Origin of the sequence: Waddlia chondrophila WSU 86-1044 (assembly GCF_000092785.1) — a bacterium.
In the GTDB taxonomy this organism is placed as follows: Bacteria; Chlamydiota; Chlamydiia; order Chlamydiales; family Waddliaceae; genus Waddlia; species Waddlia chondrophila.
In genome coordinates, this window is record NC_014225.1 from 1,093,671 (window position 1) to 1,324,356 (window position 230,686).

At 43.3% G+C, this 230,686-nt stretch carries 227 protein-coding genes, 2 tRNA genes and 4 pseudogenes (2 of these 233 only partly in view); 128 read left to right on the forward strand and 105 right to left on the reverse strand.

Annotation, left to right across the window (positions count from 1 at the left end; translation table 11 throughout):
- The 6 genes in view from gyrA to WCW_RS04925 are tightly spaced (at most 6 nt apart) and all read left to right on the forward strand, a layout consistent with a single transcriptional unit that may run on beyond the window.
- Positions 1–988 carry the end of a DNA topoisomerase (ATP-hydrolyzing) subunit A gene (gene gyrA / locus WCW_RS04905; protein ID WP_013182085.1) on the forward strand. It extends 1,475 nt beyond the left edge of the window, so 988 of the gene's 2,463 nt are visible here — the last part of the coding sequence; its start codon lies off the left edge, out of view; the stop codon is at positions 986–988.
- A 1-nt stretch (position 989) separates the two neighbouring features.
- The gene (locus tag WCW_RS10265) at positions 990–1,151 is read left to right on the forward strand and encodes a hypothetical protein (protein WP_013182086.1); all 162 of its coding nucleotides are present in this window, start codon (positions 990–992) and stop codon (positions 1,149–1,151) included.
- 1 nt (position 1,152) lies between these two features.
- The gene (tmk, locus tag WCW_RS04910) at positions 1,153–1,752 is read left to right on the forward strand and encodes a dTMP kinase (RefSeq protein ID WP_013182087.1); all 600 of its coding nucleotides are present in this window, start codon (positions 1,153–1,155) and stop codon (positions 1,750–1,752) included.
- Positions 1,749–2,672 carry a DNA polymerase III subunit gene (locus WCW_RS04915; protein WP_013182088.1) on the forward strand — a complete coding sequence of 308 codons (924 nt, stop codon included), beginning with the start codon at positions 1,749–1,751 and terminating at the stop codon, positions 2,670–2,672. The genes tmk and WCW_RS04915 overlap by 4 nt, the downstream gene beginning before the upstream one ends.
- 3 nt (positions 2,673–2,675) lie before the next feature.
- Positions 2,676–3,689 (forward strand): chorismate-binding protein, encoded by a 1,014-nt coding sequence (locus WCW_RS04920; RefSeq protein ID WP_013182089.1) that lies wholly within the window; start codon positions 2,676–2,678, stop codon positions 3,687–3,689.
- 6 nt (positions 3,690–3,695) lie between these two features.
- Entirely contained in the window at positions 3,696–4,181 is a 486-nt protein-coding gene (locus tag WCW_RS04925; protein WP_013182090.1) for a thiamine pyrophosphate-binding protein, read from the forward strand.
- Positions 4,182–4,194: 13 nt separating this feature from the next.
- Here the strand turns inward: WCW_RS04925 and WCW_RS04930 are convergent, their stop codons facing one another.
- From WCW_RS04930 to WCW_RS04965, 8 genes and pseudogenes are all read right to left on the reverse strand, one after another.
- Positions 4,195–4,533: a hypothetical protein gene (locus WCW_RS04930; protein ID WP_013182091.1), complete on the reverse strand. Its 339-nt coding sequence runs from the start codon at positions 4,531–4,533 to the stop codon at positions 4,195–4,197.
- Positions 4,534–4,858: 325 nt separating this feature from the next.
- Positions 4,859–5,095 (reverse strand): hypothetical protein, encoded by a 237-nt coding sequence (locus WCW_RS04935; RefSeq protein WP_041941530.1) that lies wholly within the window; start codon positions 5,093–5,095, stop codon positions 4,859–4,861.
- Positions 5,096–5,127: 32 nt separating this feature from the next.
- Positions 5,128–5,517 carry a hypothetical protein gene (locus WCW_RS10155; protein ID WP_169302726.1) on the reverse strand — a complete coding sequence of 130 codons (390 nt, stop codon included), beginning with the start codon at positions 5,515–5,517 and terminating at the stop codon, positions 5,128–5,130.
- Positions 5,518–5,613: 96 nt separating this feature from the next.
- Positions 5,614–5,802: pseudogene (locus WCW_RS04945) on the reverse strand (ATP-binding protein); the annotation flags it as partial.
- Between the two features lie 51 nt (positions 5,803–5,853).
- Positions 5,854–6,156: an immunity 53 family protein gene (locus WCW_RS04950; RefSeq protein ID WP_041941531.1), complete on the reverse strand. Its 303-nt coding sequence runs from the start codon at positions 6,154–6,156 to the stop codon at positions 5,854–5,856.
- 167 nt (positions 6,157–6,323) lie between these two features.
- Complete coding sequence (locus WCW_RS10325; RefSeq protein WP_041941532.1) at positions 6,324–6,977, reverse strand: hypothetical protein; 654 nt, start codon at positions 6,975–6,977, stop codon at positions 6,324–6,326.
- Between the two features lie 11 nt (positions 6,978–6,988).
- Positions 6,989–7,237 (reverse strand): hypothetical protein, encoded by a 249-nt coding sequence (locus WCW_RS04960; protein WP_041941533.1) that lies wholly within the window; start codon positions 7,235–7,237, stop codon positions 6,989–6,991.
- The gene (locus tag WCW_RS04965; protein WP_013182096.1) at positions 7,234–12,159 is read right to left on the reverse strand and encodes an RHS repeat-associated core domain-containing protein; all 4,926 of its coding nucleotides are present in this window, start codon (positions 12,157–12,159) and stop codon (positions 7,234–7,236) included. The genes WCW_RS04960 and WCW_RS04965 overlap by 4 nt, the downstream gene beginning before the upstream one ends.
- A 156-nt stretch (positions 12,160–12,315) precedes the next feature.
- On the opposite strand from WCW_RS04965, the gene WCW_RS04970 reads away from it, so the two are divergent.
- The 7 genes from WCW_RS04970 to WCW_RS05000 all read left to right on the forward strand — a co-directional run bounded on the left by WCW_RS04970 (position 12,316) and on the right by WCW_RS05000 (position 19,204).
- Positions 12,316–13,299 (forward strand): thiamine pyrophosphate-dependent enzyme, encoded by a 984-nt coding sequence (locus WCW_RS04970; protein ID WP_013182097.1) that lies wholly within the window; start codon positions 12,316–12,318, stop codon positions 13,297–13,299.
- Positions 13,300–13,315: 16 nt separating this feature from the next.
- Positions 13,316–13,822 carry a DUF2937 family protein gene (locus WCW_RS04975; RefSeq protein WP_013182099.1) on the forward strand — a complete coding sequence of 169 codons (507 nt, stop codon included), beginning with the start codon at positions 13,316–13,318 and terminating at the stop codon, positions 13,820–13,822.
- Between the two features lie 33 nt (positions 13,823–13,855).
- Positions 13,856–14,689 carry a 1,4-dihydroxy-2-naphthoyl-CoA synthase gene (gene menB / locus WCW_RS04980; protein ID WP_013182100.1) on the forward strand — a complete coding sequence of 278 codons (834 nt, stop codon included), beginning with the start codon at positions 13,856–13,858 and terminating at the stop codon, positions 14,687–14,689.
- Positions 14,690–14,694: 5 nt separating this feature from the next.
- A complete protein-coding gene (menA, locus tag WCW_RS04985) occupies positions 14,695–15,567 on the forward strand; it encodes a 1,4-dihydroxy-2-naphthoate octaprenyltransferase (RefSeq protein WP_013182101.1) in 873 nt (290 codons plus the stop codon).
- Entirely contained in the window at positions 15,564–16,439 is an 876-nt protein-coding gene (locus WCW_RS04990) for a hypothetical protein (RefSeq protein WP_013182102.1), read from the forward strand. The genes menA and WCW_RS04990 overlap by 4 nt, the downstream gene beginning before the upstream one ends.
- Positions 16,433–17,521: an AMP-binding protein gene (locus WCW_RS04995; RefSeq protein ID WP_013182103.1), complete on the forward strand. Its 1,089-nt coding sequence runs from the start codon at positions 16,433–16,435 to the stop codon at positions 17,519–17,521. The genes WCW_RS04990 and WCW_RS04995 overlap by 7 nt, the downstream gene beginning before the upstream one ends.
- Before the next feature lie 75 nt (positions 17,522–17,596).
- Positions 17,597–19,204 carry a hypothetical protein gene (locus WCW_RS05000; protein WP_013182104.1) on the forward strand — a complete coding sequence of 536 codons (1,608 nt, stop codon included), beginning with the start codon at positions 17,597–17,599 and terminating at the stop codon, positions 19,202–19,204.
- Here WCW_RS05000 and WCW_RS05005 read toward each other — a convergent pair.
- The 9 genes from WCW_RS05005 to WCW_RS10270 all read right to left on the reverse strand — a co-directional run bounded on the left by WCW_RS05005 (position 19,193) and on the right by WCW_RS10270 (position 26,901).
- Positions 19,193–20,272, reverse strand: coding sequence for a glycosyltransferase (locus tag WCW_RS05005; protein WP_013182105.1), 1,080 nt, complete (start codon positions 20,270–20,272; stop codon positions 19,193–19,195). The genes WCW_RS05000 and WCW_RS05005 overlap by 12 nt on opposite strands.
- A complete protein-coding gene (ubiE, locus tag WCW_RS05010) occupies positions 20,266–20,985 on the reverse strand; it encodes a bifunctional demethylmenaquinone methyltransferase/2-methoxy-6-polyprenyl-1,4-benzoquinol methylase UbiE (RefSeq protein ID WP_013182106.1) in 720 nt (239 codons plus the stop codon). The genes WCW_RS05005 and ubiE overlap by 7 nt, the downstream gene beginning before the upstream one ends.
- A complete protein-coding gene (locus WCW_RS05015; RefSeq protein ID WP_013182107.1) occupies positions 20,954–21,184 on the reverse strand; it encodes a hypothetical protein in 231 nt (76 codons plus the stop codon). Before WCW_RS05015 ends, ubiE begins: the two co-directional genes overlap by 32 nt.
- A gap of 32 nt (positions 21,185–21,216) precedes the next feature.
- The gene (locus WCW_RS05020; protein WP_013182108.1) at positions 21,217–23,124 is read right to left on the reverse strand and encodes a CehA/McbA family metallohydrolase domain-containing protein; all 1,908 of its coding nucleotides are present in this window, start codon (positions 23,122–23,124) and stop codon (positions 21,217–21,219) included.
- Positions 23,125–23,197: 73 nt separating this feature from the next.
- Entirely contained in the window at positions 23,198–24,727 is a 1,530-nt protein-coding gene (rny, locus tag WCW_RS05025; protein ID WP_013182109.1) for a ribonuclease Y, read from the reverse strand.
- Positions 24,728–24,730: 3 nt separating this feature from the next.
- Positions 24,731–26,029, reverse strand: a complete 1,299-nt coding sequence (locus tag WCW_RS05030) for a hemolysin family protein (protein ID WP_013182110.1) — start codon at positions 26,027–26,029, stop codon at positions 24,731–24,733.
- A complete protein-coding gene (gene ybeY / locus WCW_RS05035) occupies positions 26,017–26,478 on the reverse strand; it encodes an rRNA maturation RNase YbeY (RefSeq protein ID WP_013182111.1) in 462 nt (153 codons plus the stop codon). The genes WCW_RS05030 and ybeY overlap by 13 nt, the downstream gene beginning before the upstream one ends.
- A gap of 68 nt (positions 26,479–26,546) precedes the next feature.
- Positions 26,547–26,705, reverse strand: a complete 159-nt coding sequence (locus WCW_RS09975) for a small basic protein (protein ID WP_013182112.1) — start codon at positions 26,703–26,705, stop codon at positions 26,547–26,549.
- Between the two features lie 19 nt (positions 26,706–26,724).
- Positions 26,725–26,901 (reverse strand): hypothetical protein, encoded by a 177-nt coding sequence (locus tag WCW_RS10270; protein WP_013182113.1) that lies wholly within the window; start codon positions 26,899–26,901, stop codon positions 26,725–26,727.
- A gap of 196 nt (positions 26,902–27,097) precedes the next feature.
- Between WCW_RS10270 and WCW_RS05040 the strand changes: the two genes are divergently transcribed.
- Complete coding sequence (locus WCW_RS05040) at positions 27,098–28,567, forward strand: phage tail family protein (protein ID WP_041941535.1); 1,470 nt, start codon at positions 27,098–27,100, stop codon at positions 28,565–28,567.
- Between the two features lie 5 nt (positions 28,568–28,572).
- Here WCW_RS05040 and WCW_RS09720 read toward each other — a convergent pair whose 3' ends face one another.
- From WCW_RS09720 to WCW_RS05055, 3 genes are read right to left on the reverse strand one after another with little or no spacing between them, the layout of a single operon-like run.
- Complete coding sequence (locus WCW_RS09720) at positions 28,573–28,986, reverse strand: DNA polymerase III subunit chi (RefSeq protein WP_049767122.1); 414 nt, start codon at positions 28,984–28,986, stop codon at positions 28,573–28,575.
- Complete coding sequence (locus tag WCW_RS05050; RefSeq protein ID WP_162268169.1) at positions 28,955–29,635, reverse strand: DUF502 domain-containing protein; 681 nt, start codon at positions 29,633–29,635, stop codon at positions 28,955–28,957. The genes WCW_RS09720 and WCW_RS05050 overlap by 32 nt, the downstream gene beginning before the upstream one ends.
- Positions 29,632–30,282 (reverse strand): DUF502 domain-containing protein, encoded by a 651-nt coding sequence (locus WCW_RS05055; protein ID WP_013182117.1) that lies wholly within the window; start codon positions 30,280–30,282, stop codon positions 29,632–29,634. The genes WCW_RS05050 and WCW_RS05055 overlap by 4 nt, the downstream gene beginning before the upstream one ends.
- 507 nt (positions 30,283–30,789) lie before the next feature.
- Here WCW_RS05055 and WCW_RS05060 point away from each other — a divergent pair.
- Entirely contained in the window at positions 30,790–31,185 is a 396-nt protein-coding gene (locus WCW_RS05060; protein WP_013182119.1) for a hypothetical protein, read from the forward strand.
- A gap of 21 nt (positions 31,186–31,206) precedes the next feature.
- On the opposite strand, the gene WCW_RS05065 is transcribed toward WCW_RS05060, so the two are convergent.
- Positions 31,207–33,336 carry a ribonuclease R family protein gene (locus WCW_RS05065; RefSeq protein ID WP_013182120.1) on the reverse strand — a complete coding sequence of 710 codons (2,130 nt, stop codon included), beginning with the start codon at positions 33,334–33,336 and terminating at the stop codon, positions 31,207–31,209.
- Positions 33,337–33,425: 89 nt separating this feature from the next.
- Between WCW_RS05065 and leuS the strand changes: the two genes are divergently transcribed.
- Positions 33,426–35,993: a leucine--tRNA ligase gene (gene leuS / locus WCW_RS05070; RefSeq protein ID WP_013182121.1), complete on the forward strand. Its 2,568-nt coding sequence runs from the start codon at positions 33,426–33,428 to the stop codon at positions 35,991–35,993.
- Here leuS and WCW_RS05075 read toward each other — a convergent pair.
- The 4 genes from WCW_RS05075 to WCW_RS05090 form a co-directional block, all read right to left on the reverse strand.
- Positions 35,977–36,861, reverse strand: a complete 885-nt coding sequence (locus WCW_RS05075; protein WP_041941536.1) for an HvfC/BufC N-terminal domain-containing protein — start codon at positions 36,859–36,861, stop codon at positions 35,977–35,979. The two genes, leuS and WCW_RS05075, sit on opposite strands and share 17 nt — an antisense overlap.
- A complete protein-coding gene (gene bufB, locus WCW_RS05080; RefSeq protein ID WP_013182123.1) occupies positions 36,858–37,697 on the reverse strand; it encodes an MNIO family bufferin maturase in 840 nt (279 codons plus the stop codon). Before bufB ends, WCW_RS05075 begins: the two co-directional genes overlap by 4 nt.
- Positions 37,698–37,801: 104 nt before the next feature.
- Positions 37,802–37,996, reverse strand: a complete 195-nt coding sequence (locus WCW_RS05085; protein WP_041941537.1) for a hypothetical protein — start codon at positions 37,994–37,996, stop codon at positions 37,802–37,804.
- Between the two features lie 106 nt (positions 37,997–38,102).
- The gene (locus WCW_RS05090) at positions 38,103–41,021 is read right to left on the reverse strand and encodes a hypothetical protein (protein ID WP_013182125.1); all 2,919 of its coding nucleotides are present in this window, start codon (positions 41,019–41,021) and stop codon (positions 38,103–38,105) included.
- A 291-nt stretch (positions 41,022–41,312) separates the two neighbouring features.
- On the opposite strand from WCW_RS05090, the gene WCW_RS05095 reads away from it, so the two are divergent.
- A complete protein-coding gene (locus WCW_RS05095; protein WP_041941539.1) occupies positions 41,313–41,615 on the forward strand; it encodes a hypothetical protein in 303 nt (100 codons plus the stop codon).
- A gap of 20 nt (positions 41,616–41,635) precedes the next feature.
- On the opposite strand, the gene aroC is transcribed toward WCW_RS05095, so the two are convergent.
- The 6 genes from aroC to hutH are packed head-to-tail and all read right to left on the reverse strand — an operon-like array spanning position 41,636 to position 50,507.
- A complete protein-coding gene (gene aroC, locus WCW_RS05100; protein ID WP_013182127.1) occupies positions 41,636–42,691 on the reverse strand; it encodes a chorismate synthase in 1,056 nt (351 codons plus the stop codon).
- 9 nt (positions 42,692–42,700) lie between these two features.
- A complete protein-coding gene (locus WCW_RS05105; RefSeq protein ID WP_013182128.1) occupies positions 42,701–45,226 on the reverse strand; it encodes a hypothetical protein in 2,526 nt (841 codons plus the stop codon).
- 8 nt (positions 45,227–45,234) lie between these two features.
- Positions 45,235–46,158 (reverse strand): formimidoylglutamase, encoded by a 924-nt coding sequence (hutG, locus tag WCW_RS05110; protein WP_013182129.1) that lies wholly within the window; start codon positions 46,156–46,158, stop codon positions 45,235–45,237.
- On the reverse strand, positions 46,139–47,362 hold the full coding sequence (gene hutI / locus WCW_RS05115; RefSeq protein WP_013182130.1) for an imidazolonepropionase: 1,224 nt from the start codon (positions 47,360–47,362) through the stop codon (positions 46,139–46,141). The genes hutG and hutI overlap by 20 nt, the downstream gene beginning before the upstream one ends.
- On the reverse strand, positions 47,359–49,026 hold the full coding sequence (gene hutU, locus WCW_RS05120) for a urocanate hydratase (RefSeq protein WP_013182131.1): 1,668 nt from the start codon (positions 49,024–49,026) through the stop codon (positions 47,359–47,361). Before hutU ends, hutI begins: the two co-directional genes overlap by 4 nt.
- A complete protein-coding gene (hutH, locus tag WCW_RS05125) occupies positions 49,023–50,507 on the reverse strand; it encodes a histidine ammonia-lyase (protein WP_013182132.1) in 1,485 nt (494 codons plus the stop codon). Before hutH ends, hutU begins: the two co-directional genes overlap by 4 nt.
- Before the next feature lie 82 nt (positions 50,508–50,589).
- On the opposite strand from hutH, the gene WCW_RS05130 reads away from it, so the two are divergent.
- From WCW_RS05130 to WCW_RS05140, 3 genes are read left to right on the forward strand one after another with little or no spacing between them, the layout of a single operon-like run.
- Positions 50,590–50,976, forward strand: a complete 387-nt coding sequence (locus WCW_RS05130; protein ID WP_013182133.1) for a hypothetical protein — start codon at positions 50,590–50,592, stop codon at positions 50,974–50,976.
- A 3-nt stretch (positions 50,977–50,979) separates the two neighbouring features.
- Positions 50,980–51,321: a hypothetical protein gene (locus WCW_RS05135; RefSeq protein WP_013182134.1), complete on the forward strand. Its 342-nt coding sequence runs from the start codon at positions 50,980–50,982 to the stop codon at positions 51,319–51,321.
- Positions 51,322–51,328: 7 nt separating this feature from the next.
- Positions 51,329–51,781: a YbhB/YbcL family Raf kinase inhibitor-like protein gene (locus tag WCW_RS05140; protein WP_013182135.1), complete on the forward strand. Its 453-nt coding sequence runs from the start codon at positions 51,329–51,331 to the stop codon at positions 51,779–51,781.
- Here the strand turns inward: WCW_RS05140 and ribD are convergent.
- Positions 51,750–52,769, reverse strand: coding sequence for a bifunctional diaminohydroxyphosphoribosylaminopyrimidine deaminase/5-amino-6-(5-phosphoribosylamino)uracil reductase RibD (gene ribD / locus WCW_RS05145; protein ID WP_013182136.1), 1,020 nt, complete (start codon positions 52,767–52,769; stop codon positions 51,750–51,752). The two genes, WCW_RS05140 and ribD, sit on opposite strands and share 32 nt — an antisense overlap.
- Positions 52,762–54,789: an acetate--CoA ligase gene (gene acs, locus WCW_RS05150; protein WP_013182137.1), complete on the reverse strand. Its 2,028-nt coding sequence runs from the start codon at positions 54,787–54,789 to the stop codon at positions 52,762–52,764. Before acs ends, ribD begins: the two co-directional genes overlap by 8 nt.
- 109 nt (positions 54,790–54,898) lie before the next feature.
- Here acs and WCW_RS05155 point away from each other — a divergent pair, with 109 nt between their 5' ends.
- The 4 genes and pseudogenes from WCW_RS05155 (at position 54,899) to WCW_RS05170 (ending at position 57,910) form a co-directional block, all read left to right on the forward strand.
- Positions 54,899–55,858, forward strand: a complete 960-nt coding sequence (locus WCW_RS05155; RefSeq protein ID WP_013182138.1) for a hypothetical protein — start codon at positions 54,899–54,901, stop codon at positions 55,856–55,858.
- A 256-nt stretch (positions 55,859–56,114) separates the two neighbouring features.
- Positions 56,115–56,231, forward strand: a pseudogene (locus WCW_RS10545) (IS1/IS1595 family N-terminal zinc-binding domain-containing protein); the annotation flags it as partial.
- Positions 56,232–56,377: 146 nt separating this feature from the next.
- On the forward strand, positions 56,378–57,253 hold the full coding sequence (locus WCW_RS05165; protein WP_049767123.1) for a hypothetical protein: 876 nt from the start codon (positions 56,378–56,380) through the stop codon (positions 57,251–57,253).
- Between the two features lie 42 nt (positions 57,254–57,295).
- Positions 57,296–57,910, forward strand: coding sequence for a peptidylprolyl isomerase (locus WCW_RS05170; protein ID WP_013182141.1), 615 nt, complete (start codon positions 57,296–57,298; stop codon positions 57,908–57,910).
- Between the two features lie 20 nt (positions 57,911–57,930).
- Here the strand turns inward: WCW_RS05170 and WCW_RS05175 are convergent, their stop codons facing one another.
- The 3 genes from WCW_RS05175 to WCW_RS05185 all read right to left on the reverse strand — a co-directional run bounded on the left by WCW_RS05175 (position 57,931) and on the right by WCW_RS05185 (position 59,712).
- Positions 57,931–58,602, reverse strand: a complete 672-nt coding sequence (locus WCW_RS05175) for a class I SAM-dependent methyltransferase (protein WP_013182142.1) — start codon at positions 58,600–58,602, stop codon at positions 57,931–57,933.
- Between the two features lie 61 nt (positions 58,603–58,663).
- Complete coding sequence (locus tag WCW_RS09725) at positions 58,664–58,981, reverse strand: TMEM14 family protein (RefSeq protein ID WP_013182143.1); 318 nt, start codon at positions 58,979–58,981, stop codon at positions 58,664–58,666.
- Positions 58,978–59,712 carry a dienelactone hydrolase family protein gene (locus WCW_RS05185; RefSeq protein ID WP_013182144.1) on the reverse strand — a complete coding sequence of 245 codons (735 nt, stop codon included), beginning with the start codon at positions 59,710–59,712 and terminating at the stop codon, positions 58,978–58,980. The genes WCW_RS09725 and WCW_RS05185 overlap by 4 nt, the downstream gene beginning before the upstream one ends.
- Before the next feature lie 116 nt (positions 59,713–59,828).
- Between WCW_RS05185 and WCW_RS05190 the strand changes: the two genes are divergently transcribed.
- Positions 59,829–60,242 (forward strand): DUF4019 domain-containing protein, encoded by a 414-nt coding sequence (locus WCW_RS05190; protein ID WP_013182145.1) that lies wholly within the window; start codon positions 59,829–59,831, stop codon positions 60,240–60,242.
- Here WCW_RS05190 and WCW_RS09730 read toward each other — a convergent pair.
- Positions 60,223–62,331, reverse strand: a complete 2,109-nt coding sequence (locus WCW_RS09730; RefSeq protein ID WP_013182146.1) for a mechanosensitive ion channel domain-containing protein — start codon at positions 62,329–62,331, stop codon at positions 60,223–60,225. The genes WCW_RS05190 and WCW_RS09730 overlap by 20 nt on opposite strands.
- A 91-nt stretch (positions 62,332–62,422) precedes the next feature.
- Between WCW_RS09730 and WCW_RS05200 the strand changes: the two genes are divergently transcribed.
- Complete coding sequence (locus tag WCW_RS05200) at positions 62,423–63,676, forward strand: 3-deoxy-D-manno-octulosonic acid transferase (RefSeq protein WP_013182147.1); 1,254 nt, start codon at positions 62,423–62,425, stop codon at positions 63,674–63,676.
- On the opposite strand, the gene WCW_RS05205 is transcribed toward WCW_RS05200, so the two are convergent.
- Positions 63,673–65,187 carry a hypothetical protein gene (locus WCW_RS05205; protein WP_013182148.1) on the reverse strand — a complete coding sequence of 505 codons (1,515 nt, stop codon included), beginning with the start codon at positions 65,185–65,187 and terminating at the stop codon, positions 63,673–63,675. The genes WCW_RS05200 and WCW_RS05205 overlap by 4 nt on opposite strands.
- Before the next feature lie 294 nt (positions 65,188–65,481).
- The gene (locus WCW_RS05210) at positions 65,482–67,389 is read right to left on the reverse strand and encodes a PP2C family serine/threonine-protein phosphatase (protein WP_013182149.1); all 1,908 of its coding nucleotides are present in this window, start codon (positions 67,387–67,389) and stop codon (positions 65,482–65,484) included.
- A gap of 142 nt (positions 67,390–67,531) precedes the next feature.
- Here WCW_RS05210 and WCW_RS05215 point away from each other — a divergent pair.
- The 7 genes from WCW_RS05215 to WCW_RS05245 all read left to right on the forward strand — a co-directional run bounded on the left by WCW_RS05215 (position 67,532) and on the right by WCW_RS05245 (position 72,953).
- A tRNA-Met gene (locus WCW_RS05215) sits at positions 67,532–67,604 on the forward strand.
- A 46-nt stretch (positions 67,605–67,650) separates the two neighbouring features.
- Positions 67,651–67,723 (forward strand) — tRNA-Met (locus WCW_RS05220).
- Positions 67,724–67,813: 90 nt separating this feature from the next.
- The gene (locus WCW_RS05225; RefSeq protein WP_013182150.1) at positions 67,814–69,184 is read left to right on the forward strand and encodes an L-serine ammonia-lyase; all 1,371 of its coding nucleotides are present in this window, start codon (positions 67,814–67,816) and stop codon (positions 69,182–69,184) included.
- 33 nt (positions 69,185–69,217) lie between these two features.
- Complete coding sequence (locus tag WCW_RS05230) at positions 69,218–70,012, forward strand: alpha/beta hydrolase family protein (RefSeq protein WP_013182151.1); 795 nt, start codon at positions 69,218–69,220, stop codon at positions 70,010–70,012.
- Positions 70,013–70,035: 23 nt separating this feature from the next.
- Positions 70,036–71,682, forward strand: coding sequence for a diphosphate--fructose-6-phosphate 1-phosphotransferase (locus WCW_RS05235; RefSeq protein ID WP_013182152.1), 1,647 nt, complete (start codon positions 70,036–70,038; stop codon positions 71,680–71,682).
- Positions 71,683–71,749: 67 nt separating this feature from the next.
- Positions 71,750–72,355, forward strand: a complete 606-nt coding sequence (locus WCW_RS05240) for a hypothetical protein (protein WP_013182153.1) — start codon at positions 71,750–71,752, stop codon at positions 72,353–72,355.
- A gap of 13 nt (positions 72,356–72,368) precedes the next feature.
- Complete coding sequence (locus tag WCW_RS05245; protein WP_013182154.1) at positions 72,369–72,953, forward strand: hypothetical protein; 585 nt, start codon at positions 72,369–72,371, stop codon at positions 72,951–72,953.
- Here the strand turns inward: WCW_RS05245 and ribH are convergent.
- The 4 genes from ribH to WCW_RS05265 all read right to left on the reverse strand — a co-directional run bounded on the left by ribH (position 72,950) and on the right by WCW_RS05265 (position 78,501).
- Positions 72,950–73,447, reverse strand: a complete 498-nt coding sequence (gene ribH / locus WCW_RS05250; RefSeq protein WP_013182155.1) for a 6,7-dimethyl-8-ribityllumazine synthase — start codon at positions 73,445–73,447, stop codon at positions 72,950–72,952. The two genes, WCW_RS05245 and ribH, sit on opposite strands and share 4 nt — an antisense overlap.
- A gap of 2 nt (positions 73,448–73,449) precedes the next feature.
- Complete coding sequence (locus WCW_RS05255) at positions 73,450–74,649, reverse strand: bifunctional 3,4-dihydroxy-2-butanone-4-phosphate synthase/GTP cyclohydrolase II (protein WP_013182156.1); 1,200 nt, start codon at positions 74,647–74,649, stop codon at positions 73,450–73,452.
- A complete protein-coding gene (locus WCW_RS05260) occupies positions 74,646–77,195 on the reverse strand; it encodes an AsmA family protein (protein ID WP_013182157.1) in 2,550 nt (849 codons plus the stop codon). Before WCW_RS05260 ends, WCW_RS05255 begins: the two co-directional genes overlap by 4 nt.
- A gap of 61 nt (positions 77,196–77,256) precedes the next feature.
- Positions 77,257–78,501 (reverse strand): YihY/virulence factor BrkB family protein, encoded by a 1,245-nt coding sequence (locus WCW_RS05265; RefSeq protein WP_013182158.1) that lies wholly within the window; start codon positions 78,499–78,501, stop codon positions 77,257–77,259.
- Positions 78,502–78,588: 87 nt separating this feature from the next.
- On the opposite strand from WCW_RS05265, the gene WCW_RS05270 reads away from it, so the two are divergent.
- From WCW_RS05270 to WCW_RS05280, 3 genes are all read left to right on the forward strand, one after another.
- Positions 78,589–78,930, forward strand: coding sequence for a BRO family protein (locus WCW_RS05270; RefSeq protein WP_013182159.1), 342 nt, complete (start codon positions 78,589–78,591; stop codon positions 78,928–78,930).
- Positions 78,931–79,097: 167 nt separating this feature from the next.
- Positions 79,098–79,736 (forward strand): hypothetical protein, encoded by a 639-nt coding sequence (locus tag WCW_RS05275; protein WP_013182160.1) that lies wholly within the window; start codon positions 79,098–79,100, stop codon positions 79,734–79,736.
- Between the two features lie 27 nt (positions 79,737–79,763).
- Positions 79,764–81,005: a competence protein CoiA family protein gene (locus tag WCW_RS05280; protein ID WP_013182161.1), complete on the forward strand. Its 1,242-nt coding sequence runs from the start codon at positions 79,764–79,766 to the stop codon at positions 81,003–81,005.
- On the opposite strand, the gene WCW_RS05285 is transcribed toward WCW_RS05280, so the two are convergent.
- Positions 80,989–82,164: an ISAs1 family transposase gene (locus WCW_RS05285; protein WP_013181323.1), complete on the reverse strand. Its 1,176-nt coding sequence runs from the start codon at positions 82,162–82,164 to the stop codon at positions 80,989–80,991. The two genes, WCW_RS05280 and WCW_RS05285, sit on opposite strands and share 17 nt — an antisense overlap.
- Positions 82,165–82,463: 299 nt before the next feature.
- Between WCW_RS05285 and WCW_RS09980 the strand changes: the two are divergent.
- Positions 82,464–83,040: pseudogene (locus WCW_RS09980) on the forward strand (transposase); the annotation flags it as partial.
- A gap of 128 nt (positions 83,041–83,168) precedes the next feature.
- Here WCW_RS09980 and WCW_RS05295 read toward each other — a convergent pair.
- Positions 83,169–83,609: a type II toxin-antitoxin system HicB family antitoxin gene (locus WCW_RS05295; protein ID WP_013182164.1), complete on the reverse strand. Its 441-nt coding sequence runs from the start codon at positions 83,607–83,609 to the stop codon at positions 83,169–83,171.
- A 31-nt stretch (positions 83,610–83,640) separates the two neighbouring features.
- The gene (locus tag WCW_RS09985) at positions 83,641–83,766 is read right to left on the reverse strand and encodes a type II toxin-antitoxin system HicA family toxin (RefSeq protein WP_079891165.1); all 126 of its coding nucleotides are present in this window, start codon (positions 83,764–83,766) and stop codon (positions 83,641–83,643) included.
- Positions 83,767–84,408: 642 nt separating this feature from the next.
- Between WCW_RS09985 and WCW_RS05300 the strand changes: the two genes are divergently transcribed.
- The 4 genes from WCW_RS05300 (at position 84,409) to WCW_RS05315 (ending at position 88,411) form a co-directional block, all read left to right on the forward strand.
- Positions 84,409–85,245 (forward strand): ABC transporter ATP-binding protein, encoded by an 837-nt coding sequence (locus tag WCW_RS05300; protein WP_211259937.1) that lies wholly within the window; start codon positions 84,409–84,411, stop codon positions 85,243–85,245.
- Positions 85,242–86,738, forward strand: coding sequence for a glycine betaine ABC transporter substrate-binding protein (locus WCW_RS05305; RefSeq protein WP_013182169.1), 1,497 nt, complete (start codon positions 85,242–85,244; stop codon positions 86,736–86,738). Before WCW_RS05300 ends, WCW_RS05305 begins: the two co-directional genes overlap by 4 nt.
- A 102-nt stretch (positions 86,739–86,840) precedes the next feature.
- Positions 86,841–87,425 (forward strand): LemA family protein, encoded by a 585-nt coding sequence (locus WCW_RS05310; protein ID WP_013182170.1) that lies wholly within the window; start codon positions 86,841–86,843, stop codon positions 87,423–87,425.
- Positions 87,425–88,411, forward strand: a complete 987-nt coding sequence (locus tag WCW_RS05315; protein WP_013182171.1) for a M48 family metallopeptidase — start codon at positions 87,425–87,427, stop codon at positions 88,409–88,411. Before WCW_RS05310 ends, WCW_RS05315 begins: the two co-directional genes overlap by 1 nt.
- Here the strand turns inward: WCW_RS05315 and WCW_RS05320 are convergent.
- Complete coding sequence (locus WCW_RS05320; protein ID WP_013182172.1) at positions 88,401–88,853, reverse strand: DoxX family protein; 453 nt, start codon at positions 88,851–88,853, stop codon at positions 88,401–88,403. The two genes, WCW_RS05315 and WCW_RS05320, sit on opposite strands and share 11 nt — an antisense overlap.
- A 207-nt stretch (positions 88,854–89,060) precedes the next feature.
- Between WCW_RS05320 and WCW_RS05325 the strand changes: the two genes are divergently transcribed.
- Together WCW_RS05325 and WCW_RS05330 are read left to right on the forward strand one after the other, a co-directional pair.
- A complete protein-coding gene (locus tag WCW_RS05325) occupies positions 89,061–89,243 on the forward strand; it encodes a hypothetical protein (RefSeq protein ID WP_013182173.1) in 183 nt (60 codons plus the stop codon).
- A gap of 79 nt (positions 89,244–89,322) precedes the next feature.
- The gene (locus tag WCW_RS05330; protein ID WP_013182174.1) at positions 89,323–90,807 is read left to right on the forward strand and encodes a hypothetical protein; all 1,485 of its coding nucleotides are present in this window, start codon (positions 89,323–89,325) and stop codon (positions 90,805–90,807) included.
- A 44-nt stretch (positions 90,808–90,851) separates the two neighbouring features.
- Here WCW_RS05330 and WCW_RS05335 read toward each other — a convergent pair whose 3' ends face one another.
- Both WCW_RS05335 and WCW_RS05340 read right to left on the reverse strand, forming a co-directional pair.
- The gene (locus WCW_RS05335) at positions 90,852–91,715 is read right to left on the reverse strand and encodes a GIY-YIG nuclease family protein (protein ID WP_041941542.1); all 864 of its coding nucleotides are present in this window, start codon (positions 91,713–91,715) and stop codon (positions 90,852–90,854) included.
- Positions 91,716–91,864: 149 nt separating this feature from the next.
- Positions 91,865–92,806 carry a cation diffusion facilitator family transporter gene (locus WCW_RS05340; protein WP_041941543.1) on the reverse strand — a complete coding sequence of 314 codons (942 nt, stop codon included), beginning with the start codon at positions 92,804–92,806 and terminating at the stop codon, positions 91,865–91,867.
- 85 nt (positions 92,807–92,891) lie between these two features.
- Here WCW_RS05340 and kdsB point away from each other — a divergent pair, with 85 nt between their 5' ends.
- The 4 genes from kdsB to WCW_RS05360 are packed head-to-tail and all read left to right on the forward strand — an operon-like array spanning position 92,892 to position 96,131.
- A complete protein-coding gene (kdsB, locus tag WCW_RS05345; protein ID WP_013182177.1) occupies positions 92,892–93,629 on the forward strand; it encodes a 3-deoxy-manno-octulosonate cytidylyltransferase in 738 nt (245 codons plus the stop codon).
- Positions 93,626–95,242, forward strand: a complete 1,617-nt coding sequence (locus WCW_RS05350; protein ID WP_013182178.1) for a CTP synthase — start codon at positions 93,626–93,628, stop codon at positions 95,240–95,242. The genes kdsB and WCW_RS05350 overlap by 4 nt, the downstream gene beginning before the upstream one ends.
- Positions 95,239–95,685 (forward strand): Holliday junction resolvase RuvX, encoded by a 447-nt coding sequence (gene ruvX, locus WCW_RS05355; protein ID WP_013182179.1) that lies wholly within the window; start codon positions 95,239–95,241, stop codon positions 95,683–95,685. Before WCW_RS05350 ends, ruvX begins: the two co-directional genes overlap by 4 nt.
- A complete protein-coding gene (locus WCW_RS05360) occupies positions 95,682–96,131 on the forward strand; it encodes an EVE domain-containing protein (RefSeq protein ID WP_013182180.1) in 450 nt (149 codons plus the stop codon). Before ruvX ends, WCW_RS05360 begins: the two co-directional genes overlap by 4 nt.
- Here WCW_RS05360 and WCW_RS09740 read toward each other — a convergent pair.
- Together WCW_RS09740 and WCW_RS05370 are read right to left on the reverse strand one after the other, a co-directional pair.
- Positions 96,123–96,941 carry a class II glutamine amidotransferase gene (locus WCW_RS09740; RefSeq protein WP_013182181.1) on the reverse strand — a complete coding sequence of 273 codons (819 nt, stop codon included), beginning with the start codon at positions 96,939–96,941 and terminating at the stop codon, positions 96,123–96,125. The genes WCW_RS05360 and WCW_RS09740 overlap by 9 nt on opposite strands.
- 9 nt (positions 96,942–96,950) lie before the next feature.
- Positions 96,951–97,856, reverse strand: coding sequence for an ATP-grasp domain-containing protein (locus WCW_RS05370; protein WP_013182182.1), 906 nt, complete (start codon positions 97,854–97,856; stop codon positions 96,951–96,953).
- 312 nt (positions 97,857–98,168) lie between these two features.
- On the opposite strand from WCW_RS05370, the gene WCW_RS05375 reads away from it, so the two are divergent.
- The 36 genes from WCW_RS05375 to tdh all read left to right on the forward strand — a co-directional run bounded on the left by WCW_RS05375 (position 98,169) and on the right by tdh (position 135,509).
- Complete coding sequence (locus WCW_RS05375) at positions 98,169–99,422, forward strand: IS256 family transposase (RefSeq protein WP_013182183.1); 1,254 nt, start codon at positions 98,169–98,171, stop codon at positions 99,420–99,422.
- Positions 99,423–99,468: 46 nt separating this feature from the next.
- Positions 99,469–99,852 (forward strand): hypothetical protein, encoded by a 384-nt coding sequence (locus WCW_RS09745; protein ID WP_013182184.1) that lies wholly within the window; start codon positions 99,469–99,471, stop codon positions 99,850–99,852.
- A gap of 129 nt (positions 99,853–99,981) precedes the next feature.
- Entirely contained in the window at positions 99,982–101,280 is a 1,299-nt protein-coding gene (locus WCW_RS05385; RefSeq protein ID WP_013182185.1) for a hydroxymethylglutaryl-CoA synthase family protein, read from the forward strand.
- Entirely contained in the window at positions 101,249–102,316 is a 1,068-nt protein-coding gene (fni, locus tag WCW_RS05390) for a type 2 isopentenyl-diphosphate Delta-isomerase (RefSeq protein WP_013182186.1), read from the forward strand. Before WCW_RS05385 ends, fni begins: the two co-directional genes overlap by 32 nt.
- A gap of 1 nt (position 102,317) precedes the next feature.
- Positions 102,318–103,553, forward strand: coding sequence for a hydroxymethylglutaryl-CoA reductase, degradative (locus WCW_RS05395; protein ID WP_013182187.1), 1,236 nt, complete (start codon positions 102,318–102,320; stop codon positions 103,551–103,553).
- Positions 103,550–104,485, forward strand: a complete 936-nt coding sequence (gene mvaD / locus WCW_RS05400; RefSeq protein WP_013182188.1) for a diphosphomevalonate decarboxylase — start codon at positions 103,550–103,552, stop codon at positions 104,483–104,485. Before WCW_RS05395 ends, mvaD begins: the two co-directional genes overlap by 4 nt.
- A complete protein-coding gene (locus tag WCW_RS05405; RefSeq protein WP_013182189.1) occupies positions 104,482–105,333 on the forward strand; it encodes a GHMP family kinase ATP-binding protein in 852 nt (283 codons plus the stop codon). Before mvaD ends, WCW_RS05405 begins: the two co-directional genes overlap by 4 nt.
- Positions 105,321–106,229 carry a mevalonate kinase gene (gene mvk / locus WCW_RS05410; RefSeq protein ID WP_013182190.1) on the forward strand — a complete coding sequence of 303 codons (909 nt, stop codon included), beginning with the start codon at positions 105,321–105,323 and terminating at the stop codon, positions 106,227–106,229. The genes WCW_RS05405 and mvk overlap by 13 nt, the downstream gene beginning before the upstream one ends.
- A 27-nt stretch (positions 106,230–106,256) precedes the next feature.
- Positions 106,257–106,475 (forward strand): AtpZ/AtpI family protein, encoded by a 219-nt coding sequence (locus WCW_RS05415; RefSeq protein WP_013182191.1) that lies wholly within the window; start codon positions 106,257–106,259, stop codon positions 106,473–106,475.
- Positions 106,472–107,290, forward strand: a complete 819-nt coding sequence (gene atpB, locus WCW_RS05420) for a F0F1 ATP synthase subunit A (protein WP_013182192.1) — start codon at positions 106,472–106,474, stop codon at positions 107,288–107,290. Before WCW_RS05415 ends, atpB begins: the two co-directional genes overlap by 4 nt.
- A gap of 9 nt (positions 107,291–107,299) precedes the next feature.
- Positions 107,300–107,533, forward strand: a complete 234-nt coding sequence (locus WCW_RS05425) for an ATP synthase F0 subunit C (RefSeq protein ID WP_013182193.1) — start codon at positions 107,300–107,302, stop codon at positions 107,531–107,533.
- The gene (atpF, locus tag WCW_RS05430; protein ID WP_013182194.1) at positions 107,530–108,009 is read left to right on the forward strand and encodes a F0F1 ATP synthase subunit B; all 480 of its coding nucleotides are present in this window, start codon (positions 107,530–107,532) and stop codon (positions 108,007–108,009) included. Before WCW_RS05425 ends, atpF begins: the two co-directional genes overlap by 4 nt.
- On the forward strand, positions 108,006–108,554 hold the full coding sequence (atpH, locus tag WCW_RS05435) for an ATP synthase F1 subunit delta (protein ID WP_013182195.1): 549 nt from the start codon (positions 108,006–108,008) through the stop codon (positions 108,552–108,554). Before atpF ends, atpH begins: the two co-directional genes overlap by 4 nt.
- Positions 108,544–110,067, forward strand: a complete 1,524-nt coding sequence (gene atpA / locus WCW_RS05440) for a F0F1 ATP synthase subunit alpha (RefSeq protein WP_013182196.1) — start codon at positions 108,544–108,546, stop codon at positions 110,065–110,067. Before atpH ends, atpA begins: the two co-directional genes overlap by 11 nt.
- A gap of 5 nt (positions 110,068–110,072) precedes the next feature.
- Positions 110,073–110,915, forward strand: coding sequence for an ATP synthase F1 subunit gamma (gene atpG / locus WCW_RS05445; RefSeq protein ID WP_013182197.1), 843 nt, complete (start codon positions 110,073–110,075; stop codon positions 110,913–110,915).
- A gap of 12 nt (positions 110,916–110,927) precedes the next feature.
- Positions 110,928–112,325, forward strand: a complete 1,398-nt coding sequence (gene atpD, locus WCW_RS05450) for a F0F1 ATP synthase subunit beta (protein ID WP_013182198.1) — start codon at positions 110,928–110,930, stop codon at positions 112,323–112,325.
- A gap of 25 nt (positions 112,326–112,350) precedes the next feature.
- Entirely contained in the window at positions 112,351–112,755 is a 405-nt protein-coding gene (gene atpC, locus WCW_RS05455; RefSeq protein WP_013182199.1) for an ATP synthase F1 subunit epsilon, read from the forward strand.
- 417 nt (positions 112,756–113,172) lie between these two features.
- Positions 113,173–113,631 (forward strand): hypothetical protein, encoded by a 459-nt coding sequence (locus WCW_RS10160; RefSeq protein WP_143876356.1) that lies wholly within the window; start codon positions 113,173–113,175, stop codon positions 113,629–113,631.
- 17 nt (positions 113,632–113,648) lie between these two features.
- Positions 113,649–115,589, forward strand: a complete 1,941-nt coding sequence (locus WCW_RS05465; RefSeq protein WP_013182201.1) for a RasGEF domain-containing protein — start codon at positions 113,649–113,651, stop codon at positions 115,587–115,589.
- Between the two features lie 89 nt (positions 115,590–115,678).
- The gene (zwf, locus tag WCW_RS05470; protein ID WP_041941544.1) at positions 115,679–117,226 is read left to right on the forward strand and encodes a glucose-6-phosphate dehydrogenase; all 1,548 of its coding nucleotides are present in this window, start codon (positions 115,679–115,681) and stop codon (positions 117,224–117,226) included.
- A 1-nt stretch (position 117,227) separates the two neighbouring features.
- Entirely contained in the window at positions 117,228–118,205 is a 978-nt protein-coding gene (locus WCW_RS05475; protein ID WP_013182203.1) for a glucose-6-phosphate dehydrogenase assembly protein OpcA, read from the forward strand.
- Between the two features lies 1 nt (position 118,206).
- Positions 118,207–118,968: a 6-phosphogluconolactonase gene (pgl, locus tag WCW_RS05480; RefSeq protein ID WP_013182204.1), complete on the forward strand. Its 762-nt coding sequence runs from the start codon at positions 118,207–118,209 to the stop codon at positions 118,966–118,968.
- Positions 118,961–119,680 (forward strand): pseudouridine synthase, encoded by a 720-nt coding sequence (locus WCW_RS05485; RefSeq protein ID WP_013182205.1) that lies wholly within the window; start codon positions 118,961–118,963, stop codon positions 119,678–119,680. The genes pgl and WCW_RS05485 overlap by 8 nt, the downstream gene beginning before the upstream one ends.
- Positions 119,647–122,703 carry an ATP-binding protein gene (locus WCW_RS09750; RefSeq protein WP_143876357.1) on the forward strand — a complete coding sequence of 1,019 codons (3,057 nt, stop codon included), beginning with the start codon at positions 119,647–119,649 and terminating at the stop codon, positions 122,701–122,703. The genes WCW_RS05485 and WCW_RS09750 overlap by 34 nt, the downstream gene beginning before the upstream one ends.
- Positions 122,704–122,707: 4 nt before the next feature.
- Entirely contained in the window at positions 122,708–123,103 is a 396-nt protein-coding gene (locus WCW_RS05495) for a response regulator (RefSeq protein ID WP_041941545.1), read from the forward strand.
- Positions 123,104–123,143: 40 nt separating this feature from the next.
- Positions 123,144–124,163 (forward strand): tRNA (adenosine(37)-N6)-threonylcarbamoyltransferase complex transferase subunit TsaD, encoded by a 1,020-nt coding sequence (gene tsaD / locus WCW_RS05500; protein WP_013182208.1) that lies wholly within the window; start codon positions 123,144–123,146, stop codon positions 124,161–124,163.
- A 61-nt stretch (positions 124,164–124,224) separates the two neighbouring features.
- Complete coding sequence (gene rpmG / locus WCW_RS05505; protein WP_013182209.1) at positions 124,225–124,380, forward strand: 50S ribosomal protein L33; 156 nt, start codon at positions 124,225–124,227, stop codon at positions 124,378–124,380.
- A 2-nt stretch (positions 124,381–124,382) separates the two neighbouring features.
- Positions 124,383–126,425, forward strand: a complete 2,043-nt coding sequence (locus WCW_RS05510; protein WP_013182210.1) for an ABC transporter permease — start codon at positions 124,383–124,385, stop codon at positions 126,423–126,425.
- Complete coding sequence (locus WCW_RS05515; RefSeq protein WP_013182211.1) at positions 126,422–127,093, forward strand: ABC transporter ATP-binding protein; 672 nt, start codon at positions 126,422–126,424, stop codon at positions 127,091–127,093. Before WCW_RS05510 ends, WCW_RS05515 begins: the two co-directional genes overlap by 4 nt.
- A 32-nt stretch (positions 127,094–127,125) precedes the next feature.
- The gene (locus tag WCW_RS05520) at positions 127,126–128,568 is read left to right on the forward strand and encodes a hypothetical protein (protein WP_143876358.1); all 1,443 of its coding nucleotides are present in this window, start codon (positions 127,126–127,128) and stop codon (positions 128,566–128,568) included.
- 51 nt (positions 128,569–128,619) lie between these two features.
- Positions 128,620–129,663, forward strand: a complete 1,044-nt coding sequence (locus WCW_RS05525) for a thioredoxin domain-containing protein (protein WP_013182213.1) — start codon at positions 128,620–128,622, stop codon at positions 129,661–129,663.
- The gene (locus WCW_RS05530) at positions 129,660–130,634 is read left to right on the forward strand and encodes a PLP-dependent cysteine synthase family protein (RefSeq protein WP_013182214.1); all 975 of its coding nucleotides are present in this window, start codon (positions 129,660–129,662) and stop codon (positions 130,632–130,634) included. Before WCW_RS05525 ends, WCW_RS05530 begins: the two co-directional genes overlap by 4 nt.
- Positions 130,624–131,772, forward strand: coding sequence for a trans-sulfuration enzyme family protein (locus WCW_RS05535; protein ID WP_013182215.1), 1,149 nt, complete (start codon positions 130,624–130,626; stop codon positions 131,770–131,772). The genes WCW_RS05530 and WCW_RS05535 overlap by 11 nt, the downstream gene beginning before the upstream one ends.
- Complete coding sequence (locus WCW_RS05540) at positions 131,769–133,160, forward strand: alpha,alpha-trehalose-phosphate synthase (UDP-forming) (RefSeq protein ID WP_013182216.1); 1,392 nt, start codon at positions 131,769–131,771, stop codon at positions 133,158–133,160. Before WCW_RS05535 ends, WCW_RS05540 begins: the two co-directional genes overlap by 4 nt.
- A 103-nt stretch (positions 133,161–133,263) precedes the next feature.
- Positions 133,264–134,457, forward strand: a complete 1,194-nt coding sequence (locus tag WCW_RS05545; protein WP_013182217.1) for a glycine C-acetyltransferase — start codon at positions 133,264–133,266, stop codon at positions 134,455–134,457.
- A 29-nt stretch (positions 134,458–134,486) separates the two neighbouring features.
- A complete protein-coding gene (tdh, locus tag WCW_RS05550) occupies positions 134,487–135,509 on the forward strand; it encodes an L-threonine 3-dehydrogenase (protein WP_013182218.1) in 1,023 nt (340 codons plus the stop codon).
- 37 nt (positions 135,510–135,546) lie between these two features.
- On the opposite strand, the gene WCW_RS05555 is transcribed toward tdh, so the two are convergent.
- The 3 genes from WCW_RS05555 to WCW_RS05565 all read right to left on the reverse strand — a co-directional run bounded on the left by WCW_RS05555 (position 135,547) and on the right by WCW_RS05565 (position 138,811).
- Positions 135,547–135,912 (reverse strand): hypothetical protein, encoded by a 366-nt coding sequence (locus tag WCW_RS05555; RefSeq protein ID WP_041941547.1) that lies wholly within the window; start codon positions 135,910–135,912, stop codon positions 135,547–135,549.
- Positions 135,913–136,011: 99 nt separating this feature from the next.
- Positions 136,012–136,404 (reverse strand): hypothetical protein, encoded by a 393-nt coding sequence (locus tag WCW_RS05560; protein WP_013182220.1) that lies wholly within the window; start codon positions 136,402–136,404, stop codon positions 136,012–136,014.
- Positions 136,405–136,474: 70 nt separating this feature from the next.
- The gene (locus tag WCW_RS05565) at positions 136,475–138,811 is read right to left on the reverse strand and encodes a heavy metal translocating P-type ATPase (protein WP_013182221.1); all 2,337 of its coding nucleotides are present in this window, start codon (positions 138,809–138,811) and stop codon (positions 136,475–136,477) included.
- 68 nt (positions 138,812–138,879) lie between these two features.
- On the opposite strand from WCW_RS05565, the gene WCW_RS05570 reads away from it, so the two are divergent.
- Both WCW_RS05570 and def read left to right on the forward strand, forming a co-directional pair.
- Positions 138,880–140,100: an F-box/WD repeat-containing protein gene (locus WCW_RS05570; protein ID WP_013182222.1), complete on the forward strand. Its 1,221-nt coding sequence runs from the start codon at positions 138,880–138,882 to the stop codon at positions 140,098–140,100.
- Positions 140,101–140,166: 66 nt separating this feature from the next.
- On the forward strand, positions 140,167–140,691 hold the full coding sequence (def, locus tag WCW_RS05575) for a peptide deformylase (protein WP_013182223.1): 525 nt from the start codon (positions 140,167–140,169) through the stop codon (positions 140,689–140,691).
- A gap of 52 nt (positions 140,692–140,743) precedes the next feature.
- On the opposite strand, the gene secG is transcribed toward def, so the two are convergent.
- A complete protein-coding gene (gene secG, locus WCW_RS05580; protein WP_013182224.1) occupies positions 140,744–141,034 on the reverse strand; it encodes a preprotein translocase subunit SecG in 291 nt (96 codons plus the stop codon).
- A gap of 5 nt (positions 141,035–141,039) precedes the next feature.
- The gene (gene tpiA / locus WCW_RS05585) at positions 141,040–141,804 is read right to left on the reverse strand and encodes a triose-phosphate isomerase (RefSeq protein ID WP_013182225.1); all 765 of its coding nucleotides are present in this window, start codon (positions 141,802–141,804) and stop codon (positions 141,040–141,042) included.
- 64 nt (positions 141,805–141,868) lie between these two features.
- Here tpiA and xseA point away from each other — a divergent pair, with 64 nt between their 5' ends.
- The 6 genes from xseA (at position 141,869) to WCW_RS05605 (ending at position 146,964) form a co-directional block, all read left to right on the forward strand.
- Positions 141,869–143,242, forward strand: a complete 1,374-nt coding sequence (xseA, locus tag WCW_RS05590; protein WP_013182226.1) for an exodeoxyribonuclease VII large subunit — start codon at positions 141,869–141,871, stop codon at positions 143,240–143,242.
- Positions 143,239–143,487 carry an exodeoxyribonuclease VII small subunit gene (xseB, locus tag WCW_RS05595; RefSeq protein WP_013182227.1) on the forward strand — a complete coding sequence of 83 codons (249 nt, stop codon included), beginning with the start codon at positions 143,239–143,241 and terminating at the stop codon, positions 143,485–143,487. The genes xseA and xseB overlap by 4 nt, the downstream gene beginning before the upstream one ends.
- A gap of 16 nt (positions 143,488–143,503) precedes the next feature.
- The gene (locus WCW_RS05600) at positions 143,504–144,346 is read left to right on the forward strand and encodes an NAD(+)/NADH kinase (RefSeq protein ID WP_013182228.1); all 843 of its coding nucleotides are present in this window, start codon (positions 143,504–143,506) and stop codon (positions 144,344–144,346) included.
- Between the two features lie 389 nt (positions 144,347–144,735).
- Positions 144,736–144,936: a hypothetical protein gene (locus WCW_RS09990; RefSeq protein WP_079891168.1), complete on the forward strand. Its 201-nt coding sequence runs from the start codon at positions 144,736–144,738 to the stop codon at positions 144,934–144,936.
- A gap of 104 nt (positions 144,937–145,040) precedes the next feature.
- Entirely contained in the window at positions 145,041–145,181 is a 141-nt protein-coding gene (locus WCW_RS10275) for a hypothetical protein (RefSeq protein ID WP_013182230.1), read from the forward strand.
- A gap of 220 nt (positions 145,182–145,401) precedes the next feature.
- Positions 145,402–146,964 (forward strand): COG1470 family protein, encoded by a 1,563-nt coding sequence (locus tag WCW_RS05605; protein WP_013182231.1) that lies wholly within the window; start codon positions 145,402–145,404, stop codon positions 146,962–146,964.
- 23 nt (positions 146,965–146,987) lie between these two features.
- Here the strand turns inward: WCW_RS05605 and WCW_RS05610 are convergent, their stop codons facing one another.
- Entirely contained in the window at positions 146,988–147,710 is a 723-nt protein-coding gene (locus tag WCW_RS05610; RefSeq protein WP_013182233.1) for a class I SAM-dependent methyltransferase, read from the reverse strand.
- Between the two features lie 38 nt (positions 147,711–147,748).
- Between WCW_RS05610 and WCW_RS05615 the strand changes: the two genes are divergently transcribed.
- The 8 genes from WCW_RS05615 to WCW_RS05650 are packed head-to-tail and all read left to right on the forward strand — an operon-like array spanning position 147,749 to position 155,897.
- Positions 147,749–148,114, forward strand: coding sequence for a hypothetical protein (locus WCW_RS05615; RefSeq protein ID WP_143876359.1), 366 nt, complete (start codon positions 147,749–147,751; stop codon positions 148,112–148,114).
- Complete coding sequence (locus WCW_RS05620; protein ID WP_013182235.1) at positions 148,111–148,692, forward strand: Maf family protein; 582 nt, start codon at positions 148,111–148,113, stop codon at positions 148,690–148,692. The genes WCW_RS05615 and WCW_RS05620 overlap by 4 nt, the downstream gene beginning before the upstream one ends.
- Positions 148,674–150,341: a HEAT repeat domain-containing protein gene (locus WCW_RS05625; protein ID WP_041941549.1), complete on the forward strand. Its 1,668-nt coding sequence runs from the start codon at positions 148,674–148,676 to the stop codon at positions 150,339–150,341. Before WCW_RS05620 ends, WCW_RS05625 begins: the two co-directional genes overlap by 19 nt.
- Complete coding sequence (locus tag WCW_RS05630) at positions 150,342–152,438, forward strand: LPS-assembly protein LptD (protein ID WP_013182237.1); 2,097 nt, start codon at positions 150,342–150,344, stop codon at positions 152,436–152,438. It begins immediately after the preceding gene.
- Between the two features lie 42 nt (positions 152,439–152,480).
- On the forward strand, positions 152,481–153,830 hold the full coding sequence (locus WCW_RS05635) for a UDP-glucose dehydrogenase family protein (protein ID WP_013182238.1): 1,350 nt from the start codon (positions 152,481–152,483) through the stop codon (positions 153,828–153,830).
- Positions 153,827–154,711, forward strand: coding sequence for a polyprenyl synthetase family protein (locus tag WCW_RS05640; RefSeq protein ID WP_013182239.1), 885 nt, complete (start codon positions 153,827–153,829; stop codon positions 154,709–154,711). The genes WCW_RS05635 and WCW_RS05640 overlap by 4 nt, the downstream gene beginning before the upstream one ends.
- A gap of 12 nt (positions 154,712–154,723) precedes the next feature.
- Positions 154,724–155,368 (forward strand): sugar transferase, encoded by a 645-nt coding sequence (locus WCW_RS05645; protein ID WP_013182240.1) that lies wholly within the window; start codon positions 154,724–154,726, stop codon positions 155,366–155,368.
- Between the two features lie 10 nt (positions 155,369–155,378).
- Positions 155,379–155,897 carry a hypothetical protein gene (locus WCW_RS05650; RefSeq protein ID WP_013182241.1) on the forward strand — a complete coding sequence of 173 codons (519 nt, stop codon included), beginning with the start codon at positions 155,379–155,381 and terminating at the stop codon, positions 155,895–155,897.
- On the opposite strand, the gene WCW_RS09755 is transcribed toward WCW_RS05650, so the two are convergent.
- Positions 155,884–156,402: a hypothetical protein gene (locus WCW_RS09755; RefSeq protein ID WP_013182242.1), complete on the reverse strand. Its 519-nt coding sequence runs from the start codon at positions 156,400–156,402 to the stop codon at positions 155,884–155,886. The genes WCW_RS05650 and WCW_RS09755 overlap by 14 nt on opposite strands.
- A 105-nt stretch (positions 156,403–156,507) precedes the next feature.
- Between WCW_RS09755 and WCW_RS05660 the strand changes: the two genes are divergently transcribed.
- Both WCW_RS05660 and WCW_RS05665 read left to right on the forward strand, forming a co-directional pair.
- The gene (locus WCW_RS05660; RefSeq protein ID WP_041941839.1) at positions 156,508–157,356 is read left to right on the forward strand and encodes a bifunctional 5,10-methylenetetrahydrofolate dehydrogenase/5,10-methenyltetrahydrofolate cyclohydrolase; all 849 of its coding nucleotides are present in this window, start codon (positions 156,508–156,510) and stop codon (positions 157,354–157,356) included.
- Positions 157,349–158,320: an FAD:protein FMN transferase gene (locus WCW_RS05665; RefSeq protein WP_013182244.1), complete on the forward strand. Its 972-nt coding sequence runs from the start codon at positions 157,349–157,351 to the stop codon at positions 158,318–158,320. The genes WCW_RS05660 and WCW_RS05665 overlap by 8 nt, the downstream gene beginning before the upstream one ends.
- A gap of 108 nt (positions 158,321–158,428) precedes the next feature.
- Here WCW_RS05665 and WCW_RS05670 read toward each other — a convergent pair whose 3' ends face one another.
- Genes WCW_RS05670 through WCW_RS05680 form a run of 3 tightly spaced genes read right to left on the reverse strand, consistent with a single transcriptional unit; the run spans position 158,429 to position 159,529 of the window.
- Positions 158,429–158,932 carry a SycD/LcrH family type III secretion system chaperone gene (locus WCW_RS05670; protein ID WP_013182245.1) on the reverse strand — a complete coding sequence of 168 codons (504 nt, stop codon included), beginning with the start codon at positions 158,930–158,932 and terminating at the stop codon, positions 158,429–158,431.
- A 4-nt stretch (positions 158,933–158,936) separates the two neighbouring features.
- Positions 158,937–159,197: a hypothetical protein gene (locus WCW_RS05675; protein ID WP_013182246.1), complete on the reverse strand. Its 261-nt coding sequence runs from the start codon at positions 159,195–159,197 to the stop codon at positions 158,937–158,939.
- A gap of 14 nt (positions 159,198–159,211) precedes the next feature.
- Complete coding sequence (locus WCW_RS05680) at positions 159,212–159,529, reverse strand: hypothetical protein (RefSeq protein WP_143876360.1); 318 nt, start codon at positions 159,527–159,529, stop codon at positions 159,212–159,214.
- 166 nt (positions 159,530–159,695) lie between these two features.
- On the opposite strand from WCW_RS05680, the gene WCW_RS05685 reads away from it, so the two are divergent.
- Positions 159,696–161,090, forward strand: coding sequence for a hypothetical protein (locus WCW_RS05685; RefSeq protein WP_013182248.1), 1,395 nt, complete (start codon positions 159,696–159,698; stop codon positions 161,088–161,090).
- Here WCW_RS05685 and recF read toward each other — a convergent pair.
- Together recF and dnaN are read right to left on the reverse strand one after the other, a co-directional pair.
- Positions 161,087–162,127: a DNA replication/repair protein RecF gene (gene recF, locus WCW_RS05690; RefSeq protein ID WP_013182249.1), complete on the reverse strand. Its 1,041-nt coding sequence runs from the start codon at positions 162,125–162,127 to the stop codon at positions 161,087–161,089. The genes WCW_RS05685 and recF overlap by 4 nt on opposite strands.
- Before the next feature lie 157 nt (positions 162,128–162,284).
- Positions 162,285–163,406 (reverse strand): DNA polymerase III subunit beta, encoded by a 1,122-nt coding sequence (gene dnaN / locus WCW_RS05695; protein WP_013182250.1) that lies wholly within the window; start codon positions 163,404–163,406, stop codon positions 162,285–162,287.
- Between the two features lie 160 nt (positions 163,407–163,566).
- On the opposite strand from dnaN, the gene smpB reads away from it, so the two are divergent.
- Both smpB and WCW_RS05705 read left to right on the forward strand, forming a co-directional pair.
- Positions 163,567–164,037 carry an SsrA-binding protein SmpB gene (gene smpB / locus WCW_RS05700; RefSeq protein WP_041941551.1) on the forward strand — a complete coding sequence of 157 codons (471 nt, stop codon included), beginning with the start codon at positions 163,567–163,569 and terminating at the stop codon, positions 164,035–164,037.
- A complete protein-coding gene (locus WCW_RS05705) occupies positions 164,024–164,449 on the forward strand; it encodes a 23S rRNA (pseudouridine(1915)-N(3))-methyltransferase RlmH (protein ID WP_013182252.1) in 426 nt (141 codons plus the stop codon). Before smpB ends, WCW_RS05705 begins: the two co-directional genes overlap by 14 nt.
- Here the strand turns inward: WCW_RS05705 and WCW_RS05710 are convergent.
- Positions 164,437–164,901, reverse strand: coding sequence for a hypothetical protein (locus WCW_RS05710; protein ID WP_013182253.1), 465 nt, complete (start codon positions 164,899–164,901; stop codon positions 164,437–164,439). The two genes, WCW_RS05705 and WCW_RS05710, sit on opposite strands and share 13 nt — an antisense overlap.
- A 122-nt stretch (positions 164,902–165,023) precedes the next feature.
- Here WCW_RS05710 and WCW_RS05715 point away from each other — a divergent pair, with 122 nt between their 5' ends.
- Both WCW_RS05715 and acpS read left to right on the forward strand, forming a co-directional pair.
- The gene (locus tag WCW_RS05715; protein ID WP_013182254.1) at positions 165,024–166,130 is read left to right on the forward strand and encodes a PIN/TRAM domain-containing protein; all 1,107 of its coding nucleotides are present in this window, start codon (positions 165,024–165,026) and stop codon (positions 166,128–166,130) included.
- Positions 166,131–166,134: 4 nt separating this feature from the next.
- Entirely contained in the window at positions 166,135–166,503 is a 369-nt protein-coding gene (acpS, locus tag WCW_RS05720) for a holo-ACP synthase (RefSeq protein WP_013182255.1), read from the forward strand.
- A gap of 34 nt (positions 166,504–166,537) precedes the next feature.
- Here the strand turns inward: acpS and acpP are convergent, their stop codons facing one another.
- From acpP to recR, 5 genes are all read right to left on the reverse strand, one after another.
- Complete coding sequence (acpP, locus tag WCW_RS05725; RefSeq protein ID WP_013182256.1) at positions 166,538–166,771, reverse strand: acyl carrier protein; 234 nt, start codon at positions 166,769–166,771, stop codon at positions 166,538–166,540.
- 23 nt (positions 166,772–166,794) lie between these two features.
- Positions 166,795–167,547: a 3-oxoacyl-ACP reductase FabG gene (gene fabG, locus WCW_RS05730; protein WP_013182257.1), complete on the reverse strand. Its 753-nt coding sequence runs from the start codon at positions 167,545–167,547 to the stop codon at positions 166,795–166,797.
- Complete coding sequence (fabD, locus tag WCW_RS05735) at positions 167,532–168,482, reverse strand: ACP S-malonyltransferase (RefSeq protein WP_013182258.1); 951 nt, start codon at positions 168,480–168,482, stop codon at positions 167,532–167,534. Before fabD ends, fabG begins: the two co-directional genes overlap by 16 nt.
- On the reverse strand, positions 168,479–169,474 hold the full coding sequence (locus WCW_RS05740; RefSeq protein ID WP_013182259.1) for a beta-ketoacyl-ACP synthase III: 996 nt from the start codon (positions 169,472–169,474) through the stop codon (positions 168,479–168,481). Before WCW_RS05740 ends, fabD begins: the two co-directional genes overlap by 4 nt.
- Before the next feature lie 76 nt (positions 169,475–169,550).
- Positions 169,551–170,165: a recombination mediator RecR gene (recR, locus tag WCW_RS05745; RefSeq protein ID WP_013182260.1), complete on the reverse strand. Its 615-nt coding sequence runs from the start codon at positions 170,163–170,165 to the stop codon at positions 169,551–169,553.
- A gap of 74 nt (positions 170,166–170,239) precedes the next feature.
- Here recR and bamA point away from each other — a divergent pair, with 74 nt between their 5' ends.
- From bamA to lpxD, 3 genes are read left to right on the forward strand one after another with little or no spacing between them, the layout of a single operon-like run.
- Positions 170,240–172,696: an outer membrane protein assembly factor BamA gene (bamA, locus tag WCW_RS05750; protein ID WP_013182261.1), complete on the forward strand. Its 2,457-nt coding sequence runs from the start codon at positions 170,240–170,242 to the stop codon at positions 172,694–172,696.
- Between the two features lie 21 nt (positions 172,697–172,717).
- On the forward strand, positions 172,718–173,266 hold the full coding sequence (locus tag WCW_RS05755; RefSeq protein WP_013182262.1) for an OmpH/Skp family outer membrane protein: 549 nt from the start codon (positions 172,718–172,720) through the stop codon (positions 173,264–173,266).
- 10 nt (positions 173,267–173,276) lie between these two features.
- The gene (gene lpxD / locus WCW_RS05760; protein WP_013182263.1) at positions 173,277–174,320 is read left to right on the forward strand and encodes a UDP-3-O-(3-hydroxymyristoyl)glucosamine N-acyltransferase; all 1,044 of its coding nucleotides are present in this window, start codon (positions 173,277–173,279) and stop codon (positions 174,318–174,320) included.
- Between the two features lie 621 nt (positions 174,321–174,941).
- On the opposite strand, the pseudogene WCW_RS10430 reads toward lpxD, so the two are convergent.
- Positions 174,942–175,061, reverse strand: a pseudogene (locus tag WCW_RS10430) (IS1 family transposase); the annotation flags it as partial.
- A gap of 79 nt (positions 175,062–175,140) precedes the next feature.
- Between WCW_RS10430 and WCW_RS05770 the strand changes: the two are divergent.
- The 3 genes from WCW_RS05770 to WCW_RS05780 all read left to right on the forward strand — a co-directional run bounded on the left by WCW_RS05770 (position 175,141) and on the right by WCW_RS05780 (position 176,954).
- Positions 175,141–175,404: a plasmid mobilization protein gene (locus WCW_RS05770; protein WP_013182265.1), complete on the forward strand. Its 264-nt coding sequence runs from the start codon at positions 175,141–175,143 to the stop codon at positions 175,402–175,404.
- Positions 175,391–175,657: a type II toxin-antitoxin system YafQ family toxin gene (locus WCW_RS05775; protein ID WP_013182266.1), complete on the forward strand. Its 267-nt coding sequence runs from the start codon at positions 175,391–175,393 to the stop codon at positions 175,655–175,657. The genes WCW_RS05770 and WCW_RS05775 overlap by 14 nt, the downstream gene beginning before the upstream one ends.
- 208 nt (positions 175,658–175,865) lie before the next feature.
- Entirely contained in the window at positions 175,866–176,954 is a 1,089-nt protein-coding gene (locus WCW_RS05780; RefSeq protein ID WP_013181751.1) for an IS630 family transposase, read from the forward strand.
- A gap of 72 nt (positions 176,955–177,026) precedes the next feature.
- Here the strand turns inward: WCW_RS05780 and WCW_RS05785 are convergent, their stop codons facing one another.
- A complete protein-coding gene (locus WCW_RS05785; protein WP_013182268.1) occupies positions 177,027–177,725 on the reverse strand; it encodes a hypothetical protein in 699 nt (232 codons plus the stop codon).
- A 176-nt stretch (positions 177,726–177,901) separates the two neighbouring features.
- On the opposite strand from WCW_RS05785, the gene WCW_RS05790 reads away from it, so the two are divergent.
- Positions 177,902–178,705, forward strand: a complete 804-nt coding sequence (locus tag WCW_RS05790) for a hypothetical protein (RefSeq protein ID WP_013182269.1) — start codon at positions 177,902–177,904, stop codon at positions 178,703–178,705.
- Between the two features lie 167 nt (positions 178,706–178,872).
- On the opposite strand, the gene WCW_RS05795 is transcribed toward WCW_RS05790, so the two are convergent.
- From WCW_RS05795 to WCW_RS05815, 5 genes are all read right to left on the reverse strand, one after another.
- The gene (locus WCW_RS05795) at positions 178,873–180,168 is read right to left on the reverse strand and encodes a pyruvate dehydrogenase complex dihydrolipoamide acetyltransferase (RefSeq protein ID WP_013182270.1); all 1,296 of its coding nucleotides are present in this window, start codon (positions 180,166–180,168) and stop codon (positions 178,873–178,875) included.
- Positions 180,169–180,179: 11 nt separating this feature from the next.
- Entirely contained in the window at positions 180,180–181,163 is a 984-nt protein-coding gene (locus tag WCW_RS05800; protein ID WP_013182271.1) for a pyruvate dehydrogenase complex E1 component subunit beta, read from the reverse strand.
- Complete coding sequence (gene pdhA, locus WCW_RS05805) at positions 181,160–182,188, reverse strand: pyruvate dehydrogenase (acetyl-transferring) E1 component subunit alpha (RefSeq protein WP_013182272.1); 1,029 nt, start codon at positions 182,186–182,188, stop codon at positions 181,160–181,162. Before pdhA ends, WCW_RS05800 begins: the two co-directional genes overlap by 4 nt.
- A gap of 38 nt (positions 182,189–182,226) precedes the next feature.
- The gene (locus WCW_RS05810; protein WP_013182273.1) at positions 182,227–182,868 is read right to left on the reverse strand and encodes a monothiol bacilliredoxin BrxC family protein; all 642 of its coding nucleotides are present in this window, start codon (positions 182,866–182,868) and stop codon (positions 182,227–182,229) included.
- 68 nt (positions 182,869–182,936) lie between these two features.
- Positions 182,937–184,172: a dicarboxylate/amino acid:cation symporter gene (locus WCW_RS05815; RefSeq protein WP_013182274.1), complete on the reverse strand. Its 1,236-nt coding sequence runs from the start codon at positions 184,170–184,172 to the stop codon at positions 182,937–182,939.
- 180 nt (positions 184,173–184,352) lie between these two features.
- Here WCW_RS05815 and WCW_RS05820 point away from each other — a divergent pair, with 180 nt between their 5' ends.
- Positions 184,353–187,145, forward strand: coding sequence for an ankyrin repeat domain-containing protein (locus WCW_RS05820; RefSeq protein ID WP_013182275.1), 2,793 nt, complete (start codon positions 184,353–184,355; stop codon positions 187,143–187,145).
- On the opposite strand, the gene WCW_RS05825 is transcribed toward WCW_RS05820, so the two are convergent.
- From WCW_RS05825 to hemL, 8 genes are all read right to left on the reverse strand, one after another.
- On the reverse strand, positions 187,142–187,507 hold the full coding sequence (locus tag WCW_RS05825; RefSeq protein WP_013182276.1) for a type II toxin-antitoxin system PemK/MazF family toxin: 366 nt from the start codon (positions 187,505–187,507) through the stop codon (positions 187,142–187,144). The two genes, WCW_RS05820 and WCW_RS05825, sit on opposite strands and share 4 nt — an antisense overlap.
- Positions 187,473–187,733, reverse strand: a complete 261-nt coding sequence (locus WCW_RS05830) for a hypothetical protein (protein WP_013182277.1) — start codon at positions 187,731–187,733, stop codon at positions 187,473–187,475. The genes WCW_RS05825 and WCW_RS05830 overlap by 35 nt, the downstream gene beginning before the upstream one ends.
- 57 nt (positions 187,734–187,790) lie before the next feature.
- Positions 187,791–188,468 (reverse strand): YggS family pyridoxal phosphate-dependent enzyme, encoded by a 678-nt coding sequence (locus WCW_RS05835; protein ID WP_013182278.1) that lies wholly within the window; start codon positions 188,466–188,468, stop codon positions 187,791–187,793.
- Positions 188,465–188,899, reverse strand: a complete 435-nt coding sequence (locus tag WCW_RS05840; RefSeq protein WP_013182279.1) for a hypothetical protein — start codon at positions 188,897–188,899, stop codon at positions 188,465–188,467. Before WCW_RS05840 ends, WCW_RS05835 begins: the two co-directional genes overlap by 4 nt.
- Entirely contained in the window at positions 188,896–189,921 is a 1,026-nt protein-coding gene (gene floA / locus WCW_RS05845; RefSeq protein ID WP_013182280.1) for a flotillin-like protein FloA, read from the reverse strand. Before floA ends, WCW_RS05840 begins: the two co-directional genes overlap by 4 nt.
- Before the next feature lie 3 nt (positions 189,922–189,924).
- On the reverse strand, positions 189,925–190,389 hold the full coding sequence (locus WCW_RS05850) for an NfeD family protein (RefSeq protein ID WP_013182281.1): 465 nt from the start codon (positions 190,387–190,389) through the stop codon (positions 189,925–189,927).
- Entirely contained in the window at positions 190,390–192,597 is a 2,208-nt protein-coding gene (locus WCW_RS05855) for an NfeD family protein (protein ID WP_013182282.1), read from the reverse strand.
- A gap of 76 nt (positions 192,598–192,673) precedes the next feature.
- A complete protein-coding gene (hemL, locus tag WCW_RS05860) occupies positions 192,674–193,963 on the reverse strand; it encodes a glutamate-1-semialdehyde 2,1-aminomutase (protein ID WP_013182283.1) in 1,290 nt (429 codons plus the stop codon).
- A 131-nt stretch (positions 193,964–194,094) separates the two neighbouring features.
- Between hemL and WCW_RS05865 the strand changes: the two genes are divergently transcribed.
- The 3 genes from WCW_RS05865 (at position 194,095) to WCW_RS05875 (ending at position 199,714) form a co-directional block, all read left to right on the forward strand.
- Positions 194,095–195,834: an autotransporter assembly complex protein TamA gene (locus WCW_RS05865; RefSeq protein WP_013182284.1), complete on the forward strand. Its 1,740-nt coding sequence runs from the start codon at positions 194,095–194,097 to the stop codon at positions 195,832–195,834.
- 2 nt (positions 195,835–195,836) lie between these two features.
- Positions 195,837–198,140, forward strand: a complete 2,304-nt coding sequence (locus WCW_RS05870) for a translocation/assembly module TamB domain-containing protein (protein WP_013182285.1) — start codon at positions 195,837–195,839, stop codon at positions 198,138–198,140.
- A 98-nt stretch (positions 198,141–198,238) separates the two neighbouring features.
- Positions 198,239–199,714: a hypothetical protein gene (locus WCW_RS05875; protein ID WP_013182286.1), complete on the forward strand. Its 1,476-nt coding sequence runs from the start codon at positions 198,239–198,241 to the stop codon at positions 199,712–199,714.
- 54 nt (positions 199,715–199,768) lie between these two features.
- Here the strand turns inward: WCW_RS05875 and asnB are convergent, their stop codons facing one another.
- Positions 199,769–201,649, reverse strand: coding sequence for an asparagine synthase (glutamine-hydrolyzing) (asnB, locus tag WCW_RS05880; protein ID WP_013182287.1), 1,881 nt, complete (start codon positions 201,647–201,649; stop codon positions 199,769–199,771).
- A 2-nt stretch (positions 201,650–201,651) separates the two neighbouring features.
- Positions 201,652–202,782, reverse strand: coding sequence for a hypothetical protein (locus WCW_RS05885; protein WP_013182288.1), 1,131 nt, complete (start codon positions 202,780–202,782; stop codon positions 201,652–201,654).
- A gap of 82 nt (positions 202,783–202,864) precedes the next feature.
- On the opposite strand from WCW_RS05885, the gene WCW_RS05890 reads away from it, so the two are divergent.
- Genes WCW_RS05890 through WCW_RS05905 form a run of 4 tightly spaced genes read left to right on the forward strand, consistent with a single transcriptional unit; the run spans position 202,865 to position 206,112 of the window.
- Complete coding sequence (locus tag WCW_RS05890) at positions 202,865–203,653, forward strand: MlaE family ABC transporter permease (RefSeq protein WP_041941847.1); 789 nt, start codon at positions 202,865–202,867, stop codon at positions 203,651–203,653.
- A gap of 3 nt (positions 203,654–203,656) precedes the next feature.
- Positions 203,657–204,415 (forward strand): ABC transporter ATP-binding protein, encoded by a 759-nt coding sequence (locus WCW_RS05895; RefSeq protein ID WP_013182290.1) that lies wholly within the window; start codon positions 203,657–203,659, stop codon positions 204,413–204,415.
- An 11-nt stretch (positions 204,416–204,426) separates the two neighbouring features.
- Positions 204,427–205,542, forward strand: coding sequence for an MlaD family protein (locus WCW_RS05900; protein WP_013182291.1), 1,116 nt, complete (start codon positions 204,427–204,429; stop codon positions 205,540–205,542).
- The gene (locus WCW_RS05905) at positions 205,543–206,112 is read left to right on the forward strand and encodes a YqgE/AlgH family protein (RefSeq protein WP_013182292.1); all 570 of its coding nucleotides are present in this window, start codon (positions 205,543–205,545) and stop codon (positions 206,110–206,112) included. It abuts the gene before it with no gap.
- Positions 206,113–206,186: 74 nt separating this feature from the next.
- Here the strand turns inward: WCW_RS05905 and rpsI are convergent, their stop codons facing one another.
- Both rpsI and rplM read right to left on the reverse strand, forming a co-directional pair.
- Positions 206,187–206,573, reverse strand: a complete 387-nt coding sequence (gene rpsI / locus WCW_RS05910) for a 30S ribosomal protein S9 (protein ID WP_013182293.1) — start codon at positions 206,571–206,573, stop codon at positions 206,187–206,189.
- A 10-nt stretch (positions 206,574–206,583) separates the two neighbouring features.
- Entirely contained in the window at positions 206,584–207,039 is a 456-nt protein-coding gene (gene rplM / locus WCW_RS05915; RefSeq protein WP_013182294.1) for a 50S ribosomal protein L13, read from the reverse strand.
- 178 nt (positions 207,040–207,217) lie between these two features.
- Here rplM and miaB point away from each other — a divergent pair, with 178 nt between their 5' ends.
- A complete protein-coding gene (gene miaB, locus WCW_RS05920; protein WP_013182295.1) occupies positions 207,218–208,537 on the forward strand; it encodes a tRNA (N6-isopentenyl adenosine(37)-C2)-methylthiotransferase MiaB in 1,320 nt (439 codons plus the stop codon).
- Here the strand turns inward: miaB and WCW_RS05925 are convergent.
- From WCW_RS05925 to mtaB, 4 genes are all read right to left on the reverse strand, one after another.
- Complete coding sequence (locus WCW_RS05925; protein WP_013182296.1) at positions 208,530–209,147, reverse strand: superoxide dismutase family protein; 618 nt, start codon at positions 209,145–209,147, stop codon at positions 208,530–208,532. The genes miaB and WCW_RS05925 overlap by 8 nt on opposite strands.
- 8 nt (positions 209,148–209,155) lie before the next feature.
- Positions 209,156–211,153, reverse strand: a complete 1,998-nt coding sequence (ligA, locus tag WCW_RS05930) for an NAD-dependent DNA ligase LigA (protein ID WP_013182297.1) — start codon at positions 211,151–211,153, stop codon at positions 209,156–209,158.
- A 230-nt stretch (positions 211,154–211,383) separates the two neighbouring features.
- The gene (locus WCW_RS05935) at positions 211,384–212,352 is read right to left on the reverse strand and encodes a hypothetical protein (RefSeq protein ID WP_013182298.1); all 969 of its coding nucleotides are present in this window, start codon (positions 212,350–212,352) and stop codon (positions 211,384–211,386) included.
- On the reverse strand, positions 212,349–213,650 hold the full coding sequence (mtaB, locus tag WCW_RS05940) for a tRNA (N(6)-L-threonylcarbamoyladenosine(37)-C(2))-methylthiotransferase MtaB (RefSeq protein WP_013182300.1): 1,302 nt from the start codon (positions 213,648–213,650) through the stop codon (positions 212,349–212,351). The genes WCW_RS05935 and mtaB overlap by 4 nt, the downstream gene beginning before the upstream one ends.
- Here mtaB and WCW_RS05945 point away from each other — a divergent pair.
- On the forward strand, positions 213,649–214,902 hold the full coding sequence (locus tag WCW_RS05945; RefSeq protein WP_013182299.1) for a protoporphyrinogen/coproporphyrinogen oxidase: 1,254 nt from the start codon (positions 213,649–213,651) through the stop codon (positions 214,900–214,902). The two genes, mtaB and WCW_RS05945, sit on opposite strands and share 2 nt — an antisense overlap.
- Here WCW_RS05945 and WCW_RS05950 read toward each other — a convergent pair.
- From WCW_RS05950 to WCW_RS05970, 5 genes are read right to left on the reverse strand one after another with little or no spacing between them, the layout of a single operon-like run.
- A complete protein-coding gene (locus WCW_RS05950; RefSeq protein ID WP_013182301.1) occupies positions 214,882–215,289 on the reverse strand; it encodes a hypothetical protein in 408 nt (135 codons plus the stop codon). The genes WCW_RS05945 and WCW_RS05950 overlap by 21 nt on opposite strands.
- On the reverse strand, positions 215,286–215,981 hold the full coding sequence (gene radC / locus WCW_RS05955; protein ID WP_013182302.1) for a RadC family protein: 696 nt from the start codon (positions 215,979–215,981) through the stop codon (positions 215,286–215,288). Before radC ends, WCW_RS05950 begins: the two co-directional genes overlap by 4 nt.
- Complete coding sequence (gene hflX, locus WCW_RS05960) at positions 215,978–217,282, reverse strand: GTPase HflX (protein ID WP_013182303.1); 1,305 nt, start codon at positions 217,280–217,282, stop codon at positions 215,978–215,980. The genes radC and hflX overlap by 4 nt, the downstream gene beginning before the upstream one ends.
- Before the next feature lie 9 nt (positions 217,283–217,291).
- Positions 217,292–218,068, reverse strand: coding sequence for an MBL fold metallo-hydrolase (locus WCW_RS05965; protein WP_041941553.1), 777 nt, complete (start codon positions 218,066–218,068; stop codon positions 217,292–217,294).
- The gene (locus WCW_RS05970; protein ID WP_013182305.1) at positions 218,056–218,610 is read right to left on the reverse strand and encodes a hypothetical protein; all 555 of its coding nucleotides are present in this window, start codon (positions 218,608–218,610) and stop codon (positions 218,056–218,058) included. The genes WCW_RS05965 and WCW_RS05970 overlap by 13 nt, the downstream gene beginning before the upstream one ends.
- A gap of 39 nt (positions 218,611–218,649) precedes the next feature.
- On the opposite strand from WCW_RS05970, the gene WCW_RS05975 reads away from it, so the two are divergent.
- Together WCW_RS05975 and WCW_RS05980 are read left to right on the forward strand one after the other, a co-directional pair.
- Positions 218,650–219,639, forward strand: coding sequence for an NAD(P)/FAD-dependent oxidoreductase (locus WCW_RS05975; RefSeq protein ID WP_013182306.1), 990 nt, complete (start codon positions 218,650–218,652; stop codon positions 219,637–219,639).
- Positions 219,640–219,660: 21 nt separating this feature from the next.
- Positions 219,661–221,292, forward strand: a complete 1,632-nt coding sequence (locus tag WCW_RS05980; RefSeq protein ID WP_013182307.1) for a hypothetical protein — start codon at positions 219,661–219,663, stop codon at positions 221,290–221,292.
- Here WCW_RS05980 and WCW_RS05985 read toward each other — a convergent pair.
- The 3 genes from WCW_RS05985 to WCW_RS05995 are packed head-to-tail and all read right to left on the reverse strand — an operon-like array spanning position 221,272 to position 224,279.
- On the reverse strand, positions 221,272–222,108 hold the full coding sequence (locus tag WCW_RS05985) for a hypothetical protein (protein ID WP_013182308.1): 837 nt from the start codon (positions 222,106–222,108) through the stop codon (positions 221,272–221,274). The two genes, WCW_RS05980 and WCW_RS05985, sit on opposite strands and share 21 nt — an antisense overlap.
- Positions 222,108–223,274, reverse strand: a complete 1,167-nt coding sequence (locus tag WCW_RS05990; RefSeq protein WP_013182309.1) for a citrate (Si)-synthase — start codon at positions 223,272–223,274, stop codon at positions 222,108–222,110. Before WCW_RS05990 ends, WCW_RS05985 begins: the two co-directional genes overlap by 1 nt.
- Before the next feature lie 3 nt (positions 223,275–223,277).
- Positions 223,278–224,279: a malate dehydrogenase gene (locus tag WCW_RS05995; RefSeq protein WP_013182310.1), complete on the reverse strand. Its 1,002-nt coding sequence runs from the start codon at positions 224,277–224,279 to the stop codon at positions 223,278–223,280.
- Between the two features lie 109 nt (positions 224,280–224,388).
- Here WCW_RS05995 and WCW_RS06000 point away from each other — a divergent pair, with 109 nt between their 5' ends.
- Both WCW_RS06000 and queC read left to right on the forward strand, forming a co-directional pair.
- Positions 224,389–225,075, forward strand: coding sequence for a radical SAM protein (locus WCW_RS06000; RefSeq protein WP_013182311.1), 687 nt, complete (start codon positions 224,389–224,391; stop codon positions 225,073–225,075).
- A 3-nt stretch (positions 225,076–225,078) separates the two neighbouring features.
- On the forward strand, positions 225,079–225,717 hold the full coding sequence (queC, locus tag WCW_RS06005) for a 7-cyano-7-deazaguanine synthase QueC (RefSeq protein WP_013182312.1): 639 nt from the start codon (positions 225,079–225,081) through the stop codon (positions 225,715–225,717).
- Here the strand turns inward: queC and WCW_RS06010 are convergent.
- The 5 genes from WCW_RS06010 to WCW_RS06030 form a co-directional block, all read right to left on the reverse strand.
- Positions 225,648–226,832, reverse strand: a complete 1,185-nt coding sequence (locus tag WCW_RS06010; protein ID WP_013182313.1) for a hypothetical protein — start codon at positions 226,830–226,832, stop codon at positions 225,648–225,650. The genes queC and WCW_RS06010 overlap by 70 nt on opposite strands.
- A 120-nt stretch (positions 226,833–226,952) precedes the next feature.
- Positions 226,953–228,353 (reverse strand): hypothetical protein, encoded by a 1,401-nt coding sequence (locus WCW_RS06015; protein ID WP_013182314.1) that lies wholly within the window; start codon positions 228,351–228,353, stop codon positions 226,953–226,955.
- Positions 228,354–228,357: 4 nt separating this feature from the next.
- Entirely contained in the window at positions 228,358–229,212 is an 855-nt protein-coding gene (locus WCW_RS06020; protein WP_013182315.1) for a protein-tyrosine phosphatase family protein, read from the reverse strand.
- 36 nt (positions 229,213–229,248) lie between these two features.
- Entirely contained in the window at positions 229,249–230,232 is a 984-nt protein-coding gene (locus WCW_RS06025) for a hypothetical protein (protein WP_013182316.1), read from the reverse strand.
- Positions 230,233–230,274: 42 nt separating this feature from the next.
- The gene (locus WCW_RS06030) at positions 230,275–230,538 is read right to left on the reverse strand and encodes a hypothetical protein (RefSeq protein ID WP_013182317.1); all 264 of its coding nucleotides are present in this window, start codon (positions 230,536–230,538) and stop codon (positions 230,275–230,277) included.
- Between the two features lie 132 nt (positions 230,539–230,670).
- Here WCW_RS06030 and WCW_RS06035 point away from each other — a divergent pair, with 132 nt between their 5' ends.
- On the forward strand, positions 230,671–230,686 hold the start of the coding sequence (locus WCW_RS06035; RefSeq protein WP_013182318.1) for a hypothetical protein. 1,097 nt of this gene lie beyond the right edge of the window; only the first 16 of its 1,113 coding nucleotides appear in the window; its start codon is at positions 230,671–230,673; its stop codon lies off the right edge, out of view.

The following is a 230,686-nucleotide window of genomic DNA, read 5'->3' on the forward strand; positions in this document are numbered from 1 at the left end:
TATGGATATTGAAGATCTGATTGCCAACGAGCCTGCAATCATTACGATTTCTCAGGATGACTATATCAAGAGAATGCCTGTTGACACCTTTCGCGAGCAAAGGCGCGGAGGGACAGGGGTTGTCGGCTTTAATCAGAAAAAAGAAGAGGATGTTCTTAAGGGCCTTTACGTTGCCAATACGCATGATCATCTGCTTGTTTTTACGAACCTTGGCCGCTGCTATTGGTTAAAAGTTTGGCAAATCCCCGAAGGAAGTCGACGTTCAAAAGGAAAACCTTTAGTCAATCTTCTTTCTGATATCAGGTCTGAAGAGTCAATCGCGACCGTTTTGCAAACCTCAAATTTTGAGGGGGACCGCTATGTTCTGATGGCAACGCGCAACGGCATCGTGAAAAAAACACCAATAGACGCATTCAGCAATCCAAGGCGCAATGGGATATGGGCGATTGACATTGTCGAAGGCGATGAGCTTGAAGGCGCACGCTTGGTAGAAGGGGAGCAGCAGGTCATGCTCTTTACTCATAACGGCATGGCTGTTAGGTTCGACCATCACAAAGTAAGATCAATGGGACGGATGGCGCGTGGAGTCAAGGGAGTGTCTTTGAAAGGCGATAACGACCGCGTGGTTGGCTGCGAAGTCGTTTCTGGAAACGAGACAGTTTTGATCGTTTGCGAAAATGGTTTTGGAAAAAGATCGACAGTCAGCGACTTTAGGCAGACCAACCGAGGCGGCGTCGGCGTTCGCTCCATCATTACCAGTGAACGCAACGGAAAAGTTGTAGGCGCAGTCTGTATTACAGATGACGACGGGTTGCTTATGATGTCTTCTTCGGGTCAAACGCTGCGCATCAGCATGAAAGATCTTCGTGTCATGGGAAGAAATACGCAAGGAGTCAAGTTGGCTAACTTGCGCGAGGACGACATTCTTGTCGCCATTCAAAAGGTTGAGTCTGCTGAAGAAGAGGATGATGAAGAGGAGACATGCTGAAATGAACGCAAAAATTAGGAATTTGACAAGGAGGCGCTCTAAATTTGAGCCAGGCGAAGCTGGCGCTGAAGCAGCTCAACCTGAACAGGTTGAGCGATGCAAGCGGGCCTCAAAATTAGAGATTGCCGACGATGTCAGAAACCAATTTTTGAGTTTATTTTAGCATGATGTTCATCTCAGTAGAAGGAGGCGAAGGTTCCGGTAAGACAACTTTAATCCGGAACCTTGCCGAATATCTTGAATCGAAAGGCGATCAAGTGCTTATCACCAGAGAACCTGGAGGCACACGATTTGGAGAGTCTTTGCGCAAGGTGTTGTTAGATCCAGAGTTTCCTGCTGCTTTTAACGCGCGTGCTGAGATGCTGCTGTTTTTAGCTGCGAGAGTGCAGCATATTGAGGAGGTGATTCAGCCAGCTCTTAGAAAAGGAAAAACTGTCATTTGCGATCGGTTCAACGATTCGACGATTGCTTATCAAGGTGGAGGAAGAGAGCTTGGAGTCGTCCGCGTGGAGCAGTTGTGCTTTGAGGTTTGTGACGGCTTTCAACCGGATAAAACATTTGTTTTGGATATCAATCCCGAAACAGCTTTTCAACGTTTGAATCGTTCAAAAGACCGCATGGAAAAAGAGTCTTTTGATTTTCACAACAAGGTCAGATCCGCTTTTTACGCCTTGAAAGATAAGCATCCTAATAGAATTCATCTCATTAACGCGGATCAATCCAAAGAAAAAGTTTTAGCCGATGTTTTGAAGTATTTACAATGAACTCAAAGCTGCACCGTCTCATTGAAATGGATCGGATTCCCCACTCACTTTTGTTGATTGGTTCTGATAAGGCAACTTTAAAAGAGACCGCTCTCTCATTTGCTCGTTCGATTCTTAAAACAGATCGAAAAGAGCATCCCGATATCCGCCTCTATATGCCGGAGGGAAAAGTTGGCTTGCATTCAATTTTTTCGATGAGAAAATTTTCCGAAGAGGTTTACCTGTCGCCATTTGAATCCCTCAAAAAAGTGTTTATCCTGCTTGAAGCGGAGCGGATGCTTCCTACGAGTGCAAATGCTTTGCTCAAAACATTTGAAGAGCCTGCACCGGACTCAGTCATTATCCTTGCCACCTCTTCTCCTTCTCAACTACTGCCGACAGTCTTATCCCGCTGCCAGAAAGTGACAATTGATAAGGGGAACCCGCAAATCGTTAAAGAAGATCCTCTTTATAAGGCCTTGATCACGGCCTTAGCTCACGGATCTTTGAAGTCTTATGCGAACATTTTGGAGCTTTCGGATCAATTAGATACTTTGATTGATGAAGAGCATAAAGAGATGGAAAAGTCGTTGAAAACGGAACTGATCGATCATCAGGCCGATATGCTGACAGCAGCGCAGAAAGAGGCCTTTCTCAAGGAAGTGGAGGGAGTGGTATCTTTAAGCAAGAAAGAGCGTGTGAAAAAATTATTGATCGCTTTATTGTCGTGGTATCGCGATTTACATTTGCTTAAAGTGAAGGGGAACCCCGCATTATTAATGAATTCCGATTTCGAAAGCGAGCTGGCAAAAGCAGCTTGCCAAAAGCAAGTGCCGTTGCTATCCGATGTTGAGCAGATCATGAGAGACGCAATCCTCTCGTTGGACCGTTCGACATCGCCAAAAATTTGTTTCGAAAACGTTTTTTTGCGGTTGACTTAGAATATGATAAAATCAGGAGCTGTCATTTCCATCAGACACGATCAAGTTGTCATCGGCTCTGGAAGAAAAGAAATGGTAAGCACTCCTAAAGAAAACGAAAAGCCTGCCTTTTACTTTCCCGATTTTTTTCTCGAAGATCCGAAGCCTTGGTATCAATATGAAGAAAGTGAACAGCTGACAACTGAACAGCTGGCAACCCGCTTGCCAGCTTCCGGCTCTTCGAATGGCAGATCATGGTCAATTCAAGGAGATGAGATCTATTCCAACACCTTCTCTCGTTTGCAAATTTCTTTCCAAAAGGGAGAATTAAAAAAAGCGGTTCCGTATCTATTTTACACATCTGATCAACCGTTTAAAGTTCAACAATCTTTATTGAGCCTTTTAAATTATTCCTCACAGCATCCCACCTTTCTCTATGGATTTTGGGAGGATGAAAAGGGGATTCTTGGAGGATCCCCTGAACTGTTATTCCACATCGCTTCCGACGGCATATTGACTACAGCAGCCATCGCAGGCACCGTTGAGTCAGCTTATGAAGATCGGTTGCTTAGCGATCCGAAGTTAAAAATCGAACACGATTTAGTGATTGAAGGAATTTGCGCCTCCTTGGCTCCGTTTGGAAAAGCAGAAGTGGGGAAGACTGAGATTTTGCGTTTGTCTCATTTAAGCCATGCGAAGACACCTATCAGTGTTCAACTGGAGAGAATCGACTGTATCGATGCATTAACTCGCGCTCTTCATCCGACTCCGGCTTTGGGAGCGTTTCCTAAAGCAGGCGGGTTGAATTGGCTAGCCAATTACGCTAAGCTTCTTCCTAGAGGAAGGTATGGAGCGCCGGTTGGAGTGAAGATAGGCAATCATTTTTCTTGCTATGTTGCCATTCGCAACATTCAATGGGAGCAAGGCTGTATCCGTCTGGGTGTTGGAGGGGGGGTCGTGCGAGCTTCAAATGAAAAAGACGAAAGAGATGAGCTCGCGTTGAAATTTGAAGCCACACGCTCAATGTTAAATATTTAGGTGTTCATGAATTCGATATTAGCTCAACGTGTGATTCAAGAATTGAAACAGCTTTCGATAACTGATGTCATCGTATGTCCCGGAGGGAGAAGTATTCCTTTAGTTTTTCAACTGGAAGAAGAGAAAGGCTTGCAAACATATTACTGGTTTGAAGAGCGTTCAGCGGCATTTTTTGCTTTAGGAAGAAGCAGAGTCACAGAAAAGCCTGTTGCCGTAGTCACAACCTCGGGGACAGCTGCCGGAGAATTGCTTCCGGCAGCGATGGAAGCGTATTATTCCGGCGTTCCTCTTCTTTTGATCACCTCAGACAGACCTAGAAAAATGAGAGGAACAGGATCTCCACAGACAACAGATCAAACGGGGTTGTTTCACAAACATATTGTTTTTGAACTTGATGTCGAAAGCGGGGAAATATTTACTTTAAGCGATTGGTCTTTGCGCGGTCCAGCACATTTGAATGTCTGTTTTGAAGAAGAGCATATATTGTCATGAGCGCAAAAAGCATCTATTTCTTTGGCTCTATCGACACTGCATCGAAAGCCAAGCTTTCCAGCTGCTCATAAGACATGCTGCAAACCGCATCGATCCCCCATGCTGCAATCTGTCCTAGATCGCCTGCGAGTGCAGCGTCTCCTATCTCCTGCAACGTATCGTAGTTGTCATACGCACATTTCCCTACGCTGTATGCCGTCATCCCCACCGAATACGCTGTCATTGCAGACGACACGGCAGCCCCTAACGGAGGACAAAAAAATGACACTGCCCCGACAACTGCCCACTTGGCCACACACGCCGCCCCTACTTGAGCTGCCGATGCTGCAAATCCCTTGAAAAATTCCTTCATCGACAAACCGTACGGATCGCAAAACCTTAAGGGGTTGCTGTGCACATAGGCATAGAGATTGGGGCCGTCTGCAAAGCCTAGATGATCCTGGGCGATTGCAGGATACTCTACATTAATCGGTAACGTTCAATCCATTCCGGTTTTAGTCTCATCCTTGAGATGGCTGCCTCTTTGCATGGAGATTTTGCGGCCGGCGGGGTCATGGGCGTATCGGTTTTAATGCCTCGGGCATCGATTTCGAAAACAAGGGTTTTTCCTTTGTAGCGCCTGAGGGAAACGATATCTTATTTAACCATATATCATCGCAATTATGGTTTAATATTTTCTATTCTAAAAGATAATTTTTTGCTGCCTCAAGTACGTTAGTAATTTCACTTAAGGTGAATTTCCAGGAAGACTGATCTTCAGGTGGTGGATAAATTTCAATTTCGATATTTTCTGGACCTTTATCACAACTTAACATTGCCAAAGGGTAATTTTTCCAATACACATCGACTACAAGCTCATTATATTCAGAATCACTACATAGTTTTATTGTAAAAAAATTTTCAATATTTTTCATTAATGCCTCTTTTTCTTCATTTTAAATTACGGTTATTCAACAAAACCACGAAATCTTCCATCTGCTCTGAAATGAACACCTCGCCCATCAGGAGAGTAAATTTCAAACCCTTTTAAACCATGATTAATAAATTTTGATTCCGGATGAGTTAAAATATCATCTAAGTGAAATTGACCTTGTATATTTTTTAATTGCGGATTTCCTGTCGCTAAAGGAAAAGGAGAGCCAACCCTATTTCCGTGTTTATCCAAAGATCTTCCAGCTAAAGTTAAGCCATTTCTATCATGAACTTGTCCTGCTTTTGATAAAGCATCTAAATCTAGCTTAGTGGGTAAAGATTGTTTTGTAGGGCCAACAACCGGCGTACTCTTAGCTGCCTTCTCAACTTTCTCCGCTACAGATGCAGCCTTGGCATCTGCCACAGCCTTCGCACCTTTTGCCCTGGCTACAGGAGCTGCGATCGACACGGCATCGAAAGCCAAGCTTTCCAGCTGCTCATAAGACAGCTGCAATCTGTCCTAGATCGCCCGCGAGTGGCAGCGTCTCCTATCTCCCAACGTATCGTAGCTGTCTCCCTTAATCGGGATGATGTGGCTATGGTGCAACAGCCTGTCCAACAAAGCCGATGTCAATGCCTGATCTCCGGAAAGAGACTTGTCCCATTGGGAAAAATTCAAGTTCGAGGTCACTATTGTCGACCCTTTTTCTCCCCAGGGAAATTGCATGAAGATTTTTCTTAACAATCCATACCCAAAATCTTAACTTTCAGCCCAATCTTTAAAAACTCTGAGCATTTCTAATAGATTAAAGGGACCACCAGCTGCTTTGAATTGCTGATTTTCAACCACACAATAAATCCAATCATTTTCCGTTCTATAATCATCAATTATCTGAAATTTTTTATTCTCAAGAACCGTTTCGGAAACATTAATAAAAACTCCCCATCCCGGGTTGTCTAAATTAACAATTCTTATATTCGTATTATGTTCCCAGTCACCATTACAGTTTTTGTAAAACCATTCCTGTAACCAACTAAAATTATCAGTTTCATTTTTCTTCATGGCATTTCCCAAGGTTGAGGAAGTCTTACTCCCCCAGGAGCTAAAGGATCGTGAACATGCGGTGTATCGACCCAAAATTTTAAATAATTATTAAAATGACTATGTGGATGATAATCACTATCATACCGTTTTACAAGCTCCCAAGGATTAGGATTTTTAGGGTTAGTTTAAAATTGATACGTTGCATATTTTACAGTTCCTCCATTAATTGAATCACTCCGAAATACCGAATGAGCTCCTATTGCATCCATATCTGGAGCGAATCGATTGCGTCCAGATTTTTTAGCAGGATTTCCTATTCCTCCTGTTGGAGTAGTAGGTTTGACAACCGGCGTACTCTTAGCTGCCTTCTCAACTTTCTCCGCTACAGATGCAGCCTTGGCATCTGCCACAGCCTTCGCACCTTTCACCCGAGCCATAAGAGCTGCGATCGACACGGCATCGAAAGCCAAGCTTCCCAGCTGCTCGTAAGACATGCTGCAAACCGCATCGATCCCCCATGCTGCAATCTGTCCTAGATCGCCCGCGAGTGCAGCGTTTCCTATCTCCTGCAACGTATCGTAGTTGTCATACGCACATTTCCCTACGCTGTATGCCGTCATCCCCACCGAGTACGCTGTTATTGCAGACGACACGGCAGCCCTTAACGGAGGACAAAAAAATGACACTGCCCCGACAACTGCCCACTTGGCCACACACGCCGCCTCTACTTGAGCTGCCGATGCCGCAAACCCCTTGAAAAATTCCTTCATCGACAAACCGTACCTCGGCATCTGCACGCTGCGAATAAAACTGCCAGGGAGAGTGCTCAATTTAATCATGACATTTCAATTCATTCTTCAGGTAATTTCCTCAATTCCCAAAGACGGTCTTTAGCATACTTTAAAGCTTGTTCAAATTCTGAATAATTAAAATGCCATGCCTCTTTAAACTTTGGAGGATATATATCAATTTCTAAATTTTCATAACCTTTTTCTTGGGTTAACATTGCTACAAATTCATCTTTAAAGTATATATCGGCTACTAAATCTTCGTACTCTAAATCACCCGATATATCAATTCTAAAGTTAAAAATATTCATGGTTGCAAAAAACCTCTAAAACTACCATCTGGATTAAAACAAGCACCTCTGCCATCAGGGGCATAAAAATTAAACCCAGAAAATTTATTATGGGTATAAATAGTTAACGGATCTGTTAAAATATCATCCAAATGAAACTGTCCTTGTACATTTTTAAATTCAGGATTACCAAAAGCTCTAGGAAAAACACTTCCAGACCTATTTCCATGTTTATCCAAAGCCCTTCCAGCTCGTGTCAATCCTCCTCTATCCCATTCTTGCCCTGCTTTTGACAATGCATCTAAATCCAACTTAGTGGGCAAAAAATTTTTTGTAGTACCAACAACCGGCGCAACTTTCGCCACCTTTTCAGCACTCGCTGCTACAGATGCAGCCTTGGCATCTGCCACAGCCTTCGCACCTTTCACCCGAGCCATAGGAGCTGCTATCGACACGGCATCAAAAGCCAAGCTTCCCAGCTGCTCGTAAGACATGCTGCAAACCGCATCGACCCCCCATGCTGCAATCTGTCCTAGATCGCCCGCGAGTGCAGCGTCTCCTATCTCCTGCAACGTATCGTAGTTGTCATACGCACATTTCCCTACGCTGTATGCCGTCATCCCCACTGAGTACGCCGTCATTGCAGACGACACGGCAGCTCCTGCCGGAGGACAAGCAAATGTTACAGCCCCGACAATTGCCCACTTAACCACACACGCCGCCCCTACTTGAGCTGCCGATGCTGCAAACCCCTTGAAAAATTCCTTCATCGACAAACCGTACGGATCGCAAAACCTTAAGGGGTTGCTGTGCACATAGGCATAGAGATTGGGGCCGTCTGCAAAGCCTAGAGGATCGGGAGTCAGCCATTGACCGATGGCAGGGTCGTAAACTCTTTTGTAAAAATGCAAAAACCCTGTCTCCGCATCTGCACGCTGCGAATAAAACTGCCAGGGAGAGTGAAAATCTCCTGTTGCTTCGGTTTCGCCAAAAGCTGAGTAGCGATACTCTGCCCTTTTGTTCAACGCCTCATCCAAAATGACGCACACACTTCCCCGATAATCGCAAAGGGCGGAAAAAAGTCCTTGAGAGGTCTCGATCCCGATTGTCGACCTGCCGATCAACCTTAAGGCATCGGGATTTCCGAGGTCGTAGTTCTTGTAGTAAAAAAAGCACTCGTTGCTACGGCTCATTAAACGGCCGAAGGAGTCGTAGCTGTAGCGGATGCCGTCTGCTTCAATCAGACGGTTTAAAGCGTCATACTGATAGCAAGTGTTCCCTTTGACGATTCGGTTGCCGTCGCCATCGTAGGCATACTCAGACTCCCCGTCGAAGGCCACCTGCTGCAGGGGGGTGTGCGAATAGGAGAGGCTGTCTTTCTCTAGGCGGTTGTTCAGCGAATCGTACTTGTAATGGGTGTTTTGATCGGAGGTGAGCTGATAGAGGAAATCGTAGGTATACGCTTCCTCGTTGTCTTCGACAAGATTGCCGACGGCGTCAAAGGCGAGGTGCTGCTTAAAGTTTTTTGAGACAATGGAGGTGATCCGCTGGTTAGGATCGTAGGTGTAGTCAACGACCTCTCCGTGAAAACCGGTTTCTTGGATGATGTTGCCGGCTAAGTCGAGTGTATAGCGATGCTCTTGATCTCCTCGCTTAACGGCGATTAAATCGGCAGCATTCCAGATGTAGTGCACTTCGGAGAGATCGGGAAGGATGATTTTAGTGAGCCTGTTTTGGCTGTCGTAGTCAAAGCGGCTTTCATACCCGTTGGGCAGGCGCTCTTTGGTGATGTTGTTGTTCTCGTCATACTCTCTTTCAAGCAGGGTTTGGTTGACGAGGTCTTCTGAGGAAGTGAGGTTGCCGACGGGGTCGTAGCGGTATTGATAATGGATGGTGCTGTCGGAGGAAAAGAGCTCGGACACTCTGCCAAAATGATCGTAGGCGTAGCAAAGAGAGGCGCCTCCGGGTTTGATTTCGCATGTTTTTTTCCCAAGGAAATAGTAGGTCTCGGTGGTTTTTAGGTTCTGTTCGGTTTCTTTGACGACCTGTCCGACTTCATTGTATTGCCACTCGATGACGTATTCGCCGGTTTTCTCGGTATCGATGTAAATGTCGTGGATCTGCTTGATGAGGTTGCCGACGGGGTCGTAGTGGTTGCGCTGGCCGGCGTATACGTTGCCAAAGAAGCGGATCTCTTTGCGGATGCAGTTGCCGCTCCAGTCGAATGTCTCCCACTGCTCTTGCCCTAAGGGGTCGATCCGTATTTTTGTGAATTGGTCATCAAAGAGGTAGTGATAGGTGGTTTCGTTTCCTTGGGGATCGATAGTGGATGCGATGAGGTTATGGGAGTTATAAAGGGTGCGGATTTCTGAATACTCTGTTAAAGAGGTGTATTGACGCTCCAGGCAGATGTTGCCAAAGCGGTCATAGGCAAGGGTTTTCTTGCGCAGGAGCTTTTGACGGTCTTCGACTCTTTCTTCGATGACGCGGTCTAAATTGTCAAACTCTTTGATCTCGATGCGGTCTTGGGTTTTGGTGCAATAGAGTCTGCCTAAGGAATCGTAGCTGTATTCTTCGAGGCGGCTGCCTCTTTGCATGGAGGTTTTTCGGCCGGCGGGGTCATGGGTGTATGTGGTTTTGATGCCTCGGGCATCGATTTCGAAAATGAGGTTTTTTCCTTTATAATGCTTGGTGGAAACGGCAAGGCTTTTCCCCTCGGGGCTGAAGATCTCTTCTTTGATGACGCGGTCTAAATAGTCGTAGGTGTATTCGGTATAGGATCCGTCTGCTTCTGTTTTGATATGGAGGGTGCTATCGAGGCGGTACTGGTTGCAGGTAAAGGTGCCGTCGGGGTGGGCGGTGGTGAGCACCTGGCCGAAGATGTTATAGCTTCTATGGGTCTGATGGCCGTTTTTATCTGTGGCGATGATGGGATGATTGAAGATGTCGTAGGTGGTTGTCTCTTGATTGCCTGAGGGGTCGATGGTGGAGATCAGGCGACTGCTTTGGTCATAGATAAAGATGGTTTTGTTGCCGTAAGGGTCGGTTGTTCTTTTGCGGTTGCCGGCTAAATCATAGGTATGGGTGGTGATAAGGGTTTCGCCATCTGCATGTTCTTCTGTTTCTTTGATGAGCTGGTTGTATCTGTTGTAGTGGAAACGGGTGATTTTTCCTGTGCCGAAGTGCTCTTCGGAGGTTTTTCTGTCGAGGTGGTCGTAGGTATAGAGGGTGAGTTCGCCTAAGGGGTTGATCTGGGAGGTGATGTTGTTGTGGGCGTCGTATTCTGTATGGGTGGAGTAGGCATGGCTTCCCCCGGCGTCGTAGGTTCTTTGTTCGATGGGCCGGTTGAGGTGGTCGTAGTGGTTTTCTTTGCGGGAAAGAAGGATCCACTCTTTTGTTTGGGGGTCCTGGTAAAGCTTAGAGGTGGAGAGGGGCAGGAGTTTTTCGTAGGTGTTGACGGTTTTGAGGCGATAGGTGGCGTTCGTAAGGTCGTCAGCCTCTGATCCGCTGCCGTCGTCTTCGATGATCTCTGTTGTAAATCCTGCGCTGTTATAGGTGTAAAACTCTCTGAGCTGGCAGACGCCTTGGCTGATGATTTGTTTGGATTGGACAAGCGAGGTGCCGGGATGGTAGGTGTAGTGGATTTCTGTGCCGTTTGGCTTGATCTCTTTGGTTAAGCGGTTCTCTTCCGAGTACTCGAATGCGGTTTCTTGATGGGGCTGATCCTGGTTGGGAAATGCGACGGCGCTGTCCTGATTGCCTGTGATCTGTCCGTATGTTTTTTTGCTTAAGGGGTTGCCGTTTTTATCGTAGGTGTAGCTGATGTAGTGGAGGCAGGTGTTTGTGGAGGTTTCAAATAGTGCAAGGCTTCGGATGTCGGCAAGGGGGGTGTAGCGGTATTTCCAGCATCTGTTGGCTGCGCAGTCTTCAAATTGGGTGATTCTGCGGTTGTGGTAGTTGAAAATCTGCGCATTTCCAAGGGGACAGGTGACGATGGTTTGATCTTTTTTATAGGAAAAGGTGTAGAGTTTTTCATGGCCGCCATACCTTTTGGGACGCTGGATGTTTTTGACTTTCCCTTTGTGGTGCTTGTCTGTTTTGAAGTACTCGATTTTTAGCTGCTCGGATCCCCCTTTCCAAAGTTTGCAGAGTTTGCCGGCGCTGTTGTATTCGTAGCCTTGAGTGGGAAGGTGGCCGGCTTCGACTGCCTTTAGGCGTTTTCTGGAATCGAAGTGGTAGGTGCAGTATTTTTGTTTATCGAGGCTGGCGTATTTCGTGTCTCCGTTTAGGATGAATAAAGAGGACAAGCGGCTGCCGTCGGCATCTTTTTGAAAAACGGACATGGAATCAGAGGGATAGAGATAGTGAAAGGTTTGTCCGTTAGGGAGCTCTTCTAGCGTGAGGCGGTTGTCGCGATCTTTTTTATGTATAAAGTGTCTTAAGGCTCCGTTGGAGAGCCGGGCTCTCCATTTGCCTTGGCCTCCGCTGATGTGGATGTGCCCTAGGTGCGGCTCTAAGCGGTTTAAGGGATTGATCGAGCCGGTGTAGCCGGATTCTTTCCTAAAATCGAGAGGCATAGAGAAGGTGCCGCCTGCTTTTCCTTCATAGGGAATCTCTGAGGATTCGCTTGTTGAAAGAGCGGCTTTGATTTGATCTTTTTTTTCCCTGATCCAGAGGTTGGTGGGAAAGGTGTGGGACATTCCTTTGCCGAAAAAGCCTTTGCCGCCATTGCCGCTGTCATAGCTGCGCACGAGCTGAAGGGTGCCAAGGCCTGCTGCTGGAAGGTCGGTTTCGGAAAAGAAAAAGCTGCCGGAAACAGTGTTGACGCAGCCGGCAACGATTGCCTGCGGCTGCTGGTCGGCTGATAGGCGCCCAGGGATCTCGTTATCAGATGCGTAGAGGGTGGAAAGGAAGAGGAGGAGTAAAAAATAGAATCTTTGCATCTGTTTGTCGTTTTAAAAAGAGAAGTTTATACAAATGATTCTTGTTTTTTTGCAATAGAGAAAATATTTTTCTTTCAGTAAAATGCGATAAGCTATAGCTTTGAAAAAAGCTCTTGGAGTCAACTCAGAGAAAATTTCTTTAAACGGCAATGAGTCATGACAACACTCTCTAACTTTTTTCAATCTGTGTCAAAACCTCTAGTCATCGTCAGCACAATTCCGATGAAAGATCAAGAAGTGATTGCTGATTTTCTCGTTCGACTCAATGCGCCGGTTTATCTCGAAGGGGTATCCGGCCTTAGAGAAAATCCCCGCTTGCAACACTTGCGAATCACCTATCTTAAGGACATCTGCGTAGATGCTGTTTTTCGCATCGGAGGAGTGCCCACACATCGTATCTGGAGAGATCTGGAGGAAAAAAAAGGTCAGCTGCGCTTACTTTCCTTCAGCCATCTGCCATGGCCTGGTGTCAGCTGGGGAGAAGTGATCGAAGGTGATTATCAACAGCTTGCTGAAGAACTTTTTCATTACGAAAAAGCCTGGCATGTAGAGGATACGCAGCTTAAAGAGATCTCTGGCAAACTTTTTCGGCAATACCCAAAATCTGAACCTGCTTTAATAGGGAGAATTTCATCGCTTATTCCCGAAAAAAGCCTCGTCTATCTTGGAAACAGCTTGCCCATTCGCGAATGGGATCTGGCAGCGACAAATGAAAACAGGAAATACGAAATCTATGCTTCCAGAGGAATGAACGGCATCGATGGCCAGATCTCTACCTTTTTAGGAATGACACAGCCTTATCGCTCAAATTGGTGCATTCTTGGCGATTTGACTGCCCTTTACGATCTGGCAGCTCCCTGGATATTGGAGCAGCTGGAACCTCGAGAGATCACAATTGTTGTGATCAATAATGGAGGAGGAATGATTTTTTCCAGAATGTCCGAAAGAGAATGTTTGCAAAATAAACATACCATTGATTTTGAATATTTTGCGAAATTTTGGAAAATGAATTATTTCAACGAAGAAGGGCTTAGTTTAAAACCGGAAGGCGTTCGATTAATTGAGGCCGTACCGTGTGCGAAACAGACCAATCAGTTTTGGAACGCTTACGACAAATTACTTTTAAATAATTATTTTTAATGCTACAGATTCAAGAATGAGAAATTGGCTTTTTGGATTAATTGATCGTTTTTTAGTTGTTGCCGGAGCGCTGATTTTTTCGCAGGCACCTCAATTTTTTTCCCAATACATGCATCGATTGGCGGGGCATGTGGAAGAGTTGAAAATTCATATTAAAACAATTCAACAAGCAGCTTTGAAAAGTGGAAAAGAGCTTCCTGAATACCTAATGAAATTTTCCTTGCATCAAGATCCTGATGTCAGCATGCAGGGCCAAATGATGCAAGGAATGCTGAACCGCTATGCGGACTTGAACCAATCATTATCCGCTTTGCTGGATTCCACTCCATTGACCCGCCCTTTCGTTTTCCTTCAGCATTTTAATTTCGAAATTGCAAAAGCTACAGCTGCCAACTTTCAACCGGGCGTTTTACTCACTGTTGAAGGAGCTGCTTATGCAGTCTTAGGAATGGGGATAGGATACATTGTTTTCCGCTTTATTCATGCCGTTGTTTTCTTTTTTTTCAAAAAAATCTATTCTTGAGCTCAACTTTGTCATATTGAAAAGGAGAAAGTCATGACAGCGGTAGCTGCCCAGAGCTGGCAAGAAATTAAGACCTACGAAGATATCATTTTTCAAAAAACAGAAGATGGAATTGCTAAAATTACCATCAACCGTCCGAAGCTGCACAATGCGTTCCGCCCCGAAACGGTATTAGAAATGCAGGATGCTTTTCACTATTGCCGCAACGATGATTCAATCGGCTGCGTCATCTTAACCGGGCAAGGAGAAATGGCTTTCTGTTCCGGTGGTGATCAACGTGTACGCGGGGATGAAGGCTACGTTGGCGGAGATGGCGTTCCTCGCTTAAATGTCCTCGATTTGCAAAAACAGATCAGGCAGCTTCCGAAGCCTGTCGTCGCCATGGTCGCAGGTTACGCAATCGGCGGCGGCCATGTGCTTCATCTAGTGTGCGACCTTACAATCTCTGCAGACAATGCTATTTATGGACAGGTAGGGCCTAAAGTGGGTTCATTCGACGGGGGATTAGGAAGCAGCTATCTGGCACGTATCGTCGGTCAGAAAAAGGCGCGTGAAATCTGGTTTTTATGCCGCCAATACAACGCTCGGGAAGCATTAGAGATGGGGCTGGTGAACACTGTCGTTCCTCTAGCACAGCTTGAGGAGGAAACACTCCGTTGGTGCCGGGAAATGATGGAACATTCTCCTCTAGCTCTCCGCTGCCTTAAAACAGCAATGAATGCTGATTGCGACGGGCAGATCGGTCTATTAGATCTCGCCGGCAATGCAACACTTCTCTATTACATGAGCGAAGAAGCGCAAGAAGGCAGACAAGCATTTTTGGAAAAGAGGAAGCCAGACTTTAAACAGTTTAAGAGGCTGCCTTGAACAAAATGAAATCCTGGCTGCTGGCTTCAAGACCCAAAACGTTGACGGCAGCTTTTGTTCCGATCTTTTTAGCAACCATGCTTGCAATCAATAACGGTGTCAACGTGCATTGGGAGCTTTCCTTCTATGCGCTTTTAGCTGCGATTTTTATCCAGCTCGGAACAAATTTGGTGAATGACGCTCTCGATTTTAAAAAAGGAGCCGATACAGAAAAAAGATTGGGGCCCGTGAGAGTCACCCAGTCAGGACTGATCAGTTATGAGAAAGTGCTGGCCGGAGGTATGATGTGCTTTGCTCTAGCGTTGTTATTCGGGATTCCTTTGATTTTTGCCGGAGGGATTCCATTAACGGTAATCTTACTGTTCTCTGTTTTATGCGGGTATTTGTATACCGGAGGGCCTTATCCTTTAGCGTATACTGGACTTGGAGATCTCTTCGTTTTGATTTTTTTTGGCTTTGTTGCTACTTGTTCAGTCTACTACCTTCAGGCTGGCGTTGTGACAGTGCAGTCTCTTGTTGCAGGTGCGCAAGCCGGACTGCTGGCAACAGTTTTAATCGCAGTGAATAATATGAGGGATATTGAAGGCGATGCTAAAGCAAAAAAATGTACGCTTCCGGTCCGTTTTGGCCTAACCTTTGCAAGGTGGCAAGTCACAGCATTGCTCATCACAGCTTTTGGATTGAATCTTTTTTGGTTTCTTAAAGGAGAGCTTTGGACGGCATTGCTTCCGTTTGCAGCCGCTCCCATAGCGATCTCTCTGATCAAAGGGATTTGGAGCCAAACTCCAGGAGTCATCTATAACCGATTTCTCGAGATGGCTGCTCTGGTTCATATGCTTGTCGGCACCTCAATCGGGATAGGATTAGCGATCTCATGAACATCCGTTTTTCTCTTTATCAATTGATAAGTGCCGGCTCTTTTCCTTCAAGGGAAGGTGCTTTGCTTGAATTCACCTTTGAAGATGAAACTGTAGGATATGCAGATTGCCACCCCTGGACGGAATTGGGCGATGCTCCGCTGAAGCAGCAGCTCTTCTTATTGCGGCAGGGGAGGATCACGCCTTTGATGGCTAGATCTCTTGACTTTGCTCTGGTTGATTCACACGCCCGTGCAAAAAAAATGAACCTTTTCGAAGGGGTGACGATTCCAAAATCCCACTGTCTCATCGATTCTGTCCGGATTCCTGAAGGATTTGACATTTACAAATGTAAAGATCCCCAACTCTGTTTGGAGTTGCTTCCGCAGCTGGCTCCCGGCAAGAAAATTCGAATGGATTTCAACAATAAATTGACCAAGGATCAATACATTGAATTTATCGAACGTGCAAATCCATTTATCAAACGGCTTGATTTTATCGAAGATCCATTTCCTTTCGACCAGAAGCTTTGGAAAGAATTTGAGCAGAAATATGGAGTCCCCATAGCTTTGGATCGAGCAAGGGAAGGTGAAGGGCACTCGTTGAAAATCCTCAAACCAGCCATTGATCCTCCAGTCAAACTATCGAAAGAAAAGCGTTATCTATTCACTTCATATCTCGACCATCCCATCGGACAGGCAGCAGCAGCATACTCTGCAGCGATTAGCGGCTGCAAAGAAACTTGCGGCTTAATGACTCATTTAATTTATCGGACCAACATGTTCAGCCAAAGGTTTTCCGTTAAAGACTCCAGGCTTGTCGTTCCTAAAGAGGGATACGGCTTTGGGTTTGATGATTGTCTCAAGAAGCAAAATTGGCGCAGGCTATGCTGAATGTTATTGATTGGGAGTCCCCAGAAACACATATTCTTCTCAATCCGAGAATGCCGTGCGAAGAGGCTCAAAAAATTCATCATCAACTTAAAGCATTCAACCTTTCCGCTCATGTTTGGTTAGCAACTTCAGGAACGACAAGCCGATTTAAATGCGTCGCTCTGTCCAAAGAAGCATTTCTTATCTCCGCAGATGCAGTGAATCGCCATTTCCAACTCACTGCAGATGATATTTGGATCCATTGTCTGCCCGATTTCCATGTAGGAGGACTGGGAATTCACGCAAGATCTTATCGTTCCGGTGCAAAAATCGTGAAACTGTCGCCATGGAATTGTCAAAAATTTTATCAAATGGCAATAGATCATTCGGCAACTGTTTCTTCATTGGTTCCTGCACAGCTTTATGACATTATTCAAATGAACTGCCGAGCTCCAGACTCTTATCGGTTTACGATTATTGGAGGAGGAGTGATTGCAAAAGAAATCTTTGAGCAGTCTTGGGAGATGGGATGGAATGCTGTTCCCACCTATGGCATGACGGAATGCGCCTCTCAAGTGGCTGCTGCAGCTATTGGAGATTATGACCAGTATCAGCCATTGGAACATGTAAGCGTGCAACTTGATGACGCGGAGAACATTCTCATTAAAAGCCCTTCTTTGCTCACTGGATATGCGTTTCCAGACGCAGAAGCTGCTGCCTGGGAAGATCCAAAAAATGATGGGTGGTTCCGAACAGAGGATCAAGGAGCAATCGAGAAAGGGCTGCTCCAAGTTTTTGGAAGAAGTTCTGAGATCATCAAAATTAATGGTGAATTGGTCAATCTTTTACAGTTACAGCTAAAGTTGGAAACGTTACAAACAAAAATGAAGCTTAGGGGAACATTTGCTATTGTTCCTGTCCCACATCCGCGCTCAGGATATACACTGCATTTAGCAGCTTCTGAAGAGAACAAAAATCAGATAATAAGCTTGCAGGAAACATACAATGAAGCTGTTCTCCCTTTTGAAAAAATTTCAAGAATCCATCAGTGTGCAACCATTCCACGCACTCCTCTAGGTAAAATAATTAAATTAATTTTTTGATAAAAATTCAGTTCATTGATTTATATCTTCTTAATAAATATAATTGGTTCCGATTAATTTAATGTAGTAAGAGTAATGGCAGTTTCTCTAGACTTAGATTGTGGAGATGTGTTCAACCAGTTTAGCAAAGAGGGGAAATTTGCCGATGTATCAAAAAATTTCTTTGAAAGTAGAAGTAATTACTACAAACTCACTAAACATACAGTCGAATACGCTTTTGCGATTGCAGAAGTGACCTCTATTGTTCCGCTACAGTTCATTCCCATTTTTGAGGCGATCCGCAGTATTGTAACTGTGGCTTTCAAAGCTTTAAGTATTTACCACAATGTAGAGAAAATCAAAAAATCTCACCAAGAGCTTGCTTTATGCAAAGTCAAAGTTGAAAAATGGTCTCAAGAGCATAGAGATGATGCGCCTTTTGACAGACATTCTTTGTTTCAATTAAGAGATCGCTATTTAGGTAAAATTCAACTGCTTCAAGAAAAGCCTGAAAAAGAAGCTTTCGACCGCTTTCGAAAAAATAGGTGGCAAGAGTATCTCAAGTTGATCGAAGATGCGATTGAAGGAACAGATGCAAAGGCTATGCAAGTTTTGCAGAGCAAATTCGCTATGCGAAAGGAACGCAAAGCGGCTAGCTGGCAAAAGAAAGAGCATGATCTTCATCTGAAGATTAAGAAGTCTTATCTGGAAATTGCGATATCGATAGGAGGTATTGCGCTGGAAGCGATGACAATCATCAGCATCGCTTTTATTCCGCTTAGTGCAGGATCGACATTTATCGCTGTCAAACTGGGATCCAATATACTGGTTGGAGCGATGGAATATGGTAAATATTTATGGTGGAGTACGCATAAAAAGGAAAATCCTGGAGTGATCGCAATCAAAAGCATCGAGCATATCGGAACTTCTGTTGCTAAGACAAAGCTGCTGCCTTATTCTTCTGTCATGCATCCTTCCTTAATTAAAGGGGCTTGCAAAACAGCGTTTTCATTAATACGCGTGTTTCACAGTAGATACAATTACATGGATAATCATTACGCAATTGGAGAGTGCAAGCGCAACATCGAGCACCTAAAAAAGAAAAATATCGTTTTAATGCAGGCCTCCCATAAAATTGCTTCCGGCGATCGAAAGGAAATGTTCCGTATTCTGAATAAATATGAAACGAAAAAAAATGGAGCTTTATCCATTATTCAGGATTACGAAGAAGCTTTGGAAAGAGAAGAGACGACAAGAAATCCAGATGAGCTAATTGCGATGATCGGGATCATGAAAGCGGATATTAAAAAGTGGGAACGCTATATCGAAGCGCTTAGGCGCGCTCTTGACACAAACGACTTATCCGACGCAAAAATTGCAGCCAACTGTTTATGCGAACGAAACGGTAGACGGATTTCAAATTGGAAGCTTAGCGAGCAGCTTCATCAAAAAAACAACTTGAAAGAAGGAATGAAAACAGCGCTCAGTATTGTTGAGATCGCGCGCTTTGCATTTTTGATTACAGCGATTTCTCTTGCCCTTGTTGGCATGGGCATCAATCTTTTGCCATACCTTTTTGCTTCAAGCTTGTTTGCAAACGTTCTTTATATGGCATACGCCTGGTTCACGATGAAAACAAATAAGGAAATAGACGGAATCATCGATTTGTGGTCCCGTGATGAAATTGCTCCCTCAACTTTTTGAGTAGTGGAGCAGGTCTTTTCTCAATTCCCGGCGCGTAAACCTTTTGTACTTTGGATCAAGATATCTCGGATTCAAAGCCATTGCTTTGGCAAACACCTGGTTTGCTTGTGCTACTTCTCCAATCTGCAGCAGTGCAACACCTAAATTATTCCAACAGGCTGCGTTTTCAGATTGCTGAGAAAGCGACTCGTGATAATGCCGGACAGCCGTCTGATAATGCCCTTGTTCAAAGGAGCAATTTCCTTGATAAAATAACGCTAAAGGATTTTCTGACTGCTTGAGAAATTCGGAAGCTTCTTCCAAACATCCCATAACGTAGAGAATTTTTCCTTTCAACAAGGGTTTATCTTGAATTCCGCTGCTTTCTACGCAAGCACTGATGTGCTCGACTCCATAAGCGTGTAAAATGTTGAGCTCAATGCCTCGCAACTGTTCAAGATTTTCAGAAATATTGCCCTGATGCCTGCGGTAACAGGTCAAAGGCGTATCAAGATAGTGGAAAACATCCTGATGAGCTGTTCTGAGGATCCATTCAAGATCCTCTCCGAAACGTAAGTTTTCATCAAAAAGGTTTGTTTGAAAAACAGCACGTTTTGTCATGATTGTTGAAGGAGAAGGAACTTGATTACGGAAGAATTCTTCCGCTAGAAAATTCTCCGGTGGAATTGACTCTCTTCTCATCGTACCAAGAGCTGTTCCTTCTTCATCAATCAGCGTAACTGCCGTGTATACGATATCAAGGTTTGAGTCGGCTTGAAGCGCATCGTATTGCTTTTGCAACCGTTCAGCTGCCATTAAATCATCTGAATCCAATAAAGCAATGAAAGCTCCTCGAGCATGTCTTATTCCCAAATTTCTGGCAGCTGAAAGACCTTTATTTTCTTGATGAAAGATGCGAATGCCTGGACGGGATTGAAATTCGGTCAACAAGGCGCGCGTATTGTCAGTTGAACCATCATTAACGATAAGAATTTCTATGGAAGAGTATGTCTGATTAAGAACACTTTGAATACTTTGACTGAGATATTTTTCTTGATTGTAGGTGGGAATAACAACGCTGATCAGCATTTTATGCCACTGACAATCGTGGCTATACCGCCTGTCAGAGAGAGTTTTCGAGTTTTTTCAAACCCTGTTTCAATGAGCAGCTTTTGCAGATCCTCCGGAGGAATAAACGCTTGAATGCTGTTGGAAAGATACTCGTAAGCTTCCTTATTTGACGCCGTTAATTTTCCAATAATAGGCAGTACAGCGCGCAAGTACATGCGATGGCCAAAACTCATCAGAGGTGAAGTGGGCTGAGTCAATTCCAAAATTGCAAAAACTCCACCGGGGCGAAGTACTCTGAACACATCGTTAACACATTTTTGAGGATCTTTGACGTTCCTGATGCCATAAGCAATTGTCACGGCGTCGACACTTTTTGAGGGCAAAGGGATCTCTTGAGCATCTCCTTGAATAAAATGGATGCGATCCCTTGAATTTTGCTGTTTGGATCTTGCGCACTTAAGCATTTCTTCACAAAAATCAAGAAGAAATGCCTCGATTCGGTTTCGAGATTTTTTCAGGAATGCATAAGCAATTTCACCTGTGCCGCAACAAAGATCAAGATACTGGTCAACTTGAGGGTGTGCGTTCTGAACAGTTTGAATAAGCTTCCTATTCCAATAGCGGTGGAGATTAAAGGAAAGAAGAGCATTGGTCTTGTCGTATTGTTCGGCGATGCTGCCAAACATTTTTTGAATGGATTCAGGTTGATTTTTTTGATAAATCTTCGTCATTGTTTCGAGTTCCGCAAAGAGGGCATTGCGGATCCGTTCCACACCCCTTGGATTTATCTTTTTTCAATGTGGGGGTCCTTCCGCACATTCCAAGCCGTAATTTGGTTTTTCCTGTCAAAAACCAGCCGATTCCGAGCATAAACAAGCACAGAGCGATCAGTAAAAATGCAATTCCAACTGTAATAAAGATCGTAGACATACCTTCATTATAACTTGTTTTTTTATAAAAGTCTATTTAGCCTTTTTTTTAGCTCCTATATCATCTGTAAAATCAACCCATATTGGAGAACTCCAGGCCATATGGCCATCTTCTTGCACAACTCTGAGATAATAGAAGACAAAAGGCGATTCTTTATCCTTGGAATCGATACACACCTCCTTCAGATTAGCCATATCGTCGTATTCAAACTCATAATGGTAATCGTCTGGATTAAACGTTTGAAGAACATCTCCATTGCGTATCACTTCGATGCTCTTGATTTTATCTGTACCGGCAACATATCCCGCTATGTGGCGATTTAAAACAAGTCCCGGCTTGTCAGATGTGTTGATTTCACTTCCCATCGGCAGTCCGGCGATATAGATTCCTAAAATGATCCTTTCACCAGTTGTTGCATAACAACTGCGATGGTACAAGCTTTCATAAAGGGAAGAACGGGAATGCTCTTTAGAAATAATTGCGGTCATTCCAGGAGAATATTGTTCCTGATCGCCGTCAAAAAAATCTGCATAGATTCCACGATCGTCTAAGCCGCCAGCAACAAAACCGAAACGCTTATTCGATTTTAACGCATCAACAATCGAGCCTTCAGCACTTTCCTGAACCCCTTTTTTGACCGGGCCTTTGATGGGTTTGAGATTGCCTTGCTTTTTTGTGCATTCAGAGCTGCCCCAAGAATTGTAAATCTCAACAACTCTTTCAAATTCAGGGTCGAAGTTTTTAAAATCGTATTCAAATCCTTTACCCATCGTAAATGTGGGGATCGAAATAAAATCTTTGGGAGTAAAAGATTTGTAAATTTTTTTAAGGGTGCTGTATTTGGCATCTTTTTTTCTAAGAACCGGCTTGTTGTCTTTTGACCAGATGAAATGCCTCACTCCTTCCGATTTTGCAGCGCCTTGCCACTGAAAGCCAAGAAATGTCGTAAAACGCTCCTGTTCGTCAAATTCCGTCACATTTTGACTGATCAGTTTCCAAGTCTCATTAGGGGTCTCTTCCACTTCTTCAAAAGGGGAAACGGAATAGAAATGCATCGATTTTTCATCTCTGAAATGTCTAAGGCAGCTATCAATATTTTCTGTAGAATCAACACGGATAGATTCTCCATGGAGAAGACCCCAATACAAAGATTTTCCGTTTTCAGAAAAACATTTAATCGGAGAGGATCGATAAACTTGTCCTGTATAGGAATTTTTAAGTTGGATTGTATAAATTCCCTCGTCATTAAAATAGAGATTGGGAATCGTGATAAACCCCGTTTCCGGAACAAACAGCTTCCAGTTTAAATTTTCCCTGAGATGCTCGTGAGTGAGTTCGATGAGGGTTTCTTCTGGAGCATTTGAAGTTAGATTGCCATAATCGTCTTCAAACCTAACGACAACATCAAACCGCTTGTTTCGTTGCACAAACGAAGGGGTCAACACCTTAATCTGAGTGAGAATGTTGCCTTTAATATCGATAGAAAAGACTTCAGGCTCTTCGAAATGCCTTTTCCCTGTGGTATCGATGTAAAGCAAAAATGGACGCCTTCGTTGCGAATAAGTCTGTGCCCGCGTTCCATTGTTAATGTTGAGCTTCTCGGAAATTTTCGATGAGCCAATGACAATTGTAAAAGATTCCCCGGAATTCACCTTAGCAGGAAGCTCAAATTCATAAAGCGGAGCCCAAGCATCCGGAACTTCCACTTCCTTTGCGTTAAGCGTTTTTCCATTTTCGAGCATGGCATAAATGACGTTTGCTCCATCTTTAATATTGACAGAGGGAAGTTCCCAGTCGATATCTCTGCCATCGCTCATTAGATCAAATCGAAGCAGTGTGCCCTTCGGAAGAGGGGAGGCTGTCGTGTAAATAAATTGCCATGTGTAAATTTCGCCCGCTAGAGCCTGATTAGGCTCGCAGTAACAGATCGATCGCCGCATGAAGTGTCTCCAGAATTAAAACCTAACGCGCAAGTTTATAAGATAAAAAGGAAAGCTTCAAGGAAAAACATCTCTAAAGTGCATAGTCGACAGCGCGCTTTTCTCTCAGAACAGTCACTTTGATTTTTCCCGGATACTCAAGCTCTTCTTTGATTGTTTTTGTGATATCTTTAGCGAGGTTTACAGTACCTGAATCATCGATCATCTCAGGCAAGACCGAAATCACCATTTCCCTGCCTGCTTGAAGTGCATAAGCTTTTTCAATTCCAGGAAATCTGTAAGCGATTTCCTCTAAATTTTTAAGCCTTTGAAGATATTGCTGCACAGCTTCAATCCTGGCTCCCGGCCTTGAAGCGGAGATCGCATCGGCAACACCGCAAAAACTCCCTTCAATCGTTATCGGTTCAATCTCTTTGTGATGGCATCCAATTCCATTTGCGACTTCAGCAGATTCTCCATATTTTAAAGCAAGGGTTTGACCGACAATTGCATGAGTTTCGGCATAGCAAGGGGGAGCAGCTTTTCCTATATCATGCAGCAATCCGATTCTTTTTGCCAATTTGATGTTCAGCTGCATTTCTGCAGCGATCAATCCCATGATATGACTGACTTCAATCGAATGTTTGAGGACATTTTGGCCATAACTGCGACGAAAGTGCAGCCCTCCCAAAAGCTTGATGATTTCAGGATGCAGGCTAGACTGGCCCGTTTCAAGCGCCGCTTCTTCTCCAGCTTTAACCATAAGGTCTTCAATGGAATTTTCGGCATCGGAAACACACTGCTCTATGCTTGTTTGGTGGATCCTGCCATCTTCTACAAGTTTGGAAAGGGCGGTTTTTGCAACGTGCAAGCGGACGGGGTCGAATCCGGAGACAACAACGGCGTTGGGTGTGTCATCAATCAGAAAATTGACTCCGGTCAACCGTTCCAGCAGACGGATATTGCGTCCTTCCCTACCAATGATCCGCCCTTTTAGCTCCCCGTTTGGAAGCGCAATCGTGTAAGTTGTGTTTTCCGAAGTACAACTGACAGCCATTCGGCTGATTGCTGTTGTCAAAATTTTTGCAGCGTCTTGTTTCGCATTTTCTTCTGTTTCAAGACGGATACGCTGCAATTCAATTGCAGCATCCTGCTTGGCATCATCGATCAATTGCTTGTAAAGCTGCTCTCTTGCTTCTTTTCGGTTAAGCCTTGAGATCATTTCAAGATCTGCCATTATTTTTTCGGAAAGGATTTCCAAACGAGACCTTTCCTGGTCATTTTGTATTTTCCTTTGAGCAATTGCTGCTTCTCTTTTTTCAACTTGAGACAGTTTCTGTTCAACTAAACTCATGCGGGCTTCAAGCTTGTCTTCCCTTTTAAGAAGACGCTCCTCGGCAGCGCGCATCTTTTCTTTTGCAGCTTCTTTTTCCCTTTCAATTTTTCGATGATGCTCAAGCTCTTTTTCTTTTAGCTGCATTTCGCAAGAATGGACAAGGCGTTCGGCATCCTGTTCAGCTTGCGAAACAATCTCTTTTCCAAGTTGAACAAATCCGCCCGTTTTGTACCGATGAAGAATCCAAAATAGCGAAAAACCGAGCAAAAGCCCCGTCAATGCCTCCATGACTTATTTCTCACTTTCTGTATTGCTGCGGATGCGCACCCGCTCAACCTTTCTCTCATCCGATCTGAGGATCTCCATTTCGAAATTCTCATGATGGATGAGAAATCCTTTTGAAGGAATCGAGCCTGCACAATGGAAAATGTATCCGCCAAGCGTGTCATACTCTCCATCTTGAGGAATTTCAATTCCCGACTCTTGTTTAAAATCGAGAATGCTCATTCTGGCATCAACGATCCAGGAACCGTCAGCTTGCGGGAAAATCATTTCCTCTTCCTCGTCGTACTCATCTTCAATTTCTCCGACAATTTCTTCCAGAATATCTTCAATCGTGACAATCCCTTCGGTTCCGCCATATTCATCAACGACAATCGCCAGATGCACCTGTTTTTTCTTAAATTCGTGAAGCAGGTGGGAAATTTTTTTCGTTTCAGGTGTGTAGAGCACATTTTTTTGGATAGATTCCACCGGCTGTTCGAGAATTGCTGCGGAATTCTCTTTGTCAGCATACTCCATAAATGTATGCAAAATATCTTTATACATTAATACGCCGACAATTTGATCGACATTATTTCGGTAGAGGGGAATTCTGCTATACCCTTCTTCTTTTGACAATCGAGCAGCTTCTCTAATGGTTGTATCTGCAGGAAGGCTGAAAACATCCACTCTGGGAACCATCACTTCGCGAGCAATTCGGTCTTTAAATTTCAACGTGGACTGAATCAACATTTTTTCTGAGGAGTCAAGATCGGAGCTCACGTGGGACTGCTGAATGATTTCAATCAACTCCCGTTTAGTCTTTGTGAGAGGCTCTTCAAAAGAAATTGACTGAAAGTGTTTGCGGGCAAGTTTCAATCCAAAATAGGTGATCGGAAAGGAAAGAGCCATAACAAAGGAAGAGAGGGGAGCGCAAAATCGGACGATTTTCTCGGGAAAAGCGGAGCCAAGCAAACGAGGTAAAAATTCACCTATGATAAAAAGGGCTGCGATGAAACCGATCAATAAGAGAATATTTCCCTTCGTAAAAAAATGATCGGCAGAAGCGTTCGAAAGAAAAAAAAGCGCCGAAGCTGTGTATAAAAAACGGGTTGTATTCTGCGCTGATAGCACCGCAGTTAACATCCCTTCAAATTCATGTTCGGGGAAAAAGTAGTGGTGAATAGGACGGTAAAAGAACCTTCGACTTGAGAGTTCATAATTTGGATCTTGCAGATGAAGCTTTCTCAGAGCTCCGCTTAACGCCGAAAGGATTGCCGTTGCTGCAAGAAAAATGACCGCTAAAAATAGAAAGGTTAAGAAGTGCAAGTTGTCTCCTTCAAAAGCAATCCGCTTGCAGACAGATGGGCCAAATGCCTCTTTTCCGCTTCTCTCATCCTCGGCTCATCTTCTCCTATATCATCATAGCCCATAAGATGAAGGAGTCCGTGGATAATATAAAGGGAAATTTCTTCATAAGGGTTTTTTAAATGCTCTTGAGCGTAGTCGATGCCGGTCTTTGGACAGACGAACACCTCTCCCAAAACGCGGTAACCGGTATCTCCATCCTGATCGATAGGAAAAGAAATACAATCCGTAACGGTCGGATCGTTGAAAAAACGATGATGCAAATCACAGATCATCTGTGTATCAACGAATTGAATAGAGACCTCGTCGCACTCGACTCCTTCAAGTTTTAGGCACTCGATAACAAGTTTCTCCACTTGAAGCACAGAGATCGAGAGGTCGTTCTGTTGATCGAATATATGAACGTCCACGTTATGATATTAATGGGTGCATGAACATATTGGACTGATAACAAATTCGCAATTTGTTGACAATTGCCCTACATTACAGGAGTTTTTGGAAGTCCGGTAATTTTTTTGTCCTTGTCTTTTTCCCAACGTCCCAACTTCTTTAGAACGTCCAATCTTTCGAATCTTTTAAGGACATTGCGTTTTTGGCCACCTTTATTACTTTTGCCAAAACTTGGGTGTCTAGACATGATAAGCCTTCTTTGTAAGTTATTTAATTTTAGGAATGTACAATTTGGCGCTTAGATCGCCTTCTACAGCGTTGGCTCTCTCTTTATAGCCCAGGGGCAACTCATCTTTTTTAGACCCTGTCTTCGCATCCAAATTGGGGTGTCTTTTACGAGGGCTGCGGTTGCGTCTCTCGTTTTGTTTGCTGATTCTAACCATTGGTACTTTCTCCTATGATTTATACCAAAATTCGGTATAAGTGCAGAATTATAGGTTCAATATCGATATAACGCAAGCTCAAATTCCCTACACGCACCTAAATAAAATATTTATTAACACGATATTTATCTTTTGTTTAACAACTTTTAAACCTTCTATGATATTCTTTAAGGAGAATATAGTTAATGTTAAACAGATGCCAAGTCCTGAAACTCTCCACAGTTCATTGAGAAAATGCGACCTGTACGATAACCCGTACAATACGCAAATGCAGGCCCATCCGGCAATTGTCAAGCAACGACAAGAGACATTTGCTGTGCAGGATTCAATCTCTTCATCGCAAAAAAAGCTGGAAAAGGAGCTGTTTGAATCATTTAAACAATTTAGCATGCAAATGTTCTCCGGCAAATTTTTTATCATCGGCCAGGCGGGAAAATATGCATTTCTGGCAATTATGCTGCCAACCTATTTATTTTTTTATGGAATCCCTAAATGGCTGTTAACCGAAGCGGCACCAGTAGTCTATGATTTTACCAAACGGATCGTGTCGCACGCAGGTTCAAAAATTGGCTCGGCAGTTTCCCATCTGGCAACAGCGGCCTTTGAAATCGTTCGCACAGTCACAGATCCGATTCTCAATTTTATTCAAACACGGATTGAAAAAAGCCGAGAATTTTACCATAACGTCAAACAACGGATCGAACAAATAGTAAAATCTTTTTCTAAAACACTCATTTCTCCATTTCAAAAAATCACTCAGCCAATCGTCGGATTTTATCGGAAATTGACAAAATCAGTGCAGTTAATTAGGGAAAAGATCTCCGATTTTGCGGTTTTGATCGAAAAAGTTTTTGAGAAAATCAAAAGGATTCCAGACAGAGTGGCAGAAGCTCTTAAAATTGTACAAGAGAAATTCAAAGAGCTAAAAGAAAAAATTTTGCAAACTTGTACACCCTTGTTAAATCTGTTTAAAAATCTGGATCATCAAGTCAGCAAATGGTTTAAAAAGGGTCTTGAATTTAAGGATCGGTGGATGAACACACTTGTTTATCAGCCCTTCAAGGCAGTAAATGAGACTTATCAGGCAATAAGGGATCGAACTGTTGCCTTAGTTCGCCGAGTATCGGATCCATTGATCAATTGGGTCAAACCTAAGTTTGAAAAAGCTGTCGAGGTCGTAGACAGTATTAAAGAGTCTGTTTCATCCACGATTCGCAACCTTTCTGAAAAGATCAGTGAAACGTTTAAGAAATACACTGAAGAGGTGATCAAACAGATTCTTCCTCAACCTGTCATTGCTTTTTTCCATTCTTTCGTCTCGACTGCCGGGCAAGTCATCAAAACTCCTTATCGATTGTTCCTCTACGGGAAATCTTCCAAGCGTAAAATCAAAAGATTAAAAGAGAAGCTTCGCATTAAGCTCGTCCACTTAAATCAGCAACTGCTATCCTTTTTGAAAAAAGGGTATCAAAAGGCAAAACCTCGATGCGCAGCTTTTACAAAAAAAGCAGCTAAAACCTTGATGGGATTTTTCCGATTAATCAAAGAAATGCTTAAAGGAGCGTTTTACATGATCCGGATGATTTTTGCCTGGCTAAAAATTTTGTTTAAGCAGGGCATGATTACTGTGAAAGAAACTTGCGCCGGACTGCTTCCCCGCCTATAACTGAGTCAACATCGAAATAATTCAACTTTCATCCCTGAAGCTTCGTAAGCTTTAAACTTTTTTTCAGACTGCTCTCGTCGCAATGCATTTGTTTCATCCCACAATTCGAACACAGTCTTAAACTGTCCGGCAATCGGCGAAAACTCAGAACAAAGATTAATGAGAATTTCAGCTTGATTAAGATTTTCCTGTTTCGTTGTAATCACAATCTCGTCTGAACAAGCTTGTGTCGAGACAGAATGCGGCAGGAAACCCTCTTTTGGCTGCTTCCATAAAAAATCATCTAGATAGGTTGCGGCAGTTTCTGAGGGGACAGTAATCAGTACGCGTTTTTTCTTAAGAAAATAGTGCTCTACTGAAGCGCTAATACGCCGCAATTTCGTAACATTATCTGTTGTCTTCAGAAATCGGATGTTCATCTTGAAGAATCTCATTGGGTTTGTTGAAGATCACTCCGCACGACATGACCGTACGCAAGGCATCTTCAACTTTCATATCGACAAAAACAAGCTGCTCCCTTTTGAAAAAGAGCATAAAACCCATAGTAGGATTGGGAGTTGCCGGAACAAATACAGAAATCAATCCCGCGTGCTCCTCATCTGAATCTTCATTTAGACACTCCCTGGTTACCATTCCGATACTGTAAGATCTAGCGCAAGGAAAAGGGACAAGCACCACTTGAGAAAAAGATTGCCTCTCTTTCTTTAGCAAGGTTTGAACGACATCTTGAGCTGCTTTGTAAATGCGGTTGACGATCGGAATCTTGTGGATGATTTTATCGCCCATTTTGATCAGAGTATTCATCACAAAGACTTTTGTGAGAAAACCAAGCAGCAAGGTCACTCCAATCAAAATTAAAATGATCAACACCTTGCTGACTAGATGTAAAAATTGATCGGCCGATAAAAATAAAAACGGCTGGTCGAGGAGGTTATAGTATCTCAAAATTTCTTTGACGATATTTAGAAAAGGGCGCGTCAGAAGATTGATAAAAAAGGAAACAATCCAAATGGTGAACACTACCGGCAATAAAAGCGCAAGGCCGGTAAAAAAATAGCGTTTAATCATTTTAATGGCGCCTTTTTGAACGGTGTCAAAATCACTCCGCATGAAATGATGTATTTAAAAGCCTCTTCAATTTTCATATCCAAAAAGACCACATCTTTTCGATCAAACAACATTAAAAATCCCGAGGTAGGATTTGGAGTAGTGGGCACAAACACGGCAATGTAATCGCCTTTTTTCTGGTTGGTCAAATCTTTGATGTCCTCTCTTGTCACAAGGCCTATGCTATAGGTGTCTGCGTTTGGAAAAGGGACTAAAACCACTTGCTTAAAAGATTTCGTTTGATCTGTGAAAATCGTGTTAATGACATCTTTTGACGTTTTGTAAATCGATCTGACAATCGGTATTCGATGAAAAATATATTCACCCAAGCGAATAAAAGAGTGGATAATAACCCAGCGCGTGAGTACGCCTAAAAGAACAGTAAAAAGAAATAAAAGAAGGAGAATGATCAAGCGGCTGAAGTAAAGTTGTACCTGCTCGGCGGAAAGAAATAAAATCCCTTGGTGAAAGAGGCCGATGTGTTGAAGCGTTTCCTTCACAGCACCCACAAACGGATTGGTAAAGAAATTAACGACAAAAACGACAATTGCAATCGTTAAGGCTAAGGGCAATAGCAGGATTAGTCCTGTGATAAAATAGCGGCGCATGGGATGAGATTTTCCTTATACATTTAGGCTCTGATATTAAGGCAATAAACAAGAGATTGCAAGAGAATCTAACGTTGTTCAATAAAACAGTGTTCAGAGTGTGTAGGCGATTTATACCAGTTTACTTCGTCTTCCAAGAACCTATCCGTATATTGCTATTTGTGCAGATTTTTTTTCTTTTTGAGAGATTTTTTCGATCGCTTTGTAAGAAGCGATCGGAAAACAGAGCCAAAAAGAAGGAAAAGATGTCAAATTTGAATATACGGATAGGTTCAAGCAATTCTCCTGGAAAAAAATCTAACGCAATCGCCTACACGCTCTCACAAAATAGAGCTTAAGCAGATTGAGGAGTTTACCTGTGGGCTAAAAAATTTTTAACTATCAAATATATTTAAAATAATTACATCTATAATTTCTTGATGATTTTATTTTTTTATTAAAAACCTTTCCTTTTTTTGAAAAAAATATTAAAATAATATTTGAGAAGAGAAAAAAAAGGAGATACCAATGTCTATGGGAATGAATCCATCATCTCTTTCATATTCTGACTACTTTAAAAGCGTTCAAGAGAATTTAAATATAGATGAAAATACAATAAAAAATGCATCTCCAAAGGCAAGAAGAGAATTTTTAAACGCTGCTAAAGTTTCTAGTTATGCACTACAAAAATTTAAAGAAACTTCGGATTTAAAAACAGAAAGTGAAGTTATAGTAGCAAACACTAAATTAAAAGCGGCATTCAATAAATTAAGCAATTCTCAAAAAAAGAGCGGCTTTTTTTCAAAAATTGGGAGGATATTTAGTTATATGATAGGAGTCGGTGCAAGCCAATCGGAAATGCAACAGGGATTAGACGCTCTAAAACATGTTTTAATTCGTGATCTTAGCCCAAAAGATGGATAAAACAGGGCATGCGGAAAGGATTTATTTTTTCCGCTTTTTTTTGAACTTCCACTTTGCCTCTAAAACAATCAAGTCGATCTCTTTAGAGATGACAGAAAAGCGATCTCCAGCAAAGAATGCAACGCCTGTATAAGATCCTTTGAGCCTCCCGCTTCTCTCATCATAGCGGTAATAGTCGTCATCCAATTCAGAGACATGTAAAAATCCTTCCAACATCAAATGATCGACTTCAAAATAGATCCCGAAACTGCGAATTTTAGTCACAACAACTTCAAATTCTTTCTTTGGTTCCTCATCTACCATCTGCTTCAATAATCGAAGCTTTTTAAGAAGAGTAACGTTTCTTTCTGCTTTTTCCGATATCCGCTCCTTTTCAGAGCACTCTTTAGCAACAGCTTCAATTTCTGAATAAGAGATCGGTTTTTCAAAAAGCAGACGGTGAATCACTAAATCAACGTACCTTCTAATCGGACTTGTGAAATGGCAGTAGTGCGTCAATGCAAGCCCATAGTGACCAATGTTAGCAGGGGAGTAGATTGCCAACTTCATCCGGCGGATATAACTAATTGCCAAATAGGTGCCATAAGGAGTTTGCAAAGCTTCGTCAAAAAACTTTTGCAAATCGCCTGGAGAAGGGGCTTCTTTTAAATGAAAACCAAATGCGTTCGCGAGTGAAACAAACTCATTCATCCTCTCTTCACTCGGCTCTTCATGCACCCTATAAGTGAGATCGAGTCCTTCCTTGCTTAAATGCGTTGCGACCACTTCATTGGCTTTCAACATAAATTCTTCGACCAGCTGGTGTGTGATATCGTAAGGGATGAACTCCGTGCCGGTGGGCGTGCCGTTTTCATCGACGATCACACGAAGCTCCGGAATGCTGAACTCCAAACTTCCCCGCTCATACCGCTTTTTTTTCAACAATAAACAAAGCTCTTCCATTAACTTAAGCGTTGGAGCGAAAGGACTTTTTTTTCTCCCATCCAAAACCTCTTTCGCTTCCCTGTAGGTAAACCGTTTTTTGCTCTTGATCACCCCTTTGACTATTCTGTAATTCAGTAAAGAACCGTTGGAATCAAACGTCATGAGAACCGATGCTGTTAAACGATTGACATTTGGTTTCAAGCTGCAGAGGTTTTCTGATAGGGAAGGAGGAAGCATAGGGATGCAAACTCCTGGAAAGTATGTGCTATTGCAACGCATTCTTGCTTGTTTTTCCAATGCGCTGTCAGACTTAACATAATGGGAAACATCGGCAATATGCACTCCCAGATGATAATTCCCTGTTTTATCTTTGGAAAGGGAAAGCGCATCATCAAAATCCTTTGCCGTTGTCGGATCAATGGTAAAAATTTCCCAAGACCGAAAATCTTGTCGATCCTTAAGCTCGCTTTGCTTAACAGATTTGCCAAACAAAGCGGCTTCTTTCTTTACCGGTTCGGGAAACTCTTTTTTTAAGCCATATTCTTTCACAGCAGCGATCACATCTTTGCTCGGATCGGAAATATGCCCGATTTTATGAGACAAACATGTTTTCGTTTCTTTTTTATCATCTCCCCATTGCAAGACCTCGAGAATCACCCGTTCGCCAACGTGTAGTTTTTCATCGGGACTTTTAATGGAAACTTGATGCTCAACTCCCAAAAGGGGAACATACGCAAGTGCTGTGCCGTCCCTGGAGAATTCATGGACGATCCCTGCCAAATGCGTGCGCCCCCTCTCCACGACTGTATGCACTTTTCCTTCAGGGCCTTTTTCGGAATGGGAAAAAGGATTGATTTCCACTTCGACACGATCGCCGTCTACAGCGTTTTCCGTTAAATGGCGAGGAATAAAGACATCTTTATCATACAAAGAAGGGTCGTCCAAAGAGACGAAACCAAAGCCTCTGGGATGGATGGAAATCGTACCTGTGACAACATCGACATTTCGTTTCTTTGGATGATAGCGGCCTCGGAAGAACTTGCAGGCGTTTGTCTGACAAAGCGACCTTAAGACCTCTTTGAAAACATGTTTATGCTCATCCGGCAAATGCAGCTTGCGCATGAGCTCCTTTCGAGTGGAAGGAACGAAATTTTTGCCGCTCATAAACTGTTCGGTGACTTGCAGAAGATTTTTATAGATACGTTCGTTCTTGGATCGTTTAGACATAAGATCCCTAGTATAACTGAAATCCCGACATCCTACTACAAAAATATTCAGAGTTTCTTCATACTACTGGTAAAAAAACAGGGTCAGAAATGAAATACAATCATCAAGCTGTCGAAAAGAAATGGCAGGAGCATTGGGAAAAAGAGAAAACATTCAAAGTTGACGTCGATCCGAACAAACCGAAATATTACGTCCTGGACATGTTTCCCTACATTTCCGGTGCAGGGCTGCATGTTGGCCATGTTTTGGGATATACCGCAACCGACATCTTGGCTCGTTATAAAAGGCAGCTGGGATTTAATGTCCTCCATCCGATGGGATGGGATAGTTTTGGCCTGCCGGCAGAGCAGCATGCAATCCGCACTGGCACCCACCCGGCGGAGACAACAGAAATAAATCTCGCCAACTTTCGAAAACAGCTGAAATCTTTGGGATTCAGCTACGACTGGGACAGGGAATTTGGCACACACGAACCGACATACTATAAGTGGACCCAGTGGATTTTCACGAAACTGTTTGAAAAAGGGCTGGCTTATGAAGCAGAGATGCCAGTAAACTGGTGTCCTGCTCTTGGAACTGTTCTTGCTAACGAAGAGGTTGAGGAAGGCAAGTCGAAAGAGGGCGGACATGAAGTGATCCGACGGCCTCTTAGGCAGTGGGTGCTGAAAATCACCGATTACGCAGACAGGCTGTTGAAAGATCTCGACCTTCTGGACTGGCCGGAAAGTCTGAAACGGCTGCAAAAAAATTGGATCGGCAGAAGCGAGGGTGCACAAGTAAAGTTTCCTGTGAATGGGACAAAACACCTCTTATCTGTTTTCACAACTCGTCCCGATACCTTATTTGGCGCAACCTATATGGTTTTAGCGCCTGAACATCCATTGGTTTCAGAAATCGCTGCCGACTCGTGCAAGGAGGCTGTGGAAACATATCAAAGACAAGCAGCGATGAAAAGCGACATGGATCGCACCGACTTCAGCCGTGAGAAAACGGGTGTGTTTACAGGAGCTTATGCCATCAATCCGGCAAACGGCCGTGAGATTCCAATTTGGATTTCCGACTACGTGCTCATCGGATACGGCACTGGCGCAATCATGGCAGTGCCTTCCCATGACCAGCGGGATTTCGATTTTGCACGTGCTCATCATCTCGAAGTGATTCCTGTTTTTGATCCCAATATCGAATCGCATCCCGAACTTGTGCCTGAAACGCTTTCACATGACGAACTAAGAGAGCTGGTGATTGCCGGCAAGCATTGCTGGGAGGGAGAGGGAGTTTGCATTAATAGTGCAAATGAAGAGGTTTCTCTCAACGGTCTTCGAGTCAAAGAAGCGGTTGAAAAAATGCTTGCTTGGCTGGAGAAAAAAGGGTATGGAAAAAAAACCGTCAGTTATAAGCTGCGCGACTGGCTTTTCTCAAGGCAGCGTTACTGGGGAGAGCCGTTTCCTATTCTTCATCTAGCTGACGGAACGAAACGGGTTTTGGAATTGGACGAACTTCCTTTGACTCCACCGAATCTTTCAGATTTTAAACCTGCAGGCGACGGCCAAAGTCCAATTGCCAAAGTGGATGATTGGGTAAATATCGCCGATCCGAAAAGCGGCCAGCAGGCAAAACGGGAAACAAACACCATGCCGCAATGGGCCGGTTCCTGCTGGTATTATCTTCGATTTTGCGATCCGCATAATCACGATGAAGCCTGGAGCCGCGAGGCGGAAAATTATTGGATGCCTGTCGATCTTTACGTCGGCGGAGTCGAGCACGCAGTTCTCCATCTATTGTACGCTCGATTTTGGCATAAAGTGCTTTATGATACCGGATATGTCAGCACGCCGGAACCTTTTCAATCTTTAAGAAACCAAGGATTAATCGTCTCCCGTTCATTTAAGGATAGCGGCAACAACTACGTGCCGACAGCTTTAGTAAAAGAAAAAGATGGCGCCTATTTCCATAAAGAAACAGGGGAGGAGTTAACCAGTCAGATTGAAAAGATGTCTAAATCCAAGCTCAACGGAGTGGTTCCGGATGAGATCATTGCTGAATATGGCGCCGATGCATTGAGACTCTACGAAATGTTTATGGGGCCCCTGGACAAGGAAAAGGTGTGGAACACAGATGCTGTCAATGGCTGTCGACGCTTCCTGCAAAGGTTTTACGATGCGTGCGCTTCGGATAAAGTCACCGATATTGACCATGAAGATGCGCTTAAACTCGGCCATCGGCTTGTTCATGATGTTTCCAAGGATATTGAACAAATGTCTTTTAATACCTCTGTTGCGCGTTTCATGGAATTTATGAACGATCTCTCAAAGCTGGAGGCTTACCCACGTTCTGTGATGAAAATGGCCATACAAACTTTGGCGCCTTTTGCTCCCCATTTAGCTGAAGAGACATGGGAGATGCTGGGATTTAAAGAAGAACTTTCCCGCTGTCTCTGGCCCGAAGTTGACCCCAAATACCTCAAAAACGATAGGGTAACCTATGTCGTGCAGGTCAATGGCAAAGTGCGCGGCAGGCTGGAGATGGATAAAGGGTTGAGCAAAGAAGATTTAATGGAGTATGCTGTCAGCGATCCTCACGTCGTTAAGTTTCTGGATGGAAAAGAGATCCGAAAAGTGATTTTCGTCCCCGATAAGCTGCTTAATTTGGTTGTCTAAGCCACTGCATAGCGATCCACTCCTGAATCCATTTCTGGAGATGTTGAGCCGCATCGGGCAGATATTCTCTGCCTTGCTCTGATAACCATTTGCATGCTTGCTCAATGCTGATCGGTTTTTTGAAAAGCGAAAGAAGGGCATACTCAACTTCGGAGATTTCTTTCCATTTGACATGGTTTAAAGGGCTGCGGTAAACAATAAAATAATAAATCCTCTCTTTAGCTAATCTCGGAAAATGGCCGTTTTCTTCCGATAATGCGTGTTTTAAACCGGGATAGTGATGGCTCGACCAGTAATCAGGATCTTTGCCCTGAATTTCTTTCCGAAAATTAAAAAGGTCATGATTTATTTTAAAAAGAACGACATAAGGCTGTAGCATTGCCAGTTTAAACAGCGCCTCTTCAGAGCTGCTTCCCTCTGTAATTGAGGGAAAAGAAGTTTCAAAAAAGGCCTTGTGCATCGCGTCGTCAATTGCAATCGAATCAATAAGAATCGGCTTATCATCTTCTTGATACCATGTCTCCATCCATTCTAAAAGGCGGTCACCGATATGAGAAACTGAGTAGTGTTCCGAGGGATAAGTTTTAAGGTAAGGGATTGCAATCAACTTGTTGAATTTTCTGTAGCCAAGCATTCGGGTGGCCATTGTGTAGGTTGACTGCATCGCACTAAGCAGCCGCCACCAATATTGCTGATGGTAAATCTCAATTCTTTTTTCAGGTTTTAAAGTTGGGCTAGGCTTAATATATTTCTCAATTGGCCGGTCATTAGAAGAAATGAATTTCTCATTGATCGGCCGAGTGATCACTTCTGCAAACCAGGTTTGCAACTCTTTTAACTTTTTAGGAACATTAGGATCGTAGCTCATGCGAATTCCATCTCTAGGTTCCTCTGGAACTGTTTGGCTTTTAACGCCTCTTCCCATGTTTTTTGAAAAGGAGGAATCTTATTGTCCCATTCTAATAGAGTGGATACCCCTCCTGTTTTGGGCCAAACATCCGCATAGATTTTCCAAACCTCATCTCTTACTGGATGGTCATGCGTGTCCAGTACATATTCCCCTTTGTCATTGTGGCCGGCGATATGGATCTGCAAAACGCGGTCTAAAGGAATATTATTGAAATATTCCCTTGGATCGAATCCATGATTGCGGCTAGATACGTAAATATTATTCACATCAAGCATGAAAAAGGTGTCTGATTTTTCTGCAATACGCGTGTAGAATTCCCACTCCGGCATTTCGTCAATCTGATAGGAGACATAAGAGGAAAGGTTTTCCAACGCAAAAGGAAGTTCGAGATAATCTTGTACAATGCGAGCCCTTTCAGCGACATAATCGGCAACCTCTTTAGTATAGGGGAGGGGAAGCAGGTCGTGATAATGCCCACCCGGTGTCTGTCCCCAGCAAAGGTGGTCGGAAACCCAGGGGGTTCGAGTCATTTTCGTAAGCGCCTTTAATTTTTTCAAATAATCAAAATCTAAAGGCGTCGGACTTCCGATGGCTAAAGAGACCCCATGCTGGACAATTGTGTAGGTTTCAAGAAATTTTTCCAGATTGACTAATGCTTTACCTCCTTCAACCATAAAGTTTTCACTGATGATCTCAAACCAATCAACAGGGGGGCGCTTTGTCAAAATATCTGTATAATGCGGGATGCGCAATCCCAAACCGATCCCTAATTTGGGAATATCTCGATTTCTCATGAATCTATCTCAACTTGCTCTGCGATATCAATCTTTTATATTTTTCGGATAAAAAAAAACAAGAAGCCAAATTTGGCTTCTTGTTAATAAAGACCGGTTAAAGGCTATTCACCATCATCTGGTGAATCGTCTTCTACACCTTCGCAACCATTGCCGCCACTGCAGCCATTGGCCTCTTTATCAATGCCTCCTGAACCTCCTTGACCGTCAGCAAATACAGGATGGTGACCGCTTGCCGCCATCAATACGCCTCCAGCAATTCCAAGCAAGGCTAATTTTTTTAAATCTAATAAATCCATTTCTCTCCTCCAATGCATTGTTAAGAAACAATAAAAAAGAAGCTATCCTAGGTTCTATTTGAATGAGCTTCCTCTTTTTTCATTATAAAAAAATATAATTATTTTTTCAAGAAAACACAAAAGAGGGGATCATTGAAGGGACATGGTCGACAGGAATTTCCTTAGGAATTGAATCTAAAGCTTCTCCACCTTTTTGCAGAGCTTTGGCAACACCTTCCTGAACTCTAACGATAAGATTTTGAGTATAAAGAGGATTGCTGAACATCTTCTGGTAGATACGGTTAACCACCTCTTCGAGATGATTAGGATTTGAACCGATCACCAATTGGATCGCCTTTCGCGAAATAAAAGATTGCTGCTTTGATAAATAGAAAAGAAAATCATGAGCAATTCCGGCTGTTTTTTTTATTTCTTCATCTAGCTTTTTCTTCGTATCCTCTGTTGGGATCACCTCAGCAGGTTTGTAGATCAAGTCTTTAACGGCATCTTTTGTTGGGTAGCTTGTATGAATTTTCTGAGTAGCGATTTTCAGGAGATATCTTGGAGAATCTTGCAGCTCATGCGTTGCAGAGGAAATTTCTCTTGATAAGATTCCTTTAAACCAATCTGCGAAATATTCGGCAATACTGCTCAATTTTCCTAGCTTAAACACCGTATTAATGACAAGATCTCCATAGCGGGCATTACCTCCGTGATACTCTTTCTTGAAGATGTCTTTTAATGCGGATCCAATGATAACTTCTCTGTCCTCCTCATCTGCAGCCTCTCTTTCCGATAGAAAATCCTCTAAAACCGCTTCCAGCTCCATCACCTGCTCTTCGATAAGTTTGTTTAATCTCTCATCTTCAAACTCAGAGCTGTTGAGATTTTCCTTTATCTTTAATAAAATTTCTTTAATTAAAGCGCTTCGTACCTCTTCTTTTTCATCTTCTGAATCGATCACTTTTGCGAACATTGGAGAATAGACGGCAATTTTATCGGAAATGAGGTTTTTTACAAGTGATTGAACCATCGCATCCTGTATTGAGGGCAGCAAATCAAAAGCCATCATTTCGTCAATTTGTGATGGGACAACAATTTTTTTAAATAAAGAAGCAATTGAGTCGGAAATCGTCGATTTGATCTCGTTTCTAGTCCAGCGCAGCACGTATTGCTCGATTCTTGATTGACTAGACTCAATCACTTTAACGATCCTCTTTTGCTCGTCTGTTGCTCCAATTTCGCGGCAAATAAAGGCCGCTTCTTTATAGATTTCCTTGAACTCTGATCCCCATTCTATTTGATTAAACAGATAAAGCAATCCGTCGACTTGATGGGATTCTCCCCCTGAATCGACTACTGTTACTGGTGGAAAGAGGAGCTGCATCAAACGATTGGCTGAAGCGTCGAACAGATGTTTTTCTCCAACATCTTCCGGTTTGAATGCTAATTCTAAAACATTGAGTATTATCGAAACGATATCTGAGGATTTTTTCTCTTTTTCATCTCTGACTAGCTCAAGATCCTCTATACAAGGATGGCAAAATGGTTTCCCTTGAACTAAGAATTTTTTGTATTCTTCTTTTGCTGCTTTCTCTCCAACTTTTTGAAGCCACAAATCGCGCATTTTCATTTCAAGAGTTGCAATTTTCTGGTTATCGTCTGAATGATAGATCTCTTCAATTTCTTTTCTAGCTTCAGATTCTGCCTTTTCGCGAGCACTTGCAGCTACGCGAGCACTCCATTTTTCCAATCCCATTTTTAACACAGACGATTCTGGTTTTTCTTTTTGTAGTTGCTGAAACTCCAGTCTAACTTCTTCGTTAGCTCGTTTCTCTGCTTGTATTCCGGCTTCTTCTATCCATAACTCTTTTGTTTCTTCTAGATTGTCTGTGCGGAGGAGAATGAAACTCTGCCTAACTTCCTCTTCCTCCTTTGCATCTCTCCGAGCGTTGTCTTTAACAGCTCTATCATATCTTTCTAATCGGGATTTTTCCTCTTCGATCGCCTTTTCACGAGCATTTTCTGCACTAACCACAGCAGCAGACTGATCAGCAAACAATGCGATTATCTCATTAAACGTTTCAGTAAAAGGCGTTTTATCAATGACTTCAATCAATCGATTGAGAACAATTTCTCCTAATTTGCTCCCATTGCGCACCACCATCCGTTTAATGATTTCAGAGAGATCTTCTTTCAGATGATCATGAACTTTCTCATTAAATTCTGAAATCCGTTTTTCAACGAGAAGAAGGATGGCTTCTCTTAGAACTTTTTCAAAAATATTTTTTCTATTAAAGTCTCCTCCTTTAAAAAGGGGATCCGCCTGATCTGTATTAAATAGCCATGTTATGCATTTTTCAATTGCGTCATTTTTGTTATCATCCGTAATATCAGTTAATTTCTGTTCTAAATGTACACGAAAATCTTCCTGATTGATTTTATCTTTATCTTTCAAAAGCCCATGAATAAATTGTTGCAAACTTGGAGCCAGCTTTTCAGCGATGCTCAACTGATCTAGTTTTTCAACCAGTGGGCGATAGACGCCGCTAGTAATTGAAATCGCAACATCGGCACCAAATTTCAGGATAGAGTCCAACCCATCGATTTTTTCTTTCATCCCAGGAATCAAGGGTTCAATTTTCTCTTCATATGTCGTTTCCAAAGCAAGATTGATAAAGTTCATTGACTCCTTGACAAATTCTTGATAGACCGGATCATCAATGACTCTGGATTCTTCTCCATGTGTTGATTCAGCTTCCTCTGCTGTTTTAACTTCAACATTGCGTTCGCTAAGATTTGTTTCTGATAAAGATGATGGCCTTGAGGCCGAACGCCTATGCTGTTTAGCAGCCTGCAGATGTTCTAAATCTTTTTTAGAAAGATTGTAAGGGGAGGGAGAGAATTTATTTTTGATCGCTTTGAATATTTTTTTAATCGCATTCCAAATTTTTGAGATCAGTTTCAAAAAAGGGCAGCTATTCTTTATAGAACTAGGTTCGTTTACTCGACTTATGTCGACTGGATCTGTAGCTGATGGAATCATAAAATAATTTCTTTTTGACTAGTTTTAAAAAAGTTATAATATTCTCTAAAAGTAAAGATTGTTTAAAGATTTAAATAGTAGTTAATTATTTTAAAAAAATTATAATAATTTTATAACGATTGGAATTAGGAGAATCATTTATCGGCCGATCTAAAAAACAACAAAATTTTTGAGAAATTAGCCTCTCAATATGCCGACTCGTTGATGAACACTGAATAGCAAAACACAGGGCTGGTTTCTCCCGAACAGCAAAAAGAAAAATATCGAATTGAATTCTTAGAAGAAATGCAGATGAATGAACTCAATGATGTTTTGATACGGGCTCTTGAAGCGATCATTCAGGAGGGTAGATCGATTCTTGACCCAACAGCCTACGCCGATCTGATGGTACAGATAAACAATGCTGCCGATTCTTTGGAAGAGTTCAATTCAACAGCCCTTGCCAGTATGGAAACGATCGCAATCAATTGTTTTCATAAAGAAGGAAGTTTTGAAGAGTGCACGCACATTTACTCTTTTTTAACTATTCGCCCAAGACGAGGCTCAACAACTAAAAAATCCAATGTTCGCAATTTTGCAATCGCCGGTTTTTAACTCGTATTTTAGAGAAAAGCTTAATTTTTATCAAAACGCTTGACCCAACGATCAGCAAGCACAATGAGCATCATTGCACGGACAACAGGAACGGCACGGATAGCAACGCAAGGGTCGTGGCGCGAACCTTGCGGCAATTCATATATTGCCGGCTCACCATCGATAGTCACTGTTTTTTGCGCTTTTCCAATGCTCGAAGCGGGTTTAAAAGCAACTCTGCAGATAACAGGCATCCCAGTTGAAATTCCTCCCAGTGTTCCTCCTGCATGATTTGTTTCTGTCTTGCGTAAGCTCGTATACAAGTCGTTATGCTCAGATCCTTTCATTCTAGCTGCTTGAAAGCCGCTGCCGATCTCAAATCCTTTGCTTGCAGGAATAGACAGCATCGCATGAGCTAAATTTGCCTCTAACTTTTGATAGACAGGGTCTCCAAGCCCCGCCGGCAAATTTCTCGCTATTACCTCTACAACTCCTCCAACTGAATCTTTTTCTTCTAAAGTGCGTTCAATCATAGAGATCATCGATGCTTCTGTGTATGGATCGGGGCAAAAAATGGGGCTGTTTGCTAAGTGGCTCTCATCCACATTGCCGATTGTTACCGATCCTGCTTCTTTGAGATACGCCACAACCTCCACGCCTTCAAGAACCTGCTCGGCAACAGCGCCAGCAGCTACACGGCAGGCAGTCTCCCTTGCAGAAGCTCTGCCTCCTCCACGATAGTCGTAAATGCCGTACTTCTCAAGATAAGCAGCATTAGCATGTCCGGGACGCAGAATCTTCTCCATTCCCTGATAAGCACTTGATCTGACATCCAAATTTGGAATGCGGATGGCGATCGGATGTCCTGTCGTTTTTCCTTCAAATATTCCGGAAAGGATTTCTGCGCGATCGGATTCTTTTCTTGGAGAGGTCCATGGAGTTCGACCCGGAGCACGTTTTTTTAATGCGTCGTTGATCTGCTCTTCGCAAATTTTAATATTTGGAGGGCATCCGTCAATCACAAGGCCAACTTCTTTTCCATGCGATTCACCCCATGTCGTTACCTGAAAATATTGTCCGAATTGATTGGATCCCATGAATGACTATTATTCTATCCTTTGAACTGAGGATTGAAAAGATTTTCCAATGATTTCAACAGAAGAGAGAAATAGGCTCTCGTTAAGTTTTTCGTCCCCAAAAATGCGAGTAAACACATTTTGAATAATCGTTTCAATGTTCTCTGTCTTTGGTGTGGAGTACTTAATAAAAGGGATAGACCTTGCTTCAAGCGAACGATAGATCGTATCATGCGCTAAAGCGGAAATGCGGCGTATCTGTTTTGGCAGATCGCGTTCCACTTTCTCTTTCTGCCTTCTCTTTTCTTCGACTGAAAGCTCTTCTGAAAATAAATACTCCTTGACAAATTCAACAGACAGAAAATTTTGACTTGCAGTCTCGACGATGGAATCAACAAGAAGCTTGTAATGATTACTAATCGGATGCATCGTTTGACTGGTTGTCTCGCTAAGGGTTCCTTGAAACCAGCCGATCAATTTTTCAGAAAACCATCCCCCAAAAGACCCTATCTTGAAAAGCGCGTGCATGATTAACTTCCCATAATCGTGATTCACCGGTACAGTTTCCCATTTTAAATACTCATTCAAATCATTTTTTACCTGATTAAGGGACAACATCTCATCGCCCGACTCCCTTCTTTTGTTTTCAATAAAATCATGGATTTCTAAGAGAATCGGTTTGACAATACTTTCAAATTCAGAGAAACCGATTTCGGCTTCATCCATATTAAAATCGATAAGGTTTTTACACACTGATTGATAAAGGCTTTCCAACAGTAGATCGATCTTTTGATCTTGATTAAACATTTCATAAAAAGCTATTGCGATTTCGTTAGATTTGCGTTCAATATGGGCCCTGACAAACCCCTCCAAAGTTTTTCTGATTAACGAAGGGAAAATATATTCGACCGCAAGGTAATCCAAATACTCTTTTGTAGAAAGCCTGGTCATCAACTTTTGCAGTTCACTTGCCAATACACTTTTAGTTTTCGTTTGCACATATTGAACGGCAATCATATGAATCAACGAGTAGAAATAAACGCGAAAATTCTCCGGATCTTTGACCTCGCTTGCCGTCAAAATCTCCTCAAACACACGCATCGCCTCGTTTTTGAGCATTTCAATTTTTTCGGGAAAAATCAATCGACCAAGAACACTGGAGATCCCATTAACTTTCGTTTCCAAACCATGAGGAAGCGCCTGTTTCTCATCCGGAAGGAAAATTGGAAAAAGTAATTCCACCATATTTTCGTAGGCTTTTTTCTTAATTTTCTCCGCTTCTTCAGGAGAGTCAGAGTCGATAATTTTTTTTATCTCATCATGGCATGCCTCATGCTGACTAAATTTGTGCAAGAATTCCTTATGCAAATAATTGTCTCTTCCTCCATCTTCCCGAACAAAATCCAGAAATTCTTGAGCTGTGCGTTGCCTGTCTATTTCGCTAACGCTAGTTGCATGTGCATTGTTTGCTTTGATCGCATCATCGACTAATCTTTCCTGCTCTTTCTTCATCTCATTGGCAGAGATCCAACCCTCCATGTGCTCAACAATTTTTCTCAAAATATCCGCGTAAGTTTCTGAGTAGGGAAGATGCTCAATGAGATCGGCTAATCTATTGGAAAATAGCCGGGCAATAAGGCTTGTATTATGCTCAAATGCTTGTTTGAGTGAATTTTCAAAATCGTTTTCAATAAACGAGATCATATTTTTAAAAAAAACGTTAAGATCTCCATTTCGAATTTTCGCTGACAACGTATCTAAAAATCTGAAACTGTCCGAAATGAAATTGTGAAGATTCACCGGCTGAGCAGATTGAACCACCCAGTTGTTAGGGTGATAAAGCCACGATAAAACAGGATCTAAGTAGGCAACAGTTCTTTCAAATTCTATCTCATCAATGTTGCCAGCCAATTTTTGGTTTTCTAAATTTTCCAATAGCTCTGTTTTTACCGTTTTCTTATCCAGCTGGATATAATGCTTCAACAACTGCTGAATAATTAAAGTAATCGCTGGATCGTCCGCTTTCTTCACACCATTCATTAAGGGAGTCAGAGACTCTTTCAGCTTAATTAACGTTTCGTTCCAATCAGGAATTTCTTTAACCAGCGTAGTCAGCGCTTCTTTCCACTCTGGAAAGCGGGGAGAAATCGTCTCCTGATAAGCACAGTCATTGACGGCGATCCCAGAAAATTTTTGTAAAAATTCTTTCAACTTTTCAAGGGTAGGATCGTGTTCTGCAATCCTTGTCTCAGCAATCTCTTCGATAGGTCCCGCAACATTCCTAGGGACGACAGCTCTGCTTGCAAGCGGAGAAGAACCGACTCTGACTTCCCGCGCTTTCCGGATCAATCCTATTTGCCTTTTGGAGAGATCAAAAGGCATAGCCTCTCTGCTTAGGGAAAAATATCTCAAAAAATTTCGAAGAATCTTAAGAAACGCTTTCCACACTCTTTCAAGAAGATTAACTTTGACTTGATAGTCAAGGGGACAAAGATCCTTTCTTGAGACAGTCATCAAATAATCGTGTGAAGAAGCGATTAGAGGTACTTGCAGCATAATATCTATTATTTAAGGTGATGGATGAAGTCGAAAATCAGGTTGCCAGCCAATTTTGCTGTCATCCTGTCAACATCATGAGGTGGTGAAAGCTCAGCAACATCTACACTTATAACCTTACCAGAAGCAGCGAGATAACGCAATAAAGGAATGATTTGCCATGGGGTCAGCCCCAAAGGCTGAGGAGCACTGACACCGGGAGCAAAAGGGGAAGCAAACACATCCAAACAAACGGTGACATAGAGAAATGGACAAGCAAGAACTAATGATTCAAGTCTCTGCAAAGCAGATGCAATCCCTTCTAAATGGATCTCTTCCGCAGTCACCATTTTTACTCCGTAATCCTTAGCTGTTTCGAGCAAAGAAGCAGTATTTCCGGATGGCTGAAGGCCAATGCAAGTGTAATTAAACGGAACATTGTTTTTTTGCAATAGATCAGCGATTTGCAGAAACGGAGTTCCGGAAGAGCTTTGTTTAGAAAAAGGACGCATGTCCAGATGGGCATCAAAATTGACAATGGCAACTTCCTCTGATGGGCAATGTTTGAAAATCCCTTGGAAATGGCCCCAAGCCACTTCATGCCCGCCACCTAAGACAATAGGAAAAACCTTCTTTTTTAAAAGAGCGGCAACAGCTTCGGCTAACTGTTTTTGCGCTTCTTCAAGATTGCCTGCCTTGCAGCAGATGTCTCCGGTTTCATAAATTGCAAGATTCTGTTGATGATAGGGAAGCGATCCTAGCGCCTTTCTGATCTCTTCAGGGCCTTTTTCAGCTCCGGCTCTTCCTTGATTGCGTTTGATTCCTTCATCTGATGCAAATCCTATAAAAGCTGCCTTTTTTGTCCCATCTTCAGGAATTTCATGGATGGATACCGCTTTCACACATTGATGAAAACGCTCGTTTCTTTCACTGTCAACGCGACCTGTCCACATGATGAAACCTCTTTCCTTGAATAACTGTATCTGATGGCTGAAGAGAACCTTGATAATAAAAAATTTCCCTCCAATCACTTGCTTTAAACACCGTTAAGTCGCAACGTTTTCCGACTTCCAACACTCCTCGATCAGGCAGCTTTAGAGCAGCGGCTGCTCGTTTAGTGATCCCCGCTAAAGTCTCTGCAAGGCTAAGCTTTTCAAATGCTCCCAAAAGAGCTGCTTGAGCTAACAGATTGCCCATCGGTGCAGAACCGGGATTCCAGTCAGAAGCGATCGCAACAGAAAGGCCCGCATCAAGCATTTTCCTTACCGGAGCCATTCTTTCACCAAGCCCAAGAGAGGCTCCAGGAAGAGCAACAGCAATGATCCCTGATTGTTTGAGCAGGCAAATCTCATCTTTTGTCAAATGTTCTAGATGATCTGCGCTAACAGCTCCTACCTGGCAAGCAACGTTCACCCCTGCATGGGTAAATTGGTTAGCGTGCACAGTGATTTCAAACCCTAGCTTCTTCGCATATTGCAAATAGGGGAGCGCCTCTTCAGGAGAAAAGGCGCCCTCCTCAATAAAAATATCGATTCGATGAGTGCCTGGTTTGAGCCTAGGAAACAAAGCCGATTGAAGATGATTTAAATACTGTTTTCGATCGTTAAATTCAGGGGGAAGCGTATGAGCTGCAAGGCAGGTTGAGATCACATCAACGGGATGTTTACGTGCAGCAATCTGTATCGCTTTGAGCATTTTTAATTCGCTTTCTACAGAAAGCCCATAACCGCTTTTCACTTCGGTGGTTGCCACCCCCCAAGATAGTTGCTGGTCTAAATGCTGATCGACAACGTTTGTCAGCTCTTCAAGTGAAGCTTCCCTTGTCTGAGCGACAGTGTCTAAAATTCCTCCTCCCTGCTTTGCGATCTCCTGATAGGAAACGCCCCGAACGCGTAAAGCGTAATCGCGAGTCCGAGATCCTCCCCAGCAAAGATGCGTATGTGCATCAATGAGCCCTGGGATGGCAATCACAGGTGAATCAAATGTGATCTGGTCATCTGCTCGAAGATTTTCGTAATTGTCGATTTTAGCAATCTTACCATCTTCTATAAGAATGCCCACATGCGGCAAAATTTCCAAAGAAACATCTTCGACAGGTCCTGCATTCCGAACGTTTCGCATTGTGACTAACTGGGCAAACGGTCCAATTAATTTCATCCTAGCTGGTTCTCCTGAAACAATCTTTGCGCCGTTTCGTAGCCTGCGTCAGCATGCCTCATCACGCCGGTAGCAGGATCGTTGAAAAGAACTCTGGACAAGCATCGATAAGCGCGCTTTGTTCCATCAGCTAAAACAACCATGCCAGCATGCTGCGAGAACCCCATTCCTACGCCGCCGCCGTGATGGAAAGAGACCCAAGTGGCTCCTCCGGCAGTGTTCGCCATCAAGTTCAAAAGCGGCCAGTCCGAAATCGCATCGGAGCCGTCCCGCATTCCTTCTGTTTCACGGTTAGGAGAGGCAACCGACCCGGAGTCGAGATGATCGCGTCCAATCACAAGCGGCGCAGACAACTCGCCGGATTCAACCATTTGATTGAATAAAAGACCTGCCTGCTCCCGCTCTCCCAGCCCAAGCCAGCAAATTCGAGAGGGGAGTCCTTGAAATTCCACTCTCTCCCTTGCAGATTTCAACCAATGATGCAGGTGGGAGTTTTCTGGAAACAGCCTCATCAACGCTTCGTCGGTTTTGTAGATATCCATTGGATCTCCGGACAAAGCAGCCCATCTAAACGGGCCTTTCCCTTCGCAAAACAGCGGGCGGATATACTCGGGAACAAACCCTCGAATTTCAAAAGCGCGAGAAGAGCCCCCTTCTTTGGCAAATTCCCTAAGATTATTTCCATAGTCAAAAACGATCGTTCCTTGATCTTTCATGGCCAAAAGCGCGTTGACGTGACTGGCCATCGATTCCTTTGAACGCAGGAGATAGTCTGTTGGATTTTCTTTCCGCAACGCTTCTGCTTCACTCAAAGTCAATCCAGAAGGGATGTAGCCATATAAAGGATCATGAGCTGATGTTTGATCTGTTGCCGCATCGGGAACCATCCCTTTTTCCAACAATCGATGCAAAGTGCTTCCGATATCTGCCTCCAAACCAATCGAAAGGGCTTGCCCTTTCTTCTTTGCCTCAGTAATTTTTGCCATTGCATCTTCTAAATTATCGGCAATTGTATCCAGATAGCGGGTTTTCAACCGTTTTTCAATCCTTGAGCGATCGATATCTACACCAAGATAGACAGCTCCGTTTAAAACCGCAGCCAGAGGTTGAGCCCCTCCCATGCCTCCAAGGCCTCCTGAAACGACAAATTTCCCTTTTAATGAGCCTCCAAAATGTTGTCTGGCCATTTCGGCAAATGTTTCATAGGTGCCTTGTAAAATCCCTTGAGTACCAATGTAAATCCAGCTTCCGGCAGTCATTTGTCCATACATGATCAGCCCGCGCTCTTTTAATTTCTGAAAATGTTCCCAGTCTGCCCAATGAGGAACTAAGTTGCTATTAGCGATCAGCACACGGGGAGCCTCCGGGTGGCTTTTGACAATGCCGACTGCTTTTCCCGATTGGATGAGAAGGCTTTGATCCTCTTCTAATGTCAAAAGTGCATCAATGATTTTTGTTAGAGCTTCAGGATTGCGCGCAGCTTGTCCTGTTCCGCCATAGACAACAAGTTGATTTGGATCTTCTGCCACTTCAGCATCTAGATTGTTCAAAAGCATCCTAAGAGGCGCTTCTGTCTGCCAGCTTTTAGCGTGCAACTGATTCCCTACAGGAGATTTGTAAGAGGGGTGCTTTGCATATTTTTCCATAAACGAGGTCAAGGTCATAAATCCTCCAAGATTTTGACTGCCTGATCGATATCTTTTGCAATCACTCTGTCGCTTTTTAATTCAGGCACTTTCCGACGCAAGATTTTATAGATGGCAGATGTCCCTTTTCCCAAATTTTGAACGCCTCTTAAGTCAACCCCTTGTGCAGCTGCCACGAGTTCGGCAGCTAAAATCACGCGGGTGTTTTTAATGATTTTCTTAAATTTTCTAGCTGAAGTCATTCCCATGCTGACGTGGTCTTCAACGCCGACATTACCGGGAATGGAATCGGTACAGGCAGGATTTGCCAGCAATTTATTTTCATTGACAAGGGAAGCGCTTAAATATTGAGCCGTCATGTATCCGGAATGCGTGCCTTCAAAAGGGGTGAGGAAGGCTGGAAGCTCGCTAAAATGGGGATTGACCAAAAGCTCCAGACGCCTTTCTGAAACATTTCCAAGCTCGGCAACTGCCATAGAGGCAATATCGAAAGCAAAAGCTAAACATTGACCGTGAAAGTTCCCTCCGCTTAATATTTCCAAACTCTCCTCAAACACCAAGGGATTATCTGTTGCTGCATTCAATTCCTTGAGCACGATTTGCTTCGAATGGGAAAGAGCATCGCGGCTAGGGCCGTGAATTTGCGGGGCACACCTCATGGAATAAGGATCTTGAACTCGCGACCGTTTTGTTTCTTTGTCGTAGAGATAAGAGCCTTCCAAATGCTGGCGCATCGCTTCTGCAGAGGAGATCTGTCCTGTTTGCCCGCGAGCATGATGAATTAAAGGATTTAGAGCATCAACATTTCCAACCATCGCTTCGTATGTCAGCGAAGCGATCCAATCAGCTAATTCTGCAAGCTTTAGCGCTTCGATTAGGGCCAACGTTCCAACTGCCAGCATCACCTGAGTCCCATTGATCAACGAAAGGCCTTCTTTCACCTCCAGTTGATAAGGCTTCAATCCTGCCCGTTTCAAAGCAGCTCGAGCACCAATCACTTTCCCTTGATAGACAACCTTCCCGTGCCCAATTAAAGGCAAGGCAAGATGCGCTAAGGGTGCAAGATCTCCGCTAGCGCCTACAGATCCATATTCAGGAATGATCGGGTAAATGCGGGCGTTGATAAGATTTGCCAATGCTTCGCACAGTTCAAATGTGACGCCTGCCAATCCTTTTAGCAACACATTCAATCTTAATGTCATTGCCAACCGGGTTTCCTGAGCAGTCAACGGAGGTCCATACCCTCCCGCATGACTTTTTAACAGATTGACCTGCAGCTCTTTCAACTTGGATTTGCCAATTTTATGACGCGCCAGGTAGCCAAACCCTGTATTGACACCGTAAACTGGCTTGTCCCCATTAGAGACGGTAGATACAAAAACACGCGAAGCGTCAATTCGCTCTGCCACATTATCGTGTATCTGTATTTTAGCTCCGCCAGCAACCCTTTTTGCTTGATCGAGGGAAAAACATCCTCCATCCAGAATGACTTTTGCCATAAGCTGTGCCTTTTTTTGGCTTAAAATTTGACAGAATATAGCATTTTTTTTATTTAGTTAAGATAAATATAGGAGGACCCAAATGAGTATCAATGTCAGTGAAATTGCTCATACAATTGAAACATTCGCAAAAAATATCGATAACGCTAAAGATGCGATACAAACCGGAGGCCTGGTTGCAGCCATGCCGTTTGCGTCCGCGATCCAATCAACTTTCTCAAAAATTACAGCTCTTGGGAAATTAGAAAACGTGACAATCCCTCCTGAAGCAAAAGGAGAGCTGCGCAGTGCTATCGAGCATTTCCAGAAAAGTGCGAGAGCAGCAGAGCAGGCAGCTCCGCAAGCTGTTGCGTTATTGGGCGCTGAAGCCGTTAACAGAGTGAAGGACAACCTCCAGTATGTCCTTGATCACCTGGATGAAGAGCGTGGCGGCAAGGTTAAAGGGACGGAATTAAGCGGAGGAGCATGATTGATGGCCGATAAGCTTAAAGAAATGAGTGATCTGATGAAGGAAACTCTTCATCTCATGGTAAAAATCCAAAAAACATATCCAAAAGACCCAATGAAATGCTTCGACTATGTTGAAAAATTAGTAGACAACTTTGAAGCCATTAAAAAAATTAATCAGGATGATGAAAATTTTGAGACTGACGAAATCAGCAACGAGTTTATCGAATCTCTTGAAAAATTTATTGAAGTGACGGAAAAGTATCGACAAGATGAATCTTCGCCATACCACAATGCGATGAATAAAGAAAAAGTTCTTCAAATTCTTGTAGATTTGGACAGACGGTACAATCACTTAACTGAATAGAGGCCTTGTGAACAGATTGAAAATAACAAGCCCAGCTTTTGAGAACGAAGCTCCCATTCCCAAAAAATATACAGGTGAGGGAGAAAACCTTTCACCTCAGTTGAATATCGAAGGCACTCCCATCCATGTACTAAGCCTTGCGATCATTGTCGATGACCCTGATGCTCCTCTTGGAGACTTTGTGCATTGGGTTGCCTGGAATTTGGATCCGGACCTGAAAACAATTAAAGAGGGGATAAAGCCTGAAAACGAAGGATTAAACGACTTTGGAGATATTGGCTACAAAGGTCCCTATCCTCCTAAAGGAAGACGGCATCGATATTTTTTCAAGATTTTCGCACTCGATAAAATTCTTACACTACCCCAAAAAGCACTCAAAGCCGATCTCCAGAAAGCGATGGAAGGGCATATCTTAGCACAAGGGGAGCTCATTGGAACGTATGAGCGTATACTGACTTAACGCTATTTCCAATAGCGGAACTTTCCAAAAGGTGCAATCTTAAAGCGTTTTCCATCGAGCAAATTCCCATTGAACCAAACCCCGGCAGTCCATCAGAGCCAAGCAAGCAAGGGCCGGTGTAGACGATCAAACGGTCAATAAGATGTTGTTGCAAAAATTGAGTGATTGTCGTCGGCCCTCCCTCGATCAGGAGTTGAATAACTCCTTTTTCTCCCAGGATCGATAAAATTTTCTCCGGCTCCATTTTCTCTGAAAAAACAAGAGTCGGAGCTAAATCAAGATCATAGAGAGGGGAGTCATGCGGAACTTTTCCATTGGGGTCGAGAAGCACCCGCAGCGGCTGTTTCTTTGGAAGCTTATTCACTTGACGCACAGTTAATTGAGGAGAATCTTTAACTGCTGTTCCAGCACCTATCAGAATCGCCTGCGACTCGGCTCTCATCTCGTGAGCATCGCGTCTTGCTGCTTCGCACGAGATCCATTGCGAGGTTTTGTCGCTTGCAGCTGCTCGTCCATCGATGGAAAGCGCTGTTTTCGCAATCACAAACGGTCTTCCAGTTCTTCGATGGTGTAAATAAGGGGCCAAGCTTAGCTCTACTGCTTCCCGTTCAACTCCAACAGTAACCTTTATTCCTGCAATTTTAAGAGCCGCAATTCCTGAACCGGACACTTTTGGATCTGGATCTTCCACTCCAACCACGACACGCGCAACACCAGCCTCAATCAGTGCATGAATGCAAGGAAGCGTACGTCCTGTATGCACGCACGGTTCAAGCGTCACATAAGCTGTCGCTCCTCGAGCATTTTGTCCAGCCTCCCTCAGAGCGTAAACCTCCGCGTGCGGCAAGCCGCATTCCGGATGGTGTCCGAGGCCAACGATTTGTCCATTTTTTACAAGAATACAACCTACCCAAGGATTTGGAGGAGCGTCAAGCCTTCCTTTCAGCCCTTCTGCAATTGCCATCTCCATCCAACGACGGTCATCCATACCGCTTCCCATCTAAAAGCTTTTTGACAACATCAGGATCAGCTAGTGTACTGATATCACCCAATTGGCCGAGATCTTGCTCTGCAATTTTGCGTAAAATCCGCCTCATGATTTTACCTGAACGCGTTTTAGGAAGTGCTTTTGTCAATTGAAAATATTGGGGAATAGCGATCGGACCAATTTCTTCTCTAACGTGAAAGCGAAGATTTTCAATCATCTCTTCGTTTTCTTCAGCAGAGTCAACCAAAGTCACGAAAGCAAATAAGCACTGTCCTTTGATAGGGTGGGGGCAGCCGACCACGGCAGCCTCTGCAACACTTAGATGACTGACAAGAGCGCTCTCAACTTCAGCAGTACCAATCCGATGGCCCGAAATATTGACAACATCATCAATCCTCCCAAGGAACCAGTAATCGCCGTCCGGATCTATCCGACATCCGTCTCCAGTAAAATAAAGGTTCTGGAAATGCATGAAATATGTGTCAATGAAACAATCGTGATCGCCCCAGGCAGTGCGCATCATTCCCGGCCAAGGGCGCCTGATGCAAAGAGAGCCTCCTTCATCAACTGAGCACTCTGATCCATCCTCTTTTAAAATCACCGGATCCACTCCAAAAAACGGTCTGCAAGCACTTCCCGGCTTCATTGCCTGCACCCCCGGCATCGGAGCGATCATGATTCCCCCGGTTTCAGTCTGCCACCAAGTATCCACAACCGGACAATTTTTCTTTCCAATTTCCTCATAATACCACATCCAGGCTTCAGGATTGATCGGTTCGCCAACAGTCCCTAACAATCGAAGAGAGTCAAGTGAATATTTCCTCGGATGTTCATTGCCGGAAGCAATCAATGCCCGAATCGCCGTTGGCGCTGTGTAAAAAAGGGAAACACCATATTTATCAACAACTTGCCAATATCTTCCGGAATCAGGAGAGGTAGGCAAACCTTCAAACATTAAAGTTGTTGCGCCATTTGCAAGCGGTCCGTAGATCACATAGCTATGGCCTGTAACCCAGCCCACATCTGCCGTGCACCAGTAAACATCTTCTTCTTTGAGATCAAAGAAATATTGATGCGTCAAGGAAGCCTGCAACAGATAACCCGCCTGCGTATGCACAACGCCTTTGGGTTTTCCTGTTGAACCGGAAGTGTAGAGAATAAACAGCGGGTCTTCAGCATTCAAAACAGCAGGAGGGCATTCAACAGAGGCGTTTTGCATTTCCTCGTCCCAAAAGCGGTCCCGTCCTTCCAACATTTCACATGGAGCATCGGTGCGTTTGACAACGATCACAGACTTCACAGAATCTGATTGGAGCAGCGCCTCATCTGCAATTTTTTTCAGAGAAATTGTTTTACCGCCTCTGATTGAAACATTTGATGTAATGAGTATTTTGCAGCTGCAATCCTGCATCCGATGAGAAAGAGATTCTGCACTAAATCCTCCAAAAACAATAGAATGGATTGCCCCAATCCGAGCGCAGGCAAGCATTGCCACTGCCAATTCCGGGATCATCGGAAGATAGATGCAAACCCGATCGCCTTTTTCTATTCCATGTGCTTTTAGCACATTAGAAAATTGACACACCCTTTGATGAAGCTTTCGATATGAGATTTTTTCAGCTTCATGATCGTCATCTCCTTGCCAAATGATCGCAGCCTTATCCGCACGAGCACCTGATAGATGCCTGTCCAGGCAATTAACGGCCACATTAATTTTTCCATCTTCAAACCATGTGTGTTTGATACGTCTTTTATCAGAGTTCCATTCATGGCTGCAAGCCTTCGATGGAAAGGCAAACCATTCAAGCGACTCTGCTTGATTCAGCCAAAACGCTTCAGAGTTTTCAATCGATTCGCGATACATCTTTCTGTACTGTGCTTCACTTGAAATGAAAGCATTTTTTTTGAACTGATTGGAAGCTAAGAATTTGCGTTCTTCTTCCATTAAATGCATCAAAGAGGGGCTGTCTTGCATATTTTTCATGAAGCTGTCTATCTGTTTTTGAAGTATATCGATCATTATACTTTTCAAAGCCAATTTTACAATTAAAATAAATATTGTCTTGTTTTTGGTCTATCATAAGAGTTAAAATGAACAATCCAGATTTTCGAAGGAAGAGGTTTAATTAATGAACATACCAGTTCAATTAGCGTTAACTATCGGCCAAGAGATGCGTAATGATGCATTATTTAAAGAGATTCCCGGCAAAGGCAGGCATTTTGATAAAAATCGAATCAAAGCGCTTAATCTTGCGGATCGAAAACTGTGTTATCAAGCACTAACAGTCATTGAACACGCCAAACTTGACGATTTCAATTCCGAATCTCCTCCTGAAAATTTATCGAAAAGAGTTCGCGAGGTAACGGCGGCGGTCACAGGCAAACTTTCAATTCATGAGACGCCCTCTCCTGTATGGTATAAACGCCCATTTTTGTGGATTGCCCGCTGTATTCACTCACTCGTTTTATGGTTCAAAAATACATTTTTAGGAAGGACAAGCTCGAGCAAACTTCACAATAAGGTAGAGACCTATTTAAATGATTACAACCGGGCGCAAAGAAGAATTGCCCTTTTAGCTGCTGATGAAGGCCTAATTACAAAAGCTGAAGGCAAATTAAATCAATGTGCCGACGAGCAAAAAACGTTTCTTGAATCCTTTAATATTCTTCTTGAGGTTCATGAAACTCTAAGACTAATTGACTTCATTATAGAAAAGAACGAGGAATCCAAAGCTAAAGGAACGGAAAATTTCAGACGGGAGATTCAGAACGCGTGGATTGTGGATAAAATCAATAGCGATGTCATCCCTCTCACACATTTCAAAGAAGTGATTGTGAGAAAAGTTTCAGAAAAAACTCAAGAGGTGAAGGAGTATTTAAAAGATCTTGTTGAAGCTGCCGGACAAGAAGATCGAGATGATGAAGATGTCTTAAATTTGTTAGAGCAAGCAGGAAAACGTGTAACAGAAGAGATGAAAGAGCAGTTTAAAACAGGAAATCAGCACCGAATGCATGTGGAGATTGCGCACAAGCACTTATGTGAGCTAAAAGGAGAACTTGAACTTCTTTTAAAAAAATACCCAAAATAGAACAAACATTGTCAATTTATTTAATTTTTTTCTTGGAAAATTTATGTTGCTGATGTATACCGAAACAACATCAAGAATCAATTTTTGACAGCGTCGTTAGCCTTATGTCAAATTCTGCTTCTTGATGTTGTTTCGGTATACAGTTATTAATGTTTCGCCTGGAAGGTTTAGGTTCATAGAGAATGCGATGAACCCAACTGATTACAAAACACATGTAAAGGCGAAATGTCATCAACAACAAGGGAATAGAATCAAAATGGAAATACGTTGTCCAAAATGCGCGTCTCAAGCCTTTAAACGAAATGGATTTACCCGCCACGGGAAGCAAAACCACCGTTGTTTGGAATGCGGCCGTCAGTTTTCAACCGAACCGGTCCAGCAGTATATTGTTGAGGTGATGCCTAAACACATCAATCAAGAGGTATTAACAACAACTGCGCACATCTAAAATCTGTCACTAGTTTGAAGCCGATCATCAGGTCAGTCAATAAAATATGGGAGAATGCCGAACATAATGCATTGACGGACCTGATTATTTTCCAAAAAAAATTCTACTGTGTTTGTCGAGAATCCGATGAACATGTTTTCGGACGCAACGGAATCATACGAATCATCCAAAGTATCGATGGGAAAGAATGGAGAGCCCATTCTGTCATTAGAAAAGAGGGTGTTGATTTACGCGACCCTAAGCTTTCAATCACCCCTGGCCATCAACTGATGCTTTTGGTGGAAGAGGTGGTCTACGAGGGTGAAAAAGCTCTCTCCCGTTTTTCAAGCATCTCTTTCCTGAAAAAAGACTGGACACCCCTGCAAAAAATTTGTCGGCCATTTGACTGGTTATGGCGGATCACTTGGCATAAAGGAACAGCTTGGGGAGTTTCTTATAAACCGGACAAGGACAAATGGCGCGTGTGGCTTTGGCGCAGTGAAACAGGAACAGAATGGAGACAAGCCTTAGAATGGAAGATACCTGGAAATCCTAACGAAACAACACTTCGTTTTATGGATGATGAGACGATGGTAGCTCTTGTAAGGCGCAATTTCAAAACCAACGGCTATGCGTGGATAGGGACAAGCAAACCACCTTACACTGAGTGGAGATGGAATGAAACGCAGCACCATCTCGGAGGGCCGGATTTCATTATTCTTCCGGATCAACAGATGTGGGCCGCCGGCAGAATTGTCGAACGCACCCCTTACGGGATGTTTCAGAAAACAGCCTTATTCACAATGAGTCTTGATAAGATTCAACCAGCTCTGCTATTACCTAGTGGCGGAATCGATTGCAGCTATCCTGGAATCGTTTTCCACGATCAGCTGCTATGGATTAGCTACTACTCTTCGCACGAAGAAAAAACAGCGATTTATCTCGCTCAAATAGAGCTATTTGAGTAATAGCGAAAAAACAATAAATTGTCTATGATAAAGGAATCACCAATGCAAAGAATCTCATATTTGCTGGCAATTGCCATCGTTACAGCTTCTGCATTTATTTTATTTTCAAACAAGGAACTTCATTCAATGGATATATCTTCCGATACAGAAACGAAAACAGTTAAACTTCAAACATCCTTAGGAGACATTACACTGGAACTTTATCCGGACAAGGCGCCAGTTACAGTGAAAAATTTCCTTCAATATGTGGATTCCGGCCATTATGATGGAACCATTTTCCATCGCGTCATCGACGGGTTCATGATCCAAGGAGGAGGGTATACCGAAAACCTGACTCAAAAGCCGACAAAAGAGCCTATCGCCAATGAAGCGAACAATGGATTAAAAAATAAGAGAGGGACGATCGCTATGGCAAGGACAAATGTTGTCGACAGTGCTACCTCACAATTCTTTATCAATGTCGTAGATAATTCTTTTCTCGATTTCAAAGGGGAAAACCCTCGTGAATTCGGTTACTGCGTCTTTGGAAAAGTGACTGATGGAATGGACGTGGTGGATCAGATCAAATCCGTGGACACCCAGTCCCAAGGACCTTACCAAGACCTTCCGGTGAAGCCTGTTAAGATTGTTAAAGCAAAAACAGTGTCTGCTATTTAAAATGCTGATCGTAGAGGGGACTAGTCCCCTCTACTAGATATTTTGCAATGATGAACAAGAGCTGGCGGAAAATTGGCAAACACCTTATCAGTCTGAATCTCGTATTCTTTTTCAAAGAGATTGGTCATATCCAAAGTTGCTTGCAAAGCTCGACGCGATTTTGGCGAGATAAATAATTTTCGTATTCCAGGAAGGGCCATGTATTCGCAATAAGTGACAATACCGCCATGCTTAGAAATTTTCCGATAGTGATCAAATATCTGCTTTACGAAATCTGACGGAAAAGCATTGAAAGGAAGAGAAGAGACAATAACGTCATACTGACTTTCAGGCTCCCAATCTAATACCGACGTTTGATAGATGCGTATATTCGGATTATCTGCATATTTCTCTTCCAATCGAGAACAAAACCTGGAATTGATCTCAACGATGTCCAGTTGATCTTGATCACCTAATTTTCCAGCGATCGTTTTGGTAAATGCTCCTGTTCCCGCTCCGACTTCCAAATATCTTCTGGGAGCTAGCGCATCGGATCTAACAAAGCGAGTCATCGATTCCGCTAAGGCTTTCGAGCTTGGCGCAAGTGCTCCGATATCATTGGGATGTTTAAAAAATTGAAAAAGAAAAAGAGCTGTATCGACCGGAAGCATTTTCTTTAGGCGGGATTTTCCCACATTAACAAGCTGTTTCATAGACCTATCCCAATATTGCTTTATTTTTTAAATTCCTATGCCGGCCCTGAGCAAAATTCAGTTATCTCCTAGCTCGCGTAGTGATCAAAAGAAGAAAAATTAAACTGCTGATGATCGCCATCATTCCAGCAGGCATCAACTTCATAGACAACCAATAACGGTAGGCAAAAAATACCGCTAAAACACCACTGAGAGCAACAGAGATAAGAAGTGCTGTGACATTAGCTCTTAAAATTCCCATGCCGCAAGTAAATAACGCAGCTCCAAATGCCACCCCTGAAATTAGCGAAGGAAGGCTATCTGCCATCAAATAACCAATCAAACCTCCTGACAGGACTAGCAGACTGTAGATGATCACAAGGATTCCGGTAAATTTCATACAAAAACCTCACTGAAAAAATTTTTCATTGACTGCATGGCTCTTTTCTCAGCGATTGAGTCATAAATCAGTCCGCTTTCCGGTTCATTTGCATCAGGATTTGTAAAGGCATGCGAAGCATTGCCATAAGTATGCATTTGCCAATCGATCCCTTTTGCACTAAACTCTTTTTGAATATTGACAACATCTTCCCTGCTAACCATCGGATCTTGATATCCATGAAGAATAAGCAAGCTTCCAAACAGCTTTTCAGCTGTTGGAGCCATTTCCGCTTTTTGCTCGCCAAGCGTCATTCCTAAAAGGCCGTGGAAGCTGACAACGCCCTGAAGATCGACGCCCGAACGGATCAACTCAAGAACAGTGGCTCCGCCAAAACAAAAACCAATAGCCCCTATCTTTTGCGGATCTACCTGATCGTGCTCTGAAACGGCACGATAAGCTGCTGTGATTCGATTACGCAAAAGCTTGCGATCCAGAAAAAGGGGAAGCATCAATTCAAAAGCTTCTTCATTGCTCTCCACGACCTTTCCTTCTCCATAAAGATCGGCAGCAAAACCAACATACCCCATTTCCGCAAGCATTTTTGCTTTGTCGAGAGCGAACTGATCGCGTCCTTTCCAAGCATGAGCAACCAAAACAGCAGGTTTTTTTTTCGCTATATCCTCTCTGTAATAGACTTGTCCTTTCAACCCTGTCTCATCACAAAAGTAATCAACAATTTCGGATCTCATCAGGAGTTTCCCAACTTCAATTAAAAAGAATAAACTTAAGTCTATACCGAATTTAAGGCAAGACTTGAAGTTAATCCTCTATGCCAGTTAATAATGGAAAAAAGGAGTTTTTTCTCATGAAGACTAAATGCGCCGCAATGTTCTGCTTTCTTATTGCTGTTTTTCAACTGTCTGCGTTCGAAGCTGTCAATCAACCAAGTTTAGATGCTGCAAAGCAATGGTTGGAGCTTGTAGATAAAGAAGATTATTCCAAAAGCTGGCAGACAGGTTCTCTAACATTCAAACTGACCATTTCTGAACAGCACTGGAATCAGTTAATGAAAGCCATTAGAGAACCGCTGGGATCTGTCATCTCTCGAGAACCGTTAGAGCAAAGGCCGGCTGCCAACCCTAAAGGGCTTCCTTTAGGAGAATACATGGTCGTGTTTTTCAAAACGCAATTTCAGAAAAAAGAGAATGCGCATGAACTCGTCACTCTTGTGCAAGAAAGCGATGGAAACTGGAGAGTGCTTACTTATCAAGTGCAGTAGTTCGCAGATGAATATCTCTTTGGGGAAGAGGAATGTTGATCCCATTTTCTCTAAGCGCTTTCTCAATTGCGAACAAGTATTGGGATTGCGTGTTTCTGTTTCTGCGGGTCCATTTCTCGTCTACCCAAACGACAAGCTCCATCTGAATGCCGTTATCGCCTAATTGTACAAGAAATATCTGCGGCTCTCTAACACCGATTCTCTGTAACGTGCTTGGCACTTTTTTTGCTGCCTCAACGATGATTTTTGTCACCTTGTCAACATCGGAGCCGAAAGGAACAGAAAATGGAACATGAACTCTTCTGTAAGGATCACGCAGAGTCCAATTGACGATGCGATTGCTCACCATTTCCGAATTTGGAATAATCACTTCAATTCCATCGTTTGTCGTAACGACAGTGCTTGTCACGTTAATTTCTCGAATTTCCCCTCTTAATCCGCTGTCCAATTCAATATAGTCGCCAACTTTTAAATGCCCTTGAAAAAGAATAATAATTCCGGACATGAAGTTGTTGAAAATATTCTGCAAGCCAAACCCGAGACCGACACCGAGAGCTCCTGCAATAAGAATAAAACTGGAAAAGTCAAATCCTATCCAGCTTAGTCCAATCAGGCCTCCAATAATTAGAAGAAAATAATGGATCAGCCTGTTCAGGCTATAAATTAACGCTTTTCTGATCCCTTTGCGTCTTTTGGAAAACGTATTAATCGTTCCAGTCACCACGCGAGAGAACCACCAAGTGGCAACCATAATCATGACAAATTCAATCATTGTGATGACAGAAACCGGATGAGTGCCGATATAAAAGAGCGTTTTGCTCAATTGACTGTTTGCGCTCTGCCACAATGTTGAAACAAAATCGATGAAGACTTTAAACCACTGTTCACCCTCTCCTCGAAGAAAAATACTTTTTTCATCTAGTGTATTAAGAAGAAAATTTGTTTCATCGAACTCGCTTCTTATTTTTTGAATTTCAAGCAAAATGCCTTGGGCTTTTTGGATAACCTCATTGAGCTGAGTTGTACCGATAGGGGAGTTGATTTCCTCTAGAGTTAGGACTTGTGATGCACTCTGCAGAATTCTTTCCGTTTGGGTTTTCCAATCGTCAAGCTGGAGTTGGAATGTCCTTGTCTGCGTTTTCCAGTGTTTAAGCGAAACATCGAGTTCATGAATATCAACCGACTCAGGATCTTCCAAAAGCTGAGATAATTTACCGATTATTTCCATTCTGAGATAGTTAAAGTGCGCGAGCATTTCTTTAAGAAACGCATTGATTAAGTTAACCGTCAAAAGACTATTCTTTGCTTCATCTTTTTCATTAGGATCCTCAGAATGTTCTTCAGCATATAAGATCTCTTGACGCTGTCGTTCTTGTTTGCTGTCATCCCAAACTCGCTTCAAGATTTCTAGTTGATTTAAAGCGTTCATCCAATCTGCATGTGTGCTGATCAGGCGATTTTTAGCCGTTTGAATCTCTTCTTTGTCATTTTTAATCTGCTGTTCTTCGATCTTAATCGCTTGGTTTACCAACTGAATCTTTTTTTTCCCAACTTCGACAGCTGGGCGAAATTTTAAAATTTTTAAACCAAAAAGAATTTTTTCCTGCGATCTGTCCAGAGCAAACTGGTAGCCTTGCCAAGCTGCATCAAGCCTTTCTCGATTTGTGTTCAATTGTTGCTGAAGTCCGAAGATCTCTTTTTTCTTCGATTCCAAATCGATCTGCTGTTTCTGCAAACGGCTATAGAGTTGCCGAAATTGACTAATTGTATAGAAATCTTTAAACGTCGTCGCTGGTTTGGAAAGAGGAAGAGGTTGATCGAATATATTGATCCAAGCTTGCAGATTCACCTTAATGCTGTCGATCAGGTTGCGCGCTTCTTCTTGATGAGGCCCTGAAAGATCCTCCGGGATGGGATTTAGGTGATTGAGCAATTCAGCGGATCGCTGTTGAACGATCGCTTTCTCACCGACAAAAACGTCCCACCATTTGGGAGTTAAGAGAGATGGATCAGGGGTCGACGCATTTTCCGCTTCTTGAGCATTTAATAGCTGTGCAAAAACAAGGATGGCAAGAACCAAAAAACGCATATACGTCAAAAATTATTTAAAATTGAATGCTAATGGATTTCCTATGAAAAATCTACTGATTTTCTATTAGAAATTCGTTAATATTTCCCTTATGTATGACATTCTTTTGTGTTTAGTTTCCTTGATTGCGCTGCCAAAACTCCTTTATCAGATGGCGTTTCATAAGAAATACCGCAATAGCCTCAAGCAGCGTTTAGGAATAGGATTTCCGGAAATCGAGAAGGGAAATAAAAAACTTATCTGGGTACATGCCGTTTCAATGGGAGAAGCAAAAGCGGTTGCAGCTCTGGCAAGAGAACTGAAAAAGCGTTCGGATAATGATGCCATCCTCCTTTTTTCCACCGTGACAGAAACAGGTTTGGCAGAGGGGGAAAAGGAGCTGCCGGAAGCTGATTATCACGTTTTTTTGCCCTTAGACTTCAGTTGGATCATCAGACCAATCATTAGGAGAGTTCGACCAGATCAAGTGATTGTATGCGAAACGGATTACTGGTATAACTTTTTGAGTTCCTCAAAAAATGCAGGCGCCCGCCTTTCCGTTGTAAATGGGAAAATCTCCGAACGTTCAATGCATCGCCTTCTTAAATTTCCAAAATTTACAAAGAGACTCTTTTGTCTCATCGATAAGTTCTGCGTGCAAAGCCACCACTATCGAGAGCGTTTTTTGAAATTAGGTATCCCTGAAGAAAAGATCGTCATTACTGGTAACATTAAGTTCGACAACAGTTTTCCAAAACTGACAGAAGAGGAACTTGTTGAATGGAAGAGCAAGTTTGGCATCCGTCCGGAAGATCATGTGCTTGTGGCTGGCTCAACGCATGACCCTGAAGAAAGAATCATCTTAGACGCATGCTTTGAGGTGTGGAAAGACGATCCACATCTTAAAATATTGATCGTCCCGCGCCACCCAGAGAGGTTTAATGAAGTTGCCCAGCTGCTCAAGAAAAGGGGAGTGGAGTTTTCCCGCTATAGTGAGGGAGTAAGCCATGAAGCACCTGTCATCCTTGTCGATGCGATGGGGGTACTGCTGCAATGCTATCAAGCAGCCACCTTGGCAATTGTTGCCGGAAGTTTTACTCCCAAAGTCGGAGGGCATAATATTGTCGAGCCGTGTTGGTACGGGGTACCGGTCCTTTTCGGTCCCTATCTGTATTCCCAGCCGGAATTGCTTGAATTAGTTCAGGAGTATGGGGCGGGTGTTCAGGTTGAGCCTGAGCATTTGTCTGATGAGATCAAAGGTTTGTTATCGGAGCCTAAGAGACGAAAGGCTTTGGGTGCTGCAGGAATCCATCTTGCAGACAGTTTGCAAGGCGCCACCGAAAGAACGCTTGTAGAGATTGCCTAGTCGTCAGGATGGGTGTACACCAACATTCCGCAATGATCGGGTTTTCCAGATTCTTTGTGATACCTATTTCCAAAACCTGATTGCGCATTAGCTCTTAAAGCGTTTCTTTGGGCGTGTCGGTTAAGAGCCTTCGCGACATCTTGTTGCGTCAAATGTTCTTTCCCTATTTCTTTTTTATAAGCTGTAAGAATGTTCTTGATTTGTTTAGCCTGAAACTGATTTCTGGCAGCGATATGGTCTGGATTAGAATCATCCCAATCACTTCCATCAATGCCCTCGAATTGAGGATCGTCTGGTTTGAATCCCATCCCTTTGGGGTCAACATTATCTCCAATTCCATCGGAGCACATCACGACGGTATCGCCAGGATTTAATCTAATCAAACAATGCGAGTAGTTTCTCAAGTCAGGTCCATCCAAACCATCTTCAGTCTCCACATAACCTTTTCCGCCCTTACCTCCAATTCTTCCTCCCGGGTCTGTAGCATCTGTACCGCCTCGGATCCCTTCTGTAGGATCTCTTACCGTCAAATCGGAGCTAATCACAAAACATTTACTATCTCCAACAAGCGTCAGATGAGCGACATCGCCGATCACTGTCATGATTTGCGGACAAGTGCTTCCAAGTTTTTCATCGCTTACAACTGCTTCATGCGCTGCCATCATTGCCTTGTCATGGATACGAATGATGTCTCTGGAAGTGACTATGTCGTTTTCAACTAACTTTTTCATTCCTTTTTCCATCTCTTGCAACGCTGTTTCATTCGCTTTTTTAGCTGCACCTTGAGCCGAAAGTCCCCAACCACACCCATCATTAAAAGCTGCCATTCTCACTTTTCCACCAAATGTTTCAGTAGAAAATTTTGCTTGATCGCACATGATTTCTTCGCCGATTATCAAAATTTGGCGTCCATCATCCAATGTTTTAACTTTTGCATATTTCATTTCCAAGTTCAGCTCTCCATACTGATCATCGCCAGGGATGTGAAGGATTTTAGTCGTTTTATCAAAAGTCACCCCAAGATGCATATCCAGATGGATGACGTAGTTATTAAATTCCAGATACTCATCTTCTACATCGAAAGTTTGAGCATCGCCAACCTTTTTTGATAGATCGACAACGAGCTTCGGTATCTGTGCAATCAACGCTTCTCTTAGTTGGCCGAGACATTTTAAAAGCTTTTTTTCCTCAAGCTCGCGAAATTTCGGAGGGATTTCTGTGCAAACAATAATTCCATCCGAACTTTCATCAACTTTTTCAGGAGAAGAAGCTGAATCTTCCATTTGAATTCCCTTAAGAGGAGAAGGAATCGCTTTTTTCCATTGTCCGAGTAAATTTTCCGGTGGAACTGGTCGAAGAGAAGAAGGAATCGCTTTTTTCCATGAAGAGCTGACTCGAGTTGTCAAATCTTCAGAATTTGTACTGTTCTCTTCATCTATGAGATCCTGTTCAAACTTAGAGATCTCAGCGAATTTAGCCGAGTCGCCTATGTTTACACCGGGTTCTATCATATTTTTTCTCCTATATGACGATGAATTCACCCCATCGTATGCTTTAAATCATGAGCCTATCTGCATATTCAAATTTGACATCTTTCCCTTCTTTTCAGCTCTGTTTTCCGATCGCTTCTTGCAAAGCTTTACTTGCGAAGCGATCGAAAAAATCTCTCGAAAAGAAAAAAAATTTGCACAAATAGCAATATACGGATAGGTTCATATTTTTCTCAAGAATTACTAAACTGACCATTAACGCTCTTAACGCCTGACATTTTTACAGTCAAAGATTTCAGTAAACCTAGAGCCTATCTAAGGATGGGTGTACACCAACATTCCGCAATGGTCGGCTTTACCGACTTCTTTGTGATACCTATTCCCAAGGCCTGATTGCGCCTTAGCTCTTAAAGCATTTTTTTGAGCGTGTCGATTAAGAGCCTTCGCGACATCTTGTTGCGTCAAATGTTCTTTCCCTATTTCTTTTTTATAAGCTGTAAGAATGTTCTTGATTTGTTTAGCCTGAAACTGATTTCTGGCAGCGATATGGTCTGGATTAGAATCATCCCAATCACTTCCATCAATGCCTTCAAATTGAGGATCGTCTGGTTTGAATCCCATCCCTTTGGGATCAACATTATCTCCAATCCCATCGGAACACATCACGACGGTATCGCCAGGATTTAATCTAATCAAACAATGCGAGTAGTTTCTCAAATCAGGTCCATCCAGGCCGTCTTCTGTCTCCACATAGCCTTTTCCATATTTACCTCCAATTCTTCCTCCTGGGTCTGTAGCATCTGTACCGCCTCGGATCCCTTCCGTGGGATCTCTTACCATCAAATCGGAGCTAATCACAAAACACTTACTATCTCCAGCAAGAGTCAAATGAGCGACATCGCCGATCACTGTCATGATTTGCGGACAAGTGCTTCCAAGTTTTTCATCGCTTACAACTGCTTCATGCGCTGCCATCATTGCCTTGTCATGGACACGAATGATGTCTCTGGAAGTGACTATGTCGTTTTTAACTAACTTTTTCATCCCTTTTTCCATCTGTTGCAACGCTGTTTCATTCGCTTTTTTAGCTGCACCTTGAGCCGAAAATTCCCAACCACACCCATCATTAAAAGCTGCCATTCTCACTTTTCCACCAAATGTTTCAGTAGAAAATTTTGCTTGATCGCACATGATTTCTTCGCCGATTATCAAAATTTGGCGTCCATCATCCAATGTTTTAACTTTTGCATATTTCATTTCCAAGTTCAGCTCTCCATACTGATCATCGCCAGGGATGTGAAGTATTCTAGTCTTTTCATCAAAAGTTACTTCAGGATGCATATCCAGATGGATAACGTAGTTATTAAATTCCAGATACTCGTCTTCTGTATCGAAAGTTTGAGCATCGCCAACCTTTCTTGATAGATCGACAACGGATTGAGGTATCTGCGCAATCAATGCTTCCCTTAGCTGTTCGCGATTTCGCAAAAGAATTTTTGCATCTCCATGAAATTTCGAAGGAGTTTCTGTGCGAAGCGTTTCTCCCTTTTCTAATCGAGCTTCACTTATTGAAGTGAAACAATTTTCATGAAAATCAGCTTGTCCACGCAACCTTTCCAACTGACCAAGCTCCGCCTGTTTAATTTTCAATTGTTGATTGAGCTTATTCAACTTTCCTCCAGGAAAAATGCTGCGCATTTGAGAACGAATGCTTCTTTTAGCACTTTCCAGACTCGTTTCAAGCTCCTTAATTTCACCTTTAAACTCTTCGATTTTTGCATGGCCTCCTAAACGGGTAAATTCTTCAAACGCAGGTTGACTTTTCTCCAATCCTGTTTCTGCAAGTCCAACGAAATCTTTTGATGAAACGGTTCTCGAATCAGAAGAGGAGGGAACAACGCCTTTTTTCCATTGCCTCGGAAAGACGCTTAACGACGCCGAACGAACTCGAGTTGTCAAATTTTCAGAGTTTTGCTTCGTGTCCGTGCCACCGCTGACCTTTACGCTTCTTATATTTGAAAAACTCCTGGAACGAGGAGGGATTTCAGGTCTTTCACATCCGCTGGATATACGTTCCTTTGCCCCATCGGTCCCAATTGTTTCACGAACGCCCCCAGGTTTAGAATCAGGCTCAAATTTTGCTTTTCGATCTTGTACGACTCCTTTAGGAATTTCAGTAAATCTAGTCGAATCTATTCCTCCTATATTTGTACTAGGTTCCATCTTTTCCTCCATACGGGCTATTTAATCAGCTATAATTATATATTTTATTTTTTATTTTTTTCAGTTATTTTAAAAAAAAGGAAAAGCTCTTGTGCTAAAATTTACAGGTTTGGTATAGTCAGAGCTTCTTACAAACTGTTACCGCGGGGTGGAGCAGGGGTCAGCTCGTTGGGCTCATAACCCAAAGGTCGAAGGTTCGAATCCTTCCCCCGCTATTATAATTAAGGCTAAAGATCTAAAAATCTTTAGCCTTACCTTTTAGGCGGCATAGCTCAGTTGGTAGAGCAGCGGAATCATAATCCGCGTGTCATCGGTTCGAGCCCGGTTGCCGCTAACTTATCTTTCCCAAGCTTCTTCTTTTATATTCTTTTCATTGTGTTTTTTTGATAACCTTGATTATGCAACATTCTTCAGAGGAAATTCAATGGCAATCAGCATCTTCCAATTGTTCTCAATCGGCATCGGCCCATCCAGTTCCCACACTGTAGGACCTATGCGCGCAGCCAACCGTTTTGTACAAACCGCCCAAGAAAAAGATTTAATAGAATTAGCAGAAAAGATTGAAATTGACCTCTATGGATCGCTTGCTTTAACCGGTAAAGGACATGGAACCGATCTTGCAGTTTTACTTGGATTAGAGGGGGAACACCCAGAAACCATCGATCCGGATACAACAGAGAAACGCACTTCCGCAATTAAAGAAGTACGGCATTTGCGCTTCAACGGAGAGAAAAAGGTTGCTTACGAACTCACCTTTCACAAAGACAAGCAACTTCCCTTTCATCCAAACGGCATGAAAATTTCTCTTTTCGATCAAGACAGCCAAAAACTCTTGGAAAAGACCTATTATTCCATTGGCGGCGGATTCATTTTAGCTCATGAAGAAGTCGCAGAAGATCGTCATTTAGGTGAAGAGGACAATAGCGTTCCCTATCCTTATCGCACAGCAAAAGAGCTTCTCAACCACTGCGAAGAGCAGAAAAAAACGATTGCTGAGATCGTTATGGAAAATGAAAAAGTCTGGAGAAGCGAGTCAGAGGTTGTTTCCGGTGTGCTTAACATTTGGAATGTGATGAAAGCCTGCATCGATCGGGGCTGCAGACAGGAAGGAATTCTTCCGGGAGGATTAAAGGTTCATCGCCGTGCGGCCTCCTTGCTAAAAAGCCTGGAAAGGCAAAAGAAAGAGGGGAGAGTACACCCTGCACAGGTAATGCAATGGGTAAGCCTTTGGGCATTAGCAGTAAACGAGGAAAACGCCTCAGGTGGACGAGTTGTGACCGCTCCGACTAACGGCGCTGCCGGCATTATCCCAGCTGTTCTCAAGTACTACCTGCATTTTCTTGAAGAAGCATCGGATGAAGGCATTGTCAAATTTATGCTGACTGCCGGAGCTATCGGTATCTTGTATAAAGTTGGAGCTTCAATTTCCGCAGCTGAAATGGGATGCATGGGCGAGGTGGGAGTTGCTTGTTCCATGGCAGCTGCCGGGCTGACTGCCGCTTTGGGAGGAAGCTGTTTGCAAATAGAAAATGCAGCTGAAATTGGAATGGAACATAACCTGGGGCTAACTTGCGATCCGGTGATGGGACTAGTGCAGATCCCTTGTATTGAGCGCAACACAATGGGTGCTGTCAAGGCAATCAACGCCTCTTTACTCGCTCTCGAAGGAGAAGGGGAACATCGCGTTTCATTAGATCAGGTCATCAACACAATGCGGCAAACAGGCAAGGATATGCAATCGATTTATAAAGAAACTTCTCTTGGAGGGCTTGCAGTAAACGTGCCTGAATGCTAAAAGATTTGGTATATGGAGCTAATAAAGGATCAAATGCAAAGATACGAAGAACGGGAACTCGTCGAATTCGAAAATCAAGGGATAAAAATTTTTGGAGTCCTGCATAAGCCTCTTGCGCAGACAAAAGCTCCCGCCGTGCTTTTTTGCCACGGACTAGCGGGACACCGCATAGGAAAACATCGCATGTATGTTGCCCTTTCCGAATGTCTTTCACGCGTAGGGATCGCTTCTTTTCGCTTCGATTTCCGTGGATCTGGAGACAGCGAAGGGGAGTTTGGCGAAATGACTCTGGAAGGGGAAGTGAGCGACGCTGTCAAAGCTCTTGAATTTTTAACAATACAGGAAAAAATCGATCCAAACCGCATCGGCATCTTTGGCCGCTCTTTTGGTGGAGCGATCTCTATTTTTGCCGCTCAAAAATTCGGCAATGTCAAAAGCATTGCGTTGTGGTCTTCTGTTTTTGACGCCGAGCAATGGGAAAAGCAGTGGGAGATGCTTGAAACCGGACAAATCGATGAGAAGACCCGTCACGAATTAATGCGCATCAACGGCCAGCTTCCCAGCCTCCATTTTTATAAGGAACTCTTTAATATGGATCTAAAAAAAGAGCTCAGAGCGCTGCAAAATATCCCCATGCAATTGATCCATGGCGAAAGAGATCCTCGTGTAGGAATCGAACATTCTGAAAAGTACGCGAACCTAAGAAAAGATGCCCCTGCACAAACAGAATTTATCAAACTTGAACACAGTGATCACGATTTTACCTATCCGGAAGAAAGAGTGCATGCGATCAACATGACTTGCCAATGGTTCGCTAAAACTCTGTAATCATCCTCAAAGGAGATGACGACATGAAAGAGCACACCGCCCTGGAAGAAAAGCGCCTTGAATACATTCCAAAATTACCTGCTATTCTGCACGATCTTCGAAAATTAAAAACAGTCAATCTTAAAAACAGTCCGGGAAAAGCGTCTGAAATCTCAGATTTCTTTCCTCTAACAATCGGACAAACGGCTTTAACTTTTACAATTGATCAAGATCATGAAAAGACTCCGCTTAAAGTCGGTGTAGTTTTATCTGGAGGACAAGCAGCAGGAGGGCATAATGTCATCACAGGCCTCTTTGACGCCCTAAAAGAGCTCCATTCAAAAAGTCAACTCTTCGGTTTTCTCAATGGCCCAAGCGGCATTGTCAATAACCAAACAATCGAGCTGACCGAAGAAATTTTGCACTCTTATCGCAATCAGGGAGGATTTGATCTGATAGGCGCCGGCCGCACGAAAATTGAAACCAACGAACAATTTCAGGGAACACTGCATACTGTTAAGGCGCTCGATCTCGATGGAATCGTGATTATCGGAGGAGACGATTCGAATACAAATGCAGCCTTGCTAGCGGAATTTTTCATGAAAGAGGGGGTAAGAACCCGTGTCATCGGCGTGCCGAAAACAATAGACGGCGACCTAAAAAACGCCTATATAGATCTCTCATTCGGCTTTGACACAGCAGTCAAGACATATTCTGGGATTATCGGCAATATCGCAAGAGACAGCCTTTCTGCTAAAAAATACTACTTTTTTATTAAGTTGATGGGACGATCCGCTTCTCATATCGCATTGGAGTGCGCTCTGCAAACCCATGCAAACTACACGTTGATTGGTGAAGAGATCAACGAAGAAAAAGCAACATTTCAACAAATCACAAACCGGCTCTCAGATGTGATTTGCAGGCGCGCAGAGCTAAGCAAACACTACGGAGTAATTCTGATCCCCGAAGGGCTTATCGAATTCATTCCCGAGTTCAGAACGCTAATCGCTGAACTCAATGAAATAAAGATCGATAGTGAGCTCTCCAAAGATGAAAGAATCCAACTTGCCATGCGCAGTATCAGCTCCGAATCTTTGGAATGCTACAAATCGCTGCCTCGGTTGATTCAGGAACAGCTGATGCTTGATCGCGATCCGCACGGAAATGTGCAAGTTTCAAAAATTGAAACAGAGCGGCTATTCATCGAGGCAGTTAAACAAGAGCTCAAAAGGCGGAAAGAAAAAGGGGAATATACCGGCTCTTTTAATGCTCAGCCGCATTTTTGCGGATACGAAGGACGTTCCTGCCTTCCATCCAACTTCGACAGCCAGTATTGTTACGCATTGGGGCATGTCGCAGCACTGCTAATCGATGCAAATGCTACAGGATATATGAGTTGCGTAAAAAATTTATCCCGCCCTATAGAAGAATGGCAGATTTGTGGAATCCCGCTTACCTCGATGATTCATAAGGAAATGCGTAAAGGGAAGCTGAAGCCTGTGATTGCAAAAGCGTTAGTCGATTTACAAGGAGCTCCTTTTCAATATTTTAAGGAGAAACGTTTGCAATGGGAGGATGAAGATGACTACCGCTACCCTGGACCCGTGCAGTTTTTCGGACCGTCAGAAATCACAGATGCGGTGACGCTAACCCTTGAACTTTCTCAAAACACCGAAGCAATTCTAAATTAATCTTGCGTCATTAGGACTTAAAAGCCTATAAAAAGAATAAGTAAACAATATCAAGAAGGTTTCAATAGTGATTAAATATGCAGCGCTTTTCGTCATTGTGGCTTTGATCGTTCTTTCTGTATTCACTTTTCAATTTTCGAAAGACTCCTATAAAATTCTTCCGCTTGAGAATAGCGATCCGGCAAAAGTGGATTTAGAAAAATATAATTTTCAGAACTGGAAAGAGTATCATTCTCCTACGGAAAAATTCAAAGTCATGCTGCCCACTATTCCTCAACAAGCAACAGAAAACATCAAAGATCCTAAAACAGGAGAAAACAAAAATTACGATATGTACGTCTCTGAGAGACTGGACGGTACCATTTTTATGATTAGCTTGATCACCTTTGAAAAAATGCCGAATCATCGAGAAGCTGAACGTTTACTTGGAATCATGATGGACGATATGCTGCGGTCAAATCCAAGCAACAAATTGGATTTTAAATCGTTTGGGATTTATCACGAAAACCCTGCGCTGGATTTTGCAATTTCTAATGACAATGTCAATATCAACGCCAAAACTTTCATGATTGGAAAAACAATGTATGTATTGACACGTGTTTCTCCCTCAGAACAAGCAGATCCAAGCGAATTTAACTTTTTCGTTAATTCATTTGAACTCTCTAAACAATAAGGCGATTTAACAAATGAGAAAAATTTTATCCTTTTTCTTATCAATTCAGCTCTTGTGCGCTTCGCAGATTTTTGCGCAAATGACGGATAATAGCAAATTTTATCCAAATCCCGGAATTGTTGCTCAGCGTGGAGGATCTTGGGTTGGAAGCGATCATTTGTATAATTTGACCAGCAATATCGATATATTAGTAGAAATCTTTAAACCCAAAAATATCGATATACCAATTTCAGAAGAGATCATACGTTCGAAGGTTGCCGATATTTTCACAAAAGGAGGGATTACCCCGACTGCTGAGGAAGTTCCTGGAGAACCGCCACTTCCTTTTTTTCATCTATTAATCATGATCTATCCAATAGAGAAGGGCTACGTTGCTTATTGCGAAGGGCGTCTTTTTGAGAAAGTGAGTTTAGAGCGTATCAAGCTTGATGACCAGACTGTCTTGCAAGGAGTCACTTGGGAAAGCCAAAATCTGATCGTTTCACCTAGTGATCAGATTGCAGAACAGATCATTAAAAGCGTTAACGAAATTGCGGAAACATTTGTTGAGCGTTACCGGTTCTACGACGAGATCAGAAGGAAGATCCAAAAGAATTAGGAAGAAGAAACCGCATACTGCTTTACAGGGGCTTTGAGTTCTCGCATGACATTGGCCATTTCGATGGCCGCCTGCGCAGCTTCAAACCCTTTATTTCCCATTTTTGTGCCGGCGCGTTCAAGTGCTTGTTCGATTGTTTCTGTTGTTAAAATTCCGAAAATCACAGGAACACCTGTTATCTGAGAAACATTTGCGACGCCTGAGGCTGTTTGAGCGGCAACATAATCAAAATGGGCAGTCGATCCTTTAATGATCGTTCCAAGAGTAATGATCGCATCGTACTGGCCGCTTTCAGCCAGTTTTTTCGCCGCAACAGGAATCTCAAAAGAGCCTGGTACCCAAACGGCTGTAGATAGCGCTACATCAGCTCCATGACGCTTCAATGCTTCGACAGCTCCGTCGAAAAGCTTGCGGGTGATCATTTCATTAAAATGTGCTGCAACAATTCCAAATCTCAATCCTTGTGCTTGAAATGATCCAATGATTTCTTTCATTACTAAACCTCCAGTAAATGGCCAAGCTTTTCTTTCTTTGTCGTTAAATAACGCCTATTTTCATCATTGCAAACAGCTTGCAAAGGAACGCGCTCAACAATTTTCAAATCGTAGCCTTCCAACCCTCCATATTTGGATGGATTATTTGTCATTAAGCGGATTGTTGTCAGCCCTAAATCGGACAGCATCTGCGCTCCAACTCCGTATTCGCGCGAATCTATCGGAAAACCAAGTTCCAAATTTGCTTCGACAGTATCCCTGCCTTGATCTTGAAGAGCATATGCGCGCAATTTATGCCCAAGGCCAATGCCTCGTCCCTCATGCCCACGCAAATAGATCAAAACTCCTAATCCTTCTGCATCGATCTGCTGTAAGCTTAGATCAAGCTGGTTTCCGCAATCACACCGTTTGGATCCAAAAATATCGCCTGTCAGGCACTCGGAATGGACACGGACTAACACACTGTCTTTTCCCTTAACGTCTCCTTTGACCAAAGCCAGGTGCTCAATGTTGTCTAGCAAAGATTTATACACAAATGCCGTAAAACTTCCAAAGCGGGTAGGCATCCGCGCTTCAGAAATACACTCCACCAATTTTTCCTTTTCACGACGATATCTCACAATATCTGAAATGGAAATTAAAGGGAGATCATGCTCTTTGGCAAAAAACTGCAATTGATCGTCTTTCGCCATTGAACCATCCTGGTTCACAATTTCGGAGATCACACCTGCAGGCTGCAATCCTGTCAAAATTGCCAAGTCAACAGCAGCTTCTGTATGACCTGCCCTTTTTAAAACACCCCCTTCGCGATATCTGAGAGGAAACACATGACCGGGGCGACGAAAATCCTCCGGACATGAATCGGGATTGACCAAAGCTCGTATCGTTTTTGCACGATCTTCGGCAGACACCCCCGTTGTCGTTCCCTGGCAATAATCTACCGGAATTGTGAAAGCTGTTTGATAAATCTCTGTGTTTTCCGGAACCATTTGGGGCAAACAGAGTTGTTTCAGCCTTTCTTCCTTCAAGGAAACACAAATGATTCCACTTGTATAACGTACCATAAAAGCAATTGCTTCCGGCGTCACTTTTTCAGCAGCAATGATTAGATCGCCTTCATTTTCTCGATCAAAGTCATCTTGAACAATGACAAAGCCTCCCTTCCGATAAACCTCAAAAGCTTTATCTAATCTTGAATTCATCGAAAGATCCCTTTGAAGAATTTCGTTGCCTGGTTTTTGATCTCATTGACAGGGCTACTGCTAGATTTCTTCTGAGGCATCTCCACGGTCAAATCTCCCCAGGGTAAAGGATTTGTTGTCGGAGGAGGGATTTTTGGTTCTTTACCATTTGCAAGGTCGAGAACGGTTCCTAAGACAAATCCTTCCGGCCCTCCACTACTCTGTGCGACCAAAGCTCCAATTCTGCTCATCACTTTAGCCGAATTAATCTTTGTATTTGAGCTGCTGCCTTTAATCGGGATCTGAAGCATATATCCTTTTGGCAAACCTGTAACTCCCAGAGATTGCGCTAAAGCCACAGGAGAAATGCCTAAAACCATGTCCACTTTATCATTGGGAAGATGAATTTGTCCCCACGCTGCAATTGGATAACGATTCATCACAAGCATATCCATCCGGTAAATGCGTAGCAGCCCGGCATCCATTTCCAAGTACATTGGCGTCGCCCAAACTTCCACTTGATCGATACTGTCTGCTTTTAAAACATCCAACAAACGATGCACGTCGCCCCTATTGCGAAAAGTCATCTTTCCCAAATCCAGAACAGCGCGTTTGAAGTGCATTTCAGAGAAATTCATCGAAAGAGGCATGGAGAAGCGATCCGGGTCGATTGTTAAGTTGATAGAGCTTTCAGCAGAGATCAATTCTCCAAAAACCGGCGCAAAGTCGCTTAGCACATCCTTTCCAAGTTCTTGGGTCGCATGGGTTGAAAGACGAAGAGGCGAATTTAGCGTCACAACACCTTTTGTCAACTGCCCATCCAATTCCAACCTTCCATTTGCACCATCAACCTCTGCTTTAACAGGGCCTGTAAGGCCTCTCATGTCAGCTTTTAGGTTAAGATCAAGCACAGGGCCAAATACAGGCTCCCACTCTTTTCTTCCTGTAATCAACGATAAAAGGGGAGCTGGAACACGCTTCCCTTCGAGAGTCGTCTTCAGCGCTTCCTTTCCAAGATCTACAAAAAGACTGCCTTCGATCAAACCATTTGCATAGCTGCCTGCGAAAGCGCTTTTCCCTGTAAAATTAGCCTCAATGCTTTTTTTTGCTGGATCCAATTTCCACTTGATTTTTAGAGATTCTAAAGAACTCTTCTGTTTTTGGAAAAGGATCGCATCGCTGTATATGCTGCCTGAAATGAGCTGTCGTTGAGTCTCAAGCTCTAGTGGCTGGTCGATTTTCAACACAACATTCGGTACATTGATCTTTTCTGATTGCAATAACATTTTCATTGTCTGCAGATCGCTGTCGCTGGATTGCACTTGTAGGGAAATGGCATTTCCAAATATTTGCTGCCAATGATTGCCTGTTCCAAAGTAGGCGTCCAAAGTCTTTGTTTTGAGATTATTCAGAGTAAAAGAGAGTTCTTTTGGTTGAACAATTGTTGCTAAGAGCAGCTCTTCAGTTAGCGGTTTTTGATGAAGGGACTTCATAACAAAGGGAAACAGTTTATTTTCCTGTTTTAAGCTGCCTGAAACGCTAACATCAAATGAAGAGTGTCCTTTCAGCGCGGATGCTAGCAGCTGAATATTCTCAACCGCTCCCATTTGCCATTCAGCCTGGGGAATTTTTACAGATAATTCAAAAGAGGCATTGCGTGCTGCATCTCGGCTCAGCCCGTTCCTGAAAAAGTCAAAAGGAATATCAACATCTTTCAGTTCGATGTCAACATTGATCGGTTTAACCAGTTGAGAGCTGCTGCCTTTCATCAGTTGCTCCATGATAGCGGGAGTGATGACAAGGTGAGTATTAACAGGGGAGGATAGAGTAAACCTTTCCGAAGTCAGTTTCCCATTTAGCACAATGTTAAACAAATCTGCTTGTAGATGAACGGAAAGATCGGATGTTCCTGATTCGGAAGTTTCATTTATTTTGACGTTTAATGTATCTCCAAGAAGAGCGCTCATCATGCCATAGCGTTCAGGATCATTCGCAGCAGCCAAAACGTCGAGGATTTCAACAGGAAAATCGATGACATTTGCTTTAACAGTGTTTCCGCTGCTTGAAACGTCGCAATTTAAGGAAAACGAACCCTGTTTCCCTTGATGAGCAGTATTTCCTGATGCTGTCAGCTTAAGGTCGGAAGGCGAACCACTAAAGAAAAAATCGGAGTCGAAGAGTTTGACGGGATGAGAGCTTTTGACCCGCAAGGGTAAACCGAAGGATTTCATCAATGAGTCGCTTAACTCTGCATTGAGTTCCTTAATTTGCGTATCGCCAAGCGAAGAGCGCTGAAACATCAATGAGAACAAAGAAGTGTCTGAAGAGATAGAGCGAAGCGAAGCCACAACAGACTCATCCGAGCCTAAAAGGCGGACATTTTCAAGTATTTGCGGACCGAACCAAGACAAGTTGATCGCCTCGACTTGCACAGATCCTTTGATGCTTCGATTGACCGAACTTAACAATTTTTCTTTTACCCAGTTCGTGGATAAAATCGAAGGGAGAAAAAAGACAATCATAACGATGCTTGCCACAAGTAGCGCGCAAGCTTTTTTAATAGACATCAGCGCCTCCGTTATCAGTCAATATTTTACCATAACATGGCACTTGATTTGTACTTGTTTTTTATGTTGCCAAATCTTCAACCAGTGCGTTAGCCGGGGATTCTGATTTGGCCGTACTAAACACTCGCATTGCTGTTTGTACGGAAATCACGTCATTGGCTGCATTGACATCAACCATTTTCCGATCATTTTGATCGATTGCCTGATGGATGGAGTGCAAGGAAATCATTTTCGTATCCATGCCTGGTTGAAAAACGCGTCCTGTTTTATCGGAGCGCACCTCTCTGATGATGCCTGCGTTTGCCAAATCAGTGAGAATGGACTCAGTGATTGAGCCGGATACTCCCAGTTCTTCTGAAAGAATGCTTTCCGAACGAGGTTCTTGGCCTTCTCTGAAGCGTTCGATCATTCTAAGAGTCAGCAAAACAGCAAGGTGGTTTCTATTTAGACGGATTGTTTGCGCATTTCGACTGAGGGAGGGTGCTAAGTGTTCCAGATGATAGGCTACCTGTGCTCCCATCAGGACAGTTACCCAGCTAATTTGAAGCCAAAGGAGAAAAATCGGCAGAGCTGCAAAGCTTCCATAAATTGCACTGTATTGCGATACGCCGATTTGAAAAATGATCATGACCTGTTGGATTAAATAATAAGCTGAGCCTGCTAAAATTCCTGCAATTAGCCCATATTTCCATTCGACTTTTTTATTTGGCATAAAGATAAACAGAGCTGCGAAAAGCAGCCAGATCATGACAAGAGCCAATCCTTTATAAAACATGAAAAAGTAGGGGGATGCTTTCTGCAAGAGTTCGCTTTCCAATGCTGCTTGATGAAGGACCGTTGTGACATAAACCATGGAACTGCTTGCGACAGCAAAAATAAACGGAAAGAAGATCATCATGACAAAATAATCGGTCAGCATGCGAACAGGACGTCTTGTTTTTTTCACTTTCCATATAACGTTCATTGACGTTTCAATAGTCCAAAACAAGCTCATCACGAACAGAAATAGAAAGATGACGCCAACGCCTGTAATGAAACTTCCTTCAACCTGTTCTAGAAGAGAGCGGGCGAATTCGAGTACCAGCTTAAGTACCTGTTCATGCTCTGAAAACCGTTGGTGCAGTTCATCTTCGAGGGTTTGTTCGAAACCGAACCCTTTAGCAACACCAAAGGCCACTGCCAAAAACGGAACGATTGACAATAGCGTATAAAAAGTTAAGGATGAGGCGTGTAAAAAGCATTGATCTTTGAAAAACCCTGAAATGGATAGCTTAGCAACATTAAATATATATTTTAAGAAACGCATATTTCAATCATATACAATCTTCTTTCTAGATGTAAATCTATTTTTATATTATTTAAATTGTCTACACGCTCTTAGGATTGGGTTGCAATGGAAACAACATCGATTATTTTTTTTGAGGGTCAGGAGATCCGCAAGACATTTTTCAGAGGCGAGTGGTGGTATGTCGTTCGCGATGTTGTGCAGGTGATTTCTTCATCAGCGGACGTTAAGGATTACATAAAAAAGATGCGCAAACGGGACCGAGAACTTCGGGAGAGGTGGCATGATCTTGTGGTTGTTCTGCCGATAGATACCAATGGCGGGAGGCAGAGGTTAAACTGTTCTAATCTTGAGGGGTTATTTCGCATCATTGAGGCGATTCCTGTTTCTAAAACTCAATCTTTCAAGCAGTGGTTGATTTCATCAGCACCTAGATCCATGTCGGTTTAGACTTTCCAAGGTTGGAGAGCACAAGGAGATCCACAAGATATTTATTAGTATCTTTTCTCTGGGTAAATTGAAAATCTTAACTCAAATGAGACTTTTTATCTTTTCAAAAACCTGAACTCAATGGTAACGTAACATTAAAAAGAAATCACGTAACCTTAGGTTTTGATATGATAAAAATATCTAATGCAGACAAACAAGCCCGATACCGTAAAAAGGAGCATCTTAAACGCCTTGCCAATAATTTTTTTCGCGATTGGCAGCTTAAACCTTGGGAAGGAAATTCATCATCTCCTAAGGACGTCCAGCGTTTGCTAGACAAGGCGATAGAGCTTCCTTCAGGTTGGACGGACAAAGATTATGAAAAGTCAGTGCAGGCCCTTGAAGCTCTTAAAGCAGAACTTTGGTGTGCTTCGAATAAACTTAAAAATGACGTTGATGCAGGTTGGAGCTCACTTGATTTTATGAATTCATCAGATCCAAGAAAATTTATTAGGGATAATAAGGAAGCTATAGAAAGAGCGCGAAACTTAGCATCACACTTAATCTCAGCATTGGAACTTTCAAACTGTAACAACACAGACCAAGCAGCAGCATTAATGGAAGTTGTGCGTTATGTGGGCAGATCTTTAGCAAGCTCCAATGATGTACGTCGATCACAAGCCACGGCTATTTGTTTGGTAAGTATTGGATCCCAATATAAAAGACCTGACTGGTTTGCTGAAGAACTAGCAAATATTATCAAATGTCATGTGGATTCGGATGTTGCCCACCAGGTAGGAATATTATTAATTACATCACAAGCCTAAAGTTTACAAAGAGGATAAATAATCAATATGAAATCAATAAAAATGCCTTTTGGACTTAACAGTGATGGCAACCTAGTCCATATTTCAGAAGTTGTGAACGGAAAAAAATGTGATTGCATTTGTCCGTCCTGTAAAGCTCCCTTGACTGCTGCTAAAGGAAATATTAAACAGCACCACTTCAAACATGCAATCGATAGTGGATGCGAAAGTGGTCTTGAAAGCTCAATTCATCTAGCAGCAAAAGAGATAATCAAAGAGAAAAAGACAATAAAACTTCCTGAAAATGTCCTTGTTTTGGAGAAGAAAGATTCAAAAGGATTACCTCATCATGAAAGTACAATTATTGTAGAGGCCGGATTGCTAATTAAGTTTGACTTCGTTGAGGAGGAGAAAATCATAGATGGAATGATAGTTGATCTTCTTGCTAAAAAACAAGAAAAACAGCTAATTATTGAAATTTATTTTCGTCATAATGTGGATGATGAAAAAATCCAAAAAATAAAAAACTCCAACATTTCAGCTATCGAATTAGACTTATCCAACTTATCTCCCGAAGACCTAATAGATCGGAATACATTCTGGAATTATATTAATAACCCAGAGCGTGCCCAGTGGTTGTATAATAGCACTCATCAAGATGAATATCTCAAACTACAAAAAAATCTGGATCAAAAAATCGAAAAGAAGGAACAAGAATATATTAAAGAACGAGAGAAAGAAATGAAAAGACTAACACGGTCTATAGAGGAAGTTAAGAGGATTAAAGAAGATTCAAGCTTAATTATAAATCTGGATGAATTTAAAAATAATTTTAATCTCTACAGTAGGAATATTCCGAAATTTCTTAACTTGAATATTTTACCAGACCTATTAAATTTGAGTGAATTGCCTGATTTCATTAATTTAAAAGTGCAAGATGGTGATTGGATTTATGGATCTGAAGGATGTGTTTGGCAATTGATTGTTTATTCTATGTTATATCCACGAGTGGGAGAAATTATGACCATAAAATTTACTGACAAATGGCTTAAAAAAATACTTGTCAGTAAGGTTCACAATCCTGTTAAAAATATCAGCATACTTAGAGAAAGGTTCCCAGAAATTGTCTCGTCTAATCTTCCAGGAGATATTCCAAATACTTGGAAAACTCTTCGGACATATTTTAATTATCTTTGCAAATTGGGGATGTTATCGAACATGGGCCATAATTGTTTTTTTGTTGAAAAAAACAACTCCTGTAAGCAGGGCGATTTCATGAAAAAGATTTGACACCCAGCACTTTTAGCAAGTACTCATCATCCCAACCTGCCATCTGACGTTTAATCTCAATCCCACATTTAGCAGTCTTTTCCTGCTTAAGAAGATTCAGCGATAATCTCCTTATCATCGACATGTTTTCAGCTATATTTCCTGCATTTGCGTTCTGTTCATCCTCCCTAAAAGCTACGTCTAAAATCCAGTGGACACAATTCTCTATGCCCCAGTGCCCTCGTATTATATTGGCGACCCTTAATGCATCTGCCGACAAACTTGATATGTAATATCTCCTTTCAGTCGAAGTCGATCGCCCAGGTATTATGCGTTCACTCTTCACCATGATCAAGGATTTTAGGTTTTTCCACTCTTCTTTTTGCTGCAACCAGTCAATGTCTTCTGTAATGTATATCTCACGCATTTCTATCCGCCCGTGTGCACAGTGTTTTGACCCTACAGCGTTACATAAAACACCTTCAAAATCAATTTGCTCCGCTTGGACGAAGTAGTTTTCCACCTCATCTGAAAGATGGCCTTGATTGCCCTTTAGAGCCAAAACATAATCTCCACTTTTGTCTACAATTTTTTCCGCGATTGCTGTTTGGCAGCCCATCGCATCAATCGTAATCGTGGCTCCCGCAACATCGATCATATCCAACAACTTCGGGATGGCCGTTATTTCATTGGATTTTCCATCTACTTTTAGCTGCCCCAAGGTTAGGTTGTGTGTCGCAGCCCAGGCGCTTACAATGTGAACAAATGAATGAGGTTCGCCTTTTTTCGCAGTTCCCCTCTGGGCTTTACCATCAATGCTTACATTGTGGCCATCAGGCGTGTTTGCGCCGATTTTCGATCGTACCCATTGCACGAAGCATTGTTCCAAGGCAACAGGGGATAATAGGACAAAGATAGTCCAAAAGGTAGTGTAGGATGGGACGTCATCCTCAAGTGCAAGGGTGCTCGTTAGCCAGCGGCGCTTGCGCTGCGCATACATCGCCACAGCCTTGAGATCATTGGCTCCACTTATCACTGCGCAAATCGTGATAAACAGAATGTCTATTAATCGATACCTTATGCTACCTTGTCGTCTGTAATCGTCGAGGCAGCCAAAGTGTTCTTCAAGTGATTTTCTAAAAGCGTTGCTGGTGTCTTGATCAAGATCTTCTTCAGTCATATCCATCTCCTTGGTGGGGTTGACTAAAGAGTCTAATACTAAAGAATTTAGTGTATCAAGTATTTTTCATGAAATTGCCCTGCTCCTGTAAGTGATTCAACCCTGTAACCAGAAGCGTATCTATCGAAATAGTGAGACCTGTGATTGTGACCTAATCTCGTTTATCAAGTGATTTTAGTGATTCAGATGTGCATTTACGTCCCAAAAGAGTAGAGATATGATCAAAAGTTGTGTTTGAGATAAAAAGAGCGTACCCTATGAAATTTTAGAATCAAAAAAAATTTATAGGAGATACGCTCATGAAGAATGATGTCATTTCTTTGGATAAATTTCACGCAACAAGTGAAATGAACAGCTTGCTGGAACAAACTTTGAGGGAAGGAGCTCGCCTGTTGAAGCAACAGGCTATTGAAAATGAAGAGTGCTCTGAAGGGTACTCAAGCGCAATTCTTCCGAAATATCTAAGGAGGGTGCCATCTCTTGATGCGGTGATTCCAGCTCTTTACCTCAGGGGGATTTCTACAAGCAATTTCCAGGATGCACTTGAAGCGATCATGGGCAAGGATGCGAAAGGATTATCCGCAGCTAATAACATCACTTCGTCAAGTGAATGCGAAAAAGGCCATTCAAATTTATATGGCCCCTACCAAAGAAGATTGACTGGCGGCGTTTGAGGTGTTTTTAAAAACATACCGAGACAAATACCCCAAAGCCTGTGCTTGTCTTGAGAAGGATAAGGCGCAACTGTTTACCTTCTACAATTTTCCGGCGATCCATTGGCAGCACGTCAGGACAACTAACCCGATTGAATCGACTTTTGCAACAATAAGACACCGGACAAGGCAAACCAAAGGCTGCGGTTCAGTGGCTGCCACTAAAAATTTTTAAATTAGGGTGCGTTTAAGGATTCCAAACACAACATTTGAAAATATCTCGCGTTTACCGCCGTGTAGGCGGCTTAGAAAGATACGTTTATCGGGACAGTAAAAAGCCTTGCAGATGAGTCACTCCATTCTCAATACAATGTTTTTTTCGGGTGCTACAGCTTTCATAAGATCATAAAATTTTTTCACAGAAATGCTTACGTTTCCCTTCTCATATCGTCTATAAGCAAAAGTTGATCCCGCTTTTAATCGCTTTGTCAACTCACTATAAGTAGTCTTATGCTTTTCTCTTTGACGTATTAAAATAAGACTTGTCAACAAGTTTTGATCTTCTGCCTTTATGAAAAAATGATTCCCTTTTAGACTTGATGCTGTTACTTTCGCTCTTTTCCCCGATCCTTCTTCAAAATAAGCGTCTAAAAGACACTCTATAGCATCAACAGCCATCTCTAAAGCTTCTTTTTTTGTTCTACCTTGTGTCAAAGCATCAACCAGAGGGATTTCTACGCTGTATCTAGGTTTTTTTTCTGGATCGTTAATGATTTTTGCGTCTATTAACATTTTTTATCTCCCGGATTTTCTTGAGCTTTTTTCAATATGCCTTTATAGGAACAACAGTTTTTGCTTCTCCGTTTGTCCAAACTTCATGACTTCCACCTTCTCGATCCAAATACCAACCAAGTTTTTTGAGCTGCTTTTCGACATCTTTTTTCTTCATGAATTTATTATACACATAAACGTGTATTTTATCAAACTGAATAGAAGTTTATTTTTTCTTTGTTTTTTGATAAAAACGGGGCTAATGTCAGGGAAGCAAGCTTGCGATAAAAAAAATGAGACCGAAAACAGCCGATAGGTGTCATCGCCCTAAACCTCAGGCAGATAAACCGGATCAGATATGGGGAACGGATATGACATTGATATAACGTCTGATAATATATCTTATGTTGTAATTTATGTATATTTTTTATTGAAAACCGTTTCGGACATTTTAGATAGCTATATCCAGGATAATATGTTAAAATACCTTCTATTAAAAAAATAAATGTAACAAAATTTCATGAATCCAATAGCACCCAGCATTTCTACTCAAAATATTGAAAATCAAAAAATTACATCTCAAAGGAGACCAAAATCCGCAACTGCAAAGATAACACAAACTGCTTTGAAAACCTAACCAGCCTCGAACATCTTTGCCTCAAGGTGTTGTTAAATCTTTCAATGTAACTTGGAATGGATTTGCAACCCTTGGGTTGATTTTTACTTGGTTGAAAAATTTATTCGGATAGGCTCTTGAAAGACTCTATGAAGCTTATTCAAAACCTTTTACAAAAGGTCTTCTGAAGTTTCTTTCAGAATTTTGACATGTACAATATTCGCTTTGCGTGCTACTGTCTCATTAAAAACAGCTCGCAATCCAACCTCCTTCGCTATGATCTCCATCAAAAATATCCGCAAAACTTACGATAATGGAAAAACATACATCGTCGACAATATTTCTTTAGAAATCCCTGAAGGAAAAACTGTCATCCTTCTAGGATCGTCCGGATGCGGAAAAACAACTCTTCTAAAAATGATCAACAGACTTATCGAATCCTCATCCGGTGAAATCATTATCGATAATCAAAATATCCGCGACTACGACCCCATCATTCTTAAACGCACAATCGGTTATGCTTTTCAAGGCGTCGGATTATTTCCTCATCTCACAGTTAAAGAAAATGTCACGATCGTCTTAAAATTAATGGGTATGGCAACAAAACAAATCGAACAAAAAGCGCTAGACTTGCTAAAAACCGTCAACCTTGAACCTAAAATATTTTCTAGTCGATTTCCCGATGAACTCTCCGGAGGACAGCAGCAAAGAGTCGGAGTCGCTCGATCACTTGCTACCCACCCCAAATATCTACTAATGGACGAACCTTTTGGCGCCTTGGATGCCATCAATCGAGATGCTATGCAAGAAGAGATGAGAGTCATCCGAGATAAATTTCATACAACCGTTTTATTTGTCACTCATGATATCTTCGAAGCGATCAAGCTGGGAGATCTCATTGCTGTGATGAACAAAGGGAAAATTGAACAAACAGGCACCCCCGCCGAACTCATTAACCATCCCCAAACTTCTTTCGTCAAAAACCTGTTTCAAAAACCCCTCGAACAACTTAAGCTCTACAAAGAAGAGCTGAAAACATGAGCAGCTCCCTTTTTTTCACAAAATTGCTCGAACAAGTGATTCTCGTCGGATTGACAACTCTTATTGCAATCTGCATAGGAATTCCCCTTGGAATCACTTCATACAAACTCCCTCGCTTCAAACCCTGGATTTTTTCAGGGATCAACATTTGCCAAACAATTCCTAGCCTAGCTCTCCTTGCCTGCTTAATTCCTCTTCTGGGAATAGGGATCAAATCTGCGCTTTTGACAATGACGCTCTACGCAATCCTTCCTGTAGTCATGAACACTTATTCAGGTCTGGAAGCGGTTCCTCCCGAACAAATAGAAGCTGCCGATGGACTAGGCTTCACCCCTTTTCAAAAACTACGAATCGTAGAACTTCCACTCGCCTTCCCTATCATGATTACAGGAATGCGCACAGCAGCAGTGATGAGCGTCGGCGTTGCAACGATCGCCTCCTTTATCGGTGCAGGCGGACTCGGAGATTTTATCTTTCAAGGAATCGCGACAAACAACATCAACACTGTATTATATGGAGCAATCCCAACAGCAATGATGGCTCTTCTCATCGATTACGCCTTTCGCAAAATCGCCATCATTAAATCTTTTGCAAAAATCGCTGTTGTCAGCATCATCTTTGTCACAGTTTTTTACCAAAATGGCTTTTTTCAACAAAAACCCTCGATCACTGTGGCAACGAAAAATTTCACTGAACAGTTCATCCTTGGAGAAATGATTGCACAGCTTTTGGAAAAACACACTCCTTATCCTGTTAAGCGAAAATTCAACCTCGGCTCTACAGACTTATGCCATCAAGCAATGCTGAACGGAGATATCGATATCTACCCCGAATATACAGGCACTGCTCACCTTCTGGTGCTAAAAGAGAACAACTACAACCTTGATCCGGATGAATTGTTTGATTTCGTCAATCAACATTATCAAGAAAAATTCGGTATCGAATGGCTGCATCCTCTAGGGTTCAGTAACACAGAAGTTCTGATTGCAAGAAGTGACCAAGCAGAAAAATATCACTGGCGCTCGATCGGCGACATCAAGCCCCATGCAGAATACATGGCAATAGGAGCTCCGGCAGAATTTTGCTCCAGACCAGATGGCTTGATCAATTTTAAAGAAAAATATGGAATTGTATTCAAGAAAACTGTTCTTCTCGAACCCGGTTTAATGTATGAAGCTGCTCTACAAGGAGAAGTTGATTTAATCGCAGGATTTTCAACTCACCCAAAACTTCAAGGCTGCCCCTTAGTCTCTCTTAATGACGATCTCAAAATATTCCCCCCCTATCACGCAGCGATCTTGATTAGGCAAGATATCATCAAAAACAAACCCGAAATTAAAGAAATTTTACTTAAATTATCTGGAAAAATCAGCGAAGAAAAAATAAGGAAACTCAACTATATGGTAGAAATTGAAAATAAAAATATTGATTGTGTTGTTGAACAGTTTCTAACTGAAAATCAACTACTTACAATGGAGCATCCTGAGTTTTGATCAATAGCTAACGGCTAAAAATTCTACTATATGATATGATAAAGTTATCTTAAACTCGACTTTGCAGTTGCAAGGTAGGGTGCAACAAAAGGAGTGGATGAGATGACAGTTTTACTCGTTATTGTCGGAGTAATCGCCTTGCTGGCTCTTTGGGCAGTGGGCATCTATAACAATCTAATTCGACTGCGCAATCAAGTCAAAAACGCTTGGGCTCAAATTGATGTTCAGCTGCAAAGAAGATACGACCTTATCCCCAATCTTATAGAAACTGTAAAAGGGTATATGGCTCACGAAAAAGGAACGTTGGAAGCAGTCGTCAACGCTCGCAATCAAGCATCACAAGCTCGTAAAAATATCGGAGGCGTCCCTCAAGAAGGAGAATTGAAAGAACTGGCCGGAGCAGAAACAGCTCTTCGCGGAGCATTGGCAAACGTCTTCGCGTTATCAGAAAGCTATCCAGATTTAAAAGCGAATAGCACCATGCAAAACCTGCAAGAAGAGCTCAGTTCTACAGAAAACAAAGTGGCATTTTCCAGACAATCTTACAACGATCAAGTTCTGAAATACAACACAGCTCAGGAGCAGTTTCCAGCAACATTATTCGCCGCAACTTTTGGACATTCTCCTGCAGATCTCTATGAAGTGGAAGAACCTGAAGCAAGAAAAGCTGTTAAAGTGGCATTCTAATGGACTTTTGGGCAGCTCAACAAAGAGCGAGGAAAAAGACAAAGCTTTACCTCGCTGCCTTTATCTTGATCACTTTAGGAGTGGCGTTCCTACTTGAAGTTGTGATGAGAGATGCATCGCCTGGCTATGCGCAATCTTTTCCTATTGCAGGTCCATTGTTCCTCATCATTACCTTCTGTGTTGCCGGCTTTCAATACATGATGTACAGTTCCCGGGGCGGATCCTATGTTGCTGAATCTGTCGGAGCATACCGTATCGATCCTCAAACGGCAAATCCTATAGAAAGAAAGCTGCTCAATATTGTTGAAGAGATTGCTATCTCATCATCGCTTCCGGTGCCGCCGCTCTACATCATTCCTTCTAAACAGATCAATGCATTTGCCGCGGGGCTGACGCCAAACAAAGCTGCAATTGCAATTACTGAAGGCGCTTTAATGAAACTGAATCGCGACGAAGTGCAAGGAGTCATTGCACATGAGTTTGGACACATTTACAATGGAGATATGGCAATTAGCTTGCGCCTTGCCGCTATGGTGATGGGCTTTTTTTTCGTTCTGTATTTTGCAATGAGAATGTTTCAATTTGCCTCTCTAACAGGAAGAGGAAGAGACAATCAAAGAGGCGGAGCCCCTATTTTCCTGATCGCTCTCCTATTAATGGGAGCTGGAATCTTTACCTGGTTTGCCGGATCTGTGTTAAAGGCTATGGTCAGTAGAGAACGGGAATATCTAGCCGATGCTTGCTCGGTTCAGTTCACACGCAATCCGGAAGGGATTGCCAACGCTCTTAAGAAAATTGCCTTAGACCAAACTCACGATATGCCAAAAGAAGGAATGGCCTATTCCCACATGTACTTAGACGACCGCTCAGCGTTTTCCTCTCTTTTCGCGACCCACCCGCCTTTGAAAAAAAGAATAGAGGCCATCCTAGGAAAAACTTATATGCCCGATGAATGGCCTCCCCGTTCGCATGACTCTACTTCTTAGAAAATGCTCTTTCCAAAACGTAATCGACAGAAAATTTACCAGGACCAAAACACAAAACAATCAGCGAGGTCAACAAATAAGTAAATGGTGTCTGATTAATGAAACGTTGAGAATTTTCCAGCACTGCAAAAGTCGCATCTCCATGAGCTGTCAATAAAGCTCCAATCATCGTTAACGCCAACGGAATGGCCACTAAACGGGAAGCAAAACCAACTAATAAGCAAATTCCTCCGACAACTTCTATCCAACCCACGATAAGGGCCATATACTCCGAAAATGGAATTCCAAGCGATGTAAAAAAATCCACAACAGGAGCTGTGTTCTTAATTTTTTCAAATCCCGCTTGAAAAAAAGAATACCCCCAATAAAGTCTTAAGGCTAAAAGAAAATAGGATTGCAAAAACTCCCCTAAACACACAATTTTATCATAAAAAAAACGCATCGTTAACTCCCTTTTAATGGAATAATTTTTAAATCTATCTATTCTCTTCTGTTTTGACAAGCATTTTTTTCTTGAGAAGAATTGATATACCGATCATTGTTGGAAAATGTATTTGATAGATAAATTTTTTTTAGCCTGGCGTAGCGCTATCGATATATACCGAATTAACTTCAAGATTCGGTATAAAGCAAAATATGAAGTGTACTTATGAATCCGTTATTTGAAAAAAAAGGATATTTGATCGCTCTAATCGCTTTCATTGCAACGTTTGCTCTTTTTTACAATTGGACAAGCGAGCTTCTTTACTGCCTGATTGCCTCGATCATTAATGCCTCAATAATCTGGGGCACCTATCTAATCATTCGCATGTGCTATCTTGCTTCCCGATAATTTTTTGTTTTGAAAATTAGCCTAATCATGTAAAGATGAAAAACTCTTGCTAAAAACCAAATTTCCTCAAGGAGGTTTTATGACAACACAATCCGTTAAAGAAAAGGATTTTGTTTTCTCTTCAAGCGAATTCCCCAGATTATCTGAAGGCATTCCAGGAGTTGTTCAAGAAATTGATCAACTACATTCAGCAGTTCTTAAAGCGCATACAATTGAAAAAGTTCGCATTTTAGAGCTACAACTAGGAGAAAGAATTAGAGAGTTGAGCGAACTTTTTACTCAGCTTTTTGATACAGCAAACGAAGTTTCTAAACTTGCACTGCCTCTTTTCAATAAAAATAAAGGTAGAAAAGGAGCATGGCAAACGGAAGCTGAAGCAAGAAAAAAAGCGATAGAAGCTCATAAAGAGCTTGATGCTCTCTTGAAAAAACAAGTCTCTTACCGTCTTGCTCTTTCAGAAGTCACTGTCACCCCGAATTACCTCCCTCAAGTGCAAGATTTATCAAGCTCTTTGATTGAACTTAGCAATTCATTGCAAGAGTTAATGACTGAAGCACTAAATCCTTCTCAACAACCCGATATAGAAAAAATCAAGCTTCAACTTGCTGAAAAACGTGAGCGTTTTGAAGAGTTGGGTGCACAAGTGGAAGGATTAGAGGATCCTGTAGCTAGAAAAGCGATTGCTTTGGATAAGCACATAGAAGAGACAAGGGAACACACAGGAATGATTGCCATCAACAAAGCTGTCTGTAAATGGGGGCTGACACGCATCAATATTTTCGTTGATATTTTGTCAAATATTGTCGATTTACAGAAAAAAATGGCTGGGCTTTCTCGAGATGCTGAAAATCTGAAAACCTATTTAAGAGAAAATCCTTATACCAGTGCAGACCCTGTCAAACTTTGCATTCGTGCAATTCTCAATGATCCAGGTGAAAGAACTCTTAAAGCTGTTGAAAAAGAGATGAAAGAGCTTCTCGCACAATATCCAGAGACAATTTCCTCAGGAGCAAAAAAAGCTCTTCTTTCAATCCTGGATGAGAAACCGGAAACAAAAATTACTGAAGCCAGAGATCTGATCGAAGCTGTTGTCAAAAAACTTCCAGATTCGCCTATCGATAACGCTACACGCGACTTTGCTGCAATTGTACGCGTGTACAATGAAAGTAAATCGCAAGCAGAAGCTTACCGAGAGGTAACGGAAAAAGCGATTGATGATCTTTCTAAGTTGATCGAAAATGAGGAAAAGAACCTCATCGCGACAATTAAAGGAATCCCCTTTCATGATCCTTCAGTGTTAAATCAAATCTCTAAACAGATGGAAGAAGCGATATCACGTATGCAAGGAGAGCGCAAAACACTTTTATATAAGTTAAAAGAAACGTGGAAAGCCATTACAGAGCAACTTTCAACAGAGCAAAAAGGGCAGCTTCTATACGAGATCAACCGCCTTGGCTATGCCATTCACGAAAATCATGGAGCTTTGCCTCGGGATTTTACTTATGGAAGGTTGTGGTCGATCAACAATCCTTATGTCGAATCGATGGCAACAAAAAGCACTTAATAAAGCTTTTTCAAATAAGTGTCCGAGCTTAACTCGGACACAACTCACTTTTTCCCTAAAGGGCCGCCTCCTCCTTCTAACTGATTGAAACCGTCATCAATAGCATTCTTTGCCTTAATCCATAACTTTTCCATCTGTTTAATATGAGGACCTTGATATAAAATATAAACTTTCCATCGATCGGGTTCTTTGCGTACAGCTTCTACAAGAGGCCGTTTACCTATATCTTTCTCAGGATGATCAAATGCATAGTGGTAACCATACATTCTCTTTCGAAAACTTTGAGACGTCTCCCCAATGAACCACTTTCCATCATCTCTTCGGAAACCGTAAACAACGCTTTTTCTTTTTCCACCCATAGGGGAGTAATTGACATGTAATCTAGAACGCTCCTTGTAAATTCTACTCTTGATTTTGTATTCTTTTTCCGGAGTTTGGAATGAACTTGGAGGATCCACATTAGCCATCGGTGGAACAATTGTTCCTCCACCGCCGCCCTTGATCTTATTGAACCCTTTGCTGATCATATCATGATCAACAATCACCATGGTTTCCAGATCGCTGCCATCTAACTCCTCGCTGAGTTCCTCTTTCTGCGTTGGCACAACTCCCATTCTGAATTTAGTCGGAGATCTTCTCATACTCTCGTATAAATCACTTCGGCCACGATCCTTTTCTGGATGGCGGGCACAACTTAAGTGCTGCCACATTCTTTTCCTAAAGCCTTGAGCAGTTATTCCTACTTTTGCTTCGCCCGTTTCTATATTTTTAATTTTATAGATAATCTCTTTCCCTCGGCCATATTTTTTTGCTCCAGGAGAGAATTTGCATTGCAACGAAGATTCCACGGGATAATAACGCACTGGACTCCCAAATTTTCTGGAGCAGATGATTTCATCATCTTGCATTGTTGTATTAGGATCTCTATCCTCGTCGCTTTCTGTGACAAGAGAAGATTCCTGGAATCCTGTAAAAACTGGGTACTTTGGTATTTCAGGTATAGACATAAGTAAAAAAAATTATTAAGGAATATTATAGCATAAACATTGGATTAATATCAATGATCATCCGGATAAAAGGGCTCGATATGTACGGTCACCTCCCTAACCGCAGGCCATGCTTTTTGAATATTTCTCCTCACTTTTTGACTGATTCTATGTGCCTGGTCAACAGGCAGCTCAGGAGAAACTTCTACATCAATATCTACATGAGCATCCGGACCATACAATTGAATGCGGATTTTTTCCGTTTCCAGCACGCCATCTACTGCTCTTGCAGCTTTTTTCACGACTTCAAAATAATTATCGCTGGGAACTTTATCCATGAGTTGATGGAGATTACTACGTGCGGCAAATGAACCGATGGCAACCATAAGCACTGCAATGAAGATCGCCCCAATGTGGTCGATGACAACACTCCAATCAGGAAACCACGCAGCAATAATCAGCGTAACGGCAGCGAAAAGACTGGTCAAAGCATCCATGCGGTAATGAGCAGCATCGGCACTGAGCGCCGGACTGTTTTGCTGGATAGCGACTCGTGAAATGACGTGATAGCACGCTTCTAATAAAAGCGTTGCTGCCAATGGAATAAGCCAAACGTTTGAATCGATCGGGCTGCTTGGAACATCTTCCATGAGTTGAAATAACTGCTGGCCAGCCATTCCTAATCCAACTAACACCATGAAGACTCCTAGTTGCAACCCTGCTAGCGGTTCATAACGCCCATGGCCAAAAGGATGGTCCTCATCCGGAGGTTTGGCTGCCAGTTTAATAAAGACAATCAAGATAAGGCTGCAAGCAATGTCCAAAGAACTTGCAAGAGCATCCATTAACAAAGCGGAACTTCCAAAATGCGCAACACCTAATAACTCGATGATAATAATGATTAACCTGATCAAAACACCCCAACGCGCAGCGCGTATCAAATGCGAATTTCGATTTTTTCGCGCTTTGGGTACATTTTCCGGCAAAGGAACAGGATCGGGAAATTGGCTCATTGTTCGCTCATCTAAAGACTTTCGGTATAAAGATAAACTTTTCATGAGTAAAATTAAAGGACTTATGCTATACTAAAGCCCCGTTATGACCTATCGAATTATTGGAATGATTCCTGCGCGCTATGGAAGTTCACGCTTCCCCGGAAAACCCCTCGTCGAAATATCCGGAAAATCTTTAATTCAAAGAACTTACGAAAATGCCCAACGCTGCAAACTTTTGCAGGAGATCTATGTCGCAACAGATGACGATCGCATTTTTTCTCATGTCGAAGAATTTGGGGGAAAAGCGATCATGACTTCCTCAAATTGTCCCACAGGAACAGAGCGTTTAGCTGAAGCGATCCATCTAAATTTCAAGAACGTTGACATGATCATCAATATTCAAGGGGATGAGCCGCTTCTTGAACCTTATGTGATTCAAAAGGTTGGAGAAATATTAATCAACGACCAGTCCGCTGTCATGTCGACGGCAGCGGTTAAAATTAGCACAGAAGAAGAGGCCCTCAGCCGCTCCGTCAACAAATGCGTCATAGATGCGCACGGCAACGCCTTATATTTTAGCCGGTCGCTCATTCCTGGGGGGCATTCCGGCAAGTGGGAGCCTGATACCACTTATTATAAACATTTGGGAATCTATGGCTATAGAAAGGATTTCCTGTTCCATTATGCCGAACTGGAAACGACTCCTCTTCAGTTGGCTGAAGACCTGGAACAGCTGAAAGTCCTCGAACACGGATTCAAGATAAAAGTCGCGGTAGTCGACAGTCATTCAATTGGCGTGGATACACCGGAAGATTTGATAAAAGTAGAACGGAAATTATGAGTACTAAATATATATTTTTTACCGGAGGAGTTTGCTCCTCCTTAGGAAAAGGTTTAACCGCAGCATCAACTGCGCTGCTATTGGAAAAGAAAGGGCTAAGAGTAGCGATGCTGAAACTTGATCCTTATCTAAATGTGGATCCAGGGACAATGAATCCCTTTCAACATGGAGAAGTCTATGTCACCGATGACGGCGCTGAAACAGACCTTGACCTTGGGCACTACTACCGTTATAGCAACTCCCCTCTTTCTAAAGCTTCCAACGCAACTTCTGGACAAATCTACAACACGGTTATTAAAAGAGAAAGACACGGTGATTATTTAGGCAATACCGTTCAAGTCATTCCTCATATCACAGATGAAATCAAACGCCGCATTCTTAACTGCGCACGGCAAGAAGACGGAATAGACATTCTGATTATCGAAATTGGCGGCACCGTTGGAGATATCGAATCTCTGCCGTTTCTCGAAGCGATCCGGCAATTTCGCAATGAAAACGAGAGAAACTGCATTAGTATTCACCTCACCTATGTGCCTTATATTAAAGCTGCTGGCGAGGTCAAAACCAAACCTACACAACATTCTGTACAAAGCTTAAGAGAGATCGGCCTCTATCCCGACATCATCCTTTGCCGCTCGGAGATGACGCTGCCTGATAGTGTTAAAGATAAGATCAGTCTTTTCTGCAATGTCAACCGCAAAGCTGTTATCGAAGAGGTCGACGTGGAGCATTCCATCTACGAAGTGCCTTTGGAACTAAAGAATCAAGGGTTGGATTCGATGATTATGGAGCTTTTACATCTCGAAGACAAAGAGATCGATATGTCTGAATGGATAAAGATTGTCGATACGATAAAAAATCCCAAGGGAAAAATCACAGTAGGCGTTGTCGGAAAATATGTAAAACATCAAGACGCTTACAAGTCGGTATTCGAGGCGCTTGACCACGGTGCGTTGGCGCACGGATATGAGTTGGAAATTAAACGTTTTGAAGCGGATAAAGTGTTAACGGCAGCTGACCTGGAACAAGCGTTTGGCAGATGCGATGGGTACTTGATTCCAGGAGGATTCGGAGAGCGCGGCTGGGAAGGGAAAATTCAAGCAGCCAAATACTGTCGGGAAAATAAAATCCCTTATTTTGGGATTTGCCTAGGAATGCAAGTGATGTCGGTAGAATTTGCCAGAAATGCGGCAAAGCTTGAAGATGCCAACACAACAGAAGTTGATCCAGGAACCAGCACTCCGATCATTTCTCTCTTAAGCGAGCAGCAGCAAGTTTCCGACATGGGCGGTACCATGCGCCTTGGAGCGCAGGACTGCCTGATTGAGAAAGGTTCTAAAGCTTTTGAAATCTACGACTCAGAAAAAATCAGTGAACGGCACCGCCACAGATATGAGTTCAATAGTAAATACAAAGAACTGATGGAAAAAGCCGGTTTGCGGATTTCCGGCAAGCATGCTGAAACAAAGTTATGCGAAATCGTTGAAGTTGAAGATCATCCTTGGATGATCGGTGTGCAATTCCATCCGGAATTTAAGTCTAAGCCAACAGCTCCCCATCCTCTTTTTCGCTCTTTTATTGAAGCTGCGATTAAAAGGAAAACATCTTCATGAAAACGCGCATCATCGGCATTGACTATGGAATGAAAAGGATCGGCTTGGCTATTTCGGATGAAACCCATCTCATTGCCTCTGCCATTGAGACTTTTGAAGCGTCTAAAAAAATGGAAGAAACAGTTGCAGCATTAGTTAAACGCCTGGAAGAGCATCAAAAGGAAAAAGGATATGAGCTAAAAGAAATTGTCGTCGGATTTCCTCTTAAAATGAATGGAAAAGCAGGATTTATCTCTGACGAAGTGACGCTGTTTGCTGAAACGCTTTCGAAAGCGCTTTCAATCCCTATCATCAAATGGGATGAAAGATTGACTAGCGTTCAAGCAGAGCGTGCGATGATGGAAGGCTCTTATAATAGAAAAAAAAGAACGAAAAAACTTGACCAAATCAGTGCAGTCATTATTTTACAAAATTATTTAGACTCAAAAAATCTCATTATATGAAGTATTGGTTAATGAAATCAGAGCCCGGATCGTATTCGATCGACGATCTCCGGAAGGATAAAAAAACTACCTGGGAAGGAGTGAGAAACTATCAGGCACGCAATTTTATGCGCGATGAGATGAAGGTTGGAGATCTGGCTCTTTTTTACCATTCGAATGCATTGCCATCAGGTGTTGCAGGTATTTGTGAAATCACTAAAGTCGGAATTCCTGATGACACATCTTGGAACCCGAAAAGCAAATACTATGATCCCAAAACAGATCCTGACAATCCTAGATGGATCATGGTAGAAGTAAAATTCGTAAAAAAATTTCCAGCGATCATTCCTCTTTCGGAACTAAGAAAAGCTCCTGAATTAAAAGAGATGATGATCCTGAAAAAAGGCTCCAGACTGTCGATCACTCCCTTGAAAAAAAGAGAGTTTGATTACATCTCTTCACACTAAGTACGCATGTTGTTGTAAAACAAACGGCACAGTTTCAATATTGAAGTCTTCATCGACTAGAGTCATTGTGTTGTTCTCCATCGCTCTCCACTCACTGCTCTCCCACAATTTTTCGGAAGAAAAAACGATAGATTCTCCGTCTTTGTAAAAATTCAAGGATAGACAATCGTGTGTTTCCGGAGAGCAAACTCTACATGCCATCATGCGAATTCCATCAGTCAGCAGTAAATTGATGCGATATTCCATCGCCAATCCCAATTCTTTCTGCCAATAATGAAAGTCGGAAACAGCTCTCGACAAAGAAACAGGCAGATTGGTAAATCCTAATCGCGGCTCATGATGAGAAAGTAAAAGATAAAACAGATATTCAGAATCAGTCTGCCCCTTAATGCTTTGATAGAAATCTTGTGGAATGCTTGCAGCTGTTTTTTGTTTAAGCTTATCAAAATCTACGATCGTCCCATTATGCACGCAAGTCCACTGACGGTAGCTGAAAGGATGGCAGTTTTCCCTGCTGACACTACCCACTGTAGCTGCACGGACATGGCCAATCAGGCAGTGGGTTTCCACTTTAGAGACTAAGCTCTTTAAGTTTTCATCATTCCAAGCAGGTTGTATTGATTTGAAAATTGCAGGCGTTGGATCCAAAAGATTGTGATTGTACCAAGCGATTCCAAAACCATCGCCATGCAGCCCCAAGTTCCCTTCTTGAGATTTTTTGCTCTGCTTGATCAGTGAGTTTTCCGGAAGATCCAAAAATTTTGATAAAAGAAATGTTTTTTTAGATAAAACTCCGACAAACCTGCACATGATTCAAACCTATCCTGGTAAAGTTGTTAAAATATAGTCAATGATCTGCCCGGCAATTCCTTTTCCCTGCGCAAGCTCCATCCCCTTAAACCCTGGAGAAGAATTCACTTCACAAATTTTATAATTGTCATTATCGCAAAAAAGGACATCGATCCCTGCAATATCCAGATTAGCTAACCGTATCACTTCAGAAGCCAACCATTCAAGCTTATTGTTCAGAACAAATGGTTCAACTGTCCCCCCTAGAGTAAAGTTAGCTTTGAACCCCTTGCTTGCTTTCCGCTTCATCGCTCCAATCGCTTTGCCGCCAACCATAAAAATTCTTAAATCCACCCCACAGCTACTGGCAACATACTCTTGCAAAATGATGTTTGCACTTTTGTTATTTGAATAGATGAGATCCATAATGTCTTCAAAATCTGACTCATCTTTGCACAGGTAAATTCCTTTTCCTTCTGTTCCCACGATATTTTTAATGACGACAGGAAATCCTATTTCCTCACGAATGAATTTAGGACTGATAGGAAATTTACCCAGCATTGTTTTCGGAGTGGGTAAATTGCTTTGTGCAAGGAGCTGATGCATGTGCAGCTTGTCTTTGACAATTTCTATCGATTCAGGGCCATTGCACAAGTAAACACCCATATGCTTTAAATGACGCAAAACGGCCAAAGCATAATAAGTCGTTCCAGAGCCCATGCGCGGGATCACAAAATCAGGTAGTTTCTCCGGTTTTCCATTGATCAAAATACTTTTGCGATCGTTTTTGTTGACGATAAGCTCAAATTGATCCGGCGAATAAACTCTAATCTGCACTCCCCTTTTTCGAGCTTCTTCCCTAAGCCTGTTGACTCCATAATCAGCAGTCGTCAACCGTGTTTCGTTTTTTGCATAAATAATCCAGCCAAGTTTCATCTTTGTTATTTCCGGCTAAACAGCCTCCTCCCTTAAAAAATTAAGGAAATTATAAACAATCGGGTAATATTTTAGCTAAGAAATTTATCAATCTTAGCATAATCTAAACACATTTTTTTTATGATCCCCTTTGAAACTTAAAAAAATTATAATTTATGAACTTATCCATCACGAAAAATTTATTAACCGGCCCTTTCTTGAGAAAGGATATCTTCATTTCCTCGAGATATGATCAAAAGTTGTGTTTGAGATAAAAAGAGCGTACCCTATGAAATTTTAGAATCAAAAACAAATTTTATAGGAGATACGCTCATGAAGAATGATGTCATTTTTTTGGATAAATTTCACGCAACAAGTGAAATGAACAGCTTGCTGGAACAAACTTTGAGGGAAGGAGCTCGCCTGTTGCTTCAACAGGCTATTGAAAATGAAGTCAATGAATACCTGGAATCGATGAAAGGCAGGAGGGATTTCGAAGGAAGAAAACAATTTGTCCGCAACGGCTACCTCCCTGAAAGAGAAGTACAAACAGGAATCGGACCGATATCAGTAAAGCAACCTAGAATTCGAAACAGAGAAGAGTGCTCTGAAGGGTACTCAAGCGCAATTCTTCCGAAATATCTAAGGAGGGTGCCATCTCTTGATGCGGTGATTCCAGCTCTTTACCTCAGGGGGATTTCTACAAGCAATTTCCAGGATGCACTTGAAACGATCATGGGCAAGGATGCGAAAGGATTATCCGCAGCTAACATCACTCGTTTAAAACAATCTTGGGAGCAGGAATACAAAGACTGGAACAAGCGCTCTCTTGAAGGAAAGCGCTACGCTTACATCTGGGTAGATGGGATCTATTTCAATGTTCGTCTTGGAGATGACCGAATTTGCTTTCTCGTGATTCTTGGCGCTCTTCCTAATGGTAAAAAGGAACTTGTGGCGATCCACAATGGTTATAGAGAGAGCAAAATTTCCTGGACAGAGGTATTGGAGAGTTTGAAGCGGCGCGGGCTGTGTACAGCTCCTGAGCTTGCGATAGGAGATGGTGCGCTTGGATTTTGGTCGGCAATAGAGGAAGTTTTTCCGAAGACAAAGCAGCAGCGGTGTTGGGTGCATAAGACGGCCAATGTGCTGGATAAAATGCCCAAAAGTATTCAAGTGAATGCGAAAAAGGCCATTCATGAAATTTATATGGCCCCTACCAAAGAAGATGGACTGGCGGCGTTTGAGGTGTTTTTAAAAACATACCGAGACAAATACCCCAAAGCCTGTGCTTGTCTTGAGAAGGATAAGGCGCAACTGTTTACCTTCTACAATTTTCCGGCGATCCATTGGCAGCACGTCAGGACAACTAACCCGATTGAATCGACTTTTGCAACAATAAGACACCGGACAAGGCAAACCAAAGGCTGCGGTTCAGTGGCTGCCACTTTGACAATGGTATTCAAGCTGGCTACTACAGCCGAGAAAAAATGGAGAAAACTCAAAGGTTGTGAAATGATTGAAAAAGTAATCAACGGAGTGGTCTTTAAAGATGGAGAAGAGGTTCTGGAAAAAGAAAAAGTAGCTTAAAAGAATTTTTAAATTAGGGTGCGCTTAAGGATTCGAAACACAACATTTGAAAATATCTCTTTCCTCCGATCCTCACATTGAAAAAATTAATAACAATAGAATCTACGTAGATCATGATCTACGCTATCGTTTTCATTGGTCTAACTATTGTGGCATGATCCCGTTAGTGAGCACTGTAACAGGATCAATAAGGGCTTTAATTGGCTTAATTCACACAATCGTCCATTTAGCAAAAAGCATTTTTGATAAAAAAAGAAGAAAAGATCATCTATTGGAAGCAGCTCTTGGTGCATATAGTGTCATCAGAGGTTGTGTTGAGGCCGTTCCACTGCTCGGAAATTTGGCAATTATCGAATTTGATGTAATCAGAATACTTTCCAAGAAAACAAAAAGCGTATACATTGGCCCGAGCAGCGAATATCGTGCATGAAAATATAGGGGAATTATCTAAAATAGATAAAAACCCTCAGAGAGCAAGGATTGTATTATCTTGACTATTAACCCTGTATTAATTTAGTCTTAAGCATTAATTTTTGCTGAATTCTAACAGGAGAACAAGATGTCAACAGACGTCAAAGTTGGCATTAGCGATATCGCCATTTATCTGCCACGTCTAAAAATCGACCTTGAAACTATCATTAAAAAGCGAGCAAGTGAATCCGATGGGAAAATTTTAGAAAAAGTTCTAAAAAGAGCTCTTGAAAAAACAGGCGTGCTTTCGATGCATTTCCCTGAATCTTGGGAAGATTCTGTCACAATGGCAGCACAAGCCGCTTTAAAATTAATTAACCGCAAACGATTTAATTTAAAAGCTCTGCGCTATCTAGTCTCCGGAACCGAAACAACTGTGGATTATTCGAAACCTCTTTCTTCTTATGTCATCGGCATCCTTAAAAAAGCGGGAATTTCCCTTCCCCAGTCCATTTCAACATTTCAAACCCAGCATGCATGTGCAGGTGGAACAGTTGCTCTGATGGCAATCTCTGCTTTGTTAGGATTTACGCAATCTTCCGGAGAGTCGGGCATTGTTTTGTGTTCTGATATCGCCCGCTATGGCAAGTACACATCTGCTGAAATGACTCAAGGAGCCGGAGCGATTGCTCTACTGACAGAAACCGATCCAAAACTCATCGAGCTTGACCTAAAGACAGCCGGATACAGTTCAAAAGACGTCGATGATTTTTTCCGTCCGCTTGGATCTGAAATTGCAAAAGTCAAAGGAGGATTTTCCGTCCGCTGCTACATGGAAGCCATGGATTCCGCTCTAGTCGACCTCTCCTCCCGTTCAGGTAAAACGCCAAAAGAAATGCTGACATCCGCGGACATGTATGCCCTGCATGTCCCTTATCCAAAACTGCCGACAAATACTATGGAATATCTGCTTGGCAAGTATGTAGAAATGGACAAAGAAGCGATCGAAAAAATCCTTAAAGAAAAAGGATTTTATGAGATGACTGCTCCCGCTTCCAAAAGCGGAAACATCTATACAGGCTCTATGTTTATGTCTCTGGCATTTCTTCTAAAGAACCGCTACAACCAGCTAGGAAACGCTATCGTCGGAAAGAAAATCCTGATGGGGTCTTACGGATCCGGCAACACAATGGTCTTTATGTCGGGGATCATTGCACCCAGTGCTCCGGAAGTGATTAAAAATTGGGATTTGGAAGAAATTTGGGATCATCAAAAGTCTACGATACAAGATTATGAATCATGGATCGAATCAAATGGAAAAACATCCGAACAATATGCCTCCTTGCTGGAATCCAAACGCTCTTCCATCCAGCCGGATATGTTTTTCCTAGATCGGATACGAGAGGACGGATATCGTGAGTACAGCTACTCCAGCCAACATTCCTAGCCGCAAGCAGCGTCACTTAGATGCGTGTATGAACCAACCTGTAGAGGGGGTAGGATCCACCTTTTTCGAAGATGTGATGTTTGTCCATCGGGCAATGCCGGAACTTAACTTTTCTGAAATTGACACTTCAATAGAATTTCTGGATAAAAAGATCTCTTTTCCACTTTTTATTTCCTGCATGACAGGAGGATCGGATCAGGGAAGGCTGGCAAACCGCGAGTTGGCAAAAGCTGCTCAAGAATTAAACATTCCGATTGGATTAGGCTCTATAAGAGTGCTGTTCAATCATCCAGAAAGGGTCGACGATTTCCTGCTGCGAGAGTATGCCCCTGATATTCCGATTATCGCCAACATTGGAGGCGCTCAAATCATTGAACTTTCCATGCATGAGATCAGAGAATGGCTAAACAAGCTTGAAGTGGACGCTCTGACGATACATCTTAACTGCGGGCAAGAGTTATTTCAAAACGGCGGCGATACCCGTTTCCGCGGAATCATGGACGCTATAGAGAAAACAATCGACAACCTTTCAATTCCAGTCATTGTCAAAGAAACCGGTTTTGGAATCAGCCCTAAAGAAGTTAAAAAGCTGATTGCCATGGGAACTCATTATGTAGATCTTGCCGGTGCTGGCGGCACAAATTGGATAACCGTTGAACAGCACATCAATCAAACAGAAGACTTTGCAAGCAGCGCCTTTATGGATTGGGGCACGCCGACAGCGATTTTGCTTGATACTGTCAAAAAGTACCGGGGAAAAATTTTAAGTTCTGGAGGATTGCGCTCAGGCATGGATCTCGCAAAATCGATCGCCTTAGGAGCTCATGCAGGCGGAATGGCTCTCCCCTTCATCCAAGCTTCTATTGACGGAGGTAAAGAAGAAGCTGTCGTTCTTGGCCGCACCATTGAGAAAGTGCTCAAATCTACGATGTTGCTCACAGGTTCTCAAACCATCGAAGATTTGCAGCAGCAACCTTTGATCAAGTCGCTTGAGTTCGAGCACTTTGTTCAATCTCTTACCCGAATCGACCTGTGACATGATTCCTTCTAATTTTCGCAAGCTCACACCTGTCCAACGTCGAGACGCTTTAAAAGCTCTCTACCTGATTGATGATGATGAATTGCAACTTCTTGCAAACCAAACAGACTTGACAGAGCTTTCCGATATTCTGGTCGAATCATCGATCGGAACCTTTCCAATTCCTTTAGGAATCGCAACAGGTTTCCTGGTTGACCGCTGTCTAAAATTTATCCCTATGGCTACAGAAGAGCCTTCCGTCATCGCTGCCGCCAGCTATGCAGCGCATCTGATTAAAGCTGGTGAAGGGTTCACGACTTGGGCTGATTCACCAGTGATGACCACACAGATTTTCCTCAAAGAAGCTAAGCACCTCTCATTGCAAACGTGCAAAGAAAAAATCGGCTCGCATGTCAACGCGATCATTCCTCGAATGGTTCAACGCGGAGGCGGCTTCAGAGGTGTTTCAACAGAGAGAAAAGAAGACACATTACTCGTTTCGATCGATGTTGACGTCTGCGATGCCATGGGTGCGAATGTGATGAACACTGTTGCAGAAGGGATGAAGGACTATCTTTCAAACCTTTTCGAAGGCCGAGTGCTCATGTCCATCTTAACCAATGCATCTTCAAAAAGAAAGGCAGGTGCATCATTCAAAGTCCCGGTAAAGCTGTTCAGAAAAGGAGGCCTGTCCGGGTTGGAGGCATGCCAACGGATTGTCGAAGCAAATCAAACAGCTCAACTGTTTCCCGAACGCGCAGTCACGCATAATAAAGGGGTAATGAACGGCATTTCGGCACTAGCGCTGGCAACCGGCAACGATACGCGTGCGATAGAATCAGCAGCGCATTTTTACGCACAAAAAACAGGTCAATACCTTCCATTGACAACATACGAAATCTCAGACAACTCTCTTAAAGGAAACATAGAGCTTCCCCTTGCTTTAGGAACTGTCGGTGGAACAACAAGTTTTTGGCCCGCTTCTCGGTTTGCATTAAAATTGCTTTCCTGTCCCGATGCGCAATCTCTGAATAAGCTAGCTGCGGCTCTGGGGCTTGCCCAAAATCTGGCAGCTCTTTTTGCCCTTGTTTCTGACGGAATACAGGGAGGACACATGAAGCTGCACGCAGCAAAGGCAGCCTACGCCGCTGGCGCCCGCGGAGAATCGATTCGCCAAATAGGAGAAACTCTTTGGAACGAGAGAAAACTTGATATTGAAGAAGCAAAAAAAGTTCTGGAGAAGACAACATCATGAATGCTGTGACTGTAGAGACTTCTCCTTCGCTTGCCTTGATCAAATACTGGGGAAAAAGCAACACAGCTCTTAACTTGCCTGCAACATCGTCTCTTGCTGTGTCTCTGGATACCCTACGTACAAAAACGACAGTAAGTATTTCAGAAGACGACAGGATTTTTATCAATGGCAAGCAAGCACCGATAGAACGATTTCGCTCCTTTTTTGAAAATTTTAGAAAGACAACCGGTTCCGATCAACGCTTTTCTGCTTATAGTTCGACAAATTTTCCCGTTGCTGCCGGCCTGGCAAGCTCCTCTTCAGGCTTTGCTGCCCTTGCCCTCGGCTGCGCCCGTTTGATCAACCCGGAAATTCCTTTAGAAACGATCTCCTCTCTAGCGAGATTTGGTTCTGCATCTGCGGCCCGCTCGCTATTTGGCGGTTTCACGATTCTCAAAAAAGATGCAGAATCTTCCGAACCTTTAAACATCGACTGGCCGGAACTTAGAGTCATCATAGGCATCGTTACAAACAGCTCCAAGGAAATCTCTTCACGGGAAGCGATGGAATGTGCCCGAGAAACCTCTCCCTTTTACGACTCCTGGCTGAAAAAAGCAGACGAATTTTTCTCTCAAAGCGTGCCAGCTGTTCAAAAAAGAGAATTAAATACACTTGGCCCGCTCATCAGGCAAAGTTATCTTTCGATGTTTTCCACAATGCTGACAAGCACGCCATCAACACTTTATTGGAAGCCTGAAAGTGTTGCTTTGCTACACTCTTGCGAAGAGCTCAGGCAAGAAGGGATCAGCATTTGGGAAACAATGGATGCTGGACCGCAAGTGAAAATGGTTTGCCTGGAGCATGATCTAGACAGCGCTCTTCAAAGGCTTCGAGCAGCGCATCCGCTAGTTGAGTTCCTCGTATCTAAGGCGGGTGGAGCACCTAAGGCATGAGAATTACCGTTCCGGGCAATATGCTTCTTTTCGGAGAATATGCCATTACCTACCCCGACGGATTAGGGATCGCCGCTGCAACAAAAGAAAAGTTGATCATCGACATCCTTCCCGCATCTCAATTGACAATCTCCGGAGAATACGGCAACGAAACTTACCGCTGGACAAAGGGGGATCCATTTCCCAGCCGCCTTATTGAGCACATCGTTTCTACATTAAATCTTTCCCCCTCTCTGCATATTCATCTTGATGCTCGGCAATTCTATTATCCAGACGGCACTAAAAAAGGATACGGATCCAGCGCCGCAGTCACCATTGGCCTCCTCTCCGCACTTTTAGAAGGGCAGATCGGATCCATTGATCAATTAGCATGGCACGCTTTGCAGCTGCACCGCTCATTTCAGGGAGGCAGAGGAAGCGGATATGACATCTATGCTTCCTGTTTAGGAGGAGTTGGACTGTTCAAAAACAGCAATCCGCCAGAGTGGCAGCCGCTTAATCCCGATTTATACAGGGAAATCTATCTCTTAAGAGGAGCGTACTCTTGCGACACCCGCTCCGTGCTTAAAGAGTTAAAGCATTTTGAAACCGCCCATCCTTTACAAATAAAAAAATACATCAAAACATCGAACGCACTCATTCAGCAACTTTCTCTTTCCCTGCGCCTTTTTCATCGGGCATCTCTTCTAAATCGATGGATCAACCGGCATCTTGCTCAAAAAATTCAATGGGAAGAGATCTCAGTTAAACCATTAGGTGCAGGAGGAGAAATCGGAGCGGCGTTAACACCTATGGAACATAGCAAGCCGCTGCATATCAGTCTCGAAGGAGTCCAATGTCTGCAGTAGGATCAGCTTCTGCAAAACTGCTGTTATTTGGAGAGCACTCTGCTGTTTACGGCTTTCCAGCTCTCGGCATTCCCCTTCCTTGGAAAACCACAGTGAAACTTGTGCGTGCGGAAAATATGCAATGGAAAGTTGCTCCTCGCTATTTGCCCCGTTTAAATCCACTTCTCTCTAAGCTTCCCGAGATATTTCCGGAACTACACTCCCTCTCCCCATTAGAAATCATCGTGCATTCTGAAACTCCGATCGGAGTTGGATTCGGCTCTTCCGGCGCACTATGTGTCGCATTGACACGAGCAGTTTTTTCCCAAATTGGTCAGCACGCCCAAGCAAAAGAAATTTGGTCCCGCGCTCATGCATTAGAAGCTTATTTCCATACAAATCCTTCAGGAATAGATACTGGCATCTCCACGATGGAGCAAGGAGGATATTTGCAAAAAAAAAGCAGTATACTCCCCTCCTTCCAACCTTTTAAAAAAAAGCTGCCGTGCCTGATTGTCGGCGCATTCCCACGTTCCATGAATACCTCAGATTTAGTGTCCGGGCTACGTCAAAAAATGGAAACAGCTTCCGAGCCTATGGAACATATTGAACATCTGGGAGAAATTGCAAAACTTTCCTTAGATCAGTTAGATTGTCCCGCAACTTTTGGAGAGTTGGCGACTCTTGCCCATGTTCATTTAAAGGCGTTGGGAATATCCATACCGGAACTTGACTCCTTGTTGGAGAAAGCGCTCACTTTAGGCGCCTGCGGAGGTAAACTCAGCGGCTCCGGAGGAGGAGGCGCTTTTTATATCGTTTGCGAAAATAGAAACTCCGCAGAAAAAATCATTCGTCAATTAGAATTCCCTAACCTGTATCTTCTTCTAGATTCATCCTTTGAAAAAATTAGACAGTAAATTCCATTTTTCATAGTCTAAATTTTTATGAAGGACGATGAGTGGAAGAGACGACGCCAGGTAGGAGCATTAGTTACTCTTCCGTTTGTGATGATCATTCCTATGATCATAGGAATGATTATCGGCAAAGCTATCGATCACTTCTTTGATACATCTCCTTATATCATGTATGCCCTGCTTGCTTTAGGTTTTGCCAGTGGTATGAGGGAATGCTATAGGATCATTAAACAATTTGGCGGTCTATGAACCTATCCGTCTATTCAAATATCCATTATCTTCTTGTCTCCCCCATTCTACAACATCCACCTAACATCATTTCATTATTATATAAAATTTTTCCCAATAAATTAACACAGATGCTGCACCAATGGGAAGATCTCGCCTTTTCCATCATCATTGCTACTTTCGTCATCATCTTATTCCGCATTGGCATCAGAAAAAGAGAAATGATCCCAAAAGGTCTTCAAAATGGATTGGAAATGATCACAGAACTCCTAATGAAAGTGATCTATGGAATACTAGGGTCTGAAGAGAAAAAATATATTCCTTTTCTTGGAACGCTTTTTGTGTACATTTTAGCCTTAAATCTCTTTGGCTTAATTCCTTTGATGAAGCCTCCTTCGGCCAATTTAAATACCGCAATTGCCTTGGCGCTATGCGTTTTTACCTTGGTTCAATATTTAAACATCAAACACATGGGCATTTTTGGATTTTTATACCATATGGCAGGCTCTCCAAAAACAGTACTGGAATGGATCATTGTCCCTCTAATCTTTCCTTTGGAGCTTTTAACGCAAATCTCACGTCCTGTGACACTTGCTCTTCGCCTTTTTGGAAATATCATGGGAGAGGAAGCATTAATCGGATACTTTACCTTGGCAGGCGTTGCAGCATTTTCCCTACTGGATCTTCCAATGCAAGGAGGACTCCCATTACAAATCCCTTTTATGTTTCTGGGAATACTGACAAGCTTTATGCAGGCTTTAGTCTTTACTTTATTGTCTGCTGTATACATTTTGTTGTCGATCCCGCATAAAGAAAAACACCAACCTAAAATTTAAGGAGCCACTATGGACGTAAATACCGCATTCGCCCTTGCCACTCCACTTGCCGTCGGCATTGCTGCTTTCGGCTCGGGCATCGGCTTAGGACTTGCCGTCAAAGGAGCGATGGAGGCAATCGGACGGCAGCCGGAAGCTTCCGGTAAAGTTTTAACTACATTAATTATCGGCGCAGCCTTGATCGAAGCCTTGACAATTTATGCATTAATCGTCTTCTTTGTGATCATCGGGAGATCAGGGTGAATGTCGAGGTCGGGCAGATAGTCGCCCAAGTCATCGCCTTCCTCATCATCTTATGGGTGCTGCAACGGTATGCTTGGGGACCTCTTTTAACAATTCTAGAAGAGCGGCAAGAAAGAATCCGTTCCGAATTGTCGGCAATTGATGCAGAAAAACTGCAAGTTCAACAACTCCGCTTTTCGTATGAAGATAAACTTAAGAATATCGATCATCTTGCCCAAACGCGCATGCAAGAAGAAATGGAAAAAGCGCGCCAAATCACTCGAGAAATCGAAAAAGAAGCGCATCAACGGGCGCAAGAAATCATCAACAAAGCCCATATTGCAGCAGAGTATGAGACAAATAAAGTCAGAAGCGAGTTAAAAAACGACCTGATTGATTTAACGATCGCTGCTACAGAATCGGTATTGAAAAAAGAGCTGGACGAAAAGCACCGAAAAGAACTCATTGTAAAAAGCATCGAGGAATTGAAGTTGTGACAAAAGCATCGACAAAATATGCAGGCATCCTTTTCTTTTTAGCATTAAAAAAGCAAGAGCTTGAAACCTATCTTTTTCAACTGCAAGAAATCAAAAAAATCACAAGCAACACTCATCTTCAAGAGGCTTTTGCCTCTCCTTTAGTGCCTCTCCAAGCGAAAAAAAACGTTTTAGAGCTCCTGTTCAAAGATAAAGTTAAAGAAGAAATTCTTCTTTTCTTAAAAATCTTGACGGAACAAAAAAAAATTTCTCTTATAACTGAAGTGATTGAAGAATTTTCTATAAAAATGAAAAAGCAAATGGGAATTCTATCCATAAAATTAATCTCTGCAGAAAAAATCGATGAAGAGAATAAGCTTCTTCTACAAAACAAACTGGAAGCAAAATATAACAAAAAAATAGAGTTTTATGAGGAACAAAGCAGTAAAATCATCGGAGGAATGATTCTTTTATTCCCAAATGGCAAGATCTTGGACAAAAGTCTGAAAACTTGTTTAGAACATCTCAGAAAGCATCTTAAAAAAGGAAAAAGACATGCAGCTTAATCCAAAAGAGATCTCCTGGGTTCTTACACAAGAAATTGAAAGTTTCGAAGATCATGTCAAGTTGGAGTCCGTTGGACGCGTCATTCAAGTGGGAGATGGAATTGCTCAAATATGGGGGCTTAATGACGTGATGGTATCAGAACTTGTCGAATTCCCAGACGGAACGCAAGGAATCGCCTTAAACCTTGAAACAGACACTGTTGGCGTCATTATCCTCGGTAGCGGGCAAGAGATTAAAGAACACGATATTGTTAAGCGGAAACATGCCGTTGTCTCTGTTCCTGTAGGAGATGAGCTTCTCGGCCGCGTCATTACCCCTTTAGGCCAGCCCCTTGACGGAAAAGGCCCCATCAATGCTTCCCAAATGCGCCCTGTTGAATGCACAGCACCTGGGGTCACTCAACGCATGCCTGTCTGCGAACCTTTGCAAACAGGGATCAAAGCCATTGATGCCATGATCCCCATTGGCAAAGGACAGCGCGAACTCATCATTGGAGACAGGCAAACCGGCAAGACAACCCTGATTTTAGATACGATCCTCAATCAAAAAAATCAAGGCGTTCACTGCATCTATGTGGCGATTGGACAAAAGCTTTCAACCATTGCCAATTTCGTTTCCATTTTAGAACATCATGGAGCGATGGAATACACAACCATTGTCGCCACCTCTGCTGCAGACTCAGCCTCCTTGCAATACTTAGCCCCCTATGCAGCAACAGCAATGGGAGAGCATGATATGTACCAAGGGAAACATGCAATCTGTTTTTACGATGACCTTTCCAAACACGCCCAAGCCTATCGGCAGCTAGCGTTGCTGCTTCGGCGCCCTCCCGGGCGAGAAGCCTATCCAGGAGATATTTTTTATCTTCACTCACGTCTTTTAGAAAGAGCCGCAAAATTGAATAAAGAGCTCGGAGGAGGATCCCTCACCTCCATTCCTGTCATCGAGACGCAAGCAAGCGATGTTGCCACCTACATTCCAACAAATGTCATCTCCATTACAGACGGACAGATTTTCTTAGAATCGGATCTTTTCTTTGCAGGGGTTCGTCCGGCCATCAACGTCAGCCTTTCCGCTTCGCGAGTTGGAGGAAAAGCACAGACAAAGGCCATGAAAAAAGTCGCGCAAAGCCTGCGCTTAGATCTTGCGTTATACCGAGAATTGGCAGCTTTCGTGCAACTAGGTGCAGATCTTGATGAAACCACAAAAGCGCAGTTAATACGCGGCGAACGCATGGTTGAAATCTTGAAGCAAAACAAACTAAAACCTTTGCCTCTTCAAAATCAAGTCATTGAAATTTTTATTGGAACAAAAGGATTTCTAGATGATATCGAACTTCATCTTGTTGATACATTTATTAAAGAACTGATGAGTGAAATTGAAAAAGAGCATCCGGCTCTTCTTCAATCGATTGCTGAGTCTCAGGACCTGGAACCTAAAGTTGCTGAAACCATTGAACACACGGCCAAAGCTTTTAAAGAGCAATTCATTGCTCGGCAACGCAAAGGTTGACACACATGCTTTCTTTAAAAGAGATCCGTAAACGCATCCGGTCTGTTGAAAACATTCAACAGATCACAAAATCCATGGAAATGGTTGCTGCGGCAAGATTGCAAAAAGCGCTTGTCCAAGCAGAACATTCCCATGACTATGTATTGAGCATGCACGATATGCTCCCGCGTTTAATAGCAACAGCCACAAGAGATTGCCACCCCCTGCTAAAAGAAAATAAAACCGGTTCTACACTCTTTATCGCTGCTAGCACAGACCGCGGCTTGTGCGGTGCCTATAATAGCAATCTTTTTTCCGCTTTAGACCGTCTTTTAAAAGAAACTCATACAGCAGAGCTCATCATTTTTGGCGGCAAAGGGATCGATTACTATCATAAAAAAAAACAGAAGATCGCTCAAGAAATTCCAGGGTGGGGAGGAAAGATTTCAACTCAAACAATCAAAACATTTGCAGAGGGACTGATCAAAAATTACCTTTTGAGCAAATATAAAAAAATCAATCTCATCTATACGAAACATCAAACCATTTTCTCTAGGACAATTATCAACAAGCAATTGCTGCCAATTCCTAAAAAAACAAAACCGATCGAACGTGATTATATTTTAGAGCCCTCTTTAGAAGAATTGCTAACCGAATTTCTTTCCCGCTACTGCATTGCAGAGATACAAGAGATGCTAAACCAAGCTTATGTAAGCGAATTGGCCGCCCGCGTTTTAGCGATGAGGGCTGCTGCGAAAAATGCCGATACAATGATCGAAAACCTAACCTTGCTAAGCAACAAGGTCAGACAAGCAGGAATTACCAGCGAAATGCTGGAAATCATGATTGGCGCTGAAGCCATGAAATAGAAGGTGCAGACAATGAGCAATACAGGAATCATCAAACAAGTCATCGGACCAACAATTGACGTAGAATTTTCCAAAGATGAGGTTCCTAACATCTACAATGCAATTGAGGTCATTGATGAAGAAAGAAACATTCACCTCTTTGCAGAAGTCGCCGCACAAATTGGCGACGGAATTGTACGCTGCATCGCTCTTTCCTCAACTGATGGCCTTGTAAGAGGAATGAAAGCCATTGATACCGGTGCCTGCATCCGTGTACCAGTCGGAGAAAAAACTCTGGGACGCATCTTTAATATCTTAGGAAAACCGATAGATAACCTGGATTCCATTTCACCAAAAACGCCGCACATGCCCATTCATCGCGCCCCTCCATCATTAGAGCAGCAAGAAACAAAGGAGATTGTTTACGAAACAGGAATTAAGGTCATCGATCTCTTGGCTCCTTTTCTCAAAGGAGGAAAAGTCGGACTTTTCGGAGGAGCTGGTGTAGGAAAATCCGTCATCGTTATGGAACTGATCCACAATATCGCCACACAACATGGAGGATATTCTGTTTTTTGTGGAGTGGGAGAACGAACAAGAGAAGGAAATGATTTATGGCTGGAAATGAAAGAATCGGGAGTGCTTGACAAGACATGCTTGGTCTTTGGACAAATGAATGAACCTCCAGGAGCAAGGCTGCGAGTGGGTCTTACGGGCTTGACAATGGCTGAATATTTCCGCGATAAAGAACATCAAGACGTCTTGCTTTTTGTGGATAACATTTTTCGTTTCGTGCAAGCAGGATCGGAAGTTTCCGCTTTATTAGGAAGAATGCCTTCAGCCGTCGGCTACCAGCCAACACTTTCAGCAGAAATCGGGGCATTTGAAGAACGGATCACATCAACACAAACAGGGTCGATTACATCGGTGCAGGCCGTTTATGTTCCTGCAGATGACTATACAGATCCCGCTCCAGCAAGCCTTTTCTCCCATTTTGATGCATCCATCACCCTATCCAGGCAAATCGCAGAGCTTGGAATCTATCCCGCAGTCGATCCTTTAGCTTCATCATCGCGCATCTTGGATGCCTGGACTGTTGGCGAGCAGCACTACGACCTTGCTTGCAAAGTGCAAAAAATCCTACAGCGCTATAAAGATCTTCAAGATATTATCGCTATCTTGGGGATCGACGAACTCTCTGCAGATGATAAGCTCATCGTTTCTCGCGCACGCAAGATCCAACGCTTTTTTTCCCAGCCATTTTTTGTAGCAGAGACTTTTACGGGAAAGTCCGGACGCTATGTCAAACTGAAAGAAACCATCAAAGGCTTCCAAATGATTATCGAAGGAGAATTAGACGATCTCCCCGAGCAAGCGTTTTATATGACAGGAACGATCGAAGAAGTTTTAGAAAAAGCAGAAAAAAAATAATCCTTTTTACAAAAAGAGATCTGCCGTGTTTTCATTGAAAATTTTGACAATAGATAAAAAAGTCTATGAAGGGAAAGCTTTATCCTTAACAATACCCGGAACACTCGGCTACTTTGAAGTTCTCAACAACCATGCTTCCTTAATGACGCCTCTTCAGCCAGGAAAACTTGCGATCACGTTTTCCCAACAAGAAAAAAGCGTATTCGCCATTTCTGGAGGGATTATGGAAATGCATCAAAACCAAGTCACCATTTTAGGCGATACCATCGAGTCGGCAGGCGAGATCGACTACGATCGTGCAAAAGCTGCCTATCAAAAAGCCTACAAGCTGCTTGAATTTCCAGAAGAAGAGATCGACCAGCATGAAGTCACTCAAGCATTACTCAGAGCTAAAAATCGAATGGAAATTGCAGCCTCAAGTAATTCTTAACATGTTTTGAAATAAAAATTCTTTATCAAAACATCCTCATTATGATAGAATTTAAATTCATTTTTTTAAAACAAAAAAAACTATCTATCTATGATTAATTTTTTAAGCCTACCTCATAAATTTCCTGATGTGCAAAGCAATTTAGATGACTTATGGGAGACACAGCATACCCCTCCCCAAAAAATTTGGGGAAAAAGAAAAAATTATCCGCCTATTCCCTCTGCATTTCTAAAGCAGAAAAAAGGAGGCTCCATCAACAGAAAATGGTTTGTAATATCAGGAGGCAGGCAGTTGTTTTTTGCTGACAAATGCCTTTATCGAACAGAAAGCGGACGAGAAGAAACAAGACTTGCACTTAAACCCGTGACAAGAGATGAACTGGTGAGTCAACCATGCATCCGCAACAGGCGAAGGCAAATGAAAAGGAAAGATGGTGATCTTTTACTCAGGCACCGCGGTCTTGATCTTGCCGAAACACACCAACAGGTTTTCCCATTATCGACACCTCTAGAAGATCCAGCTCCAAAACTCCAGGAATCGCATCAACTGGAAATTGAAGAGCCTCAAGCAAAAGAAAATCCTGAAAAAAGCTGTCCTCTGAGGACTTCAACGGTCCCGCAACGAAAATCCCCTCATCATCATATTTTTACGCGTTTTTTTGCGCTTGTCCGCAAAATCATTAAAATGGCTTACCTTTTATTTTTAAAAATAAAAGAATGTTTTTTTAGTAAAAATCAAAATCATTCAGAAATTCATCAAACAAAACCTTTGATTAATAAAGAAACTCCGCCAAAAACTAATGAATATCAACAAATAGAATTATCTGATAGTGAAAGCGAAGGATCAAATGATGATGACCTTTTAGATCTATTTTAAAAAAAGGAGAGATAAAAATGACCCCTCTTACAAGTACAATAAAAGACATACAAGTCCCCGAAGCATCGCCTTCGAATATTCAAACATTTGCAACTCAAGCGGTAGCTTGCTTTGAAGCAATCCAAAACGCTTGCCAAGGAATTGTGAAAAACGCCGAGAGGCAGCAAAAATACTTCAAGCTGGAAGAGCTGCGGAAGCAGATCAAAAGCTTAGACACCTCGCAGGTGAAAGAGCTGAGCCAACTCAATCAAAAAATTAGAAGGGAGATGCGCGCGCTAAGAAACCAATATCAGACAAATTCCCATTGGCTTGTATTAACGCAAAAGCAATCCCACCTCGTAGAAATCGAGCCAAGCATTTCTCTTGTTCCCAGGGTAAAAATCCATCCAGACGATCTGCAAGCGTCATTCAAGGAGATCGCAGCACTTCGAAGAGGAGTTGAAAAAGTGCGCGCCCTACAGCATCTTTACCAAAAAGCTGCCTCCTTGGAAGAAAGCGACAGCTCTGAATTACTTATAGAAATCCAACGTTTTTCAGATAGCAATTTGAGCTTGTCAGAAAAAATCCTCGCATTGAAGCAGATCAAATGGAGAGATAAAGATGACAAACAGCTAGACGAATTGAAAGCTCTAATCGACCCAACGGGAAAAGACTTTGTTCAATATTTTCTACGCGGCGACTTAAAGCCAAAAGATGCAGTCAACTACATCACAGTCGTTTTAAAAGACCGCCTCATGTACAACCCTTCAGTGTCTCCTCTTGAGTTGCTGAAGAGTTGGCCAACAAGTATCGAGAAAAAAGACTCTGATCAATGGATAGCTGCCCTGATGAAGATGGAGTCTAAAAAAAGCATCCAGGATTCCTTCACTAATTTTACCATTTCCTATTTATTAAACTGCATCGACCCTTCAGGCCTGCAAAGATGTGCAGAATTGAATAAAAAGCGCCTAAGCAGTGCCTCTTTTGCAAAAGAGGTCTCCGAAGTGATCGATACACTAGAAACATTTGGCCTTGATTCAAAAGAAATCTATCAACGCTACCGCTTCACGACAAAAGAAAACTTGCCGCTTCAGGAAATGGAGAAAAAAATGATGAGCGCACTTTTAAGCGAAAGTGAAATCAAACAATTCGCCAAAGCTTTAAAGAGCGCTGTTGCAAGGGATTGGCTGACATTCGACATGAAAACATTTATGTCTGGATCTAAATCATTTGAACAACTTATCGGCAATCGACTAAAAATTTATGACGACTTGGCAGAAAAATACAAAAATGCTCTCAAAGCCTTGTCTGACGAAAAAGAACAAGCGCAGATGATCAGCAACATGCTTTTGCTATGTTATCACCTTATGCGAAGTGGTGAATTTGGTTTGAGCTTCACGCTTTTTTCTTCAGGAGTCGATATGACAAAAAATTCTTGTCAGAAAGGCTGGGATATTGCCCTGAAAAAGCATCAAAAGCATCACGATTTTCTAGAAAAAGTATGCGACCCCGTAAAAAATTTGAAAAACTTGCGCAAATTGATTTCTAACAGAGAAAGCGAAAAAATCGCATGCGTTCCATTTTTCGCCATTGTCCTGAAAGATATCATCCAGTTTAAAGAGCAAATTTCGCAACCCCGTGACAATTTAATCGAACAGCTATTTGGTGATCACGGTCATCTTGCTAAAAAAATTGTCGACCTATTAGCAAAGGGGAAGATCGAAGAAGAAGAGAAAGACTGGGCAAAAAGCCATTTTTTCAAAGATATTCAAAAGCTTTTCCGAATCATCGAGATGACCGATGCTCCCTATGCCGAGAAAAACCTCGTGAGAAAAAAAATTGTTGACATTCTACAGCAAGAAAGAGAATTGCAACTAGAAATTCTCAAAAGAAAAAGAGCGCTTAATCAGGGGATTTCTCTACTTAGTCTCTATTATAGCAATCAAACAGAAGAAGAGAGTTTATCCTCCTTATTATAAAGTTGTTAAAAATTTCGTCATTGTCTTTATGCAACTGCATGGACAATGGCGTTTGATTTAAATTAATGACACACTCTAAGCTTAAGAGCATGGCTTATGATAACTACAAACTTAATCCTCTGATTGAAGCAACGCGCCAATTCAAGATTCCCGATTCATGCATTCTTGTGATTTTTGGAGCAACAGGCGATTTAACCGCACGAAAACTCGTTCCCGCTTTATATAACCTCGCCAGCGCCGGACAACTTCCAGCACATTTTGCTTGTGTCGGATTTGCCAGACGGAACAAATCTCATGAAGATTTCCGCAAAGAGATGCACGAGGCAGTCTGCCAATTTTCCCGTACAAAGCCGATAGATCTAAATCTTTGGCAGTCGTTCAGCGAAAAACTGTTCTATCATCAGTCCGAATTTGACAACGATGAAGGGTATGACTCTCTCAAAACATTTTTGGAGCAGCTTGACAACCAATTCAGCACAAAGGGAAATCGCGTCTACTACCTTTCTACCCAGCCTAGCTTTTTCACGCTGATCACAGAAAAATTAAATAGCCACGGATTGATCTATAAGACAGAAGACCGTAAAAAATGGTCCCGTCTCATCATCGAAAAGCCCTTTGGACACGATTTAAGTTCCGCAAAAAAACTTCAAAATGATCTGACCCATCACATGGATGAAAGCCAGATCTACCGGATCGACCACTACCTTGGGAAAGAGACCGTTCAAAATCTTTTAGTCTTCCGCTTCAGCAACCCAATTTTTGAGTCTCTTTGGAACAATAAGCATATCGATCACGTACAAATTACTGTCAGCGAAGATATTGGAATTGGAACGCGTGGACATTTTTTTGAAGAGGCAGGACTTCTACGCGATATCGTTCAAAATCACATGATGCAGCTTATTTCGCTCGTCGCAATGGAGCCTCCTGCCAGCTTGTATGCCAATGCGATCAGAGATGAAAAAATGAAAGTGATGGAGTCGATTCGCGAGTTTCCGGCCGGTCATTACGACAATGCCATCATCCGTGGGCAATATGCCGCGGGCATGATCGATGGAGAACCGGTCAAAGGATACTGCGAAGAGGAAAATGTCGATCCTCAATCGACAGTGGAAACCTATGTTGCTATGGAGCTAAAAATCGATAACTGGCGTTGGGCTGGAGTGCCGTTTTTCCTGCGAGCAGGAAAAAGGCTTCCCAAAAGAGCAACAGAGATTTCGATTACATTCAAAGAAGCTCCGGGCTTTTTATTCGAGAAGCAGGCTAGCAAGGTAGATTCAAATATCTTAGTCATCCGTATCCAGCCTGATGAAGGAATTTCCCTTAAAATGAACTGCAAAGTTCCCGGATTAAGCAGCCAAATCCAGCCTGTTAAAATGGATTTCCGCTACAGTACCTACTTTGGATCAACACCTCCTGAGGCCTATGAAAGATTAATTTGCGATTGCATGGCAGGCGACAGCACTCTTTTTGCTCGAGCAGATGAGGTGCTCGCTTCGTGGAAGCTGTTTACGCCAATTCTACAGCACTGGCAAAACATCAGGCCACCATCTTTGCCATACTACCAGGCTGGTACATGGGGACCGGAAGAGGCTGACAACCTGATCGAAAAAACCGGCAGAAAATGGCGGCTCTTATAATATGGTTAAAGATATTAAAGGATATCTATTCAATCTGATCATCTATACTGCAGAAAAACGGCGCTCCGACTATTTTGAGCAAATCGTACACCCGCTGATCGAAAAATTCCCTTCCAGAGTCATTCATATCCAATGCGGCAAAGAAGAGTTAAGCCATACAGGTATTGAACCATGCGGCCATGCAAGCGAGCGCTTAATGCTCTTTTCATCACCTGAAAACCTCTCAAAAATTCCCTTTATTGTTCTTCCCCGTCTCGTTCCAGATCTTCCCGTCTATTTATTATGGGGAGACGACCTCACAGCAGAAAACCCCATATTGCCGAAATTAGAGAAATTGGCAACACGGTTAATCTTCGATACGGAAAGCACAGCCAATTTACAAACATTTGCTCAGAAAATGCTGAATAAAGTGGAAACGTTAAATACTGAATTCATGGATATCAGCTGGGCAGAGATCGCCGGCTGGAGAGATGTGATCGCCCAAGTATTCAACACCAAGAGTCAACTGGATTATCTAAGGCAATGCAACTATATCCACATTAAATACAATCAGTTGCAAGACGAGTACATCAATCACGACTCGGTGCAAGCGATCTATCTTCAAGGATGGCTTGCTGCACAGCTAGAGTGGACATTCAAGACAATAGAAGAAATCGACGGCGAACATCATATTGAATATCATGGAAGAAAAGTGGTTTTAACGCCTCAAAAGCGGCGCACGTTGAATCCGGGAATTATTTTCGAAATTTCATGCATTGATGATCGCAATCTCAAAACAACATTGACCTTTGCCGACCAGCAATCCAAAGTCATGATCTACATCTCAACACCGGATCACTGCGATGTTCCTTATTCTTTGCAGCTTCAGGCAATGCAAACAGGAGCTACCGCAATGAAAGAGATGTTTTACTTCAGGCCAAGCCATCATTATCGAAAGATGTTGCAAACCATCGGCAAGATCCCGTGGAGAAATTTTTAACATGGACATTATCGATCCACTCAAACAATCCATTGACGAAAGAAGAGATTTGATTAAAGGTGAGGACAAATTTCATACGATCCAAATCTGCGTCCTGCATTTTATCAAAACCGCAGAACAGGCGATTTCTGAACGAGGCGTTTTTCATGTAGCTCTGTCGGGCGGCTCCACTCCCAAAGCCATTTTTCAAAGCCTTGCGGACGAGGCCAACCGCGATCAAATCGATTGGAGCAACATCTACCTTTGGTGGAGCGACGAGCGCTCTGTCGATGGAGAAGATGAAAATAGCAATTACCGCATGGCAATGGACGCCGGACTCTCCGATCTTCCTATTCCTGAAGACCATATTTTTCGCATGAAAGGAGAAGGAGACATCGAAGCACATGCATTAGAATACGAAGAGTTGATAAAAAAAAATGTTCCGGATGAAACATTTGATCTCGTGATGTTAGGAATGGGAGAAGACGGACATACGGCATCCCTTTTCCCAGAGACGCATGCTCTGCACTCCGACGGAAGACTTGTTGTCGCTAACTTTGTCGAAAAGCTCAATACTTGGAGGCTTACATTTACCTTCAAACTCATCAACGCAGCTAGACAAACAGTCGTTTATGTCATCGGAGAAAATAAAGCGAAAATGCTAAAAAAAATCATAAAAGGCGACTATACCCCAGACCAGCTTCCACTCCAAAGAGTAGGCACAGCCTCCAATAAAGCTCTAATCATTACCGACAACACTGCGGGAAAAGAGCTCTATGAATGAATTGCGTTTATCTAAATTAATGTCTTTGAGAGGGATCTGCTCGCGTCGCGAAGCAGACAGAATGATTGAAAAAGGGCTTGTGCGCGCGAACGGCAAAGTGATCTCCGAGCTCGGTACAAAAGTTCCTGAAAATGCTGAAATAGAGCTTCTACCTCACGCAAAAAAATGGCAGGCGGAAAAAGTAACGATCATTTTAAACAAGCCGATCGGCTACGTTTCCACCCAGCCCGAAAAAGGGTACAAACAAGCTCTCGACTTAATCACGCCGGAAAGGCAGTGGAACAGCAAATCATTCGATCCGAAACATCTCCGAAAGCTATCTGTTGCCGGCCGCCTTGACATTGATTCCAAAGGCATTTTGATTCTCACTCAAGACGGGGTCATCGCCAAAAAAATTATTGGGAATGAATCCGAAATCGAAAAGGAATATCTCGTTCGAGTTGACGGAGCTGTAACCCCAGGAATCATCAAACGCCTGAGCTTTGGGTTGGTATTGGACAATACCCCTTTAAAAAAGGCCAACATTCAGCAATTGGACGAACATCTCATGAAATTCACCCTAATTGAAGGGAAAAAGCGGCAAATTAGACGAATGTGTGAACTCGTCGGATTAAAAGTTGTCGACTTAAAGCGAGTCCGAATCGGTAAAATTAGATTGGGCGATCTTCCAACCGGATATTGGCGTTATTTGAAGAAAAGCGAAACAATTTAAGTTTTATGCCTCCAGAGATCAGAGAACCTAGTAAAGGTTCCGTCAAAGCGATGATCATTTTAGGCTTGATTGCCGCCTTGATGGGCGGATCAGTGATGCTTAGCTGGCATCTGCATCGGCTCAAATTCATCGAAGCGCATTCCTATTTTACCACAATGCCGTACAACACAGCGTTGGGATTTTTTCTCGGCGGACTTTCTTGTGCCATCTTTAAAAGTGGATGGAGAAAAACTGCATTAGCGATGGCCTGGTGTGTTGCCCTCATTGGCTATTTGACTCTTCTGGAATATATCCTTGGGTTTGACTTTGGAATCGATCAAGTATTTGTCAACGACACTAATCCCTATAAAGGAAGAATGGCGCCTAATGCTGCTGTTTGCTTTTCCTTTATCGGAACAGCATTAATTTTCGTTTTCAACACCTGGCGGTTTGAAATGCGCCAACTGTTGATCCGCATTTTTGCTTGCCTCACAGTCGCTTTTGCGTTAATCGGCTTTTCCGCCTGGTTAACAGGGGCTGTTTCGAAAGGATGGATCGAATTCACACGGCTTGATGGAAGGCCGACGATCGAATTTTTTACACTTTCCGCGTCCGTGATCGTCTATGCGTGGACACACTGTAAAACATACGACGGCGCTCTTCCTCCAATGCTTCCCATGCCGACAACAATTGCCGTGATTTTAGCCACAATCTTTTTATGGCAAGCATTGGACGGACAGGAACGGATCCAATTTCGCAACCTCAATCTATCTGATGCAGAGCACATCAAGTCAACCATTGAAACCTATATCAACCATCAAGTATCCGCTCTTGAAAACATGGCCAAAAGATGGGAAATGCGCGGCTCCACTCCCAAATCGGAATGGGAAATGGACGCCATCGCCTATATTGATATTAAATCCGGCCTCAGAGTCATTGAGTGGGCAGATTCCTCTTATCACGTGCGCTGGGTCGTGCCAACAGAGGGCAATGAACCGGCCATTGACCTCAACATGATGATCGATCCGAAAAAAGGCGCAACCCTCCAAGAGATGCACCGGCAAAAGGCAACAGCCGCAAGTCCAATCATTAATTTAGTTCAAGGAGGAAAAGGATTCCTCGTCTACGTTCCCCTTTTTCCCAACGATCAATTTGACGGCTTTATTGTCGGAGGATTTGACGTCAAAGCCATGTTCGACGGCATGATCACAGGCAACATCCTTAACGATTATCTCGTGCAAGTCAGTGAAAACGGAAAAATTATTTATGAAAGAGACGATACCGGAAAACAGGATCAACACTTGGACGGAGCAACTGTCGACTTGAATTTCTACAACAATGTCTGGAAACTTATCCTGAAGCCACGTGCCGAACTCTTAGCGGAACACCGCTCCGTTCTCCCCGCTTTTACCCTTTTTTTTGGAGTCTTTTTGGCAATCGTCGTTTTCTTCGGCGTTTACTTTGCACAATCCTCCTATCTGAGATCGCGCGAACTGGTCAAAGCAATGAACGAGTTGAACGAATCTAAAATCCAAACAGAAGTGCTGCTTCATTCGATGGGTGAAGGTGTTTTTGGTTTGAACAAAAAGAAGAAAGTGGCATTTGTCAATCCTGCCGGCGAACACATGGTCGGCATGCGGCAAGAAGATGTTGTCGGCAAGCCGATTCAAGAGCTATTCCATCTCATGAAATCAGACGAAACCCCTTATCATATCAAAGACTCAGCAATCTATAAAGTTTTCGAAGACGGTCGGATGCATACCGTCAACAATGAGCTATTTTGCAGAAAGGACGGGACAAGCTTCAATGTAGAGTTCACATGCGGCCCGTTGAGAAGGGAAGATACAATCGAAGGAGTCGTTTTAGTTTTCAGAGACATTACGAACAGAATTCGCGCAGAAGCTGAAATTAAGGAAACACAACGTAGGCTGCGCGCGATCATCGATAACGCAACTTCAGTCATCTATGTAAAAGATCTCAAAGGAAGATATCTAATCGCTAATAAGCAGTACCTCGATCTCTTCCATCTAACCAACGAAGAAGTGATCGGCAAAACGGACTACGAGATTTTTTCCAAAGACGTTGCTGATAAATTTTCACTTAATGACAATGACGTTTTAGAAAAGGGAAAAGCAGTGACCTATGAGGAAACCGCGCCTCTGGATGATGGAGAGCATACCTATGTTTCAGTTAAGTTCCCTCTTTACGATGCTGAAGACAATATTTACGCAACATGCGGAATCTCGACAGATATCACAGAAAGAAAAGAGCAGGAGCTCAAACAGTTGGAATTTTTAAAACAGATCGAGCAATCCAACCAAGATTTGGAAATTGCCCGAAAAAAAGCCGAAGAGGCCAATATTGCCAAAAGCACATTCCTTGCAAACATGAGTCACGAAATCCGCACCCCCTTGAACGGCGTGATCGGAATGACCTCTCTTTTGCTGAATACCCCTCTTGATAAAAGCCAAGAAAAATATGCCAACCGCATCGATCTCTCCGGAAAAGTCTTGCTGGAAATTATCAATGATATTTTAGACTTTTCCAAAATCGAAGCCGGTGAGCTCAATTTAGAAAAAATCCCTTGCAATTTAGAAGAGATTGTTGAAGAAGTCGGCGAATTGATGCAGCCAAAGGCTGAAGAAAAAGGATTGAATCTTGAAATTTCCTATGCCCATGACACCCCCAAACACCTCATCGGCGATCCTACGCGAATTCGCCAAGTGATCATGAATCTTACGAGCAACGCTATCAAGTTTACCCAGGAAGGATCCGTTGCCATCAAAGTCAGCAATCCCAAAAAAGCGTTTATTCGAGTTGAAGTGACCGATACAGGAATTGGAATCCCTCAAGAAAAAAAAATGCATATCTTTGAAAAATTTTCACAGGCGGATGTTTCGACAACAAGGAAGTTCGGAGGAACAGGACTTGGACTTGCGATCTGCAAACAACTCATTGAAATCATGGAAGGAAAAATCGGATGCGAAAGCATCGAAAACAAAGGGTCGACTTTTTGGTTCGAGATCCCCCTGCAAAATGGATAGGTTCATGGGAAAAATTTTATCAACATTTAAAGGAAAAAAGATCCTAATCGCCGAAGATTATTTCATCAATCAAGAAGTGACACAAGCGATTCTTGAACTGATGGAATTTACCGTTGATATCGCCGAAAATGGAAGAGAAGCCTTGGAAATGTATGAATCCAACGCTTATGACGCCATTCTCATGGATGTGCAAATGCCGGAAATGGACGGCTTTCAAACAACAGCGGAAATTCGGAAAAAGGAAAAAAACGGGAAAAGGATTCCGATTATCGCTTTGACAGCAAATGCCATGAGCGGCGACAGGGAAAAATGCCTGAATGCCGGCATGGACGACTATCTCAGCAAACCAATCGAAGCCTCTAAACTTGAAGAGATTCTGAAAAAATACATTCCCAATTAGCTCATTTTCATGTATAATTCCAACATAGGATTTTTTTTACATGTTAGTGCTCGGAATTGAAAGTACCTGCGATGAAACAGCTTGTGCTGTTGTCAAAGATGGTAAGCAGATTTTATCCAATGTGGTCGCCTCTCAACATGAGATCCACGCGCAATACGGCGGCGTCTTTCCCGAACTTGCCAGCCGCAGGCATGCCGAGGTGATGATCCCCGTTTTGCGGGAATCTCTTTACGAGGCAAATGTGCGCCTTGATGAGATCGATTTAATCGCAGTTGCCAAAGGCCCTGGCCTTATTGGCCCTCTTTTAATCGGATTAAACACTGCAAAAAGCCTTTCTCTTGCCTGCAATCTTCCCCTTATCGGAATCAATCACATTGAAGCGCATCTCTACGCAGCAATCATGGATCTTGAAACCCTTCCGGACTTCCCTTGCTTAGGCGTTGTTCTATCCGGAGCCCACACAAGCCTAGTTAAAATTAAAAATATTGGAAGCTATGAGCAAATAGGCCATACGATAGACGATGCCGTGGGAGAAGCATTTGACAAAGTTGCGAAAATGATGGGGCTGCCTTATCCCGGAGGCCCAGAAATCGAACAGTTGGCAATAAGTGGAGACCCTTCCCGATACGCATTCAAAGTGGGGCAATCGAAAAAAAATCCTCTTTGCTTTTCTTTCAGCGGCGTCAAAACCGGAGTTTTGTATACAGTCAAAGGCCAGAACGGCAAAAGCGAAATGCCATTGACGAAGCAGGAAATGGCTGATATCGCCGCCTCCTTCCAGTCCGCCGTTTTTGAAGATATCATAAAAAAAACCGTCAAAGCCGCTAAAGAAATAGGGACTGGCACCATTTTATTTGGAGGCGGAGTCTCCAATAGCCAGACATTAAGAAAAAAATTTAAAGAGAGTTCTTCTGAATTCAATCTCTTTTGGCCGCCGCCTGGATTGAGCTTGGATAATGGGGCCATGATTGCTGGGCTGGGATATCACGCCTTTTTGAATCGAAACACAAGCGACGGCCTCCTTTTAGAGCCAATGACAAGAATCCCTTTTTCCGCTTGAATTTTAATCTTTTCATTATGTAAAATTACCCATCATTATTTGATCAGACCGGAGAAACAAAATGGCTAGCAAACGTGAAAAAATTAAACTGAAAAGTTCTAAAAGTTCTCATCACTACTATACATTTAAGAACAAGACATCCACCCCTGACCGTATCGTGCTCAAAAAATACGATCCAACCATTCGTCAGCGCGTTGAATATAAAGAAACAAAGTAACGATGTTTGAGCTGTCGATTGCGTTTAAGTACCTTGTGCCTCGTTGGCGGCAGCTCTCCGTATCCATCATCAGTTTGATCTCCATTCTCGTCATCGCCTTGGTTGTCTGGCTGATTGTCGTTTTCTTTTCCGTGACGCATGGATTAGAGAGAGGATGGGTGGACAAATTGATCGCCCTGACAGCTCCGGTCCGCATTACGCCGACAGAAGATTATTACAATTCTTATTACTACCTCATTGATAGCATTAGCCAGGAATCCGGCTATACAGTCCAAACTATTGGACAAAAGCTGGGAACCCGAAAGACAGATCCTTACGATCCTGATTTCGACCAGGAAATTCCTTATACTTGGACTGCTCCCGACTTAAATCAGGATGGCGAGGTCAAAGATCTGGTCAAACTTGCCTTCAAATCGATTAACAGCATCAAAGGAGTGTCAGCTAAAGAGTATGAGATGACCATCACAAATTTAAAGCTGAACATGATCCGTTCCGAACCTTTGCAGCTATCTGGAAATCCTGACAGCGACAACGATCAGCGCGCCTTATCGCAAGCCATCTATTTAAGTTCATTCGATCCTTCGAATCCGAGCTTGCCAAAAATCATGTTTCCAGTAGCTTCCGCAGATATTGACAACTTGATCCGGACAGTAGAAAATGAACAGGCCGGCTCTCCCGAGCAGATGCGCAGTTCAATGAAGGAAATCTTAGCTACAGTCAAACCGCTTAAAACTCGGACACCGGCTCATGGGCAGCTCATCCCGCAAAAGGCAATCCCCCAAAACTGCCGGCTCAACGTCTGTGTATTGAACTCTGCTAATACGATTCACGCACTCTATCTCCCCCAGTCGGCAGAAGAACTCGACCCTTCCTACGGGACTCCGGCGATATTAGAAAAAGAAAACGACACAATTACAGTGGCAATGCATGAAGGGCATTCCATCCCTTTGGATTCATGGGTGCCTGTCTATCTTCTTGGAAATGCGCAAGGAGAGATCGCACTTGACCCCTCCAGCCTGGAAACTGCCGAGTTTGCCCGCGACATCAAATTCAACACGCAGTTTGCAGTGCAGGGAGTCAATCTTTCTACAACACTTGGGATTGACGAGATCTTAGTGGATCAATTCTCCATAGAAAATGGAAGCCGTTCTTTTTGGGTTTACGACCAAACGATTCCTGAATCGCTTCCGAGCAGCCCTCAATGGGGAGAAGCCATTCTCCTGCCTAAAAGCTGGAGGGAATCAGGCGCTTTAATTGGAGACAGAGGCTACTTAAGTTATCAAACACCTACTGCCAGCTCACTCCAAGAACAAAGAATTCCTGTCTATGTTGCCGGCTTTTTCGATCCGGGAATCCTACCGATGGGTGGGAGAATTCTGCTTGCCAACGACTCTATTGTATCGATCATCCGTTCAGGCAATCTGATGAGCGACTCTTCCCTTTCCAATGGAATCAACGTGCGCATCCCCGACCTGGATGATGCTGAGCCGGTCAAAGCGGAAATTGAAAAAAGTTTTAAAGAAGCTGGAATCGATAAATACTGGAAAGTGCAAACGTACCGAGAGTTTGAGTTTACAAAAGATTTTCTACAGCAGCTGCGCAGCGAGAGAAACCTGTTTACCCTCATCTCCATGGTGATTATTATTGTCGCCTGTTCCAATATCGTTTCCATGCTTATTATTCTTGTGAATGACAAGAAAATGGAGATCGGCATCTTGCGGTCAATGGGAGCGACGTCTAAGAGCATTGCTGCAATTTTTGGACTTTGCGGCATTGTCATGGGGTTGGTTGGCAGCTTAATCGGAATCGCTCTTGCGTTGCTCACGCTAAAAAATCTACAAATGCTCATCGATTTTATCAGCCGCGTTCAAGGGTTTGAGATGTTCAATCCCGCATTTTTCGGCGACACCCTTCCCAATCAAGTGAGTCTGCAAGCTTTGACATTTGTCCTCACCTCCACAGCAATGATCTCTCTTATAGCCGGAATTGTGCCTGCGATTAAAGCCAGTCTTCTCCGCCCTTCAGCGATATTGAGGTCTGAATGATTTTAAAAGCAAAAAATATCCACAAGTCCTTCACACATCCGATCAGAACACAAATATTGAAAGGGATCGATCTAGAAGTGGAGCGAGGCGAAACCGTTTCGATTATGGGGCGTTCCGGAGAAGGCAAATCTACCTTGCTGCACATTCTGGGAACACTTGAAAAAGCGTGCCAAGGTCAATTGGAAATTGCAGGCTTTGACGCAGCGGCATCCAACCAAACAGCGATACGCAGCAAGCATATTGGATTTGTGTTTCAATCATTTCATCTTCTGGAAGATTGCACGACATTGGAAAATGTGTTGATGTCAGCGCGGATTGCACGCCGCTCCACATCGCCAAAGTCAGAAGCTTTCCTCTATGCAGAGCATTTGCTGGAAAAGGTCGGCCTCGGAGAAAGAATGTTTCACAACGTCAAACTCCTTTCTGGAGGAGAGAAGCAACGCGCAGCCATTGCACGGGCGCTTTGCAATGATCCCGATCTAATTTTTGCAGATGAACCTTCCGGAAACCTCGATCAGCGAAATGCTGAATTGATCTATGAAATTCTTTTTTCATTTGTGAGTGATAAGAAAAAATCCCTCATTACCGTTACGCACGACGACACATTGGCAAAGATGTGCCGAACCCAATACCAACTCCAAAACGGCTTGCTGGAAAAGCAGACTTGACAGACTGATTGATTTCCTCTCTAATCATGCATATGGTAAATCGATTAGAAGAAGGCCTTCCATTTTCAGATTCCTTGCTGTGGAAGCTGCAACGAAACGCTTATCAACACAGCGGACCAAGAGCTTGGAAAATTTCAAACAACCCCTATATTGCAAGAGCCTATGCATGGCAAACGATCGCAGCAATCAGAGATTGGCAATCAGAGCTCGATCCTAATGAACCACTCTACATCGTGGAAGTTGGAGCAGGCGCCGGCAGATTCAGCTATCTCTATCTAAAAGAATTGAAAAATCTGCTTCCAATCGAGCAAAAAATCTGTCTCATCATCTCAGATAATGTCGACGAATACCTAAATTTCTGGCTAAAGCACCCCATGCTAAAGCCTTTCATCGAAGAAGGAACTCTCGATTTTGCAAATTTTGACCCCACTAAAGACTCTGACATTTCACTGCCCCTTTCTAAAAAATCAAATCCTCTGATCGCAATTACAAACTATTTTTATGCAAGCTTGCCTAACGACCTCTTCAGATATGAAGAAGGGAAGCTTTACGAAGGATATCCTGTTCTTACTTCCGAAGTGACCAAAGAAGAACTGGAAGCCGACCCTAAAAAGATGAAAAACGTCGACGTCATGTTTGCCCCTAAACCAGTGGAACAACTCCCGAGGTACCCTCACGACCCAGGATTTGACGAGGTGCTGCAATCGTTCCGCACCTGCCTGCCTGATGGGACTCCATTTTTACTTCCAATAGATGCTTTTCGAACAATAAGAAATTTAAAAGCTCTTGCTTCCGACCGTTTGCTAATCATCAACGGCGACAAAGCCTTTCATACACCTGAAGAACTCGCAGCAAACTGCGACCATCGACCTATCGTCACAGATTTCGGAGATGTCAACGTTGATGTCAACGGGTATGCGCTAAAGCTCTATACCCACTATTTAGGAGGGGAAATAGAACAGTATTCCCGTCCCCCTAAAACAGATTACCAAGATGTTTTGTTTACTCATTGGATCATTTCATTCAACAAACCGGGAACACAGTCAAAAGATCAATTCCATGCGCTTTTTGTCAACGGATTCACCCCTTTGGACTGCCACAAACTGATCAATAAAGCACTCTCCGGAGAAGACGCATTCACGGTAGACATGGTCTTGTCCTTATTTCAACTCAGCCACTTCGACCCCCAACTGCTTTATTTCTTTAAAAAATTAAATATCAAAAAATTAGCAACATCTCTGGAAGAGTCAAAATACCACGTCTTGTCAACAACGATGAAAAATGTCAAACAGCACTTGTTCTGGATCAGCCATGAAGATGACGAGCTCACCTATTTATTAGCGCAAATTTTTTATTATATACGGGAATTTGATCATTGCAAACAGCTATTGCACGATCTGATTTTTTTATCAGGCGACTCTGCACAATTTCGCTACTTTCTCGAATTAAGCTATAAAGAATCCACACTGTACTAGATCGTTTAAAAACTCTTGACTTATACAGAATAAATTTCAAAAATCAGAATTATGGACATGCAAACTCATACAAACAGGGATAAAAAGCTTTGGTTGGCAGCCCAACTTGCTGTAATTGCAGGGCTCGTATTGACTATCATCTCTATCCTTAAGTTATGTAGTGCACAGTGTGCAGAAGGCCACAATTGGCGCCTGTTCGGACTCCCCTTTGAAGCACTTGGCGGAACCTTTTTCACTCTTGCCGCCATTGGTCAATGGCTGTCGCGTAAAAATTTGACAATCAGCTACCTACAATTCCTATTCCTAGGAACTGCTGTTGGTGCGGAAATTTATTTTATCTATGTGCAAAAAGTGCACATTGGGAGCTTTTGCCCCGTCTGCCTGGGAATTGCCTTCTGCTTAGCAATTGCATTTATGATACAAGGAATTAGGGTTTATCAATCCTCTCAAGAAATTCAGGAGAAGACAATGCTGACAAAATGGAAAAGTTTAACATCAACCACAGCAATCGGTATCGGACTGCTTGTTGCGTTCTTGGGAGTTACCAAAAAAGACGCCATGCAAGCAGCCCAAAATTCGATCAAAGAGAACATCGCCTTTGGCAATCAAAACAGCAATATCGAAGTGTACCTGTTTACCGACTGGGCCTGTCCTGCCTGCCGCAAATTAGAACCAAATCTTAAGCGCATGGTTGAAAGCATCGACGGAGACGCGAAGTTTTTCTTTATTGACCACGCCATCCATCCGGAAACACTTAATTATGTCCCCTATAACCTGTCATTTATCATTAACAATAAACCAAAATACTTTGAACTGCGCGACATGCTGACCGAACTTTCGAAAACAAATAGCTCCCCTAGCGAAGACCTGATTACAAAAGAAGCCAATCAGCATGGCGTCAAATATACCGAACTCAGCTATGCAGAGATCGCGCTTGCAATCAAATATTACAAAAAACTTGGCGAGAAATTTAAAGTTAAAGGCACACCCACATTGGTGATCATTAATACGGAAACAAAAAAAGGCAAAAAGCTTTCCGGCAACAATGAAATTACCGAAGAGAATCTGGTTAAATCTATTGAAACCTTGAAATGACGACAATCGCAGACACAATCGGCAGCACCCCTTTGGTAAAGCTGCAAAAAATCGTTCCTGTTCCGCATGTGTCTATCTTGGTCAAACTTGAGTTTTTCAACCCAGGTTTCAGCATCAAAGACCGCATCGTCAATCACATCATTTCCGATGCTGAAAAGCAGGGACTTCTAAAACCTGGAGGGACGATTATAGAAAACACCTCCGGCAATACCGGCGCCGCAGTGGCCATGCTGGCTGCAATCAAAGGATACAAAGCGATCCTGACGATGCCGGCAAAAGTGAGTCAGGAAAAACAAAACAGCCTAAAAGCTTATGGCGCAAAGATTGTGGTCTGCCCCACAGAGGCAGCTCCCGATTCTCCTGAACATTATGTGAATGTAGCAAAAAAATTGGAAAAAGAAACTCCCAACAGTTTCCGTATTGATCAGTACGATAACCCAAAAAATTCCGAAGCGCATTATCTAACAACAGGCCCTGAAATCTGGAAGCAAACGCAAGGAAAAATCGACTATTTTATCGCAAGCGCCAGTACAGGCGGAACTATCTCAGGGATAGGCAGGTACTTAAAAGAGCGCAACCCCCAAATAAAAGTTGTGATGCCAGATCCCATCGGTTCCATCTACTACCCTTACTTTAAAACAGGAGCCATTCCCAAAAACGCCAATTGCAACTATCTGCTTGAAGGGATCGGTGAAGATCATCTTGCAAAAGCGCTGGATATGTCTGTAGTTGATGATGTGATCCAAGTCCCCGACAAAGGAGCTTTTTTAACCTGCCGAAAACTTGCAACTGATGAAGGCATCCTTGCAGGAGGATCGAGCGGAGCAAATGTCTGGGCTGCTCTTGAAATCGCCAGTAAACAAACCACTCCCACAACAATTGTCACAATCGCCCCGGATGCGGGAGTAAAATATCTCAGCAAAATTTTCAATGATGAATGGATGAAAGAGCACGTCTGCAATGAAATTTAAAACGCTAGCCATTCACAAAGGGTCTAAGCCAGATGCCGAAACAGGGGCTGTCATGCCGCCTGTCTACTTGACAAGTACATTTGAACAAAACACTCCAGGACAAACACGAGGCTACGACTACACAAGAGGAGGAAATCCCAATTTTACACGGCTGGAAAGCCTCTTAGCCTCATTGGAAAACGGGAAATACGCAACTGTTTTCTCTTCAGGATTAGGGGCGCTGTCGGCAATGGCAGCCATGCTAAAGTCCGGAGATCAAGTGGTCGCCTTAAATGGCCTCTATGGAGGAACCTACCGATTCTTCACACAAATCATGCAGAAGCAAGGAATCGCTTTCGAGGTGATCGACGTTAAGGACATTGATCGCGCCCTCGCTCAAAAACCCGCCTGGCTTCTATTTGAAACGCCGACAAATCCCTTACTGGACATCTATGATATCAAGCGGCTTTGCGCTCATGCAAATGCATTAGGAGTTTTAACCATCGTCGACAATACCTTTGCAACGCCCTATTTCCAAAATCCCTTGCAACTAGGCGCAAGCGTTGTTTGGCATAGTACAACAAAATACATCGGAGGCCATTCAGATGTTGTCGGAGGCGCTCTCATCACCAACAGCCAACAACTCAATGAACAGTTTTCTTTCAACCGTCTGTCAATCGGAGTCAACCCAAGCCCGTTCGATGCATGGCTGACGATGAGAGGGGTTAAAACACTTGCCCTCAGAATGGAACAACATCAAAAGAACGCGCTGGCGCTGGCCGATTTTTTATCCGGGCATCCACTGGTCAAAAAAATTTATTATCCCGGGATCGAGACCCATCCAAACCATGAAGTTGCAAAACAGCAAATGTCCGGATTCAGCGGAATCGTATCAGCAGAATTCAACCTTTCTCTTGAACAAACATTAAAACTGATCAGCCGCTTCTCCTTGTTTACACTTGCTGAAAGTCTAGGAGGAGTCGAATCATTGGTCAATCATCCGGCAACCATGACCCATGCATCAATTCCAAGGGAAAAAAGACTTAAAATGGGAATTTCGGATGGACTGATCCGTTTTTCCCTTGGAATCGAAGATGCTGAAGACCTTATTAAAGATGTCAAAACTCAATTGGAAAAATTTTCTTTGAATCCATCATGAATTCTGAACTTATCGTCGTTTCGAACAGACTCCCCTATTATCAAAATAAAAAGAAAGTATGGAAACGCGCAGCAGGAGGCTTAATCAACGCCGTTGAACCGATCGTCATTGAAAGCAAAGGTACATGGATCGGATGGGACGGGAACGATTCTAAACAATTGACTCAATATCAAGTGAATCAACTGTCTTGTGAAACACGTCAGCTGCCAGACTCTTATAAGATTAACTGCGTTCCTTTGACTAAAGAGGAAGCCAGCATCTATTACGATCACTTTTGCAATGAGACGCTCTGGGCTCTCTTCCACTATTTCTTTGAGAAATGCTCGATCAATGAAGAGTCTTGGAAGATGTACAAAATCATCAATGAACGCTTTGCTGAAATCATTAGCCAAACCGCAGCCAAAGGTGCATCCGTTTGGATCCATGACTATCACTTAATGCTGGTTCCCAGATACTTAAAACTCTTACGACCAGAACTTGATATGCACTTCTTTCTTCACACCCCTTTTCCGCACATCGATATCTATTCGATCCTTCCCTGGGGAAGAGAGATCCTTCATTCCCTTCTTCAATGTTCTTCTGTTGGTTTTCACCATGAAAGCTATTTATCCAATTTTCGAGGGGCAGCAAAACGCTTGAATGTTGAAACAAATGATTGCCAAACATTTACAAATCCGATCAGCATCGACTTTGAACTTTTTGATACTGCCAGCCGCTCACATATCGTCCAAACAAAACAAAGCGCATTCAAAGAATCAATGGGCAACATTCAGATCCTCCTTAGCATCGACCGAATCGACTATTCAAAAGGGATAAAAGAAAGGCTGCTCGCGATCGAGAGCCTTCTTAAATCCAGACCCGATTTAATTGAGAAGTTTGTCTATTACCAGCTGACGATACCAAGTAGAGAAAATGTAGGAAGCTACCAAGAGTTAAAAAAGGAGGTCGATGAACTTGTTGGAAGAATCAACGGCTCTTACGCGACAGAGAAATGGGCTCCTATTCACTACCACTATGGCACTAAATCGTTTGAACAACTTACAGCTATTTATCTAGCCTCCGATATCTGCCTTGTCACTCCTTTAAGAGATGGCATGAATCTAGTCTGCAAAGAATTCATTGCTGCTCACTCTGATGAAAAAGGAGTCTTAATTCTATCTCAATTTGCCGGAGCAATTTCTGAAATCAACGACTGCCTGGCAGCCAACCCCTACAGCATCAACAACCTTAAGCTCGCAATCGAAACAGCATTGGAAATGCCTGAGCCTGAACGTACAGATCGAATGAAAAACATGAGAAGCTCTATTTCCAAACACAACATCCATCATTGGTGGAAAATTTGTAGAAAATATTTCAAATTGTATCCAAGAATCGGAATTTTGAAATAGTTTTGGTCTACTCTCTAGCTTAAAATTAGTGTTTTATGATTTAATATTTGATCAATTTTAATGTTTTTTTGAAGAAAAGAAAGTAAAATTTTTAGGGTTAGCAATGAACCAAGGTTTTTTAGACCAAATCTCCAATCAGATCGAAGAGTTAAAGGGATCAGGACTGTACAAGGAAGAATACGAAATGACTTCTCCTCAAACATCTGCGATCACAGTAACTGGTGAAAAGAAAGTATTGAATTTCTGCGCCAATAATTATCTTGGGCTCGCAAATCATCCGGAGGTTGTGGAAGCTGCGAGGGAAGGGTTTGCTAAATGGGGCTTTGGCCTTGCTTCTGTAAGATTTATTTGCGGCACGCAAACCATTCATAAGGAGCTGGAAGCATCTATCTCAAATTTTTTAAAAACAGAGGATACCATTTTATATTCCTCTTGTTTTGATGCCAACGGAGGGCTGTTCGAAACCTTGCTTGGTCCTGAGGATGCCGTGATCAGCGATTCTTTAAACCATGCAAGCATCATTGACGGCGTACGCCTCTGCAAAGCAAAGCGATTTCGCTATAAAAATAATGACATGGCCGACTTGGAAAACAAGCTGAAAGAAGCAGAGGCCCAAGGTGTTCGCTACAAGTTAATTGCAACTGATGGTGTTTTTTCCATGGATGGGATCATTGCAAATCTAAAAGCGATCTGCGACCTCGCCGATCAATATGAGGCCCTTGTTATGGTCGATGATTGCCATGCAGCCGGCTTTATCGGAAAAAATGGACGGGGAACCCATGAACATTGCGATGTGATCGATCGAGTGGACATCATTACAGGAACTCTTGGCAAAGCATTAGGCGGAGCCTCCGGCGGCTACACCTCAGGGAAAAAAGAGATCATTGAGTGGCTTCGGCAACGTTCAAGGCCATATCTTTTCTCCAACTCTCTCTGCCCAGGAATCGTTACCGCATCTCTTAAAGTTTTCGACATCCTTTCCTCCTCCAGCCATCTCAGAGAAAAACTCAAAAAGAACAGCATTTATTTTCGAGAAAAAATGGAAGCCCTTGGATTCACACTTGTTCCAGGCGAACATCCGATCATTCCTGTTATGCTTGGCGACGCCAAATTGGCTCAAGAATTTGCTGCCCGCATGCTTGACCATGGCATTTTCGTGATTGGATTCTGCTATCCTGTTGTCCCTAAAGAGCAAGCAAGGATTAGAACACAAATGTCAGCAGCTCATTCAATGGAAGATTTGGATAAAGCAATAAAAGCATTTGAAATTGTAGGTAAAGAGCTAAACGTTATATAATAGTCAATCTACTATAATACGGTAATGTTATGAAAAGTATATTAAAAAAGAAACCTGAAGTTGGGCTATGGATGGAAGATTCCCCTTTCCCAACATGCGGTGATCACGAAGTTTTGATCAAAATCCGCAAGACATCGATCTGCGGCACAGACCTGCATATCTATCAATGGGATCAATGGGCCCAAAAAAACGTTCCGGTTCCTTTAATCGTCGGGCACGAGTTTGTCGGAGATATTGTTGAAGTCGGCAAAGCTGTCAAAGGGCTTAGTATTGGCGACAGAGTCAGCGGAGAAGGCCACATCACATGCGGCCACTGCCCGAATTGCCGTAAAGGATTGAAACATCTCTGCATCAATACACGTGGAATCGGCTATCATAAGACCGGTTGTTTTGCTGAATATTTTGCACTTCCCGCAGAAAATGTCTTTGTTCTACCAGAAAAAGTTGAAGACCGCATTGCAGCCATTTTCGATCCATTTGGAAATGCCGTCCATACAGCTTTAACCTTTAATCTAACCGGTGAAAATGTTTTGATTACAGGAGCAGGCCCTATTGGAGTGATGGCTGTTGCAATCGCTAAAAAAGCTGGGGCAAGAAATATCATCATCACCGATATCAATGACTACCGTCTCGATCTTGCAAAAAAAGTTGGCGCCGATGCTGCAGTGAATGTTTTAAACACCTCTCTGGAAGACGCGATGGCTGCTCTGGAAATCCGGCATGGATTTACCGTTTGTCTTGAAATGTCAGGAAATCCGCAAGCATTTGCCACTCTTTTACATCATGCACGCCATGGAGCTAACATTGCACTATTGGGGATACTTCCTCCAAATACCGTGATCGACTGGGATTTGGTGATCTTTAAGATGTTAACGATCAAAGGGATTTACGGAAGAGAAATCTTTAAAACGTGGTTTCAAATGGTTGATCTTGTTGCTAGCGGACTTGATTTAGCTCCAATCATCACTCACGAATTTGATGTCGATGACTTTGAAAAAGGTTTTGAAGCGATGCAGTCTGGCAACTGTGGAAAAGTGATTTTAAATTGGTAGAAGGGAAGGGATAGTCATCCCTTCCTCCAAAAGAACTCTAGGCAATCAAGTTGGCGATAGGGCGCGCAAAAATTGTTCCACGAACAATTTTCTCATGAGGTTTGATTGATTGTGCGAAATCTGAAGCCTCACTTAAGAGTCTGCCGCCAACATTGCGATCAGCAATATGTTGGACATTATCGAGCATCCGATAACAATCAAACAGAGCAAGCGCTGTCAACCCCATTACAAACAAGCCTACTGGGCCACTGAAAAGGGCGCTTGCGACAGTTGCTACAATTAAAGCAACAGTTGCCACTTTGCCCCATTGGCAAGCTGTGCTCAAATTTCCTGCATTCTTAAAGTTAGAATTTCCTGTATAAGCAGCTTTAAAGTCTGCTGCTAAATCATTAATAATTGCCATTAATAACTCCAAATGTTTATTTAAAAATCCTAAATAAATAGATATTCTAATAAAAATAAAATATTTTAGCAATTTAAAAAAAATATTCCAACAATATGACTATATCGATTGATAGATGCCGAAATCATCAGCAACTTTGCGTGTTTTAAGGTAATCGTCCGTGTCGATCACCTCTTCCCCATTCACTGTGAGATAAAATTTTTGAATATGAAGATTCTCATTTCTGAGCGCTTTAGTGAACAGCGCAGTTTGACCGGGCTTGTTGTGCAACTTAACAACAACAACATCGTTATGCTCAAATGGAATCTTATGTTTTTTTAACGCCTCCTTGGTTTTCGCAGGCTCATCTGTAAGGAAGCTTAACATTGCATACCCATTATAAGATTGCCCCATCAAAGCGTTGATATTAATTCCTGCATCTCCAAGAATTTGCGCAAGCCATTGGATTCCTCCTGCTTGATCTGTCACCTTCACCGTAAACTGAATAGCCAATCAACAATTCTCCTTAAAAAAGCTTGAATATCCTTTAGAATTTTAAAATATCCAAAAAAATTAAATTCCGCTACCGAATTCTGCGTGCGTTGAATAAAACCATTAAACTGCTGAGCACCATTGCAGCAGCGGAAAAAATTGGACTCAGATACCCCGAAACTGCAAACCCAATTCCAATGACGTTATAAAAAAAAGCCCAAAATAAATTCTGTTTGATCACCTTGCGCCCTTTTCTTGCCAACACATGAATCTTTGGCAAAACTTTGAGATGGTCTGTTGTCAATAAAATATCTGAAACCTGAACCGAAATATCTGAAGCTGTAACGACTGAAATTCCAACATGTGCTCCGGTCAGTGACGGCGCATCGTTAATGCCGTCTCCAACCATTCCCACAATGCAGCCTTCTTCACGGAGCCTCTCAATCATCTCCCTTTTTTCCAAAGGGGTCTGCCTCCACTTCCATTCATCAAAGCCGCACTCTTCAGCAACCTGCTCAACAGAGAGTTTCCCATCTCCTGAAAGAAGGATTCTTCTTGCAGGCTTCATCGCTTCGACAACCTCCTGGGCCTCCTCTCGTACTTGATCGCCAAGCAAAATGGTTCCGATCAGTCTGTTTTCTTCAGAGAAACACACTTGAGTGCCTGCTGAGACAGCCTCATTCTCAGCAGCAACGCATCCTGTCCATTCCGCATGGCCCAAACGGTAAATTTTTCCATTAAAAACGCCTTCTATTCCCTTGCCGGCAATTTCCATCACATCATCTAACAGCTGTGAAGAAGAAAAAATGTCTCGATCAATGGCCACAGACACAGGATGATTGGAGCGAGAAGCCAACCCTTTCAAAATCGGCAAAAATGCTTTTGGAATTGTATCAAGGCCACGTAAAACTTCGAATTTGCCTTTAGTGATCGTTCCTGTTTTGTCAAAAACCATTGCTGTTTCCCTTCCTAAATCAGGTAAACAGCCTCTGTTGCGCACGATAGCTCCAAGAGTTGCCATTCCATTCAACAGTTGAGACTCAGCCAAGGGAGCTGCAATGCCAATAGCACATGGACAAGAGATCAATAAGATAGAAATGCCGCGGACGATCGCCGCCTCCCAAGACAACCCATTTAACCAACACCCGAAAATTGTTCCGGCAGCAATCGCTAAAACAATCGGAATAAACCAGTTAACAATAGGATCGACAGCTCGCGTATACACACTCTTATGGCCAATATCTTGCTCCACCATTTGAATAATCCGCTGAAGCGCTGTTTGTTTTTCTGTCGCCGTCGCTTGATAGACCACAGATCCATTAACGACAACTGTTCCTCCTAAAACACTGTCGCCAATCTCTTTTGGAATAGGAACCGATTCTCCTGTCATCAAAGACTCGTCGCAAGCTCCTTTTCCTGAAACAAGAACCCCATCCAACACAATTTTTTCACCTGTATGCGCCACTAAGAGATCGCCAGGCTTCATTTCTTTCAATGGAATAAAGGCTTCCCTTCCATCCTCGAAACGCTTTCTTCCTCTTTTAGGAACAGCCCTGGCTAATCGGATAAGGGAATCCTTCGCTGAAAATTTTGCCCGAGTTTCTATTACTTTTCCTAAAAGGACAAACGCAATGATCACACACATCGAATCAAAGTAGACATACTTGCTTCCTTGGCTCATTTCATAAAGCGATAAACCAAAAGCCGAGCTCACTCCGATTACGATAAGCGCCTCCATTCCAATAACGCCGACAGAAAGGGCTGTAAAAAACCTTCTAAAAATCGGCCAAGCGCTAAAAATCAACACAGGCAAAGAGGAAAAAAGCGATAGCCAAACGAATAGGCTGCTGATCCCTGTCTCGTCAGCAGTAAAATAGGCGGCATAAATCGGATAGGAAAACATCATGATATTCGAACTGAAAAAAATTGCTACAATCAGCCGTAAATACAAACTTCTACTCACTTGTTTTTTTCCAGCTGTTTCAATCGGCTGTGTTTCATATCCCAACCGTTCGATCGCCTGAATCAATGTCTCTTTAGAGACATAACGAGGGGCATACTCAATAGAAGCCAAGTCCGTTGCATAATCCACAACGCAATTAAGCACCCCCTTTTTTTGAAGAAGAATTAACCGAATCACCTCCGCACAAGCAGGACACCACATATCCCCAATTTCTAAATAGAGCCTGTTTTTTTCCTCTTCAGAAACTTCAACTCTGTTTTTCCTTAGTTGCTCCATCAAAGCAGGATTTGAGATCAGACCAGTAGCCACAGCTTGCTTGAAAATTGGCGTATCCGCATAACCCTCAAGTTGATTAGACGCCGATAATATTTTGAAGACAGCCCGGCACCCCGCGCAGCAAAACGCGTTTTCTTCTTCAACGACCTTTCGGCCTTCAATCTCTTGAGCACATAACGAACATTGCATTTCAAATAGTCTTTGACAAAAAAAATCTTATAGAGATTGAATGATAGCAAAAGAGAGGGATTTAGCCAATGCAAGCAAGCCTTCATCTTAACAATCTCGACAACTATGCGCTTTGCCATCTATTCAAATGGCTCTCCCCTGAAGATCTCTCAAGAACTTCAGCTGTTTGCAGACGTTGGAATGCAATCGCAAGAGATCATTTTCTCTGGAAGCCGTTTGTTGAACAAAAATTAAGTCCATTCCCAAAACCTCCAGAAATGCCCTATTGGAAACACTACAATCAACACGCTCCCGGACTGGTATTTCGCTCGCTAAGCGTCCTAAAAGGAGAGATTTTCAGCGCATGGGGAAAAACAATTTTCGTATGGAAAATGCCGTCCATTGGAGGGGATAAAAACTACGACTGCATCCGCACAACGACTTCTCACACAAGCACAATCACAAGCTTTGCCCTTTGTCGACTTGGTTTAACACATCTGCTCATTACCGGATCATTGGATAAAACCCTGCAAATTTTTATCCCTCAAGCACACAGCCGCCACTACCGCGCTATCCAGACCCTTCACGGGCACACATCCGCAGTTTCGAAAATTGCATGCCTTGGAGATTTTATCCTTAGCGCTTCAACGGAAGGAGAGGGATGTTTATGGAAATGCGATACCGTCAGTCAAAGGTACACTTCCTTGCAAATGAATGAGAAACTGCATTCGAAAGGGATTAAGCTGCTAAAAACAGCATCTCATATTTTTCAATTCATCACTGTCGGAAAAAACAACTGCATCAAATTTTGGTCTGTTTGCGGAGGAAAAATCAAAAAACAACAATCGATTAAAATCAAAGACGAAGTGATTTCATCGATTGCCTATTGTCATTTCAACCCTATGCTGCTAGCCGGAACACAATCTGGAAAGCTTTTGTTCTTTAAGAAGGATCGATCGTTTCAATACACGCTTGTAAGAGCTATCGATGCACATCAAAGCGAAATCTCTGCAATCACCCTCATCCGAAGAGACAATTTTCTACTGACAGCAGGCAAAGATAAACGTGTCATTATGTGGGAAAAAGCATTCAATCCCAAAGACGCGACAGCCGTAAAAATCATCCACACAACAGAGCATGCGCATCCCAGGCACTTATCAGTCACAATTTCAAATCGATCAAGAAAGATCAGCAAAATTCTATATCCTGCCGGCAACAGCCTCTGTATTCTATCATTTTCTACCGATCCGATCAAAAAACACTGTGTCACAGCTACAGAACCTCACGAACAAAGAATAATATACGGATAGATTCATCGATTTCGACAGAAAAATTGAAATAGAAATAAATTCAAAGCCAATGATAATATAGGACTTATGAAACTAGAACTTGCGTACTACGGCGACCCGTTTTTAAGAAAAAAGTGCAAACCAGTTGAAGAAATCAACAACGAAATCAGAGAGCTGGTGGAGAATATGGTAGAGACATTGGTCGAATATAACGGGATCGGCCTTGCAGCACCGCAAATAAAACAAGATCTCCGCTTATTCATCACTGCAGTTCCAAAGGAACTTCCAAACGGCGATTGGGAACAAGGAGAATTGATCGTTTTCATCAATCCGGAAATTGTTTCCTACAGCGAAGAAACAGAAGACCGTCAGGAAGGGTGCCTTTCCATTCCTAAGCTCTACGGAAACGTCAATCGGCCTGTTCGCATTGTCATTAAGGCAACAGATATGGAAGGCAACGTATTCGAACGGAAGTTCGAAGGCCTTCAAGCCAGGTGCTGCCTCCACGAAAACGATCACATCAATGGAGTTCTCTACATCGACCGCATCAGAGGAAAGGAGCGCAAGCTCCTTGAACCAAAATTGCGGGAAATCAAGAAGAAGTTCTCTTAGAAGAATTCTTTCTTATACCGAATCAACTTCAAGATTCGGTATAAATGTCGAATTAAACCGTTTCTTCTATTGTTGATGGCTCAACCTCTTGAACAGGTGTTCTCCCCATTGCAGATGTCCAAAGAGAAAGCAACACACAAGAAGCTAAGAAAATGACAGAAAGCCAACCTGTAAATCGTTTCAAAACATCAGCTGTCGAGGTTCCAAAAAGCGAATCACCTGTATCACCGCCAAACGAAGCGCCAAGTCCGGAAGACTTGCTCTCCTGTATCAAAATCACAAAACACAAAACCGCGCTAAGGATCATGAAAAAGATTAAAGAAAAAATGTAAATGAGTGTCATGAAAACTATCCCTTCATCGTCTGATAATTAACTATTTGAGCAAATGTTTCCGGATCCAGCGAGGCTCCGCCCACTAAAACGCCATCCACATCGCTCTGCTCCATCATCACGCGCGCGCTGTCCGGTTTTACCGACCCTCCATAAAGGATGGAAATGCCTTCGGAAACCTCTTCTCCCCATAACATTTTAACCACGGAACGGCAAAAAGCATGGGCGTCCTGCGCTTGGCCTGGAGTTGCAGTCAAGCCGGTACCAATTGCCCAAACAGGCTCATAAGCAATCACAGAACGGGAAACCTGTTCGGAAGAAAGGCCTGCCAAGCTATCGGATAACTGTTCGTGCAGAACTTCTTCGGTTTTTCCGCAACTCCTCTCCTCTTCTGTTTCTCCGATGCAAACTATCGGGCGGAGTCCGCTTTCCAAAGCGCGCTTCACCTTCCTATTGATGAAAGCATTATCTTCACCAAAGCAGCGCCGCCTTTCAGAGTGTCCTAAAATGACAAACTCAGCTCCGGCATCCAACAGCATTTTCGCAGACACTTCTCCTGTATAAGCACCCTCTTCTGCGTCATGCATATTTTGGGCTCCAATCAAGAGGTTCGTCCCTTCGGCCTGCCTGCTAAGGAAAGCGATCAAAGGAAACGGAGGAGCAAGATACACTGTATGCGGCGCATCGGATACGGCAGAAGCAAATTTCGACAGAAAATCTTTCCCTTCCCTGCGGTCTTTGTACATTTTCCAGTTTCCAGCGATGATCACTTCCCGCGGCATCTGAAACTCCTTGTTTTTGAGAGGATAATCATATACCCTTTTATCACGAAATTCAAGTAGAAAGATGACATCAAAACTATCACAAGATCTGCCCATTTTAACAGTTTCGCAGCTGACAAATGCCATTAAGCATCAGTTGGAATCGACTTTTCCCTCTATTTGGCTGCAAGGAGAAGTGAGCAATTTTAAAAAGCACTCTTCCGGGCATCTCTACTTTTCGCTCAAAGATGGCCAGGCGCAAATTTCTGCTGTGATGTTCCGCGGCCACGTCCAATCTTTGAAGATGATCCCTAAAGATGGCGACCAAGTTGTCGTTTACGGAGGAATCAATGTTTTTGCTCCCAGCGGAAAGTACCAAATCAACGTGCAGACGCTGCGTTTGGCTGGAGTTGGAGAACTTTTGCTAAAACTAGAAGAATTAAAAAAGGAGCTGCATCAACGCGGCTGGTTTAGCCAGGAGCATAAAAAACCCCTCCCAAAATTCCCCAAAAAAATAGGAATTGTGACCAGTCCGACAGGAGCTGCAATCCGCGACATGCTCAACGTGCTGAACCGCCGGCATGGCGGCTATCACATCCTCCTCAATCCAGTTAAAGTGCAAGGAGAGGGAGCGGCAAGCGAAATCGCTCGAGCCATTGAACAGTTCAACGAACACAAGATGGTGGATGTGATCATTGTCGGCAGAGGCGGTGGAAGTATCGAAGATCTTTGGGCCTTTAACGAAGAGATCGTAGCAAAAGCGATCTTCGAAAGCTCCATTCCAATCATTGGAGCCGTGGGACACGAGACAGATCATTGCATCGCCGAATACGTTGCAGATGTCAGAGCGCCCACTCCTTCGGCTGCTGCAGAAATTGTCGGAGGGGAAAAAGCGCAGCAGATCGAGTTTCTTATTCAAGCTCAAAAGCAATTAACGCAAAATCTGAGGAGGCAGCTGCGCCAATGGTCGACAAGATTGCAGCAAATTCTTAAAACACCTTTAATGTCTTCCCCTTACGCCCTAATTGGTCCCTGGCTGCAATCGATGGATGACGCGCGCCTGAACGCTGACAGGGCAATTAAACACGTCATCCGCAACCAAAAAGTGGTGCTCAAGTCCCGATTTCAGATGCTGCAATCACTAAAGCCTACAGCAAAAATCCTTCATTTCCGCCAGCGGCTGGAAAGCTTGACAAAACAGTGCGATTTAAATATCTCCGGTCTGCTAAAACAAAGAGAGGAGCGGCTGAAGCGGGTCGCTTCCGCTCTTCAGTCAATAGACCCTAAAAACCTCCTCAAAAAGGGGTACAGCATCCTCTTCTCCAAAAAAACAGGTTCCGTTATAACAACAATCAAAGCCGTCAACAAGGGAGATACTGTCAAAGTCCTCCTATCGGATGGAGAAGCTTTAGCTCACATTTCTCACTCAATCTCAAGTAACCAAAGTAAACGTTTATGACAAAAAAAGAACCTGATTTTGAAAAAAATTTCCAGCGTTTGGAAGAAATTTTAGAAGCGATGAATTCAGGCGAAGCCGGCCTTGACAAATCTTTGAAACTCTATGAAGAAGCCAACGACCTTATTATTGCCTGCGGAAAACGGTTGAACGAAGCAGAACAGAAGATTGAAAAACTGATCAAGCAAAGAGATGGAGAGTTGGCGTTGTCTGACGATGGCGCGCCTGCTGTCGAATCTTTCGAATAACTCAAGGTAACACTCAATGCACGTCTTCATTTACCGCAACCGCCTGAAATCCCAATCGAAGAATATCGCTCTCGGGATCATGGAGTATCTTAGCTCCCACGGCATCAATATTGTCATGGACAACGAAGATGCCGAAATCTTCGACACAGCTCCCCTGTCAGAGATCGATCCGAAGAAAGTCGATTTTTCAATTACTTTGGGCGGAGACGGAACGATTTTACGGGCAATCCATTACTTCCCCGAACTCAATGCTCCCATCCTGGGAATTAATCTGGGAAGCCTCGGGTTTATGGCAGACATCCCAATTACTGAAATTTATCCCTCTCTGCAAGAAGTTCTGAAAAACAACTATCAGATTCAGGAAAGGATTATGATGGAAGGCTCGGCATTTAAAGATGAAAAATGCCTGGCTGTCAACGAGATCACATTTCACAGAGCAGAAAACTCAAGCCTCGTCGACCTCGCGATTCACGTTGACGGGATCTATCTAAACACTTTCGCCGCAGATGGAGTGATCATTTCGACTCCTTGCGGATCGACAGCTTATTCCCTTGCAGCGGGAGGGCCGATCATCACTCCTGAGCTGGAAGCTTTCGCTCTGACACCAATCAGCCCTCATACAATCTCAAACAGGCCAATTGTCCTGATGCCCAATAAGGAAATTCAGGTGCAATACATTAGTGAATTAAAACCGATCGAGGTAAACGCTGACGGACTGTATCAACACAAGCTTAAAACAGGCGAAGTGTTTCATATTCGACGATCAGAGCGAATGTTCCGCATCATCTGCCTTCCGCAAAACGACTATTACTCAACGCTAAGAACAAAATTAGGTTGGAGCGGCAAGCTTAGGCCTTAAATCGCCTACACGCTCCTGGTACCCAACCATGAAAATTTTCGGTTCAAATTCTCATGGTTGGGTACTAGATAGTGTCGTCAAATTAGCTAAATGATTAAATAAAGGATGGGGAAAAGGATTCATCGGTCTGATGAAAAATCCTTCAGCAATCGATACTTTCGAGATGAAATCTAAAGAAAAAGTTTTTTATTCACATATCCTTGTGGTTCTGAATCTTAGAAAAAATACCTTCTATTTTATCAAAAAAAATTAAAATTCTACTGGAAGATTTATTTGAGAATCCTTATCAAAAGAAGTTAAAACATTTTAACTCGAGACTGACTAAAGGGATGTGAAAGGTTGTTCAAAACACAGCGAGAACGCTTTGCATGTCTGATAAGGAATATTACATGAGAGTTATGCAAATGATGGCGACAGTGATGACGGCAGCCTTTTTACTGGCTGGATGTTGCAGCGACCCTTGCGATCCCTGCTGCGATCCATGTCCAAGGCCCTGTCCAAAACCCTGCTGCCCAAAGCCATGTCCGCCAAAACCTCATTGCCCAAGCCCTTGCCCATCCACTTGCGATGGAGGAGGGAGTTGCTGCTAATGCAACAGATCGATTGCAATAGAAAAGGTCTGCACTTGCGGGTTTTAGCTGGATATTTATTTTTCATTAACCAACCAAAAAGCACTATATAGGAGGCTTATATTATGAAATTCCTAGGTTCTATTTTAGCTCTTGCTGTGACAGCTTTCGCTTTATCAAGCTGCGGATGCTGCGATCCTTGCGGCGATCCTTGCTGTGATCCATGTCCAAAGCCATGTGATCCATGCGAACGCGGCTGCTACTAATCAGGAATTAATCTGATGAAAGAGGTGCTGCACTTTTCTCTACTGTGCAGCACCTTGTTGTCCTTGTAGCGGGTGCTGACGGCTACACAACCGTTATTTGTAGTCCTCTGTTCCCTTTAGAAGGAGCTACCCCGCTTTTTTCAATTTCCAAATGGGGAAAAGCGGACTGAGGGGAAGAACTAACTTTTTTACTATGACTTTTTAAATAAGGAGTCGCTAAATGAGAAAACAACTAGGAATTTTAGCCTCAGTACTACTATTGAGTGCTACAACGTTGTTATGGACGGGGTGCTCCAACCGTAGCGGATCGTGTGACCCATGCGGTCCTGTAAGCGAATGCGGTCCATGCGGTCCTGTACGCGAACAGGTCAACCCTGACCCATGCTGTGAGCCGGCATGCAAGCCTCCAGTTAAGTGCTGCTATCCAAGCAGCAACCAACTGAAGTGTCTTGATGGCATCACAGTGAAAGCCAGAAACCCTAAAATGTGCATGTTGGGAGACCAATATTCACTTGACTTCGATGTCGAAGCTTGCGACGATGTGTGCGACGTTACAGTTACTACGCATCTTCCCGAGGGGGTAAATTATGTTCGCAGCGAGCCTCAAGCGAAAGTTGAAGGCCGCAAACTGACATGGGACTTCGGTTCTATGAGAAAAGGCGAATGCCGCCCAGCCAGCGTATGGGTAGAGTGTGAATGTGAAGGCGAGCTATGCGCATGTTTCTGCGCTTCTGCAACGCCAGTAAGATTCTGCTCCCTCCTTTGCGCCAAGCCGATCCTGACTTGCCAAAAGTGCGGTCCTGAAGAGGTCTGCCCTGGCGATCCAATTAATTACACAATCACAGTGACCAACAGAGGAAGCTGCACAGCTGAAGATGTTGTCTTGACAGACAACCTTCCTGACGGAGTCCAACACTCCAGCGGCTTAAGAACTCTGACGTACAAGCTTGGCTGCCTAGCTCCTTGCGAAACGAAAAAGGTCAACATTTGCGCAACTGCGTGCACTCGCGGAGAAGTTTGCAACACTGCTGTCGTTTCAGCATGCAATGCCGACTCTGTCTCTTGCCAGTGGTGCACATGCATCTGCTGCTGTGATTGCGAAGTTGTTAAAGTTGGACCTAAAGAAGTGCAAATCGGTAAAAATGCTGATTACCAGATCACAGTGACTAACACTGGTGATAAGCCTTTGACAGACGTCGTAGTTTCCGACTGTGCGCCAAATGCCACTTCTATTGTCTCTGCTAATGGAGCAATGATTAATGGTAACCAGGCTGTTTGGAGGCTCCGCGAGCTGAAGCCAGGCGAGAAGGTTTCGTTCAATATCACATTGACAACCTGCACGCCAGGATGCTTCACGAACCGCGTATCTGTAGACAACAGCCAAGGCTGCAAGTGCTGCGACGACTTCGTCACTCGCTGGAGAGGACGTCCTGCTCTTAACGTCTGCATTTGCGATACAGAGGATCCAGTATGCGTCGGCGATCCAACAAGCTACTGCATTACAGTGGTTAACCAAGGATCTGAGCCGGATGATAACGTTCGCGTTGTTGTGAGATTCCCTCCTGAAATTGTTCCTGTCAGCGCTTCTGGCGACTCACACGGCACAGTTGAAGGAAATACGGTCACATTCGCTCCTTACGATAACTTTGGCCCACGTCAAACGCTGAAATTCCGCGTTGACGCCAGAGCAAATCGTTCAGGCGATGGACGAGTGCTAGCAGAAGTCACTTCTGAGTCTATCACAACTCCGATCGTTCAACAGGAAAGCACAATTGTGAACTAAAACAATAGCAGCGGGTGGGTTTCTCACCCGCTGTTTTTTATACATAAAAACAGCTGCCGATCCCCTTCTTTTTTCCAGGAATTCCCTAAATAATCATTCCATACATTAACCACCGAAAGCCCTGCATTGCTTAGCATCTGCTCAATTACGTCTCGATCATAAAGCTTGACCCGCTCTTCATAGGCACGGCCAGGAAACTGAATCTGCTTGTAAACACAATCATCTTTGATAAATCTCTTCACCTCGACCTCTTCCCCGTCAACTAATAAGGATTCTTCTTCTACAAGATTCTGCTTGACGGAATAGGGATGCAAAAAATCCAAGAAAAATCTCCCATCATCCTTAAGCCTTTCTCGAACAACAAAAAAAACTTGGCTGTTCTTTTGATCATCGCTAAAGTATCCAAAAGAGGTAAATAGATTTGCAACAAGATCAAATCTTCCGATATCAGGCAAAGAAAAGAGATCCGCAACCAAAAATGAGACATTAAGTTCTTCATACTCTAAGGCTCTTTTTCTTGCCTTAGCAATCAAGGCTTCAGAAAGATCGATTCCTGTCACTTGATGCCCTTTCAATCCAAACGCTATCGAATGCCTGCCTGTTCCACAAGCAAGATCTAAGACCGTTTTGCTTCCGCTGCATCCCGCAGATCTTCGAATAAAATCAACTTGTTTGCTCGCCTCACCCATCGTTCGATGAGAATAGAGCTTAAGATAATCCTCGTTAAACCATTTTTTAAACCACACGATTGCAAAGATCCTTCTATTTACTTAAGGGCACAACTATGCTATCCTTCCAACTCGTTTTACTCAATGGACAAATCATTACGGACAGATTCATGGACGCCGAGACAAAAGATCGGGTACAAGTCAAAATTTTCGTAGGAGTCGAACTAAAAGCCAATGTCGCTATCTTGCTGAATAAAAGCAGCCGGTGGAAGGAGGCAAAAGTCTCTAAAACCACAAACTTAAAGAAAACCCGCTATCAGAACCGGGAATACATAGGTATTTTCCTGTCGCATGAGGCTTCAACGATGAAAATGCTTCAAAAGATATCCAAAGAAATTCTGGAGGAACTTCAGCACTTTTGCCCGGAATCCGATCTCTCCCATTTAAAAATTAACATTTTTCCTCAAATTTTTGTCGCATGATTATTCTTGGATCTCAATCTCCCAGGCGCCGTGAGATATTCAATTTATTTAGAATTCCTCATAAAGCAGTAACTCCCCATTTTGACGAAGCGTCCGTTCCATTTACAGGAGATCCTGAAGAATATGTTTGCTCGATAGCCAAAGGCAAAGCAGAATCTCTAGCTCGTATTTCCCCTGCAAATCTCCCTATTCTCACCGCAGACAGCATCGTCTTTAAAGAAGGAAAAATCTTCGGAAAGCCTGCAAACGAAGAAAACGCTTTCCAAATGCTTCAAGAACTTTCCGGGAGCTGGCATACAGTTTACACAGGACTTGCCCTTTATCATCAAGAAAAGTATCAGACAATGGCCGAAGCAACAGAGGTATTATTCAATCCGTTAACCTCCGAACAGATCCGCAGCTACCACAGGTTGGTTGATTGGAGAGATAAAGCCGGTGCCTATGCGATCCAGATGGGCGGCGGCATTGCAATTCGCCGAATCACTGGATGTTATTACAATGTCATGGGGCTGCCGGTCAATACAATGCGCAACCTTCTCAACACAATTGGAATCGACCTATGGGACTATCTAAGTTAGCGGCTGGATGTCTGCTGTTCCTCTGCTCTCTGGTTCAAGCTGAGCCTAACCGCACCCTTTACCTGCTTCGCCAGGGACACTTCCAGTCTGCAATCGAAAACTATGAACAACACGTCTTTGAAACAGGCAAGCATGATTACCAAATCCTTCAGCAAATAGGATTAACGCTCATCGAGCTTGGTTGGAAATGCAGTGATCCTGAAATCAAACTCCTGTCATTATTCGGCGCGGGGATCAGCGCACATGATCAGGCGCAGCATCTTCTCGAAGATGCCATCAGAGCAAACGATCCAAGATTTCAACTTGCCGCCCTTAACTTTCTTTCTAAAAATTATACCGACGATTCCTCCAGGTTTCTCAATTTAGCGATGAAATCAGATTTTCTTCCCATTCGGCTCGAAGCTGTTTTTCATATGGCTCAAAAGCAGCACCCTAAAACCGCGTATCAAATTGAATCCTTGATGCAAAAAGTGCCTCCGGAAGTGCTGCCCCTTTTTCCTCAGCTTCTGGGAGCTTCAGGAGATAGAGACTCAATGATCATGTTGAGAAGGTTGATGAGCCACCCGCTTCTTGCCGTTCGTCTTGAAGCAATCCTTAGCGCTGCCAGAGCCGGCAGGGACGACCTTCTCCCGGAAATCAGAGGAATTTCTTCGCATCATCAAATAGAAGAACAGGAAGCGGCAGCTGTTGCAATCGGCTTACTCAAAGATGAAGAATCCGTCAAACGATTAACTGAGTTGAAACAGTCAAAAGCCAAGAATGTGCAAATCGCATCGCTGCAAGCTTTGTATCGCATGGGAAGAGAAGATGCCGCTCTTCCTTTGATTGAAATGGCCAGGCAAGGAAACCTTTTTGCCATTTCGGTTTTGAGTGAACTGAACCAATCAGAAAATACTCTTTACGAACTTTGCTGCACCGAAGATTTAAACATCAGAATCAATGCCGCCCTCTCCTTGCTGGAAAGGCGCGACCCGCGCTGCCTGCAAACACTGCTAGAGCTTTTCCTTCGCGATCCCCGCGATCTGGCGTTGTCGCAAACCCATTCCGCAGGCAAAGGATTAGCTGCATACAAAATCGTTCCCTCTGCGCAGCAAAATTTCGAATCCACCCCCCTGCTTTATGAACAGACCCTAAATCTAAAAGAAGCAGCTCTTCAAAAAACACTCGAGCTTCCGGAAAAAGATTTTTTTGCGTTTGCCCGCCTTCTTTTCGATACGCGGCAAAACGACTTGATCCCTGCGCTAACGCATCTTTTGGAAGAGTGCCGTTCGCCAGGCGCCGTTGAAATTCTAAAGACGTACCGAGAACAAATAGGGGCTCCCCTGATTAGATATTGGTGCAATTTAGCCTTATACCGCATGAAAGAGGAAGGGCCTTATACACCTACATTAAAATTCTGGGTTAAAGAGTATCAATTCCACGACATGATCCAATTTCGTCCAATGCTTCCTTGGAAAATGCGTTCGGCTAACGCTTCGCAATATCAACTGACGCCGCAAGAGACTTCAAGGCTGCTAGTTGAAACATATGAATCATTGGTTCAACTCCAGGATGAAGAAGGCATTGCATTAATTCTGGAAGCCATCAAAAGCGGAAACAGAAAAAATCGCTACGCACTTGCAGGGCTTTTGATACGAGCGGCAAATTAAATGAAAAAAATCTTATTTTTTTTTCTATTCCCATTGTCTCTTCTTCAGGGAATCGACATCGACATCGAAAATCCCTCCTATGAAAATGGAAAATTAACGACCGAAGACGGCGGCGTGATCACAGCTCCAAATTTCCGGCTGCAAGCCTTGCGCATTTGCTATGACTCTTCCAATGAGCAGTCTCTGTTGGAGGCCGAAAAAAATATCATTCTTGAATTTGGGGAATATTTCTTTGTCGGGAAACAGCTTGTCTATGACTTTAAGACAAAAACAGGGGTTCTCTATCATGGAAGAACCGCTGTCGACCAATGGTACATTGGCGGAGAGGAAATCCATTTATGCGCCGACGGAAGCTTTTACATTCGAAACGGTTTTGCGACAACATCGGAAAATGCCCGTATGGACTGGCAGCTGGAGACCGGTGATGCTCATCTAAAAGACCACCATATGCTGACGGCGAAAGACGTTAAGTTTCGCTTCATCGCTCTGCCGATCTTTTGGATGCCTAAAATCCATCTCGATTTGAACGCGTTATTCGACCCGCCTGTACGCTTCAATATAAAAGTAGGCGGAACGCGCGGCTCCAAAGTTGGATTTATCTATAAACTCTACTCGACACCTTATTGGCAAACAAACCTCAAAGTAGACTATAGAGTCAAAAGCGGATTTGGCGGAGGCATTGAATCTTATTACCGCTCTCCTTGCAAATGCACATCGTTCAGCTCTATCAACTATATTTCGGATGATAAAACACGTTTTGACAGCAAGACCCGCACCCGATACCGTCTCGAAGGAAATTACCACACCCAGCTCAATCACGGAAAAACGACCGTTGATGCAACTTGGGACAAGCTCAGCGACTACGAAATGGCTTCCGATTATGACGACGCCGATCTCTACCTTGTTCTGGCCAATCCAACGCAGCTATACATCCGCCATCAAGAATCCAATTGGATCGCTTCCATTCTTACCCGCGTGCGGATCAACCAATTTCAAACACTGAAACAAGAGCTTCCGACCCTATACGGAGCATACCGCCCCTTTGAAATCGGATCGACCGGAATCCTCTCGGCAGGAAAATTCGAAGCTTCCTATCTGGAACTAGAATACACAAATAATAGCGAACCCGATATCAACGACTACAACTCTCCCAGGTATGAGGCCTCCCAATCCTTTTGGAAACCTTTAAAAGCTGGTGCATTCACCATGACTCCTGAAGTCGGAATGACTGCGATCTACTATGGGAACAGTAAAAAAAGATCGGACCGCTGGATGGCGATTGGTCAATTCGAACTCGATATGCGTGCCGATCTTTACCGTTTTTATGGAGATTGCAAACATGTCCTCACCCCTTACTTGCGCTATCAATACTACACCTTTCCCACAACCTCCCCCGATGATCATTTTATTTTCGATATCAACGACGGATGGTACCGCTTAAACGCGCTCAGATTAGGTCTTCTAAATAATTTTTACTGTAAATCTTCCCCTTGCTGCATTTACCGAAAGCTTTATCTGGACCTTTATACCTATGCATTTTTCGATACAAAAACAATTGAAGAAATAATCCCAAAAACCTATGCACGAGTCATTTACAACTTTACAGACCGCATGAGGCATTCCAATTTATTTGTTTGGGATTTTCAACATCAAATTGTCGACCAGTTCAACTCCTTGTTGGAATGGACCATCAACACAACAATGGCTGTTGCATTGGAATACCGCCACCGCAGCCCTTATGCATGGAGAAAAGTGGATGCGACGAATTTTATCCTCGATTCCTTCCGTTCAGTGGATGATCTGGAAAAAACGCTTCTTTCAGATAGAAGGGATACCTTCCTCTATCATTTTTATTGGAAATTTCATCCCACTTGGGCTTTTGCCTTCCAGTCCAGGAATGGATGGAACAGGAAAGATGAAGTTGGATATAAAGAGTTTCAAGTCACTTTACTAGGGACTTTCCGCTCATCCTGGAATGTCAAAATGGATTATAAGCACAGAGAGCATGACGATAGATTTTCCATCCATTTTTCTGTCGGCTTAAACCGCCCTTGCTACGACTATAATGCGTGCCGTGTTCCCTGTCTTGAATTTTGACGCCTGATCCATTAAACTCGGAAAGATAAAAAAGGAAACCGTATGGACATATTAGTTGTAGGGATTGGTTATGTTGGACTAGTCACAGCAACCTGCTTGTCTGAAATGGGCCATCACGTCACTTGCTTGGATATCGATAAAGAAAAAATTCAACGATTGAATGACGGAGTCATTCCCATCTATGAACCAGGCCTTGAGGAGATGGTGAAGCGCAATGTAGCTGCCAAGCGAATCTGCTTTACAACAGATTACGAAAAGGGAGTCAATGGATCCAAAGTGTGTTTCATTTGCGTAGACACCCCTATTGACAGCAATGGGCATGCAAGCTTAAATGCGGTCAAAAGCTGCGCACAAAGCATTGCCAAGCGAATGAGCGGCTATAAAATTATCGTCAATAAGTCTACCGTTCCTCCCGGAACTGCACGCCAAATCCATCAATGGGTGCAAGAGATCTTGGATCAAAGGAAAATGATAGAGTCTTTCGATATCGTTGCAAATCCGGAGTTCCTCAAAGAGGGCTGCGCTGTGACCGACTTTATGAAGCCGGACAGAGTTGTGATTGGGATTGACAACCCCCGCGCAACGCAAATAATGAAAGACATTTACTCCCCTTTCATGCTCAGCCGGCAGCGATTGATCTTAATGGATACCGTGTCTGCTGAAATGACCAAATACGCCTCCAATGCGATGCTTGCAACCCGCATTTCATTTATGAACGAGCTATCCGGCCTTTGTGAGAAGACAGGAGCTGATATCAACAAAGTCAGAATTGGGATGGGTGCCGACGAAAGAATTGGCTACAGTTATTTATATGCAGGAGTCGGTTACGGAGGATCATGCCTTCCAAAAGATATCTCAGCCCTGAAATCGCATGGAAACAGCCTGGAGTATCCCATGTTGCTCTTGGAAGCGGTTCATGAAATCAACAATCGCCAGAAGTTAGTGTTAAGCAACAAGATCAAAGAGTACTTCGAGGGAAAAGGAGGCATATCGGGAAAAACAATCGCAGTTCTCGGCCTTGCCTTTAAACCGGATACCGATGACATGAGAGAGGCAACCTCTTTGATACTAATCAAGCAGCTTCTAAGCATCGGAGCGATCGTAAAAACATTTGATCCGGTTGCTATGACAAATGCTAAATCCCTTTTGCCTGACACTCCCAACCTGATTTGGTGCAACGATGAGTACACCTGTGCGGAAAACACTGATGCAGTCGTTTTTGTCACAGAATGGAAACAGTTCCGTTTTCTTGACTTCAAAAAAATCCAGCTCTCGATGAGAGGCTGCGGTCTTTTTGACGGAAGAAACCAATACCATCCAGAGGAGATGGTGCATCTTGGCTTTGATTATCATGGAATCGGCGTCCCCTCGAAAACCGGAGATTTTAGTTGAACACAGTTAACCACGATCTTACATCCTACATAACCCTTATCGAGAACAAACTTGAAGCGCTAATTCCATCTTGCAGCGGTGCTGACGCATGTTTATACGAAGCGGCTCGGTATGCATTGCTTGGAGGCGGCAAAAGAATCCGTCCCATTCTGACTCTTGCGACAGCAAAACTCTTTAACGCGGATATCGAAGCAGCACTTGTGCCTGCCTGTGCCATTGAAATGATTCATACCTATTCAGTCATCCATGATGATTTGCCCTGCATGGACGATGACGATTTTCGCCGTGGCAAACCCTCTTTGCATAAACAATTTAACGAAGCGCTAGCCGTTCTGACGGGAGATTTTTTGTTGACAAGAGCCTTTGAAGTCATTTCCGAAGATCGACAGCTTAACGTTGAAATGCAAATAGATTTGATTAGGACCATTGCTTGCGCTTCGGGAGGAAAGGGGATGATCGGCGGCCAGGTGATCGATATTTCATCAGAGGGAAAAGGATTGGATTTAAAACAACTTCAACATTTGCATGCAAAAAAAACAGGTGCTTTAATCACAGCTGCTGTCGAGTGCGGCTGCATCGTCGCTTCCGCTTCTGATGAAGAACGGCAGCCAGCCCTCCAATTTGCGCAAGATATTGGTCTGGCGTTTCAGATTGTCGATGATCTGCTCGATATCACTTCAGGAGTAAAAAAACGGGGCGCTGAAATCTCATCTGATAGAGAAAACAATAAGAGCACCTATGTAGCCCTTCTTGGAATAGAAGAAGCAAGAAAAAGTGCAGATCAGCTTTTTAACAACGCCATCAAATCACTTGACCAACTTTCTCAAGAGACAGAATTTTTAAAAGAACTCGCACATTTTATCATTAAACGCGACCATTGAGAATTCATAAAAATGGAGCCCTCATTTTCAGCATTAAAAATCCGACACCTGCCAGTTAAACGGGTGTTTGATCTCTTCTTCAGCCTGATGGCCTTAAGCTTTGGACTTCCTTTTTTCCTCCTCATAGCAGTGATGATCAAATGCTCTTCAAAAGGCAAAATCATTTACAGTCAAACGCGTGTGGGACGCGGAGGAAAAACATTTCATTGTTATAAGTTCCGCACCATGTACCAAGATGCCGATTTTCGTTTACAGACATTGCTTAAACAGAATCCTTCTGCAAGGAAAGAATGGGGAAAAACAAGAAAGCTCAAAAACGATCCCCGTATTACTCGGCTAGGAAAATTTTTACGTAGAACATCTTTAGACGAGCTGCCGCAATTCTATAACGTTTTAAAAGGTGATCTCAGTATTGTCGGGCCCCGCCCAGTCGTACCGGAAGAGATCAACCGCTTTTTCGGTGTTAAAGCGCATAAGGTTTTGTCTGTCAGGCCAGGCCTTACAGGAATTTGGCAAGTGTCTGGCCGCAACAACACCAGCTACTCTCATCGTGTGCATTTAGATGAAACTTACGTCGACACTCGCTCACTTTGGCTAGATCTGAAGCTCATCTGTAAAACAGTCCCCTGCATGATCTTTGCTAAAGGAGCTTATTAGAGAAAAGAACATGAACCTCCAGAAAAAAAATCTGCGGATTGTTTTTTTTACCTGTTTTTTCCTGACAATTTGGATACCTGTGATCCTGCCTCAAGTGCGCCTTTATTTCTTTGCACCCTATCTCATCGTTCTTCTTTACAAACGTCCATTGATCAACTGTCTTTGGGGCGCCCTTGGCTGCGGATTGCTGATTGACGCACTTTCTGCTTACCAACACCTAGGTTTGCATGCATTAAACTACACGTTGACGCTGGCACTCCTGTATAGGCAAAGACGCCATTTTTTTGCTGACAGCCCATCCACACTGCCTATCATGACTTATCTTTTTTCTGCCGTTTCCACAGCTATTCAAATTCCTCTTCTATACGTATTCGAGCAAAAACTGCGGATCAACAGCCATTGGATCCGCACCGATCTGCTATTAATGCCTCTTTTTGATGCTGTTTACGCATTTTGCGTTTTTATTTTACCTTTTTGGGTATTTGGCAAGCCACGCTTAAAGGGAAAGGATTATTTTACAGATCATTAGAGCTCTTAATCCCTCTTGGCTGACGTTGCAGGGAATGCGATGAAGGTTCTCTTTGTCTTTTCGCTTCCTCTTTTTGCTCTTCGATGCTTTGAGCAAAATATTCAGCTTTTTGGCGTTGAATATCGTCCAGCATAGCATGCAGTTCATCCTTGTCAGTGACACCGTGGGCTTGCATCACCTTACTGAAAACCTCGTAGAGAGAATCACGGAAAATTTTTACCGCTTCTTGCCTCATTTTAGGATCTCTAAGAGGGTTTGGATTCATTTTGGCAGCTTTTTCTTCGACTAAAGAGATCACTTCCTGATCTTTGTCAATCAAAGCATTTTGTATCGCAATCCTTTGGCCTTGAGGCACTTTATATCTTTCCAGAGTTTGCGCGACAAATTTTTCCGGAAAGTAGGACATCATCTTGCCCTGTGATATTTCAGTGGCGGAAACTGAGGCTGGAGAGAAAAGTGCGGACATCCCGCATACAGCCATAAAAGCAAATCGTTGAATTGTCATAATTACAATCCTCCTTGTGTTCTGCATAAAGCTAGCAAGAAAAAGTATTTTATACAAAAAAAATTGATCTTGACTAGATACGTAAACTTTATGGATCATTTCAACATGGACATCGACGGAAAAACTCTATCTAAACAAATCAGAAATGCGATCAGAGAGGAAGTAAAAATTCTTAAAGGCCGTAAGCCCTATTTAGCAGTCATCCTCGTTGGAAAAAATCCCGCATCTCAAATCTACACCAACAGAAAAGTAAAAGCGTGCAAGGAAGCTGGGATGCAGTCAAAGCTCATTCAGCTTCCCGATTCCATCTCTCAACAAGAGCTGATCGATCACATTGAACAACTAAACAAAAACAGCGAAGTTGACGGCATCTTAGTCCAACTTCCCCTGCCGCCGCAAATTGATCCCGACCGAATCGCCGAAACAGTCTGCCCGGAAAAAGATGTCGACGGATTTCATCCCATCAACCTCGGTAAACTTCTCTTAGGAAACGGTGAAGGATTTATCCCCTGCACCCCTCTTGGAATCAGAAAGTTGATCGAACACTATAAGATCGAAACTTCGGGAAAACACATCGTCATTCTCGGCAGAAGCAACATCGTAGGAAAACCATTGGCTGCCCTACTGATGCATCAAGCCTCTTACGGCAACGCCACAGTCACAATTGCCAATAGCCGAACGAAGAATTTAAGTAAAATCACACAGCAAGCAGATATTCTCATCGCCGCAATCGGCAAACCGAAGTTCATCACAAAATCCATGATCAAAAGAAACGCTATTGTCATTGATGTCGGCATTAATCGCTTAGATGACAGTTCTTTAGCAGGCGATGTAGACTATGCAGACGCCAAAGGGCATTGCAGCATGATCACTCCCGTTCCAGGAGGAGTAGGCCCAATGACAATAGCCATGCTTCTGCATAACACATTAAAAAGCTACCGCACCCGTGTATAAACATTTAATCTTTTTCCTGGCAGCCATTCTCCTTTTTAGCTGCAGCCAATCCAATGAAAATTCTGTCACCCACTTCAATGGAATTAAGATGACAGTCCCCTACCGCATTACAATTGGCAGCCCTCTAAGCAGTCGACAAAAAACTGAAGTGCAAAACATCATTGAGCAGACATTCGACGAAATCAACAACATTTACAATAAATGGAACCCTCATTCCGAAATCAGCGCTCTCAATCGTGCAGAAGCAAATAAAGAGCACCCTCTTTCCCCTGCCCTTTATCAGTTTCTTGTTCAAGTTGAAGAGCTCGTCAACCAAACCGAAGGGCGTTTCGATCCAACAATTGAGCCTATGCAAAAGCTATGGAAAAACGCTTTTGGAAAAGGTGTTTTTCCTTCGCAAAGCGAAATTGATACGCTTCTTCCAAGCGTCGGGTGGCATCATATCCACTTAACTGCAAATGGAATCTGGAAAGATGACTCGAGGTCCTCTTTAGACCTGGGAGGCATTGCTAAAGGCTATGCCATCGACTTAATCGCCCAAAGACTGGAAAAAGCCGGCTACCGCAACCTTTACGTAGAGTGGGGTGGAGATATAGCCGTTAAGGGGCAGCATCCGGAAGGCAGGCCTTGGAGGGTACTTGTTACTAAATGGGGAGCACCAGACGATACGCAGACAGTTGCCGAATTAAAAAATCTGGCGATTGCCTCAAGCGGCGATTATTTGCAAAATTGGAGCATTGAAGGCAACGTATATACCCATATCTTCAATCCTTGCACAGGAGAACCAATGAAGATCACTAGGCAATCAATCTGCAGCGTCACAGTCGTTGCTTCCAATTGTTTGTTGGCTGACACCATTGCAACAACAGCTATGCTATTCGGTACAAAACAAGAAGCAGAAGAGTGGTTGGAACATTTGAAGGACCGCTATCCCGAACTTCAATATTGGGTCTATAAACGATAGCTGCCACACTCCTAAAGGTTCGATTCAGAACCCCATTAGGTTCTCCTCCCTCAAATAGTGGAATGAACCCTATTTTATACAAAATAGGAGCATGGCAGCAAAAAATTTCTATTTTTTAAGAGCCTCAATCGCAGACTCCGCTTGCGATCTCAATGTCATAAATTCGTCAGCTTCTCCACAACACCTGACTGCCAGCTCATACGACATCAAAGCATTCTTTGTATCATTTAATGAACGGTAGCAGCTGGCAGACTGATAGTGCGCAGCCGGATTTTCCGGATTGGTTAAAATTGCCATCGCATAGGCTAAAAGCGCCCCCTGATATCCACCATTCAACTGCTCTGCCATCCCCAACCCTAGCCAATAATGGTGAACATAAGGATTAAGCGTTGTTAAAAACACAAAAGCATCTGCTGATTTGTTGTACTCCTGCCTCTCAAATAAATTCCGGGCAATGGTGTAAAACTTTTCCATCGTGTCAGACGAATAACCAATGATTTCCTGAAAAGTTTTTCCCTCTTTCACCTGCTTTCGAATCACTTCCGGATCCTTTAGCTTTTCAATTGCCTCTTTAGGAATTTTATACTCTTCAGCATTTTCCATCTCTTCCATTGATTTAATGCTCCTTGTCTGACTCAATCTCTTTCATTTCATTCAACAAGGCTTGATATCCCCTTGTAAAACGACTGCGAAATTGCTCAAGGTTTCCGCAAACCTGATGCCTGATATGATTGGCGTAAGCTTCGTAAGGCTCCAAATCTTTAAGCATCATTTCTTCCATATCCTCGACAAACGCTTCCGTCAAATCTGAAACAGAGCGCTGAAACTCGGATCCTCTAGCAACAGTTTCCAAATTGGACAAAGGTTTTTGCTTCATGATGCAGCCTTCCCCTATTCTCTATTAGATAGTGTTGCAAACATCGCTGCAAGCACTTCTGGATTTCTTGCAGAAGACACCAAAGGGCCAATCGGAATCCTGCCCTCTGCATCTTGCGCAGCCGATACAACTTTTCCAAGTATGTCGGGCAATGAGCTCTTTTCCAACCAATCACAGTTAGCCTTCACTTCATTGCTTGAAACAGGATTTCCTGGTTTATCTGGAAGAATTTCAAGGCCCGGCTCGATTTCCGTTCGACGGGTACTGCCAATCTTCGGATCAATCGGAGATTGCCCTGCTGGCCCGCCTACGGGAGGAATCGGCGTATTCATAAGCACTCCTAACATTAATTGCATCCTATCCTCATTATAAAATCAAATTTTTAAAATTACAAGTTGTTTCAATATTAATTTAAAAAAAGAGAGTAATTCTTGATTTCATATTAAGAAACTGTTAAAATAATGCTGGTAAGAAAAGGAATTCTATTATGGTCAGGATATGCTAGTAAATTCTTTAAAAAAGAACAAGATAAACCTTTCTGACTACAATTATGAAAAAGACATCGAATGCCGAAAATTGATGTCGGATCTGTCTGTTTTTGAGGTTAATACCCTAACGGAAATCGTCCACGGGTCATTAAATACAACAATTTCTCAAATTGCCGAGTCTGTTGATGCAACTGAAGAAGACGTTTTGCCTGCGCTGGAGAAGCTGAAGAAGCTGAAGCTCTTTCAAATAAATGGCGATCGGATCAACATCAGCAAGGAGATGCGAAAATACTACGAATCGCAGATTCCTAAATTTGACAACGATTTCAGAGCTGATATGGAATTTGTCAAAGGCTTCTTAAGCAAAGTCCCCATCCATGTCCTTCCCATTTGGTATTCGATTCCCCGCACTTCCGATGATATTTTCGGCTCTATTATTGAAAAATTCTTGATCACACCAAAAATTTATCAACGTTATCTCGATGAAATCTCATTTGACGACCCCATCCTGAATGCGATCATGAATGATGTCTACAGCCACACAGATTATAAAATTCGTGTCAGCGAAGTGATCGAAAAATATAGTCTGACCCGAGAACAGTTTGAAGAGCATATGCTTCTTTTGGAATTCAATCTTATCTGCTGCCTTAGCTACAATGAATCCGATGATCATTGGGTGGAGGTGATTACCCCTTTTTATGAGTGGAGGCAGCTTCTGCGCGAGCGGAGAAAAAATCAGCCTCAGCCCATTAATCACCTTCTGGAAATTGAACGGACACACCCCCACGATTTCGGCTTTGTCATGGACACATCAGCAATCACTTCAACGGCTTTGAACTCTCCAATCCCTATACATGAAGAAAACGGCGAATGGACCTTGCCGCAAGAAACAGCACGCCATATCCTTGGACGCTCAATCACTCCACAATATGCCCGGCTGCTTTTAAAAATATTGATAGAACTAAAATTGGTAGAGATTGCCGACCATCAGATTGTTTCTAAAGATCTTTCCGAAGATTGGCTGAAAAAACATCTGCAAGAGCAAGCCATCACTATTTATCGCTACGGAGTGCATCAGGGAGCTCCAGTTCCTGGAACTTATATCAATAGAGATTTGAGGGAAATTGAAACCTGCCTCAAGCGCCTGATGAATAAAGGATGGATCTATTTTGATGATTTTCTCAAGGGATGCTGCGCACCGATCGGAAACAACAACCCCGTCACGTTAGTAAAAAAAGGGAAACGCTGGAAGTATGAACTTCCAGCCTATTCTGAAGAAGACATCAAGACGATTCACCAATACATTTTCCAAACATTGTTTGCAGCGGGATTTGTCGCAACAGGAACACATGCAGGCAAAGAGTGTTTCACCATCACTCCTTTCGGCCGCATGAGCATGGATTAAAGGGTGATATGGTTTGTTTCCCTTGCATCCGAATGAAAATTCAAAGGCTCTGTGCTCGTCACAAACACTTGAGAAAAGGTGTCTAAAAGAGAGATCAGCCGCTCCCGCCTTCCTCCATCCAAGCTCACTCCGACATCATCAATCAACATAAGCGGTACGGAATCCGAATGAGTGTTTAACTGAATCCACTCTGCAAACTTTAATGCTGTCGTCAAACTTTTTTTCTGCCCTTCGCTCGCAAAAAGCCGCGCTTCCCGATCTCCCAATTTAAGTGTAAGATCATCAAGATGCGGGCCAATTAACGAAAATCCCATCTTCATCTCCCTTTTTCTCATTTTTTCATATTGCTCAGAAAGGTTTTCCGGGCTGTGTTTCGCAAGATAATCTAAAGACACCGTTTCCTTGCCTAAAGAAAGTCTATCTTGAACGCGCGCGCAGTCTTGCGCCAACAGATCGACAATCCTTTTTCTCTCTGCAATGAGGTAGGCACCAGAAGCTGCCATCTCTTTCTCAAAAAGATCGATTGCCTGCTCATTTTGAGCTTTCAGCAACGTATTGCGTTGCTGCATGGCACGACTATAACGGGTCAAATGATGAACGTAGAGCGGGTTCATTTGCGCAAGCTGCAAATCGAGAAACTCCCTGCGTCGGCTGGGAGCGCCTTTGACCAACTGAACATCATCAGGAAGCATCAACGCTCCCTGAAGCTGTCCGATGAGGTCGGAAAGAGACCGGCAAGGATGGCGGTTGGTATAAATCTGCCTTTGCCGCTTTTCGTAAATAAATCGAATCGAATGATCGATCTCTTGATTTTCGTAAAGCGCCTCGACATAAAATCCGCTCTCACCTTCACGCACCATCTCATCGAGATTTCTAGAGCGAAAAGACCGACCGGTAATAAGAAGGTAAATGGCTTCTAATATTGTGGTCTTTCCGCGTGCATTAGGGCCTATGATTAAATTATTTTGAGGGCCGAAGGTAAACTGCGCTTTTTCATACGATCGAAAATTGCGCAAAAGGAGCGCTTTAACCTGCATTTCTCATAAATCCTCGGCCAATTTGAACAATTTATCACACCATTTTTGTTCCCAAATGCCTTCGCCTTGTCGACTTGACAATGTTCTCAGGCATTTGAGAACAAATCTGGCACAATATCTTGCCCAACTTACCTCAAGCCTTTGCGAAAAATGCAGGTTAACCTGCATTCTCGCTCAAACGCATGGGCATCAAAACAAACAGAGGCGAGTCCTCTGTTCCTTCCTCAGTATCCGTGATAACGCCAGGGTTAAACGAATCAGTCACTCCCAATGTCACCCGCTCTCCTCGAGTATGCTTCAAGATATCCATGAAAAACGTTGGATCGAAAGCAATATCGATCTGATCAGCATGATAATTCACCGGCATGGAAACATTACCTTCTCCAACATCTTTCGTGTTGGCAGACAGTTTGACTTCTCCGTTTCCAAAGGAAAAGCGTACGGAATGATACCCTTCAGCAGTAAAAAGAGACACCTGGCGTAAAAGAGTCAGCAGCTCTTCGCGATGAAGCGTTAAAGACTGCCCTGACCGGTCGGGAATGACACGGTTGACATCGGGATAGTCTCCGGATAAAAGTTTTGTAACATGAAGGCTGTTTTCCGTCTCCACCGCAATTTTATCGTTTAGAAGATACAAAGTTGCATCGCCTTCTTCTTTCAAGTTCTTGAGGATCTCATCAACAGCTTTAATTGGAACGATATACCCCCCGCTGAATGAAGGATCGATTTCCAAATCTAAGCGAGTCCTGGCCAACCGCTTTCCGTCTGTTCCGACAAAACATGCTCTTCCATTCTCAATATGAAGAAAAACTCCAGTCAATGCATACCGGGTGTCATCTTTTGACACTGCGAAAGAGGTGCGGAAAAACATCTCTTTAAGCTGTTGCTGGGTCAATTTTATAGGAGTCGCATCTGCAAAAGAAGGAAGTTCGGGATAATTGCCGCCAGCCATCCCATTCAGCTTAAATTTAGAAGTGTCCGAAATAATTTCGGTCACATGATTTTCACTCGTTGTCACTTCAACATTCATAGAAGTCAACTCTCGAATCAAAGAAGCCAGTTTTTTTACCGGAAGAGTCGTCGATCCTTCCTCTAACACTTTCGCCTCTGTGAAACAACGCACGCCGACAGTCAAATCCGTTGCTGTGAGAATCAACTCGCCGTTTTTTGCTTCAATGAGAATGTTCGATAAAACCGGCATCGTCGGATTTGGAGGCACAACGTGCTGGCATTTGCTGATCAGATAATTGAACTCTTGAGTGGAAATAACGAACTTCATAAATTAGGATCCCTTTTTTGATCGCTTCAGGGAAAAAGATTACCTGATTGAAAATCTGAAAGTCAAGTGTAGGGCTAGTGCTTTGTGTAAAAAGTTTTTGAAATAAAATTTTTACACAAAGCACTAGGTTTTTATCCATGTATTGTCTATGATGTTTGCCATGGGAAAAAAATCGTCATCTTCAGAACTTGTCTCAAACCGCAAAGCACGTCACAGCTACGAGATTCTCGACACCTATGAAGCCGGCATCGCACTGACCGGAACAGAGGTCAAATCTTTAAGAGATAACGGCGGATCGCTGCAAGAAGCCTACATTCGCGTCAAAGGGGGAGAACTTTGGCTGCTTAAATGCCATATTGCCCCATGGAAATACGGCAATATTCACAACCATGAAGAGACCAGAGAACGCAAGCTCCTCATGCACAAAAAAGAGATTCAGCGCCTGAAAGCCGCCACCCAGGAAAAAGGGCTTACAATCGTCCCTCTTGCACTCTATTTGAAGAACGGAAAAATTAAAGTCAGCCTCGCTGCAGCGAAAGGTAAAACAGGCTTGGATAAAAGGAAATCGCTAAAAGAAAAAGATGAAAAACGGCGCATGCAGCAAGCGATGAAGCGCGATGTATCACATTAAAATTTTTTCAGTAGGCAAGACAAAAGAACAGTGGCTGACAGACGCTGTTAACGAATATGAGAAGCGGCTTTGCTCCACTGTAAAATTTGAATGCATTTGGGCAAAACACGACGAACAGCTAAAAGCTCTTTCCGCGAAAGAAAAACACCTAGTCCTTTTAGATCCGAACGGAAAATTGATGACAAGCGAACAATTTTCCGAATTCCTCGTCGATCAATTAGAGTGCGGAGGTTCAAAGTTGACATTGATCATCGGCGGATCGGATGGAATTCCAAAAGAGCTAAAGGGAAAAGGTCCTCAATTAAGCCTCTCCCCTCTTACTTTTACCCACCAAATGACACGCCTGATTTTGATAGAGCAGATTTATCGAGCCCTTGAAATCGAAAAAGGCTCGAATTATCATCGGGCTTGACGAAAGTACAACATCGAACCGTTGATCAAAGCAGCGCCGATCGCCACATCAATAGCTCCTCGCACATCCATAGGAACCTGGAAAAATTTGATCGCCATTCCCAAACCGATCATCGACAAAAGCAATAGATAATAGGGAAGGCTGTACATCTTAGCAATTGATGTCGGCTCCTCAAATTTTCGGATTCTGTCGACAACGCGTTTAACAGATTTAGCAAAAATAAACCTTCCTTTATAAAAGCCGATGACCAAGCCTGCCAGAATCAACGCAATCACACTGTTCTCATGGCTGCCTAACGCATTTGACAAAAATGCAAACATCGAGCTGAAACTCGCTTCCGGCAAAAGAAGGCCTGTCAATAAACGCAGCCCCAATTGCAACAGGAAGATGCCGACCACAAACCATGTCACGCCGGCAAAAATAATTAAAGTTTTATGTTTAAAAGTTGGCATATGAACCTATCCTGAGTTAAAATAAAGAAGATTGTACCAAAGGTAGACAAAAAACGTCCATTATTATATAAATATTTAATTTTGAAAGATGATCGGTATAAACTCAAAATTTGGGAATAAGAATGATGAATGCATGTACAATATTTTTTAAATTAATTTTTTCTTTTTTGTCGGTACTTTTCTTTACACTATTTACCGCAACAACCTTTTCTTATGGATTTACCCTCTACAGCGCTGTCATTGGCGTAGCCGGAGGAGCCTTGTTCAGCATGCTTGTTTTTGCATCGGACATTGTGTTCAAACGGGTCTCGCTAAAACAGATGAACGTTTTGACTCTGGGACTTTTATTCGGCTACCTGCTTGGACAATCGATCACCCTTATCTTAACAGCTGTGATCGATCTTGCAGCATTAACGGTTTGGCCTGAGACGATTGCCTTAACCAAAGCTGGCATCTTCCTGTTTTGCGTCTATTTTGGAATAACCTTCACGGCGAAAGCTTCCGAAGAAATCCACGCAAGCATTCCATTTATCAAATTCAAACCCTCCGCGCAAAGGAAAAAAGATTACATCCTGGACTTTACTGCTCTATGCGATACGCGTTTAATCGACTTGGCAGCGGCCGGATTGCTCGACAACCATTTGATCCTTCCCCGCTTTATTCTTAAAAAAATCTATGAAAAAGCCGAATCTCAACAAGATCCGGCAAATGTCAAAGCCCGGCGCGCGCTGGAAGTGATCAAAAAATTGGAAGAGCTTCCAGAGCTGCATTTAAAAACAGTAGAAACTGACTTTCCGGAAATCAAAGAGATCCAAGGCAAACTTGTACGCCTGGCCAGGCTGCTCGATGCCTACATGTTGACAGCAGAAGCCAACCAAATCGAACAATCCAGCGTTGAAGGGATCCGAATCATCAATATGCACAACCTTGCCAAAGCATTGAAGCCTCTGACACAAACAGGAGAGTTCATCTCGATCAAAGTGCAGCGCTATGGTAAAGAAGCTCGCCAGGGTGTTGGATATCTTGAAGACGGCACCATGGTCGTCATCAACGGCGGAGCTGAATTCATTGGAGAAATGATTAAAGCCCAAGTCCTATCCGTTAAACATACCTCTTCTGGAAGGATGATCTTTTGCAATGCTTTTGAAGATGAAGAAGGATACGCCGAAGAAAGAATGGCGATCCCGGATAAAGACGACTCGTCGGCTAAAAAATACTTCGCCCTATAAAGCAATGATAAAAGGTCTTGGAACCGACATCATCGAAATTGACCGTATCGAAAAAGTTTTTAATCGATACGGTCAAAAATTTTTAGACAGAATTTTGAGCAAATCAGAACAAGAGTACTGTTTAAAATATAAGAATCCCGTCCAACACTACGCAGGAAGATTCGCTGCAAAAGAAGCGATAGTCAAAGCTCTTGGAACAGGGATACGGAAAGCGGTCTCATGGACTGATATCGAAATCTTGAATAACAATCAGGGGAAACCCCAAGTGTATCTTTCACCGGAAGTCAGATCGCATTTCTCCGATCCGATCATCCATATTTCAATTAGTCATTCAAAGAAATATGCAACAGCCGTTGCTATCATGGAAAAATAGACGACACGCTTTAAGGCATGCCGCCCATATTCATTTACGATTTGGTTTTTTCCAAATAATTAACGACATCTCCAACAGTTTTTAGCTTTTCAGCTTCTTCTTCGGAGATCTCAATACCAAAGCGCTCTTCAAAAGTCATGATCAACTCTGTAAGATCTAGAGAATCCGCATTGAGGTCTTCGACAAAAGACTTCTCAAGAGAAACATCTCCTTTATCTACACCTAGTTGCTCGACAACAATATCGATCACTTCTTGTTCTGTAGCCATTTAGATATCCTCGATTAAAAAGGTTATAAAATCATTCCACCGTCAACTGTAATCACTTGACCTGTAATGTAGTCCGATAACGAACTCGCTAAAAATAGTACGGCATTGGCAACATCTTCAACGCTTCCCATTTTTCCAAAAGGAATTTGCGACAAAATTGCCTGTTTTTGCTGGTCGCCTAAAGCCTCTGTCATTCTTGTGTCTATAAATCCGGGAGCAACGCAGTTTACGCAAATATTTCTCGGAGCCAGCTCCTTTGCCAACGCTTTGGAAAATCCAATGATTGCCGACTTCGAAGCGGCATAATTCGCTTGCCCTGCATTTCCTGTTAGACCAACAACTGAGCTCATATTGATCATTTTTCCACGTCTGGCTTTCATCATCTGCCTAACAAGAGCTTGGCAGGTATTGTAACAAGATTTCACATTAACCGCCATGACCTCGTCCCAATCATCTTCAGTCATTTTCATCAGCAACTGATCCCGTGTAATCCCTGCATTATTCACAAGGATATCCACCTTGCCAAAAAGAGACAGAACCTCGTTAACCGCCTGCCCCACACGGTTTTTATCAGACACGTCCACCTGAAAAAAGTGCACAGCTTCCCCACCCGCTTGGGCATTGATCTCCTCTGCAACGCTTTTTCCCCTTTCTGCATGGGTGCCAAAAATCGCAATTGTTGCTCCGTGCTCAACAAAAGTTCGGGTAATCGCTCGTCCTATCCCTGCACTTCCTCCTGTGACAATTGCCGTCTGATCTTTTAAAAGTTGCCGCATCTCAACGCCTCTTCCAACTGTTTAATCTCTTCAATTTTTTCAACACTGATTGTTGGCGCCTGAACTCCGATTCTTTTATTAAAACCGGCCAAAGCTTTTCCAGGTCCCATTTCTACATAGAGGTCTATTCCCCGCTTCTCGATCGTTTCAATCCCTTGCTGCCATTTAACTGGACTCGAAACCTGAGAAATCAACAAATCGCGGACAACGCTTGCTTCTTCAACAATTTCACCCGTTACATTCATGACGAGCTCTGCTTTCGGCTCTCCAAATGCTGTTCCATTAACATATTCAGCCAAACGTTTCTGTGCATCCAGCATCAACCCGCTATGAAACGCTCCATGCACCTGCAAGGGAAGCACCCGTTTCGCTCCCATCGACTTCGCAGCAATTGCCGCTGCATCGATCCCCTTTCGGGTCCCGGAAACAACCACCTGACCGGGGCAATTAAAATTAGCCGCCCATAAATCATTAGGCAAGTTCACAGACTTAACGATCTGTTCCACTTGCGCAGGAGACAATCCTAGAATCACAGCCATCGCCCCTTGCGTCGATTCGCAAGCCTCATTCATGAACTGGCCGCGGGCTTGCACAAGCGGCAAGCCGTCATCGAAAGAAAGGTAGCCCGCCGATGTCGCGGCTGTATACTCCCCTAAACTCAATCCGGCGCAAATACTAGGCTCCATTTCAGGAAACAGCTCGGAAAGAACACGCAAGATCGCAATGCTCACAACGTAAATTCCAACTTGACTGTTTCTTGTTTCGGTAAGTGTTTCTTCCGGTCCATTCAGGATAATCGATGCCAGATCCCTATTCAAACGCTCATTTGCCTCTTCAAAAACCGCACGAGCCGTTTGATAACTTTCGTAAAAGTCTTTCCCCATCCCGGGATATTGAGCCCCCTGTCCGGGAAAAAGAAATGCGATATTTTTCATCGATCACCTCCCATTTTCGTGATCACAGACGCCCCCCAAGTCAACCCTGCCCCAAAAGCGACCAAGAGCAAATGCTCTCCATCACGAATTTCGTTTTCTACGATCAGTTCATCTAAAGTCATTGCAACACTTGGAGCTGAAGTGTTTCCATACTTATGGACAGTTTTCCCAACCCTTTCCAAAGGCATTTGGAACTTCTTTGCCAATGCATCGATAATTCGGGCATTCGCCTGGTGAGGAACCAGCCAAGAGATCTGCTCCTCCTTCAACCCAGCCTTTTCCAAGCTTTCCATTGCAGCAGCAGACATTTTTCGAACTGCATGCTTAAACACTTCCTTACCCGACATCTTAAAATACTGCTGCCTTTCCTGAAGCGCTTTCTCCGATAAAGGCAAACGGGATCCTCCACCGGGAATCATGATAAGGTCGGCAAGCGACCCGTCTGTCCCTAAACAAACATTTTCAATCGCATACCCGCTTCCTTCACAGCTAATCACCGCAGCCGATGCGCCATCGCCAAAAAGCACGCATGTCGTTCGATCTTGATAATCGATAAACGAAGAGATCTTCTCGCTTGCAATTAACAAAACATTTCGATACATGCCCGATTCAATGTAAGCTTTTGCTGCCGACATTCCATAAAGAAACCCCGTACAAGCTGCTAATAAATCAAATGCCGCAGCATTAACCGCTCCAATCGCAGATTGGACAATGGCAGCTGTACTCGGCATTAAATGATCCGGAGTCGATGTTGCGACCAAAATCAGATCAATCTGATCAGCCGGCAATTTTGCAGCAAGCAGCGCCTTAGCAGCAGCTTTTATCCCCATGTCGGAGGAAGCCTCGTCGGAAGCTGCGATCCGCCTTTCCTTCATCCCCGTACGAGTGGAAATCCACTCATCGGACGTATCAACGATTTTTTCTAAATCCTGATTTGAAAGAATTTTTTCCGGTTGATAAGATCCTAAACCTGTAATGCGCGCTTTGAGCATCCTGATCCAATTAAGTCTATTAAGGACATAGATTTTAACATATTAGAAAAAAATAGGAAAGAGGTAATTGCCAGCGCTAAAAAGCTGCCCTTCCGGAAAAAGCCCGCGCCAAAGTGCCCCCGTCGACATAATCCAGCGAGCTTCCCATCGGCAATCCTAAGGCAAGACGAGAAACGTTCACCTTCAACGGCTCCAGCTCTCTCTTTAAGTAGAGGGAAGTCGCGTCTCCTTCCAAAGTTGAATCCAAAGCGATCACAACCTCGCGAATCCCAAGACGTCTAATCCTTTCGTTAAGCTTTTCCAATGGAAGACGTTCAGGCCCTTTTCCTTCTAAAGGCGAGATCAGGAAACCCAGCACTTGATAAACCCCTTTAAATTGATGCGTTTCCTCAATCGCATAGACATCTTTAGGAGAGGCGATGACGCACATCATTTCCTGCTCCATCCGCTTTGGCTGACAAAAAGCGCATTGTTCATCACCGATCAAACAGCCGCACTCTTCGCAATGCTTCAATTTTTCCGGAAGCTGACTGATGAGATCGGCAGTTAATTTCAGATGCTTAGGCGTCCATTCAAGCATCTGAAACGCGAATCTTTCAGCACTTTTATTTCCAACTCCAGGAAGCCGCTTCAAAGCCTCAATCAACTGCAAAAGATGTTTGGGGTAGTTCATGAGCATTATTGTATCCATCTACACATTATTTTCCTAAGACATTTCACTTGCGCGTATTCTTTTATCAACTTATCATAGGCAGCTTCAACCTTATGTTTTTTAATCGTATGCATAAATTTATTAGACTCAGCCTATTCGTTATCCTCACTTCTCTCTCCACGTTAAACGCCCTTGCTCCTCAATTTGAGGAGATGCGCGTCGGGCGCATCGAAATCCAGATTTCCGGAAAACCAGATGATTCTAAAGAGCAGTTGGCGACAACCATTCGCAACCGTTTAAAAACGAAACAGGGAGAGTCGTTTTCGCAGGCAGCTTTCGACGCAGATTTAAAGATGCTCGTTCAGGACTACGACAGAATCGAACCTCTCGTAGAGATTCACGAGGGCAAAATCGAAATCAAGCTTAATATTTGGCCGAATCCCACCATCCAGCGCATCAGATGGGAAGGCAATGAAAGAATGAGAACAAGCAAGCTGAAAAGCGAGCTTGGCATTGCGGAAGGCTCTGTCTACGACCGGCAAAAGTTCAATGAAGCTTTTCACAACCTCAAAGCTTTTTATGTCAAAAAAGGATTCTTTGAGGCGGAGCTCGATTATTCGGTGGCGCATGACGACAACACGAACAGCGTCGTCATCAACATCTGCATTCGCGAAGGGCGGGCCGGAAAGATCAAAGATATCGTCTTCAGCAACTTTACTGAAGAGGAGCAGAAGTGCATACTGCAAATGATGGTGACGAAGAGATACAACTTCTTTCTTAGCTGGCTGATGGGGACAGGAATTTATAATGACGACATGATCCTGCACGACAAATTTCAAATCCTCAATTATATCCAAAACCAGGGCTATGCAGATGCCAAAGTTGACCTGGAAGTGTTTGAAGCAAAGCAAGACGACCGGATCGTCATTTCAGTAACTGTCGACAGAGGCAAGCGCTACTATTTCGACGACATCACAATTGAAGGGAACACGATCTATTCCGATGAAGAGCTGATGCGATGCATTCCCATAAGGAAAGGAGCTCCCTACTCCCCTGAAAAATTGATCGACAGCGTTCAGGTGATCACAAATTATTATGGAAGGAACGGCTACATTGATGCTTTCGCCAATTACATTCCAAAACTGGACGACAACGGCTGTTCTTATAAGATTACAATGCATGTAGAAGAAGGCGATCAGTACAGAGTCGGATTGATCAAAGTGATCGGCAACCATTGCACACAGACAAAAGTCATCTTGCATGAAACACTTCTCGTCCCTGGGGAAGTGTTCAATTTGGAGAAATTAAAGATCACCGAAAGAAGGCTTTGCAACATCGGCTATTTCAACAACGTCAATGTTTATGCTGTCAAATCAACAGAAGACAGCGTCCTTCCAGGTTGCTACCGCGATGTCCACATCGAAGTTGAAGAGGGAAGCACCGGAAATTTAGGTGCTTCTGTCGGATTCAGCACAGCCGAGGATATTTTCGCTTCGATCTCGGTTACCGAATGCAACTTCAACATCAAAGGGCTTCAATGTTTCTCTGAAAACGGCCTTTGCGGTCTGCGAGGCGGCGGCGAATTTGCTCATCTTGCACTTTCTCTCGGTGCAAAAAGCTCCAAATATGCCCTTTCCTGGACCAAACCCTACTTTATGGATACTCCTTGGAGTGTCGGCTTTGATATTGACCGCAGCATGAAATGCTATGTTTCCGATGATTACAGCATCAAAAGCGTCGGTCTTGCCCTGCATGGAACCTATGAGTGCAACGCTTTCATGAGAGTCGGCGCTCACTATAGAATTCGCTATTCCTATAACGATATTGACTTAAATTGCAACTGTCCGGTCGATGAGAACGGACACAAAGATCATGAAGACTGCAACGTTCCAACTTTGCAATCGATCAAAGAAACTGAAGCGGCCGACGGGATGATCTCCGCTCTTGGCTATACTTGGCAGTACAACACAACCAATCATCCCATTTGCCCAACACAAGGCTTGCGTTCCACGGCGCAATTTGAGGTCGTCGGACTAGGCGGCGATGCGCATTTTTTCTCTTTTGCCTACCTTAACTGCTGGTATTACAATTTATGGAATAAACTCATCTTTAAAGCACGAGGGGATTTTCGTTTCATTCAACCCATGAGCGGACAAAGAATCGAACGCATTCCTTTGGAAGAACGCTTTTTCTTGGGAGGCGATAACCTTGTCAGAGGTTATCATGCTTACCGACTAGGGCCGGTATTCGACGAGAAAAATACGCAAACAGACCAAGCTGTGCCTGATTACGATGATCCGAAAGGGGGAATCTCCATGCAGCTTTTCTCTTTTGAGTTAAGCAAGCCGATATTAGGGTGCGGCGATGCCTTTGTCTTTTTTGATTCCGGCGCACTTTCCTCTAGAAAATGGAGTTTTGGGCGTTTTTATTCTTCTTACGGATTGGGTGCAAGATTGCAGGTCTTCGGAAATGGATCTCCCCCTTTAATGGTCGGTTACGGTTGGCCGCTTAACCCCAAAAACGATAGCCAAGTCAAGCAGTTTTTCATTACTGTCGGCGGAAAATTTTAGCAAAACACAAGGAGTCATTCGATGAAAACACTCACAAAATTTGTCATTACTGGGTTGACCGCGTTACTATTTTGCGCATCAACCCCCAAACTTGAGGCTGCAGCCGCTAACATCGGCACAGTCGCCTTCCGCACATGTGTAGAACAGTCCAAGTATGGAGCGCGGGAGCAGAAAAATTTCGAAGACTTGAAAAAGCAGATGGAAAGCGTTCTGGAAGAGAAAGAGAAAGCTCTGACAGAGATTTCCAACAAATTCAACGATCCCGATTACCTCGACAGCTTATCTAATGAAGCAGAAGCTGAGCTCAAGCACAAATTCCGCACACTGAGCGGCGAGCTGCAGCAGCACCAACAGCAATACATGCAGATTTTGCAGCAAACCAACTTTAAGATCATTCAAGGAATTACTGAAAAAGTGAACGAAGCGGCAGGTATCGTAGCGAAACAAAAAGGTTTAGACCTTATCGTTAACGATGAAAGCACCTTTTTCCATGCAGCATCCTTAGACATTTCTCAAGATATTATTAAAGAAATGGATAAAATGTTCGAAAAAGAAGCGAAAAAATCTTAAGGGGCTGTCCATGAAAGGAAAAGAGGCATTTACTTTAAGGGAGCTTTCTCTCTTGACTGAATCCAAACTGTTCGGGGATCCGGATTATACAATCACTGGATATGCGGATCTGGAAAATGCTCAGCCTCATCATGCCTCTTTTCTTTCAAATCCGAAATACACAAATACCCGCTATGAAGGGGTGATGAATGCCTCTCAAGCAGGTGTGATTTTCGTAGCTCCCCATATTGCGCGTGCGCAAGGGAAAAACTATCTGGTTCACGAAGATCCTTCCCGCGCATTTCAGACAGCGATTGAGGCCTTGAAAGGCAAGATCAAACAAACAGGATTTGAATCTTTTCATCCATCAGCAGTGATCCACCCCACCACCAAAATAGGCCTTAATACCATCATCGGCCCTCACGCCGTGATTGACGAGGGAGTGACTATTGGAAAGGATTGTTATATAGGCGCCGGTGCATTTATCGGCCCAGAGACAACAATTGGAGAGCGTTGCCGTATTGATCCGAATGTCGTTATTCGTGAACATTGCGTCATCGGCAACCGCGTCATCGTACAAAGCGGTGCAGTCATCGGTTCCTGCGGCTTTGGATATACGACAAATGATCAGGGCCTGCACGAACGCCTTTCCCATATTGGGAATGTCATTTTGGAAGACGATGTTGAAATCGGAGCAAACTCAACAATAGATAGGGCAAGATTCACTAGCACAATCATTGCAAAAGGCACTAAAATCGACAACCTCGTGGTTATCGGCCACAATGTAAAGGTAGGCCGCCACAACATCATCTGCGGCCAATCAGGCATTGCGGGTTCGAGTGAAACCGGCAGTCATGTTGTGATTGCAGGCCAGTGCGGGATCAATGGACACATCAAACTAGAGGATGGCGTGATCATTGCAGCCAAAAGCGGCGTAACCAAATCACTGTCTACCGGAAGGTATGGAGGCATACCTGCTCAACCTTTAGATCAGCACAATAGGACAAACGTGCACATCCGCAATCTTGAGAAATACATCACGCAGATTAGAGAGCTGAACAAGAAATTTAAATAAAAAAATTTTAATACATTAATTCAAAATTCGTATACTCGCCCTCTGAGCTTCGTGGCTTTCATCGTATGCACCGATCACGCGTACGCTTTTTGGAATCAATACAAAAGTATATTGAAAATCAGAACCCGCCTTCTTAGGCAAGCCCTGATTTTTCGCCTTATATCCCCCACCTAAAGGGAGGGGTCTTTCGGAGAGGGAGATAAATAGTTGACCGATCTCTTGTTCAAGGGGATTTGCACATAAGAAAAGGTAAAAGAAAAAAAGAATAGAAATAGAGATTAAAATGATTTTATTCATTTTAGAGTAAAGGGGTTCAGATATTTTCCAAAAAATCTTTAAATTATACCCCTCTCACCAAAATATATTGCAAGTATTACTTTCATAAAAAGTTAATCCTAAAAAGGTAATGATTTCAAATTATTATAATATTAGATAAACATCTTGAGTTTATACCGAATCAACTTCAAGAATTGGAATTTTGACAAAGAGTTGCCTTGAATTTGAGTCAGGCGAAGCCGAAGCTGTTGCAACTCAACCTAAATAGGTTGAGTGATGCAAGCGGGTCTCAAAATCAAAGGCTAACGATGACGTCAAAAACCGAATCTTGAAGTTAATTCGGTATAGATCTCCTGGAAGTGTTTGAAATGTCTCCTGGATAAATCCTGGAAGCCAAGGCATACTGACATCAAAAATCCTGCAAGTGCCTTCCAAAGAAACTCGTTCTAGCAGAGATCTGCGTATTTTTTGTTAGAAGTTATCACCTCTTTACGTAAAAATCACTTTTAAGTATAATTAAAAATATAGCTCAAGGAGGCGAAACATGAACCGCCACAAAGTCCGTCTCAGCGTTGATTGCACAGAAGATGAGCGCATGTACATCAAAATGCTGGCCGCTAAAGAGAAAAAAACTATTAGTGAGTTTCTGATATCCTTAGCGAGAAACAGGATGCCACAAGGCAAAATTCCCAATAAAGAGACGCAAAAAATATTACGCGAAACGGAAGAAGGAAAAAATCTCGAAAGCCACGAATCTTTGAGAGACTTCTGGAAGTCTATGGGTATCGATCCGAATGCTGAAGATTAAGAACTCGAAGAAGTTCAAAAAAGAAATAAAGAAATACCGGCACCAGCACACGGTGATTTCCGAACTTAACAAAGCTTTGGCTCTTTTAATTAAAGGGAAGGAGCTGCCTGAGAAATATCGCGACCACAACCTTGAGGGAAGCTGGGCTAACCACCGCGAGTGTCATATCAAATCCGATGTGCTGCTTATTTACTTCACTGACAAAGAAACCTTGTACCTTGAAAGGATCGGGTCCCATTCAGAGCTATTTTAGAAGGAGGATGTGTACCGAATTAACTTCAAGAATTGGTTTTTGACGTCATTGTTAGCCTTTGATTTTGAGATTCGCTTGCATCACTCAACTTATTTAGGTTGATCTACTTCAGCGCCAGCTTCTCCTGGCTCAAATTCACGGAAATTTTTTGCAAAAATTCCGATTCTTGAAGTTAATTTGGTATAAATCCAGAGTATACCGTTCATGAATGAAAATTTTACTTGTTGCTAAATCGACTTCCCAGCATGCTGTTAGCATGCAATTTCTCACAAAACAAGAAAGAGAACAACTTCAGGCACAACATCGATTCGAAAGAGATCGACGTATTTGCGATCGTATTAAGGCAATACTGCTTTACGATAAAGGGTGGACCTTTCCGGAGATTGCCGAAGCTCTGCTACTCTCTGAGGGTGCTATTCGTAATCATATCAAAGAATATCAGAGCCATAAAAAATTACGGCCTGAAGGTGGCGGCAGCATGGAAAAGCTTTCTGATTCAGAATCCAGTGAACTCGAGAAGCACTTGCTTGAATACACCTATCTCCACGTTACCAGCATTGTTGCATATGTGAACGTGAGATTTGGCCATCATTATTCGATACCAGGAATGACATCTTGGCTTAAAAGACATGGATTTTCTTACAAAAAACCCAAGCTTGTGCCAGGAAAAGCCGACAAAGATGAACAGCAGAAATGGATCGACGCATATGCAAAATTCAAGGCAAATCTTCCTGGTGATGAAACGATTTGCTTCACGGACGGTGTTCACCCTACTCACAACGTTCAACTTGGATATGGATGGATTAAAAAAGGTGTAGACAAACTGATACCTGCAAATACAGGTAGATCCAGACTTAATTTGACCGGTTCCATTGATATCCTATCTTACAAAGTATTTCTTCAAGAGGACAAAACGTTAAATGCTGATGCGACTATCCGCTTTTTTCAGTCTCTTGAACAACATTATTCAGGGAAAACCCGGATACACGTTTTCTGTGATAATGCCCCATATTATCGGAACCGGGAGGTTACAAAATATCTAAAAAATTCTAAAATTCAACTCCACTTTCTCCCTCCCTATAGCCCAAACTTGAACCCAATCGAACGACTGTGGAAGTGGATGAAAGAAACAGTGGTTTATAATACGTACTACTCGGATTTCTATGAGTTCCGTCAAGCAATTTTTGGGTTTTTCCGTACTTTATCGGGTCTAGATCCTGGGAGCACTTTAGGGAGTTGTTTTAGATCTCGAGTTGGAGATAGATTCCGAGCAATGGGGGCTCCCGCCACCCCCTAAGATGCAGTTTTAGGAGATGTCAAATTTATTTTCGAATAATAAACGGTATAATACAAATAAAAGTTAGTTTATTCACAATAAAAAACGTTTTACTATGTTAACAAACGCTTGCTGATTATCCCAGGGAACACGATGTCCCGCTTGTTCGATTTCTAAAATTTTAGAGGTAGAGTGCTGAAAATACAGAGATTTTCCCAACCGGCAAAATTTCTGGTCATTAGCTCCTGAAATCCAGTAAATCGGAAGAGGCAACAGCTTAAGATGTCTTCTTAGATTTTCTTGCTGTCCTAATCCCCAGTGTGTTAAGGCATCGGCGAGTAGATCGCGGTTAAACAACATTTCATTTTTTTCCATCTGAACACTGTAAGCAAAAACCGACTGCTGATTCCATTTTTCTATCAATGTTTCCCACTTCTCAGTTAAAAAACGCATTGCCCAAATGCCGTCTTGTAATATTCGACTTTGCCTTGCCTCTTCACGCTCAAGCCCCGGATGAGTCGAAATAAACACAGCTTTAGACCATAAATCTGGCTGATCTATCAAAGCATTCAATCCCAGACGTCCTCCCATTGAATAGCCGATAAGCAAATTAGTGTCTCCTGCTTTTACAGAGGAGTTAAATGCTTGAGAAAACTCTTTGATTCCCTTGGAAGGATCAAAATTTTTGTAGATATCTACGAAATGAAAATGAATACCTTTAAAATGAGAATTGAGAAATTCCCAATCGTTTGGAAGGCCTAATAATCCATGTAAACAATAAACGTTTATCATCGCACGCAGTCTATCCTATTTGATAAATGATTTCCATTCACACCTATTTTTAAATTTTTTCTAATCTATTTTTCATTATTAAAAATTATTTTTTATATTAAAAAACTTGAAAAAAAATATCAATTATGTTAAAGTTTAATTTAACAAAAATAACCATAACAATGGAGATAATAAAAATGTCATTTGATGTAGCACGAAAACCAATAGATAATACAGAAAATATTGATGTAATTCAGAAAAAATCTACGATTGGAGAATCAGTTAGCCAAGCAATTGCAAAGGTGGCTAAAGTTGCTTTAAAAGCAATTGTTGCTCTTGGAATCGCTCTAACACTTGGTTTACCTTTACTTTCTAAATCTGTTAGGCTCTTCACAGCTGATTTATTCTTTGGACCTAGCTTGGAAAGGGAACTGGAAAAAGCAAAAATCAATCCAAAAAAGGCAGTTGAAAAAGCAATAAGCAGCTTGAAAGATGCTCAGGAAGCAGCCAAAGAAGAAGGAAAACAAGCGCCTAAGCCTGAAGACCTTGAGGATCAAAAGGGAAATTTAAAAAAAACGCTTCTCGGCATAGAAGGGCTCGAGCAAAACAGACAAAAAATCGATGAATACCATCGACAAATAGCTGACACTGAGGCTGTAGATTTCAAAAAAGAGAAAGCGGAAAAAGACCAATTCCTTTCTGAATATGCTCCAAAATTTGAAGAAGCAAGACTCGAAAAAATCAAATTAGACAATGAACGAAAAATAGCTATAGGAACAGAAGGAAAGCAAGGGCTTGTATTACCAAAAATTACTCCTGATATTTTAGAAAAAGCTAAAGCTAAAAAAGCTGAAGCTGAAAAAGCTGAAGCTGAAAAACCTACTTATATGGAAAAAACTACAAAGAAAGTAGCTACACACGTAGAAAACAATAGTGGGAGATATGCTATCGCTTTGGGAGTGGGAGCCACTCTACTCATGGCAGTTTCGAGGTTAAAATAACAAAATCAATAAATACCCAAAGACTCCGTTCGTTTGAACGGAGTCTTTTTTTAGTTTTTTTTAAATATTGCTCGATAAATCCTACCTTAAAAAAAATTGGAATATTTAAAAATTATTTTAATTTCAACAAGGTCATCAACCGAGTCAAGGAAATGAAGAAACAGAGACTAGATTAATAAAGAAGCGGGATTTTCCAAATATTTCTGAACTGTCTTGATAAACTCAGCTCCTGCGACTCCATCAACGACGCGATGATCGCAAGACACGCTAATATTCATCACTTTACCAGGGACAACAGCATTGTTTTTCACAACCGGGATATTATGAATCCCTCCCACTGAAAGAATCACAGCTTGAGGAGGATTGATAATTGCCTGAAAATCGGTGATCCCATACATGCCTAAATTCGAAATTGTGAAAGATCCTCCTTTAAACTCTTTCAGATCCAATTTCCCCTCGCGCGCTTTTTTAGCCAAATGACGCACTTCTACAGAAATCTCTCCCAAATTCTTATAGTCCGCATACCGGATGATCGGGGTGATCAACCCTCCATCAACGCTGACGGCAAATGCGATGTCAATTGTTTTAAATCGGATCATGGTCTGATTAACACTATTGAACCCACTATTTACATGGGGATGTTCGCGAAGTGCCAAGGCACATGCCCGCATCACAAAATCGTTGAACGACACTTTTATTCCCACCGTTCTTAGCTGCTCACGCACTTGATGCATCGGCTCTGCATCAACTGCCTGTGTGATGTAAAAGTGAGGAATAAACGTTTTTGCTTCCTGCAACCGCTGTCCAATCACCTGGCGCATAGGAGAGGGTTTCTCTTCTTCGTAAGTACCAGGCGGCAATGCCGGCCTTTCACGTTTTCCAAAAACTACAGGGCCAGACGATTGCGCAAATGCAAGATCGTCGCTAACGATCCTGCCGCCAGGACCTGTCCCGTTAACTGTCGTAAGATCAAGCCCCCGCTCCTTGGCCAATTTCTTCGCCAACGGAGTCGCCTTCACCCGTTCCGTTAGCAGCTCTTCAGGCGTTTTAAATACATAATTTTTTAACGGTTCTTCCGGAATGAACGACGGCTGAGACAATCCAGAAGATGGCTTTGAAATAACTTTTTTTTCTTCTTCGGGTTTATCTTCTTCAGCCTCTTCAGAAACTTCTTCTAATTCGGGAACAGGTGATTCCGGCTGATACCTTTCAATGCTTTCCTTTTCCTCTTCCGTAAAGATAGCGATCGCCTGATTGACGATCGCTTCTTCCCCTTCATTGATTAGGATTTTGCGCAACCATCCCTCATCAAGGGCGTTGTGCTCCACTGTCGCCTTATCGGTCGCAACTTCAATGATCAACTCTCCCGCTTCAACGAATTCCCCCTCTTTTTTATGCCACTTTGCAATCGTTCCTGTTTCCATCGTCGGAGAGAGTTTGGGCATCGTGAATGTAAACGGCATTGAGGAATCTCCTAAATGTTTAAAGCTTTTTTGCATGAATAGAGGATTCGATCGACTGTAGGCAATGTCTCCCTTTCCAAAACTTTCGAGTAAGGCATCGGCGTCTCCCTCTGCGCAACACGCTCTATCGGAGCATCAAGAAAATCAAAACAATGCTCCATCACCTGAAAACCAACTTCAGCGCCGATTCCGGCAAATATGTGCCCCTCTTCCACAACGACACAGCGGTTTGTCTTTCTCACCGATTGGGCAACAGTGGCAATATCCAAAGGCTTAATCGTCCTCAAGTCAATTAGTTCTACGTTTATCCCTTTTTTTGAAAGCTCTTTAGCCGCTTCCTCGCACAACTGTACCATACGACTATGAGAAACCAGCGTCAAATCCGTTCCCTCCCTCACGACTTTCGCTTTTCCGATCGGTACCAGGTACTCTTCTGTCGGAATCTCCATCTTATCTCCATAAGAAAGCTCGTTTTCCAAAAAAAGAACGGGATTATTATTGCGAATTGCCGATTTTAGCAACCCTTTGTGATCGTAAGCATTACTGGGAGCAAGGACGATAAGACCGGGAATATTGCTATAGAGCGCCTCCACACAATGAGAGTGCTGACTGGATACCTGCGCAGCAGCACCGTTTGGGCCGCGAAAAACAATAGGGCAAGAAAATCGATTACCGGACATGTAGTACATTTTGGGAGCATTGGAAATAAGCTGATCTGCGGCAACAAAAGAGAAATTAAAACTCATGAACTCCACAACAGGGCGTAATCCACACAAAGCTGCTCCAATTCCCAAACCGGCAAACCCAAGTTCTGCAATCGGGGTATCAATTACGCGCTTAGGACCCCACTTATCCAACATTCCCTTTGTCACTTTATAGGCGCCGTTATACTCTCCAACCTCTTCGCCCATGACAAAAACTGTCGAATCCCTTTCCATCTCTTCATCAAGAGCCTGCCTCAGCGCTTCTCGTATTTCAACTGTCTGCGTAGTCATGGTGCGTATACATCCTCTTCTAATACCACAGGGTCGGGCCAAGGGCTCTCGTCAGCATGTTTAAGAGAAGCAACCATGGTCTCACGCATCTCCTTATCCATCTCTTTAAAAGCTTCCTCATCGATCCATCCCTTTTCCTCCAGGAAGTTTTTCAATTCCTGAATAGGATCTTTTTTCATTCCCTCTTTCAACGCTTCTTTGGTACGGTATAATCCCGGATCAGAGATCGAATGCCCCCTGAAACGCTCCGTAACCGCCTCGATTAATACCGGCCTGGAAGTTTTCAAAACTTCCTCTTTCACTTCTTCAAAAAGAGCGTGGCAATTCATGTAGTCCATGCCATTGACGGTGTAAGCCTTCATGTTGTATGCAGGAGCGCTGTCTTCAGCAAGACGGTTGATGCTGATCGCCCGATTAACAGCTGTTCCCATCCCCCAACGATTGTTCTCAATCACATAAACAATTGGCAAATCCCAGAGCGAAGCAAGGTTCAACGACTCATGAAAAGACCCTTGGGCAACAGCTCCGTCTCCTAAAAAACAGATCGCCGCCTGGTCCTTGATCTCCTGGTATTTCAAAGCAAAGGCAGCTCCGGTAGCAATCGGCACCTGACCTGTGACAATCCCAAACCCGCCCAACAGACGGTCGGTATACAGATGCATCGATCCACCTCGCCCAAGGGCATTCCCGTTCGCACGCCCAAAAAGCTCAGACATCAATTCATCAGTCGTTGCCCCTAGAAGAAGCGCCAATGCATGGCATCGATAAGATGTGATCCACCAATGATTAATGCCAAAAGCATCGACTGCCGCCGTCTGAATCGCCTCCTGCCCCATATAGGAGTGAAAAAATCCTCCAATTTTCCCTTGCAGATACGCGGACTCCGCACGCAATTCAAAATTGCGGATCCGCACCATCTTTTTGAGCGCTTCAAGCAAAGCCTCTTTGCCTAAGCGCTTGCTCACTTTTTCATTATCGCAAGGAAAAAAGTGACCGCAGCCATTTTTCTGATTCCGCAAAACCATAGAATATCCCCTGATGCTTATGGTATCACATTTTAAACTCAGCGTGAAGCGATCTGTTGCAACAAGCTTTCAGCTCTAACTTTCAAGGTGTTGCAAACAGGAGCTCCCTCATTGATGATCGAAGCATACGCCATATCCACATCGCCGAATAAGCTATTGAGAAGATTGAACTCTTCTGTAGATCTTAAACTGTTATCTGAACGAAATGTTTCCAGCCATTCATGAGTAAAACTTTGCTCATCCATACGGCCCTCTAAATATTCCTCAAGCAACCGAATATACTGTTCAATATCGCCGTTTGCTTCAGCTGCTGCCGCATCACCTGGAGCCACCGGACCGAAATGTTTAATCAGCGCCACTTCGAGAGATTCGGGAATAATATCCCAATTGTCAACATCATAGACAGCTTTACCCTCTTTAAACAGGATGAATTGAGGGGACTCGTGCACGATGCCTGTCAACTCGGCAATGTGATTGGAAGCTGGCCGATGATCGATCACCTTGACGAGCCCAACCGGCAACTCTCCTCTAGATCCCATCATCTTTTCGACAACTCCAAAACCTTGCATTGTTTTATGGCATCCTCCAGCTTTAAACAGTGCGCAGTTAGGGTTAACGCTTAAGAAAGAATCGACTTCTTCCGGTGTGGTTAATTCATACAGTCTATCACGAAAACTCATCTTGGATTCTCCCTGTTCTGTTCTTACAAAGGTGTCGAGTTTATAAAAAATAAAGATAAAAGTCGAGGTTACACAGCTGAAACAATTGCGGCAGCTGACTCTTCCTGATCCATTTCCTTCTGCACAATCGTCGTCACACATGAATCCGACCATACGTTGATGGCTGTTTCAAGCATATCGATCATCGCATAGAAAGGGAGAATCACCCCCAAAATATTCAAAGGAACATTCATTGCAGCTAAAAATGCACTGGAGATAAAATAGCATCCCATCGGAACGCCGGCGTTTCCGACAGCTGCAATTGTGGCAATGAAAATCCAAAAAACCAGCTCCGCGGGTGTATAGGTGATTCCATTACTCATCGAAACAAACAGAACTGTCGTTAAGATAAACGCAGCACAAGCATTCATGTTGATCGTCGTGCAAAGGGGAAGGCTGAAACTTGCAACCTTGCGGGAAACACTCACCCGCTCCTCTGCGCATTTCATCGCCATCGGGAGCGCTGCACTGGAAGATTTGGAGAAAAACGCCAACGAGAGCGCGGGCATCATTCCCCAAGCAATTTTAACAGGAGACATTTTCTTAATTTTCAATAAAATTGGCAGCACAACAAAAGCTTGGACCAAATTAGCAATCAAGACACAAGCCAGATACAGGGCGATGCTTTTCATTTCCATGCCGCTTCGAACATCTTTGACAAATAACGTGATAAATGCCCAAATCGCAAACGGCATTAATTGCACAATCCAAGTTGTAATCTTCATAATCGCTGCATATAACCCTGAGAAAAAAGAATTAAGCAGTTTTCGCTTCTCCTGAGGAAGACTGAGAATAGCAAAGCTCAGCAGCATCGCCAAAAATAAAACTCCGATCACGCTATTGTCGCTAAAAGGCTGAATAATGTTGCTCGGAATGATATTGATCAAATAATGCATATATCCGGGAAGAGAGCCTGATTCCAAGTCAACAGGAGGAGCTTTGGAAACAACGCTTCTGACAGGATCGATTGTCACAAAAATGATCAACGCAAATGTTGCTGCAATCACTGTTGTCAAAAGAGTGTACTTGATCACTTTTTTCCCGATCGACTTGATCTCATCAATGCTGTCCATTCCAGATGCCGTCGAGACAATGGAAAGAAAAATAATCGGCAAACTAACTAGCTTAAGAAGATTAATAAAAATTTCGGAGACAACCGAAGCCGCCGCATCCATGGTTGGATGATTCGCATAGCCTGCGAAAAGCCCCAAAAGAATAGCTGCTGCAAGAGATTGGCTTTGACGGGAAAGCTTCTTAAAAAACATTATAATCGACCTAGCGCATTGGATTCAAAGGAATATTGTACACTAAAACCCTGTTTTATGTCAATTTCACAAAAAATAGAAAAATATTTTTAAAAAAGATGATGACACGCTCTAGGTCATTCCTAAAAAATATATTTTCTGATATATTTATCAAAAATATCAAATATTTAGGAAGATTTTATGAGTATTAGCCTTTCTCAAGAAAAATCCTTCGAAGTCAATATTGAAATTTTAAATGCATTAAACAGCGATTCTCCTTTAGAGCTGAAAATGTTGTCGGCTGCGGGAATTTCTTCTGATAAAATCAAAAAGATCTACAAAAAATCTACTTCGAAAACGCGATCTGTCAAAGACAATTACAAAGCGTTCGCCAAATGGAAAAAAGTCCATAAAAGAAGTGAAGACAAAATCTCTGCTGCATTAAGAGAGGTTTTTCAGTTCGAAAAACCGGAAAAAACCGCTCTTGAAATTGAGCTGTTTTTAAAAGCTGGAGGAACACTGGGACAGGTGAGGAATTTTCTCTTCAGAGAAGCTCTTCCAACATCGACGACTCAACAGATCACATTTCTGGAAAATGTCTCGCTGATCGCCAACCTTGAAACGATGAGTCCTGAAACTCAAAAAACATCGACGCAATCTGTTTTTTGGCTATCTGGTAATCACTTCGATCTCTTGCCGACTGAAACGGTGGAAGAGTTAAAGCTTAAGCTTGCCCGTAAATTTTCCACCGACACAACCTTTATCCTCACCGCAGCAACGACAGGGCATGAAAAACTTGCCCGCATGGTGATCGGCGAAATCGATGATCTTTCGAAACAACATCAAATTCTTTTAAAAACCATCCAATCAGGAGACCAAGGCCAACTTAGAGCTCTTCTCAAAGCAGGCTTTAATCCAAATGCTGTCGATTTAGACTCTAACAGCCTGCTAATCTCTGCGATCCTTGAAAAGCAGCTCTGGGCAATTCCTGTCCTTCTTGAATACGGCACACACTCAAACAGAGAAAACAACCAAGGGATCACACCCATCCACTACGCTGTGAACTTCGGATTGAAAAAAGAGGTTCGCCTTCTTGTTGAACAAGGAGCAAACATCAACCACCAAACATCTTCGGGAACAACAGCGCTTCATAGAATAAAAAACATCAAATCCACCCCTTTCGAGAAAATGGAGATGTGGAACCTATTGATCAAACTGGGTGCAGATCCGACAATTCAAGATCTTCACAAAGGTCAAAAAAGCAATACTCCCTTAGGAACAATTCTTCATTGGGGAGAGATCGGAATTGTACGGGAAGCATTTAAAGGGTATCCGGCAATCATCGATATTGCCGCTCAAAATGTGAATGGTAGTAGAATAAAAAAGCTGATGGAAACAGCCTTCGAGCTGACTGAACCAAGATCAAGCTCTCCCTATTTTTTCCCCCTTGAAATCCCCTTTCTTCTACAAAGCCATCCGTTAGCTTCTGCGATGACAGCTCTTATGTCAAAAGAAGATATCGAGGCCGAGATCGCTAAAATTCGAAAAAAATATCCTTATATTCCTTTGAGAGTACTTTCAGAAGCTTCTGTGGAAACGAACAAAAGTTACGTCTTGAATTTTGGAGAAACAATTGCAAATAAAACTCCATCCGATGTGAAAGATGACGCCTCGCGCACAAAGAAAGTCGCACGTTTAATTGAGATGCTTGATCATGTGCTCAAATATCGAAAAAACTCTACATTCAGAGATGCTAACGGAAGATCATTTACTCCTATAGAGCTTAGGGAAAAAATGGTCTGTTTGGTGGAAGATATCAAAAATCGACAGCCTAAACCAGGTACTCCATCTCACGAAAAACCTGATGAACTGGAAAATTGGTATCGATACCTGGAGGCTACGCTTTGTGAAATCATTGATCTCATTGACCGGGAAAATGATGAGCAATCATCTAAGGAAGATCCAGCTCCCAATGCAGCTACGATCATTGAAATTGCGTTAACCGGCGGCAACTGCGGCGGTTGGTACATGGGGGAAGCGCAAAAGATCAAGCAGCAAAAAAAACAAGAGAATTTCGATCTGCCCAATCAAGTTTTTATTGTTCTTAGAAATCTTCATGAAAGGATCTGTCAAAGCTTTGTCGATCCGAATGACCATCAAAATACGCACGTGATGAACCTTGTCTATCAAGTGATCGATGAAGCTGCAGGCATCGATACAGCTCAAAAAGCTGCAAGGTTTTATTTCTTAGACCCGATTCCTGCTTTAGATCGAGAAGGGCAAAGTCTGATCATCAATGAAATCTACTGGAAAGAGTTTAATCCGTCTCAAATCGTAGACGAAGTGCTTTTTGCCATTCATGTTGAATGCAGCATCAATAAAGAACTTGTCATTGACTGGCTGAAGGAAAATGTGCCTGCCGAATGGGAAAAAGAAACATTTAAAGCAATAAAAAAAGACCTTGCCCAAGCAAAAACTCCTGAAGATCAATGGAAAATATTAAGCGAAAAATATGGCATTTTAATGAAAACACCGCGCCCCTTCGACCAGCAGGTGTTTCCATATTTGATAAAAAAACATTCCGAACTCAACGAAAGCTATCAAAAAGCTTTGAGGATTGCCGCTTCCATGCAAGCAAGGCCTCAAACGGCTGTTAAGTTCATTGAACAGAGGATGCACATCAAACTTGATCCTAGTCAACCGCTTGAGGAGCAACTGCGGAAATATTTTCTTAAGCAAATGCCGCAAAAAGACCAGCTTCTTTACAAAGGGATTCTTCAATCTGTGAGTAACAAGTCATATGAAGAAGCTGCAACATTGTTAAAAGCTGAAGGTATCAGTGCAGATCCGCTTCCGAATATTGAAAAGGAAATTAAGCAGTGGAAATCGTTTAGTTTCCTTTCTGCTATGGTCAAAGAGTCGGGCGAAATTTCCCGAGAAGCAATCGTATATCTATTGACTGAGATGAAGGTATTAGAGGGTGTCGTCAATTAGATGTCCATCCAAAGAAGATCGTTCAACCATGAACCTACTTCCTTAAGCACTGTTACGGATTGAATTTTGCCCAACCTTTTGACAAGCCTATTTTTGCTAATAGACCGAACTTGCTCGCATACAGCAAAACTAGAAAGGTTAACTCCGCCTTCTGGTGGATCAATGCGAATATGCGAGGGAATTTTTTTGTCTTTGCTTGTGATAGGGACAACAATAATAAGACCCGATGCTCCTTTATTCATCAGGTTATTAGAGACAACAAGAGCAGGACGAACCTTCTTCCCGATCTCATTTCCTTTAACCGGATCGGGGTCAAAAAGCCAAATTTCACCCTGAAGAGGATGATTCTTCTTCAAAGCCATCAGCTATAGTCCCTTCCAGTTCTTCACGATCTTTTATCTCTTCTTTCCATGCTGACTTGTCGGATTTAAGAGTTTGATACGCCTTATTCATTAATCTCATTCTTTCATTTCTTCTATACACTTCCAAGGCATGTTCGATAACTTCAACCTTTGAATAGCCTGTTAGCGAAACCATCTCTTGAATGATCGAATCACTACGACTGGAGATTCTTGCTGTTTGCGCCATTTCAACACCTCTTTTGTTACTTTTTAGTATACAGTAATGTATACTAAATTGTCAACTTTAGTGAAAAATAGCACTGCCTATGCGAAGCTGCGTCGCCCCTTCGTTGATTGCAAGGCGATAATCATGGCTCATTCCCATCGATAAATGCTTCAGAGTGCACTTGTTGCCAGCCATTGCTTGCAAACGGTCCCGCAACTGCCTCAGTGCCCGAAAACACCTTCTTATCACCTTTTCGTCATCGACAAAAGGAGCAATGGTCATCAATCCTTGCAAATCAATCCCTTCTAACTCAAGCAAAGAGTCCCAGTTAGCGATCCATTCCTCTGATTGAAGTCCATGTTTTGATTGCTCGCCGGAAGTATTAGCCTGCAATAACACTGGCGTTACAGTATTGCAAACTAAGCTTGTCTCAGAAATTTTCTGCGCCAATTCCAGGGAATCGACCGAATGGATAAGAGAAAATTTGCCAATGACTTTGCGCACTTTGTTTTTTTGAAGAGTTCCGATGAGGTGCCACTCAATGTCTTTTGGAGCTTTTTCAATTTTGGGAAGCGCTTCCTGAACGCGATTTTCACCAAACCCTCTTGCTCCAGCCTTATAAGCAGGCAGGACATGCTCCAAAGAAAACCCTTTCGTCACAGCAATCAAACTGACTTCCGAGGGATCTCTTCCTGCTTTTCTGACTGTGTTTCCAATATCGGAAATCAGTGCGTGATAATTGTCGATAACGCTCATTCGAAAGCTTTAGGCGCCCCTAAGACCTCTTTCAAGATGACTGCCTGCTTAAGAGAATCCTTTCCTTTTAGCATCTGACTGACACGCGACTGCTGTTTTTTTCTCTTTTCTCCATATTCAAACGGCTTGTGCAGAGCATAAGGATCTCGAAACAGGCTTTTCTGCTTCAGAGCAGGAGCTTCGATCTCTTCCGGCTCCAAGACCTTCGGAACAGGAGGCAGTTCTCTTTTGGGCGGCGGCATGTCTTCTGGAATTTCGATATTGAGAGAACGGAGAAAATGTTTAATCGTTTCTTGATGCTCCTGCTCAGCCTCTTCTTCGTACGCTTCCGGGTTCTGCCGCCGCCTTCTTTCATCTCTAGCCTGTTTGGCGATCAAGAGAAAAAACGCAACCATCGTGATCATAAAACCGATCAGTTCAATGAGCGTCATTTGCTGCTTTGCCCCTCTTCTTCAGGCTTTGCAATCGATGTGCGCATCTCTGTATCGGCCTGAATGTTTTGAAAGCGGTAATAGTCCATGATGCCAAGGTTTCCCTCTTTGAAAGCTTCGGCGATTGCATGCGGAACGGCGGATTTAGCTTCGATCAGCTTCGCTTCCATGTCTTTGACTTTTGCTTTGTTTTCCTGTTCCTCAGCCACTGCCATTGCACGTCTTTTTTCTGCTTCAGCCTGGAAAATCCGCATATCAGCTTCGGCCTTGTCGGCTCTTAGCTTGGCACCGATATTTTCTCCCAGCTTCATTTCGACGATGTCGATGGATAAAATTAAAAATGCCGTTGAAGAATCCAAGCCTTTTTCAAGCACAAGCTTGGAGATGTTTTGAGGAGCTTCCAACACTTGCAAATGTGTATCCGATCCACCGATCGCACTGACAATCCCCTCTCCTACGCGTGCGATAATGGTTTCTTCGGTCGCTCCTCCAACTAATTGTTGAATGTTCGTCCGCACAGTGACCCGCGCACGCACATGCACCTGGATACCGTCTTTCGCCACTCCGGTCATGAATCCGCCATGGCTTGGGCAATCGATCACTTTAGGATTGACCGAGGTGTTGATCGCTTCTTGAAGATCGCGCCCTGCAAGATCAATGGCTGTCCCTTGTCTCCAGTCCAAGTCGATGTTTGCTTTATCAGCTGCGATCATTGCGCGAACCACTTGAGAGACATGGCCGCCAGCTAGATAATGCGTTTCAAGATCGGAGACCGAAATTTGCTTAAGCCCTGCCTTATAAGCAGTAATCCTTGAAATTACAATTTCACGAGGAGGAACTTTTCTCAAACTCATCCCGATAATATTGAGAAACTGGATAGGGGTTCCGGAAACAAATGCCTGGAACCATAAACTGATGAATTTCCCCAAGATGATTAACAAAATCACGCCGACAATGGCGAGGACAATGAGTAACAGATAAAGTTCGAAACTCATCTGGCCAACCATTAACAATGTTTGCATACTTTAATTCTCCTTTTTCACAATTAAACTTTCACCTTCTCCGCCGACCACTTCCACCTTTTCCCCTTTTGAAATGTAGCCGCTTAGAGAAATGGCAGGATGCCGTTTTTCCTCAACAATGATGTGTCCGCCAGGCTTTAAATCTGTATCGACAATCCCTGTTTTGCCAATGAGCGATTTGTCATATTGAGATGCCATGAACCCTTCTTGCGCATCATCTGCGTAAATGGTCTTGCTCGGCTCTCCATGACGTATGCGCCACAACGCGAAACGGAAAAGCAAAATGAATAGCACCACGCAGCCCAAGGTATATAAGATCACTAAAGCAACAGAATCTGTCTGCAAAGCAAAAATGACAATGCTGGCAACCACAGCTAAGGCCCCGAGTGTTCCCATGACACCGCCAGGAAGAAAAAATTCCAAGAAAATCAACAGCAGGCCGATAGCCAACCAAATGAATGGCAACATTTATTCCTCGCGCTTCCTTTTATTAACGACAACAACACCCCCATCTAAGCGCTCAACTTTGATCGGTTCTCCCTTTTCAATATATCCACCCGGCGTAATCGCGTCGTAAATCTTGCGGTTAATTTCAACTTTTCCCGCCGGTCTAAGGGTCGTCATAGCAACTCCTTCAACACCTGGTTGAGGAAGGGTTTTGGGATCGATGCCGGAGACATACCCTTCATCCTTATTCTCCTCGCTTCCAGCAAGAATGAGAGGAGTAAATCCTGCAAACGCGGGCAGGGCGTACCTGCTCAAGAGAGCAATGCCAATAATGGAAAGGACTAATGACCCGCAAAGCCAAGCCAGCCGCTGCACAAACACCTCTCCTGCCGCATTCAACGTTTGCGTATCGAATTCAAAATCGACGCTTTCAATTCCAGGCAGCATCATGCCAAACAACCCGATAAAGAAAAAGAGCACTCCCATCACACCTAAAATGCCAAAGGTTGGAATGAGAAAGAAATCGAGCGCGATGAAGAGAACTCCGACAAGGAGCAAAATCACTTCCAGGGTATTCGCCACCTCAAGAGCATAACTAGACAACATGATCAAAAACAGGCAAAGCAATCCAATCGAACCCGGCAGGCCGAATCCGGGAGAATTGAATTCGACGTAGAGCCCAATCATCATCCCTAAAAACAAAAGAGAAGCGACAGCAGGTTTGGACAAAAACGAAAGAAAACGTGTTTTCCAGTCCATTTGATATTCATCCACAACTGCATGGGGAATGTTTTTAAAGAAAGGATCTTGAAACAAAAGCATTTTTGAGGCGGGCCATTCGCCTTTTTCCCTCTCAGCATCGGAGATCACATCTGTTCTCACGGGATTTAACTTGATATCAGCGACTCCATATTTCATCATTTCTTCTGCACTAAGCGTTAAAAGCTTGCCTTTGGCGCTAATAATCTCATCCGGAGCCGGCCCTTTCGTGCGGATCTTCTCTTCGCTGTCCAGGCGGACCACTCTGCCATGGCGATAAACTAAGATGATGTCTTTATCGACCATCGCTTCTGCAATATCGGGATTGCGGCCGAAAAAAGACGCTCGATTTGCAAAGTCTGTTCTCAACGCAGAATTGACTTTTTCCGGCGCCGTTTCCATTTTCCCGCCTTCGCCTGCGAAAACAGGTTCTGCAGCTCCCATGCTTGCATCTTTGGTTACTGCGATAAAACGGCACGAATAGGCCAGCATGGCGCCAGCGGAAATTGCCCAATTGTTAATAAACGCCACGACAGGAATGCCTTGCTGGGTATCGATCTCTTTTAGAGCATCCGAAATTTTTTGCGAAGCAAACACCTCTCCGCCAGGAGTATTCAGCTCTAAAATAATGAAGCTCGGCTTCCGTTTCTTGTAGTACTCAAGAGCGCTTTTGATATAGATCCAGGTGGACTGCGAAATCTGCGCGTTTTTGTCATCCACATGAATCAAACCAATTCGGTTTTCCTCATCGCCTTGATAATGGATTGCTTTTTCCAGTTGACCGGCAAGTCCAGGGCTCTCCACTGTTTTCTCTTCCTGCTTGATGACTGCTGCTTTTTTTTCGCTCTGATGATTTTTCCTAAACTCAATTGGGGAAACCACGCCTGCAACTAAGCCAAGCTTCTGCATTTGATGATGATTGATGACAAGCGTTTCTCCTTGTGGAGAAATCACCTTTCCTTCTTCCCCAATTTTCCAGCCGTCTTGTTCGACAACTTTGACATCTGGATCAAGCATTGCAGTGGCAATCACTTCGAGGGTTTCCTTGTGTTTTTGCTTGGGATTAATGAAACTGGTGACAGTGTTGCGAAGCAGGTTTGTAGAAATCGCCCCCTCCGATCCGAAAGGGATATCTCCCCAAGAAGCAAAATAGGAGATGTATAGTTCATCTGCAAGAAAAGGGACCACGCCAGCAGGTCCGACAGCGCTTTGATCGATATAAACAGAAACGCGGGTTCCCAATTCAGCTTTCATGGCATAAATTTTTTTTGCCAACTCGAGCACTTTTCCCAAGTCTCCTGAAGATGAATTGACTAAAATCACAATCTTTTCAGGATTTTCTTTTTTCAGAGCATCTAAGGAGCTTTCTAATGACGCAACTTCATCTTTGCCTAAATATCCTTCGAGTTCAAGGAGATCGGCGTTTATGTTGGCAATGAGAAGAATCAATAGGGCGAGAAGTTTTTTCATAATGTCAAATTTGAATATCGGGATGGGTTCATGTACCAATAAATACCAGAATAGCCCTTAATAGGGCAAAGAATTGTCATCGCATTAATTGATTATCAAGGTAATCAATGACTAAATCTCGTGTCTTTACAAGATGCTCGTCAGTGTGGACGCTGGAAATGAACCACGCTTCGAATTGCGACGGCGGCAGATAGACGCCTTCTGCATACATGTGCCTAAAAAAATGGGCAAACTGCTTAAGATCAAGCGCCATTGCCTCCTCGTGATTGACAACGGATCGACGTCCGAAAAAGAGGGTGAACATAGATCCTGAGCGCTGAATGCAGGCGGGAATTTCATGGGCGTTTAAAAATTGCTCAATCGGTTCAACCAGCAAATTTGTCTTGCGTTCCATCTCTTCAAAAAAACCAGCCTTCTGAAGCATACTTAATGCTTGGAAGCCTCCTTCCATCGCCAGTGGATTGCCGGAAAGCGTTCCCGCTTGATAGACTGGTCCGTCTGGAGCTAGATGATCCATCACATCAGCCCTTCCGCCAAATGCAGCAACGGGGAAACCGCCTCCAACCACTTTTCCTAGACAGGTTAAATCCGGCCGCACACCGTAGAATCCTTGAGCTCCCTGCAAACCGACCCGAAAACCGCTCATCACTTCATCGAAGATCAAAAGGGCATTCTGATCCGTGGTTTCCTCTCGCAGCATCTGAATAAAACTCTCTGACGAAGGAACGACCCCCATGTTTCCTGCAATCGGCTCTAAAATTACACAAGCAACCTTATTGTCGCGTAAAAATTTTCTCACTCCATCAATGTCGTTAAACGTTAAAGAAGCCACATGCTTGATCACCTCCGAAGGGATGCCGGCAGATGAAGATTCGCTTAAGTGATGGACCCCAGAGCCCGCTTTTACCAGAAAAAAATCTGCGTGACCGTGATAATGGCCGCTAAATTTGACAATGAGAGGACGCTTTGTAAATCCCCTTGCTAATCGAACAGCGCTCATCGTCGCTTCCGTGCCGGAGGAGACAAACCGCACCTTTTCGATAGAGTCCATACATTCCACGACTTTGCTGGCCAGCTTCTCTTCAACTTCTGTGGAAATGCCAAAACTTGTTCCTTTTTTCATCCGCTCAGCTGCAGCTTCAATAATTTGCGGATGCGCATGTCCATGCATTAAGGCTCCCCAAGACATGCAGTAATCGATAAAAATGCGGCCATCGGCATCAACGATGCGATCCGCAATTCCACGCTCGACAATCATTGGATCTTGATCAAGCCCCTTAAAGGATCGGACAGGAGAATTGACTCCCCCCGGAACGACTTGCTTCAACTGACTAAAAACCTGCTGGCTTGAGGTGGCAAGAGACATACAATCACTCCATTTTGAATTGGGACAGGATAGCAAGGAACAGAAAATGATTGCAATTTTCTTCTTTTTAACAACAAGTAATAACAAGCAACTTGTTGTTAATAATAGGTTTGAGTCATAATAACTGCGCAATGAACATTAAACATCTATTTATAAGTTTATTTTTACTCCCTTTTTTTCTCTACGGAAACGTCGAGTATACCGTTTCTTTTCGCGGCGTCAAAGATGATGAGCTCTTGGAATCTTTAAAAGGATCGTCCAGCCTCGTCCTCCTGAAAGACCACCCGCCAAAAACATTGTCGGCGCTAAAACAAAGGGCTGAATCAGATATCGGCAATATCGTCAATGCCTTGCACAACCACGCTCTTTATAACGCAAAAATCTCCTTTAAGCTCCATACTGAAACACCTCCTGTCCACGTTGAATACCTCGTCACTCAAGGCCCTGTTTACCCGTTAACCTTCATCCAAATCTCGCCTGCCCACTTTTCGCTTTCCGCAAAACAACTTGGCGTAGAACTTGGAACGGCAGCGACCCCAAAAAAAATTGCCGAAGCAGAAAATGTATTGATCGAATGGATGAATGCCAACGGGTACCCATACGCCCATTTGGTTGACAAAGAAGTGATTGCCGATCAAAAATCCAAGTCCATTTCAGTCCATTTTCTGCTTAAATCCGGGCCGCAAGCAACTTTTGGGGCGACAACCGTTAACGGCAACTGCAAGGTGCTCGAAAGCTACATCCGCAAGAAGATTCAATGGGTAGAAGGAGAAATTTTCGACCCAAAAAAAATAACATCGACGATCAACAAGATCAATGCAAGCAACTTGTTTTCCCTTGTTCAAATCACCTACCCGGAAGAACCGCCTAAAGACGGTGTGCTTCCGATGCATATTGAACTCGATGAAGCCAAACACAGCTCCATCGCTCTTGGTTTAAGCTACTCAACGCAAAGAGGCCCAGGTTTTACAGTAGAGTGGGAAAACAGGAATGTGCGCAGAATTGGGAACCGTCTTTTTTTTGATGCAAATATCCTTCAGCTGACGCAAAGAGCCATGCTGGAATACGTGATCCCTGAGTTCCGAGCCGAGAATCAAGACTTGATCTGGACTGTGGAAGCTGAGCATGACGATACCGAAGGGTTCAATGAAACCTGGGTCAGCCTCTCTGGCCGCATCGAAAGAAAGCTCAATCGCTACACAAACTACTCTTACGGTCTCCAATACAAGCATCTGGTCGTCACCGATGCGGACACCGACGGTGTCTACGGGCTGTTGAAAGCTCCTATTCACTGGCGTTGGAGCAACGCCAACGACTGCCTGGATCCGACAAAGGGAATGACTTTTTACAACAAATTGATCCCGACACTGCGTATGTCAAGCACCCCTTTCCTCTACACGATCGGACATTTTTCCCTTTCCAGCTACCTCCCAATGAACAAGGATCAATTCGTGCTTGCCATCCGAGCGCAATTTGGCACCATTTTCGGCACTAAACGCCATGAAATCCCTGCATCGGAAAGACTTTACGCAGGTTCGGAGACGACATTGCGAGGATATAAGTATTGGACTGTCAGTCCATTGGATACAAATAACGATCCTATTGGAGGCCGCTCTCTCATGGTTTACAGTTTAGAGGGCAGATGGAGAATGAACGAAAACTGGGGAGCTGTTTTATTTTATGATGCGGGAAATGTTTTCGAAAGCCCCCTCCCCAGATTTGATAAAAAAATGCTACAATCCATTGGCGTAGGCGCAAGGTATTTCACGCCGGTAGGACCCATCCGCATGGATATAGCATTCCCTTTGAATCCTCGAAAAGGGATCGATAACAGTTTTCAATTTTATTTTAGCATTGGTCAATCCTTCTAACCATGAAGTGGATTAAGCAAGCAATCTTTATTCTCTTTGCCGGATTTCTATTATTCGGAGCGTTGCTTCAATTGGACAGCGTTCGCAGCCGGATGAAAACATTTCTCATCGAAAGCATCGAGTCTGGAACAGGGTACACCGTACAGATCGGACAGATCCGCTTATTCCCCTCCTTTCAAATGACGGCAAAGGATATCGTGTTCATGGACGGAGAAGTGCCTCTGGCCGCTTTTAACCATCTCCATCTAGGGATTTATCCTCTTGATTTACTGAAAGGCAAACTCCGCTTCAGCACATTGCATATCGAAGGGGTCGATGTGCTGAATTTACCAAAAGAAACGTTAAAGTCTGAGGGGAAGAATTCAACTATTTCAATGATTGCCATTGAAGATTTCTTCATCGAAAAGATCCATTGGTCGATAAAAGGCATCAACCCTCCCGATTATCCGATTTCGCTTAAAGGGAGCCTCATCGTCGACCAGCAGCATGATCTTATCTACTCCAATTTTAACGTTTTCTCACCGCAATCCTCGGGTGTCTCAGGGGACTTAAGATACGAAAAAAAGAATGGAACACTGCTCCTTCAACAAGAAGACGGTTTCAGAGCATCGCTAGCATTTGTGATGGATGAAAGCAGAGGAGTCCGAGTTCCCCGCTTCTTGGCAACATGGCACGAAACGACCATCGACGGTAAATTCTCTGTGACCCAAACAGGCGGCATCGAAGACTCTGCCTTTTTTCTTTCTATTGACGACTTATCGCAAATGGTTCCGATTTCCGGCGCTCTCTTAGGAGAGGCTGTTATCTCAGGCAGCATAAACAGCCCTAAAATCGATCTATCCCTCAGCAGCAATCAGTTATCCGGATTTGGTCAAACGGTTGAAAAACTTAAGCTTCACCTCTCAACATCAGGCAAAGGATCTTTTTCCCTTGCCTTTGTGAAAAATGAACAAGACTACATGTTTTCAAGTGCTTTGACATGGGATCAAAAAACTCCTTGGTTTCCTACTCAGCTTGATTTACGCCTCCCTCTTGAAAAGGTTGCTCAACTGGCCAACTGGGATGTCGCAGATATCGATGGCCAGCTGCTCATTAATGTGCGTTATCAAAATCAAACACTCACATTCAAAGCAGAACTTTTAGAAGCGCTGGTTGAAAGCTTTAGCATGGGCAGCCGCTTCATCAATATCCACGGCATTATTGAAGGAGATCTCAAGACTTTAAAGCTCGTGCATTTCACTGCTAAAGATACTGATAATGGAAGTTACAGCGGAAATGGCAGGATAGAACTCGATCAAAAGAAAAATTTTCCATTTAATTTTGTCTTTCAGCTTGAGGAAGCTAAACCGTTTCAATCCGATATTTTTAAATCGGCAACATCTGGGGAGCTTACTTTCAAAGGAAACCTTTCAAAAGCCATTTTAAAGGGGGACTTAAGCGGCTCTGAAGCACGCGTACAAATCCCTGAAAAAATGCCTGAAAGCTCCGATTCGATCAAAGTGACTTATATCAACCAGCCTGAAGATGAACCTCCCCCAACCAAAGCTTCAATTTTCTCCCTTGATTGGCCTGTAGAATTGGACGTGAATTATACAATCGCTGATCAATTAACAATCAAAGGAGGCAATCTTAGTTCGACTTGGATAGGAAAAGTGAATATCGGAGGAACTTTGGACAAGCTAAAAACCAAAGGGGAAGTCAAACTGGACAAAGGAAGATTTATCCTCAGAGGCAAAACATTTGAATTTGTTCAGGGAGCCATTACCTTTAATGGCGACCCCGAAAAAAATACTCATCTTTATTTATCGGCAGAAATGGATTTAATCGACCTAACCATTCAAGTGGTGTTAAACGGACCTATTCTCAACCCTTCTATCACCCTAACCTCATCTCCACCGATGTCTCAAAGGGCCATTTTGTCTTGGCTTCTTTTTGGAAAAGGGATATCTGACATCAACCCGATGGAGGAAACGCAATTAAGCAGGTCTCTGCGCTCGCTTTTGGATAAAGTCGGCGATAAGCCTGATGTCTTAACCCGCATGGGCGGTGTACTTGGCCTTGATCAGGTAGAAATCGGAGCAAACCCTGGCGGCGAAACCGGCGACCTGACGGTAAAGGTTGGGAAATATTTATCAGAAGGAACGTATCTTTCTATTTCCCGCAATATCAGCCGAGGAAAAGATCCTGATAAAAACACGAGCTGTTTTGGCATCGAAACAAAACTTGGACGCCATTTCCGTTTTCGCGCTGAAGGCGACACAGAAACCAACGGCCGCCTTAATCTCCTCTGGAAAAATGATTATTAAACATTTATAATAAGAAAAAAATATTTTTATAGTTGAATGTTAAGTCTTTATTAAGATAAAATTCATCTAATTATATAAGATAAAAAGGAGATTTTATTATGGCAGCAAACCCTTATTTAGGCGCCCCTTCCAATTATGTTTATATCCCTTTAAGCGACATCTATTTGGATCAAATTGCCAAAACAAATTTTTCTGAAGGCATTTCCGGCAGCTCGGACACTTCTAAACTGAGCGATCCAAGCCAAACCCAGACAGACTTCCCCCCCTCTAATGCTCGTGATGGAAATTCGATGGTCTGCTTAGAGCAAGCCCTTTTAGAAGCTGTTGGACAAGGAGAGCTTGGCGGCATCGCACGCGATCAGAAGTTAGCGGAATTACGCAATCAAGGAATTGAAATCAAAGGCTCCCTCCTGAAGGCGGGCGGCGATTTCAACTCTCCCATTGTCACAGATACCTACACTGACAGCGAAGGAAACCGCTTTTACAAATTTCATGTGACATGGGAACTCAAAATCAAACAATCAGAAGGAAGTGACATCACAATAACAAAACGGCAGTGGATCATCACCGGTGTTCCTCAAATTGACCGTTTAGACGACACATCCAGCGTCCTTTTCCAGCATCATCAAGCGCTGCTTGCAGTGAAGTGCCACATTTTCATCCAAAAAAACGGTTTTGATAAAACGCAGAAGCAGCATGACCGCATTCTTCGGTGCATTAATGATGTCAGAAGAACCAATTTAGTGGGAGTACAGGGGTTTTTGAAAGAGAATCGCTTGACATTTACAACAGATATTCTCGATGTTGATTGCAAGAAAGATCCTGACTGCAGCTATCAGCTGGATAGTATCATCAGCAAGAAGCAACCAGCAACAGCCTTGTGCATTGCATTAAGAAATGCAAGCGACAAGAAAGTGTGCGTCTATATCGATCAAATTTTCACCGGTCGAAAACTCAACGACAATGGCACAAAATATGATAAGGTTCCTTACGACCCCGATCATCCTACGCCAAGGACCATTCCTCTATGCGTTAAAAGACAGAGGGATGCACACGGCATGATTGTGCGAGGAAATAAGGACTTGAGCGACCATATTCGTGTGCTTCACGCAGGGCCGGATGAACTGGATGAGCTTTTAAGCCAATCGTTTGAAGGGCGTAATGCGCGTGGAATGACATTTGCAGAAGTCACAAAGGAACGGTACAAAGCGAGATTGGCTAGCTTAGAAAATGCTCAGGAAAACGTAGAGCAGGCTTTCGAGCAGCTGAAGTCCATGATTAAATCACTCTATGGAAAGCAGAAAGGCTTTGGAGCTTCGCTGAAAGTCTCATTGCTAGGAGGCAAGCTCGAAAAGATGGCGGAAAAACTCGATCCACAAAAGTTAAAGGCGGATCAATGCGATCAATTAACCCATGCGTTTGAAACATTTCAAACTGCTGTTTCTCATCTAAAAACTGAAGACTTGTGCGTCTATAAGCTAGGATCTAAGTGCGGCATGCGGTTAACAGCTCCTAAAGACTCAAACTACAAAAAATATGATGATTTAACTAAATTATTCCAGAATAATTTATAAATTCTAAACATCTCAATAGCATAATTATTCATATGAATAATTATGCTATTTCATCTAATCGGGAAAGAGTTCTTCCCGCACTTCCCTAAATCGCTCGTTAAGCAAAAACGTTTGCACATAAGGCCATGCTTCGGCAAACCTGTCTTGTTTGACCAACTCAGCAGCTTCCTTGCCGTTAAACACCGAAAAATTTCGAAATGAAAAGCTTGAAGCACAATCCTGAATCAGCCCTTTCAATAACGTTGCAAACCAAGATTTGTGGACAGGCGCCAAAACACGCTGAATTTTACGATTCACAACACTATCTGGAAGCTGTCCGCGCATAGCCTCTCGCAGCATCACTTGCGTACGCCCTTCTGAGATCGCACTTTCGGCTGGCAAAGAAAGACAGTAGCGAAAAAGGTCTGTATCTAAAAATGGCAAACGCACTTGCATCCCTTGCGCAGCGGCAGCCGCCTCTATTAGAGTAGATGCCCTTTGCAAGGGCCCTCCCAGCATGTAGAAATATTTCGCTTGAAAGAACAAGCTTTTTTCAATTAAGTTGGCATAATCCTGAGACCAATAGGGTGAAACAACAGAAGCAGGCTGGCCTTTGGCAAGGATCAGTTCCCTCTTACGTTCAAAATCGCTAAGCTTAAGGCTTTCTTGCAATTCGCTTTTTGTCATTTTCGGAAGCCTGTGGGATTTGATCAACGTTTTCCATAAGTAAGGATCTTTCAGCGCTGCTTTAGCGGACTGTAATCCTTTAATCTGATCAAACGCATGGTAGATGATCCCCTCTGAATACCTTCCGAGCAATTCGTTGGCTCCAAGGCCGTCAAGCGTTAGATGAATAGCGTTTTGAGTCAGACTTCGATACAAAAGCCACCGTTCAACCGAAAGATCTTCCAACGATTCAAAAACGTAGATCAAATCCAAAATATTTTTGACATAATCTTCCGAATGCGCTTTAAATTCTTTTATCCTCCCCTTTGTTTTTTTCACCAACTCTTCACCCAGCCGCAATTCCTGCTGATCGTCTTCAGCAAAGGTGATCAAGGAAGCCGTTTTACAGTCAGGAGAGATCCGCTCAAAAGAGTCTTTGCTCAAACGCTGCGCCATTTCCCAAATAGATGCAGATACCAGGCCTCCGCTTACGCAAAAGCCTATAGGAATGTCTGCACGCATGCGCAGCTTGCAAGCCTGAGAAAATCGTTCGCTAAATTTTTCCTTCCGTTCTCTCAAGTCTGCAGGCACTTCGGGCAGATCACTTAAGGGATGCCACCACTTCTCAATACGGACATCTCCTTTGTTAGCATCAACTTGAGCAACATGTCCTGGAAGAACTTTAAAAACATTTTCCCATGGAGTGATTTCTGTAGCATGAGCAATAGATGGACTGTGATAAAGGGCTGCAACAGTATCAGCGTTGAAAACAAGCTCGATCGATTCAAATCCCAAAAACCCTTTTACCTCAGAGCTATAGGCAACCTGCTTGCTGTTTTGATAAAGATATAAAGGTTTAAAGCCAAAAGGGTCGCGCGAAAGCGTTAAAACCCTTTCTTCAGAATCCCAGACTGCCAAAGCCCAAATGCCGTTAAATTGGTTGAAGCACTTAGCGCCCCAAGCCACAAACGCAGCTAATGCAACTTCCGTATCGGACTCCGACTTGAAGCGATAACCGGAAGCTTTCAACTCTTTTCTCAATTCGATAAAATTGTAAAGCTCTCCGTCAAAAGAGATCCAATACCTCTCTCCCATATCGCTCATGGGCTGATTGGCCGCATCGGTAATGTCAAGGATCGCCATTCGATTATGCGCCATCCCCGTTTCACGATCCAGATGAATCCCTTTTTTATTCGTCCCCCGATGCAGCAAAAGTTTTTGAGCGCGCTCCAAATCCTGCCTATCAGCAAATGAACCGTCTAATTTAACTATCCCTGCGATACCGCCCATTCCTAATCAACCTGATTTTCCAGCATTTTTTGATAAAATAAGAGGAACGGATCATGGCATTCAGCAGCAACCTGCTCTTCAAGTTCGGAATCGACTGCCGTATAACGGGGTAAACCGCAACAACTTTTGTACGTATCGTTCAAACTTCCACCTTTCTCTAGAGAGTTCTTAGGCAGCAGCCAAAAAGCGCCTAAAAAATGAGCCTTAGCCTCTCCTCCTTCATAAACAAACAGGAAAGAAACCCTCATTGTCGGCTGATAGAGTTCATTTTTTAAGTGAGGGACACGGATAGGATCAGAAGCAAAAAATTGCTCAACGATGAACTCTGTCTCTTTGGTGTGGTACCAGTAGTTATAGGACTTATCCCGGTTTTTTTTTAAAGATCTTGACTTCTTGAGAATGTATTTTAAAACAGCATCCAAATCACCTTCCGAGACGATAATCACTCCTTTTCCCGAACAACCCCCTTTTGGTTTAATCACAAATAGTTGAGTGCCCAACTCCTGTTTAATTCTCTCTGCCAATTTTGGTGTGTATGTCTTAGGATAGACATTCCATTTTGGCTTGATCAGGCCCAACATAGGATCTTGCTCAAAAAGAGCAGACATCTTTGCTTTATTAGCCCAATAAGGAGATATGGCTCGATCTATAAAGATAACTCCTGGATAAGCCTCATGTAATTCGTCAAGTTCCTTTGGAGAAGGAGATCTTAAATACACAAAACCGTGATAACCATTCATCCTTTCCGAGTTGAACGGCGCTTTTCTGGCAGCTTCCAAAAACTTAAGATCGTTAAAAATTTCTTCCTTTTCATTTTTTGCATGCCAATTTTCCTGGTTAGCAAACATTTTTTTTAATGTTGCATCGCCAAAAGATTGAGGAACTGTCCAACCTTCTTTAACATAGAGCGCCAAAGTATCGAACAGATTTTGCGCAATCACAGGCTCTCCGTCATGAGAGAAAACATCTCCCCTAAATGTAGAAACAACCCCGTGCTGCATCTCGCAGACTTTAATGCCGTGCTCTTGGCTGTACTTAATATCAGCAATCAAAAAACTCATATCAACAGGGTAGACAGATTCCCCGCAAAGAGTTCCAACCAGGAAGATTAGAAAAAGGGCAACTTTGCACATACACACACCTTATAACTAATTGACCAAATGTAAAAGGTTATTTACAATGCACAATTTAGGCAAATTTGACCATGGATTTCGTTTGAACATATTGGTGAACACTTTAGCTGCTCTTGGCGACTATTTTCGTTTGATCGCGCTTGTGATATGGGAAGCCTTTAAAAACCCGCCTCAAGCTAAGTTGATACGCAATCAAATGTATGAAATTGGAGTGTTGTCGCTTCCCGTTGTGGCGATCACAGGATTTTCTACAGGAATGGTGCTGGCAGCGCAATCGTTTTTCCAACTGGCAGACAAAGGGCTTGCAAGTGCAACCGGCTTGATGGTCGCCAAAGCAATGATGGTCGAACTAGGGCCTGTTTTAACAGCCTTCATGGTGACTGGACGTGTCGGAGCTTCCATGTGCGCCGAACTTGGCACAATGAAAGTCACCGAACAAATTGACGCTCTTAAATCAATGACAGTCAATCCATTAGGTTATTTAATCGCTCCTCGCTTCATTGCAGGCACATTGATGCTTCCGCTATTGACAGTCTTTAGCACCGTTATGGGAATTGGAGGCGGCTACATGATTGCCGTCTGGTTCTATAAAATGCCTTCAAATACTTTTTTAGACCCTCTTCCGATCAATATCACAAATTTTGATTTTTTTAGCGGCCTCGTCAAAGCGATCTCCTTTGGAATCGTCATCGTCACAATTTCCTGTTACAAAGGGATGACGACCAGAGGAGGCGCAGCCGGTGTGGGCCGCGCAACGACAAACAGCGTTGTGATTTGTTATTCGGTTATTCTCATTGGAAACTTTCTCTTAACAGTTGCGTTGAACGAATCCAATCAATTCCTGACCACTTTATTTGAAGAGGTGTTCTAAGCAATGATCGATGTCAAAGGAGTCTATAAATCATACGGCAGCCTCAAAGTGTTAACAGGGCTTAGCCTCTTTGTCAACGAAGGGGAAACGGTTGTGATCCTTGGCAGGTCGGGCGTAGGGAAAAGTGTTTTGCTTCGTCAAATCATCGGCATTGAAAAACCGGATAAAGGGGTTGTTGAAGTTCACGGACTAGATATTTGGAAGCTGTCGCGTAAAGAGCGTGAAAGGGAAACGCGGTACATGGGAATGCTCTTTCAAAGCGGTGCGATGTTCGACTCCATGAACGTTGAGGAAAATACGGCATTCTATCTCAATCAGCACTATCCCGATATGTCAAAAAGCGAAATTGCCGACAGAGTTGCAGAATCCCTTGCGATGGTCGATTTGAAAGATACGCAAAAAAAAATGCCTTCCGATTTATCCGGCGGAATGCGAAAGCGTGCAGCTTTGGCACGCGTCGTAGCCTATCGTCCCCGCATCATTTTATATGACGAACCCACAACAGGCCTTGATCCGATCACCTGCATGCAAATCAATGACCTCATCAACAAGACGCGCGAAGAGCTGCAAACAACAAGTATTGTCGTCACCCACGATATACGCTCTGCAATGGAAGTTGGGGACCGATTAGCGTTTCATAATCATGGAGTCATTGCACATATTGCACCCAAACACGAATTTACAAAAATAGACGATCCAATGCTGCAGCAGTTCTTTTCCAACGCTGCAGTTACAGAAGAAATATTGAACGGGTCTGGTTAGAAGGAGAGACCATGCAAGATCAAATGAAAAATATGCTAATCGCAATATTCATTATTACTGCGTTGGCAATCATCGTATTTATGGTGATCTTTTTACACCCCTATACAGGCGACGAAGGGCAGATTCTCCACGTACGTTTTACCGATATCGACAAAGTCAGCGTCGGCACTCGGGTCACTTTTGCAGGAAAACCTGTCGGTGAAGTGACAAAAATCAGTGTTTTGCCGGAAGTCCGCTTAGGAAGGACTGAGAAAAAAGGCGATGTTTACGTGTATGAGTTAACGCTTGCAGTCGACAGCAATCTGAAAGTGTACAATTCGGACAAAGTCTCGCTCCGGACCTCTGGACTTTTAGGAGAAAAATCCATCTCGATCGACCCGGAGCCGATTAAGCCCGGAGAAAAGCTTCGGTTGGTGAATGACGAAATTATCTATGCTGAAGGAACAGGATCTGTCGAAGACACCTTTAATGAATTTAAAGAAGTTGCGGATAAATTTGATAAGGTCTTAGAGCTGATCACCGAAGCTCTGCAGGAGCTAAAAGATCGTGGAATGTGGGAAAATATCGCAAACACCGCCGATAACATCAGTGAAATCACGGCCAGGTTGTCAGAAAGATGGAATGATGTCGATGATACAATCGTCAGCCTTTCCGAAGCTGCATCAAATACAAAAAATATTACTGAACGGATCCATACCGGCGAAGGAACTCTTGGCCGAATCGTCAGCAGCGACGACTTGTATCTTCGCACAAACTCTATCCTCAGTAAAGGGGAAACAGCGATGGACGACATTAATCATTATGGAATTCTTTTTCATTTGGATAAAGGATGGCAGCGCTTAAGAGCTAGACGCTTAAATCTTATGCAAAAGCTGCGAACTCCTCAAGAGTTCCGCAACTTTTTTAATGATGAGATCAATCAGATCTCTACTTCCATTTCCCGCGTATCTATGGTATTAGATAAATCAGAGTGCTACCCTTGCCTGATGGACGACTGTGAGTACCAAAAGGTGTTCGCAGAACTGATGCGTAGAGTAGAAAGCCTTGAAGAAAACGTTAAAATGTTTAATATTCAGACTGTTGATTGTGAAGTCAAAAAAACCGAACTTTCGGAGTGCTATTACTAGATGGAAAACATCCCCTACTCACAAATAGAAAAGGGAACGCTAATGATTGCCACGCCCGATATCGAAGCGGGAATTTTTTTCCGCAGCGTGGTGCTCATTTGCGAACACAACCCTAATGGATCGTTTGGTTTAGTGATCAATAAAAGTTTGGATCTTGAGCTTCCTGAAGAGATCATTAAAACAGAGGAGCTTCAAAATCCAAATATCGGTATTCGCGCCGGCGGCCCTGTGCAAACAAATCAGATGATGCTTCTGCACACTTCCCCCTCTATTCCTCAGCAAACTCTCCAAGTTTGTCATGGTGTCTATCTAGGCGGCGACCTTCAGTTCCTTCAAGGAACGATTATCGATTCGGAAGGACCTTCGGTTCTGCTTTGCTTTGGATATGCCGGCTGGGGAGCAGGTCAACTGGAAAGGGAGTTTCTCGATGGCGGCTGGTTTCTTTATCCTGCTGAGCAGCATCTGATCTTCTCTACCCCTCCTGAGAAATTGTGGCAGACGATCTTGCGGGAAATGGGTGGCAAATACGCTACTCTTTCTATGATTCCCGAAGATTTAAGCTGGAATTAGAGAGTGTCGTTTCCTCAAACAAAAAAAACCAGCATGAAGCTGGTTTTTGATCTTTTGTAGAGAAGAAAAAAGGATTAGCGCTTAGAGAATTGGAATCTCTTACGAGCTCCGGCGCGTCCATATTTTTTACGCTCTTTCTTGCGCGGATCCCTTGTTAAATATCCTTTATCCTTAAATTCAGGCTGGAGTGTTTCATTTTCGCTGGCCAATGCTCTGGCAATACCTAGACGGATCGCTCCTACCTGACCTTCGATTCCTCCACCTTTTACTCGGATAATGAGGTCATGCTTACCTGCACCTCCCAGAGAAGCAAAAGGCAATAAGATTGCTTCTTGCTGAACCTTAAGCGGGAGATATTGATCCATCGGCCTGCCGTTGATCACAATATTTCCTTTCCCCTGCCGCACTCTTACAGATGCAACAGCTGTTTTTCTTCTTCCTGTAGCGACTGACTCTTCCACTTAGTACCTCTTAAATATTTGCTGTTACTGGTTTTTGCGCGTGTAATTGATGTTCAGCTCCCGCATAGATACGTAGACGGCGCATTTGCTTGCGGCCAAGCACAGTTTTTGGCATCATCCCTTTGACGGCATGCTCGATAATGTACTCAGGCTTTCTCGCTTGCATCACGCGGTAAGGAATCTCCCTTTGCCCACCTACATGACCTGTGTGGTAAATATAGCTCTTTTGCGCCTCTTTGGCACCTGTAACTGCAATTTTTTCGGCATTGATCACAATCACGCCATCTCCCCCATCGGTAGATGGAGTGAACGTCGGCTTATGCTTTCCTCTCAACACCTTAGCAACTTCAGATGCAAACCGCCCCAGAGTTTTTCCCTCGGCATCCAGCACAAACCAGTTGCGTTCGACCTCTTCTTTCTTTTGAAAGAAGCTTTTCTGCTCTATTTTGCGTTTTTTCTGCGTCATTAAAATAATTCCCAAGCGTAATCTGTTTAAAAATTAGATAGTAGCATCATACTAAGATACCGCATTTTTGCCAAGGCTTTATGCTCCTCCCAGGAGAAAATCAATTTGTCCTGGAAAAAAGATCGCCTCTTTCAGTATAATCCATACCGATTAAGACTTAAGCAGGAATGATCATGAGATGAAAGAACCTAAGAATTTTTTTGTACGCACATACGGCTGTCAAATGAACGAACTTGATACAGAGGTGATCGTTGGATTGCTGGAAAGTCGAGGGCTGGAAAGAACGGAAGATGAAAATTTAGCGGATCTGCTGATCTATAATACCTGCTCCATCCGCGACCTGGCAGAGCGCAAAGTGATGGGCAAACTCGGAAAGCTCGGACGTTCACGCAAAAAGGATAAGATGATCGGCGTCACCGGCTGCATGGCAAATGCTAAAAAGGACACTCTTTTCCGCAAACTTCCCCATATCGATTTTGTTCTGGGCACAAATAATATTCACGACCTGAACAGCGTCCTCGATGAGGTGATGGCAACCGGAACTCAAAGCTGCCGCACAGATGAAAAATTTTCTTTTGAACTGGACTATGCCTCTGCAAAGCGCGACGATCATTTAAAGGCTTTTGTTTCCATTATTCGAGGTTGCGACAAATTCTGCACCTACTGCGTCGTTCCCTACACCCGTGGGCCGGAAGTTTCCCGCTCGCCTGAGCATATTATCGAGGAGATCAAGCAGCTGGCAGACAAAGGGTATAAAGAAGTAACGCTGCTTGGCCAGAACGTGAATAGCTACGGAAAAGACCAGCCGGAGTGGAACTGCCTTTTCCACGACCTCTTGGAAAGGATCGATCAAGAAACTGGAATTGCCCGAGTCAGGTTTATGACTAGCCACCCGGTTGATATCACTCGTGAGCTGATGGAGGCGATCAGAGATTTCGACAGCTTATGCGAGTTTGTCCACTTTCCTATTCAGTCAGGATCAAGCAGGATCTTGCGCAAGATGCACCGCATTTACACGCTTGAGCAATACATGGAAAAAGTGCAAATGCTCAAAGAGATCGTTCCCAATGTTTCCCTCGGAACCGATGTCATTGTTGGATTCCCGACAGAAACAGAAGAAGAGTTTCAGATGACTTATGACGCTATGAAGGAAATTGAGTATTCCGTTGCGTTTATTTTCGCTTACAGCCCAAGAAAAGGAACGCCTGCCATGCGCTGGAAAGATGACATTCCGGAAGAGGTAAAGCAAGAGCGCCTTCACCGTTTAATGGAGCTGCAAGAAAGCATCTATAAAAAGCAGCTGCAGGAGATGATGGGAAAGGAAGTGGAAGTCTTGGTGGAAAGGAGAAATTCAAAAGACGACAGATTTGTCAAAGGGCGCACAAGCTGCTGGAAAAAGGTGATCTTTCCGGGCACCGATGAGATGATCGGCACCCTTCAAAAAGTGATCGTTGACGGCTATAGCCATCAGACACTCATCGGAAAAATGCCTAATTGAGCACACCGCTGATGATCTCTCCGCAGCCGATCCTTGCTCCGGAATTTCCGGAAGGATCGGTTTCCAAATCATCCTCTCCTTCGTGAACCACTATTGATTTTCCAATGATCGAGTGCTCCCCGTTCAATTTAAGTCCTTCAATCACTTCATCATAGTAAGCAAATCCATACTCATCGGCCTCTAAATTTCCCAAATCCCCTTCGTGCCGCTCAGCGCTCTGAGGCCCTCCATGCTTTTTGTTAAAAGGATTGAAATGTCCACCTGCAGAGCTTGCATCGTGAGCTGAGCAGTCTCCGTGTTCATGGATGTGGAAGCCGTGTTTTCCCGGTTCAAGCCCTCCAATATTGGCGATGATTCGGATGCCGTTGTCGACAGCGATAAAATCTACTGCTCCGACAACTTCACTGCCGCTCTTGGCCTGAACAACGGCAAAGGCCTTGGAAACCTGTCCATTTTCATCTTCGTCATTATCATCCTCTTGAACATGATCGACTGCAATCACTTCAAATGCTTGCGCTGAAGTCGAGGCATTCTCTTCTTTTTTCTCTTGATCTTTGCTGCAACTTGCCAAAATCAAGCTTAACGCTGCGATATAGGCGATATTTTTCATTGATCCTCCTAAATATTGATCATCTTAACAAACTCTGACTCAGTCAGCACCTGGATCCCCAAGCTTTCCGCTTTTTCCAGTTTAGATCCCGGCGACTCTCCTGCAAGTAGATAGTCGGTTTTTTTGCTAACCGATCCGGTCACTTTGCCTCCTCGTTCTTTAATCAACGAGGCTGCTGCTGTTCGGGTGTAGTTTTCCAAAGTGCCTGTTAAAACAAATGTTTTGTTATTAAAGGGATGCCCGATAAATGTTTTTCTTTCAACCTTTTGAGGACAAACACCGAATTTTTTTAACCGTTCGATCTCCTTTAGGTTTTCTGCATCCGAAAAGTACTCGATGACCGATTCCGCCGCCTTTTCCCCAATTCCGTTAATTTTAAGCAGCTCCTCATAAGAAAGCTGCTTAAGGCCGTCGATATCCCCAGATCGATTAGCAAGCAGCTCTGCTGTTCCAGCTCCTACGTATTTGATACCCAACGCCATGATAAATCGGGAAAAAGAGACATGTTTGGAATTTTCGATTCCCTGCTTCAACCTTTCAGCTGCTTTTTCTTTAAATCCTTCGAGATTCAGCAACTGCTCCTTTGTTAGTGTGTAGATATCCGACGGCCGTTTGACGTATCCAATGCGGATGAGCTGCTTAACAACTTTCTCTCCTAAATGATCGATCTCCATTGCTTCTTTGCTGACAAAGTAAGCGATCCGACGCAGCAGCTGCTCCGGACATCCCTCTCTATTTGGACATCTGACGGCAACTTCTCCTTCGACTCGAACAAGAGGATGGCCGCAGCTTGGACAAACATCGGGCATTTTCCAGGGCATGCTCCCTTCTCTTCTTTTTTCAGGATTGATTGAAATCACTTTAGGGATCACATCCCCTCCTTTTTCAATCAACGCCGAATCACCGATACGGACATCTTTTCTTTCCACCTCTTCTTCGTTGTGCAGTGTTGCCCTGGAAATTGTACTTCCTGCCAGCAGGACAGGTTCCAGCTCCGCAACAGGAGTGATGACTCCGGTTCTGCCAACTTGAACAATAATATCACGGATACGCGTCTCAGTTTGCTCTGCAGCAAATTTATAAGCAACAGCCCAACGGGGCTGCTTTCCTGTCGAACCTAATCGTTTTTGCTGCGCAAGATCATCAAGCTTAATCACAATCCCATCAATCTGGTAGGAAAGCGTTTCTCTTTTCTTACGCACTTCTTCCACGAAATTCCAGATTTCTTCTCTAGAAAAACACTGCCGGCGATACTCAAGAGTTGGCAAACCAAGAGAACCAAGAAAGCCATGCACATCATATTGTGAGTGCAATCCTAAAGACTCAGGATCGGAAATGCCGTAGAAAACGACCGCCAAACTTCTTTGAGCTGTGGCTTTAGGATCTAAAAGCTTCAAGGAACCGCCTGCGGCATTTCTGGGATTGGCAAAGAGAGCCTCATTGGATTCTTTCCGTGTTTTGTTCAGTGTTTCAAAAGCGTTCACTGGCATGTAGACCTCTCCTCGCACTTCGATGCGATTAAGAGTCTTACCGTCAATTAACTTTAACGGAAGTGAAGGAATTGTTTTTAGATTAGCGGAGATATCATCTCCTTTTTTACCATCCCCACGAGTCACAGCGCGTACAAAGCCTCCCTGCTCATAGGTCACTGCAACGGCAATGCCATCCATTTTCAGCTCGCAGGAAAACGCCATTTCCTTGTGTCCTGCCAACTTTTCCATCCGTTTGATAAACTCATCGACTTCCTCTTTGCTATAAGTATTTGCTAGAGACAGCATAGGAGTTTGGTGCAGGGCTGTGGGAAAACCTTCTGTAAGCATCTCTCCGACACGCTGTGTAGGAGAGTTTGGATCTATCCATTCTGGATGCATCTTTTCAATCTCTTCTAACTCTTTTAGAAGAAGATCAAATTCCTCATCATTGATGAGCGGCGCATGGTCAATATAGTACCGTTTATTATGCTCCCAAACTTCTTTGCAAAGAGCTTCGTAATTTTCTTTTTTCATTGCTTAACTCTGATATTCTGAAATGAATTCAAAATTTGGAAATTTGACAAGGAGGCGCCCTAAATTTGATCCCGGCTAAGCCAGCGCTGAAGCAGCTCAAACTGAACAGGTTGAGCGATACAAGCAGGCCTTAAATTTAGAAGTTGCCAACGACGTCAAAAACCGAATTTTGAATTCATTTCAGTATAAAGGCAAGAATATACCTAAATGAAAAGGAAAAATACACACGTTTATTTCTGGAAATGATCGAAATAATAGGTGGAATCTTTAGCAAATGAAAGAGCCGAGCCTGTGGAAATGATCTTTTCTCCCTTTTCAGACTCTCTTTTCAAACGGAAATTTTTGATCCCTTTCTGAAAAAGAAATGTCTGTTCCTGATCAACAGCGCTATAAAAGACCATTCGCTTGATCATTTTCTTGCTCCATTCCATATCCAGCAAACCCGCCGTCCCTAAATCAATAGAAACCATTCTTCCACAGTGGAATGCAGAGGGCAGGCACGGAAGAATCGAAATTTGAGAACCAGATTCGATAAATAAACTCCGCAAAAATTTAGCCCCTTCGGCAATCAATGCCAAAGGGGAACATTTCCTGCTAACTGGAGGAAGAGAGATACCCAAGTGATCTTCATCCTCTAAACGGGGATGGAAAATTCCATCGAATCCCACATCGTAAAGCTGCCAAATCTCATCATGCAAGGTCGGCTTATTCTTCTGAATCTGAAGCATAAACCCTAAAGCCCCCTCTTGATGAGGCTGAACCTGCGGAATCAACTGAGCCAATCTCATCCAATGAGGCACGATCTCTTTCAAATCACCCCGCCTCTTGACTAAGCACCAGTCCTGTTTTTTGTGCGATCCAAGCGAAAGACGCTCAAAAGGCTTAGAATGAAAAAGCGGCGCCGCTGCTTGATCACCCCCTCTTGTTCCTGCCATACGAAATTCTCCCGACTCGCTCCACAAACAAAAGCGGCGATACCCTTCGCGATAGAATCCCCAAACCCACACGCACCCCTTTTCCAAATCGAGCTGCACTGTGAACTCTTTAACAGGTCCGGAAAGCTCTAAAGGAATGGATCGATCGTTTACCTTGAACAAGGTGGGATACAGAGTCAGAACATGATCGCTGCGCGGCAAAATCAAACGCGTGCCGGGACGATGGGAAAAAGGCCTAAGCCTTTCGGCAATCCGAATTTTCATGAACCTATCCCTACCACCTTTCCTATCAGAGCTGCTGCAGTGTTTTCTCTACATTCAACCTCAATCATGGTATTTGGACGGAGAGCTGCTTTCGGCACCATTACCGGAAGAAAATTATCGGTATGCCCTGAAATCATCTCTGTATGAAGATCATCATAGTTTTCGGTCAACACAGACATTCTTCTTCCAACATAAGAGGAGCGCAAATTAAAGGCGATCTCTTCACTTAAACGAAGCACTTCCTGCTTTCTTCTTTGAATGACATCGGCAGAAACACGATCCGAATACAGAGCTGCACGAGTGCGCGGCCTTGGGCTGTAAGGAAACATGTGCACCTTAGCAAACTGCACTTCTTGCAAAACCTCCAACGTTTCTTGGTGGTCCCGTTCAGTTTCACCGGGGAAACCGACAATCACATCTGTCGTGAACGTAAAATCCGAACAAGCGCTTCTCAACCTGGAGACGGTATCCATGAACATCTGACGGGTATACTTGCGATTCATCCTCTTCAAAACGACATTCGAACCCGATTGCAAAACAATATGCATCGAACGACAGGTCTTTTTTCCATTGATGATCGTTTCCAACATTTCATCGTCAACTTCGTCAGGATCAATAGAAGAAACCCGCAACCTTTCAAGCCCTGGAACAGCGTCCACTTCTTTAACCAACTCTGCCAGTCTGCGCGGCTCATCGGCACCTCCATCAAAATCACCGATATTGATCCCCGTCAATACAATTTCTTTATAGCCGTTGGCAATAAGATCTTTCACCTCCTCCAAGACCTGGCCCATCGTACGTGATCTCGACCTTCCTCTGACATAAGGAATAATGCAATAGGTGCAAAAGGAGTTGCACCCGTCTTGAACTTTGACAAACGCCCGGGTGTGAGCATCAAAATTCCGAATGGAAAATTCAGGCAAGTCTTCTCCGGGAAACACCTTTTCTAATAAAATTTCCTTGTCTGCATTTTTGACAAGTTGAGCGACCCCTTCGATCGCCTCAATCTTTTCAGGCTGTCTTTCAACCGAACAGCCAGTCACAATAATTTTTGCATGAGGATTTTTTTTGGCAAGCTGACGAATCTCATAACGACTGCGGCTGTCTGCCGACTCTGTAACAGTACATGTATTGACAATGCAAAGATCCGCATCTTCCTTGCCTTCAGCCGGTTCATACCCCATCTGGAGCAATTGGTCCCTAAATGCCTGCGACTCATACTGGTTTGTTCTGCACCCCAGAGTAACGACACGAAATTTTTGACGTTTTTTAGTATTCATAGCAAGATAATATAACATGAAAGAGACTCAAAATTCAACTCCATCGATTGCAATTATCGGAGCAGGTTTGACAGGACTTAGCTGCGCCTATCATTTGGAAAAAGAGGGGTATGCACCAACTCTTTTCGAAAAACAAGACCGGCCCGGAGGAAGAATACAATCGGAAAATGTTGACGGGTTTATCCTGGACTGCGGATTTCAAGTATTTCTTAGTTCTTACCCGGAAATCAAGGAAAATTTCAACTTAAATGAACTCGGAGCGCGCTATTTCGACTCTGGGGCACTGATTTCCCATACAAAAAAAGGATGGATCCCAATCTATAACCCGCGTTACCACCCGATTGGATGGCTGAAATCCGCATTAAGATATCCAAGGCAAATCTCCGCTTTTTTAAAAATTTTATTTGAATATAAAAGGTATGACGAAAATCCGCGCTATTGGAAAATGGGGATCTTAAGCACAGAAGAACTCTTGGAACACCTCCACATTTCAAAAGAGATGATCGACGGATTTTTCCGCCCATTCTTTGGAGGGGTTTTTTTAGAAAACGCGCTGCACACGCAAGCGCCGATTTTCATGAAACGGTTTTATCAATTTTTGACAGGAAAAGCTTGTTTGCCGGCAGAAGGAATGGGAGCAATCGCTACCCATCTTGCTGAAAAGCTTAAAAAAACAACGATTTGCTACCGATCCGAAGTTTCTGAAATCAACGAACAGTACCTCAAATTAACCAACGGAGAAATCTTTCATCCGGATATCATCATCTGCTGTTTGGATTCCAAGATCACAAATCAGTTCTTTCCTCTGATTCCCTGTCATCCAATGATCGGAGTCACATGCCTCTATTATTCTATCGATGCACACCGCATACGCCCACACAAACTGCTGATGTTAGGCAACAATCAAGGCCCTCTCAATAATTTGTCGATCGACAGTGCGGTGCAGCCTACCTACGCACCTAAAGGAAAGCATTTAATATCGGCAACGGTTGTGGATCAAAAATGGCAAAAAGCTCCCGACTTGGAAAAGCGGGTGCGTAAACAAATTCAAGAGTGGATGCAAGCAGAGCCTGCTCACTTGCGTACATTTGAGATCGAAACAGCTCTCCCAACGCAGGATCACCCTCCCCCTCTTGTGGATTACCATCATCCTCGCTACCAAGGGATCTATTTGGCTGGAGAAGTGGTCGATTCCGCTTCGATTAATGGAGCACTTGCCTCAGGGAGAAAAATTGCACACAAAATCAAGTCAGACCTGCGATCCTTTTAACCAAAGTGTCGCAAAAGTGGATACTGCAAGGATGAAAGCCATTTGGATTCCGATTGCTGTACCGGCCAATCCACAGGATGCGGCAAAACTTAGGGAAACTCCAAGCCTTCCGACAGACCACATAAAAATCGCAGCGTTTGCAAAAAAGCTGCAAGCAAACTGAGCAATGCGGGAAATCATCGTCGCAGCTGGATTATCTGTGTTAAAAATTTTAGTTGTCAAATACTGGACGGGTTTGCCGGCAAGCCATCCAACAACGGCTCCAAACGCCCCCACAGCCGGATCAACACAGCTTCCCAAGGCCAGCACAGCTAGTGCGCCTGAACTGGCGGCAAAACCTGCTTCTAACACATTCGCTGCTACTTCGTATCCGATATAATCGCTCACTTTGCAATAGCCTCCTTATTAAACAAGCCGATCTCCCGCAGTGAAACAAACGTGCGCGATCCGATGATTAAATGATCTTGTAAAGGGATTCCCATCAACTCTCCAGCCTTGATCAGCTGCGCCGTCATTTCGATATCATGTCTAGAAGGCGTCGGGTCGCCGCTAGGATGGTTGTGGGCGATAACAAGGCTTGCGGCTTTATGCCTCACTGCATCGAAAAACACCTCTCTTGGATGTGCCAAAGTATGGGATAACGTTCCTATGGAAATTATTTTTTGCGTGATTAGATCGCCCTTTGTATCGAGCAATAAAGAGATCAAGACTTCTTTTGTTTCTTGTAAAAGAAAGTCCTTCACATAAGCATAGGCATGTTCGGGCGTCTGCACCCGATATCGGCGGAGCTGGCCGGGATGGTAGGCTCGCTTGCCCAAAGAAAACGCAGCCTTTAGCTTAATCGCCTGTGCTGTCCCAACTCCTCTCATTTGCAATAACTCTTCAATTGTCGCATCTGCTAAATGACGCAAACCTCCAAAACGGGCGATCAGCTCTTTTGAAAGCTCCAACACAGAGCATCCGCGCGTTCCGCACCCTAAAATTACCGCGAGCAGCTCTGTAGAAGAAAGTGCATCTGCTCCCAGTCGCTGCAAACGCTCCCGAGGTTTTTCCTGATCGGGTAAAGATCTGATTGTCATTCTTCGATGTACCGACTGATCCGCCCAAGATATCGGGAAGGTAAATCAACGCGCATGACCACGTCGTTTTCTTCATACTCCTGATTCAAAATATTGCCGTGGCGCATCACTTCGCTAACGACTGCATAATCTTTTTGGGGGATTCTGAGGTTGACAACTCTCCGCCTCTTTTGCAGTTCCTCGGTCATCTGTTCAGTGAGATGATCAAATCCCTGCTTATAGAGCGCGGAAAGATTTACTGTTTTTGTAAATTTTGTCCTTAATTTCTTTAAAATGGCCCTGTCTTCCAGACGATCGATTTTATTTAACACGGTGATCACAGGTTTATCTTTTGCCCCAAGCTCATGCAAAACTTCCACTGTCGCTTCCGCCTGTTCCAACGCCATCGGATGGCTGGAATCAATTAAATGGATCAGGATATCCGCCTGAACAGCCTCTTCCAATGTGCTGCGAAACGCAGCGACTAACAAATGGGGAAGCTTGCGGATAAATCCTACGGTATCTGTGAGAAGAATCTCTTGATTGTTGGGCAGCGTAAACTTTCGGGTTGTCGTATCGAGTGTTGCAAAGAGTTTGTCTTCGGTAAATATCCCAGCTTCTGTCAAAGCGTTGAGCAATGTCGATTTGCCGGCGTTTGTGTAGCCAACGATGGCAAAAGTGGGAATTTCCGAACGCTCCCGCTGAATCCTCTGCGTGTCCCGATGCGCTTGGACCGCGTTGATCTCTTTTTGCAAGTGGAAAATCTTTGTTTTCAGCAGGCGCCTGTCGATTTCAATTTGCTTTTCCCCTTTCCCTTTTAAATACGCCCCGCCCCCAGCTGTCGCCTGCTGTCTGGAAAGGTGCGTCCACATCCTCTTCAATCGAGGAGCTAAATATTTCAGCCGGGCCAATTCAACTTGCAGTTTCGCTTCTTTGGAGTGCGCTCTTTGTGCAAAAACACCAATAATCACCTCGGATCGATCGATCACCGGAATACTGTAGATTTTTTCGAGGTTGCGCTGCTGGCCTGGAGTCACTTCATCATCGAAGACGATCACGTCAACGCCCAATTCTTTTGCTGTTTCTCCAATCTCTTCCACTTTTCCAGAGGAAATGAGCGTCGAAGCATTAAATTTTCTCACCAAGCACGGTAATTTTTCAGCAGTCTCAATTCCATATGTTTTGCAAAGAAGCTCAAGCTCATCGAGATGTTCTTTGCACTCGGGAAGCTGATCCGTTCCTCGATAGATTGCAACAAGAAGCGCTCTCCGTTCTTTAGAGGCCTCTTCATCGCCTAATTTTTCTCTAATCTCTTCGTACATCTTCTGATTTTATTCTTGAAATGAAATCGTCAACCCATCGTAAGCTAATTGCACATTGGAAGGCAAGCTTCGATTCGTCTGCTCGTGGTCGAGTTCGTGCGCGATATGGGTCAACCAGGTTTGCTCAGCTCCCACCTTGCGTGAAAATGCAAGCGCTTCTTCAACAGTCAGGTGCATGTGGGACGGCCCATGCCGCAAAGCGCTCACAACAAGAACTTTTGTCCCCTGAAGATCATCGTAAATAGTTTCCGAGAAATTTTTAATGTCTGTGATAAATGCCAAATTTCCCACTTTGAACCCATTGACAAGCATGCCTGACTGAATGTAGGAAAGGTACCGAAAAGAAATATCAAGAAAATGGGTTTCCCCTCTTTCCTCTTCTAAAATTTGCAGCTCAACTTTAGAAACAAGCTTGGATTCTCCTCCTTCCCTGAAAATATAGTCATAGCGGCGCTTCAAGTCATTTGCTGTCTTTTCGGAAAGCAGACAAGGAATTGGATTTGATCGCCTGATCGTAAAAACCCTAAGATCGTCTAATCCAGCCGTATGATCGTGGTGGGCATGGGTAAAGATCACGCCATCGATATGACTGATCTCTTCCCTCAGCGCTTGGGTACGGAAATCGGGTCCCGCATCGATCACAATCGCTTTTCCTTTCGCTTTTAAAAATGCAGAAGGGCGGGTGCGCTTATTTTTTTCATCCTTCGATAAACAAACAGGGCAGCGGCAACCGATGATCGGCACCCCCATCGATCCTCCTGTACCGAGAAATGTCAGAGATCCCACCCAAAAGCCTCTAATGTCTTTTGATAAATATCAGCATGGGTGAAGTACGCCCACTGAGGAAGCGCTTGCTCTTCGCGTAAACTCACACGATAGGCATCGCCGCCAGTTGAAATCTGCACCTCTTGAAACACCTGATCGGTATTCACTCCCTCCTTTCTCACGACAATGGAAAGAATGGCAGGATTGGATTGATAAAACGCATTTTTCACAGCATCATCCGGAATGACTTCGCTTTTGTCGCTTTGAATAAGGGAGTAAAATTTCTGATATTGATCCAGGCTCACTTGTTTTGTTTCCCATGTATTGCCCGCCTCGTTATAAGACAGCAGCTCCACGCGGCTGAAAACATATGTTTTTCCATCGACTTGGTAGCGCAGCTCTTTTGCTACTTGCGGATTCAATAACAACTCACTGATTGGATAGCTGCCGGAGGGGCTGAAAAAATAGATAAAAAAAACGGCGACGCCGATTGCCGCGGCTACTCCAAGGCCGATCACTGAAAATAGCCGTTTGATTAACTGAGCAGCGGTTGGCTCCTGCATTGCTTTCTCTCCTTACTCTTTGATAAGATCTACCATATCATGACGAAAGAAAAAGATCACATAGCAATCGTTGGCGCCGGATTTTCCGGACTGGCCTGTGCTTTTTACCTGTCGGAAGCAGGCTATCCCGTGACGTTATACGATCCTTTCCCTATAGGAGAGAACGCTTCCGGAATATCGGCAGGACTTTTGCATTATTACACCGGCCCCCGAGCAACGCCGCCTTCAGATGCAGAGGAAAAATTAAAAGCCTCACTTGAACTCTTTGAAGCTTCCAGCGATGCTCTGGGATCTAGTGTTTTCAAAAAAACCGGATTGTTCAGGCCTGCTCTCAACGCCAACCAGGAAAAGCACTACAGGAAAAGGGCGGAAGTGTCTGAAGACATTCGCTGGATCTCGGAAAACGAAACATTAGAGCTGCTTCCCCAGTTTTCTCCATTGCCTGGCATCTGGATTGCTAACGGCTATTCTGTCGATACTAAACGGTATTTAGAGGGGTTGTGGCAAGCTTGCCGAAATAAAGGCGCAACATGGAAAAAACAGGGCGTTAAAACGCTTTCTGAATTTGAAGAGGACTTGGTCATCGCAGCAACCGGTGCTTCCCCTCTTTTACGCGATTTTGGGCTCTCCATTCACCCTGTCAAAGGACAAATTTTAGAGATTGAATGGGATATTCAGCTCCCTTTCCCCATCAGCGCCAATGTTTACCTGGTTCCAGGCACTCTTCCAACACGCTGCTTTGTTGGAGGCACCTTCGAACATCACTTCGATGACTCCAAACCCGATCCTTCTACCGCTCAAGAGCTTCTTTTACCAAAAATGAAAGCTCTCTTCCCTCAATTCAACGGATATAAAATTGTCGACTGCCGAGCGGCATTGCGCGGATCCACTCCTAATAGGCTCCCTATTTGCGGTAACATCAAGGGAAATATGTGGGCTTTGGCGGGCATGGGATCAAAAGGGCTGCTTCACCACGCTTTTTATGCAAAAAAGCTAATAAATGAAATTTTATGCTATAATATTCCATGAGGGAAAAGGAGAAAATAAAAGATGGATATCAACTTAAGCTCCTCAGGAAGCCAAAAAAATGAAAACAGCAAAAAAATAGAAGCTCAACAGAGTCTGCGGAAAGCTGAAACAGCAAATTGTTCAGCAGAAGCCTCTGCTGAGTTAGATGTCTTGGAAAACTCCCCTGCATCAAAAATTTCCAAGGTCGCTGAGGCTAAAAAACCTTTGCTGCCGGAAGCTGATCCTTCATCTAATCGATTAGATCTGTTTAAACTGCTATCTGAGGAAACTCGACAGCTGCTGGAAAGCCTGCTTTCCTCATCCAAAAGCGGAGCTGTCAATTCAAAACAGTTCTTGGATATGCTGGCTAAGATGATCCCTCTAAGCATGACGCTGATTCAAGGAAATGGCAAAAGCGATGTCGACACCCCTCAGAATTTATCGGAAACACTGGCTTCAATGGTCAATGAAATGGAAGCGATTCTACAAAAGCATAGCGATTCTTCCACATTGTCAATAGAGAGCAAAAGTCTCTTACAAAATCTCGCCAATCAGCTCAAAACGATAGAAGTTAACCGCTTTGAACCGATGATAAAAGAACTGATCGTTTTATCTGGCAAGACCATCAATACTGCAGAGCATCAGCTTCTTGTCAAACAACTTGTCGAAGAGCAAGCACTTCCGGAAAAGTGGCTATCGGAACCTCAGATACCAGCCAAAGCGCTAAAACAGGCCCTTACTCTTATTCAACAAGAGACAGTTAATGTCACACACCCTACAGTCCAAACGCTTGTGCAAATGAGCCGTCTGTTTACCACTGTGCAGGCGTTCCCGATCGAACAGAGGGCACAGGTCATCCAGCTAATGATGAGGACACAAGGCTTGTTTTCAACAACTGTTTCGCAAGGAGTATTGGGCCCAAACACGCAGCAATTGACAAAAGATCTCTCAACATTCCTAATCAGCATCACCCAAGCGATCGGCGTGATACCGGATAACCAGGAAATTGCCGACGCAGGATCTCAATATTTATCCCGCGTACTTGGTGAATTGATCCTTACCGGTGCAATCTTAGGCCGCATGGTCATTGACAAAGGAGACGGAAAAGCGATGGAGCTCAATGAAGCTCTTCACATTGGCCAAGAACAGATGAGAGCTTCTCGCGATCTGGGAATTATTGATCTTGTCCCCTTTTCATTCCTCGCGTTTTTTGCACCTTTCGAGCAAATGGGAGGCGATAAATCGAAAGCCAAGAAAGAAGCGATGAACGCTCTAATGAAATTTATCCGCACATTTATGAGCCTGCTCTTTATGTTGACTGCTATCTACACAGGAGGAAAAAAGATCGGAAATCACGGAGTGGAACTGATGCTGGAAGCTAATGCCGACTACTTGCGCAGCTGCATTGCCAATCTAATCTTTTGCCTCAAAAAACTTGATGAGCTTTATGGCGTCAATGTCACACATCCGATCCAGCGATGCGGCAGAGCTAAAACTGCTTTAGATCAGAAAAATTATGATGAATTTTGGGATCATATTTTCGGATTTTTCACTGAAAAAGGCAGCTTATTTCATTTTCTTGAAGAAGTTGGCCAGCTCGACCCTTTGTATGAAAGCATTCATGCATTACTGAAAGAGTCCGGAATGGAGCACCTAACTCTTATGCGGATGTGAATCCCTTACTCTTTTCATAATCAGTACGTGCGATTCAGCCGAAAAATTGAAAAAGAAGACAACAGCGGGCGCTAAAATCGCGGTAAAAGGAATCATAATAAAAAACCAAAGCAAAACTGTCTCTGTGACAGAAGAGCACCCAACGCACAAAGAGCCTGTCATCCAAGCGGCAAGGGAAAGAATGGTCAATAACAGAAGCAATGGCAGCATTGCGATCAAAAGCATCAACCCGTTCGCAAAAACATCTTGCCGAAAGCGTTCCATCAACGTTTTTGAGATGTGCAGGCGGTTAAATCCCTTCAAAGCAAGAATAGGTGCAACGTAAAACAACAAGGCCAAATGAAATAAAATTAAAACAAGGCAGCTTAGATTAAGTAAAAAGGGTGCAAACGCCAAAACTGCGTGAAAAAACGGCCCGACGGATGGGATCTCGCTTAATAAGGCAAAAATTCCCAGAAACATCCAAACAAGCAAATAGCATAAAATGATCGGAATGGAAACATAAGAAGATCCAACCACCACTTCCCAGGACCTCCAAAGCGTCTTGCGGTAACTGATCCGCTTCCCTTTAACCTCGTCGTGGTAAATGCGGATCAGAAGAATGCCAAGAGAAAAAAGAACTCCGGCGCAAAGAAAAATAGGAAGAAACGTCAAACTCTGAGCGAGCCATTGCCCCGCCTGCATGCTGACCCCTTTAAAAAAGACAACAAGCACTCCGCACATGGCAAGCACAAAATAGCATAAAATCAGCTTAGCCTTATGAAACGTGTTAAAAAGTGCTCTGTTAAAAATCGATTGGATCTGTTCAAATGTCATTATTGGCCAGCATAAATAAATTTCGGTCGAATAATAGGCGTTCCCTTGCCCCCTCTAGCCTCGACTCTTTCATAAATCAGCTGTCTGCTAATCCCTACCACTCGAGAAAGCCCAAAAAGAACAGTGTAGTACTCTGGATAAGGAAAGCCTGCTGCCGTCAGAACCGTCCCGGAAATCGCATCTACATTGGGGTATGGATTGGAAATTTTCGGATTCTCTTTGAGCACTTTGGTTCCCTCTGTACGCAAAAGTTTTGCGATCTTGACAAGCGGATGATCTGGAAACAGTTTTTTTGCCACCTCATAAAAGACGCTTGCACGCGGATCTTCAACGCGAAGAACGGCATGGCCGAAACCATAGATTAATTGATTGTTTGCCAGCCGATCGCGTATCAGCTGCTCTACTTGCCCTGCGGTTGCATTCTCTCCTAAATTTCCTAAAACATCTTTTACAAATTCCAGGCAGTCCTGATTCGCTTTTCCATGCCTGGGTCCTGCCAAAGCGCTCATCGCCCCTGCAAGAGAGCCATACATATCCTGCAGGCCAGAGGCGATCCCTTTACCGATGAACGCTGAAAGGTTCCCGCCGCCGTGATCGTAGTGAAGAACATTAAACAAGCGCATCACTTCAGTCAATTGCTTGAGATCCGCATTGGGAACATTAAGCATCTGAGTAAAATTTTCCATGTAGCCCATTTCCGGCTTGGAAGGATTGCACTCTCCCCACCCTGCATGATGATTGATCAGATGCGCAACAATGACTGGAATTTTTGCGACGAGATTCAACCCGTCTTCTTTCCAATCGCCAGCCCCCTCAAAAGAGGTCGTCAGCGAAAGTGCGCAAACAAGCAGCTGCATCGGATGCGCTTGCCTTGGAAGCGCGCGGATGCTTTCAATTAACTGATCTGAAATTATGGATCGCTTGCAGAGCTCCTCTTTGAAAGCGGATAATTCCTGCTGGCTGCCTTCTTTACCATGGTACAGAAGGTAAATCACTTCCTCCGGCGTATTCTTTGACAACTCTGAAACCGGACGCCCCACGTAGAACAACCCTTTCTCCGGATCGACCGACGATGTCGTGCAATAGCCGACCGGGTAACCGCGCATTCCTGTTTCCAACTGGTCTTTCGTAATTTCAAATAACACTTCAGATGTCACTCCAGACATTGCTCACTCCACTTTTGCTGCTAATTGATTAACTGCCCGCCTTTCATCCAGCAGCTCTTGTTCAGTTTCTTTGATCCTTTTTTTCAGATCATCATTCCAGTGGACTCCAGAAACGATTTCATAGTCTCCATCTCCTTTGGAACGGCATGGAAAGGAAAAAATCAAATTATCTTCGATCCCGTAAGGGTTGCCATCTGTGCACACGCCGGAAGAAAACCACTCTCCTTCAGGGGTTGGAATCAAAAGAGAACGAATCGCATCAACGACCGCGTTTGCCGCCGAAGCCGCAGACGATTTTCCGCGCGCGCTAATCACTTGCGCTCCTCGACTCTGCACAATAGGAATAAACACGTCGTTGAACCACGACTCTTCATCGATCACCTCTCCCGCTCTTTTACCTTCTATCTTCGCATTAAAGAAATCGGGAACTTGAGTTGAAGAGTGGTTTCCCCAAATTGTCACATTCGAAACATCTGTAATACTTACGCCTGCCTTGCGCGCCAACTGATAAGCGGCGCGGTTTTGATCCAAACGGGTCAGCGCATGGAAATTCTTTCTCGGAATGCGTGGAGCATTGTTCATGCAAATCAAAGCATTTGTGTTGCAGGGATTTCCGACAACAAGCACTTTTACATTCTCATCGGCAACCTCGTTTAGTGCGCGCCCTTGTTCGACAAAGTTCACTCCATTTTCCATTAAAAGGTCTGAACGTTCCATTCCCGGTCCACGAGGTTTAGCGCCGACAAGCAAAGCGTAATGCACACCGGCAAAAAGCTCCCGGTTGTCGCTGCCGATATTGACCTCCCTCAATAAGGGAAATGCACAATCGTTCAACTCCATCCTCACTCCCTCAAGCACTCGCTCAGCTTCCGGAATCTCCAAGATATTGAGGGCCAACGGCTGATCTTTTCCCAGCATATCGCCATTAGCGATTCGGAAAAGAAGCGAGTAACAAATTTGTCCGGCGCCTCCGGTGACAGCAACTCTTTTCATCGGTTTTTCCATGCATCCCCCAAAAATCATTATAGATAAGAGATATAAGCTTTCGATAGATTTTTTGCCAGCCCCATACCGATCATGAAATCAAAATTCAGTTGATAAGGGACTGGAAGTCGTGGTAAACTCTATAGCTATGATGATCGAAAGAACTAATAATCAAACACTCAGATTAATAGAAATCTTCTTAAGCATTCAAGGGGAAACAAGTCTCACTGGATTGCCGACGACATTCATCCGACTAGCCTCCTGCAATTTAAGATGCACTTGGTGCGATACTCCCTACTCATTTGGAAAGGGAGAGTCTTCCTCTTTGCAATCCATTATTGAAACAGTGCGTTCCAACGGCGCTTCCCACGTATGCATTACTGGCGGGGAGCCTTTGCTTCAAAGCCAAGTCTATCTTTTGATGGAAACCTTGTGCAACCTAGACTATATTGTCAGTCTGGAAACTGGCGGCTCGCTAAGCACTGAAAAGGTCGATCCCCGAGTGATCACCATACTAGATATCAAATGCCCCGGCAGCGGAATGAGCCAAAAGAATACTTGGGAAAATCTTGAAAGATTGAGGGAGCAGGACGAAGTTAAGTTTGTCATCATGAATCGTGAAGATTATGAGTGGTCTGTCAAGATCTGTAAAAACCGTGATCTATTTAGCAGATCAAAGCCCCCCCTGTTTTCTCCCGTGCACAACGTTCTTAATCCCCAAGAACTCATTCAATGGACGCTGCAAGACACGCTTCCTGTCCGCATCAATTTGCAGGTGCATAAATGGGTATGGTCTCCTGAAACAAAGGGTGTATAATTCATGAAAGCAATTGTCTTATTGAGCGGTGGCATCGACTCCACTGTTGTTCTTGCAATGGCGCAATCTTTAGGAAGAGAGTGCACAGCCCTTAGCTTTGATTATGGGCAGCGCCACAAAGTGGAGCTTGAGCATGCCGCCCATATCGCACACTACTACAAAGTGCCTCAAATCATCATCAACATTTCCCCTGCCTGTTTTGAGAATACAGCTCTCGTCAATGCGCTTAACGTCCCGAAAAACCGCACCCTGGACGAGATCTCCAAGGGAGGAATCCCTTCGACCTATGTCCCTGCCCGCAACACACTTTTCCTTGCTTACGCTGCAGGACAGGCTGAGATCATGAATGCTGAAGAGATTCATTGTGGACCCAACCTCCTCGACAGGAATTGTTACCCCGATTGCCGCCCCGAGTTTTACTCTGCGTTTCAGCAAGTGCTTGCGTCTGCGACCAAGCAAGGAGCAGAGGGAAATCCTCCACGTATTGTGACTCCTTTAATCAATTGGGATAAAAACAGGATCGTGCAAGAAGGGCGCAAATTAGGCGCGCCCTTGGATACGACTTTCAGCTGCTACAGCCCCTCTGCCGGCAAAGCATGCGGGATGTGCGATGCTTGCATACTCAGACAGGAAGCCCTATAAATCACAAGCTGACCTGATTCTCCTTTCCTTACTTGGAAACAGCAGCTTTTTTTAAGCGACGCTTCCACAAGAAGCTCGGGAAATCCTTCCCACGCCGCCCCAAACTCTCTAGCTAACAAAGAGGTTAATTCTTTGAATAAATAAATAACCCCTTCATGATAAAAATAACTTTGTGCCCTTTGGCAAATGGCGAAGTAAGCCTCAGCAGTGTATCGATCAGGACAATAAAGTTCCTCTTCTACTTCATCCAAAAATTCCACTAACGGATGCTTTTTAAATCCGTAAATATTTTGCAAAAACCGCATGACTCGAGGGACAATTTCACGCTCTTGTGAGACCCGCTCCGTTCTTTCGGCAGCTTCGCAGAGCCTGGCCACCCCGCCTCTTGCTCTGATCCAAGGAGATAAGAAAACAGAGGAAATCTGACGCAGCATTTCCTTAACATAAGAGGTTTTCTCAAAACATTGCAGTGCACACAAAGCCTCATTCTGCCAAATTTTCTTGGTTTGATCCTGCAAATTAAGCGTTTCCATTCTTTCAACCGGCGTCAACGGCAGAATCCATTCCAAGTCGAAAGACTGCAATAAGAGATGCACTTTTTTTCTTTCCATTCCTACAGTCAAGCTTCTGAGCAATGCCTTCCATTCAATATAAAAAGAGCGCTCAAGGGATCTCCCGTCAATATATTGCCGAAGCTTCTGCTGAATTTCATCAATATGCCCCTGACCGACTCCCTTTTCCCCAATCCAATCATTAAAGTCCAAGCTGATGAGATCCATAAGACGCTCAGCTCCTCTGTCCAGACAGACCATCTCCGCTCTTTGCGAAAGTCCCAGCATCTGAACCGGTTCCTTTAAAAAAATTGGCGGCATCCATCCACGGTATTCGTCCCCTAAATCAAGCTGATACTGCCCATTCCACAAATCTTCCCGATGCGAGAAGCCGACAGGGATCATTTCTTTTTCAACTGATTTAGGCAGCTCGATTTTTTTTATCTTGGAAGGATCGATCGTTTCCAGAGCGTAAATCTGCTCTAGTCCATGGGTATAAGCCTGATTTGTTTGCTCATTAAAAGGCACACGATGTTTGGAGCCTACAGGATTGATCGCCAGCATAATTACCTCTTATCTTATTAAAAATTAAACACTTAAAATTAAAAATCAACAATATTACTAAAAAAAATGATTATAATCTCTTACTTTTATCAATTTTAATTCGATTTTGCAACATTTTTATCAGTTGATCTCGGCATAAAATTTTAATCCTTCTTCGGTTAAACCAGAAGGAAAGCCGCTGGCATAATCATAGGTAATTAATGGACGATCCTCTCGAAAAGCGGGTAAAAAATTTAAAAAACCGGGATCAATAAACTCATTGCCCGTTAATTGAAGAAAATCACCTTTGCGGTTCCACGACGAAATCGGAAGACAAAAATTTCTTAAATAATTGAATACAAGCACTCTAAATTCAATCACATGCCGCGCACTTAAGTTCAAAGAGGGATCTTCTATCCCATTTTTTCCCTGTTTGGCAGCTAAACGGTTGACAAGCACAGTCATTTCATTCCAATTAAGAACAAAATGCTTCAACTCAGGCCAACGCAAACGCTCACGCATCGTCATGGCTGCAGCACGGATTGCAAAAGCAAAATGTGTCCTTCCAAGCCCTTTGCGAGAAGAGATCACCGGAATCGCATTGAACTCAGCACAAAAAAGCTGTTTCAACAGCTGCCCCCTTCCCCAGCTGACAGGGGCTTGATTTTCGTCATTGACTTCAGGGCCAATAAGCTCTCTTAAATAGATCCCTGCACGTAAAACCGGCTCAAGCTCAGGATATTCGTGTCCAATCATCTCAACGACATGAACAATCTTGACCAGAACCTTATAGTGGTCTCTAATCAGCTTTTGCATTTCATAACGCGCTTTAATCACTTCCTTCTCTTGATTAAAGCTGGCCTGAGCAGGCTCTTCCGGATAACCCATTAAAAGCTGCAGCATCAACAAATGCTGCCGCACCCGTTTTAAAAAAGGAGAATGCGTTTCATGTAAAAAATCTTGCAAGTGTTTTTCTAGCGTATAGGCATCAACTGCATCGTAAGGAAATTCCTTAAGAATTTCTTGAAGACGAAGGCCAAACCAGAGGCAAAAATCTGCCCATGCTTCCACGTTGAGAATTTTTGGCATTTGATCAAGAATATCGAGGGTGCTTTTCACTTTGAAAGAGGGGGGATTTTCAGAAACTAAAGGATCTGCTGCCGAACACAAATGATGGATCGAATCTTGAGTATGCTCCGATCGGTGAACAATCGACTGATGCTCTTCATGAATCATGTCCCATTCAAATTCAACTGACTGCGATTGATCGAAAACAACTCTAAGAGGAAGAGAGTTTTGCTGCTTTTTATGAAGCATTTTCGCTAAAGAAAGGAGCTGTTTTACCTTGCTATCGCTATTGACAGTTCCTGAGCGAATCAATGGGAACCCATGAAGGAAGCCTGCCAGGCAATTCTGCAATGCGCTGCCCTCTGAAGAATAGGGTTCAAGACGGTTAGGGATCGGTGTCAATGATTCTCTGCCAAACGTATATGGCGTGAGCTCAACTTCTAAAAACTGCAACTTTCTCTCCTGATTCAACATGGAATCAAGCTCCTCTATGCAAGGATAGCTGCGTAATCAATCGATGTCCCTCCGTTGTCAGCCCTTTAGGCCTACCAGATCTTTTGTATCTCAAAAGTTGAATAATTTCTCCCGATTCATTTTTAACCACCGGAGGAATGCAATAGAGAGGCAGCAAGTTTTCCTTCATCCCTTTTCCGTATTTTAACCCAATCATCCCTGTGCTAATTCCAGTGATCGGGAGACTGACTGTCAACAAATGTTGCAAGACATTTTGCTGCATTTGAAAAACATGTTTCAGTTCATCCGCGTGATCTCGATGCGGTTCATCAAGCACAGCCATCACTTTTGCCGGATCATAGCCATTGTTACGATAAAGCTGATTCAGCTCAAGAGTATAAGATTCCCAGTTCAGCGCAATCTTCATTTTCTTGTCTTCAGGAAGATCCTGAGCACCGAGAAAAAGAGCAAATAAAAATCCTGTACGATCTAGCCCTGATTTACAATTCATCGCACTAATTACACCTAGTTGCTTGTTAAGAGCGAAAAACATTAAATGCTCTTGATTGCGTTCAAGAGCAGCTCCTTCAATCTCAAGCTGGCTGCCCAACAATTTCCTAAAAATGACTAACGTCTCGCGCGTTTTTAAATTAGGATATGTGCTCAAAAACTCAGGCTCAAGAACATCTTTCATCCATTTGTGAATCTCTCGCATTCCTCCCATAGGAGGAGGATCTCCAAAAATCATTTTTTGACGAAGAGCGTTCACTTCCTTCTTTTTTTTGTGCATTTCCTTTTTTAAATGTTTTCTCTTGCCTTGATTATTTTCTGTAGAAAGTTTTTTCTCTAATTCAACGATCTCTTTGTATTTTTGATTCATTTCTTTTTGCTTCTTAAGTAAAGCTTCTGCTCCTTTTTATTTGAATTTATCAGCAATTTGCGAATCAACATCTTCAAGTATCCATCCAAGATACTGCGCCATTCCCTCAACATTTTGCTGATGCGACTTCTTCTCTCCGGTCAGAATAGCTGAAACAATCGGCTTGCTTCCGTGAGCTTTTGCATAATGATAGAAGCGGTTGGAAGGAGAGTTTAGATGAGCAATCTGAAAATCCTCGCTTCCTTGGCGCAGCAGATATTGATGCTGACTGCGAATCATCTTTCCTTCCTTTTCCGGCGAGTTAAGCTGTTGGGATACAATCCTTAACGGTTTACCTTTTCTGCCCATCTGCTGGTTCAGCTCTTCTGCCGCAGCTTTAAATTCTGCAGCTTTTTCTGGCGTATCAATCACTCCTGTACGTATAATCCCAACGCCATCTCTTTGCGTCATGTAGCAATTGATGAGATGATTTCCCGCTTCAGGTTTATCAGCGAACCTGGTCGTTGTGGGGATGACGCTGCCAGGCTCTGGAACTCCTGTCCTAACATCGTATGCAGTCACATGATGCTTGCCGCTGATAAATTCTTCCACTTCCAGGGCAGATCCTTTATCTAAGGCAAGATGTCCTCCAATCTTCTTATCCAAATGGCGGTAATCTTCTTGATTCCTTTCCAATATTGCAGAGTCAGGAACACAAGCATATTGGCCGCCGCGATTAATTTTGAATTCTCTTACGCTTTTAATTTTTTCTTCCGTAGGAAGCATGTAACTTTGAGCCCTTTTCCGATGACGTTTGACATACCTCTGATGGGCAAAAATTTTTTCGAAAATTTCGGCGATCTTCACTAAAAGCGTTGGCCATCTCAACGCCTTAAAAAATTGCCCAAGGTTTTCTAAAGCGCTGCGTGCCTTGGGAGGAGTTTCAGCTGTTGGATTAGGGCGTATTTCATGTTGTTCTAAGCTAGAAGATCGAGGAAGCGTCGGAGTCTCTACATTTTCCCTGGAAGCGCGATCGATCACTGCAACAGTCGGACTATAAGCGCTGTTAATTTGCTCAAGCGACTAATCGAAGTTCTCAATGTCTGCCTTGCTGACAAACCGCTTACCTATTCGAACCCCCTTGCTTCCAATCGATACCTCTGATAGATTCACTGTCTCTTCTTCTAACCGTTCGATAATCTGTAAAGCTCCACGCAATAGCTGATCTGCATTTTGAACTTGAATTTTTGGTTCGGAAGATTGAACTTTATATATTTTTTCATTTTTATTATCTTTTATATATAAACCACCAAAAATCCCAACAACTTCAAAATTACCTAAAGACATAAAAATCCAACTTTTTAAACCTTAATAGTATTATATCATTTTGATCAATTATACCGATTAACCTCTATATCAGGATAGGTTCTTGCTAAAATTTCGATTTTTGAAGTAATTTTGATCTAGATAAGGACAAACATGAAAACCCAAGATT

Excerpts from the sequence above, each read along its gene's own strand:
- WCW_RS05865 (WP_013182284.1), top strand. The coding sequence starts at position 194,095 with ATGAACATTAAACATCTATTTATAAGTTTATTTTTACTCCCTTTTTTT.
- WCW_RS05875 (WP_013182286.1), top strand. The coding sequence starts at position 198,239 with ATGGCAGCAAACCCTTATTTAGGCGCCCCTTCCAATTATGTTTATATC.
- WCW_RS05620 (WP_013182235.1), top strand. The coding sequence starts at position 148,111 with ATGATTATTCTTGGATCTCAATCTCCCAGGCGCCGTGAGATATTCAAT.
- WCW_RS05740 (WP_013182259.1), bottom strand. The coding sequence starts at position 169,474 with ATGCTCAAAGCGCGCATTACAGGTTTAGGATCTTATCAACCGGAAAAA.
- WCW_RS04930 (WP_013182091.1), bottom strand. The coding sequence starts at position 4,533 with ATGAAGGAATTTTTCAAGGGATTTGCAGCATCGGCAGCTCAAGTAGGG.
- rny (WP_013182109.1), bottom strand. The coding sequence starts at position 24,727 with ATGGAGGCATTGACGGGGCTTTTGCTCGGTTTTTCGCTATTTTGGATT.
- hemL (WP_013182283.1), bottom strand. The coding sequence starts at position 193,963 with ATGTCTCTTGCCACCTCAAGCCAGCAGGTTTTTAGTCAGTTGAAGCAA.
- WCW_RS05095 (WP_041941539.1), top strand. The coding sequence starts at position 41,313 with ATGAATGAACTCAATGATGTTTTGATACGGGCTCTTGAAGCGATCATT.
- WCW_RS05090 (WP_013182125.1), bottom strand. The coding sequence starts at position 41,021 with ATGATTCCATCAGCTACAGATCCAGTCGACATAAGTCGAGTAAACGAA.
- WCW_RS05350 (WP_013182178.1), top strand. The coding sequence starts at position 93,626 with ATGAGTACTAAATATATATTTTTTACCGGAGGAGTTTGCTCCTCCTTA.
- WCW_RS05075 (WP_041941536.1), bottom strand. The coding sequence starts at position 36,861 with ATGAGCTACGATCCTAATGTTCCTAAAAAGTTAAAAGAGTTGCAAACC.
- WCW_RS05130 (WP_013182133.1), top strand. The coding sequence starts at position 50,590 with ATGAGTATCAATGTCAGTGAAATTGCTCATACAATTGAAACATTCGCA.
- WCW_RS05395 (WP_013182187.1), top strand. The coding sequence starts at position 102,318 with ATGATTCCTTCTAATTTTCGCAAGCTCACACCTGTCCAACGTCGAGAC.
- WCW_RS05675 (WP_013182246.1), bottom strand. The coding sequence starts at position 159,197 with ATGAAGCAAAAACCTTTGTCCAATTTGGAAACTGTTGCTAGAGGATCC.
- WCW_RS05795 (WP_013182270.1), bottom strand. The coding sequence starts at position 180,168 with ATGCCGTTTACATTCACGATGCCCAAACTCTCTCCGACGATGGAAACA.
- acpP (WP_013182256.1), bottom strand. The coding sequence starts at position 166,771 with ATGGCTACAGAACAAGAAGTGATCGATATTGTTGTCGAGCAACTAGGT.
- radC (WP_013182302.1), bottom strand. The coding sequence starts at position 215,981 with ATGACAATCAGATCTTTACCCGATCAGGAAAAACCTCGGGAGCGTTTG.
- WCW_RS05815 (WP_013182274.1), bottom strand. The coding sequence starts at position 184,172 with ATGTTTTTTAAGAAGCTTTCCCGTCAAAGCCAATCTCTTGCAGCAGCT.
- WCW_RS05565 (WP_013182221.1), bottom strand. The coding sequence starts at position 138,811 with ATGCAATGTTCGTTATGTGCTCAAGAGATTGAAGGCCGAAAGGTCGTT.
- WCW_RS06010 (WP_013182313.1), bottom strand. The coding sequence starts at position 226,832 with ATGCTGGCGATCAATCCTGTAGGCTCCAAACATCGTGTGCCTTTTAAT.
- WCW_RS05225 (WP_013182150.1), top strand. The coding sequence starts at position 67,814 with ATGGCAATCAGCATCTTCCAATTGTTCTCAATCGGCATCGGCCCATCC.
- bufB (WP_013182123.1), bottom strand. The coding sequence starts at position 37,697 with ATGAGAAATCGAGATATTCCCAAATTAGGGATCGGTTTGGGATTGCGC.
- hflX (WP_013182303.1), bottom strand. The coding sequence starts at position 217,282 with ATGTACGAAGAGATTAGAGAAAAATTAGGCGATGAAGAGGCCTCTAAA.
- acpS (WP_013182255.1), top strand. The coding sequence starts at position 166,135 with ATGATAAAAGGTCTTGGAACCGACATCATCGAAATTGACCGTATCGAA.
- fabG (WP_013182257.1), bottom strand. The coding sequence starts at position 167,547 with ATGCGGCAACTTTTAAAAGATCAGACGGCAATTGTCACAGGAGGAAGT.
- WCW_RS05050 (WP_162268169.1), bottom strand. The coding sequence starts at position 29,635 with ATGATTAAACGCTATTTTTTTACCGGCCTTGCGCTTTTATTGCCGGTA.
- mvk (WP_013182190.1), top strand. The coding sequence starts at position 105,321 with ATGTCTGCAGTAGGATCAGCTTCTGCAAAACTGCTGTTATTTGGAGAG.
- WCW_RS05985 (WP_013182308.1), bottom strand. The coding sequence starts at position 222,108 with ATGACATTTGAACAGATCCAATCGATTTTTAACAGAGCACTTTTTAAC.
- tdh (WP_013182218.1), top strand. The coding sequence starts at position 134,487 with ATGAAAAGTATATTAAAAAAGAAACCTGAAGTTGGGCTATGGATGGAA.
- atpG (WP_013182197.1), top strand. The coding sequence starts at position 110,073 with ATGCTTTCTTTAAAAGAGATCCGTAAACGCATCCGGTCTGTTGAAAAC.
- WCW_RS04950 (WP_041941531.1), bottom strand. The coding sequence starts at position 6,156 with ATGAAGAAAAATGAAACTGATAATTTTAGTTGGTTACAGGAATGGTTT.
- floA (WP_013182280.1), bottom strand. The coding sequence starts at position 189,921 with ATGCAAACATTGTTAATGGTTGGCCAGATGAGTTTCGAACTTTATCTG.
- WCW_RS09720 (WP_049767122.1), bottom strand. The coding sequence starts at position 28,986 with ATGAACATCCGATTTCTGAAGACAACAGATAATGTTACGAAATTGCGG.
- WCW_RS05525 (WP_013182213.1), top strand. The coding sequence starts at position 128,620 with ATGGACATGCAAACTCATACAAACAGGGATAAAAAGCTTTGGTTGGCA.
- WCW_RS05475 (WP_013182203.1), top strand. The coding sequence starts at position 117,228 with ATGGTTAAAGATATTAAAGGATATCTATTCAATCTGATCATCTATACT.
- WCW_RS05275 (WP_013182160.1), top strand. The coding sequence starts at position 79,098 with ATGATAAAAATATCTAATGCAGACAAACAAGCCCGATACCGTAAAAAG.
- WCW_RS09985 (WP_079891165.1), bottom strand. The coding sequence starts at position 83,766 with ATGAAGAAAAAAGATGTCGAAAAGCAGCTCAAAAAACTTGGTTGGTAT.
- ribH (WP_013182155.1), bottom strand. The coding sequence starts at position 73,447 with ATGAAAGAAATCATTGGATCATTTCAAGCACAAGGATTGAGATTTGGA.
- WCW_RS05105 (WP_013182128.1), bottom strand. The coding sequence starts at position 45,226 with ATGCTGCAAGTACCTCTAATCGCTTCTTCACACGATTATTTGATGACT.
- WCW_RS05510 (WP_013182210.1), top strand. The coding sequence starts at position 124,383 with ATGTTTGAGCTGTCGATTGCGTTTAAGTACCTTGTGCCTCGTTGGCGG.
- WCW_RS05265 (WP_013182158.1), bottom strand. The coding sequence starts at position 78,501 with ATGCGTTTCTTAAAATATATATTTAATGTTGCTAAGCTATCCATTTCA.
- queC (WP_013182312.1), top strand. The coding sequence starts at position 225,079 with ATGAAAGCAATTGTCTTATTGAGCGGTGGCATCGACTCCACTGTTGTT.
- WCW_RS05900 (WP_013182291.1), top strand. The coding sequence starts at position 204,427 with ATGCAAGATCAAATGAAAAATATGCTAATCGCAATATTCATTATTACT.
- WCW_RS04960 (WP_041941533.1), bottom strand. The coding sequence starts at position 7,237 with ATGAATATTTTTAACTTTAGAATTGATATATCGGGTGATTTAGAGTAC.
- asnB (WP_013182287.1), bottom strand. The coding sequence starts at position 201,649 with ATGGGCGGTATCGCAGGGATAGTTAAATTAGACGGTTCATTTGCTGAT.
- WCW_RS05295 (WP_013182164.1), bottom strand. The coding sequence starts at position 83,609 with ATGTTAATAGACGCAAAAATCATTAACGATCCAGAAAAAAAACCTAGA.
- recR (WP_013182260.1), bottom strand. The coding sequence starts at position 170,165 with ATGGATACAATAATGCTCATGAACTACCCCAAACATCTTTTGCAGTTG.
- WCW_RS05770 (WP_013182265.1), top strand. The coding sequence starts at position 175,141 with ATGAACCGCCACAAAGTCCGTCTCAGCGTTGATTGCACAGAAGATGAG.
- WCW_RS05830 (WP_013182277.1), bottom strand. The coding sequence starts at position 187,733 with ATGGCGCAAACAGCAAGAATCTCCAGTCGTAGTGATTCGATCATTCAA.
- WCW_RS05975 (WP_013182306.1), top strand. The coding sequence starts at position 218,650 with ATGACGAAAGAAAAAGATCACATAGCAATCGTTGGCGCCGGATTTTCC.
- WCW_RS05175 (WP_013182142.1), bottom strand. The coding sequence starts at position 58,602 with ATGAAACAGCTTGTTAATGTGGGAAAATCCCGCCTAAAGAAAATGCTT.
- WCW_RS05825 (WP_013182276.1), bottom strand. The coding sequence starts at position 187,507 with ATGGCTTTGAAGAAGAATCATCCTCTTCAGGGTGAAATTTGGCTTTTT.
- WCW_RS05835 (WP_013182278.1), bottom strand. The coding sequence starts at position 188,468 with ATGAGCGTTATCGACAATTATCACGCACTGATTTCCGATATTGGAAAC.
- WCW_RS05190 (WP_013182145.1), top strand. The coding sequence starts at position 59,829 with ATGAAGACTAAATGCGCCGCAATGTTCTGCTTTCTTATTGCTGTTTTT.
- WCW_RS05020 (WP_013182108.1), bottom strand. The coding sequence starts at position 23,124 with ATGCGGCGATCGATCTGTTACTGCGAGCCTAATCAGGCTCTAGCGGGC.
- WCW_RS05790 (WP_013182269.1), top strand. The coding sequence starts at position 177,902 with ATGTCATTTGATGTAGCACGAAAACCAATAGATAATACAGAAAATATT.
- WCW_RS05635 (WP_013182238.1), top strand. The coding sequence starts at position 152,481 with ATGGACATATTAGTTGTAGGGATTGGTTATGTTGGACTAGTCACAGCA.
- WCW_RS04920 (WP_013182089.1), top strand. The coding sequence starts at position 2,676 with ATGATAAAATCAGGAGCTGTCATTTCCATCAGACACGATCAAGTTGTC.
- WCW_RS09975 (WP_013182112.1), bottom strand. The coding sequence starts at position 26,705 with ATGTCTAGACACCCAAGTTTTGGCAAAAGTAATAAAGGTGGCCAAAAA.
- ligA (WP_013182297.1), bottom strand. The coding sequence starts at position 211,153 with ATGAAAAAAGAAAATTACGAAGCTCTTTGCAAAGAAGTTTGGGAGCAT.
- menB (WP_013182100.1), top strand. The coding sequence starts at position 13,856 with ATGACAGCGGTAGCTGCCCAGAGCTGGCAAGAAATTAAGACCTACGAA.
- WCW_RS05335 (WP_041941542.1), bottom strand. The coding sequence starts at position 91,715 with ATGCAAGATGATGAAATCATCTGCTCCAGAAAATTTGGGAGTCCAGTG.
- WCW_RS05670 (WP_013182245.1), bottom strand. The coding sequence starts at position 158,932 with ATGGAAGAGATGGAAAATGCTGAAGAGTATAAAATTCCTAAAGAGGCA.
- WCW_RS05905 (WP_013182292.1), top strand. The coding sequence starts at position 205,543 with ATGGAAAACATCCCCTACTCACAAATAGAAAAGGGAACGCTAATGATT.
- WCW_RS05385 (WP_013182185.1), top strand. The coding sequence starts at position 99,982 with ATGTCAACAGACGTCAAAGTTGGCATTAGCGATATCGCCATTTATCTG.
- WCW_RS05155 (WP_013182138.1), top strand. The coding sequence starts at position 54,899 with ATGAACATACCAGTTCAATTAGCGTTAACTATCGGCCAAGAGATGCGT.
- WCW_RS09990 (WP_079891168.1), top strand. The coding sequence starts at position 144,736 with ATGAGAGTTATGCAAATGATGGCGACAGTGATGACGGCAGCCTTTTTA.
- WCW_RS05310 (WP_013182170.1), top strand. The coding sequence starts at position 86,841 with ATGACAGTTTTACTCGTTATTGTCGGAGTAATCGCCTTGCTGGCTCTT.
- WCW_RS05305 (WP_013182169.1), top strand. The coding sequence starts at position 85,242 with ATGAGCAGCTCCCTTTTTTTCACAAAATTGCTCGAACAAGTGATTCTC.
- WCW_RS05625 (WP_041941549.1), top strand. The coding sequence starts at position 148,674 with ATGGGACTATCTAAGTTAGCGGCTGGATGTCTGCTGTTCCTCTGCTCT.
- WCW_RS05320 (WP_013182172.1), bottom strand. The coding sequence starts at position 88,853 with ATGCGTTTTTTTTATGATAAAATTGTGTGTTTAGGGGAGTTTTTGCAA.
- WCW_RS04995 (WP_013182103.1), top strand. The coding sequence starts at position 16,433 with ATGCTGAATGTTATTGATTGGGAGTCCCCAGAAACACATATTCTTCTC.
- WCW_RS05005 (WP_013182105.1), bottom strand. The coding sequence starts at position 20,272 with ATGCTGATCAGCGTTGTTATTCCCACCTACAATCAAGAAAAATATCTC.
- hutI (WP_013182130.1), bottom strand. The coding sequence starts at position 47,362 with ATGAAATTAATTGGACCGTTTGCCCAGTTAGTCACAATGCGAAACGTT.
- WCW_RS09755 (WP_013182242.1), bottom strand. The coding sequence starts at position 156,402 with ATGACAATTCAACGATTTGCTTTTATGGCTGTATGCGGGATGTCCGCA.
- WCW_RS05055 (WP_013182117.1), bottom strand. The coding sequence starts at position 30,282 with ATGCGCCGCTATTTTATCACAGGACTAATCCTGCTATTGCCCTTAGCC.
- WCW_RS05000 (WP_013182104.1), top strand. The coding sequence starts at position 17,597 with ATGGCAGTTTCTCTAGACTTAGATTGTGGAGATGTGTTCAACCAGTTT.
- def (WP_013182223.1), top strand. The coding sequence starts at position 140,167 with ATGAAACTAGAACTTGCGTACTACGGCGACCCGTTTTTAAGAAAAAAG.
- WCW_RS06015 (WP_013182314.1), bottom strand. The coding sequence starts at position 228,353 with ATGTTGAATCAGGAGAGAAAGTTGCAGTTTTTAGAAGTTGAGCTCACG.
- pgl (WP_013182204.1), top strand. The coding sequence starts at position 118,207 with ATGGACATTATCGATCCACTCAAACAATCCATTGACGAAAGAAGAGAT.
- WCW_RS05685 (WP_013182248.1), top strand. The coding sequence starts at position 159,696 with ATGCTAGTAAATTCTTTAAAAAAGAACAAGATAAACCTTTCTGACTAC.
- WCW_RS05360 (WP_013182180.1), top strand. The coding sequence starts at position 95,682 with ATGAAGTATTGGTTAATGAAATCAGAGCCCGGATCGTATTCGATCGAC.
- WCW_RS09740 (WP_013182181.1), bottom strand. The coding sequence starts at position 96,941 with ATGTGCAGGTTTGTCGGAGTTTTATCTAAAAAAACATTTCTTTTATCA.
- WCW_RS05065 (WP_013182120.1), bottom strand. The coding sequence starts at position 33,336 with ATGTCTAAACGATCCAAGAACGAACGTATCTATAAAAATCTTCTGCAA.
- fabD (WP_013182258.1), bottom strand. The coding sequence starts at position 168,482 with ATGAAAAATATCGCATTTCTTTTTCCCGGACAGGGGGCTCAATATCCC.
- WCW_RS05570 (WP_013182222.1), top strand. The coding sequence starts at position 138,880 with ATGCAAGCAAGCCTTCATCTTAACAATCTCGACAACTATGCGCTTTGC.
- tpiA (WP_013182225.1), bottom strand. The coding sequence starts at position 141,804 with ATGCCGCGGGAAGTGATCATCGCTGGAAACTGGAAAATGTACAAAGAC.
- WCW_RS05980 (WP_013182307.1), top strand. The coding sequence starts at position 219,661 with ATGGATATCAACTTAAGCTCCTCAGGAAGCCAAAAAAATGAAAACAGC.
- WCW_RS05340 (WP_041941543.1), bottom strand. The coding sequence starts at position 92,806 with ATGAGCCAATTTCCCGATCCTGTTCCTTTGCCGGAAAATGTACCCAAA.
- WCW_RS10270 (WP_013182113.1), bottom strand. The coding sequence starts at position 26,901 with ATGGTTAGAATCAGCAAACAAAACGAGAGACGCAACCGCAGCCCTCGT.
- WCW_RS05990 (WP_013182309.1), bottom strand. The coding sequence starts at position 223,274 with ATGTCTGGAGTGACATCTGAAGTGTTATTTGAAATTACGAAAGACCAG.
- WCW_RS05615 (WP_143876359.1), top strand. The coding sequence starts at position 147,749 with ATGCTATCCTTCCAACTCGTTTTACTCAATGGACAAATCATTACGGAC.
- pdhA (WP_013182272.1), bottom strand. The coding sequence starts at position 182,188 with ATGGTTTTGCGGAATCAGAAAAATGGCTGCGGTCACTTTTTTCCTTGC.
- WCW_RS05650 (WP_013182241.1), top strand. The coding sequence starts at position 155,379 with ATGAACCTCCAGAAAAAAAATCTGCGGATTGTTTTTTTTACCTGTTTT.
- WCW_RS10325 (WP_041941532.1), bottom strand. The coding sequence starts at position 6,977 with ATGATTAAATTGAGCACTCTCCCTGGCAGTTTTATTCGCAGCGTGCAG.
- WCW_RS05810 (WP_013182273.1), bottom strand. The coding sequence starts at position 182,868 with ATGAGTTTTCGTGATAGACTGTATGAATTAACCACACCGGAAGAAGTC.
- WCW_RS10265 (WP_013182086.1), top strand. The coding sequence starts at position 990 with ATGAACGCAAAAATTAGGAATTTGACAAGGAGGCGCTCTAAATTTGAG.
- WCW_RS05660 (WP_041941839.1), top strand. The coding sequence starts at position 156,508 with ATGGACATCGACGGAAAAACTCTATCTAAACAAATCAGAAATGCGATC.
- WCW_RS05855 (WP_013182282.1), bottom strand. The coding sequence starts at position 192,597 with ATGAAAAAACTTCTCGCCCTATTGATTCTTCTCATTGCCAACATAAAC.
- bamA (WP_013182261.1), top strand. The coding sequence starts at position 170,240 with ATGTTTTTTAATCGTATGCATAAATTTATTAGACTCAGCCTATTCGTT.
- xseA (WP_013182226.1), top strand. The coding sequence starts at position 141,869 with ATGACATCAAAACTATCACAAGATCTGCCCATTTTAACAGTTTCGCAG.
- WCW_RS05995 (WP_013182310.1), bottom strand. The coding sequence starts at position 224,279 with ATGGAAAAACCGATGAAAAGAGTTGCTGTCACCGGAGGCGCCGGACAA.
- WCW_RS05520 (WP_143876358.1), top strand. The coding sequence starts at position 127,126 with ATGGTAAATCGATTAGAAGAAGGCCTTCCATTTTCAGATTCCTTGCTG.
- menA (WP_013182101.1), top strand. The coding sequence starts at position 14,695 with ATGAAATCCTGGCTGCTGGCTTCAAGACCCAAAACGTTGACGGCAGCT.
- atpD (WP_013182198.1), top strand. The coding sequence starts at position 110,928 with ATGAGCAATACAGGAATCATCAAACAAGTCATCGGACCAACAATTGAC.
- WCW_RS10160 (WP_143876356.1), top strand. The coding sequence starts at position 113,173 with ATGAAAAGGAAAGATGGTGATCTTTTACTCAGGCACCGCGGTCTTGAT.
- WCW_RS05200 (WP_013182147.1), top strand. The coding sequence starts at position 62,423 with ATGTATGACATTCTTTTGTGTTTAGTTTCCTTGATTGCGCTGCCAAAA.
- WCW_RS04925 (WP_013182090.1), top strand. The coding sequence starts at position 3,696 with ATGAATTCGATATTAGCTCAACGTGTGATTCAAGAATTGAAACAGCTT.
- WCW_RS05425 (WP_013182193.1), top strand. The coding sequence starts at position 107,300 with ATGGACGTAAATACCGCATTCGCCCTTGCCACTCCACTTGCCGTCGGC.
- tmk (WP_013182087.1), top strand. The coding sequence starts at position 1,153 with ATGATGTTCATCTCAGTAGAAGGAGGCGAAGGTTCCGGTAAGACAACT.
- WCW_RS04965 (WP_013182096.1), bottom strand. The coding sequence starts at position 12,159 with ATGCAAAGATTCTATTTTTTACTCCTCCTCTTCCTTTCCACCCTCTAC.
- WCW_RS05085 (WP_041941537.1), bottom strand. The coding sequence starts at position 37,996 with ATGGATTTATTAGATTTAAAAAAATTAGCCTTGCTTGGAATTGCTGGA.
- zwf (WP_041941544.1), top strand. The coding sequence starts at position 115,679 with ATGGCTTATGATAACTACAAACTTAATCCTCTGATTGAAGCAACGCGC.
- WCW_RS05245 (WP_013182154.1), top strand. The coding sequence starts at position 72,369 with ATGAGAAAAATTTTATCCTTTTTCTTATCAATTCAGCTCTTGTGCGCT.
- WCW_RS05325 (WP_013182173.1), top strand. The coding sequence starts at position 89,061 with ATGAATCCGTTATTTGAAAAAAAAGGATATTTGATCGCTCTAATCGCT.
- WCW_RS05800 (WP_013182271.1), bottom strand. The coding sequence starts at position 181,163 with ATGACTACGCAGACAGTTGAAATACGAGAAGCGCTGAGGCAGGCTCTT.
- WCW_RS06020 (WP_013182315.1), bottom strand. The coding sequence starts at position 229,212 with ATGAATCAAAAATACAAAGAGATCGTTGAATTAGAGAAAAAACTTTCT.
- ubiE (WP_013182106.1), bottom strand. The coding sequence starts at position 20,985 with ATGACGAAGATTTATCAAAAAAATCAACCTGAATCCATTCAAAAAATG.
- acs (WP_013182137.1), bottom strand. The coding sequence starts at position 54,789 with ATGATCGATATACTTCAAAAACAGATAGACAGCTTCATGAAAAATATG.
- WCW_RS05545 (WP_013182217.1), top strand. The coding sequence starts at position 133,264 with ATGAACCAAGGTTTTTTAGACCAAATCTCCAATCAGATCGAAGAGTTA.
- WCW_RS05755 (WP_013182262.1), top strand. The coding sequence starts at position 172,718 with ATGAAAACACTCACAAAATTTGTCATTACTGGGTTGACCGCGTTACTA.
- WCW_RS05715 (WP_013182254.1), top strand. The coding sequence starts at position 165,024 with ATGATGAATGCATGTACAATATTTTTTAAATTAATTTTTTCTTTTTTG.
- WCW_RS05405 (WP_013182189.1), top strand. The coding sequence starts at position 104,482 with ATGAGAATTACCGTTCCGGGCAATATGCTTCTTTTCGGAGAATATGCC.
- WCW_RS04935 (WP_041941530.1), bottom strand. The coding sequence starts at position 5,095 with ATGAAAAATATTGAAAATTTTTTTACAATAAAACTATGTAGTGATTCT.
- WCW_RS05600 (WP_013182228.1), top strand. The coding sequence starts at position 143,504 with ATGCACGTCTTCATTTACCGCAACCGCCTGAAATCCCAATCGAAGAAT.
- hutG (WP_013182129.1), bottom strand. The coding sequence starts at position 46,158 with ATGTGGACAGGTCGCGTTGACAGTGAAAGAAACGAGCGTTTTCATCAA.
- WCW_RS05885 (WP_013182288.1), bottom strand. The coding sequence starts at position 202,782 with ATGTGCAAAGTTGCCCTTTTTCTAATCTTCCTGGTTGGAACTCTTTGC.
- lpxD (WP_013182263.1), top strand. The coding sequence starts at position 173,277 with ATGAAAGGAAAAGAGGCATTTACTTTAAGGGAGCTTTCTCTCTTGACT.
- WCW_RS05270 (WP_013182159.1), top strand. The coding sequence starts at position 78,589 with ATGGAAACAACATCGATTATTTTTTTTGAGGGTCAGGAGATCCGCAAG.
- mvaD (WP_013182188.1), top strand. The coding sequence starts at position 103,550 with ATGAATGCTGTGACTGTAGAGACTTCTCCTTCGCTTGCCTTGATCAAA.
- WCW_RS05555 (WP_041941547.1), bottom strand. The coding sequence starts at position 135,912 with ATGGCAATTATTAATGATTTAGCAGCAGACTTTAAAGCTGCTTATACA.
- ribD (WP_013182136.1), bottom strand. The coding sequence starts at position 52,769 with ATGGATGACCGTCGTTGGATGGAGATGGCAATTGCAGAAGGGCTGAAA.
- WCW_RS05315 (WP_013182171.1), top strand. The coding sequence starts at position 87,425 with ATGGACTTTTGGGCAGCTCAACAAAGAGCGAGGAAAAAGACAAAGCTT.
- recF (WP_013182249.1), bottom strand. The coding sequence starts at position 162,127 with ATGCAGGTTAAAGCGCTCCTTTTGCGCAATTTTCGATCGTATGAAAAA.
- kdsB (WP_013182177.1), top strand. The coding sequence starts at position 92,892 with ATGACCTATCGAATTATTGGAATGATTCCTGCGCGCTATGGAAGTTCA.
- WCW_RS05375 (WP_013182183.1), top strand. The coding sequence starts at position 98,169 with ATGAAGAATGATGTCATTTTTTTGGATAAATTTCACGCAACAAGTGAA.
- WCW_RS05925 (WP_013182296.1), bottom strand. The coding sequence starts at position 209,147 with ATGAAAAATATCGCCTATATCGCAGCGTTAAGCTTGATTTTGGCAAGT.
- WCW_RS10275 (WP_013182230.1), top strand. The coding sequence starts at position 145,041 with ATGAAATTCCTAGGTTCTATTTTAGCTCTTGCTGTGACAGCTTTCGCT.
- rpmG (WP_013182209.1), top strand. The coding sequence starts at position 124,225 with ATGGCTAGCAAACGTGAAAAAATTAAACTGAAAAGTTCTAAAAGTTCT.
- WCW_RS05850 (WP_013182281.1), bottom strand. The coding sequence starts at position 190,389 with ATGTTGCCATTCATTTGGTTGGCTATCGGCCTGCTGTTGATTTTCTTG.
- WCW_RS04970 (WP_013182097.1), top strand. The coding sequence starts at position 12,316 with ATGACAACACTCTCTAACTTTTTTCAATCTGTGTCAAAACCTCTAGTC.
- WCW_RS05530 (WP_013182214.1), top strand. The coding sequence starts at position 129,660 with ATGACGACAATCGCAGACACAATCGGCAGCACCCCTTTGGTAAAGCTG.
- WCW_RS05780 (WP_013181751.1), top strand. The coding sequence starts at position 175,866 with ATGAAAATTTTACTTGTTGCTAAATCGACTTCCCAGCATGCTGTTAGC.
- ruvX (WP_013182179.1), top strand. The coding sequence starts at position 95,239 with ATGAAAACGCGCATCATCGGCATTGACTATGGAATGAAAAGGATCGGC.
- WCW_RS04975 (WP_013182099.1), top strand. The coding sequence starts at position 13,316 with ATGAGAAATTGGCTTTTTGGATTAATTGATCGTTTTTTAGTTGTTGCC.
- WCW_RS05330 (WP_013182174.1), top strand. The coding sequence starts at position 89,323 with ATGACAACACAATCCGTTAAAGAAAAGGATTTTGTTTTCTCTTCAAGC.
- WCW_RS05210 (WP_013182149.1), bottom strand. The coding sequence starts at position 67,389 with ATGGAACCTAGTACAAATATAGGAGGAATAGATTCGACTAGATTTACT.
- WCW_RS05680 (WP_143876360.1), bottom strand. The coding sequence starts at position 159,529 with ATGAATACGCCGATTCCTCCCGTAGGCGGGCCAGCAGGGCAATCTCCG.
- WCW_RS05465 (WP_013182201.1), top strand. The coding sequence starts at position 113,649 with ATGACCCCTCTTACAAGTACAATAAAAGACATACAAGTCCCCGAAGCA.
- WCW_RS04990 (WP_013182102.1), top strand. The coding sequence starts at position 15,564 with ATGAACATCCGTTTTTCTCTTTATCAATTGATAAGTGCCGGCTCTTTT.
- WCW_RS05495 (WP_041941545.1), top strand. The coding sequence starts at position 122,708 with ATGGGAAAAATTTTATCAACATTTAAAGGAAAAAAGATCCTAATCGCC.
- WCW_RS05705 (WP_013182252.1), top strand. The coding sequence starts at position 164,024 with ATGTATCACATTAAAATTTTTTCAGTAGGCAAGACAAAAGAACAGTGG.
- WCW_RS05970 (WP_013182305.1), bottom strand. The coding sequence starts at position 218,610 with ATGCAGGAGCCAACCGCTGCTCAGTTAATCAAACGGCTATTTTCAGTG.
- WCW_RS05040 (WP_041941535.1), top strand. The coding sequence starts at position 27,098 with ATGCCAAGTCCTGAAACTCTCCACAGTTCATTGAGAAAATGCGACCTG.
- WCW_RS05280 (WP_013182161.1), top strand. The coding sequence starts at position 79,764 with ATGAAATCAATAAAAATGCCTTTTGGACTTAACAGTGATGGCAACCTA.
- WCW_RS05820 (WP_013182275.1), top strand. The coding sequence starts at position 184,353 with ATGAGTATTAGCCTTTCTCAAGAAAAATCCTTCGAAGTCAATATTGAA.
- atpA (WP_013182196.1), top strand. The coding sequence starts at position 108,544 with ATGCAGCTTAATCCAAAAGAGATCTCCTGGGTTCTTACACAAGAAATT.
- WCW_RS06030 (WP_013182317.1), bottom strand. The coding sequence starts at position 230,538 with ATGTCTTTAGGTAATTTTGAAGTTGTTGGGATTTTTGGTGGTTTATAT.
- WCW_RS05060 (WP_013182119.1), top strand. The coding sequence starts at position 30,790 with ATGTCTATGGGAATGAATCCATCATCTCTTTCATATTCTGACTACTTT.
- WCW_RS09730 (WP_013182146.1), bottom strand. The coding sequence starts at position 62,331 with ATGCGTTTTTTGGTTCTTGCCATCCTTGTTTTTGCACAGCTATTAAAT.
- rplM (WP_013182294.1), bottom strand. The coding sequence starts at position 207,039 with ATGACGCAGAAAAAACGCAAAATAGAGCAGAAAAGCTTCTTTCAAAAG.
- leuS (WP_013182121.1), top strand. The coding sequence starts at position 33,426 with ATGAAATACAATCATCAAGCTGTCGAAAAGAAATGGCAGGAGCATTGG.
- WCW_RS05935 (WP_013182298.1), bottom strand. The coding sequence starts at position 212,352 with ATGAAAATTCGGATTGCCGAAAGGCTTAGGCCTTTTTCCCATCGTCCC.
- tsaD (WP_013182208.1), top strand. The coding sequence starts at position 123,144 with ATGTTAGTGCTCGGAATTGAAAGTACCTGCGATGAAACAGCTTGTGCT.
- WCW_RS05170 (WP_013182141.1), top strand. The coding sequence starts at position 57,296 with ATGCAAAGAATCTCATATTTGCTGGCAATTGCCATCGTTACAGCTTCT.
- WCW_RS09725 (WP_013182143.1), bottom strand. The coding sequence starts at position 58,981 with ATGAAATTTACCGGAATCCTTGTGATCATCTACAGTCTGCTAGTCCTG.
- WCW_RS05205 (WP_013182148.1), bottom strand. The coding sequence starts at position 65,187 with ATGATAGAACCCGGTGTAAACATAGGCGACTCGGCTAAATTCGCTGAG.
- WCW_RS04915 (WP_013182088.1), top strand. The coding sequence starts at position 1,749 with ATGAACTCAAAGCTGCACCGTCTCATTGAAATGGATCGGATTCCCCAC.
- smpB (WP_041941551.1), top strand. The coding sequence starts at position 163,567 with ATGGGAAAAAAATCGTCATCTTCAGAACTTGTCTCAAACCGCAAAGCA.
- WCW_RS05515 (WP_013182211.1), top strand. The coding sequence starts at position 126,422 with ATGATTTTAAAAGCAAAAAATATCCACAAGTCCTTCACACATCCGATC.
- WCW_RS05540 (WP_013182216.1), top strand. The coding sequence starts at position 131,769 with ATGAATTCTGAACTTATCGTCGTTTCGAACAGACTCCCCTATTATCAA.
- WCW_RS05185 (WP_013182144.1), bottom strand. The coding sequence starts at position 59,712 with ATGAGATCCGAAATTGTTGATTACTTTTGTGATGAGACAGGGTTGAAA.
- WCW_RS05775 (WP_013182266.1), top strand. The coding sequence starts at position 175,391 with ATGCTGAAGATTAAGAACTCGAAGAAGTTCAAAAAAGAAATAAAGAAA.
- secG (WP_013182224.1), bottom strand. The coding sequence starts at position 141,034 with ATGACACTCATTTACATTTTTTCTTTAATCTTTTTCATGATCCTTAGC.
- WCW_RS05630 (WP_013182237.1), top strand. The coding sequence starts at position 150,342 with ATGAAAAAAATCTTATTTTTTTTTCTATTCCCATTGTCTCTTCTTCAG.
- WCW_RS05260 (WP_013182157.1), bottom strand. The coding sequence starts at position 77,195 with ATGTCTATTAAAAAAGCTTGCGCGCTACTTGTGGCAAGCATCGTTATG.
- WCW_RS05840 (WP_013182279.1), bottom strand. The coding sequence starts at position 188,899 with ATGACGCTCATTGAACTGATCGGTTTTATGATCACGATGGTTGCGTTT.
- WCW_RS05485 (WP_013182205.1), top strand. The coding sequence starts at position 118,961 with ATGAATGAATTGCGTTTATCTAAATTAATGTCTTTGAGAGGGATCTGC.
- WCW_RS05135 (WP_013182134.1), top strand. The coding sequence starts at position 50,980 with ATGGCCGATAAGCTTAAAGAAATGAGTGATCTGATGAAGGAAACTCTT.
- WCW_RS05870 (WP_013182285.1), top strand. The coding sequence starts at position 195,837 with ATGAAGTGGATTAAGCAAGCAATCTTTATTCTCTTTGCCGGATTTCTA.
- xseB (WP_013182227.1), top strand. The coding sequence starts at position 143,239 with ATGACAAAAAAAGAACCTGATTTTGAAAAAAATTTCCAGCGTTTGGAA.
- WCW_RS05230 (WP_013182151.1), top strand. The coding sequence starts at position 69,218 with ATGCAAAGATACGAAGAACGGGAACTCGTCGAATTCGAAAATCAAGGG.
- WCW_RS05255 (WP_013182156.1), bottom strand. The coding sequence starts at position 74,649 with ATGAATTCAAGATTAGATAAAGCTTTTGAGGTTTATCGGAAGGGAGGC.
- hutU (WP_013182131.1), bottom strand. The coding sequence starts at position 49,026 with ATGACCTTGACCTCGTTTATGGAAAAATATGCAAAGCACCCCTCTTAC.
- WCW_RS05235 (WP_013182152.1), top strand. The coding sequence starts at position 70,036 with ATGAAAGAGCACACCGCCCTGGAAGAAAAGCGCCTTGAATACATTCCA.
- mtaB (WP_013182300.1), bottom strand. The coding sequence starts at position 213,650 with ATGTTATATTATCTTGCTATGAATACTAAAAAACGTCAAAAATTTCGT.
- hutH (WP_013182132.1), bottom strand. The coding sequence starts at position 50,507 with ATGGCAAAAGTCATTCTGGATGGAGGATGTTTTTCCCTCGATCAAGCA.
- WCW_RS05370 (WP_013182182.1), bottom strand. The coding sequence starts at position 97,856 with ATGAAACTTGGCTGGATTATTTATGCAAAAAACGAAACACGGTTGACG.
- WCW_RS05945 (WP_013182299.1), top strand. The coding sequence starts at position 213,649 with ATGAAAGAGACTCAAAATTCAACTCCATCGATTGCAATTATCGGAGCA.
- WCW_RS05015 (WP_013182107.1), bottom strand. The coding sequence starts at position 21,184 with ATGTCTACGATCTTTATTACAGTTGGAATTGCATTTTTACTGATCGCT.
- miaB (WP_013182295.1), top strand. The coding sequence starts at position 207,218 with ATGAAAGAACCTAAGAATTTTTTTGTACGCACATACGGCTGTCAAATG.
- WCW_RS05415 (WP_013182191.1), top strand. The coding sequence starts at position 106,257 with ATGAAGGACGATGAGTGGAAGAGACGACGCCAGGTAGGAGCATTAGTT.
- dnaN (WP_013182250.1), bottom strand. The coding sequence starts at position 163,406 with ATGAAGTTCGTTATTTCCACTCAAGAGTTCAATTATCTGATCAGCAAA.
- atpB (WP_013182192.1), top strand. The coding sequence starts at position 106,472 with ATGAACCTATCCGTCTATTCAAATATCCATTATCTTCTTGTCTCCCCC.
- WCW_RS05710 (WP_013182253.1), bottom strand. The coding sequence starts at position 164,901 with ATGCCAACTTTTAAACATAAAACTTTAATTATTTTTGCCGGCGTGACA.
- WCW_RS05645 (WP_013182240.1), top strand. The coding sequence starts at position 154,724 with ATGGAGCCCTCATTTTCAGCATTAAAAATCCGACACCTGCCAGTTAAA.
- aroC (WP_013182127.1), bottom strand. The coding sequence starts at position 42,691 with ATGGGATCCAATCAATTCGGACAATATTTTCAGGTAACGACATGGGGT.
- WCW_RS05785 (WP_013182268.1), bottom strand. The coding sequence starts at position 177,725 with ATGATAAACGTTTATTGTTTACATGGATTATTAGGCCTTCCAAACGAT.
- WCW_RS05895 (WP_013182290.1), top strand. The coding sequence starts at position 203,657 with ATGATCGATGTCAAAGGAGTCTATAAATCATACGGCAGCCTCAAAGTG.
- WCW_RS05605 (WP_013182231.1), top strand. The coding sequence starts at position 145,402 with ATGAGAAAACAACTAGGAATTTTAGCCTCAGTACTACTATTGAGTGCT.
- WCW_RS05285 (WP_013181323.1), bottom strand. The coding sequence starts at position 82,164 with ATGACTGAAGAAGATCTTGATCAAGACACCAGCAACGCTTTTAGAAAA.
- WCW_RS05535 (WP_013182215.1), top strand. The coding sequence starts at position 130,624 with ATGAAATTTAAAACGCTAGCCATTCACAAAGGGTCTAAGCCAGATGCC.